Genomic DNA, 229,397 nt, shown 5'->3' on the forward strand with positions numbered 1-229,397 from the left:
CCAGTGCATTTAGGCCACCTACGCATGGCGCAGGAAATGCTGAATCGCTTTCCTGAAGCGCAAGTATCTTTAATGCCGGCGGCTTATCCTCCCCATCGCCCGACTCCTGGTGCAACTACTGAGCAACGCATAGAAATGCTCGATTTAATATTACGTGCTAGCCCAAGTTTTCATCTTGATAGCCGAGAGCTGGAGCGCGAAGAGGCGAGCTATAGTGTGGTTACTTTACGGAACATTCGTTTAGAGATTGGTGATAACCCATTGATTTTCCTGATGGGAACGGATGCCTTTGCTAAACTCGACAGCTGGTATCATTGGCAGGAACTGTTAGAACTAAGCAATATTTTAGTGGTGGGGCGCCCCAGTAGTGAGCTGCCACAACAAGGGCCTGTTGCTGAACTGTATCAGGCGCACAAGGTCAGTAAGCCAGAAGACTTGGCGCATTACTCATGCGGTAGGATAGGTTTTTGCGAAATGCCACAGTTGGACATTTCCTCAACCTATATTCGTGAGCAAATAAAAAGCGGATTTTCACCGCGTTTTTTATTACCTGATGTTATACTAGACTACATTCAACAGCATGGCCTCTATGGCTATCAAACACATTCACCCAAAGGTAATTAATGGAAGCGGAGCAATTGAAAGATCTGGTTGTTGACCAGTTAGAAGGCAGTAAAGCCAAAGATATCAAAGTACTCAATGTAAAAGGTCTTAGTTCAGTGACTGATTACATGATCATAGCGAGCGGTACTTCCAGCCGCCACGTCAAATCGGTAGCCCATAACCTTGTTTCAAGCGTTAAAGATGAAGGGGTTCAACCATTAGGGGTTGAAGGCGATGATGTGGCAGAGTGGGTGCTGGTTGATTTAGGTGATGTTGTGGCCCATATCATGATGCCGCAAACTCGCGATTTTTATCAGTTGGAAAAATTGTGGGACCCCAACTGGAAAGAAGTCAGCGCACAGCATTAAGTAAGAACTCTCCTTAGGATGCAGGTTCGTCTATTAACCGTTGGCCAGAAAATGCCGGCTTGGGTTGAGCAGGGTTTTCAGGAATACGCCAAACGATTTCCCAATGACTTTAAACTTGAGCTGGTCGAAGTGCCGGCTGAAAAGCGTGGCAAGAACGCGGACATTGCACGGATTACTGAAAAAGAAGGTCGCTCGCTGTTGGAGCAAATTCAATCCGGCGACTGGGTGATTGCACTGGATGTAAAAGGTAAATCATTTTCAACCTCACAATTGGCGCAACAGATTGAGCATTGGCAACAGCATTATCCGAATGTGGTACTGTTAGTTGGTGGCCCCGAAGGCTTATCAGAACAGTGTCTGGCACGTGCCAATCAGAAGTGGTCATTGTCGGCTCTAACATTTCCGCATCCGATGGTGCGTATTATTGTCGCTGAGTCGCTTTATCGCGCCTGGTCTGTGACGGTGAATCATCCTTATCATCGGGAATAAGTCTCATAGGGAATAAGCCTCACAGGGAGTGAGTCTCGTAGAGAATGGGTGTTATCGGGATAAGCGTGCAAAGTAAGTAGTGTCATTGTAAGTAAGGCCGAAAGATTGATTGGGAATGTCGATCCAAGATTAATGAATGGGATATGAAATTATTTCAGCTGGTGTTAGTCCATAAGGTATGTATAAACGACAAGCCATAAAAGACGTCGGTCGCGAAACTTCCATGTTTTTCGCGCGTTGCATCGTGGCTTTGTTTATTGTTTTTATTCTGTTGGTGGTATTGATCAGCCGCCAGTTCAAATTACAAGTCATTGATTACCAGAAGTATCAAACTCAATCAGAAAATAATCGTATTAGTATCCAGCCGATAGCACCGGTGCGTGGCTTAATCTACGATCGCCATGGTAAGCTGCTCGCGCAAAACCGTTCAATATTCACCCTCGAAATCACACCGGAACAAACCAAAGATCTGCCGCAATTAGTTAATGAGCTAAGAACAGTTTTAACCATTAGTGATGAACAGGTCTTAAAGTTTTTAGAGCAAATCAAGTTTCGTCCCAAGTTTAACTCCTACGTTTTAAAATCAAATCTTACCGAAGATGAAGTGGCCAAGTTCTCTGTAGTTCAGCATATGTATCCTGGCGCTAGTCTTGAGGCACGGCTCGAGCGTTATTATCCCTATGGCGAAGAACTGGTTCATGTACTGGGTCGTATGGGTGCAATCAACGTACAAGAGCTAGAGGCTATGGATGAGGAAACGCGATTACGTTATGCCGCAACATCCAAAATGGGTAAGCTGGGTTTAGAGCGTTATTACGAAAATATTTTGCATGGCGAAGTCGGCAGCCAGCGAGTCGAAACCGATGTGCGTGGCCGGATTATTCGAGTACTGGAACGAACCGATCCCGTTACCGGTATGGATATTTATCTACATTTGGATTTGGATTTGCAGCGCAAAGCAACACAACTGCTGAAAGAGGTTGATGCTAGTGGTGCTATTGTGGCTGTGGAGCCGTCAACTGGCGGTGTATTAGCTATGGTCAGTCAGCCTGGCTATGATCCCAACCTATTTACCGGTGGTATTTCCAGTAGCGACTATCAGAAGTTACTGACCCCAGACCGGCCTCTCTATAATCGCGCGGTACAGGGAACTTATGCTCCTGCTTCAACCATTAAGCCACATCTGGCATGGCTCGGACTTAAAGAAGGTGTGATTACGCCACAAACCAAAGTCCGTGACCCCGGCTGGTTTTCATTGCCCAACAATGATCGTCGTTACCGCGACTGGAAGGCGTGGGGACACGCTCCCTTTATGGATGTTGCTGGCTCAATTGTTGAATCTTGCGACACCTTCTTTTATGACCTTGCAGTACGAATCGGTATCGACCGAATTAATGAAGGCATGATGCAGTTTGGTTTTGGGCAGAAAACCGGCATTGATATGGAAGAAGAGAAAATTGGCATTATGCCCTCTCGTGAGTGGAAACGTACTACGCGTAAGGAACCCTGGTATAACGGAGATACTGTGAATATTGGGATTGGCCAGGGCTATTGGACAGCGACCCCATTGCAGTTAGCAAATGCCACGGCAGTTCTCGCCAATGATGGTATTCGTTACCAATTACAGTTGGTTAAAGAATTTGTCGATGGTGCTATCCATGAGCAAAATGTACCAGTCATGGCTTATCATCAAATTGAAGTCGGCGATGGGCAGTGGTTGGATCTGGTTAAGCAAAGTATGCATGATGTGGTCCACGGAGCGAAAGGTACTGCTCGCGGTGCTTTTACCGATACAGCTTATGAAGCAGCAGGCAAAACGGGAACTGCACAGGTGAAAAGTATTGCCGAAGATGAAGAATATGATGCCGAAACACTAGAAAAGAAATTTCATGATAATGCTTTGTTTATTGGTTACGCGCCGTTTGATAGTCCACGAATTGCGCTGGTGGTAGTGATGGAAAACGCAGGTGGCGGTAGCAGTAATGCAGCTCCGATAGCGCGTGAATTGATGGATTATTATTTGTTGGAAGACTCCGAGCAACAATCAGAGGATGCAAGCAATGTCACTACTCAGTAGTAGCGCAAACAGCCATAAAGAGCGATACAGTTTATTGTGGCGCTGGCACATTGATGCGCCATTGTTGCTGGGTATTATGTTGTTGATGGCGTTTAGTTTGTTGGCGGTTTATAGCGCTGGTGGAGAAAGTCTGGCTCTGGTCAAGCGACAGGCCGTACGCTTTGGTGCAGGACTAGTGGTGATGTTTGTACTTGCTCAATTTGAGCCACGAACATTTAGGCAATGGGCACCTGCTTTATACACAGTAGGCATTATATTTCTGTTAGCGGTTATATTTTTTGGTGAATCCAGTAAAGGCGCCCAGCGTTGGATAGACATTGGTATTCGTTTCCAGCCTTCAGAGATTATGAAGTTAGCGGTGCCTTTAATGCTTGCCTGGTACTTTGCCGAAAAAGCTTTGCCTCCCAATTTTTTGCAAACTGTTGGAAGTATTGTGTTGGTATTAACGCCAGTGGTGTTAATTATGCTACAGCCTGATTTAGGAACCTCCTTATTGATCGCGGCTTCTGGATTGTTTGTGGTCTTCTTTGCAGGGATTCGCTGGCGCTATATTGCGGGAGCATTATTATTGGCGGCAGTCCTAATACCACTCATGTGGTATTTCGTGATGCACGATTACCAGAAAGGCCGAGTTTTAACCTTCCTTAATCCTGAGCGTGACCCGCTCGGCGCGGGCTATCATATTATTCAGTCCCAGATTGCTATCGGCTCTGGTGGTATTTATGGCAAAGGCTGGCTCAACGGCACACAGTCGCAGCTGGAATTTTTACCCGAACGCCACACCGATTTTATCTTTGCCGTGATCGGTGAAGAATTTGGCCTGGTAGGTATCGTTCTGTTGTTGGCACTATATGCCTTTGTCATTGTCCGAGGTATATATATCAGCTTGCAAGGGCAGGAAACTTTTAGTCGATTATTAGGCGCGTCACTGATCTTGACGTTCTTTATCTATATTTTTGTAAATATAGGCATGGTCAGTGGTTTGTTGCCGGTAGTCGGGCTACCATTGCCCTTAATCAGTTACGGTGGTACTTCCATCGTCACCCTGATGGCAGCCTTTGGCATATTAATGTCAATACAAACCCATCGACGGCTGCACTCTACTTAATTTTGAAGCGAGGCTTTATGAAAGCAAGTATAAGAAGGCATTTCAACTCATTGGTATTGACTATTTCCTGCGTATTCTCAGGTGCGGCTGCGAATGCGAACTCTGATTTAGATAAGGCACCTACTGAGGCAAAAGCATTCGCTGCTTACATGCATAAAAAACACGGCTTTACTGAAGACTATGTACAGATGGTTTTAGATAAAGTGGAAGTTCGTCAAAGTATATTAGATGCCATCAGTCGGCCTGCTGAAAGTAAGGATTGGTATGAATATCGCCCAATATTTATCGAGCAAAAACGTATCAAACAAGGTGTTGAGTTTTGGCTTGAGCATGAAGAAACTTTGAAGCGCGCAGAAGAAAAATATCAAGTGCCAGCAGAAATTATTACCGCCATTATTGGCGTTGAAACCCGCTATGGTCGGGTTATGGGAAGTTTCCCGGTAGTTGATGCGATTGCTACTTTGGCTTTCCATTATCCGAAACGTGGTGCGTTTTTCGCTGGTGAGTTAGAAGAGTATTTTGTCTTGGCTCGTGAGCAGGGGTGGGATTTAGCAACTCCAAAAGGTTCTTATGCTGGTGCGATGGGCATGGGGCAATTTATCCCAACCTCATATCGCCATTATGCGGTTGATTTCGATGGCGACGGCAATATTAATTTATTTGACAATATCGACGATGCGGTTGGTAGTGTGGCGAATTATTTCCACGTACATGGCTGGCGCATGGGTGAGCCAGTAGCAGAATACCTGTCGATGCCTGATGCTAAATTAGTGGAACAATTTCGCAACGATAAACTCAAGCCACAGTTTACAATTGGTCAGATGAAGCAGGCTGGCCTCGAGTATGAAGGGACTCTGAAAGACACCGATGTCGCTGGTATTTATGCCTTTAAACAAGAAACAAAAGAAGAATTTTGGCTAGGCTTCAACAATTTTTATGTTATTACTCGTTATAATCGCAGTCCTTTGTATGCGATGGCGGTCCACCAGCTCAGTTTGGAAATTAAAGATGCTGTGGAACATGCTAAGCAAAAGTTGGTCGAAGTTGAGTAATCTAAATTTATTGAGAAAAGTTGAGAATTTGTTGTGATAACGAAAATGACCACTGAAAATGTTTTAACTTCCAGCAAGTTGTTGTTAGCAAGCCTGGGTTTGTTATTGATATCTGCCTGTACTAGCACGCCACCAGCGGAAGAGTATGAGTATGAGTACGGTAGTCCGGCAGATCGTTTGCGTCCTGATTATGCACCGGACGGAAGCGCAGGACCATTAACCGACGGGCCCATAGCTGAACCAACTCCTAAGGTTGAAGTTAAAAGCGGTTTAGGTAATCCTCCTTATTATGAAGTGGATGGCGTGGTCTATCATGTGAAGGACTCAGGTGATGGTTATAAAGATGTCGGTGTCGCCAGCTGGTATGGTCAGAAATTCCACGGTCGTCGTACTTCGTCAGGTGAAGTGTATGATATGTACCAATTCACGGCTGCTCATAAAACGCTACCTTTACCCAGTTACGCGCGGGTAACCAATTTAGATAATGGCCAGTCAGTGATCGTGAAGATTAATGATCGTGGGCCTTTTAAGAAGAATCGTATTATCGACTTATCTTATGCGGCATCAAAAAAACTCGGCTATCAAGCGCAAGGCACGGCGCGTGTAGAAGTCGAAGTATTAGCTTCACCACGGAATACGGGCCAGGTTAGCTCAGCTCGATTAGCACAAGCTGGCGAGTTAGAGTTACCGCCAATGGAAGAGCAGAAAGATAATGCTCAGTTGTTTGTGCAGGTAGGTGCTTTTGCCGATCCGCTGAGAGCTGATACTTTAGCGGCCCGTTTACGCGATCACTTTGGGCAACCGATTAGTACCAGTTCAGTCGATGTGAATGGCCAGAAGTTGCAACGGGTTCGTATTGGGCCTTTGCGCGATGCACGCACTGCTGAAAATATTTTACGCCAATTAAACGAGTACAACTTTGGCACAGCAAAAGTTGTTACTGAATAACTTATTACTTTATAAACTCCTGGGATTGTTACGCCAATGTCTTTTCAAGAAAAAACGCTAAAAATCTTACTGTCTGCTGGATTCATTTTGGCCTTCGTGGCTAATGTTGCAAATGCTGCAATACAACCGGGTAAACCCAATGTTGATGCCCGTTCTTATTTATTGATGGATTATGATACCGGTCAAATTATTATGGAGAATAATGCCGACCAGAAGCTACCACCAGCCAGCTTAACCAAAATGATGACCAGCTATATTATTGGCGACGAATTACATAAAGGTAATTTGAGCATGGATGATAAAGTCTTGGTCAGTGAAAATGCCTGGGCACAAAACCCAAAATTGAAGGGCGGTTCATTAATGTTTATTGAGGTGAACAAATACGTTCGCGTCGAAGACCTTTATCGCGGAATAATCATTCAGTCAGGTAACGATGCCAGTATTGCGATGGCAGAGCATATTGCCGGCACAGAAGGAGCCTTTGCTGATTTGATGAATCAATATGCGGCAAAGCTCGGCATGAAGGATACACATTTTGAGAACAGTACAGGCTGGCCAGCTGAAGGGCATGTAACGACGGCTCGAGACTTGGCTATTTTGGCGCGAGCTCTGATTCGTGATTTCCCTGAAGACTATAAGCTTTACGCTGAACGAGAGTTTACTTACAACGGTATTAAGCAGGCTAATCGAAATGGATTGCTAGGTGACCCAACTCTTAACGTTGATGGTCTAAAAACGGGCCATACGGAAGAGGCAGGTTACTGTCTGGTGTCGTCGGCTGAAAAAGAAGATATGCGTTTAATTTCGGTTGTAATGGGTACTGATAGCGAAGCTGAAAGAGCCGCAGAGACCCGCAAGTTACTTAATTTTGGTTTTCGCTTCTATACCAACATCAAACCATTTAAAGCAGGCCAAAGTCTACGCACGGCGAGAGTATGGAAGGGCGCGGAAGAAGAAGTAAAGGTTGGCTTAGCTCAGGATGCGGGGTTAACGCTACTTAAAAGCCAAAAAGATCAAATTCAAGCCAATTACACCATCCAGTCACAATTGATGGCTCCTATTCGTCGTGGCCAGGTAGTCGGTGAAGTCTTCTTTAAAGTAGGCGATAAAGAGATTAAACGGATGCCGCTGGTGGCTTTAGATAATGTAGAAGAGGCCGGTTTTTTCGGTCGTATGTGGGATTCAATGAAGCTTTGGTTTCACTAAGATGACGGTTCCACTAAGGCCATGATTTCATTAAAGCTTCAGTTTATTAAGACTCAGGAATAGCTAAAGGGAGAAGCATGTGTCCATCGCTTATCTAAACGGACAGTTTTTACCCATAGAAGAAGCAAAAGTCCCGGCACTCGATCGGGGCTTTTTGTTTGGTGATGGGGTTTATGAAGTTGTACCAGTCTATGCAGGTAAGTTGTTTCGTTTTAAGCAGCATATTGAAAGACTCGAAAACAGTCTGCGTAGCATTCGCTTGCCTTTGGAGCAGACATTGCAGAATTGGGCAGATATTTGCCATCAGCTGATAAAATCCAACCGGTTGGATAATGCCACGATTTACTTGCAGATCACACGTGGTGCTTACCCCGAACGTAATCATGACTTCCCGTCCAATCCAACCCCTACTATTTTTGCCATGATCTCGCCGCTACCAGAGATTCAGCCGCAACCAAGCAAGGAAGATTTACAAGGCATATCAGCTATCACTGCGGAGGATATCCGCTGGCAACGTTGCGATATCAAAGCGATTACCTTATTAGCCAATTGTTTGTTAAAGCAGCAGGCCCTTGAATGTGGGGCGAATGACACCATATTAGTCCGAAATGGTGTCGCATTGGAGGCAACCTCCAGTAATCTTTTCATGGTCCGCGATGGTGTCATTATCACTCCACCGCTAAGTGAACACTTACTTTCAGGGGTTACCCGGGATTTTGTCTTATGGCTAGCGGAACAGCATGGGATCTTAACTGAACAGCGTTCAGTTCCAGAGCACGAGTTACTGCAAGCGGATGAGATCTGGTTGACCAGCTCCACCAAAGAAATCCGCCCAGTTACCCGCTTGAATGATGTTATCATTGGTGATGGCACTGCGGGTCCTGTCTGGCGGCAAATGTATGACCATTATCAACAGCTCAAAGCGCAGCTGTATCGTGGTGAAATCGACAGTAATAGTGAAGGTGAAATAGCGTTATGACGCAAAATTATGATCGTGATGAACTATGGCAATTTCCTTGCGAGATCTGCTTTAAAGTCATGGCCGTAAACCGTGACGGCATTGATATGGAAGTTGCAGAAGTGGTCAATCGCCATGCGCCTAATGATTACTCGCCAGCCAGCAAGTTAAGCCGTGATGGTAATTATGTCTCCTTGTCATTTATGGTTGTGGTTGAAACCAAAGAGCAAGTGGATGCCATGTACCGCGAAGTCTTCACCGTTGAAGGCGTGAAAATGACCTTATAAGGCAACCGATAGACAATGAGCGACCCATCTACAGTAATCATCCGCGAATTGGGGCATGAAACCTATGTTCCAGTCTGGAAGCGGATGCAAGAATTTACCGATAATCGAGACGACACAACTACTGATGAAATCTGGTTGGTGGAGCATGATCCGGTATTTACCCAGGGACAGGCTGGAAAAGCCGAACATTTGCTATTTCCGGGGGAAATTCCGGTGGTGCAGGTTGACCGCGGCGGACAAGTTACTTACCATGGCCCCGGCCAGCAAGTTGCTTATTTTATGATCGATTTGCGGCGCAAAAATATGGGCCCAAGAGACTTGGTTTCCGGCATCGAAAATGCCATCGTTGACATGCTAGCGATGTATGGCATTGAGGCTTATCCACGTTCTGATGCGCCGGGAGTCTATAGTGATGACCAGAAAATCTGTTCGTTGGGCTTACGAATTCGAAAAGGTAAGTCGTTTCATGGGCTTGCTTTAAATGTGAATATGGACCTGGAGCCATTCTCACGTATCAATCCATGTGGTTATCAGGGCATGCAAATGACCCAGATAGTCGAGAAGGGTGGTCCGGACAATCTGGAGCGCATTAAACCCGATCTCATCGATCAATTATGCGATAAATTGGGCTATACTAAGCGCCTGGAAATGACCGGGTTACCTGAGCCAATCAGCGAATCCATTGAGTAATAGTGAATGTCAAATTCTGAATCGGTAAAAAACGAGTCGAATCAAATAGTTAGTGGTGGTGTGACCGGTAAGGTTTCAGGCAAGGCTAAGAAAGTCATTGCTGGCCAAAAAATGCGTGCCGAAGACAAAATGGCGCGAATTCCAGTAAAAATTATGCCAACCGAAGAGATGCCACGCAAGCCGGACTGGATTCGTGTGCGTCTGCCAAATGGTAATCAAATTACCAAAATCAAAGACATGCTACGTAATAACAAGCTTCATACCGTGTGTGAAGAAGCGTCCTGTCCAAACTTACCTGAATGTTTCGGTCATGGTACTGCAACATTTATGATTATGGGCGATATCTGCACCCGTCGTTGCCCATTCTGCGATGTGGCTCATGGTCGTCCATTGCCGCTTGATCCAGAAGAACCGCAACATTTGGCAGACTCTGTCAAATCAATGGGCTTGAAATATGTCGTCATAACGTCGGTCGATCGCGATGACCTGCGTGATGGTGGTTCAGCCCATATCACAGACTGTGTACGTGTTGCTAAAGAACAAAATCCAGGCCTTAAGGTGGAAGTGCTAGTACCAGACTTCAGAGGGCGTATGGAAGTTGCCTTAGATTTGATGGCCGATGGCCTGCCCGATGTGTTTAACCACAACCTGGAAACTGTGCCGCGCCTTTACAAACAAGCGCGTCCCGGTGCCGATTATCAGTGGTCGTTAGACTTACTCAAGAATTTTAAAGAGCGTTACCCGGGAATCCCAACCAAATCAGGTTTAATGATTGGACTTGGCGAAACCAACGAAGAAATTATCGAAGTGATGAAAGATCTTCGAGCCCACGGTGTTGAAATGTTAACCCTCGGACAATATTTACAGCCTAGTAAATATCATCATCCGGTGATGCGCTTCATGCCGCCAAAAGAGTTCGACGAGCTCGGTCGAATCGCAGAAGAGTTAGGTTTCACCAATGTGGCCAGTGGCCCTATGGTGAGGTCTTCATACCATGCGGATATGCAGGCTGCTGGCGAGAAAGTCTCTTAAAGTGGTCTTTTTACTCTATAGCTGTGTTATTTGAATTTTGTACTCGGTCACGTATTTCATATACGCTCCCTCAAGTCCAAAATTCAAACGCCTTGCTCTAGAGCAAAAATCCTCTCTTTAAGTCGTGCTATAAAGGATTAGAGGAATTAAGAGCCAAAATCCTATTTCCTAAGTTGAGTGCTAGAGTTTAATTTAATATTTTCTCTGACCAAAATCGCCACTTTACAAGTAGCAGGTGGAGAAAGTTAAAAGTTGGGGCTTGATTTTAAAGCCAAAACCCTCACTTAAAGTAGTAGATATTTGAAGCGAGATATTGAAGAAAAGTTTTTGAAAGTTTGAAGCCGGTGTACTTTGGCTTCATCAATGTACCTAGAAAGTAAGAGAGATGATTATGCAAATTGAAGAAAACAAAGTCGTATTGATTGAATACACAGTAAAAACAGAAGAAGGTGTATTAGTCGATACATCAGAAGGGAATGAGCCATTAGCTTACTTGCATGGTCATCGTAATATAATTCCTGGTCTTGAAAATGCATTGGCGGGCAAGAAACTTGATGATGAGTTGTCCGTAAATGTTCAGCCTGAAGATGCTTATGGTCAACGCCATGATGATTTGATCAAAGAAGTGCCAGCAGAGGCGTTCCAAGGTGTAGAGAAAATTGAGCCTGGTATGCAGTTTCACGCTGAATCACCTAACGGCCCACAGCTTATTACGGTCACTAAAGTCGAAGGTGAGACGGTTACTGTGGATGGCAACCATCCTTTAGCAGGTGTTCCTTTGAACTTTGATGTGAAAGTTATCGAAGTACGCGACGCGAGCGAAGAAGAGTTGTCGCATGGTCATGTTCATGGACCGGGTGGTCACGAACACTAAGTACATGGAAAGGCCTTCACACGAAGGCCTTTTTTATATCTGAATCAGATATGAGTTTGTGACGACCTTGTTGTTGCTTTTCTAAAAAGAACGATTTACATTACGACTAGTTACTAAGTCTGAGTGGACATTATGAGTGCTCTAGAACAACCGATATTAGTCAGCCATAAATTATGCCCGTTCGTGCAACGTTCGGTCATTACATTGCTGCATAAAAAAATTGACTTCACCATAGAATATATTTCTCTGGAGCGAAAGCCTGACTGGTTTGTTGAAATATCGCCATTAGGTAAAGTTCCTTTGTTGCGCATTAAAGATACTGTGCTATTTGAGTCTGCAGTGATCAATGAGTATCTTGATGAAACTCATGGTGAGCCTATGCTACCAAAGGATCCACTGGAAAAAGCTGAGCACCGCTCGTGGATCGAATTTAGTAGTAGCATCAATAATATTCAATTCCAATTGACCCAGGCACGACGCGAAGAAACCTTTTCTAAGATTGAAGAAGATTTAAACAAAAAGCTGGCACATCTTGAAAAACGTATCGGTGACAAAGGATTCTTTAATGGCAAAGAGTTCAGCCTGGTTGATAGTTCATTCGCACCATTTTTGATGCGCTCCAAAATCCTTGCTGAAAATACGGGTGTTGATACTGTCAGCGATTATAAGAAACTACAAAAGTGGCGCGAAAATTTATTATCCTTGCCCGAAGTTAAGAAATCCGTGGTTAAGGATTTTGAGGATTTGTATATGGAATCCATATATGAGCGAGGCGGATATTTAGCGGACCAATAAGGTCCGCTTTTTTTTGAGTCCGTAGAATAAATGTCTTATAGGTGACAATTAGGTCGATTGCCGGATGCTTGTGCCTGCTGATAGATTTTTAAGGCTCTATCCATTTTTGTATTTAAGTCTCTAATACGACTGTCAGTGCCAGGGTGAGTTGATAAAAACTCTGGTGTTGAACTTCCACCTGCTTTTTGCATATTTTTCCATAGCTCGACACTTTGGCGCGGATCAAAGCCCGCTCTTGCCATAAGCTCTAGCCCAATCTCATCAGACTCTGACTCGTGTTTACGGTTAAAAGGTAGTATTACGCCAACTTGTGCGCCTACTCCTAGTAAGCCCAGCAATTGTTGCTTTTCTGAAGTCATATCACCTGCGGCAACAGCAGCGAGTTGCATTCCGCTTTGGGCCACAAACCCCTGAGATACTCGTTCGTTGCTGTGTCTTGCCCAGACATGACCAATTTCATGGCCGAGCACCGAGGCGAGCTGATGCTGGTTTTGAGCAACTGTGAGCATACCGGTGTGAACACCAATCTTGCCGCCTGGTAAGGCAAAGGCATTGGGGGATTCGTCGGCAAACACTTTGACTTCCCATTGTGTACTTCGCATAGCAGGAGCTATGGCGTTTAACTCAGGGATTAAGGCATTGACCACGCAATTGACGTAACTGGCATTTCTAGAGCTGGTATCGAGCTTCTGACTTTTTTGCATTGAAGTAAAAGTTGCAGCGCCCATTTCTGCCATTTGAGAGTCGGGAAAAATGGTTAACTGACTTCTTCCTGTAGGGGAGGTAGCGCAGGCCACGAGTAACAATGTCAAACTGACCGAGAGTAGAGATTTCATACAAATTCCAGTGAAATACAGATAGTTAGCAGTATTCTAGTACAAAAGCGATGTGTAACACATTGTACAAACATGCTGCATTTAACAAAATCAATATAATTGTATGAAATTTAATCACTCGTGCTTGCTCGAAATATGGCAGTTATAGTAGTTTGGGAGTAGCGCTAACGCAATATATGGAGTATTTTGATGAATGCGCATCACAAGTTAAAGCTAGATAAAAAATTCATCTTAACGGTGACCGGTTCCGATCATCCTGAAATAATTACCACTATTACTGAAATTCTCCACCGCTTCAAAGGCTCTATGGAGGTTTCGCGCTTCAATAGAGTGAAAGACCACTTTAGTGGTTTATTTGCGGTTTCGATAAATAGCATGTATTTCAAGCCATTTATGGCTTGTCTTGAGAGCTTAGAGTCCACAAAGCTTAGATTCGAATTTCATAGTACAGACGGCTGCCAGTCTTCTTATCCATTTGATCCTGAAAATGTCACTTTCAGCATTAACATCTGGAAAGTAAAAAATCAGGCAGCTAGTATTGAGCTACTGAGAATATTATCGCGTAATCATTTACGGGTGGACTCTATTGAAACAAACACCTTGCCAAATCGTCAGGGCTATACTTTGCACTTCAAAGTTTCTACCGATCATGTGATTGACATGGATATGGTCGAGCGTGATTTGCAAGCCGTTGCTGAGCGGGAAGGTTTTTATATGAGCATGCTTGATGAAGAAGAAGAAGATATTAAAGAAGCCATTTGATGTGTAAATCTTAAAAATAGCGCCATTTGGCGCTATTTTTTTATCCGGATTATTATTCCTGAGTTTCGTGTCCATCAATAACAAAGCCAATCCGGCGCTCAGGCTCGTCTTCGGCAACCTTCTGAACGTAGCAGAGTAGTTCTACATTACTTTGGTGGGTGAGTACCATGCAGGGATTACCGCCAGCAGTTCCTTCTATGCGAATGCCGTGGAATGATTCTTGAGCAAGCCGCGACACGTGTATTTGTAAACCGCCATTAAGCATGGCGACCACGGTTGGCTCAGCATCTTTGGGCATTCGTTGACGCCATAGATGGATTGTTTTGGCGATGCTTTTAATCAGCTCACCAGCGGATCTATAGTCATTAACATCCTGATGAGATAATCCCATTTCTTCAACACCAAGACACGGAGGTTTTACATCTGGATGAATATTATGGAATATCTCAACATCATTTGGTTGACGCTGTTGAATAATAGTTTGATAAGGACTGCTCATAATAAAGGGAATTAGTCTGAAGTTTTAATGACGATAAACGACCGGACAATAACAAGCAAGTACAATAAGAATAAGCAGAGACAAGATTTATTATCGACTTTTACAGAAACATTCGTCATTATTAGCGCCGATGGAAGTAATTGTTAATGACATTCTTGGTTGGATCTCCAATCATCCTCATCTAGCTGGCGCGGCTGTATTTCTAATTGCATTTTTAGAATCTTTAGCCATTGTCGGTTTGGCTATGCCTGGTTGGTTATTGTTAGTTGGGGTGGGTACTCTAATCGGTGGCGGCACATTAAACTTCTGGTTAATGTCCCTTAGTTGTTTTCTTGGCGCAGCCAGCGGCCAAATAGTCTCTTATTGGTTTGGCTATCATTTTCAGGACAAAGTTCACCACTGGGGCTGGATTCAACGTCACCAGAAGATGTTGCATTCAGCAGAAGACTTTTTCCAGCGACATGGCTTTGCTGGTGTATTAGTAGGTCAGTTTATTGGGCCTATACGTGCAGTTATTGCCTTGATTGCAGGTGTGCTTGATATGCCGCCCAAGAAGTTCATCACCGCAATTATTATCGCAACCCTGATTTGGGCTCCGGTGTATTTGATGCCTGGGGTTGTCCTAGGTGCAGCGTTAACCTTTGAAAAGACTCAGGTTGGGGTGTTAGTGGGCAGTCTTACTATTATGGCCATTTGTTTATGGCTCTTAGGGCGCTTCGCTATCGATCATCATCACGCGAAAAAACACCACACCACATTGCCCCTCAAGAGACATATTAATAGCCTGTTAGCTTTGGGTGTATTTTCGTCGGTTATTGTCTTTTTAGTTATTTCGAGTTACGGGAGTCTGATGATGCAATTAGGCTACAAAATCTGGCATCTCATTATCTAGTTATAAAGCATGTTAAATGAACTGATCACTGATTATTGGCAAGAGTTTTTATTGATGGCCTCGGCTCACGCATTAGCGGTGGCGAGTCCCGGTCCGGACTTTGCCATTGTGATGCGTCAAAGTTTAGTTTTTGGTCGCCGTTTTGCGATTCTCACCAGTATCGGTATTGGTTTGGCAATCTTGGTGCATGTGACTTATGCGGTATTAGGCATCGGGCTGCTGATTCGAGATACGGTATGGTTATTTACCACAATCAAAATTGCTGGAGCAGCTTATTTGCTCTATATCGGCTGGCAAGCTATTCGCGTTCAGAAGGCTGAGGTCAAAGATTTTAACCCAGTCAGCAATGATACCATGAGCAACGTGAAAGCTTTTCGACAAGGCTTTATTACCAACGTCTTAAACCCAAAAGCGACACTCTTCTTTTTGTCCTTATTTACAACCATAGTCAGTGCAGATACACCAATGGGCATACAGGCCATGTACGGAGTCTGGATGTCGATAATGACGGGCGTCTGGTTCGTCTTCTTGTCGTTGATGCTGACCCAACAAAGAGTGCGTCAGTTTTTTGCTTCATTCGGACATTGGATTGATCGAGTGCTCGGTGCCTTCCTGATAATACTGGCAATCATGCTACTCTTTTCGACCGTTAACTAAACTCGATTTTTGGGTAAGTAAAATACCACACACAAACCCGAACCAGCTTGGTTGTAAGCGGTAATTTTGCCACCATTGGCTTCGATACCCCGTTTGGCAATCGCCAGACCAAGGCCGGCTCCACCCGAAGTTCTTTCCCGTGCATCGGTTGGACGATAGAATGCTTCAAATATTTTCTCTAAATGTTCTTCGCTTACCCCGTGACCTGAATCGCAGATTTTAAGTTCAATACCAAGCTCAGATTCAGAAGTGGATACCGTTACGCAAGTATCATCTGGGGTATGGCGTATTGCGTTACGTAATACATTCTCTATTGCTCTCGCTAACAGACTGTAGTAACCATTGAACGCGATTTCATGATCGCTGTGGTAATCAACTGTTTTATTATTTGCTTCAGCTTCAAATCTGGCATCCTCAACGATAATATCCAAGAGGTCATTTAGCATAAAGTTGGCACGTTCTTCATTGATATGACCTCGTTCTAAGGCTGCCATCTGAAGGAGCTCACCAATCATTTCATCCAGTCTTTGGACTTCAAGTTCAATACGGTCAATATGGCCTTGTGAGGCTGGGCTGGCAGTTTTTTGTGCTAGGCTAGCAGCGATTTGCATGCGTGTCAGAGGAGAGCGAAGCTCGTGAGATACATCGCTTAACAGACGCTTTTGTGACTGAATGACACGCTCAATACGTTCTGCCATTAAGTCAAAATCTTCAGCCAGATCGGCAAACTCATCCTGACGTTTACCAAGGCTTGGTTGGGCACGAGCAGTCAGATCGCCACGTGCAAATGCTTGCGTGGTTTTTTGTAATTGGCTAATAGGTCGAGTGAGGTACCAGGTTAATGCAAAGCAGACAAGAGCACTCATTCCCAGCGCAATCAGTAAATGCCATACCGAAACTGAATGGTAAAGGTAGGAAACCACGGCGGAAAAATGATGAGGACTTTGTTGCTTTAGAAACAGCAGATAATAATGGCCACGATTAAAAACAACTTCAGGACCAGTATAGGCAGTACTGTCGATAATGACTGTCGCAGGCGTATTTCGATTACGATAAAAAGAACTGAGATGGTAGAGAACATCCGGCACTTCTTTACCAGCTATATCTTCCCCGTTTTTATCAATAATGAAAGTATTGTCGAGCTCCTCGTCAACTTTATTGATCATCAGGAGGCTATCGGTCTGATGCTTATCAATGACCTTACGTAATTGAATGTTAATAGCTGCTTGGCGAAGTTGTTTGGCTTCTTCGTCTGACGCAGGTACTAGCTTGCTATCTTGGGCGGTTAAGCTATAGAGAAAAACAATACTGGTCAGGGTAATGAGGGTGGCCAACCAGAACCAAAGAAAAATCTTCCAGAACAGGCTGGGTCGTATGAGATTACGAATCCAGGGCAACATACTGATAGCCAACGCCTCGGACAGTTTTGATTCGCTCATCGCCCTTAGTGTCAGGACCAAGCTTGCGTCTTAAATTACTGATGTGCATATCGATACTGCGATCGTATGCTTCTAGAGTGCGGCCGAGACAGCCTTCTGATAGATCATCGCGGCTGACTAGAGTGCCGGCATTACTCATCAATAAATATAGGATATCGAATTCGGTAGCGGTTAATTTAACCACTTCATTATTTAAAAGTACTTCGCGCGAAGCTGGGTTGATATAGACATCTCCCAGATGCACCGATTGCAGCTTCTTATGTTTGGTACTGTAAACATTTTCTGTACGGCGAAGAATGGTTCTAATACGTGCGGTTAGCTCTCTGGGATTACATGGCTTGGCGATGTAATCGTCAGCTCCAAGCTCAAGGCCGACGATACGGTCTATTTCATCGCCACGAGCTGTTAGCATCAGAATGGGTACTTGGGATTCCTTACGTACGGTTTTCAGTACATCAAAGCCATTTAGATTTGGCAGCATCACATCAAGTACCATCAGGTCAAAACTATGATCAAGGATCAATTTAGCTGCAGTGGCTCCATCATGGGCAAGCGCAACTTCAAAGCCTTCCTGAGTCAGGTACTCATGAAGTAATTGACACAATTCAGTATCGTCGTCTGCAAGTAGTAGTTTTGGCATAGCTTACATAACCGTTGGATGTGATAAGAAGTTTAGCATGGACCAGCAATTAAAGTGTAAAGATTGGTCAGCACTTTTTTACACAAGCTTTACGCGCACAGGCGTTATATTCATAAACTTTTAATGGTACAACGAGTCTATATTGAGTATTAGGGTTAGCAAAAGCATTTCATTTGTAGCAAACGCTAACTAAATGAATGGCTTATGAAATTTAACAACCAGAACAGGAGTTGGTTATGTCACTCAATAAAGCACTATTTGCAGTAGCACTAGGAGCATCATTAATGATGTTTAATGTCAGTGTGGAAGCTCGAAACCATGGTGGAATGCATGACAGTCATTCCATGAAGCAGCATCAGATGATGATGGGAAAATTAGGTGTCAATGATGAGCAGCGTGCGAAAATTGACAAGCTCTATGAGCAACGAAGAGAAGCGGTTAAATCCCATCAGGAGCAGATGCAGGAATTAATGCAACAACAGCGCCATATGATGCGACAAGATACTTTGGATAAAACTAAGTTACACAGCAATTTACGTAAACAGGCTGATATTAAAGCAGAAATGATGGCAGGAAAGCATCAGCACTATATGGAAGTGCAGAAGCATCTTAATGAAGAGCAGCGGGCAAAAATGAAAGAGCTGAGAGATGAAATGTATGAGATGCGTGAAGAAATGCGTGAAGAAGCTCAGGAGCGTAGAAAGGACAATCGTGGCTAATTCATAAACCTCTCCCCCTTAGTGTTGAGTATTTGAGTCTTTTGATATCCCCTCTAGTAACGAGGCTCGCTCATCAACGCTAACGTTATTTCAGAGTCTCTCTGAAATGTTGCCACCTTCGGGTGGCTTTTTTTTGCTATCATGAAACGCAAATTATCGACCAGAACAAATAATGCAGGATAAACGACGAATTCACAGCGATTTAAAATGGCTCATTGCGAGCCCTGATTTTTTGTCTGTAGCTGAAGTGAATTTGCTGCATAACCATGAACTACTGAATGCAGGTGAAATGTTACAGAATGCGGTTATAGAAAGTGATGGATTTATCTTCGAGCCGACCCATAGATTGGGTGTATATTTTGAGCAACTGTGGCATCACCTGGTTCGCTCGAACCTATCGCTCAAGCTGCTACGATCGAATCAACAAGTAATTATTAACAAACATACTTTGGGTGAGTTTGATTCGATTATTCAACAACTCTCAACTGAACAGACTTGTCACTTTGAATTGGCGGTGAAGTTTTATTTGCAGATTGGCCATGGTAATCGGATGGCGGATTGGGTAGGCCCCAACCTGCGTGATCGTTTTGATCGAAAATTTTTGCGCTTGATTAATCACCAGTTAGCTTTAGCATCAAAGCCTGAAGTACAGCAATGGCTTAGAGAGGAGAGTATAAGCATTGATCAGACTGGCCTTTTTACCAAAGGACGCTTGTTCTACTCAATGGAAAACTATGAGCGGCAAGAACTCGAGCATCCTGCAGAAGTTGAAAGCGATCACTTGAGAGGTTTCTGGATGACACACCATGAGTTTCAGGAGTATCAAAGTCAGTCAGACTATGATTGGTTTCAATTGCCTAGAATGTATTGGCTTTCAGACATCACAGCTCATGACCTTGAGAATCTAGGCAAGGTCAGCCAGTTGAGTGACAACCAATTGGTCAAGCTGGTTGCGATGAAAGAAGGTAAAGAAATGATGCGCGGCTTTGTGGTGACTGATGAATGGTTAGAGCGAGCCAAACAAAGAGTGCTGACAGAAGAGTAGCGCACATCATTGCTTATAAGAAAAAGCCCCAATGCTAATATCATAGGGGCTTTTTTATTTAGAGCTGTCAAGCAAAGAGAAAGTGCTTATTTCAAACGGTTATCAATTAAGTGCTGCACCACTGATGGATCGGCTAGTGTGGAAGTATCACCAATGCTGTCTACCTGATTCTCTGCAATTTTACGCAATATACGGCGCATAATTTTTCCCGATCGAGTTTTCGGTAAATCGGGTGCCCATTGAATCTTGTCAGGCTTGGCAATTGGGCCGATTTCTTCAGTAATAATATCGATTAACTGCTGCTTGATTTCATCGCTAAACTCGACTCCTTTTTTGAATATCACGAAAGCGTAGATGCCCTGGCCTTTAATATCGTGTGGGTAGCCAACTACAGCAGACTCCGCAACTAATGGATGACGATCCAAAGCATCCTCTACCTCTGCCGTACCCATACGATGCCCTGAAACATTGAGTACATCGTCGACACGGCCAGTAATCCAGTAGTAACCATCTTCGTCTCGATTAGCGCCATCGCCAGTAAAGTAATAACCTGAATATTGAGAGAAATAAGTCTGGAAGAAGCGGTCATGGTCGCCATAAACGCTGCGCATCTGACCCGGCCATGAATCTTTCATGACCAGATAACCGCTGGCTTTACCGTCCAGCTCATTGCCATCCTGATCGAGAATCGCAGGCTGTACACCAAAGAATGGACGAGTGGCCGAGCCGGGTTTTAACGGAGTGGCTCCGGGAAGAGGAGAAATCAAAATACCTCCGGTTTCGGTTTGCCACCAGGTATCAACAATTGGGCAACGCTCGTTACCAACCACCCTGTAATACCATTCCCAGGCTTCTACATTAATAGGCTCACCAACGCTACCTAATAAGCGTAGCGACTTTCGAGAGGTGGAAGTGACTGCATCATCACCGACGGCCATCAGCGCACGAATTGCGGTTGGTGCAGTATAGAAAATATTGACTTTATGCTTGTCAATTACTTGCCAGAAGCGTGAAGGCGTCGGGTAGCTTGGTACTCCTTCGAACACAAGTGTGGTTGCTCCGTTAGCCAGCGGACCATAGAAAATGTAGGAGTGGCCAGTAATCCAGCCTGCATCAGCGGTACACCAGTAAATGTCGCCTTCATGGTAATCAAATATGAATTTATGGGTCATTGCCACATGGAGTAAATAGCCACCACTGGTGTGTAATACGCCTTTAGGTTTGCCGGTTGACCCTGAAGTGTAAAGAATAAACAGAGGATCTTCGGCATCCATGGTTTCGACCTGACATTCCGCTTCCATGTCTTTTTTAAGTTCGTTGTAGTCTATATCGCGTTCGGAATTCCATTGAATATCGGCCAGGCGATGTTTGACCACAAAAACGCTGTGCACATCAGGACAATGTTCGAGGGCTTTATCGGTATTCGCTTTTAAAGGAACGGTTTTGCCGCCACGAACACCTGCGTCAGCGGTAATAACCACACGACAATCACTGTCTAAAATGCGGCTCTTCAAAGCTTCAGGTGAAAAGCCACCAAATACAACGGAATGAACCGCACCGATTCGCGCGCAGGCCAACATGGCAAATCCAACTTCCGGGATCATTGGCATATAGATACAAACTCGATCGCCTTTTTTGACCCCGCGACTTTTCAAGGCATTGGCCATTTTGCAGACCTCGTCATGCAACTCCTGATAGCTGATGTAACGCTGTTGATCAGGCTCATCACCTTCCCAGATGAGGGCTGTGTGATCTGCTTTATCTTTTAAATGACGGTCGATACAGTTATAGCTGACGTTTAATTTGCCGCCTTCAAACCATTTGATCGATGCAGTTTTATAATCCACCTCTTTGACGGATTTCCACGGTTCGAACCAGTCAATAAATTCATGCGCCATTCGTGACCAGAACTTCTCTGGCTCCTGCACCGATTGCTGGTACATGCGCAAATACTTTTCTTCATTAATGTGTGGGGTATGGGTGCTGAATTGTTTTATGGGATAGGTTTTTGTATCAGACATAACTTGCTCCTAATCATTTATCAGACCAGCATAAAACAAAAGTCAGAAGCGTTAAAGAGTTTGACAGGAATAGTGGTTATCAGTTGTGGTTATTGTGAATAACTGACTGATAAATAAAGGGCGAACGGATAAGAATAGCTGAGTCTTATTAGTTAAAAAGCGTTAGTGAGGCTCATTTAGTATCCAGGGTGATATTGTCAATCAACCGTACCTTATCCATAAATGCTGCAATCAGAATAACCAGCTGCTCATCGCCTTCCTTAGCCAGTTCAAGATTATCCTGCCGAGCAATATGCACATAGTCTGGCTTGAAGTTTTGCCCTGCCAGTCGTTGTATGGCGGCTTGTTCTAGCGAACGATAATCTCGCTCTCCCTTGTTGATTTGCTGCTTCATCCAGCCTAGAGTTTGGTAGATAAACGACGCCTGCTGTTTTTGATCTTTGCTCAAGTATCCATTGCGTGAACTCATGGCTAAACCATTGTCTTCGCGCACTATTGGCGCGCCGATAATTTCAATATCAAAGTTCAAGTCGCTGGTCATGCGTCGAATAATCGCCAGCTGCTGAAAGTCTTTTTGACCAAACACAGCACAATCGGGGCGCACCATATTAAACAGTTTGCTAACTACGGTGGTGACGCCATCAAAGTGCCCAGGGCGTGATGCCCCACAATGATTATTGCCAAGCTCGGCCACCTGAACTTTGGTCAGGTTCGGCCAGTTCGGATAAACTTCCTTAAGTTCAGGGGCGAACACAATATCAGCGCCTTCTTGCTCAAGAAGTGTCTGATCCTGTTCGAATGTTCGGGGATAAGAGTCAAAATCTTCGTTGGGCCCAAACTGAGTGGGGTTAACGAAAATACTGACTATGACAATATCGGCCTGTTGTTTAGCGCTTTGCACCAGACTCAAGTGGCCCGCATGTAAGTTGCCCATGGTGGGTACAAAACCAATACGGTGTCCCATATCTCGGTGAGTCTGAATCAGGCGGCGCAGGGTTTGAACAGAGTTAACAACGATCATGTGTAATGCTCGCTTTTAATCAAAAGAGTGCTCAGCAGCGGGAAACTTTTTCGCTCGAACCTCGTTGTGGTACAACTCAAAAGCAGCCTTGATATCGCCTTTGGCATCTGCCATAAAGTTGCGAACAAATTTAGCCTGGAAAGGAGAAATTCCGAGCATGTCATGCAACACCAATACTTGGCCGTCCACATCAACGCCTGCACCAATGCCCATCACTGGAATGTTAATTGATTGAGCGATTTGCTTAGCCAGGCCTTGTGGCACGCACTCCAGTACCAACATGCGAGCGCCAGCTTCTTCAAGGGCTTTAGCATCGGCAAGCATTTGTTTGGCTTGTTTTGAATCACGTCCTTGAACCTTAAATCCGCCCAGTGCATCCACCGATTGCGGCGTTAGGCCGAGGTGAGCACATACCGGAATGCCACGTTCGGTTAAGCCAGCGATGGTATCGTGTAGCCAGTCACCACCTTCTAATTTAACCATATGTGCGCCAGCCTGCATGATCAAGGCAGCAGTGTGATAGGCCTGTTCAGGCGTGGCATAGCTCATATAGGGCATATCTCCAATTAGCAGGCAGCGCTTGTTACCACGCGCGACGCAGGCTATGTGATACTCCATATCCTCAATGGTTACCGGCACCGTTGTTTTTTGGCCTTGAATGACGTTACCCAATGAGTCGCCCACCAGAATGACATCGACACCAGCATCAGAAATAACACCTGCAAAGGTGGCATCGTAGGCTGTGATACAGCTAAATTTTTTGCCTTCTTGTTTCAGTTGTTCGATATCGCTAATGGTTAAGGTTTTCATGGTTAAACTCTCAGGGATTGCTCTCAGGTTATGCAGGATGAGGATTAAAGTAATTACGGCCAGTGGTGGTGCTTTTGATTTGGTCGAGCAGCAGATTAAAGTCAGCTTCATTTTCAACCAGGTCAATGCCCGAAGCATTAACAATCAACAATGGTGACTCATCATAATAATAAAAGAAATCAGTATAAGCTTCACATATGGTTTGCAAATATTCTTTGGTCACAGGACTTTCTGAAGCGCGGCCACGCTTCTTGATGCGCTCAAGTAGCACCGGCACAGAAGCTTGCAAATAAATCACCAGATCAGGTTTCGGTGCATCAATCGTCAAATTCTGATAAACCTGTTCGTATAACCTGAGCTCGTCCTGATCCAGAGTTGAACGCGCGAACAGGCGATCTTTCTCCATTAAGTAATCTGCCACACGAACCGGGCTGAACATGTCTGATTGGCGCACTTCTTGCAATTGGCGCACACGCTGGAACAGGAAATACAGCTGGGTGGGCAGAGCCCCAGACTTAGGATCCTGGTAAAAGCGCTCAAGAAATGGATTCTCTTCCGCCTGCTCGAGAATTAAGTCGCTGCTTAATGCTTCGGACAATCTACGAGCCAGTGTGGTTTTGCCCACGCCAATCGGGCCTTCGACAGCAATAAAGTTATGCGGTATGGATAAAGTTACACTCACTCAAATACTCCTGGCTCAGGCACTTGTTTCTTAGAGTTCTCTTTATTTGAGACTGCTCTTAGAGGTGCCAATGATGATTCTGGTCATATTTCAAGGCCACTAAGTCATACTGTGGGCAATGGTCTAGCAATTCACTGACGATACTACCATCGGGAAGCGTCATTTCAGGACTCAGTTCAGCCAATGGTTTTAATACAAAATCCCTGTCTTTAATACCGTAATGGGGCAGGGTTAAACGGTCTGATTGCATGATTGTATGATCGTAGAGCAAGAGATCCAAATCTAATGTGCGGGCACCCCAGCGTTCTTCTCTAACTCGTCCCTGTTGGTTTTCAATCGCTTGTAGCTGGTCGAGCAACTCTAATGGAGTAAAACTGGTGGCTAGCTTGGCTACGGCATTGATGAAAGGCGGTTGATCTTGTGGGCCCATTGGAGCGCTTTGATAAAGACTGGAATAACCGAGAAGATAACTTTCCGGCAAAGAATCGAGCGCCAACAGAGCTTGCTCAATTTGCTGAATGGGTTGGTTCAAATTACTACCAAGACCAATGTATGCAATAGAGTGCTTTGTAATAGAGAGTCTTGCCATCGGTGTAGTGACTTAATGTTTATTTTTGTTAGCTGGCTGACGCTTCTGATTACGGGGCTTGCGTCGTTTGCGTTTTTTGCCGCTACCGGTTTTCTGTAACATCTGGCGGCGGTCGCTGGCATCGGCTTCCTGAAACTTGGTCCACCAATCGGCCAGTTCTTTCTGGCGTGGATCGGACTGCGAACGTAACAGTAAGAAGTCGTAAGCGGCGCGAAAACGCGGATGTTCAAAAATACTCCAGGCTTTTTTGCCATGATAAGCAGGCAAGCGTAGTTGCATACTCCAGATATCACGAATCACCAGTGCATAGCGACGAGGGATAGAAATATGCTGATTTTGTGCATTGAGCACGCGCGCCATGCTTTTGAAAAAGGCATCATTAAAGTTATTGCCTTTTTGTTGCAGAGCTTCGGTGCTCTCTAACAACGGTTGCCAAAGCATCACTGCCATCAAGAAAGCAGGATTGACAGTTTGTTCAGAAGCAATTCGAGTATCTGTATTTTCCAGTGCATCAAGTACTAACTGTTCAATCGCTTGTGTTTGTGTCTCATCATCGTGCTTTAGGGCGCGGTCGGTAGCCGGAAATAGAGCGTGGAACAAGCCATATTCACGTAGCTTCTGGAACGTCAATTTTGCGGCGCCAGCCAAAAATAGCTTACGATATTCTTCCCATAGGCGAGCAGCGGGAACCTGTTCTAAAAAATGGGAAAGTTCAGCAACCGGTTTAAGTGTATTGGGTTCAATGGTCAGATTCAGTTTGCAGGCCAGGCGCACCGCCCGCAACATGCGAACCGGGTCTTCGCGATACCGTGTTTCTGGATCGCCAATCATGCGCAGCTGGCGCTTGCGTAAATCCGCCAAGCCATCGCAAAAATCGTGAACTGAAAAATCTTTAATATTGTAGTAAAGCGCATTGATGGTGAAATCGCGACGAATGGCATCTTCTTCAATATCGCCATAGACGTTATCGCGCAAGATCATGCCTTCTTTGGCTTGCTGAATATTATCATCGCAATGAGCGCGGAAAGTGGCCACTTCGATCACATCGCGACCAAACAAAATATGAGCCAGCCTAAAGCGGCGGCCAATAATACGGCAGTTGCGAAATAACTCTTTAATCTGCTCAGGAGTCGCGTTGGTCGCAATATCAAAGTCTTTGGGATGCAACCCAAGCAATATATCGCGCACGCCACCGCCGACCAGGAATGACTCATAGCCAGCATTGCTCAAGCGATATAGAACCTTTAAGGCATTGTCGCTGATATCTTTGCGTGAGATCGAATGTTGATCGCGCGTGATGATTTGGGTGCTAGTGCCTGCACCGGGCGTTTCAGTAGCCGGAGAAGCAAACCAACTTTTTACAGACTTAATTATTGAACTCATAAAGTGTTAATTTGACAGTATGGGGCGATCATAGCACAAGCGCCTATCTAATTAATCTAAATAAAGAATTTGTTGCCTGGCAGGGATTTGGGGCAATTGAAAGTGGGACAATGCATAATCGAGGATGACATCTGAATCCTCATGCTGCAATTCACTTGGAATAGGCTGCCCCAAAAACTCCAGTGCACAGCATAAATACCTGGAGGCTTGCTGGCTATCAATTGCCGGTGCATGGTTTTGCTTGGATAATTTATTGCCGTCAGGGTTGATTGCTAGTGGTAAATGATACCAGTCAGGTACTTTGGCCTTGAGCACTTCATACAAACGTAGTTGGCGTGGAGTTGAGTCCAGCAGGTCACACCCGCGCACTACATGATCGATTCCCTGCTCAATATCATCAACTACCACCGCCAGTTGATAGGCGACTAAGCCATCTTTGCGTCGAACGGCGAAGTCTTCAGCGTAGAGAGAGTTATCAAACTGGCAGCTACCTTGAATCTGATCAACAAAACTATAGTCGCCCTGTCCATGACGAAGGCGAATAGCTACTTCACCATTAAAGCTCAATTGTTTTGTGGCACAGATGTTGGGATAGTATCCGGTTTTGCTGATTGATTTGATTTTCTTGCGGGTGCAATTACAGGCATAGACCAGGCCTTGTGATTTTAATTGCTCAATAATCTCAGAGTAGCGATCCAGGTGCTGGCTTTGATAAGTGACTTGACCGTCCCAGTACAAACCAAAGGCTTCCAGTTGGCGTAAAATCAAATCGCTAGCGCCTTCAACTTCGCGCGGGGGATCGATATCTTCAATGCGTACCTGCCATTGAGTATGACGAGATTTTGCGATCAGGTAACTGCCGACAGCAGCTATCAGCGAACCAAAGTGAAGGGGGCCAGAAGGTGAGGGTGCGAAACGTCCTGCCATAGCCTTTTAAGACAATCTATTTAAAACAACTAATGTGGCAGTCAATAACACAGTAGAAAAGGGCAGACTAGAATATCTGCCCATATAAATTAACTACCGTATTGTTTTTCTTTGATTTCTGCTAGCGTCTTACAGTCGATACAAAGCTCAGCAGTAGGACGCGCTTCAAGGCGACGAATACCAATTTCGATACCGCATGATTCGCAGTAACCGTATTCATCATCATCAATCTTGTTCAGCGACTGAATAATCTTCTTCAATAATTTACGCTCGCGGTCGCGAGTACGTAATTCAAGAGAGAATTCTTCTTCTTGGGCAGCACGATCAACCGGATCTGGGAAGTTTGCAGCTTCGTCCTGCATATGGTGAACAGTACGATCAACTTCTTCCATCAACTGTTTTTTCCATGCGGCAAGAATATTACGAAAATGCTCATATTGAGCATCATTCATGTACTCTTCGCCTTTCTTCTCTTTATAAGGCTTAAGGCCTAATTTTTCGAGAGTGCTATTTGTTACTGATTGTTTACGTGGCATCTAAGCAACGCTCCATTTCGTATTAAAACCAGACGCCTCACGGCGCGCACTTGGCAAAAAAAGCAAGCCCTTATAAGGCTGGCTTTGAAAAAGTGAAACAGGGATATTATCCCTATGACTAGCAATTGAAAAGCCTAATCTGTGCAAAATACGTTAAAAAAGTGCAAAAAATAGGCTTTTTTTACTTAAGGTGTTGAATATTAGGGAATAATAACCGGTAGTTCTTTCCCTAAATATATTTCAGCCGGGCTTATATGGGTGTTATAAGCAATGATTTCAACCCCAGCCTTGGCTGCCTGATCTAGTAACTTAGCATATTGCGGGTCAATATGCGCAGCGGGGCTGACAGTTTTTATGCCCGTGTGCTGGACCAGAAAGAAAAGCACCGCACGATTGCCTTGCCCGACCATCGCCATCAACTCACGCAGGTGCTTCTGCCCGCGGGTACTTACCGCATCGGGGAAAAAACCAGCACCAGCTTTAAACTCTTCTCCATGCTCAAGAAGCGTGACCGTTTTGATTTCTACATAACAGTCAGCTTTACCATCGGCCTGTAGTAAAAGGTCAATACGACTGTTCTCATCGCCATACTTCACTTCTTGTCTTACAGAATCATAGCCCTTGAGTTGTTGGACTTTGTTATCAGCAATAGCTTCCATCACAATCTGATTGGCAAGGTGAGTGTTTATACAAATAAAGTCACCGGCGGGAGTCTCATCCAGTACCCAGGTATAGCGATATTTTCGTTTTGGATTTTCAGAATCGAGCAGCCAGACGGTATCACCTTCCTGCCAGCAGTTCTTCATCGAACCGGTATTTGGGCAATGGGCTGTGAAATCACCATGCTCTTTATTATGAACATCGGCCAGGAATCGTTTATAGCGTTTTTTAAGAGTGGCTTTTTCGAGTGAAGGTGAAAATTTCATAGAATAAAATTGTTAGCGATTTTTCACCCATTCTATCAGCTCTTTAATTGGAATAGGGCGGCAGAATAAATAGCCCTGCATAAAGTCACATTTGTGTTCGCGCAGATATTGATATTCTTCATCGGTTTCGACACCTTCGGCGACCACTTCAATCTCCATCTCTGTGGTCATGCCTAAAATGCCGCGCGTGATAGCTGCGTTATGTTTGTTCTGATGAATGTTGCCGGTAAAGCTACGATCAATTTTAAGTTTATTTACCGGTAGCATATTGAGATAACGCAAACTGGCAAAGCCGCTACCGAAATCGTCAATCGCTACATCCAATCCTAATTGGCGGAGTTCGTTAAGAAGCTCGGTGATATGGTCGGTATCGTGTACTAAAACATTCTCTGTTATTTCTACGGTAATTTCGCCAGGTTGAATATTGTGATGTTTAAGGGTCTCGGCAATCTTTTCAACAAAATCCTCACGATAGAATTGAATCGGTGAAAAGTTTACTGATACTGAGTTTATGCCAAAACGCTTGAGCTCCTGGATATCAGTGCAAGCCCGGTTTAATACCCATTCACTGATGGGGATGATTTGCCCAGTTCTTTCGGCAACGGGGATAAACTCTGCTGGCGAAACATAGCCTTTGATCGGGTGCTTCCAGCGAATAAGTGCTTCCACGCCCCCGATATTGTTGTCGTGGCTCATAATGGGTTGATAAAAGAGTTCAAACTGATTTTGCAGTATTGCATCTTGCAATTGAGCTCGAACAGCGACTTGTTGATCGATATTGGTATTCAGTTCGGCGGTATGCCAATAAATATAACTGCCACCGCGCTTTTTAGCTTCATACATCGCAATGTCTGCACGTTGAATGAGTTCCATTGGGTGCTTGAAGGATTCCTGGCTTGAAGTAATGCCAATCGCTGCAGAAAGCGATACTTCAATATCATCGACCTTGTAGGATTCGGCAACGCGCTCCAGTAGTTTTCGCGCCAAGGCTTCTACTTGATGGGAGTCAGTCAGGTCTTGAATGACCGCGACAAATTCATCACCGCCAAAGCGAGCCAGCATATTAGGCTCCACAATTTCTGAATTAAGGCGCTGAGCGGTTTCAACCAGAATCTGGTCACCAAATTCATGCCCAAGGCTGTCATTAATAGGTTTAAAGCCATCCAGGTCAATGAATAAGATATACGTATTTGAGATTTGGTCTTTATTTTTAGCCCAGCTGGTTAAGTAGCGCTCTAGAGCTGAGCGATTTTTAAGATGAGTCAATGGGTCGTGTGATGCATGAAATTCTAATGTTTCCTGGCGTTGAATTCGCTCTGTAATATCATTTTGCAAGCCGATAAAATGGGTAACATTATCATTATCATCTTTGACTGGTGAAATTAGCAGCTCATTCCAGAAAGGCGTGCCATCTTTCTTATAGTTCTTAATGATGGTTGAAATTTCAGTTTGTTGTTCAAGAGCATTATGGATAGCTTGGCGTACTTTTTGATCCGTGTCGGGGCCTTGTAGTATTCGACAGTTCTTGCCGATAATGTCTTCTTTACTATAACCGGTAATTCTTTCAAAGGCAGGATTTACATATATGGTAGGAAAGTCATCTGCACGCGCGTCGCTAATTAACAGACCATGTGTACTGGACTCGACGCTTCGCTCTAGTATCTTCGCACGCTCTTCATGTTGCTTCTCACGAGTTAAATCCAGCGCAATGCCATGTACCCCAGTCACCTGGCCGTCGACGATAATCGGCATATTGGTAACATGAAGATAGTGGATGTTGCCTTGCATATCCGGGGTGAGAATTTCGTAACGTTGCGGTATCCCCCTTCTTGCGGCATAAAAGTGCTCATCAGTTCTGGCCAGATCCTGTTCCGTAACTGCTACGCTATAGTGTTGGTTCAACAGCTCGTTTTCACTACATTTCATCAATTCACAAGTTGCTTTGTTAACACTGGTAAAGTGTCCCTCTAAATCAAAAGTGAAAACGGCTTCAGGATTGTGCGTAAATAGTGACCGATTTTGTTGCTCAAAACGTTCACGCTTTATTTTTTGTTGATGCTGTTCAATGATCAGAGCTGCAAGATCGCGACTTCTTAGTATGAGATCCAACTCATCCTCTTTCGGCTCACGGACTTTTCTAAAGTAGACGGCAAAAGTCCCTACCGCTTTCTTGCTTTCACTAATGAAGATGGGGTGAGACCAACAGGCACGAAGATCATAACCATGAATCAGGTCATGAAACTGATCAAAACGAGGATCCTCCAGCATATCGGGTACGATAACGGCTTTGCCGGTAGCCGCAGCAGTGCCGCATCCTCCCACGCCATCGGCAATGGGCAAGTTTTTTAGTGAAAGTAGGAAGCTTTGAGGTAGTTGTGGTGATGCAATAGGAATTAACGACTCATATTTATCATCGGCCAACATAACTGAGCACAGAGCGTCATCAATCTGACTTTCAATTAGTGAGCAAACGTCGTCAAGTTTGTCTTCAAGCGATTTAAATTTAACTACAGAGTTTAAAGTTCTGTATTGAGCATTGAGTTGGTTCTTAGTAACAACCGCGTCATCGCTGGCTCTGCGCCAAGCATAAATGGCAATGATTAAGCCAGTGGCTAACATTAAAATTAGTATTAAGGGTAGCCAGGTTGATGAGAATGCCAAGGTTACAAAGTACACGGATAATGCTCTCCCTACGGCTTCATAATTGTGAACCGTCTCACAAAAAACAGTATTAAGAATATTAGTTTGAATTGCAACAGGGGATTGGATTTTTTTGCTTTTTGAGTCTTGAGGATGTCGCTTAACTCACAATATGACTAGCCTGCGAGATATACTTTGCCGTTTTCAACTTCGAGAGAAACTTCGCTCAGATGCGCACCTGCGCAGGGACCGGCAACGCATTTTCCAGTTTCAGGCTCAAACAAAGCACCATGGGTAAAGCACATTAAATATTGTTCGTCGTCGGTCATAAACTGATCATCTTGCCAGTTTAAATCAGTGCCTGCATGGGGGCAGCGATTGACATAGCCATACACATTCAAGCCTCGTCGTACTACGATCAGATCGCGATCCTTATAAGGATAAGCCTTGGCCTGGCCATCTTGGATATCGGTAACTAAGCAAATGTGTGACATATCAATACTACTCGAAGTGTTATATTAAAATCGGGGTCAAAAGTTTCTAAACAATGTTAGAATGCAATTGATTCTAACAGTATAAAAAACAGACGCAATAAAAAGCTTATTGGAGTTCTATGACAACCTTACTTTGGCTCATTGCCACCCCGCTTTTGGCTTATCTTTTGTATCTCGTCTCCTTCTATTTCATCCAGCATCGGATGCTGTTTCCAGTACACGAATTACCACCTTCTGATCCTACTCTAATCGAGGATGCGGGTGGTGAAATCTATCGCATAACATTCTCTCAAGGAGAGTTTGAAGTGGCTTATTTGCCACCAACACAGAAATTTAAACAACCATTTCCGGTACTAATGATTGCTCATGGTAATGGCAATATTATTGATGATTGGGCGCCACGAGTGGATTACATGCGGGAACATGGCTATGCAGTTGTGTTGGTGGAGTATCCTGGCTATGGCCGCTGTGATGGTAAACCCAGCTTTGACAGTATTTCTGAAAGCATGAATCTGGGCTATGAATGGGTAGAGAGTCAGGAGCAGCTGGATAAGGAACGTATCGTGTTGCTGGGCCGATCGATGGGCGGCGGCGCAGTATTAACCTTGGTACCGAAACACAAGCCGATGGCGATTGTTTTAATGTCCACCTACGCCAGCATTGTTGATTTGGCTTATAAACGCTTGCTTCCAGCATTTCTGGTGCAGCATCCCTTTGACAATGTAAAAGCGCTATCGGAATACAAGGGAATGGTTTATTTGATTCATGGTAAAGCTGATAAAACCGTCCCAATTGATGCCTTGAATAAACTCTTAACTGTCAAGGATGACGCGACTCATAAAGTGTATGAAACAGCGCATGCAGATACGCCCAGCGACTGGGATGAATTCTGGAAGGAGCTGGAAAAGTTTCTCAAGCCAGTGGTTTTTAAGGATTGATAAAGTAATAAAAAAGCCGGACTAGCCGGCTTTCCTTTATCAGACACGTTTTAAAGTGAATCTGCGCAATCTAATCCCAGTTGCATACCCATCTGCATACCTGCAGCTTCAGCATCAGCTACCAGTTGATCGTTACCCAGGCTGAGAATATCGTTTTCATATTGGGTATATACTCGCATATCTTCAGCCGTCATATTGGGCATTGGCAAGTCTTCGCCAGTCTGGATGCGGACAATAATACCGAATTTTTTGCCTGTCTCTGTTTGAAAGAACTCAGCAAGATTAGCTGTAGTGTTTTGATCAAGATTTGTCCGGTAGACAGGAATGAACATCTCATACAGCATATCATCAGTAAGGTTCTGATTAACGCAGTTAGCAAATTCATCGGAGATATCGCCAGATGTATCTTGTGCGAAGGAGTTCATCATTGCTCGACGAGTGATATTAGGCGTATCAATCGCATCCAGAATGTCGATAATAGCTTGTGTATGAGCATCATTAGATTGACCTTGGTCATTCGCTAATGAAGCGCTTGAGCCTAAAATAACAAAGAAAAATAAAGCCAGAGATTGAGTGAGTTTCATTATATGTCCTCGGATTATAGTAGCCATCGAATATTATCATGCTGTTTCTGCTTTGAACATGGTGTAAAATGATGCATTCATTCAATTAAATACCCCGGAATACGGTTTAATGACGCATAAAGATAGTCTAAGCGCACGCTTACCCACGCCTTGGGGCGATTTCATGATTCACGCGCTTGAGGCTGATGATGGGAAAGAGCATGTGGCTTTAACGTTTGGTGACTGGAACAGTAAACAGCCAGTGCTAGCACGCATTCACTCAGAGTGTTTAACTGGTGATGCCTTATTTAGCTTACGCTGCGATTGTGGCTTTCAGCTGAAAGCTGCGATGCAAAAGATAGCAGAAGAGGGCGCGGGCGTTTTACTCTACTTGCGTCAAGAAGGTCGCGGGATTGGCCTAACCAATAAAATTCGTGCCTATTCACTGCAAGATCAGGGAATGGACACGGTGCAGGCCAATGAGCATTTAGGCTTCGGTGCGGATGAGCGTGACTTTAAAGTCGCTTCAGATGCGTTAGATCAGTTGGGGATTCAAAAAATTCGCTTGATGACCAATAACCCGCGTAAAGTCAGTTCGATGATCGATGCGGGAATTGATGTGGTCGAGCGTGTATCACTTAAGTATGGTCATAATCCACACAATGAAGTTTACTTGTCGACGAAACAATCGAAACTGGGGCATTTGTTCTAAAGTTGTTTACTGACATAGGTAAACACAATATAGACTCGCAATTTGATAAGGATTGGTATGACATTAAAAGTTTTGTTATCGAAGGATAGCGCGCCTGCGCATTGGGGCGAAGGTGCATTATTAAGCTATAAAGAAGACGCGGTTACTATTCACGCAGAAGGCGCTGATTTGGTGCAAATGGCGGCCAGAAAGTTGGTTAGCCAGGGCTTATCATTTTTCGCCTTGCAAGGTGACTGGGAATTAGAACAGCAATGGGCATTTTTCCAGGGTTCTTATGAGCCGAAAATTGATGTGCAGATCGATTTTGCTGACTTGTCTGATGATGACAATAAAGAATTGGAAGCGCGTATTCAAACCAGTCGCTGGATGCGCTCCATCGTTAATGAAACTCCTGAAGTATTAGCGCCGCAAGTGTTAGCACAGGAAGCCGCAGACTTTATCCAAAGTTTGGCACCGGACAATGTCCGTTACCAGATTGTCTCTGGCCAAGATCTTGAAAAGCAGGGTCACGTCGGTACATGGGAAGTGGGCCGTGGCAGTACCCGTCCTCCCGCAATTCTCAAACTTGAATTTGATCCTAAAAATGATAGCTCCGCACCAGTCGCAGCACTGGTGGGCAAAGGAATTACCTTCGACAGCGGCGGCTACAGTATCAAGCAAAGCGCTGGGATGGTGCACATGAAAGCTGATATGGGTGGTGCTGCCACTGTTACAGCCGGCTTGGCATTAGCCATCTTACGGGGCTTGGATAAGCCGGTTCATCTGTATTTATGCTGTGCAGAAAACCTGATTAGTGGCCATGCTTACAAGCTGGGCGACATCATTACCTACCCGAATGGTATATCAGTTGAGATTCATAACACCGATGCCGAAGGTCGTCTGGTCCTGGCTGATGGCTTGTTGCTAGCAGGTCAAACGGGAGCGCCATTGATTATTGATGCAGCAACGCTTACCGGAGCGGCAGTAACCGCAGTCGGCGAAGACTATAATGCTGTTTTTGCACTAGATGACGATGAGCGTAACGACTATCTTAATGTTGCTCAAAGCGAAAATGAACGCCACTGGCCATTACCGCTGGAACCATTCCATGCCGCCAAATGCCCATCCAACTTTGCCGACACAGCCAACAGCCGTGCCGTAAAAGGTGGCGGTCCCGGTGGCGCAAGCAATGCAGCCGGCTTCCTGTCACGCTTCGTACCGAATGACGGCAAAGGCTGGATTCACGTCGATCTCGCCGGAGCCTACAACGACAGTCCAACCGCTTACTTCGCAGCGGGTGGAACAGGACATGGCTTTAGAACCATAGCCGCCAAGTTGTTGAAGTGATAATAACAGTGTTTGTTTGAAGGGAGCCCATGGCTCCCTTTTTTGTGCTAGGCTTTATTTAAAAAATCAAAGTAAATATCTGTATGTTTGAGTCATTAGACAAGTTTGAGAGCAGTGGTTTTAAGTTTCGGTTCCTTGATAAAAAAGATAAATCATTTTTTGTAAGCCTTTATACTTGCCCTGAGGTTATGAGGTACATATGTCAGCCTTTTTCAAAAATAGAGGCGGAGTTACTATTTGAAAATAAAATTAGTGAGCAGGTTAAATATGAAAGAAATAGATATGTCTGGCTTGTTGGGGATAGTGTTGAGCCGCTTGGACTTGTAGGTTTGACCAAAGTAGATAGCTTATGGGATATAGGAGCAATCTTATCTTTGACCTGTTTAGGAAAAGGCAATGGGACCAGAGTTATGTCGGCTTTATTAGCAAAAGTTTTTGAGCAGTATTCCCTCCAAAGAGTCGTAGGAACAATTCCAACGGTGAATATACCTTGTCAAAAATCTGTGCAAAAGTTAGGTTTTGAATTCTCTGGTAAGATAAAAGGGGGAGATAATCAAATTTGGTATTTAGAAAGGGATAATTTCAAAAAAGGGGAGAGTCGCAAATTTAAGTAATAAGAACTATAGAGTTCTATTGTCCGAATTTTGTTTTATTTATGGGAGAAGATAATGAGTGAGGAAATCAAGAAAGGCTCTTTAGTTTGCGTGGGAACAGGTATTCAATTGGCGGGGCAAATTACGCTTATCGGGAAAAGTTATATTGAAGAAGCAGACACTGTATTTGGTGTTTTGCCAGATCCAGTTGCAGAGAGCTGGATAAGTGAGTTGAACTCTAATTTTGTAAGTTTACAGAACTTATATTCAGAAGAGAGGTCAAGAAAAGAAACTTATAAGGATATGGTTTCGACCATCGTCAGGGAAGTAAAGTCAGGTAAAAAAGTTGTTGGTGCTTTTTATGGGCATCCCGGAGTGTTTGCTTGGGCCCCTCATGAAGCTATCAGACAGTTACGAGCACTTGGTTATGATGCCTTTATGGAGCCTGGTATATCAGCAGAAGACTGTCTATTTGCTGATTTAGGGATAGATCCTGGGGCGAGCGGTTGTCAGGGTTATGAGACCACTCAATTTCTCTTCTATAAACATACCTTAGACTTATATTCATATGTAATTTTGTGGCAGATAGGTCTTGCGGGGGAGTGGACATTGCAATCCTTTAGTACCTCAAGAAGCAATCTTGAAAAAACAGTGTCTTATTTGAGTAGGTGGTATCCATTGTCACATGAAGTGATTATATACGAGGCGCCATTTTTACCGACTCACGAAGCAAGAATTGAGCGGTTCCCATTAAGTAGTTTGCCAGATAAAGAATTAAATATGAGTAGCACAATGGTTATACCGCCTCTGCATAAGTTAGAGCTGGATGAAGAGGGTTTAAAACACTTCGGGCTAACGGTGGAGAGTTACAAAAATACTACAGTGAGTTAGTTGACAACTTGCCACTTCAATATACTATTAGTGATTGGTAATAAAACAAAGAGGGTAATATGGATACTAAAATTGTAAAAATGTTAACTGATTTAGCGACTAACTCTGAGCTAAAAAGGGTATATAAAGATAATCCAGAAGCAGTACTTGAGCTTTATGGTGTTACTGGTCAACAAGAAATTCAAAACTGCTCTAAGCTATTACTATTAGAGCCAACAAATGGTCAAGATCATAAGCTTTTACTGCTTACACCTGATGCCTAATAGAATTTACCTCTGAGCTGTCAATATTACTCAGAGGTAAATTGTTTCCTGTAGTCTGTTTCTACCAATGTATATAGAGGTGTATCTATATACTTTCCATCTAGAATCCAATTATCTCTTAAGACTGCTTCCTTCTGATATTCTGCATTCAACAGCATATTTATAGACTTAGTATTTGCGGGTACTGGTGGACCTAGGAGCTTGTGGTAGCCTAAAGTGCTAAAACAAAAACTACTTAAAGCAATAAGTATTTCTGTTCCGAAACCCATAGACTGGTACTTTCTTAGTAACATAACCCCGATATGTCCTTGCTTAGTATAAGTATCCGAAGTTTTTACACCGCAAAGACTAATTCTTTGCCCTTTTTTCTATCATGGATTACAAAGTTAAGTAGCTTTACTGACTGAAATGACCATCCTAAAAGACTTGCTTGGTATAGTTTTGTGGCCTCCTCAAAAGAAAGTGGAGCCGCGACATACCTCATAAGCTCTGCGTTAGTGTATATTTGTGTGAATAAACCCTCATCCTCAGGAGACGTTGGCTTTTAGGCAAAATGCTCACTTTCGAATTGTAGTTCCATCAAGTGGGTGATTAATCTATTAAATAAGATAGGTTGCAAACTTTATGGCACTAACATAAAAATGTAAATAGTTATGCTGTAGCAATTATTACTTAAGTAAGGCATACGGTTTTTTCTACGATAGTGGCTAAATTAAACCTAATAAAGTGGTGGTTATTCAATCTGTTGATGGGTATTATCAGGAATGTTTGGGGGAAATAAGAACTACTCAAGTAGCTTATGGTTATTGGCGAGAACAGTATTACATCATTTGAAAGCAATCAGTTCTGTATGAGGTTAATCACTGAATCTGATCAGTCTTTTTATATATCACTATTCACTGATTCTGAGACCATGCATCATATTGGTGATCCGCTCAATCAAAGCGAGGCTGTAAAACGATTTAAAAAGGAACTAACAAGTTCAAATCAGAATCCATCAAAAAACATGCTGTGGATTATCACAACCGAAGCAGAAGATAAAAAAATGGGTCTCATAGGGATTAGCCAGCGAAGCATTTTTAATGGTAACTGGGAGCTTGGGGTTATTTTAGCAAAACAGGCTGTCGATAAAGGAATTGCCAAAGAAGCTATTAAGAGCCTGACCAGAAAGCTTCTAGGCAAGCTGAAAATAGACGAATTATATGGTCGTATAAAGCATAAAAATTATGTCAGTATCAGCATGGTCAAAAGTCTTGGATTTGAGAATTATAAGAATGATGAAGACTATGGTTACTGGGTGTACAAAAAAAAGAATTGGGGATAAGTTTTGAACAAGAAAGGTCGGCTGGTCTGTGTTGGTACTGGAATAAAGCTCATGGTGCACATGACCCCCATATCAAAACAGCAAATCGAGCAGGCTGATATCGTATTCATAGCCGTCGCAAGTAGCTTGATGGGAAGCTGGATAAAGGAACTAAACTCGAATATTCATGATTTGGGTCAGTATTATGGGGAAGGCAAGTCAAGACTGGATACCTATAAAGAAATGATCGCTGCCATAATGAAGGAAGTGAGATCCGGAAAGAATGTATGCGCAGCATTCTATGGGCATCCAGGTGTTTTTGCTTTGGCTCCGCACAAAGTGATAGAAATAGCAAAAAAAGAAGGCTATCAAGCCCATATGGAAGCTGGAATCTCTGCAGAAGACTGCTTATATGCTGATTTAGCTATTGACCCAGGGAGGTTCGGCTGTCAGCATTACGAAACGACCCAGTTTATGGTACATAACAAAAATATTGAGCCGAGTGCATATTTGGTGCTTTGGCAAATAGGAATCGCTGGGGATCAAGAGTTAACTCAATTTTCGACAACAGAAACAAAGTTGGGGGCGCTCCGGGATAAATTATTTGGCATATACCCTGAAGATCATGAAGTGATTCTTTATGAGTCGTCAACGGTATTATTAAAAGAATCAAGAATAGAAAAAATAAAACTACAAGAATTAGCAAATGTTGAGACCAGCTTGGAAACAACGCTTGTAATACCACCGTTAAGGAATAAAAAATTGTAACTAATGGTCTTATCAACACTTAAAGGAGATTACTATGAGCCACAATTTACAACTTCTTGAAACTATTGCTAACCTTACTTCAGAGCAGTCATTGTCAGTTTCTGAATTAAAAGCGCTAGGTTTTGAGGAAGAGCTTGCGAAAGCGATAAAAGAAAAAAATATCGCTAAATTAGAAAGTTTATTAGGGGCTAATACCAATGTTTCAGTAATCTTGGCTCCTGCAGAAGATGATGAGGATGCCGCAGAAGATGATTCCAGGGAAGAAGAAATCAAGATCGCATAGTTTCTCCCGATCGATTTATAAGCTTTCTATAATATTAATTGGTTTTCTCGGTGGCTTGTTGCAAGCCACCGAGATTACTTATATTGAAGAGCTTAAAATAGCCAATCATCTTAGAACAACAGATCCCCAACAGTTCTTACAGCAAGTCAGTTATATTTCAGAGTTAGAGCTAGCCGACAAAGAAAATAAAGCATTAAGAGATTATTTGCTAGGATATGCGGAAGCCTTGAAAGGGAACTCAGAAAAGTCAATCAAACATTACCAAAAAGTCGTAAGCAGTAAAGCAAACAAACCTCTCATTTTACGAACAAAGTTAGCTTTAGCAAACTTGCTTGTTCTCAATAAAGACTACGTCAAGTCACTTGAGTTAGTGCGTGAAGGCCTAAGTGAGGCTAATACCGTTGATGACTCAGTTCGCCACTACATTTATCAGGTTGCTGCAATTGTCTACAACGAAGTGGGACAGTTTGAATTAGCTGAGCAAGTCTTGAGCTATCTTCCTGAAAATAGCGAACAAGTCATGAATGTTAAGGAAGGCTGTCTACTTGCGGCTGTCCAAGCTCAGACCTGGTATGAACTAGCAAAGATTTCGACAAAAAAAGAAGAATATATTGAGAGTGCCTATGCCAGGTGTAAAGAAAAAGAGCCTGTGTTTGCTCTTTCTGCTAAGTTTTATTTGATTGCTGATAAAATACAAAAGGAAAAATATTCTTCTGCAAAACAGAGTATTGATAAAGAAATTAAAACAGTTGAAGACTTAGGTTACAGTTATTTAACACTGGGTTATTATACGTTATATGCATTGACCTTAAATGGAGTTGAGGAGAAAGAAAGTGCTACTGAATATGCAAGCAAGGCAATTATATTAGGTGAAAAAAATAACAGAGAAACAATTACAACCTGGTTATTAGAAGCTTATTATTTAAACGCTCAACTGTTCAAAGAGCGAGGTGATTTGGAGAAAGCGCTTGAGCTATTAGAAGAATACCTGGTGAAAGTGAATCGCTATAATAACGATCAATCTTCAAAGCAATTGGCATACCAATTAGTCGAACATGAAACAGAGAGTAAGCAACAAAAGATAGAGCAACTAAATCAGCAAAATGAGCTACTCAAGCTTGAGCAGGAACTGGCAAAGAAAGATGCTACTAACAACCGTCTAATTTTAGCACTAGTAATAGTTTTATTGACCACTCTGACCTTCTGGACATATCGAATCAAGCGCCATCAAATTCGCCTCCGAAAACAGTCGCAAACCGACCAGTTAACCGGTCTAAGTTCTCGTCATCACTTCTACGAAACTGCAAAAGCAATTTTACATCGCAGTGAGCAAGAAAAGCAGGATGTGGGTTTCATATTGTTCGATATGGATTATTTTAAATCGGTCAATGATAAGTACGGCCACTTAGTCGGTGATTGGGTGCTACAGAAAACGGCGGAAGTGGTTAAAGCTAGCTGTCGGCAGAATGATTTAGCCGGTCGTTTGGGTGGTGAGGAGTTTGCGATATTTCTACCAGCATGCAACCTTGAAAAAGCTAAACAGTTGGCTGAGATATGTCGTAGAGCAGTATCGCAAATCGATACCTCAGAAACCGGATATCGTTTTGATGTGTCATCCAGTTTTGGTGTTACCAGTACTGAGCTTTCCGGCTTTGACTTAATGGATCTCATTGCAGATACCGATAAGGCTATGTACAGCGCTAAGAAAAATGGTCGCAATCAGATCGTGGTGGTTGATGGTCTGGTTAAAGAGTTTGAGAAATTAATTTCTTAACTCGCCTAATTTAAGTATGCCCCATACTTAATCTTTAATCCCAAAGAATTGTTCTTTTATGGTCGGCTCATAGGTTGGCCATTCTTCAATGACTTCATAGTAAACACCTTTCTGATTAAACTGCGATTCCATTAAGCAGAAATGATCAACTTTAAGCTGAAAATCAACGCTATGACTGATATCCGACTGCACGGTAGCATCGCGATATAGCGTAATATGAGGCCGGAAAGGTTTATTGGGTAGCTTGATATGAATACCGGCTTGTTTCAGATTTTTGCGAATGTGCTGATGCAGCTCTATCAATTGTTCATTTGGAGCGACTTCAAGACAGCCCACCTCGGCCTTTGGGTAATAAGCAAACTGTTTTAATTTAATTTCAAAGGGCTTAATCACGGGAACTTCGATGGCGTCAAGAATATCACCCAGCTGGTTATCCGGAAGTTCGCCCAAGAATAGCAATGTGATATGAAAGTTATGAGGGCTGACGGGGCGTCCAGCAAAGGGGCACTGCCTTTGTAATAGCTCAAGTTGGTTCTTGTGAGCCTGGGGCAGATCAATGGCGAAAAATAGGCGAGTCATATTTTGTCAGATTTTGTTAGAGATGGCATAACATTTGTACCCTTGAATTTGCTACTATCATAGTCATGAGATTGAAAACGATAAAGTGAAATGGCTAAAAAACCTGTTAAGAAAAGCGCAAAACCTTCTAAAAAGAAGCAATCAAACAAGGCTAATCAGTCCTTCTGGCGTAGAACCCCTTGGAAAAAGGTCTTCTGGAGAGGTGGTTTGATCTTTACCGCTTTATTTATTGCCTTTGTTATTTATTGCGACATGGTGATTAAGCGTGAGTTTGACGATAACCGTTGGCAGTTACCGGCTAAAGTCTATGCGCAACCGCTGGAGCTTATGAATGGTAAGGCATTGACACCAACCCGACTTGAGCAGGAGTTAGAGCTCCTGGGCTATCGCAAAACAATAAAAACCACCCGAGCCGGTGATTATGAGCAATATGGCGATTATTACTATATTCATGTTCGCCCCTTCGTGTTTTGGGATGAGTCACAAGCTAGTCGCCAAATTGCTTTTAGCTTGCGTAATGGGCGAGTCAGTCAATTGAAGGACCATGTTTTGGGGGAGCCATTGCAAATGGCACGGCTGGATCCATTGTTGATTGGCCAAATTTATCCGAATCGATTGGAAGACCGCATTTTGGTTAAACTAGAGCAGGTTCCAGAGCATCTCATCAAGGCATTAATTATTACCGAGGATCGTGACTTCTATGAGCACAGTGGTGTTTCGCCGAAGGCGATTGCGCGTGCATTGTGGCACAACATCACTTCAGATGGTGGCACTCAAGGCGGTAGTACTCTTACCCAGCAGTTGGTCAAAAACTACTTTCTAACCAACGAGCGAAGTTTATGGCGTAAATTTCGTGAAGCGGTGATGTCAGTGTTGCTTGAGGTTCATTATGAAAAAGAAGAAATTCTCGAAGCCTATTTAAATGAAGTCTATTTTGGTCAGGATGGCCCGCGAGCTATTCATGGCGTAGGTCTTGCCAGTAAGTTTTTCTTTGATAAGGAAGTTGAGAATCTAACTCCAGCTCAATCATCATTGTTAGTCGCTATTCTAAAAGGCCCGTCGGTTTATGACCCAAGGCGTCATCCAGAGAATGCCATGAAACGCCGGAACCTGGTGTTAGAGCTGATGCACCAAGCTAATGTACTAAGCGAACAAGAGCTCAAGCAAGAAAAGCAGACTACATTGTCGCTGGTCAGAAAGCCCAGCATCCATCTGTCTAATGTACCAGCCTTTATGGATCTGGTTCGCCACCAACTACAAGATGCCTACTCTGATCAAGAGTTAAACTCTGAAGGCCTAAATGTTTTCACTACTCTGGATCCGGTGATTCAAATGTATAGTGAGCGTACGGTTGAAAAGTCGATCGCTGATATTGAGAAGCAAAGACAACAGGAAGAGGGTACTTTGCAGGCTGCGGCAATTATTAGCGACAGCCAAAGTGGCCACATTTTGGCGGTTATCGGTGATCGCAAAGCTGGCTTTGCTGGTTATAACCGAGCGATCGATGCAAGACGTCAGATTGGTTCAGTTATCAAACCTTTTGTCATGCTTGCTGCCCTGGAGCAGAATCAGGAGTACACCTTATCTTCAAATATTAGTGACTTCCCACTATCACTAAAACAGCGTGATGGTAGCACCTGGCAACCGCAAAACTTTGATCGCAACTTCCATGGGATGGTACCGCTCTATCGTGCCTTGAGCGAGTCCTATAATGTGGCGATGGCGCGTCTGGGCCAGGAAGTAGGAATGCAACGCCTGGCGGACTTTATTGAGCGTGCCGGGGTTGAGAAAGAAGTACGTCCTCTCGATGCCTTGCCGTTGGGAGTGCTTGAACTAACGCCACTAGAGTTATTACAGCTCTATCAGTCAATTGCCAGTAATGGGTTACGCATTAAGCCGTCATCTATTATCGCGGTAACTGATAAAAATGGCGGACTACTGGAGCGCTATCCTGTGGACTCTGAAAGGGTTGCTAGTGAAATGAATGTGTATTTGGTTAAAGCTGCGATGCAACTTGCTGTTGAGCAGGGCACAGCGAAATACTTACATCGAGCGAATCCATTCACTTCATTTGCGGGGAAAACGGGAACCACCAACGACCTTAAGGATTCATGGTTTGTCGGTTTGTCCGGTGAGCATCTGGCGGTGGTCTGGGTCGGGCGAGATGATAATCAGGATGCAAATATTACCGGTTCGACTGCTGCTTTACCTGTATTCTCGGAGATATTCTCTGGCATCAATACAAGCCCGATAGATATGGGCTACCATGACAATATTGAGTGGAAGCTGGTGGATTACCGTAGCGGCTTACTGGCAACTGATGAGTGCCAGAATTCTGTGAGCGTACCTTATCTTCGAGGTACCGCACCGAAAGCGACTGCTGACTGTCAGCCCGCTTTTTCGCAACAGTAAAGCTAACAAGAAGCCGTCAGCATTAGTACTAAATCATTCTAATAGGGAGTTTTATGAGTTTTGTTTTGAGTGAAACTTTGGCCAAAGATACAGTAGAGTTGGGAAATTTTAATCTGTGCAAGTTGTTGTGGATGAACGACAAGCAATATCCATGGGCCATTTTAGTTCCGCGGGTAAATGATATTCAGGAGTTGTATCAATTATCAGTGGCCGAACAAATTAATGCCATGGAAGAATCTAATTTTCTACTGCAAACCATGGCCAAAGTTTTTAAGGCCGATAAGATGAATGTAGCGGCACTAGGAAACATGGTGCCGCAACTCCACATCCATCACATTGCACGCTACAAAGATGACCCTGCCTGGCCCGGCCCAGTATGGGGTGTGAATAAATCAATTCACTATGGTGAGAATGAGATGATTAAAGAAGTCAGTCCATTGTTAGCCAAACTGAAAGATAATTTTGGCTTTAAAGAGGTTTAGGTCATAACGCCCACGAAAATGATAATGGTAGGGGCTGCTCTGGGGCAGCCCTTGACCTACACGGCTATCTAAGGACGTGAAAACTTAAAGTGTGGGTTCTCTTTCCAAACAACCTTGGTGTCTACTGGCAAGTTAGCAATAGCCTCAGCAATCACTTCTGAAAGAGCCACTAAATTTGGAACATCAATTAACTCAGCTTCGTCATGAACCTGATGATAATGATCCTGACCGCGCCAAACGGAAATCGCGTGCATTGGAATTCCAGTAACATCAGCTTGCTGCCCATGTTTAAAAACCTGCTCCGCTTTTTGCTGAGTGAGATCCATCAAAGCAAAAGGTGCATTGTCTGAACGCATGAATAAACCCATCTGCGCAAATGGGTCAGCATCCAATGACCAACCGGCCTTTTCAAAATCATCCTGTAATAGATCAAACAGATTTGAATACTGATTACCTGTCATCCAGGCGTTATTGGGATAGCCATCAACAGGAACTCCAACTAGTTCAAACATAATCCCTGTTTCAATGTCTGATAAAGGAACCAATGGGCTGTCAGCGAAATGCTTCGATCCTAACAGGCCCATTTCTTCGGCATCCCATGCAGCAATAATAATATTAAATGGCAAACTTTCTTTTTGAGCCAACAGTTCGGCAATCACCAAGCTGGCAACCACACCACTGGCGTCATCATCGGCCCCATTAAAGGTGATATCACCTTCCAGCGCCGGATTCTGACCAACATGGTCATAATGAGCGCCAATCATGATGTACTTATCGTTGTCACACTGGCAGTCGAGGTAACCTATGTAATTAACGGCTTGGATAGATTTGCCTTTACGTTCAAAAGAAAACTCCTGACGATAAGTGTCTGCTGCTGGTAAAGGTTTCAGACCAATGGCGGTAAACCGTTGTTCAAGCCAGGCATGAACCTTGTCCATTTCTGGTGTGCCTGTTTTACGACCTTGAAGTTCATCGCTGGCAAGAAAATTGATCCACTGCTGGGCACGCTCAACTCGAGCTTGTTCTGCAGATTGTGGAACATTGTTAGCGTTGACTGTCTCGGATATTGTTAGGCTTAATAGCAGAGCAAGGCTGGAGACTAAAACTGATTTCATTGTAGGTAATCCTTCGGTATTACGGTTAACTGGTCTTCAACCAATTGAGTAGCAAGTTGCCAGTCTACCTGATCCAGGCTGTCTATATCTTTAGCAAGTTGTTGCAAAATGTTTGCCTGAATTACCCCACGACTTTGTGCCTGGGCATAAGGAATATGATGGAACATAACCATGGAGTAGCGTGGAATAAACTGCTCTGGGAAGCGTTTCTCTAATTCGAAGGCAATTGACTTCTTAAGATGGAACTTAGGGTCACGCACCGAATCACGCATTTCAATGTAATTATCCAGCGCCATATCAGCAATTGCATTGGCGTTTTCACGACGAGCCTCATTGAAGGCTGGGAAGACTTTTTCCCAGTTGTCGTCAAACTGATTCAACAAGGTATTCAACTCAGCACAATCTTCGAAGCCGCAGTTCATACCCTGGCCATGGAAGGGCACGATGGCATGTGCCGCATCGCCAAAAATCATCGCGTTACCATGGAACCATTTTTCGCTCCGCACCGTACCCAAAACACCTGTCGGGTTATCGAAAAATAAATCCGTCAGATTTGGCATTAAGTTATAGGCATCTTTGAAATAGGTCTGAAAAAAGGTTTCGACTTTTTCAGGCGTATTCAGATTGGCAAAACTCGCTTCGCCATTGTCGGTGGGCATAAATAGAGTGACGGTAAAGGAACCATCAAGGTTCGGCAGCGCAATCACCATATAACCACCTCGTGGCCAGATATGCAGAGCTTCTTTTTCAATCTGGAAATGACCAGCCTGATCAGCCGGAATGGTTAACTCTTTGTAGTTATGCTCCAGCAATTCGGAACTGAAACTCCCCACTTTAGCAGCTTCCATAAATTGACGTACAGGAGAGCCAGCGCCATCGGTCGCCAGCAAAATATCATAGCTTAAGGTTTGTTGTTTGCCAGTCATGGCATCCTCAACCGTAAAATTTTGTTTGTCGAAATCGACGTCGACCAATGGGTGCTTGAAGTGGAAAGTGACATTGCCAGTGGCTTCGGCTTCATCGCGTAATAAACTGACTAAGCCTGCGCGTGACACTGAATAAATCACTTCTTCAGGACGTTGGCCATAAGCCTGGAATTGTAGTTCGCCTGCTTCATCATGCAGCATTCGACCTTTCATGGGGATCAGCAATTTTTCTACTTGATCCATGATGCCAACCTGTTGCAATGGGCGAATACCACGATTAGCCAGTGCTAAATTGATTGAGCGGCCGGCCGGAATATCTTCCAGACGAATATCCGGAAGCTTTTCATAAACGTCGACTTTATAGCCACGCAATCCTAAATAGATGCTGGCCAGTGAGCCAACTAGGCCTGCGCCAATTAGAGTAATGTGTTTATCTTGAGTAACTGTCATAGCTGGTCTCACTGTAAACTGTCTTTCAAGATGGATACAAAACGGTAAGCATCTTCAAAAGAATTGTATAAAGGTACCGGAGCGACGCGAATTACGTTTGGATGTCTGAAGTCGCAAGTCACGCCTGCTGCTTCGATACGATCGAATACGGTTTTGCCATCAAGGACATGCAAGTTTACGGTTAACGATAGCTGGCAACCGGAGGCGCTGTTATCGGCAGGAGTTAGAATATTGATTTCTTCGCTCAGCTCCTGCTCTAACAGATCGCGCAGGTAACGAGTCAGCTTTAACGACTTTTCACGCAAGGCATCAATACCGCCAGCTTCTTTCACTGTGTCCAGTGATGCGCGAATAGCGGCTAATGACAGAATTGGCGGATTTGAAACTTGCCAGGCTTCTGCACTTTGCATCGGCACAAACCGATTCTCCATTCGAAAACGCGACTCTTTGTCGTGTCCCCACCAGCCTGCAAATCGAGGAAGTTCTAAATTAGAGTGATGCTTTTCATGCACGAAGCAACCGGCAACTGAGCCCGGACCAGAGTTCAAATATTTGTAAGTACACCAGGCAGCAAAGTCGACGTTCCAGTCATGCAAGTTCATTGGTATGTTACCGGTAGCATGTGCCAAATCGAAACCAACCATACAGCCTTTAGCGTGCCCAGCCTCGGTAATGGTTTTCATATCCAGAACCTGGCCGGTGTAATACTGAACGCCAGGCAGCATAATTAACGCTATCTCGTCGCCATGCATCTCAATCAAGTTGAGCAGATCTTCAGTGCGTAATGTCTCTTCGCCCTCACGTGGCTTGGCTAACAGCATAGCCTGGTCTGGGTCAAAGCCGTGGAAACGAATTTGTGATTCTACTGCGTAATGATCTGAAGGGAAGGCATGGTCTTCAATCAAAATTTTATTACGTGTTTTGGATGGACGATAAAAGCTGACCATCATGAAGTGTAAGTTTGCGGTCAAAGAGTTCATACAAACCACTTCTGTGTTTTTTGCGCCGACTAATTTAGCTGACTCTTCGGTTAAAAATTCATGATAGGGCATCCACGGGAAGTCGCCAGAGAAGTGCCCCTTAACGCCCAGCTTTTGCCACTGGTTCAACTCATAGTTTAGGTATTCCTGTGTGCGCTTGGGTTGCAATCCTAAGGAATTGCCACACAGATAAATTTCATCATCACCATTGTCTTGCTTGGGAATATGAAATTGATCACGCATGTGATGTAACGGATCTTGTTGATCGAGTTGCTGCGCATGCTCAAGTGAAAATAAATTGTTCATAATGGATTCTTCTTAATGCTTTATTGTTCTTGCTCTGAATGTGTTTCAGAACATTCGATTAATGGATAGAGTACGGGGCGGCTTGGTGCGGCATCTAACTCAAAGGCTGGAACTTGCAGGTTCAAGCAGTAAATACCATCATCAATAGCGTCGGAAACAAATATCATTTCAGTAATGGTTCTATCGCAACGCGCTGAATCGGTCAGCTGATGGCTATCAGCTTCCAGGTCCCAATAAATATGGTGATTGGTTAAGTGGCCTTGATCGTACATACGGTCAACCGAAGGGAAATCTACCAATAAATGCTTTATCGGACTATCGGCTAAAAATTGCATCGCTTCCTGGGTAAAAAACGGAGGCTGATTGGTTTCATCGTAGCAATAGGACTTTTTTACATCATGATTGGGCATGCAGCGAACGACCAAACTTTCAATGCTATCCAGCGTGCTTGAGTCAATCGCATCCTGCAGCTGTGCTTTATCAATGACTCGATCAGCGTCTTCAAGCGCTGGTCGATACGTATCGCTGCTTTCTTCTGCCAGTTTTGGTTCGATACTGATGACGCAAGCAAATGACAAGCTATTATTGAGTAGAGAACCAACCGAAACCTTTTGGTCGCTGATATGATGAATAGATTCGGTATGAGTGCCATTGCAATGAGGGACTAATTGAATCGAGTCAGCATTACAACTGCCTCCCTTGGTGGTGTCGCCAATAAAGTCACCACCCTGCAGTGGTTGTCGTTTGGCTGGCTCCGCGCCAAAATGGTTAGGCTGCTTGCCATCAAAGTCCAACGCAATGGCTATCGAGTGCGGATGTTCAATATCCACTCGGTAGCGTTTGCCCATAAACTCAGTGGTTAAGTTGAACGTGTTCATTTGATGAACCGTCCTTTCTCAAGGTTAAGCCACTCAAGCGCTGTTCCATGTAACAAGCGATCTGAGATTGCTTGATCATAATTCATGGACTCGATTAATTTACCCGGTTCAAGCTCGCCTAATGGGAATGGATAGTCGGTACCAAGCGCCAATTTATGTGGCCCCATCAAATCCACAAGGTATTCGAGCATTTTTGGATCATGTACTAGCGTATCTAGATAAATTTGCTCAAGATATTTTCGCGGATGATGATCATTATCAACACGCATCAAGTCAGGGCGAACTTCATAAGCATGCTCAATTCGGCCCAATGTTGCAGGGAAACTTCCTCCGCCATGGGCAAAAGCAATTCTCAAATTTGGAAGGCGCTCTAGGACACCACCAAAAATCATAGAGCAAATCGCTAAAGAACTTTCCGCAGGCATGCCCACTAGCCAAGGCATCCAGTATTTCTGCATTTTCTCTTTGCCAACCATATCCCAAGGGTGAACAAAAACTGCGGCACCTAACTCTTCTGCCGCAGCAAATACTTCAAACAGGTTTTCGTCATTCAAATTCCAGTCATTGATATGCGAACCAATTTGTACACCGGCCAGGCCTAGATCTTTAACACATCGCTCCAGCTCCTGAATGGCTAATTTAGGCGATTGCATAGGCAAAGTGCCTAAGCCGATAAAGCGAGTAGGGTATCGCTCGACCACTTCCGCAATGTGGTCATTAAGGAAGCGCGACAAATCCAGTGTGTCTTCCGGCTTGGCCCAGTAGTTGAACATGATTGGTACGGTCGATAATACCTGGACATGAACACCGTGATGGTCGCAATCTTTCATGCGCACTTCAGGTGACCAGCAGTTGTCCTGGACTTCACGGAAAAATTTTCCATCCACCATCATTCGCGCACAGTCGCATTTATGATGTTCTAGCTGAACGAAACCGCCATAGCCGTAACGTTCTTTTAAATCAGGCCAGTTCTTGGGCAGAATATGAGTATGAATATCAATCTTTAAATCAGACATAAACTAGAGATCCAACTTGTTTTGTTTTGGCATGACGGTGCCGCATTTATCGCAGGTACGATGCTCTTCGCTTTCTAAAAAGCGCTCAAAGACCGGCAGAAAATCTTTTTCCACATTGGTCAGTTGAAAGTACTCTTCATACAGTTTGTTGTCGCAGTTTTCACAAAACCACATCAAGCCATCTTTCTCATGACTCAAACGTTTACGTTCTACAACTAATCCAATTGAATTTTCAAAGCGAACTGGGGAGTGCGGCACTCGCGGTGGCAATAGAAAAATTTCACCTGCTTTAATGGGATAATCAACGCGCTCTCCGTTTTGAATAGTCCGCAATTCCATCTCACCTTCAAGCTGATAGAAAAATTCAGGCCCTTCATCATAATGGAAATCACGACGACCATTGGGGCCGCCCACAACCATCACGATAAAATCATCCTGTTCGAAAACCTGTTTATTGCAAACAGGCGGCTGTAATAAATGGCGGTTTTCATCAATCCACTTCTGGAAGTTAAAAGGCGGAACCGGGGTTAATGTTTTTTCACTCATCGTGGCTCTCCTTATTCATCGTAAATAGTGGCGATGCATTTTAGCTCGATTGCAATCGGCGTTGGCAATGAGCTGATTTCAATGGTGGTGCGGCAAGGCTGATTATCGGCAAAGTATTCCGCATAGATTTTATTGTAGGTTTTAAAATCATCTTTCATGTTGGTCAGGAAAACCTGTACATCCACCAGCTGATCCCAGTTTGATCCCGATTCTTCTAAAATGGCGCGGACATTATCAAAGACGCTCCGGCACTGAGTTTCAATACAATAGTCAGTGATATTGCCATCAGCATCCAAGGTTACGCCAGGAATATCCTTGCTACCCTTTTTACGTGGCCCAACACCTGATAAAAATAACAGGTGGCCAACGCGCCGCGCATGGGGATACAAACCGACGGGCTCAGGGGCTGTCGAAGATACGAATTTCTCACTCATAAAAAACCTCAACTTAGATTAGCTAGCGAAGGGCGTAACCACTATTCAATAGGTTAGCCTCAATAAGTAACGCTAGAGCTAAAATTTTAACGATATTATTAAACGAAAATACTAGGAAAAACAGGCGCGCGCAATCGGCGCAAGAAAGGAATGCGTATTCAATCGAGGATCCATTTGCAGCCACCTTGGTGGGCAAAAATAAATCCTGATGTTTTTTGATGTGGGAAATAGTGCATGGGGTCTTTTATAGCTGAAAAGCTTTTGATAGGCAAGGGGCACCCTTTTTGTCATCCCGCGGTTTAACCGCGGGATCCAGCGGCTTTATAAACAAATAACTTTAATCCCTGAAATTCTTAAACTGGAACGGCTGACCTAACTCAGCCTGTCTGACCAGTGCCATGACTTGCTGTAAATCATCGCGCTTTTTGCCAGTTACACGCACTTCCTCGCCTTGAATAGCAGCCTGAACTTTCAACTTAGAATCTTTGATTAATTTGACGATTTTCTTGGCAATGTCTTTTTCAATGCCCTGCTTGAAGCTAGCAGTTTTATAGAATGTCTTGCCGGAGTGGGTCGCATCATCGCTGATATCCAAAGCATTGGTATCAATATCACGTTTAACACAGGCCTTATAAAGAATATCGATCATCTGCTCGACCTGAAATTCAGCTTCGGCAGTGATTTTGATGGTCTCATCATTCTGCTCAAAGCTGGCGTCGACGCCACGGAAGTCAAAGCGGGTTGATAATTCGCGGTTTGCGTTATCAACAGTATTCGTAATCTCGTGTTTATCCACTTCAGAAATAATATCAAACGATGGCATGGCCAATCCTGTCAGTTAAATAAAGAATAGCCGCTATTATAAGGCAAAATTATCAGCAGGCCAGCCTAGGGTATGCTTTGTTGCTCTACTCTGCGTATAGCTACCACCATTGAATCTGTGACCGACTCCGCAACAAGTGGCAAACCTTTCCATTGGCCTTGAACTGCCGGGTGTGACTTTTGTCCGATAATTGTTAATAATCAATCGCACATAAATCATAAAATAGGGTGTAGGTTATGTCTTTCACACAACGAGTAAATCGTAAAACCATTATAAGCATACTGGTTAGCGCTGCTTTACTAAGCGCTGGCTGTCAGCAAGAGGAAGAGAATCAGGAGACTCAGGATGTCGTCGAGCAGGAACAGGCGGCGGTTGATTCTGCCGTTTCTAAGGAGCAGTCCATCAAGCAACAGGAAGAAGCAACGCCTGGCATGCTGTTCGACAAAATCACCACCACCTTATTCGCTGCTCGCCCAATGGACGCTACCATGTACGGTGTCAGTCAGGAAGTTGCGGGTGGCTACTATCAGGACAAGCTACCGGATTATTCTCCCGCAGCCGAAAAGGCATTACGTCAGGGCTTACGTCACTACGCAGATCAGCTAGCTACGCTGAAGTCAGATACAGTTCAAGGCGAAGAAAACCGTCAAGTAGTCATCGATCTGGCTCACTACTATTCAGGCGACAAGAAGTTTGACATTGGATTTATTGATGGCTGGATGGGCCATTCGCCCTTTATCGTCAGCCAAATTAATGGCCCGGCGATTGATGTTCCTAATTTATTGCAAAACAATCATCCGATTAAAAATGAGAAGAATGCCAAGGATTATCTTGTCCGCCTCCAGAGCATGGGCGAGATGATGGAAAGTGTTAAGGCTAAGGTGCTGGCTGATGCTGATAAAGGCTGGGTACCACCAAAGGTCATCATCAATGGCGCACTTAACTTCCTGAATGGCTTTATTGCTGCTGAGCCAGAAAAACATGCACTGGTGACCAACCTGCAGAGCAAGCTGGATAAACTCGATATCCCTTCTGAGCAAAAAGAAAAGATGATGTTTGATGCGGTCAGCATCACTAAAACAACGATTTATCCTGCTTATAAAAACCTCGCTATGGTGATGGAAGACTTGCTGGAAAAGGCTCCCGAAGAATCGGGGATCTGGGCGCAGCCTGATGGTGCGGAGTTTTATCGTTATGCGGTGAGTGAATTAGGTGATACCGATCTAACGCCAGAAGAGGTGCATCAAATTGGTCTCGATGAAGTTGAGCGTATCAGCGCCGAAATGGACGCCATCTTAAAGTCAGAAGGGTATGACAAAGGCACTGTTGGCGAGCGTATGGCATCGCTTAATGACGAGGAGCGTTTCATCTATGAAGACTCAGACGAAGGACGCAAGAAATTATTGAATGATCTTAATGGCATGCTGGCAGATATAAATGAAGTGATGCCAACACGTTTTGCGACTATCCCACCTTATGATGTAGAAATTCGCCGTATCCCTGTTGAGCGTCAGGATGGTGCACCGGGTGGTCAATATACCCCGCCGCCACTGGATGGTTCTGAGCCAGGTGTTTACTGGATCAACCTTAAAGACATGAAAGCCAATCCTAATTTCGATTTAAAGACGCTGACTTATCATGAGGCAAACCCAGGTCACCATTGGCAGATTGCCTTGAACATGGCGCAGGAAAGCTTGCCCTTGATTCGTCGCATCGCACCTTACAATGCTTACGTGGAAGGTTGGGCTTTGTACTCTGAATTAGTGGCCTGGGAAATGGGCATGTATAAAGATGATCCTTATGGTGATCTAGGACGACTGAAAGCAGAGTTGTTCCGAGCTGTCAGGTTGGTTGTTGATACTGGTCTACACCACAAGAAGTGGACGCGCGAGCAGGCGATTCAATATATGTCTGAAAAAACGGGGTCTGCAAAATCGAGCGTAGTCTCAGAAATTGAGCGTTACATGGTTTGGCCGGGTCAGGCGCTGGGGTACAAACTTGGCATGTTAAATATTGTCGAGCAACGTGAAAAAGCCAAGGAAGAACTTGGTGAAGCATTCGACATCAAAGAGTTCCATGACTTAGTTCTACTCGGTGGTGCCGTCCCCATGTCAGTGCTCAATGACAAAATTGCTGCGTGGATTGAAAGCAAGAAACCGAAGTATTAAGAACAGTAGTAATCGAGTTGAGGCGAGCCAATGTGCTCGCCTTTTTTCGTTGTCATCACGCGGGGCTGCCGCTTCCGAAACATGAACGTTCTTAGCAGGGTTGGCACTCACTTTATGTTTTGTCATTCCGGCCTACGAGCCGGAATCTGCTTTTGTCTCCTAAGATTTAATGCACACTACCCAAAAAAGAAAGGCTCTAGATCCCGGCTCGGAGGCCGGAATGATACGTTTGAACCTGAAGTACTTTCCCAAGCATGGAGTTAGCCCACAGCAATTCTTCCGTTCCTGTGTAAGACATATCTCACAATCGTTCCTGCAATCGCTGAAAACGCACCAAAAATCCAATGCAAATATGAAAATCAATGAGTTACAGGATTTAGCATATTGTCAAGACTCCTAAAATTCATAATATAACTCCTGCTTATATGGAATAAGCGATCAATCAACAAGGAGTAAGTTTTATGAAAAAAAGTTACCTTAATACAAAAAAATGTGCAGTGTTCGGTGCAGTATTTTCTGCGCTAACATTTGCATCACTGCCCACCATGGCATCCATGAATGACTCAAAAGGAATTGAATCATTAGCTAAAGAAGCCCAAAGCATTCTCCAGGGAAAAGTCATGAAAATTGACTACAAGGATTCTGTTGAAGGCATTCCTCACACTTTCGTAACCTACCAAATTGAAGATGACTTGCAGGGTCTGCAAAAAGGTCGTCAGGTAACGCTGCGCTTTATTGGCGGTATCAAAAAAATCAGCGACACTCAGTATGATGTACTCGAAGTATCGAATGTTCCTGAGTTTAATCTTGGCGAAGAGAACATTCTTATGCTTGCTGAAAAAGACGATGGCCAATGCCCATTGGTTCGTTGTTCAGAAGGTTTCTTCAAAGTGAAAAGCGGCGAAGTGTTTACTGAAAGCGGTCGTCCAGTTCAATTGGGACAGTCTGCAGAACATTCGCAACGTCCAGTGGCAATGGATGACCAGCAAGGTGAAATAGCTGGCAAAACAATGCCAGCTCAGGCTCAAGCAAAAGGCGCATCAGTTAAGCAGTTCAAGAAAGCTGTTCAATCAATGATGAAAGGAAAGCCAGCTAAAGAAATCAAAAGCGCAAACATGGCGCAAAGATTTTCGGCTGCAATTCCTGTCGCTATGCCTGCACCGGCTGTGCCAGCGCGCGCTAAGCAATCTGCACAAGACATCATGAATGATGTTGACCACCAATAATCACTACTTCACGGAGGAAGTACAATGAAGAAATTAATTTTAATCTCTAGCGTAATCGCTGCATCGTTTTTAGGTATGGAAACGCAAGCAGCAACTTTGGATACATCATGTAATGGTGTATATAAAAAGTGGAACACCAATAGCGTGACTTACCGTGCAAGCTCTGTAGGTTTCCCTTCCGGGAACGACTACCGTACAGCGCTTGGACACGTTATTACTCAATTCAACAAGAATCCCAGTAAGATTCGCTTTTCCATGCAATATGGCGATACATCCGTAGGTATGAACAATGGTCAGAATGAAGTCTGGTGGTCAAGCAGCATCAGCGCCCCAGCAGTTGCCTACACCTGGAGTTCATGTACCTGGTTCTTTGGTTGGAGTAATAATATCTCTGAATCAGATATTGTGTTCAAAAACACTGTAAATTATACACCGGGTGTTGAGTACGGTATTCGTGCACGTGCTGATACATTAACTCCATATGGTGGTGCATCACGTCCATTTAAAACGACTGCATTGCATGAGTTTGGCCATGGTGCCGGTTTAGGTCATGAAAATGGTCGCTACAGCATCATGGGCCAGGACTGGGATCACATCCATCGTAACTATGTGTATGCGTTAGCCTACATGGGTGAAGATGCTAACTATGGTCTGCGTCAACTGTATGGTAATAATGCAGGTAATGTGCAGGACGTAGGCCTGGTTCACTGGAAATACAACGGAGCAAGTGGCGCCTACAGTTCGCACATTCGCACTAAGTTATATAACACCTCAGGCGTCGAATTGCCTTATAGCTTTGTGAATGGCGAGCGTCGTTACAACGTCAGCAAAGGGCAGCAAGTTCGAATGGAGTTAACCTACGAAAATAATGGTGAATCAGGTCAGGCACCAACGATTTACTATTATGTTTCAACTAATAACTTCATCAGTACTGCTGATACTTTGATTGCAAGCACATCATTTGCATTGCAACCAGAAGGAAGTGTTTATACATCAACTAGAACGGTAACCATTCCGTCGACTTTAAATTCTGGTCAAAACTACTTCTTAGGTGGCCTATTAGATCCTAACAATACCATCGCTGAAGTTGAGGAAAGCAACAATGCTACTTACATTCCGATTCGCGTGAATTAATAGGTAGTTAAATAAAAGAAAGGCGGCCCAATGTGGCCGCCCTTGTTTTGTATTGATTGAGTTGGATGTAGGTTGGTGACGTACCCAAGGGGCAGGCTTAGCTCAACGAAGTGAATCCCAACAAATATCTATTGAATTGAACTGCTGTTGGGATTCTCATCCATCGCACGACTCGTATTCATTCTGTGGCACAAACTCAATATTTTGTCATTCCGGCCTCCGAGCCGGAATCTGCTTTTTATCGTTGGGTGAACCCTGACCCAATGTAGGCGTTTATTATTTTGGAGTATGCGTATGTTGACGCTTGGAAGTCAGAAGAGGATTAGATTTAAGGTATGTCATTCCCGCGAAGGCGGGAATCTATATGAAAAAAAACTGGATTCCGGCTCAATGGCCGGAATGACAAGCTTGATTTACCCGTACTTCACACACACATTCTTGGCTTCGGTAAAAAAGCGTAACGCTTCCAGTCCACCTTCGCGGCCAACGCCTGAACTTTTGACGCCGCCAAAGGGCGTGCGTAAATCGCGTAATAACCAGCAGTTAATCCAGACAATGCCTGCTTCGATTTCTTTCGCTACTCGATGCGCACGTTTCAGGTCATTGGTCCATACACTGGATGCTAGACCGTATTCTGTGCCATTGGCGAGCATGATGGCTTCGTCGTCAGTATCAAACGGCATGATGGTGCAAACCGGACCAAAAATTTCTTCCTGATTAGTACGGCAGTGATTGGTCAGGCCTTCGATAACGGTTGGCTCGACAAAGAAACCATTCTCGCAACGACCTTCTAATGTCACCTGATTACCGCCGGTTAAAACGGTGCCGCCTTCTTCCTGTGCCAATTCAATATAGGAGAGAACTTTTTCCATGTGCGCTTTGGAGACCAATGCACCATGTTGAGTGTCGGCTTCCAGCGGATCGCCAATTTTGATTTGCTTCACTTGCTCGATGAAAGCCTGCTTAAACTTGTCGTAAATAGGACGTTCAATATAAATGCGCGAACCGCATAGACAAATCTGTCCCTGATTGGAAAAAGCTGCACGAACAACATTATTGACCGTGTCTTCAAAGTCACAGTCGGCAAACACCAAGGTTGGGTTTTTGCCGCCCAACTCCAGCGACAACTTCTTGAACATACCCGCGGTGACTTTGGTGATCTGCGCACCGGTTGCTGTGCCACCGGTAAAGCTAATCGCCTTAATTTTAGGGTGAGTAGTCAATGGGCCGCCTATGCTTGGGCCTGTGCCATGCAGAATATTCAGCACGCCATCAGGCAGTCCAGCTTCTACGCACAGCTTGGAAAACAGGAAAGCTGTCATCGGAGTGATTTCCGAAGGCTTAGCAATAACCGCGTTCCCGCTGGCTAATGCTGGCGCGATTTTCCAGGTGAATAAATAAAGCGGTAAGTTCCATGGCGAGATGCAACCAACCACTCCAATCGGATCGCGTAGCGTATAGTTTATCGCCACAACTTCCATGGCATGGCTTTCGCTGGAGAACTGGGTAATGGCCTGCGCAAAAAAGCGGATGTTGGCCGAGGCTCGATAAATGTCGACATTCTTGGCCAAAGTAATCGGCTTGCCGTTATCAATCGCCTCAGCTTCCGCCAGCATATCCGCATTGGCATCGATGATGTCCGCCAGGCGACACAAAATCGCCGCGCGTTTTTCATTGGAGGTATTGGCCCAGCCTTTCTGCGCATGTTCAGCGGCAACAACTGCCTGTTCTAAGTCATGCTCATCCGAGTTCGGGATTTTGCTATAAACCTGCCCGGTAGCCGGCTCAACATTATCAATGTATTGACCGGCAAACGGATCGAGCAATTGGCCATTAACGTAGTTCTTGATGATTTGCATAAGTGATTCTCAAGTGCTTCCAGCAATCTATTTAGACTAATGAACGGCTACAGACAGCTGGTGCGTCCGCCATCAACTGGCAAATTAACACCGGTAATATAAGCCGCTGCGGGCGACGCTAAAAAGGACACGGCATTGGCGAATTCTTCGGGCTCGCCAAAACGACGCATCGGAATAATCGACTTTTCTTCTTCTTCCATCTCCTCGATGGAAACGCCTTTTTTGTTCGCCTTGTTTTGAATGATGGCTTCCAAGCGAACCGTATTGGTCGCGCCCGGCAACACATTATTGACCGTGATATTAAACTGACCCAGCTCATTGGCCAGCGTCTTAGCCCAGTTAGCCACCGCACCGCGCACAGTGTTGGAAACACCAAGGCCATGCAAAGGCTGCTTAACCGACGTTGAAATCACATTAATAATACGACCGTAATTGGCTTCCTTCATCCCCGGCACCAACAGCTTCATCAACTCATGATTACAGATCAGATGCTGATTAAAAGCCGCCAGGAAATCATCCGTCTCCGCAGTGTTAGCAGGCCCCGGTGGTGGCCCACCCGTATTATTGACCAAGATCTCAATAAACTGACCATGCTTCAAAAACTCAGAAACCGTCGCCTTAACTTGCTCAGGATAGGCAAAATCCGCCACTAGAACCGCGTGCCGCTGACCTTTCGAGGTCTCCAATCCATCCAGCACAGCCTCAAGCTTCGCCTTATTACGCGCCAGAAGAATCACCGACGCACCCTGCGACGCCAACTGCTCTGCAATCGCCTTACCCATGCCCTGACTGGAGCCACAGACCAAAGCATTCTTACCCGTTAAATCTAAATTCATCATAGGAAATCATCGAATTCTGTAAAAAGAAGCATTTAAGCATATTTTGAGGGGGATTTTAATCGGTTTGGTGAGTGTGGGGTTTGGTGGTAGATTATTAATGGATTTGGCAGGGTATTGAGGTAGATGCTGCAATTATTGTGGGAGGATAAATGGAAAAAAGTAAAGAATGGTTGGAAGGGGTTAAAGCTCATTCGGAGGAAAAAAAGAGGGGCGATAATCCGTATGAATCTCATACTCAAGAGTATTTGGATTGGGAAGAAGGCTGGCTAGATTCACAGCATGATCTCAAAAACTCACAAAATATCAGTAGGGAGACCTATGTTAAGGATAAGAAATCTAATGATATTGCAGGCTACCCTGCTTCAGAGTGGGGCGTTGCTTTGGTTATAGGTGTAGTGGCTTTGCTAGCTTTTGTTTTGTGGCCAGAAAGCAAGGACTCTTCAAAAGGCTCAGTTACAAGTATAGAGACTGTGGCAAAACAAAGTTGTATGGAGTACATCAGAAGCATTGTGAGAAACAAAAGCACACTTGATATAAATTACTTAACAGATACTAAAGTTACACAACATTCGAATGGGCGTTATACAGTTTATATGGGTTTTGATGCACAAAATGATTTTGGAGTAGAGCAGAACTATGTAGCTGAGTGTTTAACTGATTCTTATGGAAGCTTGATAGAAGCCAGTTCATTCAAGAATTGATCGTAGGGCTCATGCAAACGCTTCCAGTCTCTGAACTCCTTCAGGCGCTTCTTTCTGTTCTTCTTCCCAGATGTTTAACGCATTTTGCATATTGAGCCACGATGCAACAGTGGTATTGGTCATGTAGGCGAGGCGGTGGGCGAGTTCTGGGGTGCAGGGTACTTTGCCGTTTACGAAATTAGATAGGTGCTTGCGTGTAATGCCTAGCATTTGAGCGGCTGCGGTAATTGATATATCAAGTGGCTCAAGGACGTCGTACTTAAACACAGCACCAGGGTGTGTAGGTTTCCTTTCAACTTTAAACTTACTCATGGTTACAAACCTCGTTAGTGCCGTTAGTGATAATCTTCATAATCGACGACGATGGCATCCTCTCCATCAAACTCAAAAGTCACTCTAAAGTTACCGCTGATATCAACTGCCCATCTTTCTGCTGTTTTGGGTTCGAGCTTGTGTAAGCGATAGCCGGGAAGTCTCATGTCGTTTGGCTCTGTTGATGCATTGAGCCTGTCCAGTACGCGGCCAAGTTTGTCGGCGTGTTGGGCATTGATTCCTTTTAAGGTTCCTTTGGTATAGAAGCGCTCTAACTTCTTGCTCCTAAAACTTTTGATTGCCATCTAATATCCTTATTAGTGTTTTGCATTGTAACCAAGTTGGTTGCGGTTGGTCAAGTGGGGTAACTTGCAAGCAAACTACCCCATGCATTGAATTGTTGGCTTAAAGCAACGCCTTTCTCATTGCACTCAAGGTTAGATCAAGTTCTTTTTCACCATGTGCGGCGGAGACGAAACCGGCTTCAAATGCTGATGGTGCCAGGTAGATGTGTTGATCTAACATGGCGTGGTAGAAGGTTTTGAAGCGTTCCAGATCACCATTGGCTACCTGTTGGTAACTGGTGACGGTTTCGGCATCGTTGAAGAAGAAGCCGAACATGGAGCCAACGTGATTAGTGGTGAATGGGATGCTGGCTTCGTGAGCGATTGCGCGCATGCCGTCTACCAGTTGTTCGGTGTAGTCGAATAGCGGTTGGTAGAAGTCTGGCTTTGATAATTCGTTCAAGGCGGCAAGACCCGCAGCCATGGCGACTGGGTTACCGGAAAGTGTACCGGCTTGATAGACAGGGCCAAGTGGCGCCAGTTGTTCGAAGATTTCTTTTTTACCACCAAAAGCGCCGACTGGCATTCCGCCGCCGATGACTTTGCCTAAACAGGTCATGTCAGGTTTGATGTTGTAGTAACCTTGCGCGCCATCGACGCCCATTCTGAAGCCGGTCATCACTTCGTCGAAAATTAATACGGCGCCGTGCTGGTCGCACAGTTCGCGTAGGCCTTCGAGGAAACCTGGTACTGGCGGAATACAGTTCATGTTACCGGCGATTGGTTCGACGATAATACAGGCTACGTCATCGCCAAACTCAGACAACAGGGCTTTAACGCTATCGAGATTGTTGAATTCAGCGGTTAGCGTGTGCTTGGCGAAATCGGCAGGTACGCCCGGTGAGGTGGGTTCGCCAAGGGTTAATGCGCCGGAACCTGCTTTAACTAACAGGCAGTCCGCATGGCCGTGGTAACAGCCTTCAAATTTAATGATCTTGTCGCGACGAGTATAACCGCGCGCCAGACGAATCGCGCTCATGGTCGCTTCTGTGCCGGAGTTCACCATGCGCATCATTTCAATTGATGGGATCAACTCACAAATCTTTTCCGCCATTTCAGCTTCGACTTCGGTCGGCGCACCATAGCTCAGACCGCGTTCGGCAGCTTTAATTACGGCTTCTCGAATGGCTGGATGATTGTGGCCTAAAATCATTGGCCCCCATGAGCCAACGTAATCTACGTAATGTTTGTCGTCGGCAGAGGTGAAGTAGGCACCGTTCGCAGACTTGAAGAAAATCGGATTGCCGCCAACGCCGTTGAAGGCACGAACAGGAGAGTTGACGCCGCCAGGAATGTGTTGCTTGGCGCGATTAAATAATTGATCAGATGTGGTCATATAGAAATCTTTGAGTTAATGGTTAAATTTTGTTGGAGTGCCAGGCGACTGGAGTTTCAAACTGGCTGAGTTTGTCTTCGACGCCCAGTACCAGGGCAAATAAAGCCATGCGTACTTTGACGCCAAAATAAGCCTGGCGGAAGATGGCCAGATTAGGATTATCATTCATGTCATCGCTGAGCTCATTGGCTTCCGGACGCGAGTCGCGCGGCAGCGGATGCATGATGATGGTGTTCGGGTCGCAGAATTTTTCGTACCCAGACTGATTCAGACGGTATTTACCGCGATACAGATCCGCTTCGCGTTGCGTTTCAAAGCGTTCTTCCTGAATGCGCGTCTGATAAATCACATCCTGGCTGTGTAAGCCGTCGTCAAGGCTGTCGGTAATGGTCACGCGATGATTGTACTTATCGCAGACTGCTAAGACTTTTTCCGGCATGGCTAAAGCGTTTGGCGCGACAAAGGTGAATTCCACATTGGGGAAGACGCACAGTAACTGTGTCAGTGAGTGAACCGTGCGACCATTCTTTAAATCGCCCATCATGGCGATGCGCAGATTCTCGGTGCCTTTATGAATGCGGTTTAGCTCATTGAAGATGGTGTAGATATCGAGCAATGCCTGAGTCGGGTGTTCATTCGGGCCATCACCGCCATTAATCACTGGGATTTTGCTGCCTGCGGCAAATTCGGCTACTGAGCCAGCCTGCGGGTGGCGCATGGCTACTACGTCGGCATAAGTCGATAGAACTTGTGCGGTGTCGTAGAGAGATTCGCCTTTGGCCAGAGATGATGTGGACATGCCAACCGTTTCGCGGACATGGCCGCCGAGCAGGTTGAAAGCGGTGCCGAAGCTGATGCGGGTACGTGTGCTTGGCTCGAAGAACATGTTGGCCAGAACCGCACCTTCGAGGACGCGACAGCTTTTCTCGCGAGCCACGTAAGGGTGCATTAAATCAGCAACTTGAAGGATTCGCTCAACCGCGTCGCGGTCTAACTGGTCAATGGAGAGAATATGTTGGCCTTGAAAAACCATGCGTGCACCCAAATGTTTGTTATGACTTTTAAGTTGGCGCAATTCTAACATGAAGTTACCCAATTGGTGTATCTTTGGCCTATTTGTCCCCTCAGTTGCTAGCAATTCAGCGCAAAATGCTTACAATGTGGGCCTGAAAAGCCCATACAGATAGAGATTCGAGAGGTTTAGCTGGTGGAATATAGAAAATACCGATGTCTGGTGTGTGATTTTGTTTATGACGAAGAACTAGGCTGGGAAGAAGACGGCATCGCGCCTGGAACCCGCTGGGAAGATGTGCCAGAAGACTGGTACTGCCCAGATTGCGGCGTCGGCAAAGAAGACTTTGAGTTGATGACCGACGAATTTAAGAAAAGTCTATAAGCAATTCGTTTTGAATGAATGGATTTAAGAAAGCCTCCAATTGGAGGCTTTTTTGTGGATTTATGAACTGCGTCTGAGGATTTCATGGGTAAAGGAGTATGGTGAGTTTTCGACCATAAATTAAAAGGAGTTATTTATGTTAAAGACTAGTCTAATTTGTTTATCCCTTCTCGTTATCCCTCAATTGGCTAATGCCGCTAGCACCGCCTATTTAAAAATTGGCGACATTAAAGGCGAAAGTCAGCGAGTGGATCATGAGGATGAGATTGATATTATCTCATGGTCCTGGGGCGCAGAATCCAATCGCAAAGCGGCCTGTATTGAAGATATCAAGCTGGTCAAATACGTCGATAGAAGTTCACCACTGTTACTGCTCGGGCAGGCCAATCAAGCGCGCTATCCGACAGCCGTATTATCGGTACGAAAAGATAGTGGGGAAGCCCATCTGGATTATTTGGTGATTACTATGACGAATGTCCAAATTAGCCGGTTTGATGCATCAGGAACTGCTGGTGATGGAATTCCTACCGAAGCAGTGTCCTTAACCTTTGATAATTTAGAGTATCAATATACTGTACAGGCAGATGATCACAGTGCAGGAGAAGTTGTTAGTGCGACTGTTTCGTCGGGACGCTGTAACTGAGATAAATGATGAATTGAAAAGCCTCCGACTGGAGGCTTTTTTTGTAGCTAATAACCAGCGTTAGCACCAATAACCATAAGCGCAATAGTGATGACAAGCACAACAGATGAAAACACAACGCCAAGGATTGGGAAGATTTTCTTATAGCCTTTTTGGACCAGCGCGCCGATGCCTATACCCACCGCAATCAATGCCAAGATCACAAATAAAATCAGAAATAATCCAATGACCATTGCCTCAGATGAGCTTGGGTCCATGCCGCCGTAAGACGAAGCTTCTGCCACGGCTGCCATGATAATGGTAATAATCAAACCGATAGGCGCGATTAATCCTAAGACAAATGTTGTGATACCCAAGCCTGAATGTTTTAGTTGTTCCATGTTTTTGCTCTCTTATTTTTAACGAAGTGATTAAGAGTAATTAACTCCTTGATAAATGGCAAGTTGGTAATACTGCTCATACGTAGGGACAAGTCATGACTTGTCCTCACAGAAGTCATGAAACAGCCTATGGATTTGCATAGAACTTTTTCACTGGGATTTAATCTCAAGATTTATGTCAAAAATATTAAATAATTAAAAGGAATTTATTCATGGGAAAAACAAAAATAGCGATAATTATTGTTTTATTGCTAATAGCTTCTGCGCTGTTAATTGTAAATTTTTCAGATAAAGAAAGTCCTGAGTCTGTCGCCTCGTTTGATCAAATAGAGAGTGAGCACGTTATTGCTAAATCCCAACCTATGACACCTGAGAACCAAGAAGCTACCATTAAGACAGAAAATGTTGGTAATGATGCTAATGGTACATCGGATGAGTCGCTAAATGAGCCTAATGAAAAAGCTACATCTTCTGGCTTGGACATAATGACGAATCAGGAGCAGGTGGCAGCGCAGTTTGATAGTGAAAGCAAAGATTATCATTGGTCAGGGTATTGGGAAAATGAATTGCAGACGATTGTGCTGTTTGTTGGAGCGAAAGCTTTTGTGAAAGATTCAGAGGTTGAGTGTAGATCCTCGACCTGCGAAGTTACGGTTAATCTTAGTGTTAAAGGTCCACAGAATACGGTTGAAGCGGTTGAAGCTCTCTCACAAGAGTTTGCACAAAGAGAGATAAAGTTTGTGCCTGAGTCCATAGACCCCGCAAATGGCAAAATTGTGTTTTATACGCAAACGGGGGATATACCGGAATAGGTTTGTTTTGGGTGAGGGTATCTGTTTGCCTTACTATTCTTGTTAGATATAAAGTCACTGGATTATTAAATACATCCTTGTATTTAACCCTTCGGGCCAGCTTCGCTGTTCAAAATGGCTCCTTGCCATTTTGTCCGCGGTCTAGCCGCGGTATGACAGAAGCGCGTAGCTTAGCAGTGGAGTGTGCCTTGGTAGGGGCGGACCGATGTGCCCGCCCAGATCTAAAACTAGGGCAACCACACTGGGTTGCCCCTACCGAAAGGGTAAGGTGACTGATACGTAGGGGCGATTCATGAATACCCTATGGGGCAGACCCTCACCCGTACAAATGTCGTGATTTAATCTAAACTTCCCAACTGTTTATCATGCCATTTGCTTAATGTTAGCAATGCAATTATGGCACCCAGTAAACACCACCACATATCTGACTGGGTATCCCAGACGTAGCCCTGGGTGCCGAGGAAAGCTTCCGCGGCTTGATCGGATAGTAGGGCGACCCACCATTCAATCAGTTCATAAAAAGCGCTAAAACCTAGGCAGAAACTGATGATAAAAAAGGTTCGCCATTTGGCGCTGTTGAATACGTTGAGGCGGATGGTGATTTCACGCGCAATCATGGCTGGCACAAAGCCTTGTGCGAAATGGCCGAGTTTGTCGTAGTTGTTACGCTCCCAGCCAAACCATTGTTTCATGTCATCAAATAGCGGCACTTCGGCATAAGTGTAGTGGCCGCCGACAATAAGAATGACGCTGTGAATCAATATTAAAATATACAGCAATGGCGTCAGCGGAAAGCGTTTGTAGGTGATGGCCATTGCGACAAAACCCATAACTGCAGGGGCAACTTCCAGCACCCAGGTGACACGATCCTTAGGGCCTATCCCTGACCAGATGAGTACGGCCATGAAGATGATAATCCAAATGCTGATAGCTACTCTATTATTCTGCATGGCCGTTTCCTTTCTTAGTCGTTTTTCTTATCTTCGGTATTGGTATCAAAATCTTTGGCATCATGTCGCTCATGCAGCTGCTCGTGCGGTTCGCCCCAGGTGCGGTTAACCATGCGTCCTCGTTTGACGGCATCGCGCTTAGCGATTTCTTTGGCCCAGCGCATAACATGTTTGTAGGTATCTGCCTGCAAAAACTCGGCGGCTTCATAAACTTCGTTTAATACCAGGCAACCGTACCAGGGCCAGATCGCCATATCAGCAATGGTGTATTCATCACCGCAAATATAGGCGTTGTTGGCCAGGCGTTTATCCAGCACATCTAACTGGCGCTTTACTTCCATGGTGAATCGATCGATACAGTATTCGATCTTAATCGGTGCATATTGATAGAAATGACCAAAGCCTCCGCCTACATAAGGTGCGCTGCCTACTTGCCAGAATAACCATGATAAAAGCTCTGCACGCTGTTCAGGCTTGCTGGGCAGGAATGCATCAAATTTTTCAGCGAGATATAAAAGAATCGCACCAGATTCAAAAATGCGGGTTGGCGGGTTGGTGCTGTGATCAACCATCACTGGGATTTTAGAATTCGGGTTTGCCTGCACAAAGCCGCTGCTGAACTGATCGCCTTCGCTGATATCAATCAGATAGGCATCATACTCGGCTTCAGTAAGTCCTTTAGCCAGCAATTCTTCCAACAGGATAGTCACTTTAACGCCATTGGGTGTGGCTAAGGAATATAGTTGAAGTGGGTGTTTACCTACCGGTAAATCTTTCGCGTGTGTAGGGCCAGAGATCGGACGATTGGTTTTGGCAAATTTACCGCCGCTTTCTTTTTCCCATTTCCAGACTTTTGGTGGGGTATAGTCGGAAGTGTTGCTCATTGGATTCTCCTGACATTGTTTATTCGATGTTTTTCGATAAAACTAAAGCTAGCATAATGCCATCGTCATATCATTAACACCATTCAAGTCCCTGAAATAATGGATATGCCTGCCAGTCATGGTATAAAAGATAAAAAGCATGGAATAAATTCGTTATCTCCTCGTTAAACCACTAAGAACGACAACAAGAGGGTAAAGTCATTGTCGCAGGAATTGATTGATTACAGTCGAAAGGCCCTGATTTTTGCGGTGCAGCTTTTGGGTAACCAGAGTGACGCTGAAGATGTGGTACAGGCCAGTGTAGAAAAGGCATTGGCTCATCCAAAGGCGCCTAAAGGCGGTATCGACTTGCAGAAATGGCTTTACCGGGTCGTGCGAAATGCATCTATTGACCGCATTCGGCAGCTGTCGCGAGAAGATGAGCTGGATACCGAACAGCAAAGCTCATCGGCTCAATCACCGGAAAAACAGCTTGAACAACTGCAAATTAAAACGCGACTCATGCAAGCACTGAGTGCTTTGCCCATGATGCAACGCGAGTTGATTGTATTGCGCGATTATCATGGCAATAGCTATGAGGATATCGCAGAAATTCTGGCGATTCCGACGGGCACTGTGATGTCGAGATTGCATCGGGCACGAATGGCTTTACGCGAACTTTTGAAACACGAATTAAACGAGGTGAATCATGAATCTGTGTGATAAAACCCAGGAACTTATCAGCGGTTATATCGATCATGAACTGAACCAGCAGGATCGACAACGAGTGCGCGTGCATATTGAATCATGCGACCAATGCCGAGCCGTGTATGAGGATTTATTGGCGATTAAGCAGGAGATGGGTAACTTGCAGTACCCTGAATGCGAGGAGGCGCAATTGGATAAGATTATGAAAGAACCTGTGGCAAAAGGCATGGCGATTATTGGTTGGTTTATTCTAATTATTGGTTTCGCCGGTTTTATGGTGTGGCAGTTATTTACCTTCTACACAGAGCCGTCAGTTCCCATGTGGGTAAAAGCGGGTGTCTTTTTGATTGAGGCTGGGGTGTTGCTGCTGTTAGGAAGCGTGCTGCGCCAACGACTTATCGCATTAAAAACAGACAAATACAAAAACGTAAAATTTTAAAAGAAGGACAAGACTATGAGTAATATCGACGTTTATACATTAGAGCAGGTGCCCGGCTATAAAGTCACCAAGGTCATCGGATTGGCGCGGGGCAATTCGGTGCGCACTCGCCATGTGGGTAAAGATATTTTGGCAGGCTTGCGTAACCTGGTCGGTGGCGAAGTGCAGGAATATACCAAGCTGATGGCTGAGAGTCGCGAACAGGCCATCGATCGCATGTGTGATGAAGCTAGAATATTAGGCGCTAATGCAGTAATCGGTGTGCGCTTTGAAACCTCTATGATCGCCAACATGGCCGCAGAGTTGTTGGCTTTTGGTACTGCGGTAGTGATGGAGAAGGAATAAAGTTGCAGGAAAATCCGGAAGAACATTACGAACGAACTAGAAGCCCTCTGGAACTACATGAGTACTGGAAAACTTCTATTGAGAAATTAGATAAAGAAGACTTTCTACTAAGGAAAGACCGACTAAGAAGAAAGTACTTTGAAGAGTTGCCAGCAATAGTAGCAATAGGCCTCCATTGGTGCCGCCCTGGGTTAGACGTTAGTATCAGCCCCCATGCGGGATCAGAAAAGTACGATGCCGAAATATTTATAAATGGATGGCTTAATCTGAATTCTAAAATAGAAGTGGTTTCAACGATTGGCTTTTGCGAACAACTACAAAGGGAGTCCATATATAAAACGGGTAAGGCTGGTGGTATAGCCTCAACGCATAGAAGGAAGAGTAATAGCAGTAAGGATATTGAATATGAAGTTGTCACAAGAAGTGATGAACAAATTATCCAGAAAATTGTAGATACAGTAGTTTCTAGAATCGAAATGAAAGAAAAGAAAGGTTATGAAGGTAAGTATATGCTTGGAGTATTATTTGAGCATTATAAGTCTCTGCACCTAAATGAAATTAAGGTTTTGAGCGAAAAGCTTGAGTCGAAGTTGAATCTAAGGAATTGCAGTTTCTGTGAGATATATCTTGTTAACTCCTATGATCTAGGCTTAATCAAGCTGTAACAAATTAGGGTATTACAACTCTAACTTACATCGTTCATTGTGTGTAAAGGCCATTGACTAAATTTTCATTGGTTCTTGTGCATACTGAATCCATCCCTGAATAATGGTGTGAGTTAGATGAAAAACCTTTTAATTTTTATCATCACGGTGCTGGTCGTTGCTGGATTGGCTTTTGTGATGATGCGAGCTCAATCAGCAAGCTTATCCAAGCAACCCTTTGTTAATAAAGAAAAACCAGAAAATCTTGAGCAGGATATGCCTGCTACCAAGCAGGTGGATACCATTGTGCTGGGTGAAGGGTGCTTTTGGGGTGCGGAAAAGCGACTTGAAGCATTACCGGGCGTTATCGACGCAGAAGTTGGTTACGCTGATGGCCGTGGTCATGAGCCCACTTATGCTGAAATCACCAAGTCCAAACATAAATCGAACCCGGATAATTATGCGGAAGTGGTTAAAGTGACTTTTAACCCACAGCAAATTAGCCTCGAAACCATCATTAAAGATTATTTTGAATCGCATGATCCCACTCAATTGAACCGTCAAGGCAATGATGTTGGAACTCAATACCGCTCAACCATTCTTACCAATAGTCCTGAACAAGCAAAAGTAGCCAATCGCTTAAAAGACGAATTTCAGGTGCTGATGAGCAAGGCGGGCTATGGAAAAATTGTGACGGTGATTAAGCCGCTTGACCAGTTCCATCCTGCAGAGGAATACCACCAGGATTATTTACTCAAAAATCCCAATGGTTATTGCCCTGATTTTTCTACTGGTGTCACATTCGATAGCAAGCCTGAATCTGAAAAAGTGGATAATTCATCGTTGCTTAGCGGTAAGCAGATTGTGATTGTAGATTCGCAGGATTATTGTCCTTATTGTGAAAAATTCAAAAAAGACGTGGCGAATGATTATCAGGGAACCATTCCAATGACTTTCCGTTACGCCTCTCAACTGGATGGCTTAGAAACCAAAACGCCAACCTGGGCAACGCCAACTATTCTGTTTATTGAAAATGGCACAGAAACTTTAGGCTATCAGGGCTACTTGTCTGCGAAAGAGTTTTACAAGGCTCTTGGTTATTTTAAGTTAGGTGATTCAGAGGCATTTAATGTTGCCTTCCAGAAGAGCACCGATGGTCGTTTTTGCAAGCAATATGAAATATTCAAAGATACGCCTGATGGTGTTTTCGTCGATAAACTCAGTGGGCAACCATTATTTGATACCCGTGATCGATTTAATTCGGGAACAGGCTGGCTCTCTTTCACCAAGCCCGTTGATGGCTCGGTGACCTATCATGAAGATAATAGTTTCGGTATGCAGCGCACTGAGCTCCGATCTGCTTCAACCGGGATTCACCTTGGGCATGTGTTTGATGATGGCCCGAATGGAAAGCGACGCTATTGCATTAATGCCACCGTGCTGGAGTTTGTGCCGCGAGAAAAGCTGTAATAGCTGTTAACAGAATTAGTCATAATTGCGCAGGATTTTGTCGCATAAATTAGGTAGTATCATTTCATCTAACGGGGAATGGCACTGCCGAAATGAAAAATTTAAAACAGTTTGTGCATGAGTTCTGGATGTTTGGCCTAAAACAGGCCTATGCCTGTATGTTTGGTGGTTTCTTGCTGGCGGTGATGCTGGTGACCAAATACTGGTATCCGATTGAAGGCCTGCATCGCTATGATTTTATTTTCATTGCTGCGATTGCCTTTCAGGTCTTCATGCTGGTGTTCAAGCTGGAAACCTGGAAAGAAGCGCTGGTCATTATCGTCTTCCACCTTGTCGCAACGGTGATGGAGTTATTCAAGACTTCTGATGCCATCCAGTCCTGGCACTATCCTGAAGAGTTTATTTTTGGTATCGCTAATGTGCCGCTGTTTACCGGCTTTATGTACAGTGCGGTGGGTAGCTATCTGGCGCGGGTCTGGCGAATCTTTGATTTTCGTTTCACCAATTATCCACCTAAATGGACAACGGTTATTTTAGTAACCGCTGTCTATGTTAACTTCTTCACCCATCATTATTGGTATGACTTACGCTGGGTCATATTGGCTGTTACCTTCTATCTTTTTTTGACTACTCAGATCCATTTCAAAGTGATTAAAACGCACCGCAAAATGCCGTTGCTATTTGGCTGGTTTTTGGTCGCGATCTTTATCTGGTTCGCTGAAAATATCGCCACTTACGCCAATATCTGGCTCTATCCGAATCAAAAAGAAGCCTGGCAAATGGTACCGCTTGCCAAGCTATCATCATGGTATTTATTGATGCTGTTGAGTTTTGTACTGGTGACTTTGGTGAATCGAATTAAAGTGCCAATATCAATAGCCATACGGGCGACTGGTGCTAAAACGGTTTCACAATCGCCAGAATCAGAGCCCCTAACAGAATCAGAACCGGCAACTCGTTAAAGACACGGAAGTAGGTTTGGCTTTTGTTGCAACTGCCATCGGCAAATTGTTTTTGATACATACCGCAGATAAAGTGATAAATGATCAATAAAACAATCAGTGTCATCTTGGCGTGGAACCAGCCTGAGCTCATGTAATAACTCCAGTTATAGGAGGCGAGCCATAGACCAAAGACGACGGTCAGGATCATGAAAGGTGTTATGAATCGATAAAGCTTACGCGCCATTATATTGAGCTGATTAAAGGCACCATCGTTTTCTGTCATCGCCAGATTGACAAAGATTCTCGGTAAATAAAAAATGCCGGCAAACCAGGCAACCATAAAAAAGATATGAAACATTTTAATCCACAACATGCGCTTTGCCTTATGGTTTTTTTGAATAGACGTATTGGTCGGTAATCATATCGCGTGTGATAACACCATAAATACGCTCTTGGCCGTCGTGTGTGATCCGGTACACATAAGCCGCTGACATTTTTGCCTGTTCCATCTTGTCAAAAGTCTCTTCAAGCGTAGCTTGTAGTGTAATGGAGACAAGATTTTGGCGATTAGCGGGTATTTTTAACAGATTAATGACTTTACGTTTTTGCTCTGTGTCAGGTTTTGGCGTTTCTTCGCGTTGTTTTTCTTCCCGCTCCATCATGTAGCGCACTAGATCACTGGCGACCATCAACGAAGTCACATGCTCATCTTCCAAGACCAGAACCCAGCGCGGCTTGTCCTTGAGAGCAACTTCTATTTCATCCGGAGTAGAGCGGAAGTTGAGTGTTGCAATACTGCGCGACATTACGCCAGCCACCCCAATACTGCGTAGTACCTGTTTGATTGGACTGACGCGTAAATCGAGGCCGCGATCGGTCATCTGAGTTTCCCAGAAAGACTGCTGTTTAAATAGCTGGGTCACAACCAAGTTGCCAATCACGATTGAAAACATACCTGGGAAAATAATGTTCGGGTTGTTGGTCAGTTCTAACAAAGCCATCAGCGCAGCCAGAGGTGCTTGCAATACAGCCCCCATCACGGTTGCCATGCCAATCATGGCGTAAAAGCCGGTGTAACTGGCCTGGTCAGGGAATAGCTCCCCACCAATGTTACCCATGACGCCACCTAGCATTGCGCCCATAAATAGGGCCGGGCCGATTACACCGCCTGGTAGAGATAGGCCCGAACAGATGATGGTCGCAATAAGCTTTCCGACTAAAGCCAGAGCAAGAATTGTTAATGCTAACTCTCCTTGCAGGGCGCCGTTAACTGAGTCGTAACCAATGCCCATCACTTGTGGGATACCGATGGCGATTATGCCTACGCTGGTTCCGGCAACGGTGGTTTTAAGCCAAACTGGCCATTCTCGGGATATCTGCCTGACTTTGCGCGTAGCCATGATGAACACACTGGCAAAGACACCGCCTGCAAATCCCACCAATAAGAAGTAGGGCATTTCCCAGAGTGACTGAATATCAAGCTTAGATGGCACATCGAAAGAAGCGCCATCACCAAACACCAGTCGTGTCAGAATAGCGCCTGCAACGGACGCCAGAATGATCGGAATAAAGCTGGCTACCGCATATTCCATGATGATGATTTCCATGGCGAAAATCACCCCGGCCAGCGGTGTATTAAAGTTAGCAGAAATGGCGGCAGCACAACCACAGCCGACCAGAATACGGGTACTGTTATTGGGTAGTTTGAGCTTTTGCCCAACCCAGCTGGCTGATGCCGAACCTAAGTGAATGCCGGGGCCTTCACGACCTACCGACTGGCCAGAGGCAATGGTCAAGCCACCGAGAATAAATTGCACAAAAGCGTTTTGTGGCGGCAGGTGTCCCTGGTGATAACTCATGCGTTCCAATACGTGAGACACGCCGACTTGTCGATGTTCTGGCTTCAATTGTTGCAATAACAGGCCAACAATTAAACCACCAATGGTTGGCAATAATAGTCGATACAACCAGTCCATGGTTTCGTAATCAGTGTTGCTGTTAGGATCGGTTGCCCAAAGAACCAATGAGCTTTCGGTGAAGAGTCTGAACAGTATATTTGAACCGCCAGCGAGCAAACCGCAGATCAAACCAATAAGCGCCATAAGGGCTAATGCATCAAAGCCCCCAAGTCGTAATCGTAAGCGGTCGATCAGTGTCATTGGCGTTGTGAGTTTGTGATAAGTTTTGTTCCCTGCGATGTATAAATTTGCTTTAATCGCAAACTATCGTCGCTTCGGCTTTGGCTAAAAAAATTAGCCATTGTATTCAATTAGTTACATAATAAGAAAATGCAGCCTCAAGAACAAATGATTTCAACGATTTATGACTAAAGAATCCCATCAACCTGATTATATTATTCGTAAACGCCGCAAAGCCAGTTGGTACTGGAGTTGGGCCGGCTTCGTGCTGATCGTTTTGCTGGTCGCGTTAGGTCTCGGTTACTGGCTCAGCGAACGTCAGTATAGTGGTTTTGGATCGGCTAATGATCGCCTAGGAAACTTGCGCACACAATTAGACGAAGCCAATAACAGTAGAATTCATTGGCAACAACAATACCAGGTTGAACATCAGGTAACTGGTCAGCTAAAAGATGAAATTCAAAAGCTGAATACCAAAATCCATAACCTGGAAAAAGAAAAACAAGCTTTTTTACGTATATTCGATCCCAATGCTGTGGAAAGTGGCTTGCAAATCGCTAGCTTTGTATGGGAGTCTGTAGCAGGAAAAGTTAATCAATTTAACTTCCGGTTAATGCTGATTCAGGCTGGCCAACAGCAGCGAGATGTCTCGGGAACCTATTCCATTATTCTGGTAGGAAAGGAAAAGGGTGAAGAGAAAACTTACAGCTTGTTGGAGTTGGAAGCTCTTTCACAGCAGGAAACACAGTTCAAGTTCCGTTATGTGGGAAGCCACAGAGGAGCATTTAATATTCCAGAAGGTTTTGAGCCGGAGCTGGTTCGGGTGCAAGTCACATCTTCTGGTCGTGGTGGTGAAACCATTGTGCAGGATTTTCCTTGGCAAGCCGTTTCACAACAGAACACTCCAAATGAGGTAGAAGACAATAATGTGGGGTAATAAAAGTAAATCACACAATGTGGATACACTGATAGCGGAAGGAACCAGCATCAAAGGCGATTTGAGTTTTGAAGGCGCTTTATTTGTCGATGGAGTGATTGAAGGTGATATTCACGGTACGAACCATGAGCAATCGGTTTTATCGGTAGGAGTTCATGGTCGAATTGAAGGTAATATTGAAGCACCATTTGTTATCATTTTTGGTCAGGTCGATGGTGATGTGCGTGTGTCGCAAAAGGTTGAACTTAAGCCTGGCGCTAGAGTAAACGGTGATTTGTATTATAAAATCATTGAAATGAATGCTGGCGCAACCGTTAACGGCAAGATGGTTAACCTGGGTGAGCCGCATGCATTGGAGCATAAGCCTGAGCGGAGTGAAGTTATCTCTGAACCAAAGGTTGCTCAGTCCAAAGACACTGAGTCAAAAACAGAGCCAAAAATTGGTGACAGTAAGTCTAACCAGAAAAAGTCTGACAATGATATGCACTCTAATGATAATGAAGCTGTAAGGGCTTAATTTCATTGATAATAAGGCGCTTACCCTGATCGAAATGATTATAGGTGGCGTCTTTTTCTTTTCCAATTTCATTTATTTGCATACCAACTATCCTCTTGAGATCTTGAAGTTAGCCCCCCATATTCTGGTATAATAGAAACATTCATGTGTTTAGGTAGATTTTAATGTCAATTACAGTAACAGAAGCTGCAAGTCGAAAAGTGAAACAACTCATCGACGAAGAGCAAAATGACCAGCTTAAGTTGCGAGTTTTCGTAACGGGTGGTGGCTGCTCTGGCTTTCAGTACGGCTTTACCTTTGACGAAAAGCAGAATGATAACGACATGGCTATAGAACAGGATGGCGTTAAGATTCTAGTTGATGCGTTAAGCTTCCAGTATTTAATGGGCTCTGAAGTCGATTATACGGAAGGGCTGCAAGGTTCTCGTTTTCTAATCAGCAATCCACAGGCTAAAACTACGTGTGGGTGCGGTTCCTCTTTCTCGTTATAAACAAGTTATAGCGGAGTCAGAATAGACAATGCCAATGGCCTAAGGTCATTGGCATTTTTTTTGCCACATAGCTGGCTTGAGTGAGTAAGTAATTAAAGTTGCTTACTAGGCTGGATAAATACTGCCGAGGATAGTTTCTTGTTTTGCGCCTGTCACGGCGGGTAGGTTGCCTGACAAGTTATTCAGGCAGCGATGCGCTAACCAGGCAAAGGCCATGGCTTCAATCCAATCCGGTGCAACGCCAAATTCCTGTGACGTTGTCACTTCAAAATTGCTCAAGTGTGTCTTTAAGCTTTGTTGCAATACCGAGTTGTAGGCACCGCCACCACACAAAATAACTGTGCCGGTCTGGGTATGTTGCTGTATAGCCTGACTAACACTTTGTGCAGTCAGCTCGAGTAAGGTTGCTTGAACGTCATGTGGGGCAAAGTCATCTAGTGAAAATTGTTTTAGCCAATTTAAATTAAAATATTCACGACCAGTGCTTTTCGGATTGGGTTGTGAAAAGTAAGGGTCACTCATAAAGTCATTCAATAGTTCAGGTAAAACTTTGCCTTGTTGCGCCCACTCGCCATTTTGATCATAACTTTTATTTTGGTGCCGCGAGATCCACTGATCCATCAGGGTATTAGCTGGCCCTGTGTCATAGCCAAGCAATTCGCCATTTGCTGGTAAGTAGGTGATATTGGCAATACCGCCTAAGTTAACGATCATGCGGTCTTGTTGTGGGTCATGGAATATGGCTTGATGGAAGGCTGGCACTAAGGGTGCACCTTGACCACCATAGACCATGTCTCGAGTACGGAAATCGGCTACCGTGGTGATGCCTGTTCGTGCTGCAATGCTGTGCGGATTACCAATCTGGATGGTGAAGGGATGGTAGGCATCAGGTCTATGGCGAATAGTTTGGCCATGGCTGCCAATGGCTGTGATGTCATCTTTTGAATACTCACTATCTTTAAGCAGATCGTCCACTGCTTCAGCAAATAGCTCTCCCAATTCTCGATCCAATAACGCCATTTCTTCTATCGGATCGTGCGCGTATTCGGCATTACTTATTGAGTGGATCTGTTGCTGTATAACGTTAGGAAAGGGCAAACTTTTGTTATGAAGAAGCTGTATGGGATTTGCTGAAGATTCGTCAATGTTACAGAGTACCGCGTCGATTGCGTCGACGCTGGTACCCGACATCAAGCCAATGTAATAGGCCATTTAAAAGTTACTTTTGTAGTTTGCCGTTGTTACTGCTTGCGCTAGGCTCGTTCAAGCGAGCGAAGTAAGTTGTACGCTCAGTTTCAAGTTGTGCGATTAATGGTTTGCTTTGCTCTCTGAAGCGTTCCATTTCGTCTTTCGGAACAGGAGCTGCATGAGGCAACTTCACAGTTCTAGGATTACGATGAACTCCGTTTACTACAAACTCATAGTGAAGGTGCGGTGCTTGCGACATACCGGTAGAGCCAACATAACCAATAATTTGTCCTTGTTTTACTCTCTCGCCAGCTTTTACAGAACGCTTAGAGAAGTGTAAATACTTGGTGGTAATATTATTGCCATGCTTGATGAACACATAGTTACCATTGTATTTATTGTAAGCTGAGTTGGTTACACGACCATCTCCAGCCGCACGCACGGGCGTACCAATTGGCGCTCGATAATCAACACCTCGATGTGGCTTGACGCGTTTTTGAATTGGGTGGAACCGTTTTGGATTAAAGTTCGAACTAACGTAGTTAAACTGCAATGGCGCACGAAGGAACGATTTACGTAGGGCTTTACCTTCAGGAGTGTAGTAAGCCGTACGATCATTGGTGTCAGTGTAGCGCACAGCTGCAAATGAATCGCCCTGATTGGTGAACTCAGCAGACAGGATATTGCCATAACCGACTTTCTCACCTTCTATAAATTTTTCTTCATAAAGTACGGAAAAGCTATCGTCCTTGCGGATTTCCAATGCAAAGTCGATGTCGTATTCAAATACACCAGCTAATTCCATGATTACGCCGTCAGGTAATCCAGCTTCTTTGCCAGCCATATAAAAACTGCTGGTGATAGTGGCGGTTGCGAAGCGAGTTTTAAACTCAATTTCTTTTTCGTCGATGGCAACGTCGAATTCTTTGTCTGCTAATTTAGTGACTTGTAAGGTTTCGCTAATGTTGTAAGGATAGCGAAGACCGAGGAAACTGCTGTCATCGTTACTGGCAAATTCAAGAGTGTGGCCTGGACGAATTTTCTTGAGAATATCAATTTTCTCATCGCTTAGCATCATATAGTGCAAGTCAGATGCGCTATAACCTTTGCGCTTGAAAATTTTAGCGAGGCTATCGCCATTTTCGACGGTAAGGCTTTCCCACTTAATCTGTGGCTCTTGCGGTTCTGGCTCAACAACTTCTTCTTCAACTTCATTTTCAAAAGCTGTGTTTTCACGGCTTGCTTTTAGTGCAATCTCAGTCAGTGACAGCTTTTCTAATTCTAAAGAGTGGCTTCTCGAAGACTGGTTTTCCATAGGCAGACCTTCATCAGTCATAATGTCTGATGATAAGCTGGTTTGAGTTTCGTCCGGTGAAAGGTTTAGTTGAAGGATTTCAGTATCTTGCTGGTTTTTTTGCTCTGACTCTTCTCCCGGAGTCATCTTTATGAAGCTGGTCACTGCTAAAAGAGCGATAAAAGTGGCAGAAAATAGCAAAACGCCCTTTCGGCGCGTTTTTTTACGCGCAAAGAGTGGTTTGCTTTTGTTAAAGCCTTTGTAATCTCGGTTAATCATCGCATTAGTTAAGAAGTTGGTTGAACATATTTTGCGCAATAACCTTAACCATAATAGGTGTTTTGGTCAATGTAAAATGATGAAAACGAGCCGTTTTTTTGATCCAAGATCGAAAAGTGTGAAAAAGACGATGTTTTGTGAACTGTGTCGCGGAGCTTCTTACTAGTGCAAATTCGTTGCATCCTTGAGGTTTTCGTGTATCTTTGTGCCCAATGTAAATAGAGGAAATACGAGACAATGACTGATGTTCAAGCGGCTTTCGCAGAAATTAAGCGCGGCGCCGAAGAAATTCTGTTAGAAGACGAATTACTTGAGAAACTGAAATCCGGTAAGCCATTGAAAATTAAAGCTGGCTTTGACCCGACCGCACCTGATTTGCACTTGGGTCATACGGTTTTAATCAATAAATTGCGTCAATTCCAGCAATTAGGGCATGAGGTTATTTTCCTGATCGGTGACTTTACCGGCATGATCGGTGATCCAACCGGTAAAAATGCCACGCGTAAGCCGTTAACACGAGATGATGTGTTGGCAAACGCAGAAACCTATAAAGAGCAGGTCTTCAAAATCTTGGACCCAGCAAAAACCACCATTGCCTTTAATTCTGAATGGTGCGAAAAGCTCGGCGCCGCCGGTATGATCAAGCTTGCATCACATACTACTGTGGCTCGTATGCTGGAGCGCGATGATTTCAAAAAGCGCTATGGTAATGAACAGCCGATTGCTATTCACGAATTCTTATATCCTCTTGTTCAAGGTTACGACTCTGTCGCGTTGGAGTCCGACGTGGAATTGGGTGGCACCGATCAGCGATTTAATTTGCTGATGGGGCGTGAGTTACAAAAGCATTATGGGCAGCGTCCGCAAACTGTATTAATGATGCCTTTATTAGAAGGTTTGGATGGCGTGCAGAAGATGTCCAAGTCATTGGGAAATTATGTTGGCATCACAGAAGCTCCTGGAGTCATGTACCAGAAGCTGCTATCTATTCCGGACAGCATGATGTGGCGTTACTTTGAATTGCTATCATTCCGTCCTTTGCCAGAAATTGATGAGTTAAAGAAGCAAGTTGAGCAGGGTGCTAACCCGCGCGACATTAAAATTGAACTGGCCAAAGAAATCATCGAGCGCTTCCATGATAAGGAAGCTGCTGATAACGCTCATAAAGCAGCTGGCAACATTATTAAAGAAGGCGAAGTGCCTGAGGGCACGCCCCAAGTTGAAGTGGATATGGAGGGAGCCGAGCAATTCCCTATTGGAGCAACCATCAATCGTGCAGGCTTGGCGAGTAATTCAGCACAGGCAAAAGACATGTTGAAAAATGGACGTGTTAAGGTTGACTGGGAAGTAGTCGAGCCATCATTGATGCTTAAACCTGGTCAATATCTTATCCAGGCCGGCAAGAAAAAGATTGCCTATGTAACTTTGAAGTAGTTCACGTTTAGGTCGTTTTCGTCAAAGTCTTTTACAAGAAGCTCGCCAATGGCGGGCTTTTTTGCATTTAGTGTTCCGAAAATAGCACAGAAAGTATTCAATAAAACTTCAGTATTTTATAGGCTAGCTCAGTTGCATGGGGCAACACGGAAATATGGAACTATTAATGCTGGAGAACAATTAATGAACAACAAGTTTAAATTATCTAGCCTGGCTCTTCTCGGCGCCACTCTTACACTACCTTCTACTTTGTTAGCAGAATCCTACATTGTCTTAACCAAAGGCAACAAGATAGACTCGTCACTGATCCAGGAGATTGAAGCACAAGGTGCAACGGTAACTGCTCAACTGCCACAAGTGGGCATGTTAATGCTCGACAGTGACAATGGAGACATTCGTGAGCGCTTAAGCAGTAACGCAAAAATTCAAACTACCTTTGCGGATATGGATCTGCAATATGTGAGTCCTTCCGAGCAGGCTTTACCGGAAATTAGTTTCGAGGAGCAGTCAATCAACCCGCCAACGTCAGGAGATGACGATTTCTACTTTGATCTGCAATGGGGCCATGATGCAGTCAATGCACCAGAAGCTTGGCAAGCTGGCGTTAAAGGTCAGGGGGTGCGTGTTGCGGTATTAGATAGCGGTATTATGTCAACTCACCCTGATTTAGCCCCCAACCTGAATACTGCGTTGAGTACTTCTTTTATTAATGGAGAAGCTTATAACAGTCCAGCTGGTTCTCATGGAACTCACGTGGCAGGCACTATTGCAGCAGCCGATAATGCATACGGCACAATAGGGGTGGCACCTGAAGCAGAAATTGTAACGGTAAAAGTATTATCTGGTGTATCCGGTAGTGGCCCATTCTCATCAATATTCCAGGGTATGGTTTATGCCGCTGATATTGATGCTGATGTTATTAACATGAGTCTGGGAGCCGATATTCCGCGCAACTGCACTTTTGATGGCGTTCACCAACCTGCCAAAGATTGTGCAGATTTATTTACTGCCCTGAACCGTGTAACACACTATGTAAATAAGAAAGGTAGTGTCATTATTGCTGCGGCTGGTAACGATGCTCGCGATCTTAACCATGATGCGACTCTTAAAGCATTCCCCGCAGAAGGAAATCACGTTATATCGGTTTCATCATTAGGGCCGGTCGGCTGGGGTTTAGATACTTCCGCTAATCTCGATGTTTTGGCCAGTTACTCAAACTACGGCAAGAATGGTATTGACCTTGCAGGCCCTGGCGGCAACTATGATCTCTTCTTTACCTACGGAAATGCGCCTTGTAACGGTCCTGTATTGCCGGGCTTTACTTGTTATGTATATGACATGGTACTAAGTACGACGCCAACAGGTTGGGGCTGGAATGCTGGTACCAGTATGGCAGCGCCCCATGTCGCCGGCGTTGCAGCTTTGATAATCAGTGAAAATGGTGGTGATATGTCGCCGGTTGAAGTTACACGCGAATTAATTAAGCGCTCAGATGACATCAACCAACCCGGAAAAGATGATGATACTGGGCACGGCAGGGCTTCTTCTGGTTATTAATGCCCAATAGGAAAACCCAATAAGAAGGCCACTACGGTGGCCTTTTTTAATATTTGTATTAAAAGTAAACGATAACCGTCTGATTTATAGACATTTTGATTACAAAACAGGCGGTTGAAAATAAATTTAATAAAACCTTCAAAAAGAGCTTGCGAAGTGCGAAATGGTGCTTATAATGCGCACCACTTTCGAGGCATAAGTCGCGGAAGGCAAGTCTAGGAAGGGCGGTTTCAAAAGTGTTAAAAAAATGTTTTTGAAAAGGTGTTGACAGGAAGTTGAGGCGCACTATAATGCGCGCCGGCTCTGAGGAAACTCGGAGGCATTTCGAAGGAGTGAAATGGTTGATAATTGTTTGTTTAACAGAAAGTTAAAAAAGATTATCAAAAGATGTTGACAGGAGGTTGGGGCGATATATAATGTGCGCCCACTTGAGCGGAGCTGGTTCTTCGTCAAGACGTTCTTTAACAGATAGATAAGACAATTTGTGTGGGCACTTATGTCGATGATGTAATCCATTTATCGATTGAGTGACCAACACCCTGAAAGACAATTCGTTCTATTTATAGGACAAAGATGTAATTCAAAGTTGGTGATTCGTCGAGTCAAGATATACCGAAGGTTTCGGCCTTCAAGAAAACTTAAACTGAAGAGTTTGATCATGGCTCAGATTGAACGCTGGCGGTATGCTTAACACATGCAAGTCGAACGGTAACATGAAAAAGCTTGCTTTTTTGATGACGAGTGGCGGACGGGTGAGTAACACGTAGGAATCTACCGAGTAGCGGGGGATAGCCCGGAGAAATCCGGATTAATACCGCATGTGCACTTCGGTGTAAAGAGGGCCTCTTCTTGAAAGCTCTCACTATTCGATGAGCCTGCGTCAGATTAGCTTGTTGGTGGGGTAATGGCCTACCAAGGCGACGATCTGTAGCTGGTCTGAGAGGATGATCAGCCACACTGGGACTGAGACACGGCCCAGACTCCTACGGGAGGCAGCAGTGGGGAATATTGGACAATGGGCGCAAGCCTGATCCAGCAATACCGCGTGTGTGAAGAAGGCCTTCGGGTTGTAAAGCACTTTCAATAGGGAGGAAGGCTTGATGGTTAATACCCATTGAGATTGACGTTACCTATAGAAGAAGCACCGGCTAACTCCGTGCCAGCAGCCGCGGTAATACGGAGGGTGCAAGCGTTAATCGGAATTACTGGGCGTAAAGCGCGCGTAGGCGGATGATTAAGTCAGATGTGAAAGCCCCGGGCTCAACCTGGGAACTGCATTTGAGACTGGTCGTCTAGAGTACAGAAGAGGGGGGTGGAATTCCAGGTGTAGCGGTGAAATGCGTAGATATCTGGAGGAACATCAGTGGCGAAGGCGACCCCCTGGTCTGATACTGACGCTGAGGTGCGAAAGCGTGGGTAGCGAACAGGATTAGATACCCTGGTAGTCCACGCCGTAAACGATGTCTATTAGCTGTTGGGTATATTAAAATACTTAGTGGCGCAGCTAACGCGATAAATAGACCGCCTGGGGAGTACGGCCGCAAGGTTAAAACTCAAATGAATTGACGGGGGCCCGCACAAGCGGTGGAGCATGTGGTTTAATTCGATGCAACGCGAAGAACCTTACCAGGTCTTGACATCCAGAGAACTTTCCAGAGATGGATTGGTGCCTTCGGGAACTCTGAGACAGGTGCTGCATGGCTGTCGTCAGCTCGTGTCGTGAGATGTTGGGTTAAGTCCCGTAACGAGCGCAACCCTTGTCCTTAGTTGCTAACATTAAGTTGAGAACTCTAAGGAGACTGCCGGTGACAAACCGGAGGAAGGTGGGGACGACGTCAAGTCATCATGGCCCTTACGACCTGGGCTACACACGTGCTACAATGGGCAGTACAGAGGGTTGCCAACCCGCGAGGGGGAGCTAATCTCATAAAGCTGTTCGTAGTCCGGATTGTTCTCTGCAACTCGAGAACATGAAGTCGGAATCGCTAGTAATCGTGGATCAGAATGCCACGGTGAATACGTTCCCGGGCCTTGTACACACCGCCCGTCACACCATGGGAGTTGTTTGCACCAGAAGTAGCTAGCTTAACATTGGGCGGTTACCACGGTGTGGTCAATGACTGGGGTGAAGTCGTAACAAGGTAGCCGTAGGGGAACCTGCGGCTGGATCACCTCCTTACAGACTAAGATTACGTAAATCTCATAAGTGTTCACACAAATTGTCTTATCCACTGAACTTGATCGGTTGTGCAGGCCATATAGTGTCTGTAACAAGACAGATAATAGGTCTGTAGCTCAGCTGGTTAGAGCGCACCCCTGATAAGGGTGAGGTCGGCAGTTCAAGTCTGCCCAGACCTACCAATTTTGATTGATGCCACGTTAGATAAACGTCGCTTAGCAGACTAAGCTTCCTTTTTATCTGCCTTGCCTCAATGCAAAATTCACCGATATCAAATGGGGCTATAGCTCAGCTGGGAGAGCGCCTGCCTTGCACGCAGGAGGTCAGCGGTTCGATCCCGCTTAGCTCCACCATTTCCGATCAAGTGTTCTGAAGTATCAAGATGAATAGGAAGACTTATTCATCTGGGTATTTATGACCAGAACAAGTTCTTTAACAATTTGGTAGAAGCTAGTAAAAAAATTTGTAAGTAAAATTTGTATTCATCATGTTAGCGATATTTATCATAAGTCGGATAGATATCGAAGTAATAACTAGGTTGTTTGCATTATGTGATCTCAAACTATTTGGGGTTATATAGTCAAGTGACTAAGAGCATGCGGTGGATGCCTAGGCGACAGAAGGCGATGAAGGACGTGGTAGTCTGCGATAAGCCTCGGGGAGTTGACAACAAACGTTATATCCGAGGATTTCCGAATGGGGAAACCCAGCCAGTATAAGCTGGTTATCAATAACTGAATACATAGGTTATTGAGGCGAACGCGGGGAACTGAAACATCTAAGTACCCGTAGGAACAGAAATCAACCGAGATTCCGTCAGTAGCGGCGAGCGAACGCGGATTAGCCCTTAAGCTTCTAATGAGTTAGTGGAACAGTCTGGAAAGTCTGGCGATACAGGGTGATAGCCCCGTACACGAAAGCGAATTGGAAGTGAAAACGAGTAGGTCGGGACACGTGTTATCTTGACTGAACATGGGGGGACCATCCTCCAAGGCTAAATACTCTCTGTCGACCGATAGTGAACCAGTACCGTGAGGGAAAGGCGAAAAGAACCCCAGTGAGGGGAGTGAAATAGACCCTGAAACCGCATGCTTACAAGCAGTGGAAGCACGATTTAGTCGTGTGACTGCGTACCTTTTGTATAATGGGTCAGCGACTTACTCTTCAGTAGCGAGGTTAACCGAATAGGGGAGCCGTAGGGAAACCGAGTCTTAATAGGGCGCTCAGTTGCTGGAGGTAGACCCGAAACCCGGTGATCTATCCATGGTCAGGTTGAAGGTTGGGTAACACCAACTGGAGGACCGAACCCACTTATGTTGCAAAATGAGGGGATGAACTGTGGATCGGAGTGAAAGGCTAATCAAACCGGGAGATAGCTGGTTCTCCTCGAAATCTATTTAGGTAGAGCCTCACGTATTACCCTAGGGGGTAGAGCACTGTTTCGGCTAGGGGGTCATCCCGACTTACCAACCCGATGCAAACTCCGAATACCTAGGAGTACAGCGTGGGAGACACACGGCGGGTGCTAACGTCCGTCGTGGAAAGGGAAACAACCCAGACCGCCAGCTAAGGTCCCAAAGTTATCGCTAAGTGGGAAACGATGTGGGAAGGCTTAGACAGCTAGGAGGTTGGCTTAGAAGCAGCCACCCTTTAAAGAAAGCGTAATAGCTCACTAGTCGAGTCGGCCTGCGCGGAAGATGTAACGGGGCTAAGCGATACACCGAAGCTGCGGAATATACTTTTAGTATATTGGTAGAGGAGCGTTCTGTAAGCCGTTGAAGGTGACTTGAGAAGGTTGCTGGAGGTATCAGAAGTGCGAATGCTGACATGAGTAACGTTAATGCGGGTGAAAAACCCGCACGCCGGAAGACCAAGGGTTCCTGTTCGACGTTAATCGGAGCAGGGTGAGTCGACCCCTAAGGCGAGGCAGAGATGCGTAGTCGATGGGAAACAGGTTAATATTCCTGTACCGGTGTATATTGTGATGGAGAGACGGAGAAGGCTAGGCCAGCGCGGCGACGGTTGTCCGCGTTTAAGGTGGTAGGCTTGTGACTTAGGTAAATCCGGGTTGCTTTAAGGCCGAGAGCTGATGACGAGGTCCCACGGGACTGAAGTGGTTGATGCCAGGCTTCCAGGAAAATCTTCTAAACTTCAGATATACACCGATCGTACCCCAAACCAACACTGGTGGTCAGGTAGAGAATACTAAGGCGCTTGAGAGAACTCGGGTGAAGGAACTAGGCAAAATGGCACCGTAACTTCGGGAGAAGGTGCGCCGGTTTTGGTGATAGGACTTGCTCCTTGAGCTGAGACCGGTCGAAGATACCAGGTGGCTGCGACTGTTTATCAAAAACACAGCACTCTGCAAACACGAAAGTGGACGTATAGGGTGTGACGCCTGCCCGGTGCCGGAAGGTTAATTGATGGGGTTATTCTTCGGAAGAAGCTCTTGATCGAAGCCCCGGTAAACGGCGGCCGTAACTATAACGGTCCTAAGGTAGCGAAATTCCTTGTCGGGTAAGTTCCGACCTGCACGAATGGCGTAACGACGGCCACACTGTCTCCACCCGAGACTCAGTGAAATTGAAATCGCAGTGAAGATGCTGTGTACCCGCGGCTAGACGGAAAGACCCCGTGAACCTTTACTACAGCTTCACACTGGACTTAGAACCTGCTTGTGTAGGATAGCTGGGAGACTTTGAAGCATGCACGCCAGTGTGTGTGGAGTCGACCTTGAAATACCAGCCTGGTATGTTTTGAGTTCTAACTCAGGTCCGTTATCCGGATCGAGGACAGTGTGTGGTGGGTAGTTTGACTGGGGCGGTCTCCTCCCAAAGAGTAACGGAGGAGCACGAAGGTTGGCTAATCATGGTCGGAAATCATGAGGTTAGTGTAATGGCACAAGCCAGCTTAACTGCGAGACTGACACGTCGAGCAGGTACGAAAGTAGGTCATAGTGATCCGGTGGTTCTGTATGGAAGGGCCATCGCTCAACGGATAAAAGGTACTCCGGGGATAACAGGCTGATACTACCCAAGAGTTCATATCGACGGTAGTGTTTGGCACCTCGATGTCGGCTCATCTCATCCTGGGGCTGTAGCCGGTCCCAAGGGTATGGCTGTTCGCCATTTAAAGAGGTACGCGAGCTGGGTTCAGAACGTCGTGAGACAGTTCGGTCCCTATCTGCCGTGGGCGTTGGAGATTTGAGAGGAGCTGCTCCTAGTACGAGAGGACCGGAGTGGACGAACCTCTGGTGTTCCGGTTGTCACGCCAGTGGCATTGCCGGGTAGCTATGTTCGGACAGGATAACCGCTGAAAGCATCTAAGCGGGAAGCCCCCCTCAAGATGAGATCTCCCTGAGACTTTAAGTCTCCTGAAGAGCCGTTGTAGACTACGACGTTGATAGGTCAGGTGTGGAAGCGTTGTGAGACGTTAAGCTAACTGATACTAATTGCTCGAGAGGCTTGACTATATAACACCCAAGTGGTTTGTTATGTAGGCAATAACTTAGACATAATTATTAACACCCGACGTGATGAATACTGCATACAGATTGCATACGGCTTCTACCGAATTGAAAGACTTGTCCGAGCATAGATACTCAATTTTTTATGCTTGGCGACAATAGAGAGTTGGAACCACCTGATCCCATCCCGAACTCAGAAGTGAAACGACTCATCGCCGATGGTAGTGTGGGGCTTCCCCATGTGAGAGTAGGTCATCGCCAAGCGCTTATACTGAAAAGCCCCAGCAGCAATGCTGGGGCTTTTTTATTACCCCATCGAAAAGCTAATGTTATATTACCTGGGCTCCACCCCTAAAGGGACTTCCTTCGGTCGTGGGACAAACTTGCTTGGGGTAAAGTAGAGTAGGCGACTGACAGCCTTGATATGCAAGGCTGGAGGAAATACCTTTAGATATCAAAACTGCTCCTAGCGTTTTACCAAAGACACTTCCAAAGGTCGTTGTTATTTATGACATCCCTGTCGATTATCGCCATACCATGAAGCGCGCGCGAGCGCTTCATGGAAAAAACCGTCCGTAATGTCGGGGTTTTTTATTGCTTGAAATTAAGTGAAAAAGTAGTGTTGATTGGTCAACCAGAAACTACTACTTCGGGAATTACTCCTGTGCTGCCACATCTCCTGCGTCCCTATAGATTATCGCGCCGCATAACAATAATGCCTGATGGCAACATTAGGCATTATTGGAGAATGAAAATAGATTCATGTAATATGCGTGGTCTTTATAGAACTCAAACAACGTCGATTAACCTTGTAATCTTAAGGCAAGATTATAGTTAAGTGATGACATAATGAATTAAAGCAAAAGACAATATTAAATATAAGGAAAGATTACGAAAATGCGCATATTCACTTTGGGATTTTTGTTAATAATAAGTAGCATGGTAAATGCAGACACTTTTCAGGTTCTTCAGGATTATAATTACGAAGTTGAAGATAGTGACTCATTCACTCATACATTAAGGGGCGTTAACTCTATAAGTATGAATGAAAAGATTTACTTTGAAGTAGAAGTTCCAAGCGATATGTGGTTCGGAATCAAGGGGCGAAGATTAGCTGTAACAGATGGTACTGAAAACGGCACTCATCTTGTTAAAGGACTCGAAGATAAAAATTTGGAAGGCACCTTTAGGGCATTTTATACGGTTAATAACAAGCTAGTTATCTTGTTGTCTGGAGAGTCTTCGCATGAATTTGAAATTTGGGAAGTTGCTCAAGAAACAAATCAAGCAGTAAAGGTAGCAACATTCTTATATCCAAATGATTTTAATTACGGCGTTATTGCTCATTATTATACACAGAACAAGTTGGTATTAACTTCACCGCAATCTAGAGATTTGATAATCTATGATTCAGAAACATCGAGCATTGAAGAGCTTGATCTACCAGTTATTGCTGACTCGTACTCCCACAATGTAAGCTATGAGAGTTTTATTTTGGGTGATTATTTCTATTATGAACCTAGTATCTCTAATGCGGAAAATCCTGTTTATCGACTAAATCTAAGAACAAAGACGGTTGAACAGGTGCATGTTCAAGGAATAGGTTCATCTCATTTTATATATAATGGAAGTGTCTACTATGTAAACAAAGATGTAGATAATCTATTTTATATTTATAGCCTGGACCCAGATTCAGGAGACATAAAAAAAGAGTTTGGCCCTGTTACAAAATTTAATAGTAAACCCTCGCATTCATTTAAGGTTATCGATAATAAGCTCATCTATAATAATCTAACTAGTTTTATTATAAGAAACGATAGTGCAGATAGCTTTTACGCTATTGACTTTCCCGAAAGTTCCGCGATTGATTATAAGGATTTATCAACAAACCTTGTGATGTTTAACGGCGAGTACTACTTTATTGGTTACGAGTATACTCATATAAGAACAGGTGAGAAGCATCTTTTAAAAACTGACCTATATTCTAGTATAGAAAAAGTCTATGAATATAAAGAGTTGAATTTACCACAAAGCGATTACGGCAGTGGGCTAAGGCTGATTGAAGATAATGGTAACTTATTCACTGTGGTGATGGCTAAGGCTGGTAATCAATTTGTTGTAGGTAAGACAATGGTTTATGAGTGGGAGGATATTTACTCGAACTTTACTTTATCGTGGGAACAACAGAATCTAGGTATTTATGCCCCAATACATGATAGTCGCAAAGACATAGTTTTCGCTTATACAATAGAAACCGGTGCAGAACCATGGAAGATCAATGCTCAGCTTGGTAATGCATTTCAACTAGCTGATTTTAATGAGGATAACCGTACACAAGGTAACTCGATAGTCTCTAAGTTTAGTTCTGTAACTCGAGTCGTTATATCTTATTTTCCCTTTTATGATATGCAGAATTATAATCTATTCAGCCTAAAAGATGATTTTTTTACGGGTTATATACCACCGGACAGACATAATTATGAACAAGTAGGTATTGACGAAATTTATGATTATTATCATCTCACTGACATATCTAGTGTATATATTAAATTGTACGACACATTATCAAATGAAATAGTAGATATGGGCACTGTTGATAAAGCTGTCTATAAAAATTTTGATTATTTGAATCTGCATGATGGGGTACTAACTTACTTAAGCGATGGGGTTGTACGTCAAAAAGGGATTGATGGGATATGGGAATTTGAAATAGGCGCTGTCTATAAAAAACTAGTCAGAGGTGATGGGGCATCTTTGGCTTACGGATGGGATGAAGAGAGAGAGACAATTGAGTTCTTAGTATTCGATAGAGTAGGAGTTAGCAATACATTTAGTATACCTTGCGTAGATGACAGTGCGAGTTGCACAGAACCATATGTCTACTTTAAAGAGGACACTGTCCTTGTTAGCCATACGCGTACTTCGTCATCATTTGACACATATTATGAAAAGAACTTTATTGTGAAATTGAATCAATCACCTAGTGTTTATGAGCTAGGTTTGGAATTACTTGGAGGGAACGGACTTCCAGAAAACGGTCCTTTAGCTTTGACAAATGAAGCTTTACTTATTGGAGCAGAAGAGATAGTTGATAAGAGGTCACAAACAAAATTTATTAAGGTTTCTCTTGATGATTATGCTACGAAAAGCGTAACTATCAACATCGCAGATGGAAATTTAGTGCATGCAAAAGATGCAAGAACATGGTTGGTAAATGCTGGCGATTATAGGTTGGGTTTATTAAGTGATAATACTGATTCTACATATGTATTGGTTTTTAACAAAAAACTAGACATTGTTAACTACAAGAACTTGGGCGAAGAACCACTTAATGTGCAGGAAGAAGGGATAAAACTTAGTAAGCCACTTGAGTGTATATATGGCTATTGTTATGTTCGGGGATATTACTGGCGTAAACAGGGGGATGAACCTACAAAATATTTTACTTATAAGTTTGATGTAACTTTAGAGAATATCGAACAAGAATTTTCCTATGTGGATCCGCAGGAGTATATCCTAAAAAATATTGATACTGCTTATTTGATAGGTTATTCCACTCAGTACGGAAAGGAGCTCTATAAGCAGGAAGTTGAAGGCGTTGATTCAGATGGGGATGGAATCTGGGATGCTTATGAATTAGCTTATGACATGGACCCGACGTCGGCTCACGATGGTGCGCTTGACATTGATGGCGATGGTCTTTCAAATTATGAAGAGTTTAAATTAGGAACTAGTATACTAAAAGACGATACTGATGACGATGGGCTTAATGATGGCGTTGAGATAGACTTGGGTTTTGATCCTAGAAGCTATGACTTACATTTAAGAGACTCTGACGGAGATGGATTAAGTTACAGAGCAGAAAAAGATATAGGCACTGATCCTCATAATTCAGATACTGATGGAGATGGATTCATTGATAGTGAAGATGCCTTTCCTTTAGAACCATCAGAGAATGCAGACTTCGATAGTGATGGCATAGGAGATAATGCAGATCCAGATGATGATAATGATGAAATGCCTGATGAATGGGAGGAACAGTATGGACTTAACCCTTTCGATCCTTTAGATAGGAATACTGATCTTGATAATGATGGTATAAGTAATTATCAGGAGTATATTAATGGCACAGATCCTAGGGTAGGCAATAATAATTCCGGGGGAGGGGACAGTAACCCACCTTCAAGCGACTCTGGTGGAGGTGGCTCCGTACCAATGTGGCTACTACTTATGTTAGTTGCTTATGTAAGCTTAAGAAAGTACCGAAGTTAATAAAAAAGGCCTCAAGTGAGGCCTTTTTTATTTATGTTATTTACTTTTTAAATTTAGGTTTGCCGGCCTTACTCTTGGGCTTGCCTTTATCTTTTCCTTTAAATTTACTATCGCCTTTACTGGCTTTTTGATCACCTATTACGGTTAAGCTCATTGGCCTGCCAGCAACATATGCTTTACTGAGAATTTGTAGTACTTCTTTTGGCATGCCTGCTGGAAGATCGACTGTGGTGAATTCGTCGAAGATGTCGATACGGCCAATATATTCGCTGTCGATTTCAGCTTCATTGGCGATGGCGCCAACGATGTTGCTGACTTTGACGTTATGGCTATGGCCTGCTTCGATTTTGAAGCGTTCCATTTCGATATCAGGATGAGACTTTAATGGTTGGGCGTAGGGTGAAAAACTTCTATCGCTACTGCGCTTTGAGCCTTCATCACGTCCTTTGCGATCGCGTCTATCACTTCTTTCAGGTCTATCTGCTCTTTCACTGCGCTCTTTCTTAGCTTTTGGAAGTTCTTTAAGAATTAACTCATCGCCACCCGCTAATTTAGCCAATGCTGCGGCAATGATTTGTGGGTCTGTATCCGTTTTTTCTTCGAGCTTAGTAATAAACTGTTTAAAGAAACTTAAATCATCATTCTCAATAGTACTTAAAACCTTACGCTCGAAACGGCTCATGCGTTGCTCATTGATATTATCAATACTCGGCATCTGCATTTCTGTTATTGGTTGGTTGGTAGCGCGTTCGATAGCTTTCAGCATGCGGCGTTCGCGATGTGCTACGAATAAAATAGCATTACCACTTCGGCCGGCACGGCCGGTTCGACCAATACGGTGAACATAAGACTCGGTGTCGTAGGGAATATCGTAGTTAACAACGTGACTGATGCGTTCAACATCCAGTCCACGTGCAGCAACGTCGGTTGCAATAAGAATGTCGATTTGACCCTTCTTCAGTTTTTCTACGATTCGCTCGCGTGTGGTCTGAGCGATGTCACCATTTAATGCTTCTGCTCTAAAACCGCGCGCCGTCAATTTATCAGCAAGTTCTGTCGTGGCAATTTTAGTGCGCACGAAAATGATCATGCCATCGAATTCTTCGGTTTCAAGAACTCGTGTTAACGCATCCAGCTTATGTATACCGCTAACTAACCAATAACGCTGATTAATGGTGGTTGCGGTACTGGTTTTAGTTTGAATTTTGATGTGCTCAGGCTCATGCAAATACTTCTCGGCAACTTTTTTGATTTCTTTTGGCATGGTTGCGGAGAATAGTGCGATTTGGCGAGTTTTAGGCGTATGGCCTAACACCCATTCAACGTCATCAATAAAGCCCATGCGTAACATTTCGTCGGCTTCATCCAATACCAGCGCTTTTAAATTGTCGAGTTTAAGTGTGCCGCGGCGAATATGATCCATCACACGGCCGGGTGTCCCTACTACTATTTGCGCGCCACGCTTAAGTTGACGTAACTGAATATCGTATTTTTGACCGCCATAAATTGGCAATACGTTTAAGCCTGGCATATTTTTAGCATAACTTTGGCAGGCTTCAGCAACCTGAATGGCGAGCTCGCGTGTTGGAGCTAAAACCAAAAGTTGGGTGTTGTTGTCCTTTGCATCCAATCTGGAAAGCATCGGTAAAGCAAAAGCTGCTGTTTTACCGGTACCGGTCTGGGCCTGACCAATAATGTCTTTACCAGCCATAAGCACAGGAATGCTGGCGCTTTGGATCGGTGAAGGTTGTTCGTAGCCAACTTGTTTAATGGATTTTAATACGGCAGGCGAAAGTCCCAGTTCGTCAAAACTGGTAATGGTTTGATCTTGTGTCATCAGTGTTACCTATAAAAACATGAAGAGCGAATTTGCTCGAATAAGCGTAGGCCAACTGAAAACCCAATTTCAAAAGATACAACAATCGCGGAATAATCGTAGAAAGGATGTACTGAACTGACCACTTGCTTAACGGGGGCGATTATACACACAATTTAATCCATATGTTAGTGCTATTGCCATAAGTCAATTGATTAAATGCGATTGCTTTAAATGGTGCAATCTGACATTCTTTAAAAAAAATCATAGATGGGGTGAGCTTATGAAATTATTGGGGATTGTTGTACTGTTACTAGCCTTGAGTGGCTGCTGGTCACAAGATGAAATGTTGCGTATTCAGAAAAACGGTGATGTGTCGATGGCTATCATCGTTATGCCTGACTGGGAGTTCACATCAAGGGATGAAGTGGAGTCCAGGGCTGGTGCCTATGAGCAAGAAATGCGTAAAGCGGGCTGGACGGTCCAAAAAAGTACTGATGGGAGCTCTGGTGGCGAGTATGATTTACAGTATGTTCTGACCGGCAATTTATTAAAGGTTAGTCAAAAAACATCTTTTTATGAGATTGTATCGCGTAACTCTAGTGAAGTTAAAATCAAGTTTTTGACGCCACGGATGGATGAGGAAAACGTTTATCGAAAGCTTTATTTTGATTACTCGATTGCTAATACGGCAACCGTATTCGATAAGAACAGAAGCTTAGTGCAAGAAGTTGGTACGGTTAATCAGGATGATGTTTATACCGTTTCGCTGTAAAAAAGAGCCTTTAAAAAGCCGGCCTGCTTTCCATGCAGAATTAGCCGGCTTTTCTTTGTAAGGCCTTACTGTGTGTAACTTATTGTTTGTAGATAGTGCCGTCTTTCATGACAAATGAGACATTTTGCAGCAGTTTAATGTCCTCTGCTGGATTACCGTCTACCGCGATAATATCGGCTAATTTCCCTTTTGCAATTACACCGATTTGATCGTTATCTAATAATTCTGCTGAGGTCACAGTAGCGCTTTGTATGGCGGCCATGGCTGGCATGCCTGCTTCAACCATATATTCAAACTCTTTAGCATTATCGCCATGTGCCGACACACCACTGTCGGTGCCAAAGGCAATCTTGACGCCATAATCATAGGCTTCTCCAAAAGTGTTTTGGATTAAAGGTCCTACGGCACGTGCCTTTGGGCGAACAATTTCTGGAAAAAATCCATCAATTTCCGCTTTTTCTGCGACAAACTTACCGGCAATTACGGTGGGTACGTAATAAGTACCATTCTTTTTCATGGCTCGCATGACCTCTTTATCCATGTAGGTGCCATGCTCGATACTAGTAATGCCTGCTTCGATAGCGCGGAGCATGCCCTCTTTACCATGGGCGTGGGCTGCGACATGCATGCCATAATCTTTGGCAGTATCAATAATGGACTTCAATTCCTCCACCGTAAACTGAGGATTCTGGCCGCTCTTAGCCAAACTGAGCACACCGCCAGTTGCAGTGACCTTGATAAAATCAGCACCTTCCTTGTATCGTTGACGGACAGCCTTTTTGGCATCTTCGACGCTGTTAACAACGCCCTGTTTGGGGCCTGGATCGCCCATAAGCTTAGCATTTACACCATTAGTTGGATCGGCATGACCACCAGTTGAGGCAAGCGATTTCCCTGCTGAATAAATTCGAGGTCCATCAACCCAGCCTTGGTTAATAGCATTGCGCAAAGAGATGGTGACATTATAGCTGTCGCCGGGATTGCGCACTGTGGTGAAGCCAGCGAGCAAAGTGCGCATACCGTATTCTTGAGCGCGGAAGGCCAGATCGGCAGGATTGAGAGTAAAACCTTCGACATAAGCCGTTGGGCTCATTTCACCGTCGAGATGAACATGCATATCCATCAAGCCAGGTAGGCAGGTTTTGTTGCTCAGGTCGATGAAAGAATTGGTGGAAGGCTTGTTGGTGGTTACTTCGCTAACTTTATTGCCCGTGATCTGGATAAAGTGCTCACCTAAAACCTTACCAGCTTGAGTGTCAATCAGGTTACCGCAATGCAACCATTTTGTATTGGCTGTTTCATCATTAGCTGAGCTTGGGCTCATGGCCGTGGATGCGATCAAAGCCGCTATCGCTAAAGTTGTCTTGGTCATCTTTATACTACTCCCCATTCAGTTTGTGGATACAGGAATACCTTAATTCAAAGCAGAGTGCAATCAGGCTTATAAAGCCATTTCTAAAAAACTGTAACTAACTGTGAATGTTAGAAATGCAGGAGAATAGTATTTCAAACAGCTTTTGGTACAATGCAGACAACTTAAATTCTAAATCGAACAGGCAATATCCTTGGCTAACTCCGTCCCTGCTTCATTAAAGCCTTTTAATACCTTCGGCGTTGAGGCCACTTGTAATGAGTTAATCAGTTTTAACGATGAACCGTCTATTCAAAGCTGGCTTAAAGCAGAAAAGCCAGCGCTTGATTCGCTCTTTATTCTCGGTGGCGGCAGCAATCTCTTGTTGCTGGGACATATCCCGCTGATCTTCTTACAGGCTAATATTCAGGGGATTGAATACCTTGAGCAGAATAATGGCAAAGATGAAGTGTGGGTGAAAGTGGGAGCTGGGGTCAACTGGCATCAGTTGGTGTTAGATACTTTGGATAAAGGCTATTCGGGTCTTGAGAATTTGTCATTAATTCCCGGTAATGTCGGTGCCGCCCCAATTCAGAATATTGGCGCTTACGGTGTTGAGCTGCAAGAGCGTTTTATAAATTTGCAGGCAATCGAGTTAGCTACTGGCCATATTCAAGAGTTTTCAGCAGAAGACTGCCAGTTTGGATATCGGGACAGTATTTTTAAGAAGGAATTGAAGGGGCGTTTTGTTATTACTCAGGTAACCTTGCGGTTAAATAAGAATCTTCAGCCGCACATAGAATACGGCCCTCTGAAACAGGAACTTGAAGGTGAAACATCTATCACAGCAAAAAAAGTAAGCGATGCTGTGATAGCGATAAGGCAAAGTAAATTGCCCGATCCTGCTCAACTTGGCAATGCCGGTTCCTTCTTTAAAAATCCAATCGTTACTGAAGAGCAATATCAGATGTTACTTGATGCTTTTCCGGAGCTGGTCGCTTACTCAGTGGGCTCTGGACACTATAAAATTGCCGCGGGCTGGTTAATCGAAAAGGCTGGTTTAAAAGGCTATCGTCAGGGTGATGCGGGTGTACATGAAAAGCAGGCCTTGGTTCTGGTTAATTATGGACATGCAAGCGGACAGGATATTTTGCAGGTAGCAGGGCAGGTGCGAGATAAGGTCTTGGAGTTATTTGGCGTTAAGCTAGAACCCGAAGTGTGGATTATTGGCGAACAGCAGATATTTTTATCATGACAGAGCATCGCGATCAGCAATTAAGACAGTTGATATCCTTATTAAAGGATGGAAACTTTCATTCCGGGCAAAAACTGGCGGATGAGCTATCGGTCAGTCGTGCCTATGTCTGGAAGTTGATGCAACAGCTAGAAGCTCTTGGCCTTGAGTTCGAGTCGGTTACACGCAAGGGCTATCGATTGATTAAGTCGCTGCAACTTTTGGATGCGCAAAGTTTACAGCAAGAGATGGTATCTACAGGCTTGGAGGATTGGCAATCTGAGGTTCTTTTATTAACCGATTCAACCAACGAACAACTTAAAGGTGCCGGTTTTTGCCATAAAAAGGTGCTTGCAGCTGAGTATCAGTCAGCAGGTCGAGGACGTCGTGGCCGACAATGGGTGTCGCCACTAGCCAGCAACCTTTATTGGTCCGTGGGTTGGCAAACGCAGATGCCAGTACAACAGCTAGGTGGTTTGAGTCTGGTGGTTGGTCTTGCGATCATTAAGGCATTGCAAAGTTTGGACATTGAAGGCGTGCAGTTAAAGTGGCCAAACGATATTCGCTATCAAGGAAAAAAGCTGGGCGGTATTTTGATTGAGTTGTCTGGTGATGTGGCAGGTGCTTTGCAGGTGGTTATTGGAGTTGGTTTAAATATGCAGATGGGAAGCACGCTGGCTCAATCTATTGAGCAAGAGTGGATGAATGTTAATGATCTAGCTCCTGATGTCAGTCGTCAGCAGGTTTTAGCGAAGACGATTGTTGAATTCAATCAAGCGCTAGAGCTTTTTGAACAAAAGGGCTTTGCGGCCTTTCAGGAGTTATGGCAAGAGGTTGATGAGTGTTTTGGCCAGAAGGTGAGTATTTTGCAGCAACATCAGGAGTTGAAAGGAATTGGTGCAGGGGTTGATGATACCGGAGCATTGTTATTGCAAACGGGGCAGGGCGTGATCCCTATTTATGCTGGCGAAGTTAGCTTGCGTTTCAGAGCTTAGCTAAGGAGTTTGCCAAGAATGATTCTGCTAATTGATATAGGTAACTCTCGTAGTAAGTGGGTGCTTACCAATGAGGCGTCTGGCATTAATTGGCAAGCTTCGGGACAATGGAGTAATCAAGGCTTTTCCGAAGCCCATTGGTTGGCTCGATTTAAAGCGATTAAAGAAACAGTGAGCCAAGAGTTTGAAGCTAAGGTTGAAGCCATTGCCATCAGCTGTGTAGCGAATGAAGACGTCTGGAAGTTGCTGCAAAATTATTGTGAGCAGGTATTTGAGATGCTCCCCATTTTACCGCAGTCCTCACGAGAGTATCGAAGCCAACAGGGGGGCAGATTATTTAATAGCTATAAAGTCACTGAGGCCTTAGGTGTTGACCGATGGTTGGCAATGATCGCTGGAACAGAGTTAACAACACAGGCATTTGCTGTTATTGATGCTGGGACAGCTATCACCTTAGATGTGATCGATAGTAGCGGGCAGCACTTGGGTGGCCATATTATTCCTGGCCACAGGCTGATGCAGTCGAGCCTATTGGGTGATACAGGCCGCATTGCCTGGAGCGCACAGCACAACCGAGATGACCAATTGGATAGTGAATGGCTAGCGACTAACACACAGCAGGCAATTGAGCAGGGGACATTGTGTGCCAGTGTCGCTTATTTGGAACACCTGATAGACAAATTGTGCCACCAGCTTCAACTGGACGTTGTAATTGTGACCGGGGGCGATGCAGAACAATTAATCAGTTTGCTCAATACAGGTTTCAAAAAGTATCTTAAATACCAAAAAGATCTGGTTTTACAGGGACTTTTCTATTGGTTCTTGGATAATCTGACTAAAAAAACGGCAGATAAAGCCAATTCATAGCCAATTTTAAAAAAATCATAAAAAAGCATTGCCAAACCAAAATGAGGTAGCTAAAATTCCCGCCACTTAATGACATGCCCCAGGCATGATGATTAAGCCGGCTTAGCTCAGTAGGTAGAGCAACTGACTTGTAATCAGTAGGTCGCCAGTTCGATTCCGGCAGCCGGCACCATTATTCTTAAGGGTTGCATTGCAACCCTTAGTATTAAGCAGGTAGAGTAAAGATTACTGCTTGCAATTACTGCAACAAATTGGCATCATGCGCGCTCTTTTGAGCAGACATGTTTGCTCAAGTCCTGGAGGGGTTCCCGAGCGGCCAAAGGGATCAGACTGTAAATCTGACGCGAAAGCTTCGCTGGTTCGAATCCAGCCCCCTCCACCATTTTTCACCCGGTCAGCAATTCTCATCAGTGACAACTGAGTCAGGGCTGACTGGTAGCGAACGATTGTTCGTATGCTTTATCACAGTGTGGATATAGCGCGGGTATAGTTCAATGGTAGAACCTCAGCCTTCCAAGCTGATGATGCGGGTTCGATCCCCGCTACCCGCTCCAATTACTGTATCAAACAATTTGCCGATATAGCTCAGTAGGTAGAGCACTCCCTTGGTAAGGGAGAGGTCAGCAGTTCAAATCTGCTTATCGGCACCAGCTTTGCCTGGGTAGCTATATCAAGGCAAACAATAGGGTGCAGGGTGCAGGTACGAGTAACGTACGACCCGGTAGACACCCGTTTTAACATTGGAACTTAAAACGCGGATATTCCGGGAGGCTATATAATGGCTAAAGAAAAATTTGAACGTAACAAACCGCACGTAAACGTCGGCACCATTGGCCACGTTGACCACGGTAAAACGACCCTAACTGCAGCAATCTGTACTGTATTGGCAAAAGTATACGGCGGTGCCGCTCGAGCTTTCGCAGATATCGATAACGCTCCAGAAGAAAAAGAGCGTGGTATCACGATTTCAACCTCACACGTTGAATACGAAACTCCAGCCCGTCACTATGCACACGTAGACTGCCCAGGCCACGCTGACTATGTTAAAAACATGATCACCGGTGCTGCACAGATGGACGGCGCGATTTTGGTAGTATCGGCTGCAGACGGCCCAATGCCACAGACACGTGAGCACATCTTGTTATCACGTCAGGTAGGTGTACCTAAGATCATCGTATTCTTGAACAAATGCGACATGGTCGACGACGAAGAGTTGTTAGAGCTTGTCGAGATGGAAGTTCGTGAATTGCTAGACCAATACGAATTCCCAGGCGACGACACGCCAATCATCCGTGGTTCAGCGTTGAAAGCGTTGGAAGGTGACGAAGGCCCATTAGGTCAAGAAGCTATCGTAGCATTAGGCGAAGCACTAGACACTTACATCCCAGAGCCAGAGCGTGCGATTGACAAGCCATTCTTGTTGCCAATCGAAGACGTATTCTCAATCTCAGGTCGTGGTACGGTAGTAACCGGCCGTGTTGAGAGCGGTGTGGTCAAAGTGGGTGAAGAGATCGAAATCGTTGGTATCAAAGATACAACGAAGACTACGGTAACTGGTGTAGAGATGTTCCGTAAATTGCTTGACCAAGGTGAAGCAGGCGACAACGTAGGTGTACTACTACGTGGTACTAAGCGTGATGAAGTTGAGCGTGGTCAGGTATTGGCACACGTTGGCACTATCAACCCGCATACTCGTTTCGAAGCTGAAGTGTATGTTCTATCAAAAGAAGAAGGTGGTCGTCATACTCCATTCTTCAAAGGCTACCGTCCACAGTTCTACTTCCGTACGACTGACGTAACGGGTGCTTGTGAACTACCAGAAGGCGTAGAGATGGTTATGCCAGGTGATAACATCAAAATGAACGTAGAGTTGATCGCTCCGATTGCGATGGACGAAGGTTTGCGCTTTGCGATCCGTGAAGGCGGTCGTACAGTAGGCGCTGGTGTTGTTGCTAAAATTCTTGAATAATCAATTGCAATTCAAATAAGGCAGGGTATAATTCCCTGCCTTAATTTTTGACAATCAGTTTTAGGCCAGTAGTTCAATTGGTAGAGCGTCGGTCTCCAAAACCGAAAGTTGGGGGTTCGAGTCCCTCCTGGCCTGCCACTTTCTCTATTGTAATGAGTTTAAGTGGCTGATAATAAAGGTTTATTTCATGAGCGCACAGGCGACAAATACAGGTTCTAAATTAGACGGTTTGAAGTGGTTCTTTGCTTTTGCATTAATCGCGGCAGGGATTTATGGCTTCAATTATTTGTCTGAAGAGTCAATTTTAATTCGCACAGCCGTAGTTCTAGTGTCAGTGATTCTAGCAATTGTTGCTGCTATGGCAACTGCAAAGGGTCAGGCGTTTTGGAAGTTTGCTCGTGAAGCGCGCACTGAGCTGCGCAAAGTTATTTGGCCAACGTCGAACGAGACAGTAAAGACAACTATTATGGTAATCATCATGGTTATCATTCTCGGTTTGTTTTTAGCCTTGATTGATTGGCTCATAAATAGCTTCTTAATTAGTCCGATTATCGGCTAGGAGTTCTTGCATGGCACTACGTTGGTACGTTGTACAAGCCTTTTCAGGCTATGAAAACAAAGTAAAAACCATGCTGGAAGAGCGTATCCAGTTAGCGGGTTTAGAAGACAAGTTTGGCGAAGTTCTTGTTCCTACTGAAGAAGTGGTTGAAATGAGAGCTGGTCAAAAGAGACGTAGTGAGCGCAAGTTCTTCCCAGGTTATGTATTAGTTCAGATGGATATGGACGAAGAATCATGGCAAGTAGTTCGAAATACTCCACGAGTCATGGGCTTTATCGGCGGTACTTCAGATCGCCCAGCTCCAATTAGTGAGAAAGAAGCCAATGCGATCTTGAATCGTATAGAAGACAGTGGCGATAAACCGAAGCCAAAAGTTTTGTTTGAACCCGGCGAAATGGTGCGGGTTACTGATGGTCCGTTCGCGGACTTTAACGGTGTTGTAGAGTCTGTAAACTACGAGAAAAGCCGTTTACAAGTGTCTGTCTCTATCTTTGGACGCTCAACTCCTGTAGAATTGGAGTTCAGCCAAGTCGAAAAAGGCTAGGCAGCAAAACGAATTCAGCGTATCTCTGTTTGGGAAACCAACACGGGGAGCGCTTTATTGTCTTTGTAAAAAAGATATTTTTGTTAAAACGGGGAGCTAGTTAAAGCTAGCGTTTGAACCCACATAGAGGTGAAACATGGCTAAGAAAGTCGAAGCTTATATTAAGCTACAAGTAGCAGCCGGTATGGCTAATCCTAGTCCACCAGTTGGCCCAGCTTTGGGTCAGCATGGTGTGAACATCATGGAATTCTGTAAAGCTTTTAACGCGCAAACAGAAAAACTGGAAAAAGGTCTTCCGACTCCAGTAGTAATCACTGTTTATAATGATCGTAGCTTTACATTCATTACTAAAACTCCTCCAGCGTCTGTTCTAATCAAAAAAGCATTAGGCCTCAAGTCTGGTAGTGCAACTCCTAATACTAAGAAAGTGGGTAAAATTACTCGCGCTCAGTTAGAAGAGATTGCTACAACTAAAGAGCCTGATTTAACTGCTGCGGATATGGATGCAGCCGTTAAGACAATCGCTGGCACAGCACGCTCAATGGGCGTCGACGTAGAGGGTTAAGGTAATGGCTAAAATTTCAAAACGTATTCGCGCTATCAACGAAAAAGTTGCTGGTCGCACAGTCTTTTCAGCTGAAGAAGCTATTCAGTTGTTAAAAGAAGTTTCTACTGTCAAGTTCGACGAAAGTCTTGAGGTTGCAATTAACCTTGGTATCGACCCACGTAAATCTGATCAGGTTGTTCGTGGCGCTACCGTTCTTCCAAATGGTACAGGTAAAGACGTTCGCGTTGCTGTATTCACAAATAATGTGGATGAGGCAAAAGCTGCGGGTGCAGATATTGCCGGTATGGAAGATTTAGCTGAAGAAGTTAAGAAAGGTAACTTGGACTTTGACGTTGTAATTGCTAGTCCAGACGCAATGCGTGTGGTTGGTCAATTAGGTCAGATTTTAGGTCCTCGTGGCTTAATGCCAAACCCAAAAGTGGGTACGGTAACACCTGACGTTGCAACTGCAGTTAAAAACGCCAAAGCTGGTCAGGTTCAATACCGTGCAGATAAAAACGGTATCGTTCACGCTGCAATTGGTAAAGTAACATTTGAAAGCAATGCGCTTCTAGAAAACTTAACCAGTTTACTAATCGCATTGAAAAAAGCTAAACCCGCTTCATCAAAAGGCACCTATATGAAGAAGATTTCTCTTTCTTCAACTATGGGTCCTGGTTTAGCAATCGATCAGTCGAGCTTATCGCTTAAGGACTGATTATAAAGGCTTTGGGTTTCCTGGGGTGTGAAAGCAATTCAGGGAACCGTCAAAGACCGTAGGTACTGGTGAATCGCTTATCTCAGTAGATATAGAGATTACGACCAACTGGTTTAATGATTGCCTACGCAGACGGTGAGACCTTGATGAAACTTTTTAAGTGGAATCGTTCACCGTAACTCAAAGGATAAGGCTTGCCTTATCAAACGTAAAACTCGACCGGAGCGAAAGCAAAGGTTCGAAAAACTGGAGGTGAACTAGTGGCACTTAGACTTGAAGGCAAAAAGGCGATTGTTACTGAAGTAAATACAGTAGCAAAAGACGCCCTTTCAGCCGTAGTAGCTGAGTACCGCGGTTTAACAGTAGAGCAAATGACTGCGCTTCGTGTGAAAGCACGTGAAAGCAATGTTTATGTGCGCGTTATTCGTAACACGCTAGCTCGTCGTGCTGTTGAAGAGACTGAGTTCGCTTGTATGCAAGATGCATTAACTGGTCCTTTGGTTTATGCGTTCTCTATCGATGCACCTGGTGCAGCGGCGCGTCTATTTAAAGACTTCGCAAAAGAGAACAAACAACTTGAAGTAACTGGTATTGCTATTGGTGGTGAGTTACATGGCCCTGAGCGTCTTGACGCTGTGGCTGCCTTGCCAACAAGAGACGAAGCACTTGCTACATTGATGATGGTTATGAACGCACCTATCACTAAACTTGCTCGTACTTTCAAAGAAGTACCGACCAAGGTTACTCGTGTGGTTGCTGCAGTTCGCGATCAAAAACAAGCGGCCTAAGACTCTATAGTTCGAGATCTGTTTAACCGTAGTTTTAACATTTTGTTAATTTTAAATTTAAATACCCAGGAGACTAGAAATGGCTCTATCTAAAGATGATATCTTGAACGCTATTGCTGAAATGAGCGTAATGGAAGTTGTTGAACTTGTTGAAGCAATGGAAGAAAAATTCGGTGTTTCTGCTGCCGCTGCTGTTGCAGTAGCTGGCCCAGCTGCTGGCGGTGACGCTGGTGCAGCTGCAGAGCAAACTGAGTTTGACGTTGTAATGAAAAGCTTTGGCGGTAACAAAGTAGCTGTAATTAAAGCTATCCGCGGCATCACTGGTCTTGGCTTGAAAGAAGCTAAAGACATGGTTGAAGGCGCTCCTGTTGCTGTTAAAGAAGGTGTTGAGAAAGCTGAAGCAGAAGACATCAAGAAGCAATTGGAAGAAGCTGGCGCAGAAGTTGAAGTCAAGTAATAAGTCTATTACTTGGTGTCAGTTTCGACAGCAAACAGTCCAAAATGGCTGGTGACTTTGTCACCGGCCTTTTTGCCGTTTTAACGGCAAGTGGTTAAGAGCCACACTTAGTAGAAATTTCTACGCAATATATCACTGGTTAAAAGCTAGCTAGCCGAGGAACCCGCATGGCATATTCATACACTGAGAAAAAGCGAATCCGTAAGGATTTTGGTCGACGTTCCAATATTCTCGATGTGCCTTATCTTTTGGCAATCCAAAAAGATTCATACCGTGAATTTCTTGAGCCAAGAGGCGATGAAGATTCAGGTTTGGACTCAGCGTTCAAGTCTATTTTCGCAATTGAAAGTTATTCAGGTAACGCCGCATTAGAATACGTCGGATATTCATTGGGCGAACCTGTCTTTAATGTTAAAGAATGTCAAATTCGTGGCATAACCTATGCTGCACCACTTCGCGTCAAAATTCGCTTGGTCATCTATGATAAAGACTCTAAGACCAAAAAAGTAAAAGATATTCGCGAACAAGAAGTATTCATGGGTGAACTACCGTTAATGACAGAAAACGGTACCTTCGTAATTAACGGTACTGAGCGTGTTATTGTGTCTCAGTTACACCGTAGTCCTGGTGTGTTCTTCGACTCAGATCGAGGTAAAACACACAGCTCAGGTAAGCTACTTTATCAAGCTCGCGTTATACCTTACCGTGGTTCATGGTTGGATTTCGAATTTGATCCAAAAGATATGCTTTATGTGCGAATCGACCGTCGCCGTAAACTGCCTGCTTCGATTATTCTTCGTTCTTTGGGTTACAACACCCAGGACATGCTTGACATGTTCTTCGAGCGTAATAATTTCTACATCACTAAGAAAGGCGAGGTTCAGCTTGAGCTGATCCCATCACGCTTACGTGGTGAAACGGCTACTTTTGAAATCAAAGCTAAGGGTAAAGTTGTTGTAGAAGAAGGTCGTCGTATTACACCTCGACATATTGCACAACTTGAAAAAGCTGGTGTTAAAAAGCTAGACGTTCCAACGGAGTATATCTACGGCCGCGCATTAGCTACTGACATTATCGATAAAGAGTCGGGCGAAATTATTGCTGAAGCAAACGCAGAGATTACCGAAGAAATTCTAGAAAAGATGATTGAGTCTGGTGTAACTGAAGTTCCTACACTTTACACCAACGATCTCGATCATGGCCCATATATGTCAGATACATTGCGTATCGACTCAACCCGTACTCCACTTGAGGCGAAAGTTGAAATCTATCGCATGATGCGTCCTGGCGAACCGCCAACGCAAGATGCGGCAGAAGCATTATTTGAAAACCTATTCTTCAACCTTGAGCGTTATGACCTATCTCGCGTTGGTCGTATGAAGTTCAATCGTCGCGTTGGTCGTGATGAGATTGAAGGTGAGGGAACACTTTCCAACCAAGATATTATTGATGTCATTAAAACATTGATCGAAATTCGTAACGGTAGTGGTACAGTAGATGATATTGACCACTTAGGTAACCGTCGTATTCGTTGTGTTGGCGAAATGGCAGAAAACCAATTCCGTGTTGGTTTAGTTCGTGTTGAGCGTGCTGTTAAAGAACGTCTGTCCCAAGCAGAAAGTGAAAACTTGATGCCGCAAGACCTTATCAACGCAAAACCAGTTTCTGCTGCAGTTAAAGAATTCTTTGGCTCAAGTCAGTTGTCTCAGTTTATGGATCAAAATAATCCATTATCTGAAATTACTCACAAACGTCGAGTTTCGGCATTAGGCCCTGGTGGTTTGACGCGTGAGCGCGCGGGCTTTGAGGTTCGTGACGTACACCCAACTCACTATGGTCGTGTGTGTCCGATTGAAACACCGGAAGGTCCAAACATTGGTTTGATTAACTCTTTGGCATGTTATGCCAGAACCAACCAGTATGGTTTCCTTGAAACACCATATCGTCGTGTTGCTGATGGTAAGCCTACTGCCGATGTGGATTATTTGTCTGCGATTGATGAAGGCAAATTTGTCATTGCACAGGCAAACGCCAACCTGGATAAGAACGGAACCTTCTCAGATGATTTGGTACCTTCTCGATTCCAGGGTGAGTTTATGTTGGCCACGCCAGATCAGGTTCAATATATGGATGTTTCACCGCAGCAGATCGTATCAGTTGCAGCGAGTATGATTCCATTCCTTGAGCACGATGATGCGAACCGTGCATTAATGGGTTCAAACATGCAGCGTCAGGCAGTTCCAACTTTGCGTGCTGAAAAACCACTTGTTGGTACCGGCATGGAAAGAACAGTAGCTGTCGATTCAGGTGTGGTTGTAGCAGCAAAGCGCGGTGGTGTTGTTGATCAAGTCGATGCCAGCCGAGTAGTAATTCGTGTAAATGAAGATGAAGTGGGTGATAACGACTCAGGTGTAGATATTTACAACTTCACCAAGTACACGCGCTCAAACCAAAACACTTGTATCAATCAGCGTCCAATCGTTAAGCAAGGCGACATCGTTGCTCGCGGTGACGTTCTGGCTGATGGCCCATCTACAGACTTGGGTGAGTTAGCGCTTGGTCAGAATATGCGCGTAGCATTTATGCCTTGGAATGGTTACAACTTTGAGGATTCGATCCTTATCTCAGAGAATGTGGTGCAGGAAGATCGCTTCACCAGTATCCATATTCAGGAATTAACCTGTATCTCTCGTGATACTAAGTTGGGACCTGAAGAAATTACAGCTGATATTCCAAACGTTGGCGAAAGCGCACTAAGCAAACTGGATGAATCAGGTATTGTTTATATAGGTGCTGAAGTAAAACCAGGCGATATTCTGGTTGGTAAAGTAACACCAAAAGGCGAAACGCAATTAACTCCAGAAGAGAAGTTATTGAGAGCCATCTTTGGTGAGAAAGCTTCAGACGTTAAAGATACTTCGTTGCGCGTCGGTACCTCAACTCACGGAACGGTTATTGACGTTCAAGTCTTTACTCGTGACGGCGTTGAGAAAGATGCTCGTGCAAAAGAAATCGAGAATGCTGAAGTCGCTAGCGCTAAGAAAGATTTAAATGATGAGTTCCGTATCTTGGCAGATAGTATTTACCAGCGTGCGCGTAACCTTGTTATGGGTTGTGTTGGTGAGAAGGGGCCAAATAAATTCAAGAAAGGCAGCAAAATCACTGTTGACTACTTGGATGAGCTTGAGCCTTCACAGTATCTAGAAATTCAGTTGCGAGTTGAGGAAAAACAACAAGCCCTTGAAAGTCTGGCTAACTATCTTGCTGAACAGCGCAAAGAGTATGACAAGAAGTTTGAAGTCCAGAAGCTTAAAATCACTCAAGGTGATGATTTGGCTCCAGGCGTTCAGAAAATCGTTAAAGTTTACTTGGCGGTTAAACGTCGTATTCAGCCTGGTGACAAGATGGCGGGGCGTCACGGTAACAAAGGTGTTATTTCAACTATTGTTCCGATTGAAGATATGCCATATGACGAAAATGGTGAGCCAGTGGATATCGTATTGAACCCGCTGGGCGTACCTTCACGTATGAACATCGGTCAGATTCTTGAAACCCACTTAGGCTGGGCCGCAAAAGGTGTCGGCACTAAAATTGGTGAGTTGTTGGATACTGGCAAAGCACCTAAGACTGTTCGCACATTCTTGAATAAAGTTTATAACCATCGTGATGACAAGACTGTTGATTTGTCAGAAATGACGGATGATGAAGTTATGACAATGGCTGGTAACCTTCGTTTTGGCGTGCCAATGGGCACACCAGTATTCGATGGTGCAACGGAAGAAGACATTCATGCAATGTTTGATTTGGCTGAGTTACCTAAATCAGGCCAAACCTGGTTGTACGATGGACGAACTGGTGATCGCTTCGAGCGTCCAGTGACCGTTGGTTATATGTATATGCTGAAGCTGAATCACTTGGTTGATGACAAGATGCACGCCCGTTCTACCGGTTCGTACAGCTTGGTTACACAGCAACCACTAGGCGGTAAAGCGCAATTCGGTGGTCAACGTTTCGGTGAGATGGAGGTGTGGGCACTGGAAGCTTACGGTGCTGCTTATACCTTGCAAGAGATGCTCACAGTTAAATCGGATGATGTGAATGGTCGTACCCGCATGTATAAAAACATTGTGGATGGTGATCATCGCATGGAGCCGGGTATGCCAGAGTCATTCAACGTATTGACTAAGGAAATCCGCTCATTAGCGATTAACATTGAGCTTGAGCACGAAGATTAAGCACTGGCGACTCCATCGGCTCCACAGTAACTGTGGAGCCATTAGGGTAAAGGTTTTAACTCCATCAGGAGAGCGATTGTGAAAGACTTATTAAATTTTATTAAGCAGCAGAACCAGTCCGAAGAGTTTGATGCGATCCGTATTGGCTTGGCATCACCGGACCAGATCCGCTCTTGGTCATTTGGCGAAGTAAAAAAGCCAGAGACAATTAACTATCGTACCTTTAAACCGGAACGTGACGGTTTATTTTGTGCCAAGATCTTTGGCCCAGTAAAAGATTACGAATGTTTGTGTGGAAAATACAAGCGTCTAAAGCACCGCGGCATTATCTGTGAAAAATGTGGTGTAGAAGTCACGTTAACAAAGGTTCGTCGTGAGCGCATGGGTCATATTGACCTAGCTTGTCCTGTTGCCCATATCTGGTTCTTGAAGTCATTGCCAAGTCGTATTGGTATGTTGATGGATATGACGCTACGTGATATCGAGCGTATTCTTTACTTCGAAGCTTTCGTTGTTACAGAGCCAGGCATGACAACTTTGGAAGCGGGTCAGCTATTAAGCGAAGAAGGTTACTTGGACGCTTTAGAAGAGTTCGGTGATGATTTCGAAGCTAAGATGGGTGCTGAAGCGATCAGTGCACTGCTTGATCTGATTGACCTGAAAGAAGAAGCTCAGCGAATTCGTGAGGAAGAAATTCCTTCGACTAACTCTGAAACCAAATTAAAGAAGTTAAGCAAACGCTTAAAACTTCTAGAAGCATTCCTGGATTCAGGTAATGATCCTCAATGGATGATCATGACTGTATTACCAGTACTTCCACCAGATTTGCGTCCACTTGTTCCTCTGGATGGTGGTCGTTTCGCAACATCTGATTTGAATGATTTATATCGTCGAGTGATTAACCGTAACAACCGTTTACGTCGCTTGTTGGATCTTAATGCTCCAGACATTATAGTCCGCAACGAAAAGCGTATGTTACAAGAATCAGTAGATGCTCTGTTAGATAACGGTCGTCGTGGCCGAGCCATCACAGGTTCTAACAAACGTCCATTGAAATCACTTGCTGACATGATCAAAGGTAAGCAAGGCCGTTTCCGTCAGAACCTGTTAGGTAAACGTGTAGATTACTCAGGCCGTTCTGTAATCGTTGTTGGACCAACATTGAAATTGCATCAATGTGGTCTGCCCAAGAAAATGGCACTTGAGCTGTTCAAACCATTTATTTACAGCAAGCTTGAGCTACGTGGTCTTGCAACAACCATTAAAGCTGCAAAGAAAATGGTTGAGCGCGAAGAACCAGTAGTTTGGGATATCCTGGAAGAAGTTATTCGTGAGCATCCGGTACTACTTAACCGTGCTCCAACACTTCACCGCTTAGGTATCCAGGCATTTGAACCTGTATTGGTTGAAGGTAAAGCAATTCAGCTACACCCTCTAGTCTGCGTGGCATACAACGCTGACTTTGATGGTGACCAAATGGCGGTACACGTTCCATTGACGATTGAAGCCCAGCTTGAAGCTCGTGCTTTGATGATGTCGACCAACAATATTTTATCTCCAGCTAATGGTGAGCCAATTATCGTTCCTACGCAGGATGTTGTACTTGGTCTTTACTACTTAACGCGTGATCGTGTTAATGCCAAAGGCGAAGGTATGATCTTTGCTGATGCAGACGAAGTTCAGCGCGCATATGCTAATGGTATTGTAGACCTGCACGCGAAAGTTAAAGTTCGATTGCCAATGGTTGATATCGATGAAGAGGGTACTAAAACTGCTCGCATCGAACTTGCCGAAACTACAGTGGGTCGTTCACTTTTATGGGGCATTGTTCCTGACGGTATTAGTTTCGAACTAGTCAACAAGGCAATGACCAAGAAAGCGATTTCTAAGTTGGTGAATACCTGTTATCGCGAGTGCGGCTTGAAAGCTACGGTGATCTTTGCTGACCAATTGATGTATACGGGCTTTAGCTATGCGACACGTTCAGGTGCTTCGGTTGGTATCGAAGACATGGCAATCCCAGATGCTAAAGCAGGGATCATTGAAGCAGCGGAAAAAGAAGTTGCCGAGATTCAAGAACAGTTTAACTCTGGTTTGGTAACTCAAGGCGAGCGCTACAACAAGGTTGTTGATATCTGGTCTCATACCAACGAGAAAGTTGCAAAAGCGATGATGGACTTCATCGGTACCGAAGAAGTTGTTGATAAAGAAGGCAATACAGTTCGTCAGCCATCTTTCAACTCTATCTTTATGATGGCCGACTCAGGTGCTCGTGGTAGTGCTGCCCAGATTCGTCAGCTAGCGGGTATGCGTGGTCTGATGGCTAAGCCGGATGGCTCGATTATTGAGATGCCGATTACGGCAAACTTCCGCGAAGGTCTGGATGTATCTCAGTACTTTATTTCGACGCACGGTGCACGTAAAGGTTTGGCCGATACGGCATTGAAAACAGCTAACTCTGGTTATTTGACTCGTCGTTTGGTTGATGTTGCGCAAGACATGGTTATCACTGAGCATGACTGTGGTACCGAAGAAGGTATCTATATGTCTCCGCTAATTGAAGGTGGTGATGTTGTTGAGCCATTGCGTGAACGTGTATTGGGTCGTGTTATTGCTGAGCATGTTTATGTTCCAGGCACGGACGATGTATTAGCAGAAGCTGGCACGCTACTTGACGAGAAGTGGGTGGAGATTCTAGAGCAAAACTCTGTAGACCAGGTTAAGGTTCGCTCTGTAATCACTTGTTCAACTCGTACCGGTGTTTGTGCCGCCTGTTATGGTCGTGACTTGGCTCGTGGTCATATCATCAATCAAGGTGAAGCAGTTGGTGTAATTGCTGCTCAATCAATTGGTGAGCCAGGTACTCAGTTAACGATGCGTACGTTCCACATCGGTGGTGCGGCATCTCGTGCGTCTGCTGACAACAATGTACAAATTAAAAACGATGGCCAGATTCGTCTTAAAAACGCTAAGACAGTTGAGCGTCAAGATGGCAAGCTAGTGATCGTTTCGCGTTCAGCTGAATTGAACGTAATTGATGAATATGGTCGTGAGCGTGAGCGTTATAAAGTTCCTTACGGTTCTGTTCTTAGCACTAAAGAAGGTGAGAAAGCGAAAGGGGGCGACATCGTTGCCAACTGGGATCCGCACACTCACCCAATTATTGCTGAGCTAGACGGTAAAATTGAGTTCGTTGATATGATTGAAGGCGTTAACATTGAACGCCAGACTGATGAACTTACTGGCTTGAGCTCAATCGTAATTACTGAAAACAAGCAGCGTAGTGGTAGTAAAAGTTCTGATGTTAAGCCTGCGATCAAATTGCTTGATAAGAAGGGCAAAGATCTTTATATCCCAGGTACGGAAATGCCAGCGGTATACTTCTTACCAACTAACGCTATCGTTAGCTTGGAAGATGGCTCTGAAGTAAATATTGGTGATGCAATTGCCCGTATTCCTCAAGAGAGTTCAAAAACAAAAGATATTACCGGTGGTCTACCACGAGTGGCAGACTTGTTCGAAGCTCGCAAACCGAAAGAACCTGCTATTTTGGCAGAGATTTCAGGTACTGTGACCTTTGGTAAAGAAACAAAAGGTAAACGTCGCTTAGTTATAACTCCCCAAGACGGCGGCGATACCTATGAAGAGCTAATTCCTAAATGGCGTCAGCTCAACGTTTTCGAAGGTGAAAAAGTTGAGAAAGGTGAGGTGGTATCTGACGGTGCAGACAATCCACACGATATCTTACGTCTGAAAGGGATTACTGAACTTGCACGTTACATTGTCAACGAAGTGCAAGAAGTCTATCGTCTGCAAGGCGTAGGCATTAACGATAAGCACATCGAAGTGATTATTCGCCAGATGTTGCGTAAGTGTATTGTCACTGATGCAGGTGACTCACTACTTCTAAAAGGTGATCAGATGGAAGTAGTTAGAGTGCTTGAAGAAAATGACAAGCTTGTTGAAGCCGGTAAGGATCCAGTACACTTTGAACGTGTATTGATGGGTATTACAAAAGCTTCTTTGGCAACTGAGTCCTTTATTTCTGCAGCTTCCTTCCAGGAAACAACGCGGGTACTTACCGAAGCGGCTGTTAATGGTAAGACTGATGATTTGCGTGGCTTGAAAGAGAATGTCATCGTAGGTCGTCTGATTCCAGCAGGTACAGGTTTAACCTATCATGCGGAACGCCGTCGTAAACGCGCAGAGTCAGTGACTGAAGACTTAGGCCTAACAGCAGACGAAGTAGAACAGGCACTGTCTGATGAGCTCAGCTCAATTAATGAGGGTGAGGACTGATCAAGAGATCTGCTTGGCTAATGATCAAACTTTAGCCAAGCTTGACTTTAAATCATGACCTCTTTAGAATAGCGCGCCCTAGAGTTATCGGCGCGCAAGTTTAGCGTGAACTAGATATAGAGATTTTATTAAATGGCTACAATTAATCAGCTAGTAAGAAAACCTCGCACAAAGCAGGTAAAAAAGACAAACGTTCCTGCATTGGAAGCTTGTCCGCAACGTCGTGGCGTTTGTACTCGTGTTTATACTACTACGCCAAAAAAGCCAAACTCGGCTTTGCGTAAAGTAGCGCGTGTACGCTTAACTAACGGTTATGAAGTTTCTTCATACATCGGTGGTGAAGGTCACAACCTACAAGAGCACAGCGTAGTACTTATCCGTGGCGGTCGTGTAAAAGATTTGCCAGGTGTACGTTATCACTGTGTTCGCGGTACGCTTGACCTTGCAGGTGTTAAAGATCGTAAGCAGGGCCGTTCTAAGTACGGTGCTAAGCGACCAAAAGGTTAATTTAATTCACGCAAAAGCCTTATTGCGGCGTTATTTAGAATTATTTTGCGGCTCATTGGTAAATCACCAAATCGCATTAAAATAATTCAAATGCCTGGCAATAAGACTTTTTCGAAGAATTAAAAGCTAGCTTGCTAAATTAAACGCTAGCAACTGGTCTTAATATCTTTGACATATTGAGACCATACAATTAGAGAATAGTCTAGTAGCTGACCGTCCGGTCGGCTATTTCACTATGTGAGTAAGGCCAGATAAGAAACGTAACTGCTTATTCTGGATTATCCTGAAGTTACACATGCATGAGGAAAATTTAACATGCCAAGAAGACGTGTTGTCGCGAAACGCGAAATCCTTCCTGATCCTAAGTTCGGAAGTGAATTGTTAGCGAAGTTCATAAACGTATTGATGCAAGATGGTAAAAAGTCTACTGCTGAAAAAATTGTTTATGGTGCTTTGGACATTATCACTGAGAAAAAATCAGGCGAAGAGTCATTAGAATTATTTGAGAAAGGCTTAGATAACATCCGCCCTATGGTGGAAGTTAAGTCTCGCCGTGTAGGTGGTTCTACTTATCAGGTACCTGTTGAAGTACGCCCTGCGCGTCAAACAGCATTAGCTATGCGTTGGTTAACTGAAGCTGCTCGTAAGCGTAGCGAAAAATCAATGCGTGAGCGTTTAGCTGGCGAAGTACTTGATGCATTGGAAGGCCGTGGTTCAGCTGTTAAGAAGCGTGAAGATGTTCACCGTATGGCTGAAGCTAACAAAGCTTTCTCACATTTCCGTTGGTAATCCAAGGAGTTTATTGTGGCACGTAAAACCCCTATTGAGAGATACCGTAATGTCGGTATCTGTGCTCACGTAGATGCGGGTAAAACTACTACTACTGAGCGTATTCTTTTCTACACTGGTCTTTCGCATAAGATCGGTGAGGTGCATGATGGCGCTGCTACCATGGATTGGATGGAGCAGGAGCAAGAGCGTGGTATTACTATTACCTCTGCTGCTACTACAACCTTCTGGCGTGGTATGCAAGCTCAGTTCGACGAGCACCGTATTAACATTATCGACACCCCTGGACACGTTGACTTTACCATTGAGGTAGAGCGTTCTTTACGTGTATTGGATGGTGCTGTCGTTGTATTGTGCGGTTCGTCAGGTGTTCAGCCTCAAACTGAAACAGTATGGCGTCAAGCAAATAAGTATGAAGTTCCACGTATGGTATTTGTTAATAAAATGGACCGTACTGGTGCTGACTACTTAAATGTTGTACAGCAATTGAAAGACCGATTGAATGCTAATCCTGTTCCAATGCAATTAACCATTGGTTCAGAAGATGATTTGACCGGTGTTGTCGATCTAGTAAAAATGAAAGCTATCATCTGGAATGAAGAAGACATGGGAATGACTTTTGAATACCAGGATATTCCAGCGGATCTTCAGGATAAGTGTGAAGAGATGCGCATGGAAATGATAGAAGCGGCAGCTGAAGCTACTGAAGAATTGATGGAAAAATATTTGGAAGGCGGCGAGCTAACCGAAGAAGAAATCAAAATGGGTATTCGTAAGCGTACACTTGCTAACGAAATTATCCCTGTTTTCGGTGGTTCCGCATTTAAGAACAAGGGTGTTCAAGCAGTATTAGACGCTATTGTTGAATACATGCCTTCGCCAAAAGAAGTTAAAGCGATTCAAGGTACTGTTGACGATGAAGGCGAGGAATTTGAAATTCGTGAAGCTGATGACAGCGCACCATTTTCAGCCCTGGCGTTCAAAATTGCCACTGACCCATTTGTTGGTACTTTAACCTTCTTCCGTGTTTATTCTGGTGTTATTAATTCTGGTGACAGCATTTACAACTCAGTTAAGCAGAAGAAAGAGCGTATTGGTCGTATCGTTCAGATGCATGCTAATAGCCGTGAGGAAATCAAAGAAGTCCGCGCAGGCGATATTGCTGCTGGTGTTGGCTTTAAAGATGTTACAACAGGTGACACCTTGTGTGATCTTGACCATAAGATCATCCTGGAGCGTATGGAATTCCCTGAGCCGGTAATTTCGGTAGCAGTTGAACCTAAAACCAAAGCTGACCAAGAGAAAATGGGTATTGCTTTAGGTAAGTTGGCGCAAGAAGATCCATCTTTCCGCGTGCGTACTGATGAAGAATCAGGCCAAACCATTATTTCTGGTATGGGTGAGCTTCACTTGGATATTCTCGTTGATCGTATGAAGCGTGAGTTTAAGGTTGAAGCTAATATTGGTGCTCCTCAGGTTGCTTACCGTGAGTCGATTCGCAATACCGTTGAAGTCGAAGGCAAATTCGTACGTCAATCAGGTGGTCGCGGTCAATACGGTCACGTTTGGGTTAAACTTGAGCCGCAAGAAGTTGGCACAGGCTTTGTATTTGAAAATGCTATCGTCGGTGGTGTTGTTCCAAAAGAATACATCGGTGCAGTTGCTAAGGGTATTGAAGAGCAGCTAGAAAACGGTATTCTAGCGGGCTACCCTGTGTTAGACGTTAAAGCGACTCTTTATGATGGTTCTTACCATGATGTCGACTCGAATGAAATGGCGTTTAAGATTGCTGGTAGCTTGGCTGTTAAAAACGCAGCGAAAACTGCTAATCCAGCATTATTAGAGCCTATGATGAAGGTTGAAGTTGTAACACCTGAAGAGTACATGGGCGATGTTATGGGTGACCTTAACCGTCGTCGTGGTCTTGTGAAAGGTATGGGCGAAAATGCCTCCGGCAAAGTAATTGATGCTGAAGTACCGCTTTCAGAAATGTTTGGTTATGCTACTGACGTGCGCAGTTTGTCGCAAGGTCGTGCTAGCTTTACCATGGAGTTCGCGCATTATGCAGAAGCTCCGAATAACATTGCTGAAGCGATTATGAGCAAGAATTCTTAATTTTATTATTGAAACATTAGTTCCAAACTTTAATTAGAGGAATTGAAAATGGCTAAAGAAAAATTTGAACGTAACAAACCGCACGTAAACGTCGGCACTATTGGCCACGTTGACCACGGTAAAACGACCCTAACTGCAGCAATCTGTACTGTATTGGCAAAAGTATACGGCGGTGCCGCTCGAGCTTTCGCAGATATCGATAACGCTCCAGAAGAAAAAGAGCGTGGTATCACGATTTCAACCTCACACGTTGAATACGAAACTCCAGCCCGTCACTATGCACACGTAGACTGCCCAGGCCACGCTGACTATGTTAAAAACATGATCACCGGTGCTGCACAGATGGACGGCGCGATTTTGGTAGTATCGGCTGCAGACGGCCCAATGCCACAGACACGTGAGCACATCTTGTTATCACGTCAGGTAGGTGTACCTAAGATCATCGTATTCTTGAACAAATGCGACATGGTCGACGACGAAGAGTTGTTAGAGCTTGTCGAGATGGAAGTTCGTGAATTGCTAGACCAATACGAATTCCCAGGCGACGACACGCCAATCATCCGTGGTTCAGCGTTGAAAGCGTTGGAAGGTGACGAAGGCCCATTAGGTCAAGAAGCTATCGTAGCATTAGGCGAAGCACTAGACACTTACATCCCAGAGCCAGAGCGTGCGATTGACAAGCCATTCTTGTTGCCAATCGAGGACGTCTTCTCAATCTCAGGTCGTGGTACGGTAGTAACCGGCCGTGTTGAGAGCGGTGTGGTCAAAGTGGGTGAAGAGATCGAAATCGTTGGTATCAAAGATACAACGAAGACTACGGTAACTGGTGTAGAGATGTTCCGTAAATTGCTTGACCAAGGTGAAGCAGGCGACAACGTAGGTGTACTACTACGTGGTACTAAGCGTGATGAAGTTGAGCGTGGTCAGGTATTGGCACACGTTGGCACTATCAACCCGCATACTCGTTTCGAAGCTGAAGTGTATGTTCTATCAAAAGAAGAAGGTGGTCGTCATACTCCATTCTTCAAAGGCTACCGTCCACAGTTCTACTTCCGTACGACTGACGTAACGGGTGCTTGTGAACTACCAGAAGGCGTAGAGATGGTTATGCCAGGTGATAACATCAAAATGAACGTAGAGTTGATCGCTCCGATTGCGATGGACGAAGGTTTGCGCTTTGCGATCCGTGAAGGCGGTCGTACAGTAGGCGCTGGTGTTGTTGCTAAAATTCTTGAATAATTGATAGCAGCTGTTTAAGAGCGAGTCTTCGGACTCGCTTTTTTATTAAGTTCTTTTTGCGACTTATTTGCCAAAAGGCTTGTTATAAGCGACCTTTTGCAATATAATGCGCGTCCCTTAGTAGGCGTAACGGCCACTATTAGGGTTGTTCTTGCGAAGCAATCTCAGACTTTTTAGAAAGTAAGTTATTGATTTTGCTAACAACGGGCTCGATTGGAGTCTGATATAGTTTGGTAACCGCACCCCTCGTTGTAGCAGGGTGGAGCGGTTTTTTATGTTCTTTAATTTTTAAAGTGGAGTTCTTTGCAATGGCAAAGCAACGTATTCGAATCAGATTGAAAGCGTTTGATCACAAGTTGATTGACCAATCGACTTCAGAGATCGTAAATACCGCTAAACGTACAGGTGCTCAGGTAAAAGGTCCTATCCCTTTACCAACTCGTAAAGAGCGTTTCACCATCCTGGTTTCTCCGCACGTAAATAAAGATGCGCGTGATCAGTATGAAATTCGTACGCATAAGCGTTTGGTGGACATCATCGAGCCAACGGAAAAAACAGTTGATGCTTTGATGAAGTTGGATTTGGCTGCTGGTGTTGATGTTCAAATTAGCCTTTCTTAAGGCAACACTAGAAGCAAGGTAGATAACCATTTCGGTTGAGGTTTATAAAACATGGCTATCGGAATAGTAGGTATAAAACGAGGAATGACTCGTGTCTTCACTGAAGACGGCGTGTCTATCCCGGTTACCGTAGTAGAAGCCGATCCAAACCGCATCGCGCAGTTGAAAACAACTGACGTTGACGGTTATGAAGCGGTCCAGATTACTACAGGAAGCCGTAAGGCAAACCGCATCAGTAAGGCGGAAGCTGGACATTATAAGAAAGCTGGCGTTGAAGCAGGTCGTAGTTTATGGGAGTTCCGCGTGAATTCTTTGGACGGCTTTGAAGTTGGTGGCGTAGTTAAAGTTGATATCTTTGAAGCGGGTCAGAAAGTTGACGTAACAGGTACCTCTAAAGGTAAAGGTTACGCTGGCGTAATTAAACGCTGGAACTTCCGCGGTCAAGATTCTACCCACGGTAACTCTTTGTCTCACCGTGCTCCAGGTTCTATTGGTCAAAACCAAACTCCTGGTCGCGTATTTAAAGGCAAGAAGATGTCAGGTCATATGGGTGCTGAGCGTGTAACGGTACAAACTCTTGAAGTTGTACGTGTTGATGCTGAGCGCAATTTGTTGTTAATCAAAGGTGCCGTCCCAGGCGCTACCGGTGGTGACGTTATCGTACGTCCTGCTGAGAAAGCCTAGGCCAAGAGGAGTTGACTATGGAACTTAGTTTAACATCTGGCGGCGCAATCAAGGTTTCTGAAGTGGCTTTTGGTCGTGAGTTTAACGAATCATTAGTTCACCAGGTGGTCGTTGCTTATTTAGCGGCTGCTCGTGCCGGTACTCGTGCACAAAAGAACCGTAGCGCTGTTAGTGGTGGTGGTAAGAAGCCATGGCGTCAAAAAGGTACAGGTCGTGCCCGTGCTGGTACAATCCGTAGCCCATTATGGCGTAAAGGTGGTGTTACTTTTGCCGCGCAACCACAAGACTACACGCAAAAAGTTAACCGCAAAATGTATCGCGGTGCTATCCAAAGCATTCTTTCTGAGTTGGTTCGTCAAGAGCGTTTAATCGTTGTTGAAGACTTCTCGGTTTCAGCGCCAAAAACTAAAGAGTTAGCGGCTAAGCTGAAAGAATTGGATGTTAAAGAAGCATTAATCGTAACAGATTCTGTTGATGAGAATTTGTTCTTAGCTTCTCGCAACTTGTACAAAGTTGACGTGCGCGATGTGAACGCACTTGACCCTGTCAGCCTAATCGGTTTTGACAAGGTGATCATGACGGTTCCTGCGATTAAGAAAGTAGAGGAGATGTTAGGATGAACCAAGAGCGTATCTTAAAAGTTCTTCTGGCCCCTCACGTTTCAGAGAAAGCGACGATTTTGGCTGAGCGCGATGGTCAGTTTGTATTTAAAGTGGCCAAAGATGCTAACAAGCGTGAAATTAAGAAAGCCGTTGAAACCTTGTTTGAGGTTGAAGTGGAATCTGTTCGCACTTTGAACATGAAAGGTAAGCGTAAGCGTTTTGGTCTTGTAGAAGGCCGTCGTCCGAATTGGAAGAAAGCTTATGTATCATTGAAGCCTGGTCAAGACCTTGACTTTGCAGGCGGCGAGTAAGAAGGAGACAAGTAAATGGCAATTGTAAAAGCTAAACCAACTTCTCCTGGACGCCGCTTTGTAATCAAAGTGGTCAATCCAGACTTGCATAAGGGTAAACCTGAAGCAAGTTTGCTTGAGAAGAAATCTAAAAATGGTGGTCGTAATAACAATGGTCGCATTACAGTGCGTCACGTTGGCGGTGGTCATAAGCAACATTACCGTGTTATCGACTTCAAACGTAATAAAGATGGTATCCCAGCGAAAGTTGAACGTCTTGAGTATGATCCAAACCGTAGTGCACACATTGCTTTGGTTTGTTACTCAGATGGTGAGCGTCGTTACATTATCGCTCCTAAAGGTTTAAAAGCTGGTGACCCTATCATTTCTGGCGATGCAGCACCTATTAAAACGGGTAACACATTGCCAATGCGTAACATTCCGGTTGGTTCTGTTGTTCACAACATTGAACTTAAACCTGGTAAAGGTGCGCAAATGGCTCGTAGCGCAGGTGCTTACGCCCAAATCGTTGCACGTGATAGTGCATACGTAACTCTACGTTTGCGTTCGGGCGAAATGCGTAAAGTGCTTTCAGAATGTCGCGCCACTATTGGTGAGGTTGGCAACTCTGAGCATATGTTACGTAGCCTGGGTAAAGCGGGTGCTAAACGCTGGCGCGGTGTTCGCCCGACAGTTCGAGGCGTCGCTATGAACCCGGTAGACCACCCACATGGTGGTGGTGAAGGTCGTACTTCTGGTGGTCGTCATCCTGTGTCTCCATGGGGTGTTCCAACCAAAGGTAAGAAAACCCGTAGTAATAAGCGCACTGACAAGCTAATTGTCCGTCGCCGTAACAAACGATAGAGGATAGCACTGTGGCACGTTCGTTAAAGAAAGGCCCATTCATCGACCTTCATTTATTGAAGAAGGTTGAAGAAGCTGCGGCCTCTGGTAACAAGAAACCGATTAAAACGTGGTCTCGTCGTTCAACCGTATTCCCTGAAATGGTTGGTTTGACGATTGCCGTTCACAATGGTCGTCAGCACGTACCTGTTTTCGTAAACGAAGACATGGTAGGTCATAAGTTAGGCGAGTTTGTATTGACTCGTACTTACCATGGCCATGATGTTGACAAGAAAGCCAAGAAGAAGAAGTAAGGCGAGGAGTGAAAGATGGAAGTAGCAGCTAAATTGCGCAATGCTAGCATCTCGGCACAGAAAATGCGTCTCGTCGCCGACCAGATTCGTGGCTTGCCAGTAGAGAAAGCGTTGAACGTTCTTGAGTTTAGCCCAAAAAAGGCAGCTCGATTAATTAAGAAAGTTCTTGAGTCTGCGATTGCTAACGCTGAGCACAATGAAGGCGCAGATATCGATGAGTTGAAAGTTTCAACTGTGTTCGTCGATGAAGGCCCAACTGCCAAGCGTATGCGTCCCCGCGCTAAAGGTCGTGGCGACCGTATTTTGAAGCGTTCTAGCCACGTAACCGTTAAAGTATCGGATAACTAGGAGAAGGTAATGGGTCAAAAAGTACATCCTACTGGTATCCGCTTAGGTATCGTAAAGAAGCATACTGCTACTTGGTATGCTGAGCGCGGCGATTTTGCGGATTACCTTGAGAGTGACATCAACATCCGTAAGTGGTTGTTCAAAGAATTGAAGAACGCCTCTATATCGCGAGTTGATATTGAGCGTCCTGCAAAAGCAATTCGTGTGACTATTCACACTGCGCGCCCTGGTATCGTCATCGGTAAGAAAGGTGAAGATATCGAGAAGTTACGCGCGAAGATTGCCAACATGGCAGGCGTTTCAGCCCAAGTATCTGTAGAGCAGGTACGTAAGCCTGAGTTGGATGCCCAGCTTGTAGGTGACAACGTTGCTCAACAGCTTGAGCGTCGTGTTATGTTCCGTCGCGCCATGAAGCGTGCGGTACAAAATGCAATGCGTCTTGGTGCTGAGGGTATCAAAATCGAAGTAAGTGGTCGTTTAGGTGGCGCTGAGATCGCTCGTACAGAGTGGTATCGCGAAGGTCGTGTTCCATTGCACACATTACGTGCGGACATTGATTACGCAACATCTGAAGCATTGACGACTTACGGAATCATCGGCATTAAAGTATGGATTTTCAAAGGTGAAGTTCTTCCAGGCCAAGAAAAAGTTGAGCCAAAAGAAGATAAGAAACCTCGCCGCAGAAAACCTGCTCCTAAAGCTAAGAAATAGGGGTGAGCAAGTATGTTATTGCCAAAAAGAACTAAATATCGCAAGCAGCACAAACTGCGTAACCGTGGCACAGTAGCTCATGATGTGAGCTTCGGTGAATTCGGTTTGAAAGCGACAGGTCGCGGTCGTATGACAGCACGCCAAATTGAGGCTGCTCGTCGTGCAATGACCCGTCATATGAAACGTGCCGGTAAGGTTTACATTCGTGTATTTCCTGACAAGCCAATTACCAAAAAGCCTCTTGAAGTGCGTATGGGTAAAGGTAAGGGTAGCGTTGAGTACTGGGTTGCACAAATTCAGCCGGGCCGTATGTTATATGAAGTTGAGGGTATTTCGGAGGATTTAGCACGTGAAGCGTTCGCTTTAGCTGCTGCAAAACTTCCTTTCAAAACTACCTTTGTTAAACGGACGGTGATGTAATGAAAGCGACAGAATTGAAAGACAAGAGCGTTGAAGAGCTCAACGTAACGTTGCACGAATTGTTACAAGATCAATTCAAGTTACGTATGGAAAAGGCTACGGGCCAAATGACGGAAACGCATAAAGTGCGTGAATTACGTCGTGATATTGCTCGTGTTAAAACCATAATCAACCAAAAGGCGGCGTCATAATGAGCACTGATACTATTCAACGCACATTACAGGGCAAAGTAATCAGCGACAAGATGGATAAATCTATCACTGTCTTGATTGAGCGCCAGGTAAAACACCCGCTGTACGGTAAATTCATCAAGCGTTCGACTAAAATCCACGCTCATGATGAAACTAACGAGTGTAAAACGGGTGATGTAGTCCGAATCGTTGAGTGTCGTCCTATCTCTAAATCCAAATCTTTTAAGTTGGTAGAGATAGTAGAACGCGCTAAGTAATTTTGGATAAAGCCTGCCCCGAGTAATTAGTTTTCCTCGGGGTTAGGAATTTAAGTAATTTAATGGTATACTCTCGCGCCATTTTAGCGCGGGTTTAAGCGGAGAAAACCATGATCCAGATGCAATCAATGCTAGACGTAGCTGATAACTCAGGCGCTCGTCGAGTAATGTGTATTAAAGTACTGGGTGGTTCGCATCGCCGTTACGCCAACATTGGTGACGTAATCAAAGTGAGCGTAAAAGAAGCGATTCCACGCGGTAAGGTGAAAAAAGGTGACGTTCTAAACGCAGTTGTAGTACGTACTCGTAAGGGCGTACGTCGTCCAGACGGTTCTTTGATCCGTTTCGATGGTAATGCTGCTGTTATTTTGAACAACAACTTACAGCCGATTGGTACTCGTATCTTTGGACCTGTTACACGTGAACTACGTGGTGACAAGTTTATGAAGATCGTGTCTTTGGCACCGGAAGTACTGTAGAGAGACGAGAATCATGCAAAAGATTAAAAGTGGCGACGAAGTCATCGTAATCGCAGGCAAAGATAAAGGTAAGCGCGGTAACGTTAAGCGTGTTTTATCAAATGGTCGCGTGATTGTTGATGGCATCAATTTGGTGAAGAAACACACCAAGCCAAGTCAAAATCCGGATGGTTCTATCAATGAAGGTGGAATTGTCGATAAAGAAGCATCGTTAGACATGTCTAACTTAGCGATTTATAACCCATCTACTGGCAAAGCAGATCGTGTGGGCTTTAAAGTAGAAGACGGTAAGAAATCACGCTTCTTTAAGAAAACTGGCGAAACAATTTAATTTGTTAATATTCAGGTAATTAATGATGGCGAAACTGCACAACTTTTACAAAGAGACTGTGGTACCCCAACTTCTCGAGAAGTTTGAGTACCAATCAGTTATGCAAGTCCCACGCATTACCAAGATCACATTAAACATGGGTCTGGGTGAGGCTATTGCGGACAAGAAAATTCTTGAGCACGCAGTCAACGATATGACAGCTATCTCAGGCCAAAAACCAATTATCACTAAAGCACGCAAATCAATTGCAGGCTTTAAGATTCGTGATGATTATCCTATTGGCTGTAAAGTGACTCTGCGTGGCGAGCGTATGTGGGAATTTCTCGAGAGATTTGTTTCTATCGCGATTCCACGTATTCGTGACTTCCGTGGTTTGAATCCTAAATCGTTCGATGGTCGTGGTAACTACTCAGTTGGTATCAAGGAACAAATTATCTTCCCTGAAATCGACTACGATAAAGTAGATAAAATCCGCGGTATGGATATCACAATCACAACCACGGCAACTACCAATGATGAAGGTCGCGCATTGTTAGATGCGTTTAACTTCCCATTGAAATCATAAGGGGCACGCTATGGCTAAAAGATCAATGATTGAGCGTGAATTAAAGCGTGCTAACACTGTAGAGAAGTACGCTGCAAAACGCGCTGAGCTTAAAGCAATCATCAAAAATCCTAACTCTTCTGAAGAAGAAATTTGGGATGCTCAGGTGAAGCTTCAAAAGCTACCACGTAATGCAAATCCTGTGCGTCAACGTAACCGTTGTCGTGTAACTGGACGTCCACATGCTTACTTACGCAAATTCGGCTTATGCCGTAATAAGCTTCGCGAGCATGCTATGAAAGGTGACGTTCCTGGTTTGGTTAAGGCTAGCTGGTAAAGCTTGGGAGAATCACTATGAGTATGCAAGATCCTATTGCAGATATGTTGACTCGTATTCGTAACGGCCAGACCGCTGCGAAGAAAAATGTCGCTATTCCTGCATCAAAATTAAAAAAAGCTATCGCTCAAGTTTTAGTTGATGAAGGTTTCATCGCTGGCTTTAGCGTAGAAGAAGGTACAAAACCGACCATGACTATTGAGTTGAAATATTACCAAGGTCGTCCGGTTATCGAAGAATTGAAGCGTGTAAGTCGTCCTAGTCTACGTATCTATAAGAAAGTAGATGAGCTACCTAAAGTAATTGGTGGTTTAGGCGTTGCGATCATTTCTACTTCTAAAGGTGTTATGACTGACCGCGCGGCCCGTAAAAATGGCCACGGCGGTGAAGTTCTTTGCACTGTAGCGTAAGGGGAGAATAAGATGTCACGTGTAGCAAAAAGCGCTGTATCTATCCCTTCAGGTGTTGAAGTAAACATCAAAGATGGCGTGATCAGTGTAAAAGGTTCAAAAGGTCAGCTAGAACAAGCTTTGCATTCTGACGTTGAATTGAAAGTTGAAGATGGTGAAATTTCTTTCACACCTTCAGCTGGCGTAGAAAGCTGGGCTATGGCTGGTACATATCGTGCACTAGTTAACAACATGATTACAGGCGTTACTGACGGTTTCGAAAAGAAACTTCAGCTTGTTGGTGTTGGTTATCGTGCACAGGTTCAAGGTAAAAAATTGAACTTAAGCCTAGGTTTCTCTCACCCAGTAGAGTTCGAAGCACCGGAGGGCATTACTATTGAGGCGCCTTCTCAAACAGAATTACTTGTTAAAGGTGCTGACAAACAAGTCGTGGGTCAGGTTGCGGCAAACATTCGTGCCTATCGTCCACCAGAGCCTTACAAAGGCAAAGGTGTTCGTTATGCTGACGAGCGTATTGTTCGTAAAGAAGCCAAGAAGAAATAGTAGGGCAGGGTTATGAAGAAGAAAATTCAACGTTTGCGTCGTGCGGCTAAAAGCCGTGCAAAAATGCATGAACTAGGCGTTAACCGTCTAGTTATTAACAGAACCCCTCGCCACATTTACGCACAAGTAATCAGCGGTGAGAACGGTAATGTGATCGCTAGCGCTTCGACTGTCGAGAAGACAGTTCGCGGTGACGTTAAGTCTACGGGTAATGTCGATGCTGCAAAGCATATCGGTACCTTGGTAGCTGAGCGTGCCTTGGAAGCGGGTGTAAAGCAGGTTGCTTTCGACCGTAGTGGTTTTAAATATCATGGTCGCGTTCAAGCTTTGGCTGATGCGGCTCGTGAGAAAGGCTTACAATTCTAAGGTGTGAAGCATGGCAAAAGATATGAATAACCAAGAAGGTTTAGTTGAGAAATTGGTCAACGTAAACCGCGTTGCCAAAGTGGTTAAAGGTGGTCGTATTTTCGGCTTCACAGCTTTGACTGTTGTTGGTGATGGTAAAGGTAAAGTTGGCTTTGGTCGTGGTAAAGCAAAAGAAGTCCCTGTTGCGATTCAAAAAGCAATGGAGCAGGCTCGTCGTAATATGATTCAAGTTGAATTGAAAGACGGCCACACTTTGCAACACGCAGTAAAAGCAGCGCATGGTGCATCAAAGGTGTACATGCAACCAGCCTCTGAAGGTACTGGTATTATCGCAGGCGGTGCAATGCGTGCGGTATTTGAAGTGCTAGGTATCCAAAATATCTTGGCAAAAAGCATTGGCTCTACAAACCCAATTAATATCGTTCGTGCAACGATTAACGGTTTGAAGCAAATGACTTCTCCAGAAGATATGGCTGCCAAGCGTGGTAAAACTGTAGAAGAGATTTTGGACTAAGACCATGGCAAAGAAAATGATGAAAGTAACGCAGACGCGTTCAAGCATCGGCCGCTTGGAAAGCCATAAGGCTAGCTTGCGTGGCCTAGGTTTGCGTCGTATCGGTCATACGGTAGAAGTTGAAGACACTGCTTCAACTCGCGGTATGGTAAATAAAGTTTACTACATGGTTAGTGTAGAGGAGTAATATCATGCGTTTAAATACATTGATGCCAGCTCCTGGTAGTAAAAAAGATCGCAAACGTGTAGGTCGCGGTATCGGTTCTACTGATGGTAAAACTGCTGGTCGTGGTCACAAAGGTCAGAAATCACGTTCTGGTGGTTTCAATAAGATTGGTTTTGAGGGCGGTCAGATGCCTTTGAAACAGCGTTTGCCTAAGTTTGGTTTTAAATCGCGTAAAGCTTTAGTTAGTGCGGAAATTCGTTTAGACGAGCTAGCAAAAGTTGAAGGTGAAGTGGTTGATATGTTGAGCTTGAAAAAAGCTGGCCTTATCACAAACAACATCGAAAACGTTAAAATCATGCTATCAGGTAACATTGAACGTGCTGTCACAGTAACCGGTGGCGTTCGTGTTAGCAAAGGCGCAAAAGCTGCTATTGAAGCAGCTGGTGGAAAGGTTGAAGAATAATGGCATTATCACCACAGCAATCAGCTAAAAGCGGTGGTTTAGGTGAGCTCAAACAGCGATTGCTGTTTGTGCTCATGGCTATTATTGTTTTCCGGATTGGTTCTTTTATTCCAGTTCCGGGCGTTGACGGCTCTGTTTTGCAAGCATTCTTGGAAAATCAGGGTGGAACTATCTTTACGATGTTCAACGTATTCTCAGGTGGTGCGCTTGAGCGTGCTTCCGTATTTGCGCTAGGTATTATGCCGTACATTTCGGCCTCTATTATTATGCAAATATTGAGTTTTGTTGATCCACGCCTGAAAGAGATCAAGAAGGAAGGCGAAAGTGGCCGCCGTAAAATTAACCAATATACTCGTTACTTGACTGTTGCATTGGCAACAATTCAAGCAGTTGGTATGTCTACTCAATTACCTGGATTAATTCCTGGCTTAGTTGCTAACCCCGATTTCTCGTTTTATTTCATCGCGGTTGTGACTTTAGTTACGGGAACTATGTTTTTGATGTGGTTGGGTGAGCAAATCACTGAGCGTGGTATTGGTAATGGTATCTCTATCATTATTTTGGTAGGTATTGTTGCAGGTTTCCCTCAAGCGATTGCTCAGATATTCTCTGATGCATATGACGGTGACCGTAATATTCTAGGTGTTCTTGTATTTGGTGTTTTCGCATTAGCGGTAGTTTACTTTATCGTATGGTTTGAGCGCGCTCAGCGTCGCATTACCATTAATTATGCAAAACGTCAGCAAGGAAACAAAGTTTTTGCAGCGCAAAGCAGTTTCTTGCCAATGAAACTTAATATGGCAGGTGTTATCCCAGCTATCTTTGCATCGAGCATCGTACTATTCCCGGGTACTTTATTATCCTGGTTTGGTAGCGGCTCGGGTGAAGTCTCCTGGTTAACAACCATGGCTCAGAATTTACAGCCAGGTAAACCTGTATACATTATGTTGTATGCTGTTGGTATTATCTTCTTTGCATTCTTTTATACTGCATTGACGCAGAACCCAAGAGATACTGCAGACAATTTAAAGAAGTCAGGAGCATTTATTCCGGGTATTCGTCCTGGTCAACAAACAGCACAGTACCTTGATAAAGTCACAACACGTTTGACTTTCTGGGGTGCTCTATACATGACCGCTGTATGTTTAATGCCAGAGTTCCTAATCCTGATCTTTAATTATCCGTTCTACTTCGGTGGAACTTCACTGCTGATCATTGTTGTTGTTGCCATTGATTTTATGGCTCAGGTGCAAGCTCACCTTATGTCGCAGCAATATGATTCAGTACTTAAGAAAGCGAATCTTAAGAAACAGGGCCCGTCGGGTCGTGTTCGTCGCTAAAGCATGTTGGAGTAGCAAATGAAAGTTCGTGCTTCTGTAAAAAAAATGTGCCGTAACTGCAAAGTGATTCGTCGTCACGGCAGTGTTCGCGTTATCTGTACTGACCCACGCCATAAACAGCGTCAAGGTTAGTCATTTAATTGGTTGATTTTCAGGCGTGATATGGCTAGAATACGCGGCCTTTCACGCCTGCTTATTTAATTTAGGAGAAATTGTTAAATGGCTCGTATAGCTGGTATTAACATTCCGGTACATAAGCATGCTGATGTCGCCTTGACCGCTATCTATGGTATCGGTCGTCCTCGTGCACAAAAAATTTGTGCTGCTGCAGGAGTTGAAACTACTGCAAAGATCAAAGATTTGAACGATGACCAAATTGAGAATCTACGTAACGAGGTGAGCAAATTTACCGTTGAAGGTGATTTGCGTCGCGAAATCAACATGAATATTAAACGTTTGATGGACTTGGGTTGTTTCCGTGGTATCCGTCATCGTCGTAACCTGCCATTGCGCGGTCAACGTACGAAGACAAATGCACGCACCCGTAAAGGTCCTCGTAAACCAATCAAGAAATAATGGTTATGGTGGAATAACACATGGCGAAATCACCTCGTACTACCAAGAAGAAAGTTAAAAAGCACGTTGTTGATGGTATGGCGCATATTCACGCGTCGTTTAACAATACCATCGTAACGATCACAGACCGTCAAGGTAATGCTCTTGCATGGGCAACTTCGGGTGGTTCTGGCTTCCGTGGTTCACGTAAATCGACACCATTTGCTGCACAGGTAGCCGCTGATCGCGCTGCTCAAGTAGTAAAAGAAATGGGTATGAAGAACGTTGAAGTTTTTGTTAAAGGTCCTGGACCAGGTCGTGAATCAGCGGTTCGTGCATTAAATGCAGCTGGCTTCAAGATCACTAACATAACTGACGTGACACCTATTCCTCACAATGGTTGTCGTCCGCCTAAAAAGCGTCGTGTATAAGAGATTAACGGGAGTTTGAAATGGCTAGATATCTAGGTCCAAAGCTCAAATTGTCGCGTCGTGAAGGTGTCGATTTAGGACACAAGTCTGGCGTACGTGCAATTGAGACTAAATGTAAAATTGAAGTAGCCCCTGGTCAGCATGGCGCGCGTCGAAGCCGTCTTTCTGACTATGGTTTACAGTTACGTGAAAAGCAAAAAGTTCGTCGTATTTATGGCGTACTTGAGCGTCAATTCCGCAACTACTACAAAGAAGCTGATCGTCTAAAAGGTGCAACAGGTGTTAACTTGTTACAACTTTTGGAATCTCGCTTGGATAATGTTGTTTATCGTATGGGTTATGCTGCTACTCGTGGTGAAGCTCGTCAATTAGTTAGCCATAAAGCTATCTTGATAAACGGCGAAACAGTCAATATTCCTTCTTACACGGTAAAAGCAGAAGACGTTGTTTCTGTTCGTGAGAAGTCACAGAAGCAAGCGCGTATCGTCGCTGCTCTGGAATTGGCTGCGCAGCGTGACAAGCCAGAGTGGATTGAAGTTGATGGTAAGAAAATGGAAGGTCAGTTTAAGCGTGTTCCAGAACGCTCTGAGCTAGACGCCAGCATCAATGAAAACCTAATCGTAGAGTTGTACTCTAAGTAATTTTAATCCTTGAGAGGGATCATATGTCAGCGACTGAATTTCTGACTCCGCGCCAAATTAAGGTTGAATCAAGCGAAGGCACAAAAGCCAGAGTTGTACTTGAACCTTTTGAGCGTGGTTTTGGACACACTTTGGGTAACTCACTACGTCGCATCTTGCTATCTTCTATGCCAGGTGCCGCAGTGACAGAAGTAGAAATCGACGGTGTTCTTCATGAGTACTCAGCTATTGAGGGCGTTCAAGAAGACGTTATCGATATCCTTTTGAACTTAAAAGGGTTGGCTGTTCGCCTTGAAGATAAAGAAGTAGCTACTTTAACTCTTCAGAAAAAAGGTGAAGGCGTCGTGACTGCTGCTGACATTGAAGAAGTATCAGGCACTGAAGTGGTCAACAAAGATCACTACATCGCTACCTTGAATAAAGGTGGTGCATTGAATATGCGCATTAAAATTCGCCTAGGGCGTGGTTACGAGGCTTCTAATACTCGTAAACAACCTGAGGGTGAAGATAAAGCAATTGGTGTATTACAAGTTGATGCTTCTTTCAGCCCAATGAAGAAAGTTTCCTACACAGTCGAGTCGGCTCGTGTAGAGCAACGTACAGATTTGGACAAGCTTGTTTTAGACCTTGAAACAAATGGTACTATTGACCCAGAAGAAGCGATTCGCCGTAGCGCAACGATTCTTCAGGAACAATTGGCAGCATTCGTTGACTTAAAAGATGAAAAACAAGCTGAGCCAGAGAAAGAAGAACCAGAAATCGACCCGATCCTATTGCGTCCGGTTGATGATCTGGAGCTGACTGTTCGTTCTGCTAATTGTCTTAAAACTGAGAATATCCATTATATTGGTGACTTGGTACAGCGCACTGAAGTTGAGTTGCTTAAAACTCCTAACCTTGGTAAGAAGTCTTTAACTGAAATTAAAGACGTTCTTGCATCACGTGGTTTGTCTTTGGGTATGCGTTTAGAGAATTGGCCACCATCAAGTATTCTTGGTGACTAAGTCTCAGCAGTAAGAATTAGGCGCAAGACATGTCTTGCGCCTTTTTATTCATAGTTAACTATGAATAGTATTGGTAATTTTTTGAATTTATTCAGACAGTTACCTGATTGCTCAATAGTGAAACTATTGATTAAGTATTAGCTATTAGCTAAGTAAGCTTTTGTAGTACTACAGCAGGCTACAATTAAATAGAGTGAGGAACTCAATATGCGTCATCAAAAATCAGGTCGTAAATTAAACCGTAACAGTTCACACCGTAAAGCTATGTTCCGTAACATGACTTCGTCATTAATTGAGCATGAGCTTATTCGTACTACTTTGCCAAAAGCAAAAGAACTACGTCGTGTAGCTGAGCCTTTGATTACTCTTGCTAAAACTGACTCAGTAGCAAATCGTCGATTAGCTTTTGCTCGTCTTCGTAACAATGCTACCGTTGCTAAGCTTTTTGCTGAGCTAGGTCCGCGTTACCAAGAACGCCCGGGTGGTTACTTGCGTATCCTTAAGTGTGGTAATCGTCCAGGCGATAATGCACCAATGGCATACGTTGAGTTAGTAGACCGTCCAGTGGTTGAAGACGATGTCGATTTGGACGAAGTAGTTACTGAAGAGTAATTATTAGTTGTGACATTAAAAAGCCCGCTTATGCGGGCTTTTTTGTGGTCATAAGTAATGAGTTTTAAGTCTAGAGCGACTAATGCCAGCTGCCGAGTATTAAGCCAAACATAGTGAATTGTAGGATATGGTAGCCGCCATCAATCAGTAAGTGGCGAAGTGTTCTATTGCTAAACTGATAGGTTATTCCAAGTCCAAGAAATACAAGAGCACCGATTAAGCCGGATATGGTCAGTGCATTAATAAGCTCTGGCTTCGGGCCGAGTAAATCTGCAACAATGAAAACTGCTATTACTGAGAATGTAAAGCTAAGGATAAAGACGCTGGGTTTTTGTTTGATATCCTCAGCCTTTAATTGCATTTCTTCAAGCCACATCCGGCCAAATAGTAGCGGAGAATACCAAAGTCCGCCAATGGCAAAAGATAGCAATGCCGCTACTACAACTGCAAAATAGTTAATCTCCGGCATACCCTTTTCTCCCGTGTAATTAGTCGTTATTTGTACAGCTTAGCATAAATATTCTAGAAAGAGCCTGTCATAATGTGATGTGCAATATATAACCTTCAAAGTACTCTGGCTCATGACAATACCAATCGAGTAGTTCGCATTCGTGCTTTGCTATGACACGTTCCGCCAGATCAAAGAACGGTTGCCTGCCAGGATCAGCAAGTAGGATATGACCTACACCGGCTCGCTTTGCGCGATTAATAAGGTTGTAGTGTATGTCTGCAAGATTATCCCAGAAGCAAATATCTGCGCCAAATATGATGTCGTAACTGGACATCATTTTCTTGGTTAGCTTATCAAAACTAATGACTTTGGTGTCAACTTCAACCAAGTTGAGGGCAGCTTGGAGTTCCAGAAATGGGAGAACTTCTTCATCAAGGTCGGTACCTGTTACTTTGCATCCAGCATGATGAGCACAGAATATACTGGTAGGTCCCCATCCACAGCCGAGCTCTAATACTTTTTGTTTGCTATGGAGTAGCTGTGTGTGGAGGAAGTAGTCCATTAATAAAAAGCTGCTATTCCAGGTTTTGTGCCCATGAATGGAAGGAGTGTGGTGCTTTTTTAGCTTCTTAACGAGACGATGTTTGTTTTCCAACAATAAAATACCGTAGGCTTGAAAAGTATAGTCTTCAGGTAGTTCTTGTAGTTCAGGCATAATTAAACTGTGTTAATTTCAATAACTGTTCAGTGTAAGCAGTTTGTAGCCAATTGTTAAGTTTTGGTGGCCTTTAACTGGTAACAAGTCCATGTGACTCATTATTGTATTTCTGAACCTGGGAAATGTTTGTTACACTCAGCTCATCATAGATCAAATAATTAACCTATGAGCGCCCATCACGGTCACAACCATCTTAATGATGATGAGTCACATGGTAGAAATGTAACAAGCAAAAAGAATCTTCTTTGGGCTTTATCACTAACCGGCACCTTTATGGTGGTTGAGGTTATTGGCGGCATCGTTTCAGGTTCGTTGGCATTATTAGCTGATGCTGGGCACATGCTGACTGATACTGCGGCCTTGTTACTAGCCTACTCAGCACTTTATTTCGCCAGTAAGCCGGCAGACAACAAGCGAACTTTTGGTTATGGACGTTTACAAGTTCTGGCGGCTTATACTAATGGTGTATTTCTGGTTTTGTTAACCGGATGGATTGTCTGGGAGGCCATACACCGTTTTATTGAGCCGAATCCAATTCAAAGTGCAAGCATGTTTACTGTGGCAGTTATTGGCCTGATAGTGAATTTGCTGGTGTTCAAAATTCTACATAGTGCGGGCGAGTCTAATATTAATATCCGCAGCGCCCTGCTGCATGTGTTGGGAGATTTGCTCGGCTCGGTGGGGGCCATTATTGCAGCTATTACCATATGGATATGGGGGCTACTCTGGGTTGATCCTCTGCTGTCTATATTTGTTGCAGTGCTTATTTTACGAAGCGCCTACTATGTGATTAAGGATGCATCGCATATTCTTTTAGAGGGAATTCCAATAGATATCAGTATGAACAATATTCGCTCGGACTTGATGAGCATCAAAGGTGTTGAAGATATCCATCATATGCATGCCTGGAGTCTTAGTGAGGATGAGCCGATGATGACATTTCATGCCTTAGTCGATTCAGCAATGGACAGTGACTATTTGTTGGAAGAAATGTTGCTGCTTCTGAAAAAAAGGCATGGCGTTGGGCACGCAACCATTCAGATCGAAGTGAATAATTGCCAGCTTGGAGAGGAGGGTTGTAAGTTAGATTAAGTTTATTGCTTTTGCGCATCTAATAAGAAGCCTCGCTGGTTTTCGATGCCTTCTAGGCGTCTAGCCAGTTTATGCTGTAACTCTTGTAGGCTTTTGGACTGTGGTGCTGTCTCTTTGACCATCTTTTCGGCATCGATGGTGTACTTGGCTAAGGTGCTGGTTAATTCTTTTAATTGTTGGTTTGTGAAAAACATGCCCTTTTGGAACAAGCTGCGCTTGATGCGGTTAAATACGTCAATTTCCTGACGGTTGTGCTCATAAAATAGTTCGATGCCTAGCTTTTTTACCCAACTTCCAATGGTCTGGTCTTTATTTTCTGAATAGACAATAATAGTAGCTCGATCAGACATGCTGCTTTTGATTTTACGAAGAGAGGGATAACCTAGCGCGTTATTGAGTGCGACAACCACAATCCTGATTTGAGGACGATTAAGCCGAATATAGTTCAATGCGTCTTTGTAGTCCGAGACATAGTGGTAGTCGTGACCGGCAGCCGTTAACTGTTGCGCAGTATTTGATAATATTTCACGGCTGTCATCAACGAGAAGAATAGCGCTCATAAATTAATTAATATAGGTTAAAGAAAGCTAAGGTAACTATTTGATTTATTTTATCATTGATTTTTGCTGGGTATATTTATTTTTACAAAAAAAGACCAAATTGTGAGAGGAAACAGGTTTGCCTGATAAATTGTTAATTTTACTGACAAGCTGTGCCTTGTTATTGATGATGGGTGGTTGCGCATCTTTTAAGCCAAACAATGTTAATGATGCCTGTAGCGTCCTGGAGGACGAAGACTGGTATGAGGCTGCGCTTGATTCACAGGAACGCTGGGGAACTCCTATACATGTGCAATTAGCAATCATGCATCAGGAGTCAAAATTTCAGCAGGACATTCGTCCGGCAAGAAAGTGGTACTTAGGTTTTATTCCTGGTTTCCGTCCGTCAAATGCCTATGGTTACGCACAAGCTCTGGAAGGTACCTGGGACGCTTATCGCAACTCAACGGGTAATCATGGTGCCAAGCGTGATAATTTTGATGACGCAATTGATTTTATTGGGTGGTACACCTATCACAGCCACAAAAATGTGGGAATTTCAAAATGGGATGCCCGAGCGCAATATCTTGCTTATCATGAAGGCTGGGGCGGTTATAAGCGCAAAACCTACAACTCTAAGGGGTGGCTGCTAAAGGTGGCGGATAAGGTCAAGGCGCAGTCTCTAAATTATGCTGCTCAATATAAAAAATGCCAAGCTGAACTGGAGTCAAATCGAGGTTGGTTCTGAACATAACAGTTATAACCATTAATTATCTATTTTGTAAGACATTTAAGCATCGTATAGGTTAAAATAGCGCCACTTTCTAAATGCCGAATGGCATTAAATTTGATTAATACAATTGAGGTTTGACACATGTTGGGCAACACCACGCCATTAAAAGAGTTTGATCCTGAACTTTTCGAATCGATGGAAGCTGAGAAAAAGCGCCAAGAAGAACACATTGAGCTGATTGCGTCTGAAAACTATACCAGCCAGCGCGTGATGGAAGCCCAAGGTTCTGTGTTAACCAACAAGTATGCCGAAGGCTATCCAGACAAGCGTTATTACGGCGGTTGTGAGTATGTGGATGTTGCTGAAAAGCTTGCTATAGAGCGCCTGAAAGAGTTGTTCGGCGCTGATTACGCGAATGTGCAGCCTCACTCTGGTTCGCAGGCAAACGCAGCCGTTTACATGGCTTTAGTTAAACCTGGCGATACTATCCTGGGCATGAGCTTGTCGGACGGCGGGCACTTAACCCACGGTTCAAAAGTGAATTTTTCAGGCAAAATTTACCACTCGATTGAATATGGCGTTGATGAAAACGGCTATATTGATTATGCGCAAGTTGAAGCTTTGGCGCTTGAGCATAAACCAAAAATGATTGTGGCTGGCTTCTCAGCTTATTCACGCGTTGTTGATTGGGCCAAGTTCCGTGAAATCGCCGATAAAGTCGGTGCTTTCCTGTTTGTGGATATGGCACACGTTGCTGGCTTAATTGCTGCAGGTGAATACCCAAATCCAGTGCCATATGCGGATGTGGTCAGCTCAACTACTCACAAAACTCTGGCGGGTCCTCGTGGCGGTATTATTATTGCTCGTTCAAATCCTGATCTTGAGAAGAAGTTAAACTCTGCGGTATTCCCCGGTGGTCAAGGCGGTCCTTTAATGCACGTTATTGCTGCCAAAGCAGTAGCCTTTAAAGAAGCCTTGAGTGATGAGTTCAAAGCCATTCAGAAGCAGGTTAAAATTAATGCCCAGGCAATGACAAAGGTGTTAATGGAGCGCGGCTATAAAATCGTCTCTGGTGGTACCGACAATCACTTATTCCTGATTGATTTAATCGATAAAGATATTACTGGTAAAGATGCTGAGGCAGCGCTTGGCCAGGCCAATATCACAGTAAACAAAAACACCGTACCTAATGAACCTCGTTCACCTTTTGTGACCAGTGGTTTGCGTATGGGTACACCAGCCATTACCACTCGTGGCTTTAAGGAAGCTGAGGCGACTGAGCTTGCTGGCTGGATCTGTGATATTCTTGACGATATAACGAATGAGCAGACGATTGCTGATGTGAAAGCAAAAGCCTTGAAATTGGCGGCTCGCTTTCCAGTTTATCGCAGTTAATTGATAAGAACGCTATTGGCAACATAAGGAGTTGTTATGCATTGCCCGTTTTGCGCCCATCCGGATACCAAAGTTATCGACTCGCGCCTGGTGGCTGACGGTAGTCAGGTTCGACGCCGCCGAGAATGTCTGGCTTGTGGTGAGCGCTATACAACATTTGAAAGTGCTGAGCTGGTGATGCCCAAGATCATTAAAACTGACGGTACGCGTGAGCCCTTTAATGAAGCCAAGTTGAGAACAGGTTTAGCCAAAGCGGTGGAAAAACGTCCGGTTAGCGTTGAAGATCTTGAAGCGGCAATCAATAAAATTCTTTCGCAAATTCGCGCTCTAGGTGAGCGCGAAGTTCCGTCTACTGTGGTCGGCGAGCTGATCATTGAGGCGTTACGCGGTTTGGATGAAGTGGCTTATGTCCGCTTTGCATCGGTATATCGTCGATTCAAGGATGTTAATGCATTCCGCGAAGAAATTGATAAATTGCAAAGTGATAGTAAAGAGTGACGCTAACTGATAGCGGTCACTAAATTTCTTTTCTAAGGTAACTCACACCTGATATGTCTTTTACAGCACAAGATTCGAGCTATATGGCGCGAGCCATCCAACTGGCACCTAGAGGCTGGTTTACGACTCGAACCAATCCGCGTGTCGGTTGTGTCCTGGTAAAAGATAACATTATTATTGGTGAAGGCTGGCATGAAAAACCCGGCTTTGCTCACGCCGAAATCAACGCACTCAATCATGCTGGTGAATCTGCCAAAGGTGCTACGGCTTACGTGACATTAGAGCCTTGTGCTCACCATGGTAAAACCGGCCCATGTGCTGAGGCTCTTGTGGAAGCTGGGGTCGCTCGGGTGGTGGCGGCCATGCTGGATCCGAATCCGTTGGTCGCTGGCAAAGGCATGAAGATTCTTGAAAAAGCTGGAATTAAGACTGAATATGGTCTGATGCAGGCCCAAGCGGAAACTCTTAATCCAGGGTTTATTAAGCGCATGACCAAAGGCTTGCCACGAGTAATTGCCAAAGTTGGTATGAGCCTGGATGGTCGAACCGCCATGGCCATTGGTGAAAGTCAGTGGATCACTGGAGCAAGTGCCCGTCGTGATGTGCAGCGTTTACGCGCCGAGTCAGGAGCTATTATCACAGGTTCTGGCACTGTGGTGATTGATAATCCTTCCATGAATGTCCGCGAACAGGCTTTTACCGCAAACCCTCATTTCACTCAACCTGTCAGAGTCATCATAGATTCACAAAATATTGTTGAACCTGATGCAAAAATATTCAGTCATGAAGGACATTGCTGGTTGGTTAGCGGTCACTTATCCGAAAAAGGTTACCCAGCAAATGTTGAACAGAAAACAGTCGCATTGTTACCGGGTAAGGATGAGGTTTCTCACCAAAAGGTCGACTTGAAGGCCTTGCTGATAATGTTGGCAGAAGCTGGAATAAATGATGTGTTGATTGAAGCCGGAAGTGGGCTTGTTGGCGCTTTTGTCGCGCAGGAATTGGTTGATGAACTGGTCGTTTATATGGCTCCAAAACTGATGGGCAGTGCCGCCAGACCTATGTTTCAGCTACCGCTGGAAACCATGCAACAGAATATAGAATTGACCCTCAACGATATTCGGCAGATAGGTAATGATCTGCGTTTGAACTACTATTTTAAAAAGGCTTAGTTATGTTTACCGGAATTATTGAAGCAACAGGTTACATTGCAGCGATTGAGCCAAAGGGCGAGGATGCACGTTACCGATTTCAGACGGGTAAGCTGGATTTGTCTGATGTTGAGTTAGGCGACAGCATCGCCTGTAACGGTGTTTGCTTGACTGTGATTGAAAAGTTTAACGATGGTTTTGCAGCGGATGTGTCAGTGGAAACAATAAAAGTCACCTGCTTTAAACATTATCAGGCGCAGCAGCCAATCAATTTTGAAAAAGCCATGTTGCCGACCACCCGTTTTGGCGGTCATATGGTCAGCGGGCATGTGGATGGTATTGGCGAAGTGATGGCGATCGAAGATGCAGGGCGTTCGATACAGTACACCATTCGTGCTCCACAAGACGTGTTACACTATATCGCCATTAAAGGCTCGATTACGGTTGATGGCACCAGTCTGACCGTCAATCAAATAAAAGAGGATTGTTTTTTCCTCAACCTGGTCCCACATACCTTGCAAGAAACTATTGCCGATAGTTATAAAGTGGGTACCAAGATCAATTTGGAAATTGATCTCATTGCTCGTTATCTCGAGCGCTTGATGCAGACCGGAGCTGTAAAACCTCAATAAATATGTGAGAACTATGCAATTAAATAGCATCGAAGAAATTATTGAAGATATCCGTCAGGGCAAAATGGTTATTCTGATGGATGACGAAGATCGCGAAAATGAAGGCGACTTAGTGATGGCTGCCAGTCAGGTACGCCCAGAAGACATCAATTTTATGGCGCGTTATGGTCGTGGTTTAATTTGTTTACCGATGACCCGTGAGCGTTGTGAGCAACTCAATTTGCCATTGATGTCACAACAGAATGGTGCACGTTTTAGCACCAATTTCACAGTGTCTATCGAGGCATCAGAAGGAGTTTCGACTGGTATTTCGGCGGCAGACCGGGCACGTACTGTGCAAATGGCGGTTGCTCCAAACGCAAAACCCTCTGATATCGTACAGCCTGGGCATATTTTCCCGATCATGGCCAAACCTGGTGGTGTGCTTAATCGTGCCGGTCATACTGAAGCGAGTTGTGATTTAGCGCGTTTGGCGGGTTTTGAACCAGCCGCAGTCATCGTTGAGATTTTGAACGAAGATGGAACCATGGCGCGTCGTCCCGATCTGGAAAAGTTTGCTCAGGAACATGGTCTTAAAATGGGCACAATCGCCGATTTGATCGAATATCGTTCCACTAAAGAGAAAACCGTAGAAAAAGTCAGTGAGTGTCATTGGCCAACAGAGCATGGTGAATTTCGTTTACATACTTATCGCGACACCATTGATGGTCAGGTGCATTTTGCTTTAGTTAAAGGCAATCCAAAGAATGATACTTCGACGTTAGTACGTGTTCACTTAACCGATAGCTTAGGTGATTTGCTTGAAGCGCAGCGTGGCAGAAAGCCGGGTTGGGGCTTGAGTAAAGCGATTGAGCGCATCGGCAAAGAAGGCGAAGGCGTGGTGGTGGTGCTTGCCAATAAAGAGTCGAGCGAAGAAGTATTGAATCGTATTCATCGTTTCGAGCAGGAAGACAAAGGTGAGCCCTTAACTCAAGAACAGAAGCGCCAGAAAAAGCGCACTGTCGGTATCGGCTCGCAAATTCTCGCTGAGCTGGGCGTACATAAAATGCGCTTACTAAGCTCAGGCAGTCAATATACGGGCCTGGCAGGTTATGGTCTGGAGATTGTTGAGAATATAGCACCGGACCAGTAATGCAGAGAACTATTGTTGGGGCCTTTTAAGAGGGCTTTGTATAAGATAGCTTAGCCAACAGTTTCGTATTACAATAACGACTAATCAGACGTGGCTTCGGCCACGTTTTGCATAAAGATATCAGCTAAAATTTCAGGTAATCCATACCAATGAGCGACTTCAAGTTAGACTTTTCTGCAACAGAGTACCAGGGTGGCCGTATCGCCATTGTCCATGCCCGTTTCAATTTGCCGATCATTAATCAAATGATTGCTGGAGCTAAGGCGCGTTTGCAAGAACTCAAGGTGCCAGCTGAGAATATTGAGTTGTTTGATGTGGCAGGGGCTTATGAACTGCCTTATGCAGTACAGCAGGTTGCTAAAACTGCACAGTTTGACGCTGTGATTGCTATCGGTGTCGTCATTCGAGGCGATACACCGCATTTTGATTATGTTTGTGCTGAGTCCAGTTCTGGTTTAATGCGAGCCTCATTGGATAATGATATTCCGGTTATTTTTGGGATTTTAACGGTCAATACAGAAGAGCAGGCAGAAGAGCGCGCTAATCCTGAGAAAATGAACAAGGGTGGCGAAGCCGCTGCAACAGCCGTTGAAATGATCAACCTTACACGCGCACTACAAGAGAAACACTCATGAGTACTACTTTCAAACCAGCAATGCGCCGTCGTGCCAGAGAATATGCCATGCAGGCGATTTACCAATGGCAAATGTCGGACAATCCGTTGAATGAAATCGAAGCGCAATACCTGACCACTATGAACGCCAAGAAAGTGGACACGGTTTACTTTCAGGAGTTGTTCTCAGGCGTGTTAACCAACCTGGATGAAATTGATGAGGCGTTAGCGCCTGCGCTGGAGCGTGAGATTGAGGGGATTGACCCAATTGAACGTGCCATTATTCGCTTATCAGCATTCGAGCTTAAAAAGAGAGTTGATGTGCCGAAGAAGGTGGTGATTAACGAAGGTATCGAGTTAGCAAAAACATTCGGTGCAACTGATGGCCATAAATTCGTTAATGGTGTGCTCGATAAAATCAGTAAAGCTTTACGCCCACACGAATAATGCTGTGAGTTATTAAGTGATGTTATGAAAGAGTTTGAACTGATAAAGGAGTATTTCAGTTTTAGCCAATCAAAATCTGACACAGTGGTCGAAGGGATTGGTGATGACTGTGCAGTACTTTCCGTTCCCGATAAACGTCAACTAGTCACTTCTGTCGATACGCTGGTTGATGGCGTGCATTTTTTTTCAGATAGTGATCCCGCCGATATTGCTTATAAGTCTTTAGCTGTTAACGTCAGTGACTTAGCGGCTATGGGGGCTAAGCCATTAGGCTTTACTTTGGCAATAGCTTTGCCGAAAGTCGATGAGGTTTGGCTTAAATCGTTCAGTAAAGGCTTGCAAGAAGCTAGTGCAGATTTCGAGATACCTTTGATTGGTGGCGATACGACACAAGGACCATTGACCATCACCGTTAATGTCCTTGGATCCGTTAAAGCGGACAAGGCGATGTTACGTAAGTCAGCCCAGTTGGATGATGATATCTGGGTTACCGGTTATGTGGGCGATGCTGCGGCGGCGCTCGGGTTGCATGGAAAAGCTCAAAGTAGCGATTTAAATGAAGCTGAAAGTTATCTCCTACAACGATTGCTGCGCCCAAATCCTCCTATAACTTTTGCCACAAAGTTAGCTAAGCTGGCACATGCGGCAATTGATATTTCTGATGGCTTGCTGGCAGACCTGGGGCATATACTGGAACAGAGTCAGTGTTCGGCGAAAATTAAAGTGGGATCACTGCCACTATCTGAGCAACTTATTCAATGCGTGGGTTTAGAGCAGGCGCGGGAGTTTGCTCTGAATGGTGGTGATGATTATGAATTATGTTTCACCGCGAAACACAGCATGCGTAACAAGATTCTTAATTTAGCCGAAGACTTTCAAGTGAATGTGCACCGAATAGGTACTATTGTCGAACAGTCGGATGAAGGTGTTTTTTTGATGCTTGATGGAAAACCTTATCAACCCAAACGAAAAGGTTGGCAGCACTTTTCAACCTAAACAACATTATCTTATAAAGCCTGAGTTAATTATGTCATTAAGCCAAACCGTATTTAAAAATCCTATTCACTTGCTCGCCTTCGGTTTTGGCTCAGGTCTTCTTCCCAAAGCCCCCGGTACCTGGGGCACCCTGGTCGCCATTCCGATCTGGTACGCCTTATCTTTATTAAGTCTACCCTGGTATATCGCAGCGACAGTTCTTTTAAGTGTTGTGGGTATTGGTATCTGTCATTACAGCGCCAAAAAACTCGGCGTACACGATCACCCCGGTATCGTCTGGGATGAATTTTGTGGCTACTTCGTCACCATGATCGCAGCACCCGCAGGCTGGATTTGGCCCATTATTGGCTTCATCCTGTTCCGCATCTTCGACATCATCAAACCCTGGCCAATCGAATGGCTCGACAAAAAAGTCCACGGTGGCTTTGGGATTATGATTGATGATTTGCTGGCCGGTGTTTTTGCGTGGCTAGTGTTGCAGGGAATAGTGTTAGTCGTTATTTAATAGTGTGAACGCAAGTTGTACATAGATTTTAGAGCCTTCTGACTTAATCAATCCCATTTATAGAATAATCATTAAAAGTTTGAACTAAGCCGCTAACCTTGAGATTTATTTTAGATTATAATTTCTTGCTTTATAAGAAGGGAGAATTATATGCAAAATAGAGAAAGGGTTACCTTAGGCATCCATAGTAATGTGGCAGGGAATGAGAATAGTTTTACCTCCGGTCACGCGTGGATTACGGTGACTCGTGGTAGCCAGGTCACAGCTTATGGGCTGTGGCCTGATGAGCATCCAAGAACTGTAGATAACGGTGATAAAACTGATATTCGAGTCGGTTTAGAAGGAACAAGATTTCCCAAAGCAAGTCGCTTCTATCAATTAACGTCTCTGCAAACTTTAAAATTAGATCAAGCCTTAAAAAGCAATGTTGCTTGGCGTTACACTAATACTTGTGCCTCTTGGGCAAGTGAGCTTATTGAAGAGATTGTAGGCGTAGACATTGATGCAGACGACTGGGCTGGTTTTGAAACGCCCAGGGAACTCGGTGAACATATTCTTGAGTTAGAAACTGCACGGCCAACCTCGAGAACGAATCCCACTCTATATCGACCCAAAAGGAGTAGTTTAAGATGAAAAAATTTGTGGTATTAATTTGTATTTTGGCTTGGGGTTGTAGTATGGAGGTGAAAGGAATGGTTTATACGGTAAGTGACGTTAATAATGTTAAGTATGAAATAAGTCAAAGCCAATTAGAACTTCAGTATCAAACACCGCTTGAAACTTTATATTACTCACCTGGAATCAATTATAGATTATCAGCCGATGGAAAATTGGAGTTGCAGATTGTCAGGTGTGGGATAAAAGAAAAGTGTGAGGTAGCAGCAAAAGCTCAACAAGGCGAAATGAATAGGGTTGTGATTGAGCTGCCAAAAACAGTAAAGCTCGAAAAGATTTATTTAACAGACGGAGAGAAAGAAGTTTCGCTTTCTGAGCTGAGTGGCAAATAAATATGACTGATAGCGTCCTTTATATTAACTGTTGGGTTAGGCCGGGAGGTGGCTAACCCAACAGTAAAAAATCCGTGAGTACCAATCAAGCTACAAGCTTTTAATAATATCGTCTTCAGTTAACCCAATTCTTTTCAGCAATTCTTTAGTGCCGCCATGTCCAATAGTCCTATCGAGAGTTTTTATGTTTTTGACAGTGATGTGAACCTTGTTGTTGAGCAGGAAGTTGTTGATGGCTGAGCCTGCGCTGTTTATGGTGGCGTCAATGTGTTCTGCGGCTACCATATCGGTGTTGATGGCTGGGTAAACTCAAGATCTACTTCGAGTCATTCCTGACTATAGTCAACGAAGGGGTATTGCAAGGCACTTGTGACATATTTAAGTATGGTCGAGCAGGAAAGCTAAGCGCCAAATTGAAGGAGCTGGCTCTGTGGGTGTTGGTTTCTTGACTTTTTTCTTTGCTTGCCTTTTTACTAACTGTTGTAGGAATTCTTGTTAACCAATTGAAATTATAGGTGTTAATGGGTTGTTTTAAACAATACGTTTATTTCTTAGGGAGGAGACTGGACTGATTTTTATGTAAATTCTACATTTGTAGTACTTAATGCATATATGAATTAAAGCATTTTTGTGTTACTTATATGGGTACTTCGATTGTGAAGCAGTTAACAAGAAGGGGAATATTATGGATAGAGGAAAAATAATAAGTATTATCATCCTGATTTCATTAGGGTTTTCAGTTAATCAAAATGCAAATGCTAATGAACAGTTGATGTTTAGTGCTGACCAAATACAGATTAAACAGCTTAATTACGATCAGCAAGGAGTTCTGAAGCTTTCTGGTCCGAATCAAACAAGTCAGTCTTATGAAGTTTATCAAGGGCAATCGTTAATTCCTATTTATGAGTTGAATCTCAAAGAAGATGGCTTATACGAGTATGAGCTTATACTTTTCACTCAAAAAGGTGAGGAGACAGTTACTGACCCAAGAAGCGGCAGAGTTAACGCAAAACGTAATTTGGGCACTTCTGAGAAAGTTTATGGATCTTTTTCAATAGTGAATGGGCGATTCGTAGAAGAGAAATCTGAAAGCGAAGACAATATTAATAGTTTCAAGTAGGAGCAGGGATATGTTTAATAATAAATGTGTAATTGGTTTAGCTGTCTTTACAGCTGTTGTGGGTATGGATGCTAAAGCAGATGTTGTACATGCAGATGATGTAATCGTACAAGGGAGTCATTGTGTTGGCATAGACTGTATTAATGGCGAAAACTTTGGTTTCGATACTGTCAGATTGAAAGAGAATAACTTGAGAATCCACTTTGATGACACAAGTAGTACTGGTTCTTTCCCACTTACTGACTGGAGAATCCTTATTAATGATACAGGCAGTGGAGAATCAAGCCATTTTTCCATCGAGGATTCTACTGCTGTTACAGTTCCTTTTAGAATTGAAGCCACGGCACCGTCGAACTCATTAGTAGTTGATGCAACAGGTCGGATCGGTATCAAAACAAATGCTCCTGCGACTGAAATACACTCAGTAGATAGCGACACACCTACAGTAAGATTAGAGCAGGATAATTCTGGTGGCTGGACTCCTCAGACTTGGGATATTGCGGGCAATGAAGCCAACTTTTTTATTCGTGATGTTACCAATGGAAGTACATTACCTTTTAGAATTAAGCCAGGAGCTGCCGCCAATTCACTTTATCTGAATGGAGATTCAGTAGGTATTGGTACAAGCACACCAGATAGTTCAGCCGCGTTAGATATTCGCTCGTCAGCCAATAATAATCGCTCGATCCTTGCGGACCAAGAGTTTGCGATTATTAGAGATTCAGCAGGAGGATTGATGAGAGTTAAAAATAGCACGTCTGGGCAAACTTGGAGGATTACAATGCTAGGGGATGACAGTCTTGCGATTAAAGATCAGACAACTGGTGCAGCCAATAAAGCTCAAATTATTTTACAGCCAGGTGGAAAAATCATTATTGAAGGTGATGTTGATATTCAAGGTGCATTAACTTGTAATGGTGGTAATTGTTAAAGTAATGCTAACGTACAAAAAAACCAGCAACTAGCTGGTTTTTTTGTACGTGAACTATCATCTTGAAATAAGTCTTGGAGTATCAACCTTCTTTAGGAGGGGCAGGGCTGAGCTCTGTAATAGATTGAACTGTCAGGTGTATTCTTTGTAACAATTCTCTGGTGTCGCCATGTTCAACGAACCTGTCGGGAATTCCTAAGTTTTTAACTTCGATTTGAATATTATTATTCAACAGAAATTCATTAATGGCTGAGCCTGCACCGCCCATGGTGGCGTTTTCTTCGATGGTGATGAATTGCTCGTGGGTTTCAGCTAGCTGTCTAATTAACTCTTTGTCTAACGGTTTTACGAAGCGCATATCGGCAACTGTGGCGTGGATCTTTTCTGCCGCTTCCATGGCGATCTTAACCATTGAGCCAAAGGCCAGGATGGCGACTTTCTCGCCGCGACGTTTGATGCTGCCTTTACCCATCGGGAATGGGGTGAGGGTTTGCTCAGGTTCTATGCCATTGCCCATGCCTCGCGGATAACGCACTGCTGCCGGGCCTTCATACAGATAACCGGTGTATAAGCACTGGCGACATTCATTTTCGTCGCTTGGTGCCATTATGACCATATTCGGAATGCAGCGCAGATAACTCAGGTCAAAGGCGCCGTTATGTGTGGCACCATCGCCACCAACTAATCCGCCACGATCAATCGCAAACAGCACATCAAGATTTTGCAGCGCGACATCGTGGATCAGTTGATCGTAGCCGCGTTGCAGGAAGGTTGAGTAAATGGCACAGACTGGTTTGAGACCTTCGCAGGCCAGGCCAGCAGACACGGTTACTGCGTGTTGTTCCGCAATACCCACATCATAATAGCGCTCAGGAAATTCGCGCGAAAAGCGAATCATATCAGAGCCTTCACGCATGGCAGGGGTAATGCCTACAACGCGCTCATCTTTGGCGGCGATATCACAAAGGAAGTCACCGAAGATGTTGGAATAGGTTTTGGGCTTTTTACCTTTCGGTAGGCTGCTATCTTTAGGATCAAAAATCGGCACGCCATGATAGGCAATGGGATCATTTTCCGCTGGCTCGTAGCCTTTGCCTTTGCGCGTGACGACGTGCAGAAACTGAGGGCCTTGCAGCTCTTTAATATTATTGAGGGTATTTAATAACGTTGGCAGGTCATGGCCATCAATTGGGCCATTGTAATTAAAACCTAATTCTTCAAATAGAGTCCCAGGCAAGACCATGCCTTTCATGTGCTCTTCGGCACGACTGACGAAATCTGAAAGTGGCTTGATATTATGTAATGCTTTTTTGCCTGTTTCACGAACCCGCTGATAAAAACGGCCGGCCAATAACTTGGCGAGGTATTTATTCATGCCGCCGACATTCTCTGAAATCGACATTTCATTATCGTTCAGAATAACCAGCACATTAGCATCCGTATCCGCTGCATGATTCATGGCTTCGAAAGCCATGCCGCCAGTTAAAGCACCGTCACCAATTACTGCTACACAATGGCGGTCCTCGCCTTTTTGCTTGGCTGCCAGCGCCATACCCAAAGCTGCGCTGATTGAGGTGCTAGAATGACCTACGGCAAATGTATCGTATTCAGACTCGGTGCGTACCGGAAAAGGGTGCAGACCATCAGTTTGACGAATGGTCTGTAACTGATCTCGGCGACCGGTCAGAACCTTGTGAGGATAGGCCTGATGGCCTACGTCCCATACAATGCGATCATCCGGCGTATTGAACATATAGTGCAAGGCAACAGTAAGCTCTACTGTACCTAAGCCAGCAGCAAAGTGGCCACCACATTGACTGATAGTGTCTATGAGGTACTGACGCAGTTCGTCGGCAACTTCAGCCAGTTGCGACTTTTCCAACTGCCTGAGGTCGAAAGGCGAGTCAATGTGCATTAATAAAGGGTATTTTTCAGAGCTCATAGGGTTTTGCGGTAATTAAGCATTACGATAGACTATATAGTTCGCCAACTCGGCGAGGGAGTCGGTATTGTACGGCAACTTAGCCAGTGCTTGTAGGGATAAATCCAATAAATGCTCTAATTTCTGCTTAGAGCCGTCAAGGCCGAGCAGGGCAGGGTAGGTGTTCTTGTCCTTGGCCAGATCAGAGCCTTGCGGCTTGCCGAGGGTGGTGGTGTCGGACTCAATATCCAGAATGTCGTCTTTAACCTGAAAGGCCAGTCCAATGGCGTCGGCATATCGTTCTAGTGCATCTTGCTCCAGCTGGTTGAGCTTACCGGCACATAAAGCGCCCAAAAGCACACTGGCTTTGATCAAAGCACCAGTTTTCATACGGTGCATTTGCTCAAGTGTTGCCAAGTCTATTATTTTCGAAGTCGATTCCAGGTCAATGGCTTGACCGCCGCCCATACCAAGCGACCCACTGGCTTGAGCCAGTAATTGAATCATTTGTAGTTGCTGCGGCTGGGCTTTGGCCGAAAATGGATGACTGGCTAGCTCTTCAAAGGCCTGAGTATGCAAAGCATCACCGGCCAGAATAGCGGTTGCTTCGCCGAATTGAATATGACAGGTTGGTTTACCGCGGCGTAAATCATCGTCATCCATAGCTGGCAAATCGTCATGCACCAATGAATAGCAATGAATCAATTCAACTGCTAGAGCTGGGCTGTCTAAATCGATAAGTTCAGCGCCTAGAGCCTGCCCGGTCATATACACCAGTGTTGGACGAATACGTTTGCCACCGTTAAGAGCACCATAGCGCATGGCCTGGTGTAAACTTTGTGGATTGGTGTCATCACTGGGTAAACGCGTGTTTAATATCTTAAAAACCCGGTCTTGCCAGTGTTCAAGTTGTTGGTGAGTAGTCATTGAGAATTGAGCTTATTCGTCGTCAACTTCGAAAGCTTGTTCCTGATTGTCCATCAGAATGGTTACTTTTTGTTCCGCTTCAGCCAGTAACTTTTGGCACTGACGAGACAATTTAACACCTTTCTCAAATACTTTGAGGGCATCGTCAAGGGGCAGTTCGCCCCCTTCAAGTTGCTCAACAATAGACTCCAGCTCTTGTAACTGGTTCTCGAAATTAGCGCTGGTCGTTTTTTTTGCTGGTGCATTCTTTGCAGGCATAAGTATAGATCAAGGTTGGGTGAAATAATTGGTTGTATTGTCCTATATTGGTACTGAAAAGAAAAGCGCCAGCCTCACAGCTTGTCGAGTTGAGGTTTTGAGTGAAAAAGTTGTGCTTGGCGCGGTTCAAGTGTCGCATTAGCTTGTAAATATCGCTAAAATCCCCACCTATCCTAGACATTTATTTAATTTGCGCACTTTAGCGCCTAATGGCAGATTCATGAGTTCAGCGACTGACAAGACTACAGGCAACGTTACGACTAATGCTACGAGCAGTACGGAAAAAACGACTCCGACCAATTTTATTCGTAACAAGATTAACGAAGATATTGCCAATAACAAAAATGATGGCAGAGTGCATACCCGTTTCCCGCCTGAACCGAATGGCTACTTGCATGTCGGTCATGCCAAGTCGATTTGCCTGAACTTCGGTATCGCACGTGACTATGACGCGCCCTGTAATTTGCGTTTTGACGATACCAATCCGGAAAAGGAAAGTGAAGAATTTGCTAAAGCGATTCAGGAAGATGTGCACTGGCTTGGTTTTGAATGGCAAGGTGAAGTACATCATGCTTCAGATTACTTTGACAAGTTATATGCCTTTGCCGAAGAGCTGATTCAAAAAGGCAAAGCTTATGTGGATGAACAACCTGCTGAGCAAATCGCAGAAAACCGCGGTAACTTTCAAACGCCAGGCAAAGAGAGTCCATACCGCAATCGTCCGATCGAAGACAGTTTAGAGCAGTTCAAGCGCATGAAAGCTGGCGAATTTTCTGATGGACAAATGGTCTTGCGTGCCAAGATTGATATGTCGCATCCGAATATGTTGATGCGCGATCCGGTGTTGTATCGCATCAAGCGCTTCCATCATATTCGCACCGGCGATAAGTGGTGCATTTATCCGATGTATGATTTTACCCACTGCATTTCTGATGCGCTGGAAGGTATTACTCATTCACTGTGTACCCTTGAGTTCGAAGTCAACCGTCCTTTATATGACTGGGTGCTGGATAACATCACCATTGACTGTCATCCACAGCAAATTGAGTTTTCACGCCTGAATCTGGCTTATACGATTACTTCAAAGCGTAAATTGACCCAGCTGGTCGAAGAAAAGCGCGTGGATGGCTGGGACGATCCTCGTATGCCAACTATCTCAGGTATGCGTCGTCGTGGTTATACGCCAGCATCGATCCGTAACTTCTGCGATGCGATTGGTATCAGTAAGGTCAATAGTGTTACCGACATGATCTTGCTGGAAGATAATGTGCGTGACGATCTGGATAAGTCGACTGAGCGTCGGATGGCTGTGCTTGATCCGATCAAGGTGGTTATCACCAATTACCCGGAAGACAAAGAAGAAATCTTAACTGGTAACAATCATCCTAAGTTTGAAGAAATGGGGACGCGTGAGTTGCCATTCAGTCGCGAAGTTTATATTGACCGTGCAGACTACAGAGAGTCGGCCAATAAAAAATATAAGCGTTTAGTCAAAGACGGAGAAGTGCGTCTGCGTAATGCTTATGTGATTAAAGCTAACGAAGCGATTCTGGACGAGAATGGCGAAGTTCAGGAACTTCATTGTACTTATGACCCAGATACTTTAGGCAAGAATCCGGAAGGTCGTAAAGTTCGTGGCGTCATTCACTGGGTTTCAGCCAAGCACGGGAAAAAAGCAACCGTTCGTTTATACGATCGCTTATTTAATGTGCCTAACCCGGGAGCAATGGACAATTTCCTGGAAGCCCTCAATCCAGATTCCTTTGCGGTGATTACGGCAATGGTTGAGCCGAGTCTGGCACAGGCTAATCCTGAAGATCGTTTCCAGTTTGAGCGTGAGGGATATTTTACTGCGGATCGCTATGAGTTTTCGGCAGATAATCTGGTCTTTAATCGCACTGTAACTCTGCGCGACTCCTGGTCGGATAAAGACACTAACTCCTGATATCTTTTTAAATCAACATCCGAATCTAAGCTTTTAAGAATCTAAGCGAGAAAATAAAAAGGCCAATCTTTCGATTGGCCTTAACTCTTTTAGGGGGACTAGGTCTGAGGGTTCTAAGAACTAGGTCTAAAAGCTTGTCTAAAAAGTAACTTTCCATGAACTAACAATGACAACTTATCTGTTAAGTTTGTCACCTATTATTATGAAAAGTTCAAAGTTTTTGGCAAAAGATGCGGGAACTATCAATAATTACTGTTAATCTAATGGTAACCGATTGATTTTTACAGGATTTAAAAATGAAAACCTTACTAAAATGGAGCTTCAGGCTCGTGATAGCAGTGGTTGCCCTATTTATTGTAGCGGCCGTGGCTTTAATGATTTTTTTCAACAGTGATCAACTGAAAACAACACTGACTAAGCAGGTTAATGAGAGAACAGGTGCTGAATTAGTGATTAAACAGGACTTAAGCTTATCGTTTTTCCCATGGTTGGCGATTGAAACTGGTGATATTAGCTTGTCGCAACCTCCTGCATTTCCACAAACAGACCCAGCTCTAACGATTGGCGCTGTGTCTGCCAGCATTAAATTAATGCCTTTATTCAGTGGTGATATTGAAGTTGGTGCGGTCACTGTGAGCGATGCAACCTTGAATATGACTAGTGGCCCGCAAGGTAAATCAAACCTGCAAGCTTTTACTGAAGCGTTACAAAAAGCAGAGACTGCAGATACCGCTAAGGAAGCTTCTGATGCAAAGGCTTTAGATTTAAGTCTGCAAAAGCTGGAGCTTAATAACTTTACCGTTAATCAGTTTGATACCACTAACAAACAGAGCCAAAGCATCACCTTAGATCAGTTCATTATCCAAGATTTTCGTCCAGGGGAGTTCAGGCCGGTTAATGCCAGCGGTAAAATTTCAACCGAAGTGAATAAGCCGGCGATAGAATGGGCTCTTGAAGGGGATTTAAAAGTCAGTTCCGACTTTAAGCAGATTAATGTACAAAAGCTGGATGCCAGTGTCGACAATGTTTCAAGTACAGTTCAGACCGTTGGGTTGACCGGAACTTTATCGGTGGCTATGGGCGGTAAGAGCACTTTGATTGAGCACCAGGGTGCGGTGACTCTCGATGACCAGTCGGTAACATTTAAAGCTTCGGCAGGCTTAGGGGATATGAATGACATTAAGGTCAGTATGAATGCGGACAGCCTGACGCTTGATCTGTTGATGGCAACAAGTGGCAAAAAAGAAACCACAGCAAAAGGTGAAGCTGATTTTTCGCCAGTTGCCGACTTCCTGAAAAAGTCGCGTATTCAGGGTGACCTGACAGTTGGCAGTTTGAACTTGAAAAACACCAGATTTACCCAGGTGTCAGCCAATATTTTTAATAAAGGTGCTACTTTACACCTTGACCCATTTAAGGCTCAGGCTTTCCAAGGTGAGTTAGCCACCACTGCCAGTGTGGATTTTGCCAGCAAGCCACTAGCATTGGCCATCCAGCCTGATTTGAACAATATTCAAATAGGAGACCTGCTAGCAGCTTTCTTTGGCTTTGAGCGCCTGTCTGGGCTTGGTGCTCTAGATCTTGATATGAAGACCAAAGGTGTAGACGTTAAGCAAATGCTACAAAACCTTAATGGTACCGGCCATATCAACTTATCAGACGGTGCCTTAATGGGCATTGATATCGAAAAACTGATTGCCTCAGGTTTAAGTCTGCAAACTTTGAACAAAGAAAGTTACAGTGGAAAAACAGTTTTTGCCGGTTTGAAAGGTGATTTGAAAGCCAATAATGGTGTCATTGACCTGTCAAACTTTGCCATTAATTCACCAGTGTTTGATTTGCTCGGTAAGGCAACAACCGATGCCAACAAGGAATCTATTGGTGGCAGCTTTCAGTTGGTCCTAAAAGGTGCTTTAAAAGAGCAGGTGGAAGCGAAATACCCGAAATTGGCTGGGAAAAAGTTACCTTTTGAATTAAAAGGGACCTGGGCTGAGCCAAAAGCCAATATCGATTATGAAGCAATCCTCAAAGCGGAATATCAGGGGAAAATTGATGAGAAGAAAGAGGAATTGGAAGATAAGGTGAAAGACGAGCTTGAAGATAAACTTGGTGATTTCCTCAAGAAGAAAAAAGGAGACAAGTAGCTCCGTGCTTACAAAAGCCCTCTGCTGAGGGCTTTTTTTTCAAATATTCAGTAAGTGACTAAACCCTTTGTCAGTAATTGGTATCCAATAGGTGTATTAACAAAATGAGGGTTAACAATGAAAACATTAATTTACACAAGTGCCATAGTGGCTTTGTCAGTTTTTGGAACAGCTAGTCAGGCGGAAGAAAGCAAAAGCTTTTCGCAAACCTATGACTTCAATGCTACTGGCTCTGTATCCGTTGAAAATATTAACGGAAGTATTGAAGTTAGCGGTTGGGATAAAGATGAAATCGCTCTTGAATACGTCATAACTGCCGATAATGAGAAAGATTTGAAACGGATTGAAGTGATTATTGATCACACTGACAAGGACTTTGATGTTGAAGTGGATTTCAAAAGTTCAGGTATGTTTAATTGGGGCGGTGGTTCTGGAGAAGTGGACTTTGTCTTGAAGGTGCCTAATAAAGCTAAGCTGAATTCGATTGATTCGGTCAATGGAGCTATCACTATTGTTGGCATGCATAGCGATGTTCAGGCTGATGCAGTTAATGGCAAGATTACCATTGAAGGCTCTTCTGGTGATGTATCTGCCGATACGGTAAATGGCAAGATTATTATCCGTATGGCTCGCTTAGGTTCTTCGCAAAGAATTAAAGCTGATAGCGTAAATGGTGATATAGCAGTTTATGCGCCTGCCGACTCTTCATTTAAATTGTCTTCAGAAACTTTAAATGGTGATCTGAGTAATGATTTTGGTATTGAAGTAGACGAAGGTGAATATGTTGGCGCCGAGATGAATGGTTCTTACAACGGTGGTGGTGCTAGCTTGTCATTCGATACGGTAAATGGTGATATTGAAATTTTGAAGAACTGAAATTTTTTGAATTAAAGAGTTAAACACCCCTTAAATATCCTTTGGAACTTTGTTTGAAAGCTATTGGGCGGATTCTTGCAATGAGTCCGCCTTTTTTATGCTTTAAAAAGAAGTTGTGTGTCAGCCCCGATGAGTTTTAAGGTTAAATCCCATTGCTCTGCGATCCAGCGAAAGGTGTTGTCAGAGTAGAAGCAGACATGAGTTCGGTCGTTTTTATAATGCCAGCGACTAAAAGCGTCTTTATCTATCCAGCGCTTGGTCATGACGCCGAGCACTCCTTTAGGTTTGAGCATATTCACTAGCTGTGGAATCACCTTGGAAGGTTGGTATAAATGCTCAAAGACCTCGGTGGCGGTAATAAAGTCATATTGCTGCATAAGCAGCTCTGGCTGGTTGGCATAAAAAAGATCATAGTTATTCATAATAAAGCCACGCTCAGCCATCATTACTGAAATGGTAGGGCCTGGCCCGCAGCCAAAGTCGAGTCCTTGAGCGTTATTGGGAAGATATTCCGCTAATGGTAACAGTAAGCGATTTAAGAATTGGCGATAGCCCTCATCATCTGGTGAGTTCTGGTGGAGATCGTACTGATATTTTTCATCGTTTGCTGTGAGAAGTTGGTGTTGTGGCACAAAGACCAGATCGCACACCTCACAGTGTAGATAATCTCGCTGTTTGTCGGTATGAAAGTGCGAAGTTTGATGGTTCAAGCAAAGAGGGCAAGTCATCGGCAATCTTTTACGTTAAAATAGCGAAAACACCAAAAGTATCATTTTAATGGCATTAGTAACACTACAACAAGTTGAAGTCAGCTATGGCGGTCCTGCCTTGCTGAATAAAGTCGATTTTACCATGGAGCCCGGAGAAAGGGTTTGTCTGATTGGGCGTAATGGCGTCGGCAAATCGACCCTACTTAAAGTCATCAACCGCGAAATTATCCCTGATGATGGTGATATTCGCTTTGTACAGGGCATAAAAGTCGCCAAACTGACTCAAGAAGTGCCATCCGGCACCAGTGGCAGCGTATTTGACGTTGTCGCGGAAGGTCTGGGCGAAGCGGGGGCGTTAATTCGAGAATTTCATCATTTAATCCAATCCACTGACGATGCATCGATGCAGAAATTGGCGCGTGTTCAGGAAAAAATCGAAGAAATTAACGGCTGGGCAATGGATCAGAAAGTCGAGACCGTGATTAATCGCTTGAGTCTCGACGCCGAAAAATCTTTCGATGAGCTGTCCGGAGGTATGAAAAGACGAGTTCTTTTGGCTAAAGCGTTAGTGGAACAGCCGGACATTTTATTACTTGATGAGCCAACCAACCACCTGGATGTAGAGTCTATCGAATGGTTGGAAAACTTCCTGAAAGCCTACGAAGGCAGTTTGCTGTTTATTACCCACGATCGTCGATTCCTGAAAAATCTGGCGACTCGAATCGTTGAAGTAGACCGCGGCAAATTGACCTCATGGCCTGGCGACTATGAAAACTTTCTGCGTCGAAAGGCGGAGCAGCTGGCGGCGGAAGAAAAGCAAAATCAGGATTTCGATAAAAAACTTGCTCAAGAAGAAGTCTGGATTCGTCAGGGGATCAAAGCTCGCCGTACTCGTAACGAGGGGCGTGTTCGCAGACTAGAAGCTGCGCGACAAGAGCGTGCGGAGCGCCGTAACCTGATTGGCAATGTAAAGCTGCAAGCACAAGATGTGGAAGCATCGGGTAAGAAGGTTATCGAAGCCAAAAATATCCACCATGGATATGAAGGACGAACCTTAGTCGATGATTTTTCGACTCTGATTATGCGTGGTGATCGGATTGGTATTATTGGACCTAACGGTGTCGGTAAAACCACCCTGATCAATATTTTGCTAGGAGAGTTAAAGCCAGATGAGGGCGACGTAAAATTAGGTACCAAATTAGAGATCGCTTATTTCGATCAGCATCGCGCCCAGTTGGATGAGAAGCAATCGGCTATGGACAATGTATCTGGTGGTAAAGACTTGATGACCATTAATGGTCAGCCACGTCATGTTATCAGCTATTTGCAGGATTTCCTGTTTACTCCTGAGCGTGCAAGAGCACCCATTACCGCTTTGTCAGGTGGTGAGCGAAATCGATTGCTGCTCGCTAAAATCATGGCTAAGCCCTCGAATTTATTAATTCTGGATGAGCCGACCAATGATCTGGATATTGAGACACTCGAATTGCTGGAAGAAATGTTGGATAACTATCCAGGTACTTTGATGCTGGTTTCTCACGATCGTGATTTTTTGAATAATGTGGTGACTAGCACAATCGCTTTTGAAGGAAATGGTATTGTTAAAGAGTACGTAGGCGGTTATGACGACTGGTTACGACAAAAGCCGCGTGATGCAGGCAGTACTTCGAGTGCTAAGTTGGCTCAGGAAAAACAAACAGACTCTGAACCAAAAACTAAAGCGTCAAACAAGGGTCAGAAGAAGCTCAAGAAGCTGAGTTATAAAGATCAGCTTGAGCTTGATAAGTTACCTGAATTGCTAGCAGATCTTGAGCAAAAAATTGAAGCGGTGCATAAGCAAATGAGCGATCCTGAATTTTATCAAAAGGATGGCGATACAATTGCCGAAACCAAGCAAGCGCTGGAGCAACTTGAAGCAGAATTGGAGCAAAAGTTTGAGCGCTGGGAAGCTTTGGAAGAAATGAGAAATAGTCTGTAAATATTGCGTTAATTGAGGTGGTGTATGTCACAAGATGATTTTGAGCTATTTAAAAAAGAGTTGTCCGACGTTCAGCGCCTTAAAAATGATCGGGTAAATTTGCATAAAGCCAATGAAGGCCCAAGTATCGCACAGCAGGCAAGGCGCGAAGCTGCTGTAGGTCGTAAGCCTAATGTGGATCCCAATTACCTGACTACAGATTTTGTTGAGCCGGTGTTGCCAAATGATTGGCTTGAATATAAAAAAGACGGTGTTCAAGAGGGTGTCTATAAAAAGTTACGGCTTGGGAAATATACTATTGATGCGCATATAGATTTACATCGACGCAGTGTGAATGAAGCGCGTGAAGATGTGTTTTATTTCCTGAGTGGTAGTTTTAAGCGTGGAAAACGCGCAGTATTAATCACTCACGGCAAAGGTGAACGTAGCCATCCACAGGCAGTTTTAAAAAGTCATGTCAATCATTGGTTGAAACAGCATAGTGCTGTGCTGGCATTCCATTCGGCACAGAAGCAACATGGTGGTTTAGGCTCGGTTTATGTTTTGCTTAAAAAAAATGATGAAGAAAAACAAATTAATCGAGAATTATTTAATAAAGGTTTTGGAAAAAGACTGTAATAAGACAAGTGGCCTAATTACAGCAAGGCGAGGACAATACAATGGACAAACATTCTGATAATAAAGACTTGATCGAACTTGATGCTGAGCATGAAGAAGATGATTCGAGTGTCAATAAAGATACCTGGGACAGAACCAGAGAGTTAATCCTATTGCAAGTCAAATTAGGCATAGACGCTATTCGCGATTTCGTCTTAATCCCAGTTGCACTCTTCTGCTATATTTTAGACTTTGGTGAGCGCGACAAGTCTAAGCCTTCCTATTGGGACCGATTGATGGCCTGGGGCCGACGTAGCGATCACCATATTAATTTATTTAAACATCGTCGTTCTTATAAAAAAGGGTATATGACGATAGATGATGCTATGAACATCGTCGAAGAAACGATCCGCAAGGAAGTGAAAAATGGGGACTATTCTGAGCAAGTGGTTAATAAGGTTAAAGATAAATTCAAAAACCGAGGTAAGCACTAAAATTTATAATCCCAATAGAAGGATGTAGTATGTCAGCTAAAACAATGCAGACTGCAGTTGCTACGCTTGCGTTATGCTTTATCCCATTATCTATCGCAGCTGGTGAGGTTCCTTTCGCTGAACAGGAATTAGATGACCCCGATACTTTTGTAACCATTACCGTTGAGAATGATTTATTTGCTGGTCGCGACGGTGGCTATACTAATGGCATTGGTGTCAGTTGGGGACGAGGGCCTTTCCAGACCATGGAAGAGACCGATAGTCCAGAATGGCTACAATCAATGGCACACGCATTTGGTATTCACGATGACACTCAGCATTTTAATGCTGCGACCTATAGTATCTTTCAGGGAATTCAGACACCTTCCGATATTACTAACTCTAATTTTGAGCCGAATGACTTGCCTTATGCTGGGATTTTAGGTTGGCGTGGCACCATCCATTCCTGGACTGAAAGTCGTGCCGAACAATTTAGCCTGATACTCGGTATGGTTGGCCCTGCATCGCTTGCGGAGCAATCTCAAAAGGCTGTACATAAAATTACCGGTTCTGACGAGCCAATGGGCTGGGATTATCAGTTACATAATGAGCCAGTATTTGCCTTACAGGCACGCCGCAGCTGGCGGCATGAAATCAGTAATGGCGATGGGCATGGTGTTGACTTTATCGGCATGCTTGAAGCAAGTGGTGGTAACTTTTCCTCGTATATCGCCGGAACTTACATGGTACGTTGGGGTTTAAACCTCCAGCGAAGCCATGCCTCCATCAGCGTATTGCCGGGACGTGAAATTAACCCTTTGGCGGGTACCAATACTGAAGAGTATTACGTCTTCTTTGGTGTTCAACCGCGCTATGTCTTCAATGATATTTTTGTAGATGGAAATACGTTCCGAGATAGTCCTTCTGTTACCATCAAGAACGAACGGCTGATCTACTCTACCGGCTTTGTCTGGAACTGGAAAAACTGGGGGCTGTTGTTTTCATTGGCAGAAACTACAAGCACTTTTGAAGAACGTAAAGGCAATGCCAAGTTTGGATCGGTCAGCATTAGCTATCGTTTGTAGTTTTAATCTTCATGCGGTGATGGGTATTCGATTCCCATAATCCAGAACAGCTTTTCTCCATCTGGCAATCTTAGTTTAACTTCATCATCAATCTGTTTTTTTAACAGAGCGCGAGCCATCGGAGAATCGATGCTGATGTAATGTGGTTTGTGATCAAATTCGTCAGAACCAACCAGGCGGTAAATAATTTCCTGGCCATTCTCATCTTCTAATGAAACCTGAGCACCAAAGAATATTTTATCTTTCTCTTGTGGAGTGTGCTCTATAACTCTTAGATCAGCTGTGCGTTTCTGTAAGTAGCGCACCCGGCGATCAATTTCACGCAGTTGTTTTTTTCGGTAAATATATTCGGCATTTTCACTGCGGTCGCCTTCCGCTGCTGCCGCATTGATGGCGCGGGTAACTTCAGGACGCAGTGTTTTCCACAAGTAAGCAAGTTCATTGCGTAGGCGAACCGCACCTGCGGCGGTGATTAAGTTAGATCGTGGCATGGTAAGTTTTAGTTAGGTTGGTCGTCTTCTTTGTTTTCAGTGGCGTCTTTTAATTGTTGATCAAGGTTATCAACGCGCTTTTGCATTTCCTCCTCAACTTGCTTGGCTTTATCCAGCTGCTGGTTTTTATAGTCCGACAATAGCTTGTCGGACTCTTTTTCTTCGTTCGAGCATGCTGTTAGCGTTAAAGTGATCAGGATCAGTGAAAGCCATTTATACATCGTGATACTCCTATAATTTCTCTAGTGTTTTATGATAGCGCAGTTACTGGTAACAAGTCCCTATGCTGTGACTAATTATGCCCAATTAGGGGAATTCAATGTTATACATTATAATTTGCTAATGTAGAATCGAGAGTCGTGCCGACGATGCCACATTTTAACCAACAAATTATGACGCCACTGAGTTGGGGCAGGGGCTTTGCACTATTACTACAGGTACTTTACCTGTTTTGGCTGCAGCAAATGCCGTCCCCCGTGGTTTGGGTCATTCTGTCGGTGCAAACAGCCATACTGTTGCATACCCTCGTTATCAGCCGCGCAACCGTTAGTGAGCTGGGTATTTTTGTTGCGCTGCTACTTGATGCGCTGTTACTGATTGCATACGTCTATCTTACAGGCGGTATTGCCAACCCCTTGATTTCACTTTTGCTATTACCGGTAGCTACCGCTTCTTTGATGCTCAAGTCGCGCTACGCACTAAGCTTGTTAGTGATCGCTATCGCAGGCTATAGCCTACTGTTAAGTGTGGTATCAGAACATCAAGCTCATCAAAGCTTCATTTCACACCTTATCGGCATGTGGCTGGTGTTTATTGCCAGTGCGCTGTTGCTGTATTACCTGGTCAGTCGTCTGGTGCGGGCAACCCGAGGCCAGCAGCTGGAGTTAGAACAGCAGAAGCAACGACAACTCAGAGATGATTATTTGCTGGCATTGGGTGTTTCGGCAGCTGATGCGGCACATCAACTGAATACTCCGCTTTCCAGTATGGCGGTGATGGTTGATGATATGCCCGTATCGGATGATAAAAAGTTAATGGAGCAGCAGATTAGTCGCTGCCAGAAGATTACGCAGAGTATTCAGGCGCAGTTCGAACAATTAAAGCAGCGCCAGTATCAAACGATCTCGGTGAGTGACTTGTTAAGTCAGGTTGCTTCCAGTTTCCGCTTGCTGCATCCGGAAGTCAGGTTGGAATTGGATGCTGGGTCTGACTGCAACAGCAATCTGTATCAGCTAAACAGCCACCTTGGTTTTAACAGCGCCTTGCTTAATATCATGGATAACGCCGCTAAGGCTTCGGAGCTTAATCAACAGTCACGTATCAAGCTGGCCTGCGAGATTGATAAGAACCATGCTGGTCAGCCATCCCTTACTCTACAAATTTTTGATTATGGTGAAGGCCTGGCTAAGCATCAGCTAGAGAGTTACGGCTTTGTGCCTAATTTTAATTCACAGCAGGGTATGGGCACCGGTAGCCTGATATCCAGTGCCAGTATTGAATTGATGGATGGCACCATTCACATAGAAAATCATCCGCAAGGGGCTGTGGTGACAGTAAGTTTACCTATTAAGCAGCAAGTTACAGCGAAAACCAGGAGCTAGTTTATGACCAGTAATTTGCTTCTGATCGAAGATGATGAGGTTTTTGCTCAGGTGCTGCAAAACTCGCTACAAAAGCGGGGAATAAGCTGCACTCATGTGAGTACTATCGAACAGGCGTCAGATCCTGAGCTGGGCAAGGATTTCGACTCGATAGTGCTGGACCTGTATCTGGATGGTGAGTCGGGCTTAAGCATTTTGCCGCAACTGCGCCAACGATATCCGCAGGCCAGTATTCTGGTGCTGACCGGTTATGCCAGCATAGCAACCACGGTACAGGCGATGAAGCTGGGCACAGATAACTACCTGCCCAAACCTGCCAATGCCACCCAGATACTGAATGCACTTACTCAAGAGTCAATTGAACTACCTGAGTCGAGTCAGCAGAAGGTTGTCGACCAATCGGAAAAGAGTAGTGATGCTGGGATGCAACAAGATGTTCTGTCGGTTGAGCGGTTACAGTGGGAGCATATCCAATCTGTCTTGGCCCAGCATCAGGGCAACATTTCTGCAACCGCCAGAGCCTTGGGGATGCATCGAAGAACCTTACAGCGGAAATTGTCAAAAAAGCCTAAAAATAAATAAGAATGCTGTTGATAACTATTCTCATTTAGATTTATAATGCGCGCGTTGTTCACTTACAAACATAATACAGGGTATGACAATGCAACCTCGTTTCTCTTTCAGCGCATTAACTGTTGCTATGACAATTGCGCTTACAGCATCTCAAGCAACTTTAGCCGACGACCTTAAAAAAGGTGATCAAGTCGAAACCATCCAAATCATTGGCGATAGCCAGGCAGCGCAAAAAGTGCCAGGTTCTGCACACGTGGTTTCAGAAACTGAGCTAGAAGAATTCAAATATACCGACGTTAACCGTGCATTACAGCAAGTACCGGGCGTCTATATCCAACTGGAAGATGGCTTGGGTTTACGTCCAAATATCGGTATTCGTGGAACGGGAACGGGCCGCTCAGGTCGCGTTACCCTGATGGAGGATGGTGTGTTAATCGCTCCAGCGCCTTATTCAGCTTCGTCAGCTTATTATTTCCCAACCTTTGACCGTATTACTGGTATCGAGGTATTGAAAGGCCCAGCCGCTATTAAATACGGCCCATTCACTGTGGGCGGTGCTGTTAACCTGATTTCTCGTCAGATTCCAGTCGATGCCCAGGGGCAGCTAAAATTAGAGCTTGGTGAGAACAATGAACGCCGTGCTTACGCTTATTATGGTGATAGCAGCGATAATTTTGGTTACCTGATCGAAGCTAACAAACACGTTACTGATGGTTTCAAAACGATTGACCGTCATGGCGATGAAACAGGCTTCGACAAAGACGATTATGTTGCTAAGTTCCGTTTTAACTCAGATTACTCAGCTGACGTTTATCAGCAATTGGATGTCAAAATCCAGCACTCAACTGAAGATTCGGATCAGTCTTACTTAGGTTTGACCGACGCTGATTTTGCCGCTAACCCATACCGCATGTATGGCGTTTCAGCGCTGGATAATTTTGACGGTGAGCATGACCAATATGTATTGAGCTACTACGCTGATTTAAGCGACAGTTTTGACTTGCGTGTCACTGCGTATCGCAATGAAACGGCACGTAACTGGTATAAGACTGGTGCCTTCATTATGGATGACCCACTAAACCCAGGTACTTCAACTCGTTATAGCTGGTCAAGCATTATCAATGAAATTAATACCGGTGGTAGCAATGCGACTTACTTCCAGTCTATTCTGGATGGTGCGGATTCGCCTAATGACCGCATTGAAATTACAGACAATAATCGTAACTATATAAGCGAAGGCATTCAGGCCAGTTTCGAGTGGGATTTCACTGTTGGCGAAGCGCAACATGACTTGCAGTTAGGCTTGCGTGTTCATGAAGATGAAGAAGATCGCTTCCAGCGCAACAGCTACTTCATTCAGGAAAATGGCACATTAGTGTTGGATCAGGCAGATGCCTGGGGCACAGCCGGTAATCGTGTTTCTTCAGCAGAAGCAAACTCTTACTATTTAGTTGACACCATTACTTACGGTGACTGGATCTTTACACCTGGTGTTCGTTACGAAGACGTGGATTTAAAGCGCGAAGATTGGGCTAATGCAACCGACCGCAGCGCAGCGCCAAGTGTTCGCACAAACAGCGCCTCAGAAGTGCTGCCTGGCTTTGGTGCCTTGTGGTTATTAAGCGATAACACCAGTTTATTGTTTGGTGTGAATAAAGGTTTTGCACCTCCTGGAAACAGCCCTACGGACAAACCAGAAGAAAGCTGGAACTACGAAATGGGTGTGCGTTTTGCCGGAGAAAGCTATAACAGTGAGCTGATCGCTTTCTACAGTGATTATGACAACCTGTTAGGCGAGTGTACTCTATCGAATAGTGGCTGTAGCATTGATGAAATCGGCGACCGATTCAACGGCGGTGCTGCTGAAGTAAAAGGTCTTGAGTTACGTGTTGTAGGCAAGTTCGCTGAGAACTGGCTGGGAAGTTTCAGCTACACCTACACCGACACTGAATTTGCTTCGACTTTTGATAGTAATGTCTGGGGCCCTGTGGAAAATGGTCAGCCAATTCCATACATCCCTGAAAATCAAATGCAATTATCGTTCGGTTATGACAACTCAGAGTGGAATATTTTCACTAACTTGAACTATGTTGATGGCACTTGTACTAAGCCAGCTTGTGGCGCCTTCCAACAAACAGACGATCGCTTTATCGTTGATTTAGCGTCTGAGTTTGATATCAACGATAGCACCAGCATCTACGCAACAATTGACAACCTGTTAGACGATGACTCGATTGTTGCACGCGAGCCTTATGGAGCACGCCCTGATAAACCAAGAACTGCACGAGTTGGTGTGAAGTTTAACTTCTAAGCAAATTGTCTTAGCTATAGGAAGTTATAATAACAATAACGATGTTAGTCTCTCCCTGGGCTCAAACTTGAAACTCAAAGGTCAATAGACCCTACGAGTGGTCAAATTGAGCCAATATGATACAGGCCCGCTTCGGCGGGCTTTTTTTATGTCCAGATTTTTATGCCCAAGCTTTTTTATGAAAGAACCAAACTAGGTTATGATAGTTTGAAGATGAAAACATTAATTGGCATCTGATATGGCGCTATCAAAACCAAACAATCGTAAACCGATTCATTATCGAAATATTCAATGCGACGGCTATCTGAGAGACGATGGCTTGTGGGATATTGAAGCGCACCTGACTGATGATAAAGGTTATCCGTTTCCAACCCTGCAGCGCGGTGTGTTGCAACCGGGTGAATTAGTGCATGAACTGTGGTTAAGGTTAACTTTGGATGACCAGTTGGTGATAAAGAATATTGAGGCGGCCATGCCAATCACACCCTTTAGCATTTGCTCGCAGATTGAGGATAATTATAAAAGTCTAATCGGTCTGCAGGTTGGGCGTGGCTGGATGCAAAAAGCTAAGGAATTGGTAGGTGGTGTTGAAGGCTGCTCACACCTGTTAGAATTACTAAGACCAATGGCGACCACTGCAATTCAGACTATTTATCCATACTTGAACTTTTCAGAGGATGGTCGCTTTCCAATAAGTAATAACGTGTTGAATTCATGTCATAGTTTTTCAGATAGGAATAAAGTTATTAAGGAGTTCTGGCCTGACAAATATCAAGGACAGCGACTTGACGTTCAAGAGGTTAATGATGAGTAGTATCGATTGGCTTACTAAGTACATAGAAATATTTGATAGGATTGAAGAGCATATGCTTGAACTTGAGCTATGGTCAGAGTCACATCCAGGACATCATAAATTGCAGAGCAGCATGCCATTTTGTGTGGATACGTTGCAGCTAGAAGAGTGGTTACAGTTTGTGTTCCTGCCAAAAATGCGTGAGTATGTAGAAGAGGAGCGCTTGCCTCCAGGCCCAGCACAAATTACACCCATCGCAGAAGAGACTTATAAAGACCAACCGGAACTGAAATCATTAATCGAATTGCTTAGAAAGTTTGATGAAATTTCCCATTTAAGCCATCTGCACTAATATAGTAGGTGAATCATGATCAACGACAAGAAAACTGCTCATTACCGAGAAGAGTTACTGCTTATCCAAAAAGAGTTAGTAGAAGCTTTGGGATTGGCTGAAGAAGTCGGTGAAAAAGTGGAGTTAGACCAGGCGCGTTTTGGACGTGTTTCGCGGGGTACTGCGTTGATGGATCAGGCCATGTCCGAAGCAAGTGTTGAGCGTGATAAAAAACGATTAGTTGCAGTGAGAAAAGCACTTAAGCGTATAGAGGAAGGACAGTATGGTTTTTGTCTTGAATGTGATGAGCCGATCAGCGCGAAGCGCCTAGAAGTCGCACCTGAAACAGAGTTGTGCCTTGATTGCCAATCGTTCAAAGAAGAACATGACCGAAAATAGTCGCTGGCTCATTACTTAAAGAATTCTTCTGCGGCAATGTCACCCTCATCGTTTGGATGCGGTGACCAGAAACAATCTGCTGGGGCCTTACCTTTGACAAACTTTACCCCTTCCTTTTTTAATCGTTTTTCTTGCTCAGAGTAATAAGCACTGTCAGCATGAAAAGCGATTCTTCCATCCGAGCCAATCACTCGAAACCAGGGAAGGTCTAAGTCACTATGCGCTAAACCAAGTGCTTTGCTGACATGTCGAGCGTGACGTGGAAAGCCAGCCAGCTTTGCAATTCGACCATAGCTACTGACTTTACCAACAGGGATTTGTTTAACCCAGTAATACACCTGCTGCCGAAAGTGCTGCATTCGATCCTGGGTGGGTGCCTCTAATTTTTGTTGTGCAATCTTTTTTGATTTGGCTGGCATATCAATAAGTTGACCTAAGTCAGGAGCTAAGGAGGTGCTATTAATGGGGTTTGATTATATCGATTTTCAGGAATATAGTGGAGTTATAAAGTTCAAATTCTGACCTTAAGTTGGAGCAGGAGAAAGCAATGATAACACTGATGGAGCTCATATTTGGTAATGATGATCGGCCAACGGATCAAAGGCCATTGCAGGAAATTGGTGTTAAATATAACTTACACCAGGAGCAGCTACATCGGGTGATGGAGCTATATCTGCAGGCAATGCTTAAAGGTTTGCAGGATAATGTTAGTTACGGTGGGCTGGATGCTTTAATGGATGCCCTGGGTCGCAATAAGAGCGAAGAGTTTTTGAAGTACCCTCATCAGATCATAGAGTCAAAAGCGGTCGATAACGGTAACTATATTCTGGGTCATATACTTAAAGAAAAAGATGTTAGCCGTGACCTGGCAACCAGTGTTTCACGAAGAACAGGCATTGATCAGGACACTCTGGAAATTGTTTTACCGATTACTGCAACTTTCATGATGGGGCGTTTGGGTCTGTATCTTGATGATATCGAAGATAGTCAGAAGCGAGATACTTTGCTGGATATTTTACAAATTGAAGAAGGCACCAGTTTGCGCGAAATGATTGTGCAAAAGCAGAAGCAACTGTATGGGGAGTAGGTACAACATATAAACAGGCCCCGACCTAAAGTCTATTAATGTTGCTGTTGAAATATGATTCCCAATTTTAGGAAAAATATAACTCCATAATATTCTTATGATTTTTCTATCAGTCAGTGATATTTAGTGATTTCTGGATAATTAATGTTTCAAAAGTGGAACAGCCAAATGCTTCCTAACTAGCTGTTTTTAAGCGCTTTCCATTATGTGAACAATAAGCTGTACCATATCTGCAACTGATACTACGAATCACCCATTCAAAAAACTCATCTTTAATGAACCTTTTTCTTACTTTTAAAACACTTACCATTTTTGGCACGCTCCTTGCTTGTATTACTTGTGTCTGACCTGGAATCGACGACGTCGACTACTGGAAGGTCGGTATTCATAGGATCAAAAAAGGAGAATTTACTATGAACATTAAACGATGGACGCTTGCCTGTTCAATGGCGTTATTTACGGCAACCAGTGCTTTTGCATTGGACCCGGCGGATAGCGTGGAATTGGATGGTAATGCGATAAAAGACACAGCTCTGGATGACTGGCAAAATATCAATTTAGGCGTAAGTTCTGCCGCAGTGGCTACTGGCGTGGTCAGTGATTTACCACCGGCAACCATATTCTGGAAAGGTGGTTCGAAAGACACTGAAGATGTTACGCAATGGTGGTACAAAGATGGTTCTGTACCTGATAAGGATGATCTGAGAAATGGTTATGCAGCGGCTTATTTTCTTCCAAAAATGGGCGGCGGTAATGATTTGGTCTTTTACTTCGGTGCAGAGCGTTACGCGAATAATGGTGATGCCATTATGGGGTTCTGGTTCTTTCAGGATCAGGTCGGCCCTGATGGTAACAACCGTTTTACCGGAGAGCATAAAGAAAATGATTTATTTATTGTGATGGAATACCCACAAGGCACTAATGCTCAGCCTTTCGTACAAGTAATGCGCTGGGTGAATAGTGGTGGTGACGTCGATGATAATCTACAACTGTTATATTCATCAGGCGACGCAGGTTCCAAATGTAATACGGCTACCGACTCTGGTGTAGCCTGTGCAATTACCAATGACAACCAAGAGTTGGCAGGAGTGGCTAACGGTCTGTGGCCTTATGAGAACAAATCAGGAATCCCTGATGCCTATCCTCATGAATCACTGTTTGAAGGAAGGTTAAATGTGACTCAGGCCCTGTTGAACGCTGGAGTAAACGAAGCTCCTTGTTTCAGTAGTTTCCTAATTGAAACACGTTCTTCACGTTCTGAGACTGCACAGTTGAAAGACTTCCTCGGAGGTCAGTTCCCATTGTGTAGTATTGAGGTGGCAAAAACCTGTAGTGCTTCTGCCTTAACCGCCGATAACAAGTTCACGATTGATTATACAATCAGCTTGACCAATAGCGGTGTTGGTAGCATTGGCGCTGGTGAAGTCATTACTATTGATGACCAACCTAGTGACGGTGCTGCATTCCAGTTGACACCTGCGGTAAGCAGCTTGACTGGTGGTGCTGATGGCTGGGCTCCTAACGAAGTGCTGCAAGTGTCGGGGCAATATGTCTCTGACGTTAACGGCGGTATGAACACTGTCGATGCGTTCGTGACATTTGGCAGCTCAAGCATTACGGCAGATCAATATACGACTGGTTGTGATTCGCTATCACTCTCTCCAGCGATCTCAGTCAATAAGCTTTGCGATTTGTCGTTAACACAAACAGGCAACCTGGTAGCTGTGCAAAAAGACTATTCAGTGGATGTCTGTAACACCGGTGATACACCACTTGATGTCATATTAACTGATAATAAGGATTTGGCCTTGAATGAAAGCTTCTCGCTGGATTTCCCAAAAACCTGTCTGATTGACGTTGATTGTGGTGCAGGTTATACCTGTAATGCTGGTGGTTTCTGTGAGGACGGAGACGGATTCCTGGAAGGTAACTTCGGTGGAAGTGTCTGTGCAACTCGTACAGGAACGTATCTACCATCAGAGCTACCGGTAGGTAGTGATGGTAACTTGACTAACCAAGCTTCGGTTTCTGCGACATCTCCTGTTGCAGCCCCTGGCGATATCGGCTCTGACTCGAACCCTATCCAGGATTCCGATTCAGCAACCTGTGACTTGTGCCCTCTACCTCAACCAGAGGAGTAGGATTCCAGGCGCAGCACAACGGGGGCTTCGGCCCCCGTTTCTTTTGTCTTAAAAGTTGGCTTTATTTATTTTTGCCGCCACCTTTACCACCGCCTTTACCTCCCCCTGTAGTAGTATCGGAGTTGTCACCATCATTAGTACTATTCTCAAGGCTGATCTGAACCAATGCCGTCGAAGTTAGCTGCCCATCGCTGATGGTATAGCTGAAACCGTCGCTGTCTTTAAAGGGCTTACCAGGAATATAGGTTAAGCTATTGTCGGCATTTAGAATGACATCACCTTTCGAACCTTGCTCAACTCCTATGATCGTAAGGTTATCGCCATCAGGGTCATAGTCATTAGCCAATGGGAAAAAGGTCATGCTGGTTTTGCCAGGCAATATGACCGCATCGTTTTCAGCAACCGGTGCAGTATTACTGGCAACTGTCTGCTCCTCGACAGTAACCGAAGCATTATGTTGGTCATTTTGTAACGTCTGACCATGAGATACTTTACTGGTAACTGCATAGTCGCCTGATGGAGCATTAGCATCAACCGCAAGCCATAAGCTGACTTCCTGACTTGCACCCGGAGCAAGAGTTACACTCGAATAATTAAAGTCACCATTGATATAGCTATCCATGGTTGAAGACAGATTAAAGTTCGAAGAGCTACACTCGGAGCTATCACGATTGGTAACCTTGTAAACAATTTCAAAGTTGCTGCCAGCATTGGTCGCAATAGATGTATTGCTGAGTGGTTCAATAGACGGAACCTGGTTTTGACAAATAGCAGGTGTCTGTCCGTAATTAACCTGCATCACGGCACTGCTCGCATCGCTTGCAGCCAGAGTTATGCTGACGTCATTAGCAGAGTCATGATAAGTTTGCCCCGGTTGCAGGGTGATATCTGTCCAGCTCAATGTCTCAGGTGTAGTGTCTAAAAGATAACTGTCGTTAGGAGCATGATCAGTTCCTTCACGCAAACGAATACCCGTTAAAAATAGCGGGTAACTGTCCGCAAGATGAGTATCAAAACCAATCGCCTGACGATATTCAACGTAGTACCACTCGTTCTGACCACTGGTTTTAGTCTGCTTAAAAATTTTCGCAATCTTAGTATTATCGTCATTGGTTTCTAATGGCGACAGCACCACTTCACTGCTTTGTGTGATGGTGGCAACTTTGTTATTCATCCAGCCTAACTGTTCTTTCTGGAAGGCATTAAAATGATTCGTTTCACGAGCGTTGCCCATGCCACTGATGTAGTCACCATAATCACCAACCGCACAACCAGAGTCTGCCGTAACTTGAGTTCCGCAGTCTTTGCTGTGCGCATGATATAAGCCAAGGTTATGTCCCAGCTCATGATGAATAACATCGGACTCAAAACGTTTAATCCATGATAATGAGCCTTGCACATTAGCTTTACCTGACCAGGTACAATTAGGGTGTGTTGGAATGACGTACATCACGTGATCATAATTTGCTGGCTCATAACCACGCTGACGAATAATCGCATCAGCAGCATTGCTGATAGCATAAGTATCGCAGGTGCTGACATCGACATCCACCGTAACAGGCTCGAGCGCAAGCCCAGACAAACCAAATTGCTGGTAAGAGCTTTCTAAGAAATATTGATTCGCGGTATTGAATAGTGCATCGAACAGCTGTGCTGAGGTAAAACGCACAATCGGATTGATGGCAAAGTTGACTTCAGCCACCAATAATTGATGAGTACCGGTTACCGCAATTGCTTCAGTCGTAGCTTGTATAGATGAACCGGAAGACTCATCCAGTAACAGACTGACTGAGTCAGAAGAAGCTTTTAACTTACCTTTATCATTTAGCTGGCCATGAACTCTGACTTTTTGACTGGAGGCTAACCAATGTGGAACTTTATCAAAGATTACCTCGGTCGCTTTGCCCTGACTGTTGACCAGACGGTAGGACAGTTCACTTCGTTTGTTGACGAAGTCATCTTCAATGTTAATGGTAATGGTTCCTTCCACGACATTATCCTTTGCTAAGCTCCCTGCACTAAATAAAGACACAAAGATGCCCGCAGACGCCAGCGCGCCTTTTAAAAGATAATTCATGTTTAACCTCTTGTAGGTGATTGGATAGGATGATTCACGGAGCCAATCATAGGTAGGTCAGGTGTAAAAATAAATGACAGAATCGAACAATTGATTGAATTTTGTACAAAGTGAGAGGTGGCCTGAGAGAGGCTTGTGATGGTTAAGACATTTTTCCCAATTTTGTTACATAGGGATGTTGTGTTTATTTAACAGCCGGTAAAGACTGGTTCTTGAGATGCCTAGATTTTTAGCGGCTAGGGTGTGATTATAGCCAGATTTTTCAATTGACAGAATGAGGGTTTCTTTCTCCGCTTTGTCTTTAGCTTCTTTCAAACTGACAATGTTCTGATGGTTGCTAAATGACAAGTCCATGTGCTTTTCAGTAATTAAATTTCCTTCAGACAGAATCACAGCACGGCGGATTCGATTCATCAGTTCGCGGACATTACCAGGCCAACGGTATTGATTCATGGCATTCAAGCAACGCTGAGTAAAAGTTTTGTGCATATGTCCTTCACAAAACTGACTTAAAAAGTGATTTGCCAGTTCAGGTATGTCTTGACGGCGATGGCGTAAAGCTGGCATATGCAGAGTGAGAACATTAATGCGATGGTAAAGGTCTTCGCGAAAGTTACCTTCTTCGACAGCTTTTTCAAGATTGACATTAGTTGCCACGACAATACGGCAGTCAACGGTAATACTTTTGACACTGCCCAATCGTTCGATTTGGTTCAACTCAAGAAAGCGTAACAAGTTAACCTGAAGATTCAGTGGAAGATCGCCAATTTCATCCAGAAACACAGTGCCGCCATCTGCAGCTTCGATACGGCCAATTTTTTTAGTATCTGCATTAGTAAAGGCACCTTTTTCGTGACCAAACAATTCTGAATAAAATAAAGTTTCAGGAATTGCGGCGCAATTAATGGCAATAAATGGGCCTTGCTTACGACGCGAACGTTGATGGATTTTGCGGGCGGCAAGCTCCTTTCCTGTACCGCTTTCACCGGTAATTAAAACGGTGGCATCTTCCATGGAAATTTTGTTGATGGTGCGTTTAATTTGTACTGTTGATGGAGAGCGGCCAATAATATCATCGCTATCCTGTGGCACCTGCAGTTGATTGAGCTGCTTATTTTGTAATTCGGCCATACCGAAAGCATGCCCAACAGTAGCTAAAAAGTAATCGTAGCGAAGCGGTTCTCGATGGTAGTCGTAGAATAAATGTGAGAAGAGAAAGTTGGGGTGATCTTCTAACCAGTTTTCGTGAGGTATAATAGCAATCCACTTGGTTGCCATGTTCATTGACGCCATTTCTTCGTATTCTGTAATGGCCGGCTCTGACTCTACTGATAAAAAAATGACAACAACTTCAAACAGGTGGTGTTGAAATAGTTTTTTAAACTGACTTTTTTCCTGAGTAAAAAAGATTTGCCAGCCGTTATTTTTCAACTGTTCGCTGAGTTCTTGTGCGGAATCGCCCTTCCCAAATACCAGGATTGAGCGACTATCATGTGGAGAGTGGTCGAGCATTCCTTGCCTCCCAACCTGAAAATAATCACACTAAAAAAAGCTTGTGAAAGCTAGTAATAATAGTTTAACAAGTTTAAAGGAGTATTATATCAAATCTCATTTAAAATGACCTAGAAATAGATCGATAAACGCAAGTTTCAAGCAAAAAAAGTTTAGGGAATAGTGTCAGTTTGTTTTACTTAAAGCGGTATACAAGTTGAAAATCTTTACAGACAAAATATGAGTTTTTGAAATTGATTATTGATAGGATAAATTAAAAGGCTTCCATATGATAAGAAGCCTTTTAAAAGTGTATGAGATCGCAACATATTTGTGATTATAGCATCCGTCTTAAAACATCAGTGTCAGATCCTTTATCAAACCAGCGGTGTTTGATTGTTCCTGCCAAGTGTAAAATAATTAATAATAAAAGTGAGTAAGCAAGGACTTCGTGGAACTCATGCATCAGATGTGCAGTATCCTCGTTATCAGCAACTAAGCTCGGAATTGGGACTCCAAACCACTCAACTTCAAAGCCCTGATAATCTGATGAGAGATATCCAACTATCGGAATCGCAATCATTAATACATAGAACAGGAAGTGGGTAATTTTGGTCAGCCATTTTTCCCAGGTTGCCAGACCAGCAGGTAAGGGTGGGTTCTTTGATAATAGCCTTACGATGATTCTTATAATCACCAGTCCCAGTACCGTGATACCGAAAGATTTATGGACTGGATAGATTTCATATTTGATTTCACTTTCCATTGGCAAGCTGGCCATATACCAGCCAACGCCTATCATTACCAGCAGCATCAGTCCGATCAGCCAGTGCAGTATCCGCATCGTCAGTGAGTATTTTTCTTGCATAACGTTTTCCCCATTTGGTTATGAAGCATCAATATAAAATGCTTCATGGGAAAATAGCAAGTAAAGAGAGTGAGGAGGTTGTTGTGAGTTAATCAGGCTGGATTAATTATTGAAGTCGTAAACCCAGCCAAAAGGTTCAAATTATTTTTTATAAGCTATCGGTTGGCCCATAACCGTTGGCGCATAGGCCTTCATATTTTTGTGCCACTCAAGAGTATCTTTAGGGAATAACAGGACAATGGTAGAGCCTAGTTTAAAGCGGCCCATTTCTTCACCTTTCTTAAGACTAACTTCGCCTTTATCGTAATCCCAGCTTTGCACTTCTTTGCGTGTTGGCGGGGTGACCGTGCCATGCCAAACTGTTTCAACACTACCCACAATGGTTGCGCCGACTAAAACCATCGCCATAGGGCCAAGTTCAGTATCAAACATGGCAACTACACGCTCGTTGCGGGCGAACAGGTTAGGTACTTTGCGTGCGGTAAGTGGGTTAACACTAAATAAATTTCCTGGTACATGAATCATTCTAGTAAGCTCACCGTCAATCGGCATATGCAGGCGGTGATAATCTTTTGGAGCAAGATAAACAGTTGCGAATTCTCCATCTTGAAAGGGGGCGGCTAATTCTGCGTCGCCACCAAGTAATGTTTTAGCGGAATAAGTATGACCCTTGGCCTGGAAAATATAACCATTGTCGATCTTTCCTAATTGGCTGACAGCGCCATCGGCAGGATGAACAATTGATTTCTCGTCAGAATCAATCGGTCTGACCTCAGACTTTAATGAGCGGGTGAAAAAATCATTGAAGGTTTTATAGTCTTCTGGGTTTTCGCGTTCGGCTATGCTCATATCAATGCCGTATTTTTTGATAAACCATTTAATAAAAGCATTCTTTATTCTTATATTTTCGCTTTCGGCAATCTTTCCCATCAGCAAAGAAATTCCATGTTGCGGGATAAGGTATTGAGTTAAGACTTTTAATGTATCGGACATAAGTTTAATAGTTCCGTGGAAATTGGCGACATTGTAGCCTAAATATAATCGTTAGACTATCTGGCGGCTAGGAGCTGTGGTCGTTGGATAATCACAGCGCCAGCCTATATATAGGGTTGATCAAAGTGCTGGATCAAGTGCTGATAATTCTTTAACCGGCTCGCGGCAATGGCTCCATCTTTAGCGGCAGCAAGTACAGCACACCCTGGTTCATTTAGGTGCTTACAATCGCGAAATTTACACTGCTCACCAATGGTTGAAATTTCAATAAAGCCCTGCTTAATATCGTGATCTTCGAGATGCCATAAGCCAAATTCACGAACACCTGGAGAGTCAACCAGATAGGTGGCTGCGTCGAGACGGTAAAGCCTGGAGGCGGTGGTGGTATGAGTACCAAGCCCCGAGGTACCTGAAACTTCACCGGTGGCAATTTCCATATTAGGGAATAGATAACCAATCAAGGTTGATTTGCCCACCCCCGACTGACCGGCCAACAATAATTGTTTGCCAGTTAAGTTTCTAACCAACTGCTCAACGCCTTCGCCTGTATTGGCACTAATATAATAAATGGGATACCCAAGATCTTGGTAAAGCTGCAGACGTTTTTTGATGGACTCTTTTTCTTCATTATCCACCGTGTCCCACTTATTCATAATGATCCACACTGGCAGCTCACTGGACTGTGCGGCTACCAGGTAACGGTCTAGCAGAACTTCTGAGAATGCAGGCTCCGGTGCTAATAGCAACGCAATTAAATCAATGTTCGCTGCTACGGGTTTAACTCCGTGATGTGGAGTGGGGCGTTTCAGTAGTGAGCGTCGTGGTTCGAGTTCAACCAGAACCCCGGTGGGTAGTTCCTTCTGACGTCGAAACCAGGCTCGATCACCGACGACCGGCACTTCATTAGATTTACGCAAGAAGCAACGAATGGTCTCGAAATTCTCATCAGCAATATCAACCTGTTGACCGAAGCGACTGATCACAATGCCTTGCTCAGGATCGAGCAGACTTTCTTCGTCAATATTTCGGTCAACCTTTTCTTTTATATAGGTAGCTTGCTTGTCTGGTTTTTTACGCCAACGTTTTGAGGATTTCTTTTCAGGTTTTGCCAAGACAAGTTACCTTCTTTAAGTGAAATTGAACGGTGATTAGTCGTCTAAAAAATTCGGGCCGAAAGTGCCGTTATTATCTAAGGCATCAATATGTGCTGCGCAAATTAAATCATTCATACAGACGCTGTTACCGGCATCATGAGTGGTGTAGCGTACCAGGCAATGACCATAACTTACTTCAAGATCAGGATGATGTGCTTGTTTATTCGCAATCCATGCAACAGCATTAACAAAGGCCATAGTGTGATAATAGTTTTTGAATTTAAATTTGCGATAGATAGCGCCGGTTTTATCATCAAATTGCCAGTTGCTTAATTGCTCACTCATCAACTGTTGGCGTTTTTCATTATCAAGCGGGCTTCTTGCTTCATCATTGTGAACACATTGCTGTTGTGCAAGTTGCATAGTATCTCCTGTTAAATAGTTCAAACCGTAGTGTAAATAAGCTTAACTTGCTTAATACAATAAGCAAATCTGCTTACTCACGCGCTTCCATACAAGCGCAAAAACTGCGACTATAATAGCTGAAAAACTCACTAGTATGGAGCTAAGCTGAGTATAATGACTATTATTGTAACGATTAGGCGTAACGATTAGGAGCTGGTTTTGACAAAAAATGACGATAATTTGATTTGGGTTGACCTAGAGATGACTGGTCTTGACCCAGAAACGGATGTAGTGATTGAAATTGCCACCATTGTTACTGATAAGGATTTGAATATTCTTGAGGAAGGCCCGGTAATCGCGATTCATCAGTCTGATGAAGTGCTCGACAATATGAATGAATGGTGTGTGGTTCAGCATGGCAAGTCGGGCCTGACCGAGCGAGTGCGTCAAAGTAGCATCAATGAAGACCAAGCCAGCGATCTGACCTTGGAATTTCTAAAGAAGTGGATTGATGAAGGCAAGTCACCGATGTGTGGTAATAGTATCTGTCAGGATCGACGCTTCATGGTTAAACATATGCCAAAACTGGAAGCTTATTTCCACTATCGTCATATCGATGTCAGCACCTTAAAAGAATTAGCGCGTCGTTGGAAGCCATCAATCCTCAATGGATTAACTAAAGGTGCGACACATTTGGCCTTAGATGATATTCGCGAGTCGATTGAAGAATGCCGCTATTATCGAGAGCACTTTATCGACCTTAATTAGATTTAACTGGCTAAGGATAGTTTATGCATCCCGTATTTAAAGCAGACAGCATTAAAGTGATAGAGCAGGCGGCTGCTAAAGCGCAAGGCTTTGCTCTGTTTGAGTTGATGCAAAGAGCGGGGCGTGCAGCTTACGACTGTCTGGAAAGAGAGTGGCCTTTGGCCCATCGCATAGTGGTGGTGACTGGTTCTGGCAATAATGCGGGCGACGGTTTGGTGCTGGCTCGATTGGCCACTGAAGCGGGAATGCAGGTCACGCTGGTGCCTATCAAACCATTGGACGAATTAAGAGGTGATGCCGCAACGGCCTGGAAGCAACTTGAGTCATTGAACCTAACTCAACGCGAACCAGATGCAATGATATTTGAACAGGCTGACGTGATTGTTGATGCCCTGCTCGGAACTGGGTTCAATGGTCAGTTGCGCGACAATTATGCGGAAGTTATCGAACAAATCAATCAAGCCGGAATACCCGTGTTAGCACTGGATTTACCAAGTGGCGTTTACGCGGATTCCGGCTTGTGTAGTGAGCCGCATATTCAAGCCGACCATACGGTGAGTTTTATTTTCTACAAGGTGTGCCAGGTCATCAATGAAGGTCTGGCGGCTCAAGGTGAACTGCATTTGGCATCACTGGGCGTCAGTCAGTCGCATTTTCATCAACAACAACCCGTCGCCTGGAAGCAGTCTTATTCCGATGTGATTGATGAGATCCCTGAGCGCAGCGCCACGGCTTACAAGCATGCTTGTGGCCACTTGTTATGTGTGGGTAGTGATTTCACCATGGGCGGAGCCATTATGTTGGCAACAGAAACAGCACTCCGCAGTGGAGCTGGATTAGTAACGACTTTCTTACATCCCGATAATCGAAGTGCGGCGCTGGGATTTTGTCCAGAAGCCATGTGGCATGGTGTGGCGTTTGAAGAGCTGAGTTTTAATAGTCTGATTGATGCCAACCCGAAACATTTTGATGCCATGGTTTTGGGGCCTGGTCTTGGTCGTAGTGAATGGGGGCGGCAGGTATTTGAGCAGTCTTTTGCATTCGCTAGACAGCAAAAAATGCCTTGCCTGATTGATGGTGATGGTCTGTATTGGCTTCAGCTGTTTCTTGAACAAGAGCCAAAGTTGGAGTTGCCACAGCCACTGATTGTAACGCCGCACGTTGGCGAAGCCGCTCGCCTGTTAAGCTGGGATACAGCCAAAGTCAGCGAGGATAGAATTAGTGCCGCTCAAGCTATCGCCGATGGTTATAATTGCATCTGTTTGTTAAAAGGCGCAGGAACGATTTTAGCGGATGGGCAGCAGGTGGTGATTGCTGGTGGTGCTCACCCAGCGATGGCAACCGCAGGTTTAGGGGATGTGTTGAGTGGATTGATCGGTTCATTGATAGTGCAAGGCATGTCGCCCTGGGATGCTACCCGAGTTGCGACATCCATCCACTTTACTGCCGGCGTTGAAGTAGCCAGAGACAGAGTGCGCGGCATGTTGGCCTCGGAATTAATTGAAAGTATCCATTATTGGGTCAACCGTTAACTTATAGAGCTGGAGCTCAGGTTTAAATTGATGCAGAACATTCGAGTAGATTTATCAGATGAATCACAAACGGTATTGATGGGGCAGAAGTTAGCTGCTTGTATCAAGGCACCGATGACGATCTATTTTAAAGGTGAGCTGGGCGCTGGTAAGACAACCCTGGTGCGGGGGATTTTACGTGGCTTTGGTTATCAGGGCGCAACCAAGAGTCCGACCTATACCTTGGTTGAACCTTATGAACTAGTGGACGTCACAATTTATCACTTTGATTTGTACCGTTTATCCGATCCTGAAGAACTGGAATTTATTGGTATTCGAGAGTATCAACAGCCAGATTCGATCATGCTGATTGAATGGCCCGATAAAGGCAAAGGCATGATTCCAAAGCCTGATTTAGTGATAGAACTGGATTATAACGATGAAGGGAGAAGGGTTAACCTTTCGTCTGAACACACAGAGTTAATGCAAAAACTGGCAAAAAGCTGTGATTTTATGCCAAAATCGGGGTAGTGCACGGGAAGTTGCATACCAACAGACATTAGAGAAATGACATAAAGATAATATGATGAGAAAGTGGCTGACAGTTTTAGCAAGCGTGTTTATGCTCGCGCTGAGTATATCGGTTGCTGAGGCATCGATTATAAAGAGTATGCGGTTCTGGCAATCGCCGGAATCAACCCGTGTTGTCCTTGATTTATCCTCTCCTGTTACTCATGAAGTCAGTATTCTTAAAAATCCTGATCGTATTGTGGTTGATATTCCCGGTGCTAATGTCAACGTCGACCTCAATCAATTGGATATTCAAAGTGATTTAGTCAAACGTGTACGACAAAGTACGCCGCCAAGAGATGGCGTTCTACGCTTGGTGCTAGACCTCAACAAAGCAGCTCAACCGAAAAGTTTCTCGTTAAAACCCTACCAAGAGTACGGCGATCGTCTGGTGATTGATTTGTTCGATGAAAATCGCCAGGAAGTAAAGCCACCAGCTGTGAATCGATCCGGTGATCGTGACATTGTTGTGGCCGTTGATGCTGGTCATGGTGGTGAGGACCCAGGAGCCATGGGCGGGCGAGGCACTAAGGAAAAGGATGTTGTATTGGCTTTATCCAAAGAGTTAGTCGCTGAGCTTAATAAAACGCAAGGGGTTAAAGCCTTCTTGACCAGAACCGGCGATTATTATTTACCCCATCGCAAGAGAACCGATTTAGCGAGATTGCAGCGAGCAGATTTATTCGTGTCGGTTCATGCTGATGGCTTTAAAAGTCCTAAGGCAAAAGGTGCTTCGGTTTGGGTCTTGAACTTGCATGGCGCAAAGTCGGAAGTGGCGCGTTGGATGCAGATGCAGGAAGAAAAATCTGAACTGCTGGGTGGTGTTGATAGTTCAGTGGTTTTATCCAATTATGATAATTCGGTTAAGTCAGTATTGCTCGATTTGCAAATGGAAAACTCGATTACCGAAAGTACTAAGGTGGCTAAAATTGTACACGGCGCTATGAGTAAAGTGGTGCCGAAAATGCATAAAAAACATGTTGAAGAAAACTCTTTGCTGGTATTAAAAAACCCAGATATCCCATCTATTTTGGTTGAGTTAGGATTTATCACCAACCCTGAAGAAGAGGCGTTGATGAAAACAGCCTCCTATCGCAAGAAGTTAGCCAGAGGTGTTGGCGATGGTATCGTCGATTACTTTAAGAGACATGCTCCTGATGGCACTTTATTCGCCTCACTGTATCGTCAAAACATTTATCATGTACAACGTGGCGATAGCCTAATCAAAGTGGCAAGACGCTTTAACGTGTCAGTGCGTGATTTGAAAACGGCTAATAAATTATCCACTAACGTGGTGAAGATTGGGCAAAAACTCGTTATTCCAACTGCTGAATAGTGTGTGTATCAGCAGATGCATTTACCTACTAACTTTGAATTCTTTTAATGGCTATTCATAAGCTCTCACCTTTAGTTGCTAACCAGATTGCTGCTGGCGAAGTGGTCGAGCGGCCAGCATCGGTTGTTAAAGAGCTACTGGAAAATGCGATTGACGCCAAGGCAGATCGTATTCAAATTGATATCGAACGAGGTGGAACACGCCTTATTCGCGTCACTGATAACGGCGAAGGCATCAGTCGTGATGAATTAGAACTTGCTTTGGCGCGCCATGCGACGAGTAAGATTGAGCATTCCGATGATTTGAAAGCTATTTATACTTTAGGCTTCCGCGGTGAGGCATTAGCCAGTATTAGTTCGGTTGCTAAATTAAAGCTAAGTTCAAGACCACAGGCCCAGGACATGGGGTGGTCAGCGATTGCCGAAGGTCTGGATATGCAGGTTAAGTTGCAGCCGCAATCATTGCCAGCAGGCACTATTGTTGAAGTGCGCGATCTGTTTTTTAATACTCCCGCCCGTCAAAAGTTCCTGCGTGCCGAGCGCACCGAGTTTGTGCATATTGAAGAAACGGTTAAAAGAATTGCTTTGGGTTCACCTCATGTCGCGATTACCTTAAGGCACAACAGTAAAGTGGTGAAGCGGGTTCCTGCAGCCCATAATTCTGAGCAACATCAACAACGCATTGGCTCCATTCTCGGAGCATCTTTTTTACGTGAAGCCATCAAGTTAGACAGTACTATTGATGCTACTCGCCTTTATGGTTGGTTATCACCAGTGGACTGGCATCAAAGTTCTAGTCTTGGTCAATATGTTTTTGTGAATGGCCGTGCCGTACGTGATCGCACATTAAATCATGCCATTCGCCAGGCATACCATGACCGCTTACCAGCGGGGCGTATGCCAGCTTACGTTTTGTATCTTGAACTGGAAGCGTCGCAGGTTGATGTGAATGTGCATCCGACTAAGCACGAAGTCCGATTTTCCAATGGTCGCCAGGTACATGACTTTATGAGTCATGCCGTTGAAGAGGCTCTGCTGGAGCAAGGCGAGATGCTTGAGCTTAATCAGCATGCGGTGGGCGATAATGAAGAGCTGGTTTATATGCGGCCGTCACACTCAGTCGCTCAACCTACGACAAAAGATGATCCTTATTTCACGCCACGCCATAAGGCGGGTGCCTTCTCACAACAGAGAGCTGATCATGTTGCTGATAGCAGTCCTGCTCAATATCGTCCGCAGCAAAGTTGTCAGTGGCCACAAAAGCCGAAAGTTAGTTCTAAATTAGCATCAGGGAATAGCTGGGTATTGCATGATCGTTTACTGCTGCAACAAACGGAGGAAGGCATCAAAGCCCTCGATTTAAAAGCTTACTTTTGTCAGCACATTAGTGACTGTCTACATAGTGAATGGCAACAAGGTGAAGTGAAACAACGACTTATGCTGTTTCCACTCAGGTTAGGAATTCCAGCTGATAATGTCAGTGATGAATTTATTAATCAGTGGCAGAAAGCTGGTTTTGAAATGACATTAACCGGCCCGAAAACGCTAGTGGTCAGAAAAGTGCCCAGTTGTGTCTTGCACATCGATTTACAGCAGTGGTTGCAAGAAGTTGTTTATCAGGCGGTCAGTAAAAACTTATCGACAGCTGATTGGCAAAAACAACTTATGAAAAGCTTACAGCAGTACTGGGCACCGGACAGTCAGACCCACTGGCTTGAGGAGTTAGCTCATTTACCCTGGACCAAATCTAGCTTTTGCAAACGTTATACCGCTGAGCAGCTATTAGAGCTGTTAGTGAGTCCTCATTAACGGTCTTTAATCGGTATATTATTAAGTAAGGTGTCTGAATGCATTCTTCCAGCGAATCACCACAAAAACCGCTAGCCCTATTTTTGATGGGGCCCACTGCATCAGGCAAAACCGATCTGGCAATTGAATTGGTTGAGCAGCTTAATGCTGAAATCATCAGTGTTGACTCAGCCATGGTCTATAAAGGTATGGACATAGGTTCAGCCAAACCTTCTGCACAAGAACTGGCGCGCGCACCTCATCGCTTGATTGATATTTGTGATCCCGCTGATCCTTATTCAGCAGCACGTTTTCGCGATGATGCCTTGCGCGAGATGGGCGACATCTCAAGTCAGGGAAAAATGCCGCTTTTGGTTGGCGGCACTATGCTGTACTACAAAACCTTGTTGGAAGGGATGCATAATCTACCAGACTCCGATCCGACAGTACGTGCTGGTTTACAGGAGAGGTTGAACAATGAAGGCTTGGCCAAGCTTCACCAGGAGTTAGCAGAAGTTGATCCGGTTTCAGCCAAACGGATTCATGAAAACGATCCGCAACGCACCTTGCGGGCGTTAGAAGTTTTCGCCATTACCGGTAAGCCGCTCAGCCAACTCCACGCCGAGCAAGACAATAATGATTTTCCCTATCGAACCCTGCAAATCGCGTTAGCACCGCAAGATCGCGCCTACTTGCATCAGCGTATTGAAAAGCGATTTCATCAAATGATGGAGCAAGGATTTTTGCAGGAAGTACAGTCGCTATACGAGCGTGGTGATCTAAACCCTGACTTACCATCCATTAAGTCAGTTGGTTATCGTCAGATGTGGCAATACCTTGCAGGCGAATTGTCATTAGAGGAAGCCATTGAGCGGGGCATTATCGCAACTCGTCAATTAGCCAAGCGTCAGTTTACTTGGTTGAGAAGCTGGAAAGACCTGCACTGGCTCGATTCAAAGCAGCCAAAAGGTACACTATTTAAAGAAACTGTCCAATTGTTAAATTCTATGTAATGTGACGCTATCCTATTGATATATCTCGATCTGGTTGATTAATTGATGTACACTTTTAGCGAGCTTGAACTTTTAAAAGCTTGATTCATCCGATTTGATTTGTAGATATATAAATGAGTTATTGAACAAGGCCTGAGTTAGAAGCGGCCGCAATAATGAAAACACATAAAATATACAGGAGAGAGCTATGTCAAAAGGGCAATCACTACAAGACCCTTTCTTGAACGCATTACGTCGTGAGAAAGTGCCTGTCTCAATTTACCTGGTGAACGGCATTAAACTTCAAGGCCAGATTGAATCATTCGATCAATTTGTCATTTTGTTGAAAAATACTGTCAGCCAAATGGTTTATAAGCACGCAGTTTCTACCGTTGTTCCGATTCGCAATGTTCGCGGCCATTATGGTCAGAACGGTGATAACGGCAATGGTGGTCCTGATAATGATCACAACATGGGTCCTCAAGGCGGCGGTATGGGCCCGGGTCCTATGACTGGTGGTGGTTACGGTAGCGGACCAATGGGCGGGATGTAGTTTTTAAATCCCACTTAAGCTAGTCTTTTTAGTACAAAAGCCATCTTCCGATAGCTATCGGTAGGTGGCTTTGTTGTCTTAATTTCTTTATTATTAGGGCTGTTGACCCTGACCTTTCTATTATTATCACAGCGAACAAGTTCGCATGTTGAGGTGGTTTCTTGTTTGACCGACACAGTGGTGGCGAATCTGCCATCTTGGTACATATCGATTTTCAGCAATCTGCTAGTCAAGATAAACATCAGGAAGATCTACAGGAATTTGTAGAGCTAGTCCGCTCCGCTGGACTGGATGTGATGGACATCATCACCGCTAAGCGCGCCAGTCCCGATCCGAAGTTTTTTATTGGCAGCGGTAAGATTGATGAAATCAAAAGCGTTAAACAAGCCACTGACGCTAATGTCATCATTTTTAATCACAACTTGTCCCCTGCTCAGGAGCGCAATATTGAGCGGGCAGTAGAAGCTCGTGTGATTGACCGTATTGGCTTGATTCTGGATATTTTTGCTCAACGAGCGTCGACCTTTGAGGGCAAGTTGCAGGTTGAACTGGCTCAGTTGCGCCACTTGTCGACACGTTTGATTCGAGGTTGGACTCACCTGGAGCGACAAAAAGGTGGTATTGGTCTGCGTGGTCCAGGTGAAACACAGCTGGAAACTGACCGCCGTTTGTTACGTGAGCGTTTGAAATATATTGATAAGCGGCTGGAAAAGGTTTCCAAACAGCGTGAACAGGGACGCCGTTCAAGAAAGCGGGCCAATATTAAGACGGTTTCCATTGTTGGTTACACCAATGCTGGAAAATCAACCTTATTCAATTACTTAACCACAGCCGGCGTACTAGCTGAGGATAAACTGTTCGCGACTCTTGATCCGACACTACGTCGCATCAGTTTGCCGCAAGGCACAGATGTGATTATTGCTGATACGGTGGGGTTTATTCGTCACCTGCCCCATGAGTTGGTCGCGGCTTTCCGAGCGACTCTTGAAGAGTCGGTTGAAGCTGATGTGTTGTTGCACGTAATAGATGCAGCCAGTGACCGTCGCGATGAGAATATGGAGCAGGTAGAAGAAGTTCTAACGGAAATCGGCGCAGAGACTATTCCTAGACTTGAGATTTATAATAAAATCGATTTGATAGAAGGTGCAGAGCCCCATATCGACCGTGATGATAAAGGCCGTCCTATTCGTGTCTGGATCTCGGTGATTAAAGAGCAGGGGATTGAGCTGTTGCGCGAAGCGATTGAAGAGTTGGCGCAGGAAGAACAGTTTAATGCCGAGCTTCGAATTCCACCACAGCAGGGACGGTTACGCGGTTTACTCTATGAGTTACAAGCTGTTGAAGCAGAAAACGCTGGGGATAATGGCGACATTTTATTGACGGTCAGTCTGCCAAAATCAGACTGGATTCGTCTGGGACGTCAGCTTGAGAAAGACCTTACTCCTTTTGTGGTGAATCCATGAATTTGTAACATAATGCCCGATTTGCCTTGAAAGGGTGCGGACTGCTCCCTACAATTCGGGATAGATTTTTTTAATAGTGAACTGGAGATGACTATGGCCTGGAATGAACCGGGTAATAACAACGATCAAGACCCATGGGGCAAAAAGCGTCCTAATAATCAAAATGAACTTGATAAGTTGCTGAAACAAGCCGGAGAAAAATTCGGTGGTATATTTGGTGGTGGCAAGGGCGGCGGTAAAGGTGGCTCAGGAAAAAACAGCAATGCCTCTTTTATCATCGGCTTTTTGATATTGGTTGCGATTTATTTATTTAAATCAGCTTATACCGTCGATGAAAAGCAAAATGCGATCGTTCTAACATTAGGTAAGCACACTAGAACCGATACGGCAGGTTTACACTTTGCTTTCCCGCCAATCCAACAAGTTTACTTGATTGATGTAGAGAGCATTAAAGATGTCGAAGTTGAAGGCATCATGTTGACCAAAGATGACAATGTGGCAACCGTCAAAGTTAAGGTTCAATATCGAGTAAAGGACCCATTGAATTATAAATTTAATGTGGTGGACCCGGTTGAAACATTGAAGCATGCAACTGAAGCGGCTCTACGTCAGGTCATCGGCCACACTCGTCTACAAGATGCGCGAACAGATAAGAAAGAAGATGTTCGTAAGAACGTTGAAAATGAGCTGAAATCAATTCTCGAGCCTTATGATGCAGGTATAGAAATTTTCCGATTAAACTTAATTGGTAACGTGGATGTTCCTCCTTCAGTGAAGCCAGCCTTTGATGACGCGATTAAAGCGGAAGAAGATCAGCGAGCTTATATTGAACAAGGTGAAGCCTATCGTAGTAAGCAAGTACCTTTAGCGGAAGGTCAGGCGCAACAACTGATACAGCAAGCAAATTCTTACCGTGCCCGCATTATCGAAAAGGCTGCTGGTGAAGTTGCCCGATTTGAGAAGTTGTTACCAGAATACATGGCTGCTCCAGGGGTTACGCGTCAGCGTTTGTATCTCGAAACGATAGAAAGCGTATTGAGCAAGTCCAGCAAAATCATGCTGGATGTAGAGGGTAGTAACAATATGACCTATATCCCGCTCGACAGTATTTTGAAGCGCAATAAGACTTCAAATACTGAAACTGATAGCCAAAAGCAGTAATAGGAGACGAACATGAATAAGCTAATTTCGTTAATTGTAGTACTTATCATTGCTGCTATCGTAATCATGACCTGTACCTTCAAGGTTAAAGAGTGGGAAACATCGATTGTCTTGCAGTTTGGTGATATCAAGAAGAATGAAGATGGAACAGCAAAACTGTATCAGCGCGGCTTCCACTTTAAATGGCCTGTTGCAGATCAAGTTATCACAATGGATAACCGTATCCAGACTTTTGATGGTGAGTCAGATCGCATCGCAACCTCTGAGCAGAAAGATTTAATCGTTGACAGCTATATTAAATGGCGCATTAAAGACTTCGATCATTTCTACCGTCGTACCGGTGCTAATTATCGTGTAGCGGAAAGATTATTGGATAACACGGTAGAGAATGCTTTACGTGAAGAGTTTGGTAAGCGTACTCGTACGCAAGTTGTTTCCGGCGAGCGTGAAGAAGTGATGGGTTTAATGCTTACAGAAACGCAAAAAATTGCACCAGACTTGGGTATTGAGGTGGTGGATATTCGCGTGAAAACAATCAACCTGCCAACTGAAGTCAGCGAGTCGATTTATAACCGTATGCGTAATGAGCGTGTCAAGATTGCCAATGCTCACCGTGCGGAAGGTGAAAAAGACCGCCAGATTATTATTGCAGAAACGGATGTTCAGATTCAGCGTATCCTAGCTGGAGCGGATCGCGAGGCTCGTGAGATTCGAGGTCAAGCTGACGCAGAAGCTGCTGAGGTCTATGCGAAAACTTATGGTAAGAATCCTGAGTTTTATTCTTTCTTACGAAGCTTGGATGCTTATAAAGAGTCATTCAAGAACGAAGATGATGTAATAGTTATCAAGCCGGACAGCGATTTCTTTAAGTATTTCAAAAATGCAGATGGCAAATAATCGCACTGTACATTCTAGGGCCAGCTTAGCTGGCCTTTTTTAATCCAGGGGTACTCACTCTCCTTGGAATTTGCTATTGCAGATTGCTAAAGAGGAAATATCAATGTCACAAGAAATCATGATTGCGCTAGGTTTGTTATTAGTTCTGGAAGGTTTTCTACCGGCAGTGATGCCAAAAGCGTGGAAACGTATGATGTGGGAAATCATGAAACAGCCTGATAATAGCGTTCGAATTGGCGGCTTTTTCAGTATGCTCGCAGGATTGTTGTGGATTATCTGGGTGATATAGCTTCACTGAGCTATCTAAAACCTAGAAACTATCTGATTTTAATGGCTAACTCATTGATATTAAATGCCTCAGCGAGGCTTTTTCGAGTCGAACTCGATTTTTTCAAAAAAAGGGGGATTTTCGCGTTTTTTGACGGTAAAATGCGCGGTTTCCTGTCCTTTTTCGTGGCAATAAACCGATCAATCTACTAAGTAGAGAAAGAGTTAAAAATGGCACAAAGCGTTGTGGTACTAGGCACCCAGTGGGGTGATGAAGGTAAAGGTAAAATCGTTGACTTGTTAACCGAACAGGCGAGCGCCGTGGTGCGCTACCAGGGCGGTCATAATGCAGGTCATACATTGGTCATCAAAGGCGAGAAAACCGTACTTCATTTGATTCCATCGGGAATCTTGAATGACGGTGTTATGTGTTACATCGGTAACGGTGTGGTGCTTGCTCCGGATGCCTTGCGCAAGGAAATGGATATGTTGCTTGAGCGAAACGTGCCAGTGATGGAGCGTTTACGTGTTAGCCCGGCCTGTCCTTTAATTCTTCCTTACCATGTAGCTTTGGATAATGCGCGTGAAGCATCGCGCGATGCACAAAAGAAGATCGGCACTACTGGTCGTGGTATCGGTCCTGCCTATGAAGATAAGGTTTCTCGTCGCGGTTTGCGTGTTGAAGACTTGTTTGATCTTCCTCGCTTGGAAGAGAAACTACAAGACATTATGAAGTTGCATAACTTCGTCTTAACTGAATATTACAAAGCCGACCCTATCGACTTTGATGAAACTTTGGCACTTTGTAAAGAATACGCAGAATGGTTAAAGCCGATGGTTTCAGACGTGCCAGCAATTCTTGCGGATATGCGTCGCGCAGGCAAAAAATTAATGTTTGAAGGTGCGCAAGGTACCTTGCTGGATATTGACCACGGCACTTATCCTTTCGTCACTTCATCCAACACTACTGCGGGTGGTGTTGCTACCGGTGCTGGTGTTGGCCCTCGTCATATCGACTATGTCTTGGGTATTACTAAAGCTTACACTACGCGTGTTGGCGGCGGCCCATTCCCAACCGAATTATTCGATGATACCGGTAAGCACTTGGCGAAAGTCGGTAACGAATTTGGCGCAACCACTGGCCGTCCACGTCGTTGTGGTTGGTTGGATGCAGTAGCATTGAAGCGCGCGGTTGATATCAACAGTGTATCTGGTCTTTGTATGACTAAGCTGGATGTTCTGGATGGTCTTGAGACAGTGAAAATTGCGGTTGAATATGACTGCCCAGTCAATGGCGTCATGCACAATACACCAAGCTGCGCAGAAGATTATGAGCGTTTAAAGCCTGTATATATTGAGCTTCCTGGTTGGTCGGAAACTACTTTTGGCGCCAAGTCATTAGCTGACTTACCGAAAAATGCCATCGACTTTATTACTAAAGTTGAAGAGCTGGTGGGTGTTCCAGTTGATATCATTTCAACTGGCCCAGATCGAGTTGAAACGATTATTAAGCGTCATCCTTTTGAAGCTTAATTGGTAAATATCCAAAGCGACCTGCGGGTCGCTTTTTTTATGGGCTAATAACTAATAAGAAGAAGGAATCATTATGTTTCTTACTAGCAATGGCAGAATTGCGAGTCTCGATTTAATGCGTGGCGTGGTCATATTGATGATACTGATCATTAATATTAATTATTTTTCCACTCCAAGTTTATTGCGCTATAACCCATTGGCATTTGCAGAGTTTTCTAGCATCGACAAATGGGTCTGGTTTTTTGAGTATGCATTTGTAAAACAGCGTTTCATGACTATGCTGGCGATTTTGTACGGTGCTGGTATTGTTTTGTTTACCAATAAGTACCTTAAGCAAGGTGTTTCACCAACTAAGCCATTTATTTTACGCTCACTGTTGTTGATTATATTTGGTTTGATGCATGCCTATTTGATCTGGGATGGCGATATTTTAGTGGCCTACGCTGTCTGTGGACTCATCGTATATTGGCTACGTAATCTTAAACCGATTTTATTGATCAGCATTGGTTTCATTTTAGCATTTGGTGCTACCGCTCCCGACATGTATGCGTCAGTACTGGCAATTTTCAACCCGCCAGAGACAAGTCCTTATTGGTTTGCAGACACCGAAGCTCAACAACAAATGCTAACAGCTTATCAAGGCTCATGGTGGCAATTAACACCAGGCCGGATTGAAGCAGCATTTGATCGTCAAACCTGGGACTTTTTATATTTTACCCTGTGGCGCTGTTCCGGATTAATGATGATCGGTATGGGCTTGATTAAGACTGGCTTCTTTAGTGGGGAACGCAACCATAAGGCGATTATGGGGTGGTGCTTGCTGATAGGTATTCCGGTGTCAGCGGCAACCGCATGGTTCTATATTGAATCAGGCTTTTCATATCAATTCTTTATGAGCTATTTATCCATTAGCTTTTATATTGGCAGTCTTGTTCTAGCAATCGGCTATTTGTGTTTGTTTATCGTTTGGTCACAATCCAATCTGGCGAGAAGTTTGCAAGATTTGATGGCACAAGTGGGGCGCATGGCTTTCACTCTGTACATTATGCAAAGCATTATTTGCAGTTTTATTTTTTATGGTTATGGATTAGATATGTATGGCAAAGTATCACGAAGCGAACTGGCTTTAGTGACAGTAGCAATCTGGGCTGTGCAGATACTGTTTGTTAAATTATGGTTCAGTTACTTTAAGCAAGGTCCGCTAGAAGCGTTATGGCGGAAAGGCTACAGCTGGGGGCAACGTTAATGAGTAAAGATTTACCTAAAGGAACTTACAAACATTACAAAGGCAAACTGTATGAAGTGTTGGACGTGGCGCGTCACTCAGAGACACTGGCATATTTCGTGGTTTACAAAACTTTGTATGGTGATTTCGATACCTGGATTCGGCCTCTTGAAATGTTTACCGAGTCGATTGAAGTTGATGGTGTGAAGGTTAAGCGTTTTCAGTCAGTTGAAGAAAAATAACAGCTCAGCATCAACCCCAAATAAAGCAACTCGCTTTTTTGCCCATCACTTCAAAGCTGAGTCGCTTGTGCGCTGGTTTCTGCGCTAGGCCATAACAAATGTGCAGTGGTATCAAATGCTCTTCGCGAGGATGGCAATAAAGTGCGCCTGGTGCATTTTGCCATTCCATCAAACGTTCAGCGCGTTCAAACTCATGCAGCGAAGCGCTCAAACAAGTTTCGGTCAGCCATTCATCAAAAGACTCATTAAGCAGTCGTGACTGTTGATCCGAAGCACCAAAAAAAGCTTTTAAATTATGAAATGAAAAACCTGAGCCAATGATCAATATATTGTCAGACAAAAGGGGCCTGAGTGCGCGTCCTAATTTTATGTGTTCCTCAGGATTCAGCCCATTAAGCAATGACACTTGTACGGTTGGGATATCCGCTTGGGGATACATAATCTTGAGGGGAACAAAAACCCCATGATCTAAACCACGATTATCTTCCATGTGGCATGATATTTTTTTGTGGGCCAGCAGCGATTGAATTTTGCTGGCTAGTTCTGGGCTGCCAGTTATAGGATACTGAATATGGTAGGACTCTTCCGGGAACCCATAATAGTCGTAATAAAGTGAAGGCTTTTGGCTTGATGTAATGCTAACTTCTGATGCTTCCCAGTGGGCACTGAAAACAATTATTGCTTCAGGCTTGGGTAACTCTTTGGCTAAGGATTGTAAGCTCGTAACCATTTCTTGATGGGCAGCATCGCCCAACAGCGGTAAAGGGCCACCGCCATGAGAAAGAAATGCAATTGTCGCTTTTTGCTCAGCCATGTTAAATCCGCTAATCAACTTACAATGTATGTTAAGTCCATGGTATCTGACAAACAGGAGTTGGGACTATAACCCAATGCACATAGTCACTGTGCGCTAATGTTATAACTGAAGATATTTGTGAATGAGTTGTGACATAGTTTCAGGTTGTGTTTGCAGAAGCATATGGGTTGCTTCGACCACTTCAACTTGTAGGCTACTGCAGAGCTCTTCAAATGCTTTGAGGTTATACGCACTAACCAGGTTATCCATGGTGCCCTGTACATAGACACAAGGCACATCGATAAGCTGAGTGGGTTTTTGATGAGTCGCGATAGTTTTAAGACGTTTTTTCAGGTTTGGAAAGTCGACTGATGCAACCGCTTTGTGAAATAGCGCAATTAATTCGGGTGATGACCAGCGATTAAATAGAATACGCGAAAGTAGTTTGTCAGGAATAACATTCAACAGACGAACTGGAAGAAAGCGGCCAATCTTGCCTATGAAACTAGGCGGCTGCAGGAAGCAACCAAAGAAAAAGATTTGCTTGATACGAATCTTATTACGCTTTGCCAACTCATAAGCAAGTAAGCCTGAATAAGACTCAACAATCAGAATAATCTCCTCATCACCGACGGCCTGCTCAATAATCGAAACCTGATTCAAAATACTTTGATCAGAATCCTCGGTCAGTGGCATCACCTCGACCGGAACATCAGCTTTAAAAGTATTAACAAAAGGCTCAAATAAAATGCCCGTGCCATCAACACCGGGTAACAGAATGATTTTCATAGCGCTCTCTCAGTGGAAGAATCGTCGGTCATGTAGTGAAGAATGAAGATTAGCATAATTATGGGGAGATTTTTGCTAAGCGGCCCAAAAGGATGTAGCCAATAGGAGGGCTCTATCATAGTCAATAGGATGGTATAACTTGTTATAACTATTATTTGTACGACATAGCATAGCTTCATCTTTGTATTATTAAGTATCCAGAGTCCTAAGCCAATATCTAAAATGGCACCACTGTAAATTAAAGTGAGAGTAATTGAGTCATTAAAGCCAAAATTAATCAGGAGTTCATGACCTGTTTGATAATCAAAGTATACAGAAGTTAAGCCTGTAAATATCCAAAGAAAGGCTAGCGAGTAACGCGCTAAAGCAAGCAATGTATGGATCTTCATCTGCTTAGTCATACGATAGGGAAAGGCTTAAAGACCATAATAAAAAGTAACCCTATAATAGCAAGGAATGCTGGAATACCAAGACTGATCCACCACACCATATATCGGTTAAACTTGTCGGTAAGCTTGCCTTGGGATAATGAAAGCTTAGCTTGCGAAAATAGTAGATATTGAATACGGATTACTGGAACCCAACAAGCTCCGATAAAAATAAACAAGCCAACAACCCAATAGAACCAGAGCGATGTGTAAGAGTAATTAAGTTTTTCCATCAACAGTAAACCAGTCACAAACTGAATTATTACTGCAGGAAAGGTAAAAATCCAATCTCCCAGAATAACATTTCTGGCTGTGACAGAAATTGCCTGCATGTTTTTGGAGCGGTAGGCCATGAACATAAAAAATGCAATACCAGCACCAGTACCCATGACCATTATGGCTGATAAAATATGCAGCAGTTTCAAAAGAAGGTAGCTATCCAATAGTGTGCTCCCGGATTTGAAGATCCAATTGTGTTGCATAGGGCAAAAACTCATCCAAAGTATAAAGCCCCAGGCAAGGCATGGCGCCTCGCAGATCTATCTTATTGTTTATCAATTTTTTGGCAATGATTATAGCGGACAGAGTGGGGATGTAAGGGCCAATACCTTTGTCCGCAGTAAGGATCCACTTGATTGTCTTATGTTTGAGTCGTAGATCCTTTCCTTCAATAACGACTCGCATATAACCACGATCAGTACCAAGTACTTTCAATAGATTGCTTGCTTTCATTATGGGCTTAGTCAGAGGCGCCCAGTTCTTAACAATGTTCTTTTTCGCAAGCCAGGCCATAAATACCATGGTTTGGTGTAACAGGTTTAGCTCAAGACCAGCTTGAAACTTCACTGTGTTGGTTACTGAATATCTGTCTGGGAATAGTTCTAAATCTGGCACATCCACGTTCGCCAGTGGGCGACTATCATTGTCATCATCAAAGTTGATCTTGCGTGAATCCATCCAACCATATCCGTTTACCCAGTTGCCACCTTTAAAGATCGGAAAAGGGTGGCCTGTATAGGAAAGAATGCCGCGAATGGTGGCTTCGCCTCTTTCGGCTTTATTGCCCGGTGCAATGGCAATATCAATAGTATCGATTTCTGAAAAACCGGAATAATAATGGTCAAGAATAACGGATGATAAACCAGGCACAGAACTAGCACCACTTACAACTAAGACATGCTTTTTATTGGCCTTAGTATCAAGCTGTTTAATATCACAAACAAATCGTCGGTCATCAGCCAAATCGATGTAATGCGCCCCGATATCAATACAGACTTCGGGTACATGGTAATCTTGTCCTTGAAACGGCCCGCTGGTATGAATGACTAGGAAAGGGTTTAATGCTTGAAGTTGTGCCTGGAAATTATTAGCAGTTATATCAATGGGTAAAGGCAATAACTCTGCTTTTGACTGGCTCGAAAGCTTGTTTATAAGGTGGTTGGCTTTTTGTGCATCCCGTCCAGCAACGTAAATTACAGCATCAGTTAGTTGAGTAAGTTCCTCAACGATGCGCTTGCCAAAATTACCATAGCCACCAAGAACAACAATTGTCTTCATTAGAAATCATAAGCATTAATTTTATAAAATCATCCTACACTAACTGATGCTTAAATATAAATCAGAAAGCGCGGAATTAATCCGCGCGGCTCATAAATTTCTTTTCTTCGACGTTGATTTTAACTTTTTCACCATTGGCAATGTATTCTGGAACCTGAATGGTTAAGCCAGTTGCGAAAGTTGCTGGTTTTGTACGAGCTGTGGCTGAAGCACCTTTGATCGAAGGATCAGTTTGCTCAATGACCATTTCAACCGATTGTGGTAGCTCAAGGCCAATCACTTTGTCGTTGACTAAAACGACGCGCAAATCTTCGATACCTTCCGTGATGAACAACAACTCATCTTCGATGTCTTCTTTGTTGAAGGTGTACTGGCTGTAATCTTCACTGTCCATGAAAATAACGCTGTCGCCTTCAGTGTACGAGAAAGTTGCTGGACGTTTGGTTAAATCAACGGTGGTGATCTGGTCATCACCTTTGAAACGTTCTTCGACTTTCAGGCCAGTCTGAACATCGGTGAAACGCATTTTATACAAGGTTGCGGCACCGCGCGCGCTGGGGCTGCTGACTTCAATGTTCTTTACTACTAACAACTTGCCATTGTATTCAACGGCCATATTGCGTTTTACATCACTTGCTTTTGCCATGATTCAATCTCAATGAATAGAGGTTAAAAATTGGGCATATTGTATGAGGATGACAGGGTATTGGGAATAGGGGAGTACAAATAAATGAGGGTGGTAGGTATTACGCAAGGTAGGGGCGACCCAGTGTGGTCGCCCGATTGCATTACAAGGACAAGAATGTCTTACAGCGACTTCTTGAAGAACTCGGTTAAATCTTTCTTCAATTTAATCAGGTCATGCTCGCGGATATACATCATGTGGCCTGATTCGTAGTAACTCATATGAACATTGTCTTTTAACTGTTTTGGCAAGCCCATGTGCGAAAAAGTGTATTCGGTGGCGAAGAAGGGCGTTGCGAAGTCATAATAACCATTGCCGACATAAACCTGCATATCTGGGTTGCGTAGCATCGCTGCAGTCAGCTTGTCGCTGATGTCGCGATTTTGGCGATAAAAATCTTCATAGTTCCAGCTTTTTACGCCGCCGCCTAAAATGTAGTAGGGCAAGTCAGACTTATAATTCAGCTCAGTAGAAAGGTAGGTCATCAGGTTTTCGGTGTAGGTGCCGTGAATCGCCATATAGCTTGGGTCGCGATAGCCCTGTTTATTCAATGCATCCAGTTCTGGCGTGGTAAAACGACTATCCAGGCGACCAATGGTTTCACCTTCTTTGCGTTTGATGTTGTGCACAAAGTCATTCAGCGAAATGCGCAAATCTTTCTCCATCACCAAATCAACTGATAGACCGGTCAACTCTGCTACTCGTTCAGCGATGGCGCGTTTTTTACGAGGTTCAAGATTATCGCCCTGCAGCAAAGCCAGTGCGTATTCGTTTAAAGCAAACTCTTTGGCCTGTGCAATGGCATTTTGCAAATTGTCAGCCAATGGTGCTTTCAGTTTTTTGTGATACCAGGCGGCGGCAGTGTAGCTAGGTAACATGGTGACGGGTGGCAGCAGATCCATCTGGTCATTAAAATCATCCAGTTGGAAATTGAGGACGCTGGACACCAGCATAATACCGTTGAAGTATACACCGTGGTTCTGGCCCATGTGGTAAGCGATACCGGCTGAACGAGTGGTACCGTAGCTTTCGCCAATCAGAAACTTGGGCGAGCTCCAACGTTCGTTGCGAGTCATATACAGACGAATAAACTCAGAGACCGTAGAAATATCTTCCCACACACCGTGGAAGTCTTTATCAGTGCCTTTGTCATGCGCGCGACTGTAACCCGTGCCTACCGGATCGATAAACACGATATCCGTTAGATCCAGTAAGGAATATTCATTATCGATCATGTCGAACGGCGGCTTTAATGGAAAACCTTCTTTATCCATCACCACACGTTTCGGCCCAAGCGTACCCATATGTAACCAGACCGAGGCTGAGCCAGGACCACCATTGTAGGCAAAGGTAATCGGACGATTTTTCGCTTTTGCGCCTTTCTGGGTGTAAGCAGTGAAGAAGATTGAGCCGATGACTTCGTTTTTGTCGTTATAAACAAAAGAATTACCGGTCTCGGCCTTATAGTTGATGGTTTTACCGCCAACTTTGGTCGAATGCTCAGTAATAACGGTTTTCTCTTCAGGATACGGATTTGGTGCTTCTGACTTATCTTCAGCGGCAAATGCGCTAAAAGACAAGGACATACTCAATAACAGGACTGCAATTTTCATCAAAACTCCCCCAATAACAACACATGAAAAAAACTTAACTCAACAGCCTAGCAATATTAGTCAATTGAGCAAGCAGGGATTTGTAAGAAATGTTATCGAGAATAGTGTCTTGGTTGTAGGTTCCTGTCTTTTAATTACCCAACTGAAGCAATATACTCAGGTAAAATTTGATAACTTAGAACTCAAGAATATAAAAGGGAAAAACATGAAACCAATTCATTACTTGGGGTTAGCGGTTCGACTTTTTGCGATTTGCTTGATGGTCTATGGGGTATTTAATCTTGCGGCATTTATAACTTCATTTTATTACTCCTCTGAGTTTGGTGGATTTTCTATGAGGTCATTACCGCTCTTGTTGGTGATTGTTGCGCTTCCAATGTTGATATCATTTCTTTTATGGTTTTTTCCTTTGACCGTTGCTTATAAGTTGTTGGGTAACGAAGAACGAGAGTTCGAGCCCATAAGCCCCATTAACCTTCTCTCAATTCTGATTGCATCAATTGGTTTGTTTTTCTTGTATCTATCATTTATGGATAGTGTTTATTGGTTTACTTCTTATAATTTCCTTTCAACGATGTCGTCTACTTTTTCCTTTGGACCTGAACAAATGGCGCAAATCATGTCAACGGGTGTTGAGCTAGTCTTTGCACTTATTCTAACTTTAAGGTGTAAGTCGATTGCAAAGTTAATAGCACGTATTGCTCGATAAACTTTCACTTCATTTAAAATTGAACATTCCGCTATTTTGAAAGCATTAACACGCTGCAAAACAGCGGGATGATAATCATTTTCATTACGTTTAATTATTTCTAGAATAAGTAATCATTCTCGCTTCTAATCCTTAGTTATTCTCGTGTGAATAGTGGCTTGTAAAAATGCCAATCCAATACTTCTTATATTAGAATCTTATGTTATCCTGATTAGCGATGGTAATGACTCGACGCTAACGCTTAGGGATATGTCTTTATGAAAGAGTGACTTAAGGTTCATGTATGAATGCGGTAGAGAGGGAAGTTTGCCTCTACAGTTATCACTGATTAGTTATTACCTATCACTTCATATATGAATTAAATCAGGCCTTTATGGATTCGCTTGATCCAGATCAAGTATTCAATATCGGTCCTTCCTTATGATCACACTGCTAAAACACCCTGAGTTTATGTAAGTCCTTGGTTTATAAGGAAGGTTATAATGAGTGAGCTTAAAAAAGATAATTATAACTATAAGGTCATAAGGCAGTTTGCCATTATGTCTGTAGTTTGGGGAATTGTCGGCATGGCGGTTGGGGTTTTAATCGCTGCCCAGTTGATGTTCCCAGCATTGAATTTCGATACCTCTTGGCTGTCATTCGGCCGTCTCCGTCCTCTGCACACTAACGCTGTTGTTTTTGCGTTCGGCGGCTGTGTGTTGATGGCAACGTCATTGCACTGTGTTCAACGTACCAGTTATGCACGCCTGATCAGCGATAAGCTGGCAGCGTTTGTATTCTGGGGTTGGCAGCTAGTGATTGTGTTGGCGGCGATTACATTACCAATGGGGTTAACCTCCACTAAAGAATACGCTGAGCTAGAGTGGCCAATTGATATCTTAATTGCTATCGTCTGGGTCTCTTACGCCATATTATTCTTCGGCACCATTATGAAGCGTAAGGTATCGCACATCTATGTAGCGAACTGGTTCTTTGGCGCATTCATTATCACCATTGCGGTGTTGCACATCGTTAACAGTGCGGCACTTCCTATAGATTGGACTTCATGGAAATCTTACTCGGTTTACTCGGGTGCGATTGATGCGATGGTTCAGTGGTGGTACGGCCATAACGCGGTTGGTTTCTATCTGACTGCTGGCTTTCTGGGCATCATGTACTACTATGTTCCTAAGCAGGCGGGTCGTCCGATTTACTCTTATCGTTTATCGATTGTGCATTTCTGGGCCTTGATTGCGATTTATATGTGGGCGGGTCCTCACCACTTGCATTACAGCTCATTGCCAGACTGGGCTCAGTCATTAGGTATGGTCTTCTCATTGATTCTGCTTGCTCCATCATGGGGTGGCATGATCAACGGTATCATGACCTTATCCGGCGCATGGCATAAGTTGCGTACCGACCCAATCATCAAATTCCTGATCGTTTCTCTTTCCTTCTACGGCATGTCGACGTTCGAAGGCCCGATGATGTCCATCAAGACAGTGAATGCCTTATCGCATAACACTGACTGGACGGTGGGCCACGTTCACGCTGGTGCTCTTGGTTGGGTAGCGATGGTTTCGATTGGTGCACTGTACGCCATGATTCCTTCTATTTTCGGTAAAGAAAAAATGCATAGCATCAGCTTGATCAATATGCACTTCTGGCTGTCGACTATTGGTGTGGTGCTTTATATCGCAGCAATGTGGATTGCGGGTGTGACTCAAGGCTTGATGTGGCGTGCAACCAACTCTGACGGAACCTTGACTTACTCGTTCGTGCAGAGCTTAGAAGCGACCTATCCTTACTATGGTATTCGTTTACTCGGCGGCATCATCTTCCTGGCCGGTATGTTCGTAATGGCATACAACGTGATGAAGACTATTTCCGGCGCTAAAAATGCGGATACTCGTATCCCACAACCAGCGCACTAGGAGGGCACACAGATGAATCATGAAAAAGTCGAAAAGAATGTTGGTTTAATGGGTATTCTAATTGTGGTTGCCATCAGTTTTGGTGGCCTGGCAGAAATCGTGCCCTTATTTTTCCTTAAAGATACCACGCAGCCTATTTCAACTTTGCGCCCTTATACTGCGCTTGAGTTGGAAGGTCGCGATATTTATATCCGTGAAGGGTGCCACGTCTGTCATACCCAGATGGTGCGTCCTTTCCGTGCGGAAACGGAGCGCTATGGTCACTATTCGGTAGCGGGCGAAGACGTCTATGAGTTTCCATTCCTGTGGGGCTCAAAACGTACGGGTCCCGATTTGGCACGAGTCGGTGGTCGCTATTCGGATGAATGGCATTACGTTCACCTGATGAATCCTCGCGATCCAGTTCCTGAGTCGAACATGCCATCTTTCCCATGGTTAGATGAAAATATTCTTGATGGTGAGAAGACCGCTGCCAAGATGAAAACCATGCGCAAGTTAGGCGTTCCCTATACTGACGAAGAAATTGCTAACGCCAAAGATCAGGTTGCAGGCGAAAAAGAAATCACTGCCTTGATTGCGTATTTGCAATCGCTTGGTCATGAGCATGGCACAGTACAAGATTCAGGAGGTGAATAATGGATATTAATATTTTTCGTGGCGTTATGACCCTGATTATTATGCTGCTGTTTATTGGCCTCTGTATTTGGGTTTACTCGAAAAAACGTAAGCCAATGTATGAAGATGCGGCGCGTATGGCTTTGGATGAGGATGATAGAGACTCTGGCTCATCCAGCAATCGTAAAGAGGCGGTGACTCATGAGTAATGCACTAAGTTTTTATATTATTCTGATCGTTGCCATCAATATTCTTGGTTGCGTGGCACTACTCTTTTTCACTCGTAAGAAGAAGCAAAGTGGTGAACAGGGAAAAACTACCGGGCATGTATACGATGGTATTGAAGAGTATGACAATCCCATGCCACGTTGGTGGTTATGGTTGTTCTATATCACCATTGTGTTTGCGGTTATCTATCTGATTTTGTATCCAGGCTTAGGTAAGTTCAAGGGTGTATTAGGTTGGTCGCAAATCGGTCAATATGAAGAGGAAGTGGCGGAAGCCGACGCTAAGTATATGCCTCTCTTTGAAAAGTATGCGGCTATGTCTGTGGAAACTTTGCAGGATGAGCCTGAAGCGTTGCAAATGGGCCAGTCAATCTTTGCTAACACCTGTTTTGGTTGTCATGGTGCTGATGGCCGCGGTGGTATCGGCTTCCCTAATCTGACTGATGATGACTGGCTATATGGTGGCACACCTGATGACATCATGTATTCAATTATGGAAGGTCGTAAAGGTGCGATGCCTGCCTGGGGTGGTGCTTTAGGTGAAGAAGGTGTTTCGCAAGTGGTTCACTATATTTTGAGTGAAAACGAAGTGGAGCGTACTTTTAAACCAGAATTAGTGAATGAAGGTAAAACTAAGTACGAAGCCATGTGTGCTGTTTGCCACTCAAAAGACCTGACTGGCAATACAGCGATGGGTGCTCCGAACCTGAAAGACACAACCTGGTTACATGGTGGTTCCATTAGCATGATTAAAGATGTGATTGAGAATGGTATTCAAGCCAACATGCCAGCTCATGATAAAATCTTAGGTAAACAAAAAGCGCACCTGGTTACTGCCTATGTGTATAGCTTGTCCCATGCAGACGATGAGCAAAGCCAACAGTAAAAAAGGTAATATTGATCCAAACATTAATGCAGGTTTGAGCAATGAGCGAACAACAAGATACGTACGTCGTCGGTGACGAGCAAGACCTCTATGAAAAACGTAAAAAAGTTTTTTCGAAGAGTGTGTCGGGGCGTTTTAATAACCTCCGGGTCTTGTCTGTATGGTTGTTGCTTGGCCTGTATTATGGTCTTCCATGGTTAAGTTGGAACGGTCAGCAGGCCGTTCTATTTGATCTCCCTGCTCGAAAATTTCATTTGTTCGGGCTAACGTTTTTCCCACAAGATTTTATTTTCCTGACGTTGCTATTAATCATCGCTGCCATGGCGCTGTTCTTTTTTACCACAGTGGCTGGTCGCTTATGGTGTGGTTATGCCTGCCCACAGACGGTCTGGACTGAAGTATTTATCTGGATGGAGCGTTTAGCAGAAGGTGATAGAAACAAGCAGCTTAAACTTGATAAGCAGCCGTGGAATTTTGAAAAAATTCGTAAGCGACTATTCAAGCATACTTTATGGATAGTCTTTGCACTCTTTACGGGTTATACCTTCGTTGGCTATTTCACGCCAATCACAGAGTTAACCGATAAAATATTAACGTTAAGTACAGGCCCCTGGGAAACTTTCTGGGTGTTATTTTACAGCTTTGCAACTTGGGGCAACGCTGGCATGTTACGTGAACAGGTCTGTATTTACATGTGTCCGTACGCGCGCTTCCAAAGTTCGATGTTTGATAAAGACACGCTGATCATTGCCTATGATGAAGAGCGTGGTGAAGATCGTGGGCCACGTAAAAAAGATATGCCCAAGGAAGAATATGAAGCGAAAGGGCTAGGCGATTGTATTGACTGCTTGCAGTGTGTCCATGTATGCCCGACTGGTATCGATATCCGTGATGGCTTGCAGTACGAATGTATCGCCTGCGCAGCCTGTATTGATGCCTGTGATGAAGTGATGGATAAGATGGGCTATGAGCCGGGGTTGATCCGTTACACCACGGAAAATCGCGATAACGGTAAAGAAGTAAAACTAATACGCGGCAAGACCATAGGTTATGGAGCCGTGCTACTGTTAATGAGTTTGATTTTTGTTTTGGCAGTATGGTTGCGTACACCGTTGGAGCTCGACATCATTAAAGACCGTAACCGATTATATCTAACAACTGCTGAAGGCTTCATCGAGAATATTTACAATCTAAGAATCGTTAATAAAGATCAAGCAGAGCACACTTTTACTATTGAAATTACCGGTCATTCTGAGCTGGTGTATCAGGGGCCAAAAACAGTTACTGTGGCTGCTGGCGCTGCCATGACAGTTCCGGTGCGTGTATCGATTGACCCATTTAATTTAACTGGTACTACTGAGAAGCTGACAGTTCGTATGCAAAGTGTGGATGACGAGTCCATAGCTATCAATCAATCGACCAATTTTATTGGCCCTGTTAAAAGACGCTAATCGCGCGGAACCTACATGAATCAAGTGCAAGAACAAGATACTAAACCTTGGTATAAACAATTTTGGCCCTGGTTTGTTATTGCCATTCCCGCTAGCTCGGTGGTAACTGGAATATTGTTGGTGACGATTGCCGTCAACAATCCAGCGAGTATGGTCAAAGATGATTATTACAAGCAAGGTTTGGCGATCAATCAGGTTCTGGAAAAGCGTCAGCTGGCAAAAGAGATGGGAATTCGTGCCGATATCGATCTGACTGGGCAGCGCTTAGAAATCCGATTAGCATCAAATCAACCAATTGGTGATAGTCTGTTTTTAGATTTCCGCCATGCAACTTTAGAAGAGCGTGATTTTTCTTTGGCATTAAAACAAAATGCCAATGGTGTTTACTTTGCAGAGTTGACCAATGATGGGTCAGAAAAAGATACGCAAGGTAAATGGCATGTCACTTTACGCCCATACGGAGATGAATGGGAACTGGAACAGATATGGACCTTACCCACTAAGCGTGAATTAACACTGGGTTATTGATATGGACGCAAAAGTCCGTGGCGAGTGTTTTCACTGTGGCCTGCCTATTCCGGCAAATTATCATCAGACACTTGAAGTGCTTAATAAAGAGCGAGAGTTTTGTTGTGCTGGCTGTTATTCGGTGGCAGAAACTATCGTTAATAATGGCCTGACCGATTACTATCAGTTTAGGACCGAACAGGCTATTCGTCCTGACCAGGAGCTTCCTCCCGAATTAATCGCTTTTGATGAAGAGGATATTCAAGCCGAATATCTGGTCGGTGAAAATAATAACTCCGCTACCAACGACAAATCTTCTTCGATTATTTTATTATCCGAATCAATTCGCTGTAGTGCCTGTGCCTGGCTGATTGAGCGAACCTTAAGAAAGCTGACTGGCGTTACCGGCGCGCAGGTCAATGTAGCGGCACAGACCATTAATCTTCAATGGCAGCCTGAAACCATTGAGTTAAGCAAAATATTAAAACGCTTACATCAGCTGGGTTATGCGGCGTTGCCTTATAAACCTGAGCAAGCTCTGGCCATCAATATCAAGCAACAGAAAAGCTGGTTACGTCGTTTAGGCATGGCCGGGCTGGGCATGATGCAGGTGATGATGTATGCGGTGGGCTTATATCTTGGCGCATGGGATGACGTCAATCAACAGCATGGTCATTTCTTACGTTGGGTAAGCTTTTTTATTGCCACTCCCGTTTTATTCTATGCTGGATTCCCTTTTTATTTTAGCGCTATTCAATCATTGAGACAGTTCCGTCTGAACATGGATGTGCCGATTACATTAGCTTTATTTTTAGCTTATAGCGCCAGCATCTGGGCAGTGATTACGCAAAGTGGTGAAGTCTATTTTGATTCGGTAACCATGTTTGTTTTTTTCCTCCTGATTGGACGCTACCTGGAGTTTAGAGCACGACAACAGGTCAGCGAAAAAGTGTATAAAGGTCAAAACACTTTGCCGGTCTATGCAGAAAAAATTGATTATGAACAATCGCAAGGAAAGATGATCTCTCTGAAAAAATTGCAGCAAAGTGATGAGATTCTGATTCGCCCCGGTGCGACTGTACCCATTGATGGTGAGTTAATTACTGAACAGGCGGAAGTTAACGAAGCCATGCTCAATGGTGAGTTTCTACCACGACAAAAGCACCAAGGACAGATGGTGATGGCCGGTAGTGTTAATACGCATCAAGCAATTCGCATTAAAGTTACAAGTAACGCTAGCAACAGCTATTGGACAAAGCTATTGAGCATGCAAGAGGCGGCGCTATTGGAGAAACCAAAGATCGGTTTGCTGGCTGATACGGTAGCGCGTTACTTTGTGTTGTTTATCTTGTTGTTGGCAACGGTCGTCGCCTGGTATTGGTTACGCCATGAACCGCAGGAAGCGCTTTGGATTACACTTTCGGTGCTGGTGGTCAGTTGTCCGTGCGCGCTTGGTTTAGCTACCCCGATTGCTATGACTTGTGGTGCCTTGGCCCATAACCAACGAAACGTATTAATCAAAGGCCAGCACTTTCTACAAAATACCAGTCATATCACCGATGTGATCTTTGATAAAACAGGAACCCTGACCGAAGGGACTTTTACCGTTGATAAGGTTGAGCTTTTTGCTGACCGTTCAAAGGAACAGGTATTAGCTATTATTGCAGCACTGGAAGTTCAGTCGGAGCATCCTATCGCGCTAGCTTTTTACGAGTATCAGTCTAAAGATGTTGTTGCTAATGACATCGAGCATCATTCCTTTGCTGGTGTGTCTGGAAAAATTGGCGGGCAACAATATTGGTTTGGCAATCGTCAGTTCATCGAGTCTCGTGGAGCTACTATTGAGTTACCTTCTGATAGTGGTTTGTGGCTCTATGATGGACAGCATCTAATAGCACATATTGTGTTAACCGATAAAATTCGGCAGCAGGCCAAGTCCATGGTTGAGCAATTGAAAGACAAAGGGTATCGACTGCATATTTTAAGTGGCGATCCGAGTGAGCAAACTGAAAAGGTCGCAAAGCAGTTGGGGATTGAGCTCTGGAGCCATGCCATGCTCCCCGAGCAGAAGTTATCGTATGTAAAGTCATTGCAGACCAATGGCGCGCGAGTATTGATGGTTGGTGATGGACTGAATGATGCACCAGTAATGTCAGCTGCCGATTCATCGATTGCTATGGCAAAGGCTTCAGACTTAACGCGCACCACAGCTGATGCTTATTTGTTGTCAGAAAAGTTATTGGATATACCTTTTGTCTTGAGGAAAAGCCGTCAAACTCAGTCAGTGATCAAACAGAACATTAGTTGGGCATTGGCTTATAACACGGTCATGATCCCGTTCGCAGCAATGGGCTATATTCCACCTTATTTGGCCGCCATTGGTATGTCACTCAGCTCGATTGTAGTGGTGCTTAATTCACTGAAGCTTAAACGCGAAAGCAAACAGGCCATGAGTTAATTATGGACGCAATTTATTTATTGATCCCACTAACCTTAGTTTTATTAGCTATAGCCATTGGTATCTTTTTCTGGGCGGTAAATTCCGATCAGTATTCCGACTTGGATAAAGAGGCGAGTCGCATTCTTTTTGAGGAACATAACAAAGATGATACCGACACTGATCAAGTTGCCAAAGAAAATGATAAACCATCAGAGAAAAAGAAATGATCAGTGATCAAGAACTAACCGCTTTAGTATCTGCCTTTGCCATGGGTTTCTTAGGCTCTACTCATTGTATTGGTATGTGTGGTGGCTTAACCGTTGCACTGAATACCGGTAATGCAAAAGAAAAATCAATACGTCTTTCCTTCACTTACCAGATATTCCGCGTTCTCAGTTACGGTATTCTCGGCGCGCTTGCAGGTGGTTTTGGTTACCTGTTTAGCAAGTGGACTAACTTCCCAGTATTAATCGTGTTGGGTGGCATCATGCTGATCATGATGGGATTTTATCTATTAAGCTGGCAGAACTTTCTGATCTATTTTGAAAGTATCGGTCGTAAGTTGTGGAAGAAGGTTTCGCCGGTGCAAAGCCGTTTTCTACCCATCAAGAAATTTCATCAGGCTGCTGTAGTCGGTTTGCTATGGGGGTTGTTACCTTGTGGATTGGTTTACAGTGCTCTAGCTATGGCCAGTACTTCAGGAACAGCAATAGGTGGTTTCACCAGTATGGTGGCCTTTGGGCTAGGGACTTTACCAGCCATGTTCGCGGTAGGTGTGTTCAGTAATAAACTAGTCAATTTCTTCCGTAACCCAAAGGTACGTGCTGTCTTTGGTCTGTTATTCATTCTCTGGGGTAGCTTCTATATTTATCAAGCAGTTACTAAAATCTCGAACGGACAGGGTGGCCATCAGCACCATCAGATGCAAACAGAAATAAATCATGACCACTAAGAGTTATAACTAAATAATCTTAAAAAAAGGTTTACACATCAGAACTATCGTTGTAGATTTGCCTGCAATGAACAACACATTTAGCAAATTTTAACCAATGAAACATACTTTAGTTTTAATCGCACAACTACGACGTCGCAGCTTTCGTATTCGGAAGGCTGGGGTCTATAGCGCGTAAAAAAAGTATCTAACTAGATTTTGAAACCCAGCCATCGGCTGGGTTTTTTTATGCCTGCATAAAAACCTGCCGTTGGCTCTGAGCAAAGGCAATTAAAAGGTAAATTAACATGCAGCACTTTCTAACCACAGAGCATTGGTCAAAACCGGATCTGCAACAGATTCTGGACTTTGCCAAAGATCTGAAACAATCTCCAATCCAACCTTTGTTAAAAAACAAAAGTATAGCGCTATTGTTTTTTAATCCATCATTGAGAACCCGTACCAGCTTTGAAATTGGGATCGAACAACTTGGCGGCCATGCGGTGGTGTTGCAGCCGGGTAAAGATGCCTGGCCAATCGAATTTGAGTTGGGTTCAGTTATGGATGGCGAAGCTGAAGAGCATGTTAAAGAAGTCGCTCAGGTGCTTTCCAGTTATTGTGATCTTATTGCCATTAGAGCTTTCCCAAAATTCGTTGATTGGCAAAAAGACAAGCTGGATACACTGCTAAATAGCTTTGCCCAGTTTGCCAGCGTACCAGTCATTAATATGGAAACCATCACCCATCCCTGTCAGGAGCTGGCACACATTATGACCTTGCAGGAAAAGTTGGGAGACCTGCAAGGAAAAAAATATGTGTTGACCTGGACCTATCATCCAAAGCCACTCAATACCGCAGTTGCAAATTCAGCGCTCATGATCGCTAGTAAATTTGGTATGGATGTCACTCTGCTGTGCCCGACACCTGATTATGTCTTAGATGAACACTATATGCAGTCAGCCCAGAACAACTGCAACCAGAATCATCAGAACTTAACCGTAACGCATAATATAGAAGAGGCCTATACCGGGGCTGAGATTGTTTATGCCAAAAGTTGGGGTGCCTTGCCATATTTCGGGCAGTGGGAAAAAGAAAAGATAATTCGTGACCAGTACAAACACTTTATTGTCGACGAGAAAAAAATGGCAATGACCAATCAAGGACTATTCAGCCACTGCTTGCCTTTGAGGCGTAATGTCAAAGCAACCGATGCCGTTATGGATGCTGATTATTGCGTTGCCATTCAGGAAGCTGAAAACCGTCTGCATGTACAAAAGTCATTAATGAATTCTTTAGTCAATCATCATTCCTCTTGAATGAACAGCCATAGGTAATAGTCATGAGTCAAAAGAAAGTCGTTCTAGCATTCTCAGGTGGTTTGGATACCAGCTTTTGTGTGCCCTACTTAATGGAAAAAGGGTATGAGGTTCACACCTTATTTGTTAACACGGGTGGTGTCAGCCGTGAAAAGTGTCATCAGATCGAAAAGCGTGCGTTGGGGTTAGGAGCGAAACAGCATTGGCAAGTCGACGCACAACAGATGTTATGGGAAGAAATTATCACGCCACTGGTGTGGGGCAATTCAAAATATCAGGGGCAGTATCCACTGCTGTGTGCTGATCGTTATCTGATCGTCAAAGAATCTATCAAACTGTGTCAGCAGCTCAACACAAACATTGTTGCTCACGGTTGCACCGGCATGGGCAATGATCAGGTGCGATTCGATATATCGATCAAGGCATTGGGTGAATACACCATTTTATCGCCAATTCGGGATATTCAGCAGCAGGTTAAAGATGTTAGACATTATGAAATTGAATATTTGCAGGAAAAAGGATTTAAAACATCAACGGAACATAAAAAATACAGCATTAATGAAAATCTGCTGGGTGTAACCATTTCCGGTTCCGAAATTGATCAGTGGCAAGAGCCGCAAGATGATACATACGTGTTAACCAATCATTATCATGACTTCCCAGAAGAATCTCTGAAGCTAAGAATTGAGTTTAAACAAGGACAAGCAGTAGCCATTAATGGAGAGCCAAAGACAGGTGTCGAAGTTATGCAATACCTGAATAAGATACTGGGTCAGTATGGTGTAGGTAGAAGTATCTATACCGGCGACACAGTCATTGGTTTGAAAGGACGTATTGTTTTTGAAGCACCGGCACTGTTTGGTTTGCTGAAAGCGCATCAGGCCATTGAAGAGGTGGTACTGACTCAATGGCAAAACCAATTCAAACCACAGGTTGCGGATAAATGGACAGAGCTGGTTTATAAAGGCTTCTACTTTGATCCTTTGTGCAACGATTTGTATCAGTTCCTCGCCTCGACACAACAGCACGTTAATGGTTCGGTTGAGTTGTTAGTGTATGCAGGACAGCTTCAAGTAGTTGCGGTTAACAGCCCATCACTATTAGTAAGTAAAGATGCCAGTTACGCTCAAACTGCCAGCTGGGGAATTGAAGAGGCAGTAGGCTTTATTCAATTGTATGGCAACAGCACTGCAACTTGGGCCAAAGTTATGCAAGAGCAGGATGGTGCTGCATGACCTCAATACTTCTAGAAAACACTCTTAAACATTTGCAAGCATTAGTAGCTTTTAACACTGGCAATCCTCCACGCCAAATTCATGAGTCTGGAATCATTGATTATTTGACTGAGCAATTAAGCGATGGACAAGTGGAGGTCATGGATTATGGCGATGGCTCTATTAATGTTTGGGCAGTAAAAGGGCAGCCTAAATATTTATTCAATTTTCATATCGACACAGTGCCAGTGGCGCAAGGATGGGAAACCGATCCTTTTGCATTAATCATAAAAGATGACAAGGCGTTTGGTTTAGGAAGTTGTGACATCAAAGGTGCCGCAGCCTGCTTTCTGGCTTGTGTTGAGCAGGGACTGAATGATTATGCGGTACTTTTTTCTTCGGATGAGGAATATGGCAACAGCCTGTGTGTTAAATCATTTTTACAGCAACAGCATGACTATGAAGGTGTCGTAGTTGCAGAGCCAACACAGTGCAAAGCCGTTTTAGCACATCGTGGTGTTGCTACTGCTGAGATCTTGTTCACGGCAAAAAGCGGGCACAGTTCTGAACCAAGAGCACTCACAGAAAATGCTATCCATCAAGCCACAAGCTGGATGAGTCAGGCAATTGAATGGGCTACAGGTCAGTTGCAATCAAGCTACTATAATCTGCAAGGAGCTTGTCTTAATCTTGGCAAGATCGAAGGTGGAATCAAACCTAACATTATTGCCCCTCATGTCACGTTGCAAATGGGGATCAGGCCATTGCCAGGTGATGATCCCGAGCATCTATTGCAAGAGATGGTCAGCTCAATAGACATGAGTCAACCAGTTACTGTCACGCCTAAATTTATGGCACCTTCGTTTCCTGCCACAAAGACCAGCGAACATTCAGATGAGCAACAAACGGACAATGTTAGTCTAGCAAACAAACTGGGTTTAGAGTTGAGTGAACCGGTGAATTTCTGGACCGAAGCGGCGTTGTTTTCAGCGGCAGGTTATGCAGCAATTGTCTATGGACCCGGTAATATTGATAAGGCTCATACTGCGAATGAATGGGTGGCAATAAGTGATCTGGAAACAGTGGTTATGAATTACTGGAGGATACTTGGCGATGACTAATCACAAAGTCAAAGAGACCATTGTTCGGTTGCTTAATAACATGGGCAGTGAAAGTGAAATCCGCAAATACCTGAAACGTTTTTCCAGTAATGAAGGAATGAAGTTTGCCATCATCAAAGTGGGTGGAGCTATTTTAAAAGATGACATAGATAACCTGGTGTCATCCTTATCTTTTTTGCAGCAGGTTGGTTTGACACCCATTGTGGTGCATGGCGCTGGTCCACAACTTAATGCGCAACTGGAGCAGGAAAAAATAGAGGCTGAGTTTATTGAGGGTAAACGCGTTACTAATTCAGAGGTTCTAAAAGTAGCGCGCAAGGTGTTTATCTCTGAGAATCATAATCTGGTGAATACTTTGAAAAATGCTGGAGTCGATGCCGCTTCTTTTTATTCTGGTATTTTTGAATGTGAACTGGAAAATGAAACCTTGGGTCTGGTTGGAACAATCCAGTCCGTGCATGATCATGACTTGATTGAAAGTGTTAGGAATGGCGCCATTCCGGTAGTCAGTCCTTTGGGTGAAACGGAGCAAGGCCAGATTGTTAACATTAACGCAGATACTGCTACCCTTGCATTAGCAAAGGCCATTGAGCCCTATAAGGTGGTCTTTTTGACGGGAACAGGTGGCATACTGGGTGCAGATGAAACACTGATTCCAGCCATTAGTTTACAAAATGACTACGACTATCTGATGCAACAGAGCTGGCTGCATTCGGGAATGAAATTAAAGCTGCAACAGATTTACGAGCTATTAAATCATGTGTCAAACGCAACTTCGGTTTCAATTACCAAACCCAGCCTTGTCGCTAAAGAATTGTTTACCGACCGTGGCTCAGGAACTTTGGTCAATAAGGGCGAAAAGATACACCAGTTTAATGACTGGCAACATCTTGCTCAAGATAAATTAACCGGTTTAATTGAGTCATCTTTTGGGCATCATTTACAGCGACATTATTTTGAACAAACACAGCTGCACAGAGCTTATGTGACAGAGTGCTATAGAGCCGCAACTATTGTCACCAATGATTATGCCGTTCCTTATCTGGATAAATTTGTGGTGGAAGACTCTGCTAAAGGTGAGGGGTTAGGCACCGCCGTCTGGAATACGATGCTACACGACAATCCACAGTTATTCTGGCGTGCTTCTTCTCACAATCCGATCAATAAATTTTATTTCTCAATGGCGGATGGATTTATTAGAGGAAATGAGTGGAATGTCTTTTGGCGAGGCGTTGATGATTTCTCATTAATTCAATCCTGTGTGCAACAGGCAATAAACAGACCCCGTACCGTTAATTCCGGAGAATTGTCATGAGCCATTCAAACAGCCAACCAATCAGCGTTGCCCTGATTGGTGCCAGAGGTTATGTCGGCGAAGAATTAATCAGACTACTAAACCAGCATCCTGTTTTTGAATTAGCGCTTGCGGTTTCACGCAGTAAGCAGGGGCAGGCGGTTAATGGATATAGCAACAATACTCTCTACTATCAGGATGCTACACCCGCACAGGTGGCCGAAGGGAATTATGATTTGATATTTCTAGCGCTGCCTAATGGCCTTGCTCAATCCTATGTTACAGAAATTGATAGATTGTCCAGTCAGTCGGTGATTGTTGACCTAAGCGCAGACTATCGCTTCGACAAGAGCTGGTATTACAGCTTACCTGAGCTGAGTCAAACAACAGATCAAATACGGATCAGTAATCCCGGTTGTTATGCTACTGCAATGCAGCTGTCTTTGGCACCATTAACTCCAGTTATTGATGGGGCAGCGCACTGTTTTGGAGTGTCCGGTTACAGTGGCGCAGGAACCAACCCGAGTGATAAGAACAATCTTGAACTACTAAAAGATAACCTAATTCCCTATCAACTGTCAGAGCATCTTCATGAAAAAGAAGTGAGTCATCATTTAGATACAGACGTGAAGTTTACGCCTCACGTAGCCAGTTTCTTTCGCGGCATTTCCATGACTACTCATATTAGCTTGCAGCAGCCAATGACTCTTGAAGAAGTGATTGAGAAGTTTAAAAAGCTCTACCAGCATCATCCTTTGATTGAAGTGCGCGAGACTATTCCATTGGTAAAAGATATTCAGGGTAAGGTCGGCGCGATTGTTGGAGGTTTCAAGCTCGATAAAAGTGGCTGTCACTTAGTGGTGTGCTGTGCTCTCGATAACCTGCTCAAAGGTGCTGCGGTTCAGGCGCTACAAAATGCCAATCAAGCATTCAATCTTAATTCTTTAGAGGCAATCAATTATGACTAAGCCACCCATTTCAAAAAAAGTACTGTCAGACAAATTATGGTCAACAGTTCAGAGCAGCGACAAGACAGCCATTCAAAAAAAGGTAGAACAGTTCATGTCCGGCGAGGATGTGCTGCTTGATCAGCATCTATTTGCATTTGATATTCAGGCCAGCAAAGTTCATGCACAAGGATTGCAACGTATTGATATCTTATCTCACGCTGAGCTTGAGCAAATCACAGTCAGTTTGGATGACTTGCTATATCAGTTCAAAAAGGGGCTGTTTGTTTTGGACCAGTCATTCGAAGATGGCCATTCTGCCATCGAATATTTTTTAACAGAGCAGCTAGGTGACCTAGGAAAGAAAATTCACACGGGACGTAGTCGTAATGATCAGGTGGCCGTTGCAACCCGGTTGTATTGTAAGCAGGCTTTGCTGGATCTAAAGCAAATCAATGTGCAGATTGCGCAAGTCTGTTTAACCCAGGCTGAGCAGCACAAAGATAGCATCATGCCGGGCTATACTCACATTCAAAGGGCGGTGGTATCCAGCTGGGGCTTATGGTTTGCCAGCTTTGCTGAGTCGTTTTGCGATAACTCGCAACTGGCACAACAGACGCTCGACTGGATTGATGCAAACCCGTTAGGCACTGCCGCGGGTTATGGTGTGAATCTGGAGCTTGATCGGGATTTCACGACTGAAGCTTTGGGCTTTGCCCGGATGCAGGTTAACCCGATGTATGTGCAAAACAGTCGCGGCAAATTTGAGCTACAGGTTTTAATGGCCTTTAAACAGGCCATGCTGGATATCCGGCGTTTGGCGTGGGATCTGAGCCTGTTTACCAGTGCTGAGTTTAATCTGGTGAAATTACCCGACCTGTTTAGTACCGGCTCATCCATTATGCCCAACAAACGTAACCCCGATACGGTGGAGTTGATGCGAGCGCACTATGCAAAGCTAGTCGGAGTTTACAATGAAATTGAGTCATTATTGTCATTGCCCAGCGGCTATCAGCGTGATTTGCAAAATACTAAGGCACCATTAATCAATGGTATAACTGAATCATTGTTATGTCTCGCATTAGTGCCTGAACTGCTGTCAGGTGTTGATATTTGTCATGCCAATTGTGAAAAGGCGATCGAACCAGCCATGTTTGCTACCGATAAGGCGATTGAGCTGGCTCGTGAAGGAGTACCGTTCAGACAAGCCTACCAACAGTTAAAAGACAATTATCAAGATCTGGCCCAAAGGTCACCGCTTCAAGCCCTGCGCGATCGGGTTTCGCCAGGTGCCTGCGCTAACTTAAAGTTATCCGAAATGGCCGATCGATTAGAAAATGTGTAAAAAATACATCTTTTCAACTGATTGAGTTTATTGAATTAAATTTGACTGGGTGCGGGTTGATCTAGATCAATCCGCTTGCTCATCAAATTGCCTATCCTGTATCCATCGTAAAACAAAATAGGTGCAGGCCATGCCTAAATCATCAATCTGGAACCGCGAACTTGTTGAAAAGTACAACATCGCAGGCCCTCGTTATACTTCCTATCCAACCGCATTGCAATTTAGCGATGATTTTGGCGTTGAGGATTTCAAAAAGACATTAAAAACATCCAATGTTGGCAAGCCGTTGTCGCTCTATTTACACATCCCATTCTGTGAAAATATCTGTTACTACTGTGCCTGTAATAAAGTCATCACCAAAGACAGATCGAAAGCGGATCGCTATCTGAAAGCCCTGGTTAAAGAAGCTGAGATGATTGCGCCCTATGTCAAAGGTCGTAAAGTGACTCAGATCCATTGGGGCGGTGGTACACCAACCTTCCTATCGAATGAGCAGATTGAAGGGCTGGTCAGCAAATTACGAGAGTTATTTGAGTTTGATGATGACAACGGTGAGTTTTCAATCGAAATTGATCCGCGCAGCGTCGACCACAAAACCATGGCCAGTCTGGCTCATGCGGGATTTAATCGTTTAAGCATGGGTGTGCAGGATTTCAATCCTGAAGTACAAAAAGCAGTAAATCGTATTCAGCCAGAAGAAGACACTCGCCATTTATTATTGCAGGCGCGTCGTCATGGCTTTAACTCAATCAATATCGATTTGATTTATGGTTTGCCACATCAGACAGTCGAGAGCTTTAATGAAACGATCGATAAAATAATCACCATGGCTCCTGACCGTTTATCGGTCTTTAACTATGCCCATTTGCCGCATCGTTTTAAGCCACAACGCCGAATAAACTCTTATGACTTGCCATCTGCTTCAGAAAAATTGCGCATCCTTGAGTCCTGCATTAAAAAACTAACCGAAGCGGGCTATGTGTATATCGGCATGGACCACTTTGCGTTGCCACATGACGAGTTGACTCAAGCTCAAGAAGAAGGCGATTTGCACCGTAATTTCCAGGGCTATACCACTCATGCAGAATGTGATTTAGTCGGTTTGGGCGTGTCTTCAATCGGTCAGGTTGGCAATAGTTATAGTCAAAGCATGCGCGGTCTTGATGAGTATTACGAAAAAGTTGAAGCTGGCGAATTGCCAGTGTGGCGCGGTTGTTACTTGACGGACGATGATCTGCTGCGCCGTGAAGTCATTATGCAACTGATTTGCCATTTCAGACTGGACTTTAGTCAAATTGAAAAAGCCTTTAATATCAACTTCAAAGAGTACTTTGCTGAAGAGTTGGAATCGCTGGTGCGTTTTGAAGAAGACGGACTGCTCAATGTGAACGAGGATAGCATTCAGGTTAATGATGCCGGACGTTTGCTCATTCGCAACATTTGCATGGTTTTTGACGCTTATTTCAAGGAAATTAACCTTATTCAGAGCTTTTCTAAGGCGATTTGATTGCACCTAAATTGATTTAAAAAATGGGCAGAATGTACTACACTGGGGAAAATATTTAAGGTGTGTGAATCTTATGGCATTGCCATCAATTAAGTGTCAAAGTTGTAGTATCAACCAGTTATGTTTGCCGGTGATGCTAGCTGAATCTGAAGTAGAGCATTTGGACAGCATCATTCAGCGCAAAAAGCCTCTCACTAAGAATGAGATGCTTTTTCGTTCCGGTGAAGAGTTCCACGCTATTTATGCAGTTCGTTCGGGCTGCATTAAATCTTATACCATTTCTGAAACTGGCGAAGAGCAGATCACGGGTTTCCACCTTGCGGGTGAAATCATTGGTCTTGATGCCATCAGTTCCGGCAAGCATCCAAGCATGGCAAAAGCATTGGAAACGTCAATGGTTTGCACCATTCCTTATCCTAAGCTTGAAATGTTGTCGGGAGAAATTCCTGGCTTGAGACAACAGCTGGTTCGAGTCATGAGTCGCGAGATTCACGATGATCAAGAGTTGATGCTGTTACTGAACAAGAAAAGCGCCGACGAGCGTTTGGCTGCCTTCTTGCTTAACCTTTCCAGCCGTTTCGGCAAACGTGGATTATCGCGCACCTGTTTCAATTTGGTCATGACGCGTGGTGACATTGCTAATTACTTAGGTTTAGCAGTCGAAACTGTTAGCCGTCTCTTCACAAAACTACAACAGAATGACTTGATTGCCATAAAAGATAAAGAAGTGACCATAACCGATATAAGCAAATTAAGTGTCCTCGCAGGAGGTAAGTGTCATCACTAAAAATGGGATCAACAGATCCTAAACCATAGCGGAAAGGACAATTAAGGGGGCAGGGCAATGAAAAATCGTTTTAATGTGTTATACAACCCAGCGAAAGCCTGGGAGCAGTTGAGAGAAGAAAAGTTTACCGTCAAACAGGTCTATCTACGGATGGTGATTTGGATGGCATTATTACCGCCACTTTTTGCATTTATTGGGGCGGTTTATAGCGGTTGGCGAATTGGGTATGAAGATCCTGTAAAACTGACCTGGGAAAGTGCACTTACTATTTCAATTGCAGCTTATTTAGCTATTTTAGTCGGTCTTTATATCTTCGCGCGTTTGGTTCATTGGATGGCGCAGACCTATGATTCTAATGCGAACATTGATGATAGTTTCACTCTGATTGCATACTCCTGTATGCCATTGTTCCTAATCAGTATTTTCAGCGCCTATCCTTTATTGTGGATGAATACACTGCTGACCTTAGTTGCGGTGGCTTTGGCACTACGGATACTCTTTGCCGGCACCCCAATCATGATGGGTATTGATAAAGATCGCGGTATCTTATTTACCAACTCAATTCTTACCGTAGCGCTTGTCCTTACTGTCGCCGTGTTAGCCATCAGTGTCGTTTTCTGGGCGAACGGCATGGGGCCCGTTTTTACACGCTAGTGAGCTTTTAAGGACGGGATAGATAGCCAGAACTGTTTGATTGGGCTCGATAAAGAGCCCATAAGAATAGTTTTTGAAATTCGTCAGGTTCCGCGCTATTCTAAGCCTTGTCGGCACTGCAACCGAATGACCAGAGTCGACGTTTCCAGAGGAACAGGAGTGGGGCATACGATGGATACTGTATATAAAGGATTTAATTTCTCTTCAAATGCTGAGAATTATCGGCGCTATCGACCAGATTATCCGGATCAGCTTTATCATTATCTGGCTATGCTCAGTGACCACCATGAAAATGCGTGGGATGTGGCAACTGGTAGTGGGCAGGCAGCTATTGGTTTAGCACAGCATTTCACAAAAGTTTACGCATCTGATATCAGCACTCGCCAATTAAATAATGCGCATCAGCGAAAGAACATTAAATATTTTGTAGGCAGTGCAGAACAGTGTAAATTTCCGGACGAGAGTATGGACATCATAACAGTGGCTCAAGCACTGCATTGGTTTGATGTTGATAAGTTTTTTTCAGAAGCCAAACGGATATTAAGACCAGGTGGCATTTTAGCCGTATGGAATTACCAGTTACTGGAAATTAATTTAGAAGTGGATGCTGTCATTCGACACCTCTATGACCAGGTTTTAGCTGACTATTGGCCAATACAGCGTAAATCACTGGAAAATAATTTCGCCGATTATCAATTCCCTTTTAAGACAATACCAACTCCAGATTTTACTGTTGAAAAAACCTGGACCTTCGATCAGGTAATAGGTTATCTCAACAGCTGGTCAGCAACTCAAAATTACATTCAGCAAGAACATAAAAACCCGATTAGCCAACTATCGCAAAAACTCATCTTCGCCTGGTGCGACACAAACCACATGAAAAAGGTACGTTGGCCAATCAAACTCACCGTCTGTCGTAAGCCAGAGAGTTAAGTGAATTGGATTCTTTGAAATGAAGTATAAAGATTGTCATTCCGTACTTGTGACCAAAGGGAGTGCCCCGACAATCCAGTGCCTTTCTAGAGACTTAAGCTGCTCCCAAGTCATAGAAGCCATTGTAGTACCAAAAAAACGAACTATTATGAAGGATTAGTTATTGTTGAAAGTAAAATGTAATAGCTGTCTCAACGGAAAAACTGGAACAGCAATCTCCGCTGCTATATAGCATGAGTCACAAAACGGATATTGAAATAACTAATTTATAATCGAAATCTTAACGGCGTTGTCCTGTAATTTAATGTTAAGTACAAATTGAGAGTATTTCTATGAGAGACACGCAAGTCCTTACTCGATACAAGGCTTGGGCAGATGACTTGTTTCTATCAGCTTTGTCTTCCCTTTCTGAAGCTGAGCTGACTGCGCCACATCCAATTGTCTTTGGAAACCTGATTCGCACGCTCAACCATTCCTATGAAATGGACTATGTATGGCAGTGCCATCTGCTCGGAAAACCTCATGGTTTAACCACGCGCAATTCCGAAGATTGTCCGGCAATTGGGGAGCTGGTGGAAAGCCAGAGCAGTATTGACAAGTGGTATGTGGATTACGCTGACTCAATTACGGATGACGAATTGGCAGAGGTTATAGAGTTTGAGTTCATTGGCGGCAAGACCGGGCAAATGAATCGTCGTGATATCCTTATGCACGTCGTAAATCATACAACCTACCACCGCGGCCATGCAGCGGGCATTCTTTATCAGCTCAATATATCTCCACCAACCACCGATCTGCCGGTGTTCCTTCGAGAGGTTTTGAACGGCACTTAACCAGTTACTAGTCTTAAAGGAATTTAGGGTGAATTAACGAATGGAGGCAAAGTAAGTTAATGTCCATTTCACTTAGAGATTAAAACTACCCCCGCGCCTTTTCAATAATCTTGGTCGTTGAAACCCCATCCACAAAATCAAGAATGATCACCTGGCCGCCGTTTTTCATGACGGCATCGCCTCCGGCAATTTGGTCAGGTTTGTAATCGCCACCTTTAACTAAGAGATCAGGCAAGCATTCGCCGATTAATCGTGCAGGGGTATCTTCGCTAAATTCGACAACCCAATCCACGCTGGCAAGGCCTGCGAGGACTTCCATGCGTTGGTCAACTGGGTTGACGGGTCTGCCTTCGCCTTTGAGTCGGCGTACTGAGTCATCACCGTTTACGGCGACTATCAATCGGTCACCTAAGGCGGCAGCTTGTTTTAAATAAGCGACATGGCCTGCGTGCAGTATATCGAAGCAACCGTTGGTCATGACGAGGGTTTCGCCGCTTGCTTTAGAGTGTTGAATCAATTCGATAAGCTCAGCTTCAGTGACCACGCCTTGCGAGAGCGGTTGGTGCTGTAGCATGACGTTGAGTAGTTCTTGACGAGTGGCGGTTGCGGTGCCCAGTTTGGCGACTACAATGCCTGCAGCCAGATTAGCGATTTGGGTAGCAGATTTGTGATCAAAACCGCTGGCCAAACAGGTTGCTAAAGCTGCGACAACAGTGTCGCCTGCGCCTGTCACATCAAAAACTTCGCGTGCTTGAGTCGGTTGCAGGAAGGGTTCAAGGCCTTGTTCGAATAGAGCCATGCCTTTTTCGCTACGAGTGACCAGTAGGGCATCAAGGTTTAAACTCTTTCTTTGTTGCTGACCTTTATTAAGAAACTCTTCTTCATTGGCGCTTTTACCCGCAACAATATCAAACTCAGATTGGTTCGGCGTGATAACGGTGGCGTTTTGATATTTGCTAAAGTCCGAACCTTTGGGATCCACCACGACCAGCTTGCCGGCTTTTCTCGCGGCCTGGATGATCGATTGAGGGTCTTGCAGAGTACCTTTGCCATAGTCGGATAGAACCACTAAATCATGCTGTTCGATAAGTTCAGAAACTAAGTCCAGATTGACCCCTGACTGCAAAGAAAAATCTTTCTCAAAATCGAGTCGAATTAATTGCTGATGGCGGCTGATAATGCGCAGCTTTGTGATGGTGTTCTGGTGGGATCTTTGATCAAACGAGCATTGAATCTTGTGGTTATTGAGTAGCTTGGTCAAACTGTCGGCAGCTTCATCTTGTCCAGTGATACCACACAAAGTCACCTTGCTGCCTAATGCAGAAATATTTAACGCAACATTGCCCGCGCCTCCTGCTCGATCCTCTGCTTCGAGAACATTAACCACTGGTACTGGGGCTTCTGGCGAAATACGCGAAGTGCCGCCATGCCAGTAGCGATCCAGCATAATGTCACCAATTACTAAAATCTTTGCGTTGGAAAAGTCAGGTAGCGTTACTTTCAAGGGGCAAACCCAGTCATTGCTTGTTGTTGCGGTAATAATACCCATTTGTGGGCAGGCATGTAAGAGTTAATCGGCAAATTGTGAAGAATGTACTAGCAGTATCAAGCAGTGGGGCTATAGTAAAGAGGTCTTTCTAACTGGAGAATAACGATGAAAAATGCTCTAAAGATAACCATTCTATCGTTGGTTTGTGGCTTACTGGCTGCTTGCGCTGGAGCGCCAAAAAAAGAAAGTGCTTCAACCTGCCGTGCTGCATTAGATGTGGCCTATGAAGAACTTAACTTTGCTGAAAGTGAAGGTTTTGCGGGAAGTGTGAACTACACCAAAGCAGCCAGTTTATTGACAGCGGCAAAAACCAATCAAACTTTTGAGTCATACGACGCATGTGTAAAAAACGCCACCAAAGCCCGCTACTATATAGCTGAGTCGAAAAAAGGCTAGGTTAAGGACAAATGAACGAAAGGCGACTGATTGAGTCGCCTTTTTGCTATCTGGAGATATTCATTGGGATTGATTGGCCTTAGATTGGATAACCGTTACAATGGCTCAGAGCTATTATTTGATGGTTCTGTAACTAGGAATACTATATGTCAAAAAGAAAGAATCAGGATCCGCAGGCTGAGTTAGAGTCTCAGCGTTATAACAACCCCATCGCAAGTCGCCAGTTTATTCTGCAACAGTTGAAAGAAGCGGGCGAGCCAGTATCGCTGGACCAGCTAGCCAAGCGATTGGAGATGAAGGAACCTGAACAAATTGAAGCATTACAGAAACGCCTTAACGCCATGGAGCGGGATGGACAGTTACTCTGTAACCGTAAAGGACGCTTCTGTTTAGTAGATGCTACCGATCTGGTACGCGGAAAAGTATTGGCGCACAGAGATGGCTATGGCTATTTGGCGCTGGAAAAAGGTGGTGACGATTGGTATTTATCACCACGAGAAATGCACTCTGTATTTCATGGCGATAAAGTGCTGGCGCGAGTCCGCAATGTAGATCGTCGTGGTCGCACTGAAGGTGCTATTGTTGAAATCCTCGATGGCTCAACCAGCCATATTGTGGGGCGCCTGCATGAAGAGAACGGTCTACGCTTTGTGACCTCCGAAGATCCCAGAATTCTACATGATTTAATGATCTCGCCAGATGACAGCATGAATGCTGAAGTTGGCCAGGTGGTCGTCGCGCAAATTGTGCAACGTCCGAAGCGTAATCAACATGCTCGCGGTATCATCACTGAAGTATTGGGTGATTATTTATCGGCGGGCATGGAAATTGAAATTGCTATTCGTAATCATCAGATCCCGCATGAATGGCCGGATGATGTTTTGTCCGAAGTGGGAGAGTTGCCGGTAGATGTTACTGAAAAAGACTGGCAGGGTCGCGTCGATTTGCGCAAGCTGCCGCTGGTGACTATTGATGGCGATGATGCACGCGATTTTGATGATGCGGTTTATTGTCGCCGAAAAGCTAAAGGCGGCTGGACTTTATGGGTTGCCATTGCGGATGTCAGTCATTATGTGCGTCCGGGCACTGCACTGGATGACGAAGCTATTGAACGCGGTAACTCGGTCTATTTCCCAGAGTTTGTGGTACCGATGTTACCAGAACTGCTATCCAATGGTCTCTGCTCATTAAAACCGAAAGTTGACCGCTTATGTATGGTTGCTGAAATGTCTTTATCAGCAACAGGTCAGGTAACAGCGACCAAGTTCTACCCTGCCGTGATGCATTCTCATGCCCGTTTCACTTATGAAAAAGTGTGGGGGATTTTAAGTGGTGATGAAGCATTACAGAAAGAGTATGCACCGCTGGTCGGTGATATCAAAGAGCTGCATGAATTATTTAAGGCTCGACTGAAATTGAAAGAAGGTCGTGGAGCGATTGAATTCGAAACCACTGAAACTCAAATCGTTTTTGATGAAAATAAAAAGATCGAAAAAATTGTCGGTCGCGTGCGTAATGATGCGCATAAAATTATTGAAGAGTGCATGATTTGCGCCAATGTGGCAGCTGCCGAGTTTATTGAGAAATATGAAAAACCGGGTGTATATCGTGTTCACGAAGGACCATCAGAAGAGCGATTGGAAAAATTCAGAGCATTTCTTGGTGAACTGGGTATTTTCCTGTTCGGTGGTTCAACACCAGAACCAAAGCATTACCGCGAATTGCATGACGCGATTTCAGAGCGCCCCGATCAAGAGCTGATTCAGACCATGATGCTGCGTTCGATGATGCAGGCCGTTTATAGCCCAGATAATCAGGGACACTTTGGTTTAGCTTTCGATTCTTACACCCACTTCACGTCGCCTATTCGACGCTATCCGGATTTACTGGTACATCGAATTATTAAGGCGATTCTTGCGCGTGAATTCGATGCTCCGGGTACTGATGGTGGTGTCGATTATCAAGAAAAAGAATTAGTAGCCTATTCCGAACACAGTTCAATGACCGAGCGTCGTGCCGATTTGGCCACCCGAGATGTGGTTGACTGGCTCAAGTGTGAATACATGCTAACGCGCGTTGGTGAAGAATATTGGGGAACCATTTCCAGTGTCACCAGTTTCGGTATTTTTGTTGCGTTAGACGAGTTGTTTGTAGAGGGACTTATTCACATCAGTGAGCTAGGTGATGATTACTATCACTTTGATGCCCTGAAAATGCGTCTAATTGGCGAGCACAAACGACAGTCTTATCGTGTAGGCGACCGCGTCAAAATTAAAGTTGCCAATGTTGATATGGACCAGCGGAATATCGATTTTGCATTACTTGATCGTGAGTATGTAAAACGAGAAGAACCGAAAGGTCAGGAACGCAAAAAACTTTACGCAAAAGCTAAAAAACCGGGCTCGCTTAGCGGTGATGGCAAGAAAGGAAAAGACGGCAAAAAACGCCGTGACTACCGAAAAGGCTCAAGCAAAGGTGCCAAACCAGAATCCGGTAGCGCCAAGAAAGGCGCGAAAAACGCCAAGCCAAAACGCGGTAAGAATGGCAAGAAAAAAGCTAAGTAGCAATTTAAACCACATTAAAAAGAGTCATCAATGTCAGAATTAGTGTATGGCCTTCATGCAGTTGAAGTCCTCTTAAAGCGTAGTAGTGACCGAGTCGAACGGTTATATATTCAGAGCAATCGTCACGACCAACGATCACACAAAGTTGTGAAGCTTGCGCAAGATAAGAATATTGAAATTATTCAGAAAGAGCGGCAAGAGCTGGACGAAATGACCGATCAGCGTCACCAAGGGGTGATCGCTGTTTGTCGCCCCGAAAAAAAGAAAAGCTTCCATGAAAAGCATATTCCAGAATTGCTAAGCCAAATTGATGAGGCGCCATTTATTCTGATCCTGGATGGCGTGACCGACCCGCATAACCTGGGAGCCTGCTTACGAAGTGCAGATGCAGCCGGTGTGCATATGGTCATCGCACCCAAAGACAATGCCGCCAGTATCACCGATGTGGTGCGTAAAGTGGCCTGTGGTGCCGCTGAAACAGTCCCTTTTATACCTGTAACCAATTTAGTTCGCGCAATGAAACAGCTGCAGGAAGCAGGAGTCTGGATTGCTGGAACCGCAGGCGAAGCCGAGCAGGATATCTATCAAGCCAACCTGAAAGGACCATTGGCAATTGTGATGGGTGCTGAAGGCGAGGGTATGCGTCGTTTGACTCGTGAAAACTGTGACTACCTGATTAAAATTCCAATGGCCGGCGAAGTATCCAGTTTGAATGTGTCTGTAGCCACAGGGGTAACCTTATTTGAGGCGGTGCGACAAAGAATAAAATAATGGTGTTAAATGAAGGAAAGGAAATAATAATGAACAAAGTAGTTTATGTTTTATTGGGTTTATCTTTAGCGGCAAATGGTTATTTTTTATTAAATAGCGACTCCCAACAAGAAAAAGTAATAGTTAAAGAAGTAACTACACAAAAAGCAGAGATTAAACAGCAGATTGAAGACAAAGCCGTTAAGCAGGTAGCATCCGAGGAAAACAAAGGTGTCAATCAAGAGCAACTGTACCTTGATAAAATTGCTGAACTAGAAAATGAAATTGCATTGCTAAAACAGCAACAGGATGAATCCACCTCAAAACCATTGGGCGGATCAATTATTTCGACAAGTAAGACGATGGATAAAGAACTTGTAGAAAAGCTTAGACTAGATGAGAATAAAGCGAAGGAAAACTTCAAAAGGGAATCTGTTGATCCTGCATGGGCATTTAAACATCAGGATGAAGTTTATGAACTATTTGCTAATTCTGATATTACCAATGAAATAAGTCTTAAAGATGTAACCTGCAAAGCTACTGTCTGTAAGGTCACAATGGAAACTTTTGATGATAAGCATTCCAGTAAAATGATGGCAATGATGGATGCTTCTCAATTATTTGATAGCAGTGAATTGTTAAGAAACTTAAGCAATCAAGCCAATATTGTGTCAGGGACCAACGAAATTTTTATGTATCTTTATCAGGAAGATGAAGAGTAAGGAATAGTAATGAAATTTATTTATATTGCATTATTGTTTGTTTCTGTGGCTTTAAATGGTTATTTATTATTCAATAAATCTCATTCTGGTGAAGGCAGCAATTTACAAGAGAAAGCCCAAGAGAGAAATGTTTATAAAGTAAGCGTTGTTGAATCAGAGGTAGGCAATGAAATTGCGCAATTAAAACAAAAACTTTCTCTAGCGGAAAAAGAAATACAAAATTTAAAGCAAGAATCCCAAAATGCCTCATATCAACCTGAAGAATTGGCCTCTGACTTTAAAACTGACTTAGATTCGACAAAAAGAAATGAGTACGTTTATGAAGATATTGAGAAGAAAAATCAAGCGAAAGCAAAGCAGTATCAGACAGAACAGGTTGATCCAGACTGGGCTTATGATTCTGAGGAACATATTTCAAGCATGATTACCAATTCAGATTTGAATTCTGACCTTAGCCTACAAGGTATTCTCTGTAAAACAACAATGTGTAAGTTAACAGTAATTCCTTATAAAGATACTGATAAAGAGTCTATTGCAATTTTAATGGGTGTTAGCATGCTTGCCTTCGAGTCACCGAGGTTTAGAGATTACCACACACGATCAATTCCTAATGAGGAAACAGGTGAGCTTGATATTTATTTCTACCCTGCAGATGAAGAGTCAGAGTAGACATCTAATAATTGTTCCATCAAGTTAGTTTTTTCTTTAAGCAACTCAATGGCATCATCGATATCGACAGGTTGAAAGCTAATCGAGTCATTAGCTTTCAGCTGTCCTAATATCGGCAAATCTGCTGTAATAACCTGTCCAATTCTAGGGTAGCCACCGGTTGTTTGACCATCAGCTAAAGTGATAATAGGTTGACCATCTGGAGGGATCTGAATAGTGCCTGGCGTTATGGGTGCGGTGGTCATCGACAAAGCTTTTTCTGTTTTGAGCGCTTCTCCTTTCAGGCGCATTCCCATGCGGTTACTGTGGCTGGTAACTTGATAGGGCGACTGTATGAAAGACTTTTGCATGTCGTCAGAAAAGCGTGTCCACTCTCTACCTTCAATAAAACGTATTTGATAATTATCACCAAACTGAAGCTGTAGTTCTTTAGGTGTTTCTTTTGCTTCAGACATGAAGAAATTCTTCAAAGTTAGCGTGTCATTATTATTAAAAGCACTTCCCTCAAAGCCACCAAAACTAGCCATTAAGTTTGTTGAATGGCTGTCCATGATTTTGGGTAAATCAGGAGCTGCTGAAAAAGCCAGATAAGCTCTGGCACCATTAACTAACTTGCCAAAAGTTAACCGTTCTCCTTTGCTAACTAATAGCGTTTGATGCATATCGACCGGAATATCATCAATAGAAAGTTCAAAGTGAGCACCGGTCACGGCTATGGCCATGTCCTGAGTGAATTCGATAACTGGCCCCGCCTGAGTGATTTCAAGGCAAGCAGAGTTAAGTGGTTTGCTGACTAACCAGTTTGCGATTTGCAGGCTGACAGGATCGAGCGCACCATTGTTGGGAATGCCATAACGCCTGAACCCTGTGCGGCCAAGATCTTGTAAACTTGTTTGCAGACCAGCTTTGATGAATCGAATACTCATGCTGTTGCCTCACTGAGCTTTTCGAACTCTTCATAGCTGATAGGTACAAAGCGCACTTTATCGAGTGGACTGGCAACGGCTGGTGGTGATTTTGTAACATCCAGCATAATCATTGGCGTGCGACCGATGATCTGCCAGCCGCCAGGACTGGCAATCGGGTAGATGCCCGTTTGGCTACCGCCAATACCAACAGAACCAGCTTCAATTTTAGTTCGCGGGTTATCACGGCGAGGGCAGTGTAGTCGTTCCTCTAACCCACCTAAATAAAGAAAACCCGGCAGGAATCCAAGCATATAAACGGTGTAGTCTTGGCTGCTGTGGGCTTCAATTAACTGCTCAACGCTCATGCCACAGTAATCCGCAACATAGTCGATATCTTCTGCAACTCTTGCGTCATAGCACACCGGAATTTCAATGGTTCGACTGCTACCGACGCTTACCGGCTTTGCCTGATCAATAGCCGTTTTAACCTGTGATAAAGCCTGTTCCGGCTGAAACTCCAGTGGCTCTAATATAACCAGCAGACTGTTGTAGGCAGGAACTAATTCGATAAAGCCAGTTGGTGAGCTTTGTCGAATGGATTCAGCTACGCCCAGAATGTAACGCAAAAGATCTTCTGAAGTATCACCTTCAAATTCAATTAGTATTGAATGATCACTGTTAATGAAGAGTTGATAATTGTATGGCATGGTTATAATTAATTAACTGATCTCGATGTCGTGTTCGCGCAGTAATTGATAGAGTCGCTGGGCTATATCTTTGGCATTGGGGTTGTCACCGTGCAGACAGATGGTATCCACTTTCAAAGTCAGTGGAATACCTTCAATTGAGCTGATGGCTTCTCCTTTTGCCAGCTTGAGCGCCTGGCTAAGACTCTCTTCAAGCGATTTATGCATTGCCTGTGTGTGGCCTCTCGGAACTAGATGAGTATTGGCATGGTAATTTCTGTCCATGAAACCTTCATGTAAGAAATTTAAACTCAGCTCTTGTGCCACGGTAAATAGGTTGGACTGAGCAAGCCCCATCAGTTTGATATTAGCATTAAAATTTTTAACTTCATCAGCAATGATATAGGCTAATTCTTTGTTGGCAGTCGAATCATTGTATAAGGCGCCATGTGGTTTGATATGGTGCAAATCAGTATTTTGACGCTGACATTCTTCCGCAATCGCTTCGATTTGCTGTCGCAAAGTCTGTCTTAACTCCTGTTCACTAATCTTCATAGTGACACGGCCAAAGTTGTCTTTATCCGGGTAGGAGGGGTGGGCGCCAATTTTCAGTTGGTTGTGAATCGCATTGGCGATCGTCACTTTAATACTTTCCTGATTACCAGCATGACCACCGCAGGCAATGTTGCAGGAGGAAATATAAGGCATCAGGTGCGAATCAGCCTCCCATTGCTGTGGGTTGATGCTTTCGCCCAGATCGCAGTTAATGTCGATGGATTGTTTGGTCTTCATAGTCCGCTATTTTAGCACACCCCAGTGGGGTCTTGCTGTTGCCCCCAGCTTTAATTGAGAAGCCCGAAAGCTGACATCAGACTGCGAGTACTGAGCATTAGCGTCACCAGAACTACAAGTCCACCCAGAAGATTTTGCAGCAAAGAATTCTTATGCTTGCCTAAAAACGACTGGTTCATAGTCCATAGCAGGAAAATTGCAACTACCGGCAATAAGATGCCGTTGGCAACTTGTGCAAACCAGATAATTGAGATCGGCTTAAAACCAATTGAAGCAAGGATGACCCCGGTGATCAAAATACTGATCCAGACAGCGCGGAATTTAACAGAACGCATATCATTGCCAAGCTTCATCAAACCAGCTAGCGCATAAGCTGACGCCAGTGGGGCAGTAATCGCTGACGTGATACCGGCAGAGAACAAACCCAGAGCCATCAGGTATTTGGCGCTCGCACCAAACAGGGGCTCAAGGCTCAGAGCCATATCAGCTGCTGAGCTGATTTCAATTTGTTTAGCAAAGAAAGCACTGGCGGCGGTGGAAATAATGGCCATGGTAATCAGGCCACCCAGTGGAATCGAAATCCACAGATCTCGTCGTGCTTCCGGTAAGTCCTGTTCATTGTGCCATTTCTTTTTGGCGCTGCTGGCGTGAAGAAATAAATTGTAAGGAACTACGGTGGTACCGATTAAGGCTATAACTGTTAGTGTTGCGCCATCTGGTAATGTTGGAATGAATAGGCCAGAGAATAGCTCACTGAAATCAGGCTTGGTGATAATAAAGGTTAGCAGGAAAGACACGCTCATCAACAGTACGATAGCTATCAGGAAACGCTCGATAAGCTTGTAGCTTCCGGTCCACAAAAGGGTGAAAGCAATGATACCGATCAGTAAGGCCCAGCCGTTAAGAGTGCCCGCCAGAAACCACTCGCCAAACACCGCATCAATACCAAGCGTTGCTCCGGCAATATTGCCGCCTTCGTAAGCAGCATTACCAACCACGATGGCGCTGATGACCAAAATAACGGCAACTGCTTTAGCTGTTGGATTAGTGAATTGCTCACGAATCGACTCGCCCAGACCTTTGCGACCAACCACTCCCAGACGCGCAGTCATCTCCTGCAGAATCATGGTCGCGACAACTGAAAACACCAGCGCCCACAACAATACAAAACCAAAACTGGCACCAGCCTTGGTAGCGACGGTGACCGTGCCGGGGCCAATAAAAGCGGCCGTGACCAAGGTCGCAGGCCCAAAAGAAAATTTACGTTTGTTCACAGGGGTGTGGTGTGAGTAAGAATCTTTTGAGCCTACTGATTTATGTAGCTTTAAGCAAGTTAGCTACTACAACAACCCCACCGCTACTTCATCTGGCCAGACGCTAAACTGCACCTGTCCAATATGGGCTTTCATTAACAGCAACATGATTAAACGCGACTGTCCGATACCGCCACCAATGGTTAGCGGTAATTGATCCTTTACCAATTTCTGATGCCACGGCATATGCAGGCGATATTCGCATTGGCGCAGTGTGAGCTGTCGTAGAAGTGCATCCTTACAAACCCGAATGCCCATGGAGGAAAGCTCGAACGCATCCTGAAGTATTGGGTTCCATACCAAAATATCGCCATTCAGACCATGCAAGCCTTCGCTGGTTGGAGTGCTCCAGTCATCATAGTCGGGCGCGCGGCCATCGTGGATAGTGCCGTCTGCTAACTGGCCGCCAATTCCCATCAGGAAAACGGAGCCGTATTCTTTGCAAATTTCATGTTCGCGCTGTTTGGCGGTGAGTTCTGGATAGCGTTGGCGAAGAGTCTCGCTATGAATGAATGTGATTTGTTCAGGTAAGATGGGTTCGCGCCCCATTTGTTGTGCGATAAATAGGTCGACCGAGCGCATCGCACCATAAATCTGCTCAACGGTTTGTTTCAGGAAATCGATGTTTCGTTGCTCTGCAGAAACCACTTTTTCCCAGTCCCATTGATCCACATATAAGGAGTGGCGTTCACTCAATGATTCCTCATCAGGACGCAAGGCGCGCATCTGAGCGACAATGCCATGACCAGGTTGAAATCCTCCACGCGCCAACAATAGCCGCTTCCATTTAGCCAGCGACTGTACAACTTCCAATTGTTTGTTAAGGGTTTTGCTTGATACCGAGACCGGACGCTCAATACCGTTTAAGTCGTCCTGCACGCCATCGCCCTTAATGGTCAAAATCGGTGCTTGAACCTCAATCAATGATAGAGCATCGCAAAGAGTTTCAGTGAAGCGGCTTTTAATGGCTTGAATGAGCTTTTGATCCTGAACAAAAGCCTTATGTGGTAACTGTTGCATGGTGAACCCCTTTTCTTATGATTCGTTGTTATATCTACAACTAATTTACTTAATGAACTATATTTATCTAATTTATATGGATAAGATGCAATATCTGTCTAACAAAAGACTATTTAAGTAATATAAAATATAATTTATCGGGCTTTTGTTGAGTGAAGACGAAATAAGGGGCTGAAAAGTGCAAAAAGATTATCAAATCGACAATCTGGATAAATCAATACTGTCAGAGTTATTACGCGAGGCGCGCACGCCTTATGCCAAAATTGCCGAGCAACTGGATGTGAGTGCAGGAACAATTCACGTTCGAATCGAGAAAATGCGTCAGGCGGGAATCATTAAAGGCACTAAGGTGAGAATTGAGCCGAAAGCATTAGGTTTTGACGTATGCTGTTTTGTCGGTATCTTCCTGAAAAGTGCGAAAGACTATCAACCGGTGGCAGCATTGCTGGAGCAAATTCCAGAAGTGATCGAAGCTTATTACACCACTGGGCAATACAGTATTTTAACCAAAGTGATTACACCCAATATCGAGACCTTCCAGGATGTGTTGATTAATAAACTGCAGGTGATTGAGCAGGTTCGTTCTACGGAAACCATGATATCCCTGCAAAATCCAATCCATAGGGATATCGATGGGTTGTTAACTTAAAAAGCCCGGATGAAATCTTAACGGCAACTCGAAGGCAGGTACTTAGCTTCTACTGTGGTTTTATTTTCACCAGCCGCACTCATACCTTCTGGTGGCTGGTCGCCACCACAAACCCAGGAAATAGGGCTGGTTGGACTGGCGGTGACATAAATCGGTCTGATACTTAATATTTTGCCATCCAATGGGGCATTAACTTTATTGCCCAGTGTTACATGAATGGCACCATCCTCCACCTGAATTCCGCTGACATAATTACCCAATAAATGTTCAGGCTTGGGCGCCCCAGCCTCAAGGTTATCAGCCGGAAACTTGGTGTGATATTTATAATATTCATTAATCGTGCTTTGGACTTCGCTGGACAGGGCTATGCTTTCAGCAACTTTGGCGCGCACGATATAACCTTGATAGGCGGGTAAGGAGATCGCGGCTAAAATGCCGATAATGGCCACGACCACCATTAATTCAATTAAGGTAAATGCTTTGATTGGGTGTTTCATAATTTAGAATCCTGTTCCAAGTTGGAAAATAGGCAGATAAATCGATATCACGATTTGGAAAACGATAAAAATTAAGAATAGATGCAGAAGGGTAGCGAT

At 44.2% G+C, this 229,397-nt stretch carries 238 protein-coding genes, 7 tRNA genes, 3 rRNA genes and 1 pseudogene (2 of these 249 only partly in view); 176 read left to right on the plus strand and 73 right to left on the minus strand.

Annotated elements, in window-relative coordinates; translation table 11 throughout:
* The 14 genes from nadD to KKOR_RS01670 all read left to right on the plus strand — a co-directional run.
* Window positions 1-624, plus strand: the 3' portion of a protein-coding gene (gene nadD / locus KKOR_RS01605; RefSeq protein WP_012800262.1) for a nicotinate-nucleotide adenylyltransferase. 51 nt of this gene lie to the left of the window's left edge; 624 of the gene's 675 nt are visible here — the last part of the coding sequence; the start codon falls outside the window, past its left edge; it ends in the stop codon at window positions 622-624.
* A complete protein-coding gene (gene rsfS, locus KKOR_RS01610) occupies window positions 624-971 on the plus strand; it encodes a ribosome silencing factor (RefSeq protein ID WP_012800263.1) in 348 nt (115 codons plus the stop codon). The genes nadD and rsfS overlap by 1 nt, the downstream gene beginning before the upstream one ends.
* Window positions 972-989: 18 nt before the next feature.
* On the plus strand, window positions 990-1,460 hold the full coding sequence (gene rlmH / locus KKOR_RS01615; RefSeq protein WP_012800264.1) for a 23S rRNA (pseudouridine(1915)-N(3))-methyltransferase RlmH: 471 nt from the start codon (window positions 990-992) through the stop codon (window positions 1,458-1,460).
* 178 nt (window positions 1,461-1,638) lie between these two features.
* The gene (gene mrdA / locus KKOR_RS01620; protein ID WP_012800265.1) at window positions 1,639-3,537 is read left to right on the plus strand and encodes a penicillin-binding protein 2; all 1,899 of its coding nucleotides are present in this window, start codon (window positions 1,639-1,641) and stop codon (window positions 3,535-3,537) included.
* Window positions 3,521-4,645 (plus strand): rod shape-determining protein RodA, encoded by a 1,125-nt coding sequence (rodA, locus tag KKOR_RS01625; protein WP_012800266.1) that lies wholly within the window; start codon window positions 3,521-3,523, stop codon window positions 4,643-4,645. The genes mrdA and rodA overlap by 17 nt, the downstream gene beginning before the upstream one ends.
* 17 nt (window positions 4,646-4,662) lie before the next feature.
* Window positions 4,663-5,697 (plus strand): lytic murein transglycosylase B, encoded by a 1,035-nt coding sequence (mltB, locus tag KKOR_RS01630; protein WP_012800267.1) that lies wholly within the window; start codon window positions 4,663-4,665, stop codon window positions 5,695-5,697.
* Window positions 5,698-5,742: 45 nt separating this feature from the next.
* Window positions 5,743-6,645 carry a septal ring lytic transglycosylase RlpA family protein gene (locus KKOR_RS01635; protein WP_012800268.1) on the plus strand — a complete coding sequence of 301 codons (903 nt, stop codon included), beginning with the start codon at window positions 5,743-5,745 and terminating at the stop codon, window positions 6,643-6,645.
* A 36-nt stretch (window positions 6,646-6,681) separates the two neighbouring features.
* Window positions 6,682-7,851, plus strand: coding sequence for a D-alanyl-D-alanine carboxypeptidase family protein (locus KKOR_RS01640; RefSeq protein ID WP_012800269.1), 1,170 nt, complete (start codon window positions 6,682-6,684; stop codon window positions 7,849-7,851).
* 79 nt (window positions 7,852-7,930) lie between these two features.
* Window positions 7,931-8,830 (plus strand): D-amino acid aminotransferase, encoded by a 900-nt coding sequence (locus KKOR_RS01645; RefSeq protein ID WP_012800270.1) that lies wholly within the window; start codon window positions 7,931-7,933, stop codon window positions 8,828-8,830.
* On the plus strand, window positions 8,827-9,096 hold the full coding sequence (locus KKOR_RS01650; RefSeq protein WP_012800271.1) for a YbeD family protein: 270 nt from the start codon (window positions 8,827-8,829) through the stop codon (window positions 9,094-9,096). The genes KKOR_RS01645 and KKOR_RS01650 overlap by 4 nt, the downstream gene beginning before the upstream one ends.
* A gap of 15 nt (window positions 9,097-9,111) precedes the next feature.
* Window positions 9,112-9,786 (plus strand): lipoyl(octanoyl) transferase LipB, encoded by a 675-nt coding sequence (lipB, locus tag KKOR_RS01655; protein WP_012800272.1) that lies wholly within the window; start codon window positions 9,112-9,114, stop codon window positions 9,784-9,786.
* A gap of 111 nt (window positions 9,787-9,897) precedes the next feature.
* Complete coding sequence (gene lipA / locus KKOR_RS01660; RefSeq protein WP_049756770.1) at window positions 9,898-10,818, plus strand: lipoyl synthase; 921 nt, start codon at window positions 9,898-9,900, stop codon at window positions 10,816-10,818.
* Between the two features lie 391 nt (window positions 10,819-11,209).
* Window positions 11,210-11,692, plus strand: coding sequence for an FKBP-type peptidyl-prolyl cis-trans isomerase (locus KKOR_RS01665; protein ID WP_012800274.1), 483 nt, complete (start codon window positions 11,210-11,212; stop codon window positions 11,690-11,692).
* A gap of 132 nt (window positions 11,693-11,824) precedes the next feature.
* Window positions 11,825-12,487, plus strand: a complete 663-nt coding sequence (locus KKOR_RS01670; protein WP_012800275.1) for a glutathione S-transferase family protein — start codon at window positions 11,825-11,827, stop codon at window positions 12,485-12,487.
* Window positions 12,488-12,522: 35 nt separating this feature from the next.
* On the opposite strand, the gene KKOR_RS01675 is transcribed toward KKOR_RS01670, so the two are convergent.
* Window positions 12,523-13,323, minus strand: a complete 801-nt coding sequence (locus KKOR_RS01675) for a M48 family metallopeptidase (protein ID WP_012800276.1) — start codon at window positions 13,321-13,323, stop codon at window positions 12,523-12,525.
* A gap of 189 nt (window positions 13,324-13,512) precedes the next feature.
* On the opposite strand from KKOR_RS01675, the gene KKOR_RS01680 reads away from it, so the two are divergent.
* Window positions 13,513-14,085: an ACT domain-containing protein gene (locus KKOR_RS01680; RefSeq protein ID WP_012800277.1), complete on the plus strand. Its 573-nt coding sequence runs from the start codon at window positions 13,513-13,515 to the stop codon at window positions 14,083-14,085.
* Between the two features lie 52 nt (window positions 14,086-14,137).
* Here the strand turns inward: KKOR_RS01680 and KKOR_RS01685 are convergent, their stop codons facing one another.
* On the minus strand, window positions 14,138-14,584 hold the full coding sequence (locus KKOR_RS01685; RefSeq protein WP_012800278.1) for a hypothetical protein: 447 nt from the start codon (window positions 14,582-14,584) through the stop codon (window positions 14,138-14,140).
* Window positions 14,585-14,714: 130 nt separating this feature from the next.
* Between KKOR_RS01685 and KKOR_RS01690 the strand changes: the two genes are divergently transcribed.
* On the plus strand, window positions 14,715-15,476 hold the full coding sequence (locus KKOR_RS01690) for a DedA family protein (protein ID WP_012800279.1): 762 nt from the start codon (window positions 14,715-14,717) through the stop codon (window positions 15,474-15,476).
* Window positions 15,477-15,485: 9 nt separating this feature from the next.
* Window positions 15,486-16,133, plus strand: a complete 648-nt coding sequence (locus KKOR_RS01695; RefSeq protein ID WP_012800280.1) for a LysE family translocator — start codon at window positions 15,486-15,488, stop codon at window positions 16,131-16,133.
* Here KKOR_RS01695 and KKOR_RS01700 read toward each other — a convergent pair.
* Both KKOR_RS01700 and KKOR_RS01705 read right to left on the minus strand, forming a co-directional pair.
* Window positions 16,130-17,572 (minus strand): ATP-binding protein, encoded by a 1,443-nt coding sequence (locus KKOR_RS01700; protein WP_228638713.1) that lies wholly within the window; start codon window positions 17,570-17,572, stop codon window positions 16,130-16,132. The genes KKOR_RS01695 and KKOR_RS01700 overlap by 4 nt on opposite strands.
* Window positions 17,514-18,212, minus strand: a complete 699-nt coding sequence (locus tag KKOR_RS01705; protein WP_012800282.1) for a response regulator transcription factor — start codon at window positions 18,210-18,212, stop codon at window positions 17,514-17,516. The genes KKOR_RS01700 and KKOR_RS01705 overlap by 59 nt, the downstream gene beginning before the upstream one ends.
* Before the next feature lie 236 nt (window positions 18,213-18,448).
* Between KKOR_RS01705 and KKOR_RS01710 the strand changes: the two genes are divergently transcribed.
* Both KKOR_RS01710 and KKOR_RS01715 read left to right on the plus strand, forming a co-directional pair.
* On the plus strand, window positions 18,449-18,931 hold the full coding sequence (locus KKOR_RS01710; protein ID WP_012800283.1) for a Spy/CpxP family protein refolding chaperone: 483 nt from the start codon (window positions 18,449-18,451) through the stop codon (window positions 18,929-18,931).
* 172 nt (window positions 18,932-19,103) lie between these two features.
* Window positions 19,104-19,976 carry a DUF1853 family protein gene (locus KKOR_RS01715; protein WP_012800284.1) on the plus strand — a complete coding sequence of 291 codons (873 nt, stop codon included), beginning with the start codon at window positions 19,104-19,106 and terminating at the stop codon, window positions 19,974-19,976.
* 86 nt (window positions 19,977-20,062) lie between these two features.
* Here the strand turns inward: KKOR_RS01715 and acs are convergent, their stop codons facing one another.
* The 11 genes from acs to KKOR_RS01770 form a co-directional block, all read right to left on the minus strand.
* Window positions 20,063-21,997, minus strand: a complete 1,935-nt coding sequence (gene acs / locus KKOR_RS01720; protein WP_012800285.1) for an acetate--CoA ligase — start codon at window positions 21,995-21,997, stop codon at window positions 20,063-20,065.
* A 172-nt stretch (window positions 21,998-22,169) separates the two neighbouring features.
* Window positions 22,170-23,018 carry a pantoate--beta-alanine ligase gene (panC, locus tag KKOR_RS01725; protein WP_012800286.1) on the minus strand — a complete coding sequence of 283 codons (849 nt, stop codon included), beginning with the start codon at window positions 23,016-23,018 and terminating at the stop codon, window positions 22,170-22,172.
* Between the two features lie 15 nt (window positions 23,019-23,033).
* Complete coding sequence (panB, locus tag KKOR_RS01730) at window positions 23,034-23,828, minus strand: 3-methyl-2-oxobutanoate hydroxymethyltransferase (protein ID WP_012800287.1); 795 nt, start codon at window positions 23,826-23,828, stop codon at window positions 23,034-23,036.
* Window positions 23,829-23,856: 28 nt separating this feature from the next.
* A complete protein-coding gene (locus KKOR_RS01735) occupies window positions 23,857-24,510 on the minus strand; it encodes a deoxynucleoside kinase (RefSeq protein ID WP_012800288.1) in 654 nt (217 codons plus the stop codon).
* A 58-nt stretch (window positions 24,511-24,568) separates the two neighbouring features.
* On the minus strand, window positions 24,569-25,099 hold the full coding sequence (gene folK, locus KKOR_RS01740; protein WP_012800289.1) for a 2-amino-4-hydroxy-6-hydroxymethyldihydropteridine diphosphokinase: 531 nt from the start codon (window positions 25,097-25,099) through the stop codon (window positions 24,569-24,571).
* Window positions 25,100-25,111: 12 nt separating this feature from the next.
* Complete coding sequence (gene pcnB, locus KKOR_RS01745) at window positions 25,112-26,482, minus strand: polynucleotide adenylyltransferase PcnB (RefSeq protein WP_012800290.1); 1,371 nt, start codon at window positions 26,480-26,482, stop codon at window positions 25,112-25,114.
* Between the two features lie 51 nt (window positions 26,483-26,533).
* Entirely contained in the window at window positions 26,534-27,409 is an 876-nt protein-coding gene (gluQRS, locus tag KKOR_RS01750) for a tRNA glutamyl-Q(34) synthetase GluQRS (RefSeq protein ID WP_012800291.1), read from the minus strand.
* An 89-nt stretch (window positions 27,410-27,498) separates the two neighbouring features.
* Entirely contained in the window at window positions 27,499-27,945 is a 447-nt protein-coding gene (dksA, locus tag KKOR_RS01755; RefSeq protein WP_012800292.1) for an RNA polymerase-binding protein DksA, read from the minus strand.
* A gap of 200 nt (window positions 27,946-28,145) precedes the next feature.
* A complete protein-coding gene (sfsA, locus tag KKOR_RS01760) occupies window positions 28,146-28,871 on the minus strand; it encodes a DNA/RNA nuclease SfsA (RefSeq protein ID WP_012800293.1) in 726 nt (241 codons plus the stop codon).
* A 12-nt stretch (window positions 28,872-28,883) separates the two neighbouring features.
* The gene (locus KKOR_RS01765; protein WP_012800294.1) at window positions 28,884-31,547 is read right to left on the minus strand and encodes a sensor domain-containing phosphodiesterase; all 2,664 of its coding nucleotides are present in this window, start codon (window positions 31,545-31,547) and stop codon (window positions 28,884-28,886) included.
* A 140-nt stretch (window positions 31,548-31,687) separates the two neighbouring features.
* Window positions 31,688-32,005 carry a Rieske (2Fe-2S) protein gene (locus tag KKOR_RS01770; protein ID WP_012800295.1) on the minus strand — a complete coding sequence of 106 codons (318 nt, stop codon included), beginning with the start codon at window positions 32,003-32,005 and terminating at the stop codon, window positions 31,688-31,690.
* A 119-nt stretch (window positions 32,006-32,124) separates the two neighbouring features.
* On the opposite strand from KKOR_RS01770, the gene KKOR_RS01775 reads away from it, so the two are divergent.
* Window positions 32,125-32,943: an alpha/beta hydrolase gene (locus KKOR_RS01775; protein WP_012800296.1), complete on the plus strand. Its 819-nt coding sequence runs from the start codon at window positions 32,125-32,127 to the stop codon at window positions 32,941-32,943.
* A gap of 50 nt (window positions 32,944-32,993) precedes the next feature.
* Here KKOR_RS01775 and KKOR_RS01780 read toward each other — a convergent pair whose 3' ends face one another.
* Window positions 32,994-33,527 (minus strand): DUF2059 domain-containing protein, encoded by a 534-nt coding sequence (locus tag KKOR_RS01780; RefSeq protein WP_012800297.1) that lies wholly within the window; start codon window positions 33,525-33,527, stop codon window positions 32,994-32,996.
* Between the two features lie 109 nt (window positions 33,528-33,636).
* On the opposite strand from KKOR_RS01780, the gene ribA reads away from it, so the two are divergent.
* The 5 genes from ribA to KKOR_RS01805 all read left to right on the plus strand — a co-directional run bounded on the left by ribA (window position 33,637) and on the right by KKOR_RS01805 (window position 37,291).
* Window positions 33,637-34,218, plus strand: a complete 582-nt coding sequence (ribA, locus tag KKOR_RS01785; protein WP_012800298.1) for a GTP cyclohydrolase II — start codon at window positions 33,637-33,639, stop codon at window positions 34,216-34,218.
* 57 nt (window positions 34,219-34,275) lie between these two features.
* A complete protein-coding gene (pepB, locus tag KKOR_RS01790) occupies window positions 34,276-35,544 on the plus strand; it encodes an aminopeptidase PepB (protein ID WP_012800299.1) in 1,269 nt (422 codons plus the stop codon).
* An 83-nt stretch (window positions 35,545-35,627) separates the two neighbouring features.
* Window positions 35,628-36,158, plus strand: a complete 531-nt coding sequence (locus tag KKOR_RS01795) for a GNAT family N-acetyltransferase (RefSeq protein WP_012800300.1) — start codon at window positions 35,628-35,630, stop codon at window positions 36,156-36,158.
* A 54-nt stretch (window positions 36,159-36,212) separates the two neighbouring features.
* A complete protein-coding gene (locus tag KKOR_RS01800) occupies window positions 36,213-37,028 on the plus strand; it encodes an SAM-dependent methyltransferase (RefSeq protein ID WP_012800301.1) in 816 nt (271 codons plus the stop codon).
* A 59-nt stretch (window positions 37,029-37,087) separates the two neighbouring features.
* Window positions 37,088-37,291: a hypothetical protein gene (locus KKOR_RS01805; RefSeq protein WP_012800302.1), complete on the plus strand. Its 204-nt coding sequence runs from the start codon at window positions 37,088-37,090 to the stop codon at window positions 37,289-37,291.
* Between the two features lie 26 nt (window positions 37,292-37,317).
* Here the strand turns inward: KKOR_RS01805 and KKOR_RS13760 are convergent, their stop codons facing one another.
* Window positions 37,318-37,644, minus strand: a complete 327-nt coding sequence (locus KKOR_RS13760; RefSeq protein ID WP_083777352.1) for a GNAT family N-acetyltransferase — start codon at window positions 37,642-37,644, stop codon at window positions 37,318-37,320.
* Window positions 37,645-38,090: 446 nt separating this feature from the next.
* Here KKOR_RS13760 and KKOR_RS01815 point away from each other — a divergent pair, with 446 nt between their 5' ends.
* The 4 genes from KKOR_RS01815 to KKOR_RS01830 are packed head-to-tail and all read left to right on the plus strand — an operon-like array spanning window position 38,091 to window position 41,419.
* Window positions 38,091-38,615, plus strand: coding sequence for a GNAT family N-acetyltransferase (locus tag KKOR_RS01815; protein WP_012800303.1), 525 nt, complete (start codon window positions 38,091-38,093; stop codon window positions 38,613-38,615).
* Between the two features lie 3 nt (window positions 38,616-38,618).
* Window positions 38,619-39,362 carry an SAM-dependent methyltransferase gene (locus KKOR_RS01820; protein WP_012800304.1) on the plus strand — a complete coding sequence of 248 codons (744 nt, stop codon included), beginning with the start codon at window positions 38,619-38,621 and terminating at the stop codon, window positions 39,360-39,362.
* Between the two features lie 34 nt (window positions 39,363-39,396).
* Entirely contained in the window at window positions 39,397-39,645 is a 249-nt protein-coding gene (locus tag KKOR_RS01825) for a hypothetical protein (RefSeq protein WP_012800305.1), read from the plus strand.
* On the plus strand, window positions 39,611-41,419 hold the full coding sequence (locus KKOR_RS01830; RefSeq protein WP_012800306.1) for a GGDEF domain-containing protein: 1,809 nt from the start codon (window positions 39,611-39,613) through the stop codon (window positions 41,417-41,419). Before KKOR_RS01825 ends, KKOR_RS01830 begins: the two co-directional genes overlap by 35 nt.
* A 27-nt stretch (window positions 41,420-41,446) precedes the next feature.
* Here the strand turns inward: KKOR_RS01830 and thpR are convergent, their stop codons facing one another.
* Window positions 41,447-41,998, minus strand: coding sequence for an RNA 2',3'-cyclic phosphodiesterase (gene thpR, locus KKOR_RS01835; protein WP_012800307.1), 552 nt, complete (start codon window positions 41,996-41,998; stop codon window positions 41,447-41,449).
* Window positions 41,999-42,088: 90 nt separating this feature from the next.
* Between thpR and mrcB the strand changes: the two genes are divergently transcribed.
* Together mrcB and KKOR_RS01845 are read left to right on the plus strand one after the other, a co-directional pair.
* Complete coding sequence (gene mrcB, locus KKOR_RS01840) at window positions 42,089-44,410, plus strand: penicillin-binding protein 1B (RefSeq protein WP_012800308.1); 2,322 nt, start codon at window positions 42,089-42,091, stop codon at window positions 44,408-44,410.
* Window positions 44,411-44,463: 53 nt separating this feature from the next.
* The gene (locus KKOR_RS01845) at window positions 44,464-44,892 is read left to right on the plus strand and encodes an HIT domain-containing protein (RefSeq protein WP_012800309.1); all 429 of its coding nucleotides are present in this window, start codon (window positions 44,464-44,466) and stop codon (window positions 44,890-44,892) included.
* A 68-nt stretch (window positions 44,893-44,960) separates the two neighbouring features.
* Here KKOR_RS01845 and KKOR_RS01850 read toward each other — a convergent pair whose 3' ends face one another.
* The 8 genes from KKOR_RS01850 to KKOR_RS01885 form a co-directional block, all read right to left on the minus strand.
* Complete coding sequence (locus KKOR_RS01850; protein WP_012800310.1) at window positions 44,961-46,007, minus strand: M28 family peptidase; 1,047 nt, start codon at window positions 46,005-46,007, stop codon at window positions 44,961-44,963.
* The gene (locus KKOR_RS01855) at window positions 46,004-47,383 is read right to left on the minus strand and encodes an FAD-dependent oxidoreductase (RefSeq protein ID WP_012800311.1); all 1,380 of its coding nucleotides are present in this window, start codon (window positions 47,381-47,383) and stop codon (window positions 46,004-46,006) included. The genes KKOR_RS01850 and KKOR_RS01855 overlap by 4 nt, the downstream gene beginning before the upstream one ends.
* Before the next feature lie 8 nt (window positions 47,384-47,391).
* Entirely contained in the window at window positions 47,392-48,669 is a 1,278-nt protein-coding gene (gene kynU, locus KKOR_RS01860) for a kynureninase (RefSeq protein WP_012800312.1), read from the minus strand.
* Window positions 48,670-48,689: 20 nt separating this feature from the next.
* Complete coding sequence (locus KKOR_RS01865) at window positions 48,690-49,547, minus strand: cyclase family protein (RefSeq protein ID WP_012800313.1); 858 nt, start codon at window positions 49,545-49,547, stop codon at window positions 48,690-48,692.
* Window positions 49,544-50,563 (minus strand): amidohydrolase family protein, encoded by a 1,020-nt coding sequence (locus KKOR_RS01870; protein ID WP_012800314.1) that lies wholly within the window; start codon window positions 50,561-50,563, stop codon window positions 49,544-49,546. The genes KKOR_RS01865 and KKOR_RS01870 overlap by 4 nt, the downstream gene beginning before the upstream one ends.
* A 3-nt stretch (window positions 50,564-50,566) precedes the next feature.
* Complete coding sequence (locus tag KKOR_RS01875) at window positions 50,567-51,109, minus strand: 3-hydroxyanthranilate 3,4-dioxygenase (protein ID WP_012800315.1); 543 nt, start codon at window positions 51,107-51,109, stop codon at window positions 50,567-50,569.
* Between the two features lie 11 nt (window positions 51,110-51,120).
* Window positions 51,121-51,543 carry a RidA family protein gene (locus KKOR_RS01880; RefSeq protein WP_012800316.1) on the minus strand — a complete coding sequence of 141 codons (423 nt, stop codon included), beginning with the start codon at window positions 51,541-51,543 and terminating at the stop codon, window positions 51,121-51,123.
* A 337-nt stretch (window positions 51,544-51,880) separates the two neighbouring features.
* Complete coding sequence (locus KKOR_RS01885) at window positions 51,881-52,366, minus strand: YajQ family cyclic di-GMP-binding protein (protein WP_012800317.1); 486 nt, start codon at window positions 52,364-52,366, stop codon at window positions 51,881-51,883.
* Between the two features lie 236 nt (window positions 52,367-52,602).
* Between KKOR_RS01885 and KKOR_RS01890 the strand changes: the two genes are divergently transcribed.
* The 3 genes from KKOR_RS01890 (at window position 52,603) to KKOR_RS01900 (ending at window position 56,894) form a co-directional block, all read left to right on the plus strand.
* Window positions 52,603-54,534, plus strand: a complete 1,932-nt coding sequence (locus tag KKOR_RS01890) for a DUF885 domain-containing protein (RefSeq protein WP_012800318.1) — start codon at window positions 52,603-52,605, stop codon at window positions 54,532-54,534.
* 461 nt (window positions 54,535-54,995) lie between these two features.
* Window positions 54,996-55,760 carry a hypothetical protein gene (locus KKOR_RS01895; RefSeq protein WP_012800320.1) on the plus strand — a complete coding sequence of 255 codons (765 nt, stop codon included), beginning with the start codon at window positions 54,996-54,998 and terminating at the stop codon, window positions 55,758-55,760.
* A gap of 24 nt (window positions 55,761-55,784) precedes the next feature.
* A complete protein-coding gene (locus tag KKOR_RS01900) occupies window positions 55,785-56,894 on the plus strand; it encodes a zinc metalloprotease (protein WP_012800321.1) in 1,110 nt (369 codons plus the stop codon).
* Between the two features lie 413 nt (window positions 56,895-57,307).
* Here KKOR_RS01900 and KKOR_RS01905 read toward each other — a convergent pair whose 3' ends face one another.
* Together KKOR_RS01905 and KKOR_RS01910 are read right to left on the minus strand one after the other, a co-directional pair.
* Complete coding sequence (locus KKOR_RS01905) at window positions 57,308-58,753, minus strand: aldehyde dehydrogenase (RefSeq protein WP_012800322.1); 1,446 nt, start codon at window positions 58,751-58,753, stop codon at window positions 57,308-57,310.
* 47 nt (window positions 58,754-58,800) lie between these two features.
* Complete coding sequence (locus tag KKOR_RS01910) at window positions 58,801-59,589, minus strand: SDR family oxidoreductase (protein ID WP_041296103.1); 789 nt, start codon at window positions 59,587-59,589, stop codon at window positions 58,801-58,803.
* 152 nt (window positions 59,590-59,741) lie between these two features.
* On the opposite strand from KKOR_RS01910, the gene KKOR_RS01920 reads away from it, so the two are divergent.
* Window positions 59,742-60,293 carry a hypothetical protein gene (locus KKOR_RS01920; RefSeq protein WP_012800324.1) on the plus strand — a complete coding sequence of 184 codons (552 nt, stop codon included), beginning with the start codon at window positions 59,742-59,744 and terminating at the stop codon, window positions 60,291-60,293.
* 9 nt (window positions 60,294-60,302) lie between these two features.
* Here the strand turns inward: KKOR_RS01920 and KKOR_RS01925 are convergent, their stop codons facing one another.
* The 4 genes from KKOR_RS01925 to KKOR_RS01940 all read right to left on the minus strand — a co-directional run bounded on the left by KKOR_RS01925 (window position 60,303) and on the right by KKOR_RS01940 (window position 63,369).
* Window positions 60,303-60,605: a HigA family addiction module antitoxin gene (locus tag KKOR_RS01925; protein ID WP_012800325.1), complete on the minus strand. Its 303-nt coding sequence runs from the start codon at window positions 60,603-60,605 to the stop codon at window positions 60,303-60,305.
* A gap of 23 nt (window positions 60,606-60,628) precedes the next feature.
* Entirely contained in the window at window positions 60,629-60,910 is a 282-nt protein-coding gene (locus tag KKOR_RS01930; protein ID WP_012800326.1) for a type II toxin-antitoxin system RelE/ParE family toxin, read from the minus strand.
* 100 nt (window positions 60,911-61,010) lie between these two features.
* Entirely contained in the window at window positions 61,011-62,285 is a 1,275-nt protein-coding gene (hemL, locus tag KKOR_RS01935) for a glutamate-1-semialdehyde 2,1-aminomutase (RefSeq protein ID WP_012800327.1), read from the minus strand.
* 22 nt (window positions 62,286-62,307) lie between these two features.
* Window positions 62,308-63,369, minus strand: coding sequence for an aspartate carbamoyltransferase (locus tag KKOR_RS01940; RefSeq protein ID WP_012800328.1), 1,062 nt, complete (start codon window positions 63,367-63,369; stop codon window positions 62,308-62,310).
* Between the two features lie 123 nt (window positions 63,370-63,492).
* Here KKOR_RS01940 and KKOR_RS01945 point away from each other — a divergent pair, with 123 nt between their 5' ends.
* Entirely contained in the window at window positions 63,493-63,681 is a 189-nt protein-coding gene (locus tag KKOR_RS01945) for a rubredoxin (protein WP_012800329.1), read from the plus strand.
* A 136-nt stretch (window positions 63,682-63,817) separates the two neighbouring features.
* Window positions 63,818-64,324, plus strand: coding sequence for an Hcp family type VI secretion system effector (locus KKOR_RS01950; protein WP_012800330.1), 507 nt, complete (start codon window positions 63,818-63,820; stop codon window positions 64,322-64,324).
* A gap of 47 nt (window positions 64,325-64,371) precedes the next feature.
* Here the strand turns inward: KKOR_RS01950 and KKOR_RS01955 are convergent, their stop codons facing one another.
* Window positions 64,372-64,704, minus strand: coding sequence for a hypothetical protein (locus KKOR_RS01955; protein ID WP_012800331.1), 333 nt, complete (start codon window positions 64,702-64,704; stop codon window positions 64,372-64,374).
* Between the two features lie 212 nt (window positions 64,705-64,916).
* On the opposite strand from KKOR_RS01955, the gene KKOR_RS01960 reads away from it, so the two are divergent.
* Window positions 64,917-65,516, plus strand: a complete 600-nt coding sequence (locus tag KKOR_RS01960) for a hypothetical protein (protein ID WP_012800332.1) — start codon at window positions 64,917-64,919, stop codon at window positions 65,514-65,516.
* A gap of 338 nt (window positions 65,517-65,854) precedes the next feature.
* On the opposite strand, the gene KKOR_RS01965 is transcribed toward KKOR_RS01960, so the two are convergent.
* Entirely contained in the window at window positions 65,855-66,466 is a 612-nt protein-coding gene (locus tag KKOR_RS01965; RefSeq protein WP_012800333.1) for a DUF2238 domain-containing protein, read from the minus strand.
* Window positions 66,467-66,480: 14 nt separating this feature from the next.
* The gene (yghU, locus tag KKOR_RS01970) at window positions 66,481-67,350 is read right to left on the minus strand and encodes a glutathione-dependent disulfide-bond oxidoreductase (RefSeq protein WP_012800334.1); all 870 of its coding nucleotides are present in this window, start codon (window positions 67,348-67,350) and stop codon (window positions 66,481-66,483) included.
* A gap of 201 nt (window positions 67,351-67,551) precedes the next feature.
* Here yghU and KKOR_RS01975 point away from each other — a divergent pair, with 201 nt between their 5' ends.
* The 6 genes from KKOR_RS01975 (at window position 67,552) to KKOR_RS02000 (ending at window position 71,897) form a co-directional block, all read left to right on the plus strand.
* On the plus strand, window positions 67,552-68,052 hold the full coding sequence (locus tag KKOR_RS01975; protein WP_012800335.1) for an RNA polymerase sigma factor: 501 nt from the start codon (window positions 67,552-67,554) through the stop codon (window positions 68,050-68,052).
* Window positions 68,039-68,476, plus strand: a complete 438-nt coding sequence (locus KKOR_RS01980) for a zf-HC2 domain-containing protein (protein ID WP_012800336.1) — start codon at window positions 68,039-68,041, stop codon at window positions 68,474-68,476. The genes KKOR_RS01975 and KKOR_RS01980 overlap by 14 nt, the downstream gene beginning before the upstream one ends.
* A gap of 15 nt (window positions 68,477-68,491) precedes the next feature.
* Window positions 68,492-68,821 (plus strand): YbjQ family protein, encoded by a 330-nt coding sequence (locus KKOR_RS01985; protein WP_012800337.1) that lies wholly within the window; start codon window positions 68,492-68,494, stop codon window positions 68,819-68,821.
* 2 nt (window positions 68,822-68,823) lie between these two features.
* A complete protein-coding gene (locus KKOR_RS01990; protein ID WP_012800338.1) occupies window positions 68,824-69,486 on the plus strand; it encodes a hypothetical protein in 663 nt (220 codons plus the stop codon).
* A 117-nt stretch (window positions 69,487-69,603) separates the two neighbouring features.
* Window positions 69,604-70,935 (plus strand): peptide-methionine (S)-S-oxide reductase MsrA, encoded by a 1,332-nt coding sequence (msrA, locus tag KKOR_RS01995; RefSeq protein ID WP_012800339.1) that lies wholly within the window; start codon window positions 69,604-69,606, stop codon window positions 70,933-70,935.
* Window positions 70,936-71,027: 92 nt separating this feature from the next.
* Window positions 71,028-71,897, plus strand: a complete 870-nt coding sequence (locus KKOR_RS02000) for a DUF817 domain-containing protein (protein ID WP_012800340.1) — start codon at window positions 71,028-71,030, stop codon at window positions 71,895-71,897.
* On the opposite strand, the gene KKOR_RS13395 is transcribed toward KKOR_RS02000, so the two are convergent.
* Window positions 71,833-72,252 carry a CopD family protein gene (locus KKOR_RS13395; protein WP_012800341.1) on the minus strand — a complete coding sequence of 140 codons (420 nt, stop codon included), beginning with the start codon at window positions 72,250-72,252 and terminating at the stop codon, window positions 71,833-71,835. The genes KKOR_RS02000 and KKOR_RS13395 overlap by 65 nt on opposite strands.
* Window positions 72,253-72,262: 10 nt before the next feature.
* Window positions 72,263-74,038, minus strand: coding sequence for a chloride channel protein (locus KKOR_RS02005; RefSeq protein ID WP_012800342.1), 1,776 nt, complete (start codon window positions 74,036-74,038; stop codon window positions 72,263-72,265).
* 163 nt (window positions 74,039-74,201) lie between these two features.
* Between KKOR_RS02005 and KKOR_RS02010 the strand changes: the two genes are divergently transcribed.
* From KKOR_RS02010 to erpA, 3 genes are all read left to right on the plus strand, one after another.
* Window positions 74,202-74,954 carry a DUF6776 family protein gene (locus KKOR_RS02010; protein WP_012800343.1) on the plus strand — a complete coding sequence of 251 codons (753 nt, stop codon included), beginning with the start codon at window positions 74,202-74,204 and terminating at the stop codon, window positions 74,952-74,954.
* Complete coding sequence (locus KKOR_RS02015) at window positions 74,944-75,471, plus strand: bactofilin family protein (RefSeq protein WP_012800344.1); 528 nt, start codon at window positions 74,944-74,946, stop codon at window positions 75,469-75,471. The genes KKOR_RS02010 and KKOR_RS02015 overlap by 11 nt, the downstream gene beginning before the upstream one ends.
* Window positions 75,472-75,635: 164 nt before the next feature.
* Window positions 75,636-75,962, plus strand: a complete 327-nt coding sequence (gene erpA / locus KKOR_RS02020) for an iron-sulfur cluster insertion protein ErpA (RefSeq protein ID WP_012800345.1) — start codon at window positions 75,636-75,638, stop codon at window positions 75,960-75,962.
* Between the two features lie 105 nt (window positions 75,963-76,067).
* Here the strand turns inward: erpA and KKOR_RS02025 are convergent, their stop codons facing one another.
* Window positions 76,068-77,174 (minus strand): anhydro-N-acetylmuramic acid kinase, encoded by a 1,107-nt coding sequence (locus KKOR_RS02025; RefSeq protein ID WP_012800346.1) that lies wholly within the window; start codon window positions 77,172-77,174, stop codon window positions 76,068-76,070.
* A gap of 7 nt (window positions 77,175-77,181) precedes the next feature.
* On the minus strand, window positions 77,182-78,762 hold the full coding sequence (locus KKOR_RS02030; RefSeq protein ID WP_041295988.1) for a peptidoglycan DD-metalloendopeptidase family protein: 1,581 nt from the start codon (window positions 78,760-78,762) through the stop codon (window positions 77,182-77,184).
* Between the two features lie 198 nt (window positions 78,763-78,960).
* Between KKOR_RS02030 and tyrS the strand changes: the two genes are divergently transcribed.
* The 8 genes from tyrS (at window position 78,961) to KKOR_RS13310 (ending at window position 91,631) form a co-directional block, all read left to right on the plus strand.
* Window positions 78,961-80,157 carry a tyrosine--tRNA ligase gene (gene tyrS / locus KKOR_RS02035; protein WP_012800348.1) on the plus strand — a complete coding sequence of 399 codons (1,197 nt, stop codon included), beginning with the start codon at window positions 78,961-78,963 and terminating at the stop codon, window positions 80,155-80,157.
* A 183-nt stretch (window positions 80,158-80,340) separates the two neighbouring features.
* Window positions 80,341-81,714, plus strand: a complete 1,374-nt coding sequence (locus tag KKOR_RS02040; RefSeq protein WP_041296106.1) for a S8 family peptidase — start codon at window positions 80,341-80,343, stop codon at window positions 81,712-81,714.
* 640 nt (window positions 81,715-82,354) lie between these two features.
* A 16S ribosomal RNA gene (locus KKOR_RS02045) occupies window positions 82,355-83,893 on the plus strand.
* Window positions 83,894-83,998: 105 nt separating this feature from the next.
* Window positions 83,999-84,075: transfer RNA gene (locus KKOR_RS02050), tRNA-Ile, on the plus strand.
* Window positions 84,076-84,170: 95 nt separating this feature from the next.
* Window positions 84,171-84,246, plus strand: a tRNA-Ala gene (locus KKOR_RS02055).
* Between the two features lie 225 nt (window positions 84,247-84,471).
* Window positions 84,472-87,365, plus strand: a 23S ribosomal RNA gene (locus KKOR_RS02060).
* A gap of 142 nt (window positions 87,366-87,507) precedes the next feature.
* A 5S ribosomal RNA gene (gene rrf / locus KKOR_RS02065) occupies window positions 87,508-87,623 on the plus strand.
* Together the 16S, 23S and 5S rRNA genes with 2 tRNA genes alongside form the textbook arrangement of a ribosomal RNA operon.
* Window positions 87,624-88,400: 777 nt before the next feature.
* Window positions 88,401-91,631 (plus strand): thrombospondin type 3 repeat-containing protein, encoded by a 3,231-nt coding sequence (locus tag KKOR_RS13310; protein WP_143715030.1) that lies wholly within the window; start codon window positions 88,401-88,403, stop codon window positions 91,629-91,631.
* Between the two features lie 40 nt (window positions 91,632-91,671).
* Here the strand turns inward: KKOR_RS13310 and KKOR_RS02075 are convergent, their stop codons facing one another.
* Window positions 91,672-93,468 (minus strand): DEAD/DEAH box helicase, encoded by a 1,797-nt coding sequence (locus KKOR_RS02075; protein WP_012800352.1) that lies wholly within the window; start codon window positions 93,466-93,468, stop codon window positions 91,672-91,674.
* Window positions 93,469-93,730: 262 nt separating this feature from the next.
* Here KKOR_RS02075 and KKOR_RS02080 point away from each other — a divergent pair, with 262 nt between their 5' ends.
* Window positions 93,731-94,222 carry a hypothetical protein gene (locus tag KKOR_RS02080; protein ID WP_012800353.1) on the plus strand — a complete coding sequence of 164 codons (492 nt, stop codon included), beginning with the start codon at window positions 93,731-93,733 and terminating at the stop codon, window positions 94,220-94,222.
* 79 nt (window positions 94,223-94,301) lie between these two features.
* Here the strand turns inward: KKOR_RS02080 and KKOR_RS02085 are convergent, their stop codons facing one another.
* On the minus strand, window positions 94,302-95,594 hold the full coding sequence (locus KKOR_RS02085) for a metal-dependent hydrolase family protein (RefSeq protein ID WP_012800354.1): 1,293 nt from the start codon (window positions 95,592-95,594) through the stop codon (window positions 94,302-94,304).
* A gap of 193 nt (window positions 95,595-95,787) precedes the next feature.
* Here KKOR_RS02085 and murB point away from each other — a divergent pair, with 193 nt between their 5' ends.
* The 49 genes from murB (at window position 95,788) to rplQ (ending at window position 131,451) form a co-directional block, all read left to right on the plus strand.
* Window positions 95,788-96,828 carry a UDP-N-acetylmuramate dehydrogenase gene (murB, locus tag KKOR_RS02090; RefSeq protein ID WP_012800355.1) on the plus strand — a complete coding sequence of 347 codons (1,041 nt, stop codon included), beginning with the start codon at window positions 95,788-95,790 and terminating at the stop codon, window positions 96,826-96,828.
* On the plus strand, window positions 96,825-97,802 hold the full coding sequence (birA, locus tag KKOR_RS02095) for a bifunctional biotin--[acetyl-CoA-carboxylase] ligase/biotin operon repressor BirA (RefSeq protein WP_012800356.1): 978 nt from the start codon (window positions 96,825-96,827) through the stop codon (window positions 97,800-97,802). Before murB ends, birA begins: the two co-directional genes overlap by 4 nt.
* Before the next feature lie 18 nt (window positions 97,803-97,820).
* On the plus strand, window positions 97,821-98,669 hold the full coding sequence (locus KKOR_RS02100) for a type III pantothenate kinase (protein ID WP_012800357.1): 849 nt from the start codon (window positions 97,821-97,823) through the stop codon (window positions 98,667-98,669).
* Between the two features lie 96 nt (window positions 98,670-98,765).
* A tRNA-Thr gene (locus KKOR_RS02105) sits at window positions 98,766-98,841 on the plus strand.
* A gap of 126 nt (window positions 98,842-98,967) precedes the next feature.
* A tRNA-Tyr gene (locus tag KKOR_RS02110) sits at window positions 98,968-99,051 on the plus strand.
* 98 nt (window positions 99,052-99,149) lie between these two features.
* A tRNA-Gly gene (locus KKOR_RS02115) sits at window positions 99,150-99,223 on the plus strand.
* Between the two features lie 20 nt (window positions 99,224-99,243).
* Window positions 99,244-99,319 (plus strand) — tRNA-Thr (locus tag KKOR_RS02120).
* A 128-nt stretch (window positions 99,320-99,447) separates the two neighbouring features.
* Entirely contained in the window at window positions 99,448-100,638 is a 1,191-nt protein-coding gene (gene tuf / locus KKOR_RS02125; protein ID WP_012800358.1) for an elongation factor Tu, read from the plus strand.
* 62 nt (window positions 100,639-100,700) lie between these two features.
* Window positions 100,701-100,776, plus strand: a tRNA-Trp gene (locus KKOR_RS02130).
* 49 nt (window positions 100,777-100,825) lie between these two features.
* A complete protein-coding gene (gene secE, locus KKOR_RS02135) occupies window positions 100,826-101,197 on the plus strand; it encodes a preprotein translocase subunit SecE (protein ID WP_012800359.1) in 372 nt (123 codons plus the stop codon).
* Window positions 101,198-101,207: 10 nt separating this feature from the next.
* Window positions 101,208-101,741 carry a transcription termination/antitermination protein NusG gene (nusG, locus tag KKOR_RS02140; RefSeq protein ID WP_012800360.1) on the plus strand — a complete coding sequence of 178 codons (534 nt, stop codon included), beginning with the start codon at window positions 101,208-101,210 and terminating at the stop codon, window positions 101,739-101,741.
* A gap of 136 nt (window positions 101,742-101,877) precedes the next feature.
* Complete coding sequence (gene rplK, locus KKOR_RS02145; protein WP_012800361.1) at window positions 101,878-102,306, plus strand: 50S ribosomal protein L11; 429 nt, start codon at window positions 101,878-101,880, stop codon at window positions 102,304-102,306.
* Between the two features lie 4 nt (window positions 102,307-102,310).
* Window positions 102,311-103,006 (plus strand): 50S ribosomal protein L1, encoded by a 696-nt coding sequence (rplA, locus tag KKOR_RS02150; protein WP_012800362.1) that lies wholly within the window; start codon window positions 102,311-102,313, stop codon window positions 103,004-103,006.
* Between the two features lie 260 nt (window positions 103,007-103,266).
* Complete coding sequence (rplJ, locus tag KKOR_RS02155; protein ID WP_012800363.1) at window positions 103,267-103,794, plus strand: 50S ribosomal protein L10; 528 nt, start codon at window positions 103,267-103,269, stop codon at window positions 103,792-103,794.
* A gap of 79 nt (window positions 103,795-103,873) precedes the next feature.
* Complete coding sequence (rplL, locus tag KKOR_RS02160) at window positions 103,874-104,251, plus strand: 50S ribosomal protein L7/L12 (RefSeq protein ID WP_012800364.1); 378 nt, start codon at window positions 103,874-103,876, stop codon at window positions 104,249-104,251.
* Window positions 104,252-104,418: 167 nt separating this feature from the next.
* Window positions 104,419-108,486 carry a DNA-directed RNA polymerase subunit beta gene (gene rpoB, locus KKOR_RS02165; protein ID WP_012800365.1) on the plus strand — a complete coding sequence of 1,356 codons (4,068 nt, stop codon included), beginning with the start codon at window positions 104,419-104,421 and terminating at the stop codon, window positions 108,484-108,486.
* A 78-nt stretch (window positions 108,487-108,564) separates the two neighbouring features.
* A complete protein-coding gene (gene rpoC, locus KKOR_RS02170; protein WP_012800366.1) occupies window positions 108,565-112,785 on the plus strand; it encodes a DNA-directed RNA polymerase subunit beta' in 4,221 nt (1,406 codons plus the stop codon).
* Between the two features lie 132 nt (window positions 112,786-112,917).
* Complete coding sequence (gene rpsL / locus KKOR_RS02175) at window positions 112,918-113,292, plus strand: 30S ribosomal protein S12 (protein WP_012800367.1); 375 nt, start codon at window positions 112,918-112,920, stop codon at window positions 113,290-113,292.
* A gap of 315 nt (window positions 113,293-113,607) precedes the next feature.
* Window positions 113,608-114,081, plus strand: a complete 474-nt coding sequence (gene rpsG / locus KKOR_RS02180; protein WP_012800368.1) for a 30S ribosomal protein S7 — start codon at window positions 113,608-113,610, stop codon at window positions 114,079-114,081.
* A gap of 15 nt (window positions 114,082-114,096) precedes the next feature.
* Entirely contained in the window at window positions 114,097-116,196 is a 2,100-nt protein-coding gene (fusA, locus tag KKOR_RS02185) for an elongation factor G (RefSeq protein ID WP_012800369.1), read from the plus strand.
* Window positions 116,197-116,244: 48 nt separating this feature from the next.
* Window positions 116,245-117,435, plus strand: a complete 1,191-nt coding sequence (tuf, locus tag KKOR_RS02190) for an elongation factor Tu (protein WP_012800358.1) — start codon at window positions 116,245-116,247, stop codon at window positions 117,433-117,435.
* A 308-nt stretch (window positions 117,436-117,743) separates the two neighbouring features.
* A complete protein-coding gene (gene rpsJ, locus KKOR_RS02195) occupies window positions 117,744-118,055 on the plus strand; it encodes a 30S ribosomal protein S10 (RefSeq protein ID WP_012800370.1) in 312 nt (103 codons plus the stop codon).
* A 51-nt stretch (window positions 118,056-118,106) separates the two neighbouring features.
* Entirely contained in the window at window positions 118,107-118,739 is a 633-nt protein-coding gene (rplC, locus tag KKOR_RS02200; protein WP_012800371.1) for a 50S ribosomal protein L3, read from the plus strand.
* A 17-nt stretch (window positions 118,740-118,756) separates the two neighbouring features.
* A complete protein-coding gene (gene rplD / locus KKOR_RS02205) occupies window positions 118,757-119,359 on the plus strand; it encodes a 50S ribosomal protein L4 (protein WP_012800372.1) in 603 nt (200 codons plus the stop codon).
* On the plus strand, window positions 119,356-119,652 hold the full coding sequence (gene rplW, locus KKOR_RS02210; protein ID WP_012800373.1) for a 50S ribosomal protein L23: 297 nt from the start codon (window positions 119,356-119,358) through the stop codon (window positions 119,650-119,652). Before rplD ends, rplW begins: the two co-directional genes overlap by 4 nt.
* Before the next feature lie 15 nt (window positions 119,653-119,667).
* Window positions 119,668-120,495, plus strand: coding sequence for a 50S ribosomal protein L2 (gene rplB / locus KKOR_RS02215; protein WP_012800374.1), 828 nt, complete (start codon window positions 119,668-119,670; stop codon window positions 120,493-120,495).
* Between the two features lie 11 nt (window positions 120,496-120,506).
* Complete coding sequence (gene rpsS / locus KKOR_RS02220) at window positions 120,507-120,788, plus strand: 30S ribosomal protein S19 (protein ID WP_012800375.1); 282 nt, start codon at window positions 120,507-120,509, stop codon at window positions 120,786-120,788.
* A 15-nt stretch (window positions 120,789-120,803) separates the two neighbouring features.
* On the plus strand, window positions 120,804-121,136 hold the full coding sequence (gene rplV / locus KKOR_RS02225) for a 50S ribosomal protein L22 (RefSeq protein WP_012800376.1): 333 nt from the start codon (window positions 120,804-120,806) through the stop codon (window positions 121,134-121,136).
* Between the two features lie 9 nt (window positions 121,137-121,145).
* Entirely contained in the window at window positions 121,146-121,847 is a 702-nt protein-coding gene (rpsC, locus tag KKOR_RS02230; protein WP_012800377.1) for a 30S ribosomal protein S3, read from the plus strand.
* Window positions 121,848-121,859: 12 nt separating this feature from the next.
* Window positions 121,860-122,267 (plus strand): 50S ribosomal protein L16, encoded by a 408-nt coding sequence (rplP, locus tag KKOR_RS02235; protein WP_012800378.1) that lies wholly within the window; start codon window positions 121,860-121,862, stop codon window positions 122,265-122,267.
* Window positions 122,267-122,458 (plus strand): 50S ribosomal protein L29, encoded by a 192-nt coding sequence (gene rpmC, locus KKOR_RS02240; protein ID WP_012800379.1) that lies wholly within the window; start codon window positions 122,267-122,269, stop codon window positions 122,456-122,458. The genes rplP and rpmC overlap by 1 nt, the downstream gene beginning before the upstream one ends.
* Complete coding sequence (gene rpsQ, locus KKOR_RS02245; RefSeq protein ID WP_012800380.1) at window positions 122,458-122,715, plus strand: 30S ribosomal protein S17; 258 nt, start codon at window positions 122,458-122,460, stop codon at window positions 122,713-122,715. Before rpmC ends, rpsQ begins: the two co-directional genes overlap by 1 nt.
* Before the next feature lie 110 nt (window positions 122,716-122,825).
* Window positions 122,826-123,194, plus strand: a complete 369-nt coding sequence (rplN, locus tag KKOR_RS02250; protein ID WP_012800381.1) for a 50S ribosomal protein L14 — start codon at window positions 122,826-122,828, stop codon at window positions 123,192-123,194.
* A gap of 13 nt (window positions 123,195-123,207) precedes the next feature.
* Window positions 123,208-123,525, plus strand: coding sequence for a 50S ribosomal protein L24 (gene rplX / locus KKOR_RS02255; RefSeq protein ID WP_012800382.1), 318 nt, complete (start codon window positions 123,208-123,210; stop codon window positions 123,523-123,525).
* A 25-nt stretch (window positions 123,526-123,550) separates the two neighbouring features.
* Entirely contained in the window at window positions 123,551-124,090 is a 540-nt protein-coding gene (gene rplE, locus KKOR_RS02260; RefSeq protein ID WP_041295990.1) for a 50S ribosomal protein L5, read from the plus strand.
* A gap of 10 nt (window positions 124,091-124,100) precedes the next feature.
* Entirely contained in the window at window positions 124,101-124,406 is a 306-nt protein-coding gene (gene rpsN, locus KKOR_RS02265) for a 30S ribosomal protein S14 (protein ID WP_012800384.1), read from the plus strand.
* Between the two features lie 17 nt (window positions 124,407-124,423).
* Window positions 124,424-124,816: a 30S ribosomal protein S8 gene (rpsH, locus tag KKOR_RS02270; protein WP_012800385.1), complete on the plus strand. Its 393-nt coding sequence runs from the start codon at window positions 124,424-124,426 to the stop codon at window positions 124,814-124,816.
* Between the two features lie 12 nt (window positions 124,817-124,828).
* Entirely contained in the window at window positions 124,829-125,359 is a 531-nt protein-coding gene (rplF, locus tag KKOR_RS02275) for a 50S ribosomal protein L6 (RefSeq protein ID WP_012800386.1), read from the plus strand.
* Between the two features lie 12 nt (window positions 125,360-125,371).
* Entirely contained in the window at window positions 125,372-125,725 is a 354-nt protein-coding gene (gene rplR, locus KKOR_RS02280) for a 50S ribosomal protein L18 (RefSeq protein ID WP_012800387.1), read from the plus strand.
* A 10-nt stretch (window positions 125,726-125,735) separates the two neighbouring features.
* Window positions 125,736-126,239: a 30S ribosomal protein S5 gene (gene rpsE / locus KKOR_RS02285; RefSeq protein ID WP_012800388.1), complete on the plus strand. Its 504-nt coding sequence runs from the start codon at window positions 125,736-125,738 to the stop codon at window positions 126,237-126,239.
* Window positions 126,240-126,243: 4 nt separating this feature from the next.
* The gene (rpmD, locus tag KKOR_RS02290; protein WP_012800389.1) at window positions 126,244-126,426 is read left to right on the plus strand and encodes a 50S ribosomal protein L30; all 183 of its coding nucleotides are present in this window, start codon (window positions 126,244-126,246) and stop codon (window positions 126,424-126,426) included.
* Between the two features lie 4 nt (window positions 126,427-126,430).
* Window positions 126,431-126,868, plus strand: a complete 438-nt coding sequence (rplO, locus tag KKOR_RS02295) for a 50S ribosomal protein L15 (protein WP_012800390.1) — start codon at window positions 126,431-126,433, stop codon at window positions 126,866-126,868.
* The gene (gene secY, locus KKOR_RS02300) at window positions 126,868-128,208 is read left to right on the plus strand and encodes a preprotein translocase subunit SecY (protein WP_012800391.1); all 1,341 of its coding nucleotides are present in this window, start codon (window positions 126,868-126,870) and stop codon (window positions 128,206-128,208) included. The genes rplO and secY overlap by 1 nt, the downstream gene beginning before the upstream one ends.
* Before the next feature lie 18 nt (window positions 128,209-128,226).
* Window positions 128,227-128,340 carry a 50S ribosomal protein L36 gene (gene rpmJ, locus KKOR_RS02305; protein WP_012800392.1) on the plus strand — a complete coding sequence of 38 codons (114 nt, stop codon included), beginning with the start codon at window positions 128,227-128,229 and terminating at the stop codon, window positions 128,338-128,340.
* Window positions 128,341-128,427: 87 nt separating this feature from the next.
* On the plus strand, window positions 128,428-128,784 hold the full coding sequence (gene rpsM / locus KKOR_RS02310; protein ID WP_012800393.1) for a 30S ribosomal protein S13: 357 nt from the start codon (window positions 128,428-128,430) through the stop codon (window positions 128,782-128,784).
* A gap of 20 nt (window positions 128,785-128,804) precedes the next feature.
* Window positions 128,805-129,194, plus strand: coding sequence for a 30S ribosomal protein S11 (gene rpsK / locus KKOR_RS02315; RefSeq protein WP_012800394.1), 390 nt, complete (start codon window positions 128,805-128,807; stop codon window positions 129,192-129,194).
* A gap of 20 nt (window positions 129,195-129,214) precedes the next feature.
* Window positions 129,215-129,835 carry a 30S ribosomal protein S4 gene (gene rpsD, locus KKOR_RS02320; protein WP_012800395.1) on the plus strand — a complete coding sequence of 207 codons (621 nt, stop codon included), beginning with the start codon at window positions 129,215-129,217 and terminating at the stop codon, window positions 129,833-129,835.
* Window positions 129,836-129,858: 23 nt separating this feature from the next.
* The gene (locus KKOR_RS02325; protein ID WP_012800396.1) at window positions 129,859-130,839 is read left to right on the plus strand and encodes a DNA-directed RNA polymerase subunit alpha; all 981 of its coding nucleotides are present in this window, start codon (window positions 129,859-129,861) and stop codon (window positions 130,837-130,839) included.
* A 207-nt stretch (window positions 130,840-131,046) separates the two neighbouring features.
* Complete coding sequence (gene rplQ, locus KKOR_RS02330) at window positions 131,047-131,451, plus strand: 50S ribosomal protein L17 (RefSeq protein ID WP_012800397.1); 405 nt, start codon at window positions 131,047-131,049, stop codon at window positions 131,449-131,451.
* Window positions 131,452-131,530: 79 nt separating this feature from the next.
* Here the strand turns inward: rplQ and KKOR_RS02335 are convergent, their stop codons facing one another.
* Both KKOR_RS02335 and KKOR_RS02340 read right to left on the minus strand, forming a co-directional pair.
* Window positions 131,531-131,920 (minus strand): DUF1761 domain-containing protein, encoded by a 390-nt coding sequence (locus KKOR_RS02335; protein ID WP_012800398.1) that lies wholly within the window; start codon window positions 131,918-131,920, stop codon window positions 131,531-131,533.
* Between the two features lie 67 nt (window positions 131,921-131,987).
* The gene (locus KKOR_RS02340) at window positions 131,988-132,617 is read right to left on the minus strand and encodes a class I SAM-dependent methyltransferase (RefSeq protein ID WP_012800399.1); all 630 of its coding nucleotides are present in this window, start codon (window positions 132,615-132,617) and stop codon (window positions 131,988-131,990) included.
* 168 nt (window positions 132,618-132,785) lie between these two features.
* Here KKOR_RS02340 and KKOR_RS02345 point away from each other — a divergent pair, with 168 nt between their 5' ends.
* Entirely contained in the window at window positions 132,786-133,712 is a 927-nt protein-coding gene (locus KKOR_RS02345) for a cation diffusion facilitator family transporter (protein WP_012800400.1), read from the plus strand.
* A gap of 2 nt (window positions 133,713-133,714) precedes the next feature.
* On the opposite strand, the gene KKOR_RS02350 is transcribed toward KKOR_RS02345, so the two are convergent.
* Complete coding sequence (locus tag KKOR_RS02350) at window positions 133,715-134,272, minus strand: response regulator (RefSeq protein ID WP_012800401.1); 558 nt, start codon at window positions 134,270-134,272, stop codon at window positions 133,715-133,717.
* 118 nt (window positions 134,273-134,390) lie between these two features.
* Between KKOR_RS02350 and KKOR_RS02355 the strand changes: the two genes are divergently transcribed.
* From KKOR_RS02355 to KKOR_RS13315, 12 genes are all read left to right on the plus strand, one after another.
* Window positions 134,391-134,999 (plus strand): transglycosylase SLT domain-containing protein, encoded by a 609-nt coding sequence (locus tag KKOR_RS02355; protein ID WP_012800402.1) that lies wholly within the window; start codon window positions 134,391-134,393, stop codon window positions 134,997-134,999.
* A 126-nt stretch (window positions 135,000-135,125) separates the two neighbouring features.
* The gene (gene glyA, locus KKOR_RS02360; RefSeq protein WP_012800403.1) at window positions 135,126-136,379 is read left to right on the plus strand and encodes a serine hydroxymethyltransferase; all 1,254 of its coding nucleotides are present in this window, start codon (window positions 135,126-135,128) and stop codon (window positions 136,377-136,379) included.
* Between the two features lie 36 nt (window positions 136,380-136,415).
* Window positions 136,416-136,877 (plus strand): transcriptional regulator NrdR, encoded by a 462-nt coding sequence (gene nrdR / locus KKOR_RS02365; RefSeq protein ID WP_012800404.1) that lies wholly within the window; start codon window positions 136,416-136,418, stop codon window positions 136,875-136,877.
* 53 nt (window positions 136,878-136,930) lie between these two features.
* Window positions 136,931-138,049 carry a bifunctional diaminohydroxyphosphoribosylaminopyrimidine deaminase/5-amino-6-(5-phosphoribosylamino)uracil reductase RibD gene (gene ribD / locus KKOR_RS02370; RefSeq protein WP_012800405.1) on the plus strand — a complete coding sequence of 373 codons (1,119 nt, stop codon included), beginning with the start codon at window positions 136,931-136,933 and terminating at the stop codon, window positions 138,047-138,049.
* A gap of 2 nt (window positions 138,050-138,051) precedes the next feature.
* Window positions 138,052-138,660 carry a riboflavin synthase gene (locus KKOR_RS02375; RefSeq protein ID WP_012800406.1) on the plus strand — a complete coding sequence of 203 codons (609 nt, stop codon included), beginning with the start codon at window positions 138,052-138,054 and terminating at the stop codon, window positions 138,658-138,660.
* Between the two features lie 13 nt (window positions 138,661-138,673).
* Entirely contained in the window at window positions 138,674-139,792 is a 1,119-nt protein-coding gene (gene ribBA / locus KKOR_RS02380; protein ID WP_012800407.1) for a bifunctional 3,4-dihydroxy-2-butanone-4-phosphate synthase/GTP cyclohydrolase II, read from the plus strand.
* 149 nt (window positions 139,793-139,941) lie between these two features.
* Window positions 139,942-140,427, plus strand: a complete 486-nt coding sequence (ribH, locus tag KKOR_RS02385) for a 6,7-dimethyl-8-ribityllumazine synthase (protein ID WP_012800408.1) — start codon at window positions 139,942-139,944, stop codon at window positions 140,425-140,427.
* Window positions 140,424-140,852, plus strand: a complete 429-nt coding sequence (nusB, locus tag KKOR_RS02390; protein ID WP_012800409.1) for a transcription antitermination factor NusB — start codon at window positions 140,424-140,426, stop codon at window positions 140,850-140,852. The genes ribH and nusB overlap by 4 nt, the downstream gene beginning before the upstream one ends.
* Window positions 140,853-140,876: 24 nt before the next feature.
* Window positions 140,877-141,848 carry a thiamine-phosphate kinase gene (thiL, locus tag KKOR_RS02395; RefSeq protein ID WP_012800410.1) on the plus strand — a complete coding sequence of 324 codons (972 nt, stop codon included), beginning with the start codon at window positions 140,877-140,879 and terminating at the stop codon, window positions 141,846-141,848.
* A gap of 31 nt (window positions 141,849-141,879) precedes the next feature.
* Window positions 141,880-142,353 carry a phosphatidylglycerophosphatase A family protein gene (locus KKOR_RS02400; protein WP_012800411.1) on the plus strand — a complete coding sequence of 158 codons (474 nt, stop codon included), beginning with the start codon at window positions 141,880-141,882 and terminating at the stop codon, window positions 142,351-142,353.
* Window positions 142,354-142,503: 150 nt separating this feature from the next.
* Window positions 142,504-142,986: a hypothetical protein gene (locus KKOR_RS02405; RefSeq protein WP_012800412.1), complete on the plus strand. Its 483-nt coding sequence runs from the start codon at window positions 142,504-142,506 to the stop codon at window positions 142,984-142,986.
* Window positions 142,983-143,360 (plus strand): hypothetical protein, encoded by a 378-nt coding sequence (locus tag KKOR_RS13315; RefSeq protein WP_012800413.1) that lies wholly within the window; start codon window positions 142,983-142,985, stop codon window positions 143,358-143,360. Before KKOR_RS02405 ends, KKOR_RS13315 begins: the two co-directional genes overlap by 4 nt.
* 90 nt (window positions 143,361-143,450) lie before the next feature.
* On the opposite strand, the gene KKOR_RS02415 is transcribed toward KKOR_RS13315, so the two are convergent.
* Entirely contained in the window at window positions 143,451-143,645 is a 195-nt protein-coding gene (locus KKOR_RS02415) for a hypothetical protein (protein WP_012800414.1), read from the minus strand.
* A 400-nt stretch (window positions 143,646-144,045) separates the two neighbouring features.
* Here KKOR_RS02415 and KKOR_RS02420 point away from each other — a divergent pair, with 400 nt between their 5' ends.
* Both KKOR_RS02420 and KKOR_RS02425 read left to right on the plus strand, forming a co-directional pair.
* Window positions 144,046-144,480 carry a hypothetical protein gene (locus KKOR_RS02420; RefSeq protein WP_012800415.1) on the plus strand — a complete coding sequence of 145 codons (435 nt, stop codon included), beginning with the start codon at window positions 144,046-144,048 and terminating at the stop codon, window positions 144,478-144,480.
* A 10-nt stretch (window positions 144,481-144,490) separates the two neighbouring features.
* On the plus strand, window positions 144,491-145,411 hold the full coding sequence (locus tag KKOR_RS02425) for a hypothetical protein (RefSeq protein WP_012800416.1): 921 nt from the start codon (window positions 144,491-144,493) through the stop codon (window positions 145,409-145,411).
* Window positions 145,412-145,493: 82 nt separating this feature from the next.
* Here the strand turns inward: KKOR_RS02425 and dxs are convergent, their stop codons facing one another.
* The 3 genes from dxs to KKOR_RS02440 are packed head-to-tail and all read right to left on the minus strand — an operon-like array spanning window position 145,494 to window position 148,517.
* Entirely contained in the window at window positions 145,494-147,353 is a 1,860-nt protein-coding gene (gene dxs, locus KKOR_RS02430; RefSeq protein ID WP_012800417.1) for a 1-deoxy-D-xylulose-5-phosphate synthase, read from the minus strand.
* Window positions 147,354-147,368: 15 nt separating this feature from the next.
* A complete protein-coding gene (gene ispA / locus KKOR_RS02435) occupies window positions 147,369-148,259 on the minus strand; it encodes a (2E,6E)-farnesyl diphosphate synthase (RefSeq protein WP_012800418.1) in 891 nt (296 codons plus the stop codon).
* Window positions 148,260-148,271: 12 nt separating this feature from the next.
* Complete coding sequence (locus KKOR_RS02440) at window positions 148,272-148,517, minus strand: exodeoxyribonuclease VII small subunit (protein ID WP_012800419.1); 246 nt, start codon at window positions 148,515-148,517, stop codon at window positions 148,272-148,274.
* 220 nt (window positions 148,518-148,737) lie between these two features.
* Between KKOR_RS02440 and KKOR_RS02445 the strand changes: the two genes are divergently transcribed.
* The 3 genes from KKOR_RS02445 to KKOR_RS02455 all read left to right on the plus strand — a co-directional run bounded on the left by KKOR_RS02445 (window position 148,738) and on the right by KKOR_RS02455 (window position 153,482).
* Window positions 148,738-150,462 (plus strand): glutamine--tRNA ligase/YqeY domain fusion protein, encoded by a 1,725-nt coding sequence (locus KKOR_RS02445; RefSeq protein ID WP_012800420.1) that lies wholly within the window; start codon window positions 148,738-148,740, stop codon window positions 150,460-150,462.
* A gap of 296 nt (window positions 150,463-150,758) precedes the next feature.
* Complete coding sequence (locus tag KKOR_RS02450; RefSeq protein WP_012800421.1) at window positions 150,759-152,606, plus strand: AsmA family protein; 1,848 nt, start codon at window positions 150,759-150,761, stop codon at window positions 152,604-152,606.
* 117 nt (window positions 152,607-152,723) lie between these two features.
* Entirely contained in the window at window positions 152,724-153,482 is a 759-nt protein-coding gene (locus tag KKOR_RS02455) for a DUF4097 family beta strand repeat-containing protein (RefSeq protein ID WP_012800422.1), read from the plus strand.
* 95 nt (window positions 153,483-153,577) lie between these two features.
* Here KKOR_RS02455 and KKOR_RS02460 read toward each other — a convergent pair whose 3' ends face one another.
* Window positions 153,578-154,210, minus strand: coding sequence for a class I SAM-dependent methyltransferase (locus tag KKOR_RS02460; RefSeq protein WP_012800423.1), 633 nt, complete (start codon window positions 154,208-154,210; stop codon window positions 153,578-153,580).
* 49 nt (window positions 154,211-154,259) lie between these two features.
* Here KKOR_RS02460 and uup point away from each other — a divergent pair, with 49 nt between their 5' ends.
* From uup to KKOR_RS02480, 4 genes are read left to right on the plus strand one after another with little or no spacing between them, the layout of a single operon-like run.
* Entirely contained in the window at window positions 154,260-156,170 is a 1,911-nt protein-coding gene (uup, locus tag KKOR_RS02465) for an ATP-binding cassette ATPase Uup (protein ID WP_012800424.1), read from the plus strand.
* 24 nt (window positions 156,171-156,194) lie between these two features.
* Entirely contained in the window at window positions 156,195-156,788 is a 594-nt protein-coding gene (gene smrA, locus KKOR_RS02470; protein ID WP_012800425.1) for a DNA endonuclease SmrA, read from the plus strand.
* A gap of 41 nt (window positions 156,789-156,829) precedes the next feature.
* Window positions 156,830-157,261 (plus strand): hypothetical protein, encoded by a 432-nt coding sequence (locus KKOR_RS02475; RefSeq protein WP_012800426.1) that lies wholly within the window; start codon window positions 156,830-156,832, stop codon window positions 157,259-157,261.
* Between the two features lie 29 nt (window positions 157,262-157,290).
* The gene (locus tag KKOR_RS02480) at window positions 157,291-158,325 is read left to right on the plus strand and encodes a lipid A deacylase LpxR family protein (RefSeq protein WP_012800427.1); all 1,035 of its coding nucleotides are present in this window, start codon (window positions 157,291-157,293) and stop codon (window positions 158,323-158,325) included.
* A 2-nt stretch (window positions 158,326-158,327) separates the two neighbouring features.
* On the opposite strand, the gene greB is transcribed toward KKOR_RS02480, so the two are convergent.
* Both greB and KKOR_RS02490 read right to left on the minus strand, forming a co-directional pair.
* Entirely contained in the window at window positions 158,328-158,816 is a 489-nt protein-coding gene (gene greB / locus KKOR_RS02485; RefSeq protein ID WP_012800428.1) for a transcription elongation factor GreB, read from the minus strand.
* A gap of 8 nt (window positions 158,817-158,824) precedes the next feature.
* Window positions 158,825-159,037 (minus strand): hypothetical protein, encoded by a 213-nt coding sequence (locus KKOR_RS02490; RefSeq protein WP_012800429.1) that lies wholly within the window; start codon window positions 159,035-159,037, stop codon window positions 158,825-158,827.
* A gap of 147 nt (window positions 159,038-159,184) precedes the next feature.
* On the opposite strand from KKOR_RS02490, the gene KKOR_RS02495 reads away from it, so the two are divergent.
* From KKOR_RS02495 to KKOR_RS02520, 6 genes are all read left to right on the plus strand, one after another.
* Window positions 159,185-160,417 (plus strand): sensor histidine kinase, encoded by a 1,233-nt coding sequence (locus KKOR_RS02495; protein ID WP_012800430.1) that lies wholly within the window; start codon window positions 159,185-159,187, stop codon window positions 160,415-160,417.
* Window positions 160,418-160,420: 3 nt separating this feature from the next.
* Entirely contained in the window at window positions 160,421-160,999 is a 579-nt protein-coding gene (locus tag KKOR_RS02500) for a response regulator transcription factor (RefSeq protein ID WP_012800431.1), read from the plus strand.
* 79 nt (window positions 161,000-161,078) lie between these two features.
* Window positions 161,079-163,301: a TonB-dependent receptor family protein gene (locus KKOR_RS02505; protein WP_012800432.1), complete on the plus strand. Its 2,223-nt coding sequence runs from the start codon at window positions 161,079-161,081 to the stop codon at window positions 163,299-163,301.
* A gap of 238 nt (window positions 163,302-163,539) precedes the next feature.
* The gene (locus KKOR_RS02510; RefSeq protein ID WP_012800433.1) at window positions 163,540-164,115 is read left to right on the plus strand and encodes a DUF2889 domain-containing protein; all 576 of its coding nucleotides are present in this window, start codon (window positions 163,540-163,542) and stop codon (window positions 164,113-164,115) included.
* Entirely contained in the window at window positions 164,105-164,446 is a 342-nt protein-coding gene (locus KKOR_RS02515; RefSeq protein WP_228638718.1) for a YqcC family protein, read from the plus strand. Before KKOR_RS02510 ends, KKOR_RS02515 begins: the two co-directional genes overlap by 11 nt.
* Window positions 164,447-164,461: 15 nt before the next feature.
* Window positions 164,462-164,824: a TraR/DksA family transcriptional regulator gene (locus KKOR_RS02520; RefSeq protein WP_012800435.1), complete on the plus strand. Its 363-nt coding sequence runs from the start codon at window positions 164,462-164,464 to the stop codon at window positions 164,822-164,824.
* Window positions 164,825-164,835: 11 nt separating this feature from the next.
* On the opposite strand, the gene KKOR_RS13320 is transcribed toward KKOR_RS02520, so the two are convergent.
* Complete coding sequence (locus KKOR_RS13320) at window positions 164,836-165,243, minus strand: MGMT family protein (RefSeq protein WP_012800436.1); 408 nt, start codon at window positions 165,241-165,243, stop codon at window positions 164,836-164,838.
* Window positions 165,244-165,371: 128 nt separating this feature from the next.
* Here KKOR_RS13320 and KKOR_RS02530 point away from each other — a divergent pair, with 128 nt between their 5' ends.
* Window positions 165,372-165,911, plus strand: a complete 540-nt coding sequence (locus KKOR_RS02530) for a DUF937 domain-containing protein (protein WP_012800437.1) — start codon at window positions 165,372-165,374, stop codon at window positions 165,909-165,911.
* A 413-nt stretch (window positions 165,912-166,324) separates the two neighbouring features.
* The gene (locus KKOR_RS02535) at window positions 166,325-168,052 is read left to right on the plus strand and encodes a hypothetical protein (RefSeq protein WP_012800439.1); all 1,728 of its coding nucleotides are present in this window, start codon (window positions 166,325-166,327) and stop codon (window positions 168,050-168,052) included.
* 61 nt (window positions 168,053-168,113) lie between these two features.
* Here the strand turns inward: KKOR_RS02535 and KKOR_RS02540 are convergent, their stop codons facing one another.
* The 6 genes from KKOR_RS02540 to KKOR_RS02565 all read right to left on the minus strand — a co-directional run bounded on the left by KKOR_RS02540 (window position 168,114) and on the right by KKOR_RS02565 (window position 174,998).
* Window positions 168,114-170,129 carry an Ig-like domain-containing protein gene (locus tag KKOR_RS02540; RefSeq protein ID WP_012800440.1) on the minus strand — a complete coding sequence of 672 codons (2,016 nt, stop codon included), beginning with the start codon at window positions 170,127-170,129 and terminating at the stop codon, window positions 168,114-168,116.
* 165 nt (window positions 170,130-170,294) lie between these two features.
* On the minus strand, window positions 170,295-171,641 hold the full coding sequence (locus KKOR_RS02545) for a sigma-54 interaction domain-containing protein (RefSeq protein WP_012800441.1): 1,347 nt from the start codon (window positions 171,639-171,641) through the stop codon (window positions 170,295-170,297).
* A gap of 316 nt (window positions 171,642-171,957) precedes the next feature.
* Window positions 171,958-172,488 carry a cytochrome b gene (locus KKOR_RS02550; RefSeq protein WP_012800442.1) on the minus strand — a complete coding sequence of 177 codons (531 nt, stop codon included), beginning with the start codon at window positions 172,486-172,488 and terminating at the stop codon, window positions 171,958-171,960.
* Between the two features lie 141 nt (window positions 172,489-172,629).
* A complete protein-coding gene (gene asd / locus KKOR_RS02555) occupies window positions 172,630-173,481 on the minus strand; it encodes an archaetidylserine decarboxylase (RefSeq protein WP_012800443.1) in 852 nt (283 codons plus the stop codon).
* A gap of 104 nt (window positions 173,482-173,585) precedes the next feature.
* Window positions 173,586-174,593 carry a small ribosomal subunit biogenesis GTPase RsgA gene (gene rsgA, locus KKOR_RS02560; protein WP_012800444.1) on the minus strand — a complete coding sequence of 336 codons (1,008 nt, stop codon included), beginning with the start codon at window positions 174,591-174,593 and terminating at the stop codon, window positions 173,586-173,588.
* A gap of 36 nt (window positions 174,594-174,629) precedes the next feature.
* The gene (locus KKOR_RS02565; RefSeq protein ID WP_012800445.1) at window positions 174,630-174,998 is read right to left on the minus strand and encodes a 4a-hydroxytetrahydrobiopterin dehydratase; all 369 of its coding nucleotides are present in this window, start codon (window positions 174,996-174,998) and stop codon (window positions 174,630-174,632) included.
* A gap of 201 nt (window positions 174,999-175,199) precedes the next feature.
* On the opposite strand from KKOR_RS02565, the gene orn reads away from it, so the two are divergent.
* The 14 genes and pseudogenes from orn to KKOR_RS02635 all read left to right on the plus strand — a co-directional run bounded on the left by orn (window position 175,200) and on the right by KKOR_RS02635 (window position 189,285).
* The gene (orn, locus tag KKOR_RS02570) at window positions 175,200-175,748 is read left to right on the plus strand and encodes an oligoribonuclease (protein ID WP_012800446.1); all 549 of its coding nucleotides are present in this window, start codon (window positions 175,200-175,202) and stop codon (window positions 175,746-175,748) included.
* Between the two features lie 23 nt (window positions 175,749-175,771).
* The gene (locus tag KKOR_RS02575) at window positions 175,772-177,280 is read left to right on the plus strand and encodes a bifunctional ADP-dependent NAD(P)H-hydrate dehydratase/NAD(P)H-hydrate epimerase (protein WP_012800447.1); all 1,509 of its coding nucleotides are present in this window, start codon (window positions 175,772-175,774) and stop codon (window positions 177,278-177,280) included.
* Window positions 177,281-177,310: 30 nt separating this feature from the next.
* Window positions 177,311-177,790: a tRNA (adenosine(37)-N6)-threonylcarbamoyltransferase complex ATPase subunit type 1 TsaE gene (tsaE, locus tag KKOR_RS02580; RefSeq protein WP_012800448.1), complete on the plus strand. Its 480-nt coding sequence runs from the start codon at window positions 177,311-177,313 to the stop codon at window positions 177,788-177,790.
* A gap of 52 nt (window positions 177,791-177,842) precedes the next feature.
* On the plus strand, window positions 177,843-179,165 hold the full coding sequence (locus KKOR_RS02585) for an N-acetylmuramoyl-L-alanine amidase (RefSeq protein ID WP_012800449.1): 1,323 nt from the start codon (window positions 177,843-177,845) through the stop codon (window positions 179,163-179,165).
* A 47-nt stretch (window positions 179,166-179,212) separates the two neighbouring features.
* Entirely contained in the window at window positions 179,213-180,973 is a 1,761-nt protein-coding gene (mutL, locus tag KKOR_RS02590) for a DNA mismatch repair endonuclease MutL (RefSeq protein ID WP_012800450.1), read from the plus strand.
* A gap of 38 nt (window positions 180,974-181,011) precedes the next feature.
* Window positions 181,012-181,965, plus strand: a complete 954-nt coding sequence (gene miaA, locus KKOR_RS02595) for a tRNA (adenosine(37)-N6)-dimethylallyltransferase MiaA (protein ID WP_012800451.1) — start codon at window positions 181,012-181,014, stop codon at window positions 181,963-181,965.
* A gap of 187 nt (window positions 181,966-182,152) precedes the next feature.
* Window positions 182,153-182,359: pseudogene (gene hfq / locus KKOR_RS13720) on the plus strand (RNA chaperone Hfq); the annotation flags it as partial.
* Window positions 182,360-182,658: 299 nt separating this feature from the next.
* Window positions 182,659-183,960 carry a ribosome rescue GTPase HflX gene (gene hflX / locus KKOR_RS02605; RefSeq protein WP_012800453.1) on the plus strand — a complete coding sequence of 434 codons (1,302 nt, stop codon included), beginning with the start codon at window positions 182,659-182,661 and terminating at the stop codon, window positions 183,958-183,960.
* Window positions 183,961-184,053: 93 nt separating this feature from the next.
* Window positions 184,054-185,121 (plus strand): FtsH protease activity modulator HflK, encoded by a 1,068-nt coding sequence (hflK, locus tag KKOR_RS02610; RefSeq protein WP_012800454.1) that lies wholly within the window; start codon window positions 184,054-184,056, stop codon window positions 185,119-185,121.
* Window positions 185,122-185,133: 12 nt separating this feature from the next.
* On the plus strand, window positions 185,134-186,018 hold the full coding sequence (hflC, locus tag KKOR_RS02615; RefSeq protein ID WP_012800455.1) for a protease modulator HflC: 885 nt from the start codon (window positions 185,134-185,136) through the stop codon (window positions 186,016-186,018).
* A gap of 103 nt (window positions 186,019-186,121) precedes the next feature.
* Entirely contained in the window at window positions 186,122-186,307 is a 186-nt protein-coding gene (locus tag KKOR_RS02620) for a DUF2065 domain-containing protein (protein WP_012800456.1), read from the plus strand.
* Between the two features lie 209 nt (window positions 186,308-186,516).
* A complete protein-coding gene (locus KKOR_RS02625) occupies window positions 186,517-187,818 on the plus strand; it encodes an adenylosuccinate synthase (protein WP_012800457.1) in 1,302 nt (433 codons plus the stop codon).
* Window positions 187,819-187,891: 73 nt separating this feature from the next.
* Window positions 187,892-189,064: a DUF418 domain-containing protein gene (locus KKOR_RS02630; protein WP_012800458.1), complete on the plus strand. Its 1,173-nt coding sequence runs from the start codon at window positions 187,892-187,894 to the stop codon at window positions 189,062-189,064.
* A complete protein-coding gene (locus tag KKOR_RS02635; RefSeq protein WP_012800459.1) occupies window positions 189,064-189,285 on the plus strand; it encodes a DUF1653 domain-containing protein in 222 nt (73 codons plus the stop codon). The genes KKOR_RS02630 and KKOR_RS02635 overlap by 1 nt, the downstream gene beginning before the upstream one ends.
* Window positions 189,286-189,295: 10 nt before the next feature.
* Here the strand turns inward: KKOR_RS02635 and KKOR_RS02640 are convergent, their stop codons facing one another.
* From KKOR_RS02640 to KKOR_RS02670, 7 genes are all read right to left on the minus strand, one after another.
* A complete protein-coding gene (locus tag KKOR_RS02640; protein WP_012800460.1) occupies window positions 189,296-190,099 on the minus strand; it encodes a DODA-type extradiol aromatic ring-opening family dioxygenase in 804 nt (267 codons plus the stop codon).
* Between the two features lie 102 nt (window positions 190,100-190,201).
* On the minus strand, window positions 190,202-190,870 hold the full coding sequence (locus tag KKOR_RS02645; protein WP_012800461.1) for an alpha/beta fold hydrolase: 669 nt from the start codon (window positions 190,868-190,870) through the stop codon (window positions 190,202-190,204).
* Window positions 190,867-191,271 (minus strand): DoxX-like family protein, encoded by a 405-nt coding sequence (locus tag KKOR_RS02650; protein WP_012800462.1) that lies wholly within the window; start codon window positions 191,269-191,271, stop codon window positions 190,867-190,869. Before KKOR_RS02650 ends, KKOR_RS02645 begins: the two co-directional genes overlap by 4 nt.
* The gene (locus KKOR_RS02655) at window positions 191,268-191,741 is read right to left on the minus strand and encodes a DUF2269 family protein (protein ID WP_012800463.1); all 474 of its coding nucleotides are present in this window, start codon (window positions 191,739-191,741) and stop codon (window positions 191,268-191,270) included. Before KKOR_RS02655 ends, KKOR_RS02650 begins: the two co-directional genes overlap by 4 nt.
* Window positions 191,734-192,855 (minus strand): saccharopine dehydrogenase family protein, encoded by a 1,122-nt coding sequence (locus KKOR_RS02660; protein ID WP_012800464.1) that lies wholly within the window; start codon window positions 192,853-192,855, stop codon window positions 191,734-191,736. Before KKOR_RS02660 ends, KKOR_RS02655 begins: the two co-directional genes overlap by 8 nt.
* A gap of 76 nt (window positions 192,856-192,931) precedes the next feature.
* Complete coding sequence (efpL, locus tag KKOR_RS02665; RefSeq protein ID WP_012800465.1) at window positions 192,932-193,501, minus strand: elongation factor P-like protein EfpL; 570 nt, start codon at window positions 193,499-193,501, stop codon at window positions 192,932-192,934.
* A 161-nt stretch (window positions 193,502-193,662) separates the two neighbouring features.
* On the minus strand, window positions 193,663-195,153 hold the full coding sequence (locus KKOR_RS02670) for a S10 family peptidase (protein WP_012800466.1): 1,491 nt from the start codon (window positions 195,151-195,153) through the stop codon (window positions 193,663-193,665).
* Between the two features lie 64 nt (window positions 195,154-195,217).
* Between KKOR_RS02670 and KKOR_RS02675 the strand changes: the two genes are divergently transcribed.
* From KKOR_RS02675 to KKOR_RS02775, 21 genes are all read left to right on the plus strand, one after another.
* Window positions 195,218-195,862, plus strand: coding sequence for a hypothetical protein (locus KKOR_RS02675; RefSeq protein ID WP_041295991.1), 645 nt, complete (start codon window positions 195,218-195,220; stop codon window positions 195,860-195,862).
* Between the two features lie 482 nt (window positions 195,863-196,344).
* A complete protein-coding gene (gene ccoN, locus KKOR_RS02680; protein WP_012800468.1) occupies window positions 196,345-197,775 on the plus strand; it encodes a cytochrome-c oxidase, cbb3-type subunit I in 1,431 nt (476 codons plus the stop codon).
* A 12-nt stretch (window positions 197,776-197,787) separates the two neighbouring features.
* Entirely contained in the window at window positions 197,788-198,411 is a 624-nt protein-coding gene (gene ccoO, locus KKOR_RS02685) for a cytochrome-c oxidase, cbb3-type subunit II (RefSeq protein ID WP_012800469.1), read from the plus strand.
* Window positions 198,411-198,599, plus strand: a complete 189-nt coding sequence (locus KKOR_RS02690; protein ID WP_012800470.1) for a cbb3-type cytochrome oxidase subunit 3 — start codon at window positions 198,411-198,413, stop codon at window positions 198,597-198,599. The genes ccoO and KKOR_RS02690 overlap by 1 nt, the downstream gene beginning before the upstream one ends.
* The gene (gene ccoP / locus KKOR_RS02695; RefSeq protein ID WP_012800471.1) at window positions 198,592-199,503 is read left to right on the plus strand and encodes a cytochrome-c oxidase, cbb3-type subunit III; all 912 of its coding nucleotides are present in this window, start codon (window positions 198,592-198,594) and stop codon (window positions 199,501-199,503) included. The genes KKOR_RS02690 and ccoP overlap by 8 nt, the downstream gene beginning before the upstream one ends.
* A 41-nt stretch (window positions 199,504-199,544) precedes the next feature.
* Window positions 199,545-200,954: a cytochrome c oxidase accessory protein CcoG gene (gene ccoG / locus KKOR_RS02700; RefSeq protein ID WP_012800472.1), complete on the plus strand. Its 1,410-nt coding sequence runs from the start codon at window positions 199,545-199,547 to the stop codon at window positions 200,952-200,954.
* 15 nt (window positions 200,955-200,969) lie between these two features.
* A complete protein-coding gene (locus KKOR_RS02705) occupies window positions 200,970-201,482 on the plus strand; it encodes a FixH family protein (protein WP_012800473.1) in 513 nt (170 codons plus the stop codon).
* Between the two features lies 1 nt (window position 201,483).
* A complete protein-coding gene (locus tag KKOR_RS02710) occupies window positions 201,484-203,919 on the plus strand; it encodes a heavy metal translocating P-type ATPase (protein WP_012800474.1) in 2,436 nt (811 codons plus the stop codon).
* A gap of 2 nt (window positions 203,920-203,921) precedes the next feature.
* On the plus strand, window positions 203,922-204,128 hold the full coding sequence (gene ccoS / locus KKOR_RS02715; protein ID WP_012800475.1) for a cbb3-type cytochrome oxidase assembly protein CcoS: 207 nt from the start codon (window positions 203,922-203,924) through the stop codon (window positions 204,126-204,128).
* A complete protein-coding gene (locus tag KKOR_RS02720; protein WP_012800476.1) occupies window positions 204,125-204,853 on the plus strand; it encodes a sulfite exporter TauE/SafE family protein in 729 nt (242 codons plus the stop codon). The genes ccoS and KKOR_RS02720 overlap by 4 nt, the downstream gene beginning before the upstream one ends.
* Before the next feature lie 287 nt (window positions 204,854-205,140).
* Window positions 205,141-206,148, plus strand: a complete 1,008-nt coding sequence (locus KKOR_RS02725; protein ID WP_012800477.1) for an N-acetylornithine carbamoyltransferase — start codon at window positions 205,141-205,143, stop codon at window positions 206,146-206,148.
* Between the two features lie 23 nt (window positions 206,149-206,171).
* The gene (locus tag KKOR_RS02730; protein ID WP_012800478.1) at window positions 206,172-207,383 is read left to right on the plus strand and encodes an argininosuccinate synthase; all 1,212 of its coding nucleotides are present in this window, start codon (window positions 206,172-206,174) and stop codon (window positions 207,381-207,383) included.
* On the plus strand, window positions 207,380-208,483 hold the full coding sequence (locus KKOR_RS02735; RefSeq protein ID WP_012800479.1) for an acetylornithine deacetylase: 1,104 nt from the start codon (window positions 207,380-207,382) through the stop codon (window positions 208,481-208,483). Before KKOR_RS02730 ends, KKOR_RS02735 begins: the two co-directional genes overlap by 4 nt.
* Entirely contained in the window at window positions 208,476-209,798 is a 1,323-nt protein-coding gene (locus tag KKOR_RS02740) for an acetylglutamate kinase (protein WP_012800480.1), read from the plus strand. The genes KKOR_RS02735 and KKOR_RS02740 overlap by 8 nt, the downstream gene beginning before the upstream one ends.
* The gene (gene argC / locus KKOR_RS02745; protein ID WP_012800481.1) at window positions 209,795-210,745 is read left to right on the plus strand and encodes an N-acetyl-gamma-glutamyl-phosphate reductase; all 951 of its coding nucleotides are present in this window, start codon (window positions 209,795-209,797) and stop codon (window positions 210,743-210,745) included. Before KKOR_RS02740 ends, argC begins: the two co-directional genes overlap by 4 nt.
* A complete protein-coding gene (gene argH / locus KKOR_RS02750; protein WP_012800482.1) occupies window positions 210,738-212,069 on the plus strand; it encodes an argininosuccinate lyase in 1,332 nt (443 codons plus the stop codon). The genes argC and argH overlap by 8 nt, the downstream gene beginning before the upstream one ends.
* A gap of 130 nt (window positions 212,070-212,199) precedes the next feature.
* Entirely contained in the window at window positions 212,200-213,576 is a 1,377-nt protein-coding gene (gene hemN, locus KKOR_RS02755) for an oxygen-independent coproporphyrinogen III oxidase (RefSeq protein ID WP_012800483.1), read from the plus strand.
* 73 nt (window positions 213,577-213,649) lie between these two features.
* On the plus strand, window positions 213,650-214,363 hold the full coding sequence (gene fnr / locus KKOR_RS02760) for a fumarate/nitrate reduction transcriptional regulator Fnr (RefSeq protein WP_012800484.1): 714 nt from the start codon (window positions 213,650-213,652) through the stop codon (window positions 214,361-214,363).
* A 57-nt stretch (window positions 214,364-214,420) separates the two neighbouring features.
* Window positions 214,421-215,017: a Yip1 family protein gene (locus KKOR_RS02765; RefSeq protein ID WP_012800485.1), complete on the plus strand. Its 597-nt coding sequence runs from the start codon at window positions 214,421-214,423 to the stop codon at window positions 215,015-215,017.
* A gap of 171 nt (window positions 215,018-215,188) precedes the next feature.
* Window positions 215,189-215,950 carry a class I SAM-dependent methyltransferase gene (locus tag KKOR_RS02770; protein WP_012800486.1) on the plus strand — a complete coding sequence of 254 codons (762 nt, stop codon included), beginning with the start codon at window positions 215,189-215,191 and terminating at the stop codon, window positions 215,948-215,950.
* Between the two features lie 332 nt (window positions 215,951-216,282).
* The gene (locus tag KKOR_RS02775; protein ID WP_012800487.1) at window positions 216,283-216,783 is read left to right on the plus strand and encodes a DinB family protein; all 501 of its coding nucleotides are present in this window, start codon (window positions 216,283-216,285) and stop codon (window positions 216,781-216,783) included.
* Between the two features lie 85 nt (window positions 216,784-216,868).
* Here the strand turns inward: KKOR_RS02775 and hldE are convergent, their stop codons facing one another.
* Window positions 216,869-218,287, minus strand: coding sequence for a bifunctional D-glycero-beta-D-manno-heptose-7-phosphate kinase/D-glycero-beta-D-manno-heptose 1-phosphate adenylyltransferase HldE (gene hldE / locus KKOR_RS02780; protein WP_187287325.1), 1,419 nt, complete (start codon window positions 218,285-218,287; stop codon window positions 216,869-216,871).
* Between the two features lie 150 nt (window positions 218,288-218,437).
* On the opposite strand from hldE, the gene KKOR_RS02785 reads away from it, so the two are divergent.
* The 5 genes from KKOR_RS02785 (at window position 218,438) to KKOR_RS02805 (ending at window position 223,433) form a co-directional block, all read left to right on the plus strand.
* A complete protein-coding gene (locus KKOR_RS02785; RefSeq protein WP_012800489.1) occupies window positions 218,438-218,728 on the plus strand; it encodes an outer membrane protein assembly factor BamD in 291 nt (96 codons plus the stop codon).
* A 146-nt stretch (window positions 218,729-218,874) separates the two neighbouring features.
* Complete coding sequence (gene rnr, locus KKOR_RS02790) at window positions 218,875-221,292, plus strand: ribonuclease R (protein WP_012800490.1); 2,418 nt, start codon at window positions 218,875-218,877, stop codon at window positions 221,290-221,292.
* A gap of 30 nt (window positions 221,293-221,322) precedes the next feature.
* Window positions 221,323-222,063, plus strand: a complete 741-nt coding sequence (rlmB, locus tag KKOR_RS02795) for a 23S rRNA (guanosine(2251)-2'-O)-methyltransferase RlmB (protein WP_012800491.1) — start codon at window positions 221,323-221,325, stop codon at window positions 222,061-222,063.
* Window positions 222,064-222,092: 29 nt separating this feature from the next.
* On the plus strand, window positions 222,093-222,764 hold the full coding sequence (locus KKOR_RS02800; protein ID WP_012800492.1) for a hypothetical protein: 672 nt from the start codon (window positions 222,093-222,095) through the stop codon (window positions 222,762-222,764).
* 9 nt (window positions 222,765-222,773) lie between these two features.
* A complete protein-coding gene (locus KKOR_RS02805; protein WP_012800493.1) occupies window positions 222,774-223,433 on the plus strand; it encodes a hypothetical protein in 660 nt (219 codons plus the stop codon).
* Here the strand turns inward: KKOR_RS02805 and KKOR_RS02810 are convergent.
* The 5 genes from KKOR_RS02810 to asnA all read right to left on the minus strand — a co-directional run bounded on the left by KKOR_RS02810 (window position 223,406) and on the right by asnA (window position 228,152).
* On the minus strand, window positions 223,406-224,359 hold the full coding sequence (locus tag KKOR_RS02810; RefSeq protein ID WP_012800494.1) for a 5-oxoprolinase subunit C family protein: 954 nt from the start codon (window positions 224,357-224,359) through the stop codon (window positions 223,406-223,408). The genes KKOR_RS02805 and KKOR_RS02810 overlap by 28 nt on opposite strands.
* Window positions 224,356-225,048 carry a 5-oxoprolinase subunit PxpB gene (gene pxpB / locus KKOR_RS02815; RefSeq protein ID WP_012800495.1) on the minus strand — a complete coding sequence of 231 codons (693 nt, stop codon included), beginning with the start codon at window positions 225,046-225,048 and terminating at the stop codon, window positions 224,356-224,358. Before pxpB ends, KKOR_RS02810 begins: the two co-directional genes overlap by 4 nt.
* Before the next feature lie 12 nt (window positions 225,049-225,060).
* On the minus strand, window positions 225,061-225,819 hold the full coding sequence (pxpA, locus tag KKOR_RS02820; protein WP_012800496.1) for a 5-oxoprolinase subunit PxpA: 759 nt from the start codon (window positions 225,817-225,819) through the stop codon (window positions 225,061-225,063).
* Window positions 225,820-225,869: 50 nt separating this feature from the next.
* Window positions 225,870-227,093: an Nramp family divalent metal transporter gene (locus KKOR_RS02825; protein ID WP_012800497.1), complete on the minus strand. Its 1,224-nt coding sequence runs from the start codon at window positions 227,091-227,093 to the stop codon at window positions 225,870-225,872.
* Window positions 227,094-227,159: 66 nt separating this feature from the next.
* Window positions 227,160-228,152: an aspartate--ammonia ligase gene (gene asnA / locus KKOR_RS02830; protein ID WP_012800498.1), complete on the minus strand. Its 993-nt coding sequence runs from the start codon at window positions 228,150-228,152 to the stop codon at window positions 227,160-227,162.
* Between the two features lie 178 nt (window positions 228,153-228,330).
* On the opposite strand from asnA, the gene asnC reads away from it, so the two are divergent.
* Window positions 228,331-228,801 carry a transcriptional regulator AsnC gene (asnC, locus tag KKOR_RS02835; RefSeq protein ID WP_012800499.1) on the plus strand — a complete coding sequence of 157 codons (471 nt, stop codon included), beginning with the start codon at window positions 228,331-228,333 and terminating at the stop codon, window positions 228,799-228,801.
* Window positions 228,802-228,818: 17 nt separating this feature from the next.
* On the opposite strand, the gene KKOR_RS02840 is transcribed toward asnC, so the two are convergent.
* The gene (locus KKOR_RS02840) at window positions 228,819-229,298 is read right to left on the minus strand and encodes a pilin (protein ID WP_012800500.1); all 480 of its coding nucleotides are present in this window, start codon (window positions 229,296-229,298) and stop codon (window positions 228,819-228,821) included.
* A gap of 3 nt (window positions 229,299-229,301) precedes the next feature.
* On the minus strand, window positions 229,302-229,397 hold the final stretch of the coding sequence (locus KKOR_RS02845) for a type II secretion system F family protein (protein ID WP_012800501.1). Its footprint extends 888 nt past the window's final position; the window shows 96 of its 984 coding nt (coding positions 889-984); the start codon falls outside the window, past its right edge; the stop codon is at window positions 229,302-229,304.

The sequence above is a fragment of the Kangiella koreensis DSM 16069 genome, from assembly GCF_000024085.1.
GTDB lineage: Bacteria > Pseudomonadota > Gammaproteobacteria > Enterobacterales > Kangiellaceae > Kangiella > Kangiella koreensis.

Bases quoted from the DNA above. Each gene is read 5' to 3' on its own strand.
- rsfS (WP_012800263.1), top strand. From the start codon at position 624: ATGGAAGCGGAGCAATTGAAAGATCTGGTTGTTGACCAGTTAGAAGGC.
- rlmH (WP_012800264.1), top strand. From the start codon at position 990: ATGCAGGTTCGTCTATTAACCGTTGGCCAGAAAATGCCGGCTTGGGTT.
- mrdA (WP_012800265.1), top strand. From the start codon at position 1,639: ATGTATAAACGACAAGCCATAAAAGACGTCGGTCGCGAAACTTCCATG.
- rodA (WP_012800266.1), top strand. From the start codon at position 3,521: ATGTCACTACTCAGTAGTAGCGCAAACAGCCATAAAGAGCGATACAGT.
- mltB (WP_012800267.1), top strand. From the start codon at position 4,663: ATGAAAGCAAGTATAAGAAGGCATTTCAACTCATTGGTATTGACTATT.
- KKOR_RS01635 (WP_012800268.1), top strand. From the start codon at position 5,743: ATGACCACTGAAAATGTTTTAACTTCCAGCAAGTTGTTGTTAGCAAGC.
- KKOR_RS01640 (WP_012800269.1), top strand. From the start codon at position 6,682: ATGTCTTTTCAAGAAAAAACGCTAAAAATCTTACTGTCTGCTGGATTC.
- KKOR_RS01650 (WP_012800271.1), top strand. From the start codon at position 8,827: ATGACGCAAAATTATGATCGTGATGAACTATGGCAATTTCCTTGCGAG.
- lipB (WP_012800272.1), top strand. From the start codon at position 9,112: ATGAGCGACCCATCTACAGTAATCATCCGCGAATTGGGGCATGAAACC.
- lipA (WP_049756770.1), top strand. From the start codon at position 9,898: ATGCGTGCCGAAGACAAAATGGCGCGAATTCCAGTAAAAATTATGCCA.
- KKOR_RS01665 (WP_012800274.1), top strand. From the start codon at position 11,210: ATGCAAATTGAAGAAAACAAAGTCGTATTGATTGAATACACAGTAAAA.
- KKOR_RS01670 (WP_012800275.1), top strand. From the start codon at position 11,825: ATGAGTGCTCTAGAACAACCGATATTAGTCAGCCATAAATTATGCCCG.
- KKOR_RS01675 (WP_012800276.1), bottom strand. From the start codon at position 13,323: ATGAAATCTCTACTCTCGGTCAGTTTGACATTGTTACTCGTGGCCTGC.
- KKOR_RS01680 (WP_012800277.1), top strand. From the start codon at position 13,513: ATGAATGCGCATCACAAGTTAAAGCTAGATAAAAAATTCATCTTAACG.
- KKOR_RS01685 (WP_012800278.1), bottom strand. From the start codon at position 14,584: ATGAGCAGTCCTTATCAAACTATTATTCAACAGCGTCAACCAAATGAT.
- KKOR_RS01690 (WP_012800279.1), top strand. From the start codon at position 14,715: ATGGAAGTAATTGTTAATGACATTCTTGGTTGGATCTCCAATCATCCT.
- KKOR_RS01695 (WP_012800280.1), top strand. From the start codon at position 15,486: ATGTTAAATGAACTGATCACTGATTATTGGCAAGAGTTTTTATTGATG.
- KKOR_RS01700 (WP_228638713.1), bottom strand. From the start codon at position 17,572: ATGAGCGAATCAAAACTGTCCGAGGCGTTGGCTATCAGTATGTTGCCC.
- KKOR_RS01705 (WP_012800282.1), bottom strand. From the start codon at position 18,212: ATGCCAAAACTACTACTTGCAGACGACGATACTGAATTGTGTCAATTA.
- KKOR_RS01710 (WP_012800283.1), top strand. From the start codon at position 18,449: ATGTCACTCAATAAAGCACTATTTGCAGTAGCACTAGGAGCATCATTA.
- KKOR_RS01715 (WP_012800284.1), top strand. From the start codon at position 19,104: ATGCAGGATAAACGACGAATTCACAGCGATTTAAAATGGCTCATTGCG.
- acs (WP_012800285.1), bottom strand. From the start codon at position 21,997: ATGTCTGATACAAAAACCTATCCCATAAAACAATTCAGCACCCATACC.
- panC (WP_012800286.1), bottom strand. From the start codon at position 23,018: ATGATCGTTGTTAACTCTGTTCAAACCCTGCGCCGCCTGATTCAGACT.
- panB (WP_012800287.1), bottom strand. From the start codon at position 23,828: ATGAAAACCTTAACCATTAGCGATATCGAACAACTGAAACAAGAAGGC.
- folK (WP_012800289.1), bottom strand. From the start codon at position 25,099: ATGGCAAGACTCTCTATTACAAAGCACTCTATTGCATACATTGGTCTT.
- pcnB (WP_012800290.1), bottom strand. From the start codon at position 26,482: ATGAGTTCAATAATTAAGTCTGTAAAAAGTTGGTTTGCTTCTCCGGCT.
- gluQRS (WP_012800291.1), bottom strand. From the start codon at position 27,409: ATGGCAGGACGTTTCGCACCCTCACCTTCTGGCCCCCTTCACTTTGGT.
- dksA (WP_012800292.1), bottom strand. From the start codon at position 27,945: ATGCCACGTAAACAATCAGTAACAAATAGCACTCTCGAAAAATTAGGC.
- sfsA (WP_012800293.1), bottom strand. From the start codon at position 28,871: ATGAAATTTTCACCTTCACTCGAAAAAGCCACTCTTAAAAAACGCTAT.
- KKOR_RS01770 (WP_012800295.1), bottom strand. From the start codon at position 32,005: ATGTCACACATTTGCTTAGTTACCGATATCCAAGATGGCCAGGCCAAG.
- KKOR_RS01775 (WP_012800296.1), top strand. From the start codon at position 32,125: ATGACAACCTTACTTTGGCTCATTGCCACCCCGCTTTTGGCTTATCTT.
- KKOR_RS01780 (WP_012800297.1), bottom strand. From the start codon at position 33,527: ATGAAACTCACTCAATCTCTGGCTTTATTTTTCTTTGTTATTTTAGGC.
- ribA (WP_012800298.1), top strand. From the start codon at position 33,637: ATGACGCATAAAGATAGTCTAAGCGCACGCTTACCCACGCCTTGGGGC.
- pepB (WP_012800299.1), top strand. From the start codon at position 34,276: ATGACATTAAAAGTTTTGTTATCGAAGGATAGCGCGCCTGCGCATTGG.
- KKOR_RS01795 (WP_012800300.1), top strand. From the start codon at position 35,628: ATGTTTGAGTCATTAGACAAGTTTGAGAGCAGTGGTTTTAAGTTTCGG.
- KKOR_RS01800 (WP_012800301.1), top strand. From the start codon at position 36,213: ATGAGTGAGGAAATCAAGAAAGGCTCTTTAGTTTGCGTGGGAACAGGT.
- KKOR_RS01805 (WP_012800302.1), top strand. From the start codon at position 37,088: ATGGATACTAAAATTGTAAAAATGTTAACTGATTTAGCGACTAACTCT.
- KKOR_RS01815 (WP_012800303.1), top strand. From the start codon at position 38,091: ATGGTTATTGGCGAGAACAGTATTACATCATTTGAAAGCAATCAGTTC.
- KKOR_RS01825 (WP_012800305.1), top strand. From the start codon at position 39,397: ATGAGCCACAATTTACAACTTCTTGAAACTATTGCTAACCTTACTTCA.
- KKOR_RS01830 (WP_012800306.1), top strand. From the start codon at position 39,611: ATGATTCCAGGGAAGAAGAAATCAAGATCGCATAGTTTCTCCCGATCG.
- thpR (WP_012800307.1), bottom strand. From the start codon at position 41,998: ATGACTCGCCTATTTTTCGCCATTGATCTGCCCCAGGCTCACAAGAAC.
- mrcB (WP_012800308.1), top strand. From the start codon at position 42,089: ATGGCTAAAAAACCTGTTAAGAAAAGCGCAAAACCTTCTAAAAAGAAG.
- KKOR_RS01845 (WP_012800309.1), top strand. From the start codon at position 44,464: ATGAGTTTTGTTTTGAGTGAAACTTTGGCCAAAGATACAGTAGAGTTG.
- KKOR_RS01850 (WP_012800310.1), bottom strand. From the start codon at position 46,007: ATGAAATCAGTTTTAGTCTCCAGCCTTGCTCTGCTATTAAGCCTAACA.
- KKOR_RS01855 (WP_012800311.1), bottom strand. From the start codon at position 47,383: ATGACAGTTACTCAAGATAAACACATTACTCTAATTGGCGCAGGCCTA.
- kynU (WP_012800312.1), bottom strand. From the start codon at position 48,669: ATGAACAATTTATTTTCACTTGAGCATGCGCAGCAACTCGATCAACAA.
- KKOR_RS01865 (WP_012800313.1), bottom strand. From the start codon at position 49,547: ATGAACACGTTCAACTTAACCACTGAGTTTATGGGCAAACGCTACCGA.
- KKOR_RS01870 (WP_012800314.1), bottom strand. From the start codon at position 50,563: ATGTCTGATTTAAAGATTGATATTCATACTCATATTCTGCCCAAGAAC.
- KKOR_RS01875 (WP_012800315.1), bottom strand. From the start codon at position 51,109: ATGAGTGAAAAAACATTAACCCCGGTTCCGCCTTTTAACTTCCAGAAG.
- KKOR_RS01880 (WP_012800316.1), bottom strand. From the start codon at position 51,543: ATGAGTGAGAAATTCGTATCTTCGACAGCCCCTGAGCCCGTCGGTTTG.
- KKOR_RS01885 (WP_012800317.1), bottom strand. From the start codon at position 52,366: ATGCCATCGTTTGATATTATTTCTGAAGTGGATAAACACGAGATTACG.
- KKOR_RS01890 (WP_012800318.1), top strand. From the start codon at position 52,603: ATGTCTTTCACACAACGAGTAAATCGTAAAACCATTATAAGCATACTG.
- KKOR_RS01895 (WP_012800320.1), top strand. From the start codon at position 54,996: ATGAAAAAAAGTTACCTTAATACAAAAAAATGTGCAGTGTTCGGTGCA.
- KKOR_RS01900 (WP_012800321.1), top strand. From the start codon at position 55,785: ATGAAGAAATTAATTTTAATCTCTAGCGTAATCGCTGCATCGTTTTTA.
- KKOR_RS01905 (WP_012800322.1), bottom strand. From the start codon at position 58,753: ATGCAAATCATCAAGAACTACGTTAATGGCCAATTGCTCGATCCGTTT.
- KKOR_RS01910 (WP_041296103.1), bottom strand. From the start codon at position 59,589: ATGAATTTAGATTTAACGGGTAAGAATGCTTTGGTCTGTGGCTCCAGT.
- KKOR_RS01920 (WP_012800324.1), top strand. From the start codon at position 59,742: ATGGAAAAAAGTAAAGAATGGTTGGAAGGGGTTAAAGCTCATTCGGAG.
- KKOR_RS01925 (WP_012800325.1), bottom strand. From the start codon at position 60,605: ATGAGTAAGTTTAAAGTTGAAAGGAAACCTACACACCCTGGTGCTGTG.
- KKOR_RS01930 (WP_012800326.1), bottom strand. From the start codon at position 60,910: ATGGCAATCAAAAGTTTTAGGAGCAAGAAGTTAGAGCGCTTCTATACC.
- hemL (WP_012800327.1), bottom strand. From the start codon at position 62,285: ATGACCACATCTGATCAATTATTTAATCGCGCCAAGCAACACATTCCT.
- KKOR_RS01940 (WP_012800328.1), bottom strand. From the start codon at position 63,369: ATGTTAGAATTGCGCCAACTTAAAAGTCATAACAAACATTTGGGTGCA.
- KKOR_RS01950 (WP_012800330.1), top strand. From the start codon at position 63,818: ATGTTAAAGACTAGTCTAATTTGTTTATCCCTTCTCGTTATCCCTCAA.
- KKOR_RS01955 (WP_012800331.1), bottom strand. From the start codon at position 64,704: ATGGAACAACTAAAACATTCAGGCTTGGGTATCACAACATTTGTCTTA.
- KKOR_RS01960 (WP_012800332.1), top strand. From the start codon at position 64,917: ATGGGAAAAACAAAAATAGCGATAATTATTGTTTTATTGCTAATAGCT.
- KKOR_RS01965 (WP_012800333.1), bottom strand. From the start codon at position 66,466: ATGCAGAATAATAGAGTAGCTATCAGCATTTGGATTATCATCTTCATG.
- yghU (WP_012800334.1), bottom strand. From the start codon at position 67,350: ATGAGCAACACTTCCGACTATACCCCACCAAAAGTCTGGAAATGGGAA.
- KKOR_RS01980 (WP_012800336.1), top strand. From the start codon at position 68,039: ATGAATCTGTGTGATAAAACCCAGGAACTTATCAGCGGTTATATCGAT.
- KKOR_RS01985 (WP_012800337.1), top strand. From the start codon at position 68,492: ATGAGTAATATCGACGTTTATACATTAGAGCAGGTGCCCGGCTATAAA.
- msrA (WP_012800339.1), top strand. From the start codon at position 69,604: ATGAAAAACCTTTTAATTTTTATCATCACGGTGCTGGTCGTTGCTGGA.
- KKOR_RS02000 (WP_012800340.1), top strand. From the start codon at position 71,028: ATGAAAAATTTAAAACAGTTTGTGCATGAGTTCTGGATGTTTGGCCTA.
- KKOR_RS13395 (WP_012800341.1), bottom strand. From the start codon at position 72,252: ATGTTGTGGATTAAAATGTTTCATATCTTTTTTATGGTTGCCTGGTTT.
- KKOR_RS02005 (WP_012800342.1), bottom strand. From the start codon at position 74,038: ATGACACTGATCGACCGCTTACGATTACGACTTGGGGGCTTTGATGCA.
- KKOR_RS02010 (WP_012800343.1), top strand. From the start codon at position 74,202: ATGACTAAAGAATCCCATCAACCTGATTATATTATTCGTAAACGCCGC.
- KKOR_RS02015 (WP_012800344.1), top strand. From the start codon at position 74,944: ATGTGGGGTAATAAAAGTAAATCACACAATGTGGATACACTGATAGCG.
- erpA (WP_012800345.1), top strand. From the start codon at position 75,636: ATGTCAATTACAGTAACAGAAGCTGCAAGTCGAAAAGTGAAACAACTC.
- KKOR_RS02025 (WP_012800346.1), bottom strand. From the start codon at position 77,174: ATGGCCTATTACATTGGCTTGATGTCGGGTACCAGCGTCGACGCAATC.
- tyrS (WP_012800348.1), top strand. From the start codon at position 78,961: ATGACTGATGTTCAAGCGGCTTTCGCAGAAATTAAGCGCGGCGCCGAA.
- KKOR_RS02040 (WP_041296106.1), top strand. From the start codon at position 80,341: ATGAACAACAAGTTTAAATTATCTAGCCTGGCTCTTCTCGGCGCCACT.
- KKOR_RS13310 (WP_143715030.1), top strand. From the start codon at position 88,401: ATGAATGAAAAGATTTACTTTGAAGTAGAAGTTCCAAGCGATATGTGG.
- KKOR_RS02075 (WP_012800352.1), bottom strand. From the start codon at position 93,468: ATGACACAAGATCAAACCATTACCAGTTTTGACGAACTGGGACTTTCG.
- KKOR_RS02080 (WP_012800353.1), top strand. From the start codon at position 93,731: ATGAAATTATTGGGGATTGTTGTACTGTTACTAGCCTTGAGTGGCTGC.
- KKOR_RS02085 (WP_012800354.1), bottom strand. From the start codon at position 95,594: ATGACCAAGACAACTTTAGCGATAGCGGCTTTGATCGCATCCACGGCC.
- birA (WP_012800356.1), top strand. From the start codon at position 96,825: ATGACAGAGCATCGCGATCAGCAATTAAGACAGTTGATATCCTTATTA.
- KKOR_RS02100 (WP_012800357.1), top strand. From the start codon at position 97,821: ATGATTCTGCTAATTGATATAGGTAACTCTCGTAGTAAGTGGGTGCTT.
- tuf (WP_012800358.1), top strand. From the start codon at position 99,448: ATGGCTAAAGAAAAATTTGAACGTAACAAACCGCACGTAAACGTCGGC.
- secE (WP_012800359.1), top strand. From the start codon at position 100,826: ATGAGCGCACAGGCGACAAATACAGGTTCTAAATTAGACGGTTTGAAG.
- nusG (WP_012800360.1), top strand. From the start codon at position 101,208: ATGGCACTACGTTGGTACGTTGTACAAGCCTTTTCAGGCTATGAAAAC.
- rplK (WP_012800361.1), top strand. From the start codon at position 101,878: ATGGCTAAGAAAGTCGAAGCTTATATTAAGCTACAAGTAGCAGCCGGT.
- rplA (WP_012800362.1), top strand. From the start codon at position 102,311: ATGGCTAAAATTTCAAAACGTATTCGCGCTATCAACGAAAAAGTTGCT.
- rplL (WP_012800364.1), top strand. From the start codon at position 103,874: ATGGCTCTATCTAAAGATGATATCTTGAACGCTATTGCTGAAATGAGC.
- rpoB (WP_012800365.1), top strand. From the start codon at position 104,419: ATGGCATATTCATACACTGAGAAAAAGCGAATCCGTAAGGATTTTGGT.
- rpsL (WP_012800367.1), top strand. From the start codon at position 112,918: ATGGCTACAATTAATCAGCTAGTAAGAAAACCTCGCACAAAGCAGGTA.
- rpsG (WP_012800368.1), top strand. From the start codon at position 113,608: ATGCCAAGAAGACGTGTTGTCGCGAAACGCGAAATCCTTCCTGATCCT.
- tuf (WP_012800358.1), top strand. From the start codon at position 116,245: ATGGCTAAAGAAAAATTTGAACGTAACAAACCGCACGTAAACGTCGGC.
- rpsJ (WP_012800370.1), top strand. From the start codon at position 117,744: ATGGCAAAGCAACGTATTCGAATCAGATTGAAAGCGTTTGATCACAAG.
- rplC (WP_012800371.1), top strand. From the start codon at position 118,107: ATGGCTATCGGAATAGTAGGTATAAAACGAGGAATGACTCGTGTCTTC.
- rplD (WP_012800372.1), top strand. From the start codon at position 118,757: ATGGAACTTAGTTTAACATCTGGCGGCGCAATCAAGGTTTCTGAAGTG.
- rplW (WP_012800373.1), top strand. From the start codon at position 119,356: ATGAACCAAGAGCGTATCTTAAAAGTTCTTCTGGCCCCTCACGTTTCA.
- rplB (WP_012800374.1), top strand. From the start codon at position 119,668: ATGGCAATTGTAAAAGCTAAACCAACTTCTCCTGGACGCCGCTTTGTA.
- rplV (WP_012800376.1), top strand. From the start codon at position 120,804: ATGGAAGTAGCAGCTAAATTGCGCAATGCTAGCATCTCGGCACAGAAA.
- rpsC (WP_012800377.1), top strand. From the start codon at position 121,146: ATGGGTCAAAAAGTACATCCTACTGGTATCCGCTTAGGTATCGTAAAG.
- rplP (WP_012800378.1), top strand. From the start codon at position 121,860: ATGTTATTGCCAAAAAGAACTAAATATCGCAAGCAGCACAAACTGCGT.
- rpmC (WP_012800379.1), top strand. From the start codon at position 122,267: ATGAAAGCGACAGAATTGAAAGACAAGAGCGTTGAAGAGCTCAACGTA.
- rpsQ (WP_012800380.1), top strand. From the start codon at position 122,458: ATGAGCACTGATACTATTCAACGCACATTACAGGGCAAAGTAATCAGC.
- rplN (WP_012800381.1), top strand. From the start codon at position 122,826: ATGATCCAGATGCAATCAATGCTAGACGTAGCTGATAACTCAGGCGCT.
- rplX (WP_012800382.1), top strand. From the start codon at position 123,208: ATGCAAAAGATTAAAAGTGGCGACGAAGTCATCGTAATCGCAGGCAAA.
- rplE (WP_041295990.1), top strand. From the start codon at position 123,551: ATGGCGAAACTGCACAACTTTTACAAAGAGACTGTGGTACCCCAACTT.
- rpsN (WP_012800384.1), top strand. From the start codon at position 124,101: ATGGCTAAAAGATCAATGATTGAGCGTGAATTAAAGCGTGCTAACACT.
- rpsH (WP_012800385.1), top strand. From the start codon at position 124,424: ATGAGTATGCAAGATCCTATTGCAGATATGTTGACTCGTATTCGTAAC.
- rplF (WP_012800386.1), top strand. From the start codon at position 124,829: ATGTCACGTGTAGCAAAAAGCGCTGTATCTATCCCTTCAGGTGTTGAA.
- rplR (WP_012800387.1), top strand. From the start codon at position 125,372: ATGAAGAAGAAAATTCAACGTTTGCGTCGTGCGGCTAAAAGCCGTGCA.
- rpsE (WP_012800388.1), top strand. From the start codon at position 125,736: ATGGCAAAAGATATGAATAACCAAGAAGGTTTAGTTGAGAAATTGGTC.
- rpmD (WP_012800389.1), top strand. From the start codon at position 126,244: ATGGCAAAGAAAATGATGAAAGTAACGCAGACGCGTTCAAGCATCGGC.
- rplO (WP_012800390.1), top strand. From the start codon at position 126,431: ATGCGTTTAAATACATTGATGCCAGCTCCTGGTAGTAAAAAAGATCGC.
- secY (WP_012800391.1), top strand. From the start codon at position 126,868: ATGGCATTATCACCACAGCAATCAGCTAAAAGCGGTGGTTTAGGTGAG.
- rpmJ (WP_012800392.1), top strand. From the start codon at position 128,227: ATGAAAGTTCGTGCTTCTGTAAAAAAAATGTGCCGTAACTGCAAAGTG.
- rpsM (WP_012800393.1), top strand. From the start codon at position 128,428: ATGGCTCGTATAGCTGGTATTAACATTCCGGTACATAAGCATGCTGAT.
- rpsK (WP_012800394.1), top strand. From the start codon at position 128,805: ATGGCGAAATCACCTCGTACTACCAAGAAGAAAGTTAAAAAGCACGTT.
- rpsD (WP_012800395.1), top strand. From the start codon at position 129,215: ATGGCTAGATATCTAGGTCCAAAGCTCAAATTGTCGCGTCGTGAAGGT.
- KKOR_RS02325 (WP_012800396.1), top strand. From the start codon at position 129,859: ATGTCAGCGACTGAATTTCTGACTCCGCGCCAAATTAAGGTTGAATCA.
- rplQ (WP_012800397.1), top strand. From the start codon at position 131,047: ATGCGTCATCAAAAATCAGGTCGTAAATTAAACCGTAACAGTTCACAC.
- KKOR_RS02335 (WP_012800398.1), bottom strand. From the start codon at position 131,920: ATGCCGGAGATTAACTATTTTGCAGTTGTAGTAGCGGCATTGCTATCT.
- KKOR_RS02340 (WP_012800399.1), bottom strand. From the start codon at position 132,617: ATGCCTGAACTACAAGAACTACCTGAAGACTATACTTTTCAAGCCTAC.
- KKOR_RS02345 (WP_012800400.1), top strand. From the start codon at position 132,786: ATGAGCGCCCATCACGGTCACAACCATCTTAATGATGATGAGTCACAT.
- KKOR_RS02350 (WP_012800401.1), bottom strand. From the start codon at position 134,272: ATGAGCGCTATTCTTCTCGTTGATGACAGCCGTGAAATATTATCAAAT.
- glyA (WP_012800403.1), top strand. From the start codon at position 135,126: ATGTTGGGCAACACCACGCCATTAAAAGAGTTTGATCCTGAACTTTTC.
- nrdR (WP_012800404.1), top strand. From the start codon at position 136,416: ATGCATTGCCCGTTTTGCGCCCATCCGGATACCAAAGTTATCGACTCG.
- ribD (WP_012800405.1), top strand. From the start codon at position 136,931: ATGTCTTTTACAGCACAAGATTCGAGCTATATGGCGCGAGCCATCCAA.
- KKOR_RS02375 (WP_012800406.1), top strand. From the start codon at position 138,052: ATGTTTACCGGAATTATTGAAGCAACAGGTTACATTGCAGCGATTGAG.
- ribBA (WP_012800407.1), top strand. From the start codon at position 138,674: ATGCAATTAAATAGCATCGAAGAAATTATTGAAGATATCCGTCAGGGC.
- ribH (WP_012800408.1), top strand. From the start codon at position 139,942: ATGAGCGACTTCAAGTTAGACTTTTCTGCAACAGAGTACCAGGGTGGC.
- nusB (WP_012800409.1), top strand. From the start codon at position 140,424: ATGAGTACTACTTTCAAACCAGCAATGCGCCGTCGTGCCAGAGAATAT.
- thiL (WP_012800410.1), top strand. From the start codon at position 140,877: ATGAAAGAGTTTGAACTGATAAAGGAGTATTTCAGTTTTAGCCAATCA.
- KKOR_RS02400 (WP_012800411.1), top strand. From the start codon at position 141,880: ATGTCATTAAGCCAAACCGTATTTAAAAATCCTATTCACTTGCTCGCC.
- KKOR_RS02405 (WP_012800412.1), top strand. From the start codon at position 142,504: ATGCAAAATAGAGAAAGGGTTACCTTAGGCATCCATAGTAATGTGGCA.
- KKOR_RS13315 (WP_012800413.1), top strand. From the start codon at position 142,983: ATGAAAAAATTTGTGGTATTAATTTGTATTTTGGCTTGGGGTTGTAGT.
- KKOR_RS02415 (WP_012800414.1), bottom strand. From the start codon at position 143,645: ATGGTAGCCGCAGAACACATTGACGCCACCATAAACAGCGCAGGCTCA.
- KKOR_RS02420 (WP_012800415.1), top strand. From the start codon at position 144,046: ATGGATAGAGGAAAAATAATAAGTATTATCATCCTGATTTCATTAGGG.
- KKOR_RS02425 (WP_012800416.1), top strand. From the start codon at position 144,491: ATGTTTAATAATAAATGTGTAATTGGTTTAGCTGTCTTTACAGCTGTT.
- dxs (WP_012800417.1), bottom strand. From the start codon at position 147,353: ATGAGCTCTGAAAAATACCCTTTATTAATGCACATTGACTCGCCTTTC.
- ispA (WP_012800418.1), bottom strand. From the start codon at position 148,259: ATGACTACTCACCAACAACTTGAACACTGGCAAGACCGGGTTTTTAAG.
- KKOR_RS02440 (WP_012800419.1), bottom strand. From the start codon at position 148,517: ATGCCTGCAAAGAATGCACCAGCAAAAAAAACGACCAGCGCTAATTTC.
- KKOR_RS02445 (WP_012800420.1), top strand. From the start codon at position 148,738: ATGAGTTCAGCGACTGACAAGACTACAGGCAACGTTACGACTAATGCT.
- KKOR_RS02450 (WP_012800421.1), top strand. From the start codon at position 150,759: ATGAAAACCTTACTAAAATGGAGCTTCAGGCTCGTGATAGCAGTGGTT.
- KKOR_RS02455 (WP_012800422.1), top strand. From the start codon at position 152,724: ATGAAAACATTAATTTACACAAGTGCCATAGTGGCTTTGTCAGTTTTT.
- KKOR_RS02460 (WP_012800423.1), bottom strand. From the start codon at position 154,210: ATGACTTGCCCTCTTTGCTTGAACCATCAAACTTCGCACTTTCATACC.
- uup (WP_012800424.1), top strand. From the start codon at position 154,260: ATGGCATTAGTAACACTACAACAAGTTGAAGTCAGCTATGGCGGTCCT.
- smrA (WP_012800425.1), top strand. From the start codon at position 156,195: ATGTCACAAGATGATTTTGAGCTATTTAAAAAAGAGTTGTCCGACGTT.
- KKOR_RS02475 (WP_012800426.1), top strand. From the start codon at position 156,830: ATGGACAAACATTCTGATAATAAAGACTTGATCGAACTTGATGCTGAG.
- KKOR_RS02480 (WP_012800427.1), top strand. From the start codon at position 157,291: ATGTCAGCTAAAACAATGCAGACTGCAGTTGCTACGCTTGCGTTATGC.
- greB (WP_012800428.1), bottom strand. From the start codon at position 158,816: ATGCCACGATCTAACTTAATCACCGCCGCAGGTGCGGTTCGCCTACGC.
- KKOR_RS02490 (WP_012800429.1), bottom strand. From the start codon at position 159,037: ATGTATAAATGGCTTTCACTGATCCTGATCACTTTAACGCTAACAGCA.
- KKOR_RS02495 (WP_012800430.1), top strand. From the start codon at position 159,185: ATGCCACATTTTAACCAACAAATTATGACGCCACTGAGTTGGGGCAGG.
- KKOR_RS02500 (WP_012800431.1), top strand. From the start codon at position 160,421: ATGACCAGTAATTTGCTTCTGATCGAAGATGATGAGGTTTTTGCTCAG.
- KKOR_RS02505 (WP_012800432.1), top strand. From the start codon at position 161,079: ATGCAACCTCGTTTCTCTTTCAGCGCATTAACTGTTGCTATGACAATT.
- KKOR_RS02510 (WP_012800433.1), top strand. From the start codon at position 163,540: ATGGCGCTATCAAAACCAAACAATCGTAAACCGATTCATTATCGAAAT.
- KKOR_RS02515 (WP_228638718.1), top strand. From the start codon at position 164,105: ATGATGAGTAGTATCGATTGGCTTACTAAGTACATAGAAATATTTGAT.
- KKOR_RS02520 (WP_012800435.1), top strand. From the start codon at position 164,462: ATGATCAACGACAAGAAAACTGCTCATTACCGAGAAGAGTTACTGCTT.
- KKOR_RS13320 (WP_012800436.1), bottom strand. From the start codon at position 165,243: ATGCCAGCCAAATCAAAAAAGATTGCACAACAAAAATTAGAGGCACCC.
- KKOR_RS02530 (WP_012800437.1), top strand. From the start codon at position 165,372: ATGATAACACTGATGGAGCTCATATTTGGTAATGATGATCGGCCAACG.
- KKOR_RS02535 (WP_012800439.1), top strand. From the start codon at position 166,325: ATGAACATTAAACGATGGACGCTTGCCTGTTCAATGGCGTTATTTACG.
- KKOR_RS02540 (WP_012800440.1), bottom strand. From the start codon at position 170,129: ATGAATTATCTTTTAAAAGGCGCGCTGGCGTCTGCGGGCATCTTTGTG.
- KKOR_RS02545 (WP_012800441.1), bottom strand. From the start codon at position 171,641: ATGCTCGACCACTCTCCACATGATAGTCGCTCAATCCTGGTATTTGGG.
- KKOR_RS02550 (WP_012800442.1), bottom strand. From the start codon at position 172,488: ATGCAAGAAAAATACTCACTGACGATGCGGATACTGCACTGGCTGATC.
- asd (WP_012800443.1), bottom strand. From the start codon at position 173,481: ATGTCCGATACATTAAAAGTCTTAACTCAATACCTTATCCCGCAACAT.
- KKOR_RS02565 (WP_012800445.1), bottom strand. From the start codon at position 174,998: ATGCAACTTGCACAACAGCAATGTGTTCACAATGATGAAGCAAGAAGC.
- KKOR_RS02575 (WP_012800447.1), top strand. From the start codon at position 175,772: ATGCATCCCGTATTTAAAGCAGACAGCATTAAAGTGATAGAGCAGGCG.
- tsaE (WP_012800448.1), top strand. From the start codon at position 177,311: ATGCAGAACATTCGAGTAGATTTATCAGATGAATCACAAACGGTATTG.
- KKOR_RS02585 (WP_012800449.1), top strand. From the start codon at position 177,843: ATGATGAGAAAGTGGCTGACAGTTTTAGCAAGCGTGTTTATGCTCGCG.
- mutL (WP_012800450.1), top strand. From the start codon at position 179,213: ATGGCTATTCATAAGCTCTCACCTTTAGTTGCTAACCAGATTGCTGCT.
- miaA (WP_012800451.1), top strand. From the start codon at position 181,012: ATGCATTCTTCCAGCGAATCACCACAAAAACCGCTAGCCCTATTTTTG.
- hflK (WP_012800454.1), top strand. From the start codon at position 184,054: ATGGCCTGGAATGAACCGGGTAATAACAACGATCAAGACCCATGGGGC.
- hflC (WP_012800455.1), top strand. From the start codon at position 185,134: ATGAATAAGCTAATTTCGTTAATTGTAGTACTTATCATTGCTGCTATC.
- KKOR_RS02620 (WP_012800456.1), top strand. From the start codon at position 186,122: ATGTCACAAGAAATCATGATTGCGCTAGGTTTGTTATTAGTTCTGGAA.
- KKOR_RS02625 (WP_012800457.1), top strand. From the start codon at position 186,517: ATGGCACAAAGCGTTGTGGTACTAGGCACCCAGTGGGGTGATGAAGGT.
- KKOR_RS02630 (WP_012800458.1), top strand. From the start codon at position 187,892: ATGTTTCTTACTAGCAATGGCAGAATTGCGAGTCTCGATTTAATGCGT.
- KKOR_RS02635 (WP_012800459.1), top strand. From the start codon at position 189,064: ATGAGTAAAGATTTACCTAAAGGAACTTACAAACATTACAAAGGCAAA.
- KKOR_RS02640 (WP_012800460.1), bottom strand. From the start codon at position 190,099: ATGGCTGAGCAAAAAGCGACAATTGCATTTCTTTCTCATGGCGGTGGC.
- KKOR_RS02645 (WP_012800461.1), bottom strand. From the start codon at position 190,870: ATGAAAATCATTCTGTTACCCGGTGTTGATGGCACGGGCATTTTATTT.
- KKOR_RS02650 (WP_012800462.1), bottom strand. From the start codon at position 191,271: ATGACTAAGCAGATGAAGATCCATACATTGCTTGCTTTAGCGCGTTAC.
- KKOR_RS02660 (WP_012800464.1), bottom strand. From the start codon at position 192,855: ATGAAGACAATTGTTGTTCTTGGTGGCTATGGTAATTTTGGCAAGCGC.
- efpL (WP_012800465.1), bottom strand. From the start codon at position 193,501: ATGGCAAAAGCAAGTGATGTAAAACGCAATATGGCCGTTGAATACAAT.
- KKOR_RS02670 (WP_012800466.1), bottom strand. From the start codon at position 195,153: ATGAAAATTGCAGTCCTGTTATTGAGTATGTCCTTGTCTTTTAGCGCA.
- ccoN (WP_012800468.1), top strand. From the start codon at position 196,345: ATGAGTGAGCTTAAAAAAGATAATTATAACTATAAGGTCATAAGGCAG.
- ccoO (WP_012800469.1), top strand. From the start codon at position 197,788: ATGAATCATGAAAAAGTCGAAAAGAATGTTGGTTTAATGGGTATTCTA.
- KKOR_RS02690 (WP_012800470.1), top strand. From the start codon at position 198,411: ATGGATATTAATATTTTTCGTGGCGTTATGACCCTGATTATTATGCTG.
- ccoP (WP_012800471.1), top strand. From the start codon at position 198,592: ATGAGTAATGCACTAAGTTTTTATATTATTCTGATCGTTGCCATCAAT.
- ccoG (WP_012800472.1), top strand. From the start codon at position 199,545: ATGAGCGAACAACAAGATACGTACGTCGTCGGTGACGAGCAAGACCTC.
- KKOR_RS02705 (WP_012800473.1), top strand. From the start codon at position 200,970: ATGAATCAAGTGCAAGAACAAGATACTAAACCTTGGTATAAACAATTT.
- KKOR_RS02710 (WP_012800474.1), top strand. From the start codon at position 201,484: ATGGACGCAAAAGTCCGTGGCGAGTGTTTTCACTGTGGCCTGCCTATT.
- ccoS (WP_012800475.1), top strand. From the start codon at position 203,922: ATGGACGCAATTTATTTATTGATCCCACTAACCTTAGTTTTATTAGCT.
- KKOR_RS02720 (WP_012800476.1), top strand. From the start codon at position 204,125: ATGATCAGTGATCAAGAACTAACCGCTTTAGTATCTGCCTTTGCCATG.
- KKOR_RS02725 (WP_012800477.1), top strand. From the start codon at position 205,141: ATGCAGCACTTTCTAACCACAGAGCATTGGTCAAAACCGGATCTGCAA.
- KKOR_RS02730 (WP_012800478.1), top strand. From the start codon at position 206,172: ATGAGTCAAAAGAAAGTCGTTCTAGCATTCTCAGGTGGTTTGGATACC.
- KKOR_RS02735 (WP_012800479.1), top strand. From the start codon at position 207,380: ATGACCTCAATACTTCTAGAAAACACTCTTAAACATTTGCAAGCATTA.
- KKOR_RS02740 (WP_012800480.1), top strand. From the start codon at position 208,476: ATGACTAATCACAAAGTCAAAGAGACCATTGTTCGGTTGCTTAATAAC.
- argC (WP_012800481.1), top strand. From the start codon at position 209,795: ATGAGCCATTCAAACAGCCAACCAATCAGCGTTGCCCTGATTGGTGCC.
- argH (WP_012800482.1), top strand. From the start codon at position 210,738: ATGACTAAGCCACCCATTTCAAAAAAAGTACTGTCAGACAAATTATGG.
- hemN (WP_012800483.1), top strand. From the start codon at position 212,200: ATGCCTAAATCATCAATCTGGAACCGCGAACTTGTTGAAAAGTACAAC.
- fnr (WP_012800484.1), top strand. From the start codon at position 213,650: ATGGCATTGCCATCAATTAAGTGTCAAAGTTGTAGTATCAACCAGTTA.
- KKOR_RS02765 (WP_012800485.1), top strand. From the start codon at position 214,421: ATGAAAAATCGTTTTAATGTGTTATACAACCCAGCGAAAGCCTGGGAG.
- KKOR_RS02770 (WP_012800486.1), top strand. From the start codon at position 215,189: ATGGATACTGTATATAAAGGATTTAATTTCTCTTCAAATGCTGAGAAT.
- KKOR_RS02775 (WP_012800487.1), top strand. From the start codon at position 216,283: ATGAGAGACACGCAAGTCCTTACTCGATACAAGGCTTGGGCAGATGAC.
- KKOR_RS02785 (WP_012800489.1), top strand. From the start codon at position 218,438: ATGAAAAATGCTCTAAAGATAACCATTCTATCGTTGGTTTGTGGCTTA.
- rnr (WP_012800490.1), top strand. From the start codon at position 218,875: ATGTCAAAAAGAAAGAATCAGGATCCGCAGGCTGAGTTAGAGTCTCAG.
- rlmB (WP_012800491.1), top strand. From the start codon at position 221,323: ATGTCAGAATTAGTGTATGGCCTTCATGCAGTTGAAGTCCTCTTAAAG.
- KKOR_RS02800 (WP_012800492.1), top strand. From the start codon at position 222,093: ATGAACAAAGTAGTTTATGTTTTATTGGGTTTATCTTTAGCGGCAAAT.
- KKOR_RS02805 (WP_012800493.1), top strand. From the start codon at position 222,774: ATGAAATTTATTTATATTGCATTATTGTTTGTTTCTGTGGCTTTAAAT.
- KKOR_RS02810 (WP_012800494.1), bottom strand. From the start codon at position 224,359: ATGAGTATTCGATTCATCAAAGCTGGTCTGCAAACAAGTTTACAAGAT.
- pxpB (WP_012800495.1), bottom strand. From the start codon at position 225,048: ATGCCATACAATTATCAACTCTTCATTAACAGTGATCATTCAATACTA.
- pxpA (WP_012800496.1), bottom strand. From the start codon at position 225,819: ATGAAGACCAAACAATCCATCGACATTAACTGCGATCTGGGCGAAAGC.
- asnA (WP_012800498.1), bottom strand. From the start codon at position 228,152: ATGCAACAGTTACCACATAAGGCTTTTGTTCAGGATCAAAAGCTCATT.
- KKOR_RS02840 (WP_012800500.1), bottom strand. From the start codon at position 229,298: ATGAAACACCCAATCAAAGCATTTACCTTAATTGAATTAATGGTGGTC.